The 228,823-nt window shown below is 69.8% G+C and carries 203 protein-coding genes, 7 tRNA genes and 5 pseudogenes (1 of these 215 cut by a window edge); 122 read left to right on the top strand and 93 right to left on the bottom strand.

Annotated features, from left to right (window positions below; translation table 11 throughout):
* The 6 genes from ACFY8O_RS20775 to ACFY8O_RS20750 form a co-directional block, all read left to right on the top strand.
* Nucleotides 1-151, top strand: the 3' end of a protein-coding gene (locus ACFY8O_RS20775; protein WP_387904390.1) for a TetR/AcrR family transcriptional regulator. It extends 497 nt beyond the left edge of the window; the window shows 151 of its 648 coding nt (coding positions 498-648); its start codon lies beyond the left edge, outside the window; it ends in the stop codon at nt 149-151.
* A gap of 109 nt (nt 152-260) precedes the next feature.
* Nucleotides 261-1,871, top strand: a complete 1,611-nt coding sequence (locus ACFY8O_RS20770; protein ID WP_387904569.1) for an MDR family MFS transporter — start codon at nt 261-263, stop codon at nt 1,869-1,871.
* Nucleotides 1,872-2,256: 385 nt separating this feature from the next.
* Entirely contained in the window at nt 2,257-2,421 is a 165-nt protein-coding gene (locus ACFY8O_RS20765; RefSeq protein WP_167526209.1) for a hypothetical protein, read from the top strand.
* A gap of 9 nt (nt 2,422-2,430) precedes the next feature.
* Entirely contained in the window at nt 2,431-2,724 is a 294-nt protein-coding gene (locus ACFY8O_RS20760) for a Dabb family protein (protein ID WP_145807778.1), read from the top strand.
* Between the two features lie 187 nt (nt 2,725-2,911).
* Nucleotides 2,912-3,769, top strand: a complete 858-nt coding sequence (locus ACFY8O_RS20755) for an RNA polymerase sigma factor SigF (RefSeq protein ID WP_145807781.1) — start codon at nt 2,912-2,914, stop codon at nt 3,767-3,769.
* 234 nt (nt 3,770-4,003) lie between these two features.
* Nucleotides 4,004-4,870, top strand: coding sequence for an RNA polymerase sigma factor SigF (locus ACFY8O_RS20750; protein ID WP_145807784.1), 867 nt, complete (start codon nt 4,004-4,006; stop codon nt 4,868-4,870).
* A gap of 248 nt (nt 4,871-5,118) precedes the next feature.
* Here ACFY8O_RS20750 and ACFY8O_RS20745 read toward each other — a convergent pair whose 3' ends face one another.
* Complete coding sequence (locus ACFY8O_RS20745) at nt 5,119-5,334, bottom strand: hypothetical protein (protein ID WP_387904385.1); 216 nt, start codon at nt 5,332-5,334, stop codon at nt 5,119-5,121.
* 327 nt (nt 5,335-5,661) lie between these two features.
* Between ACFY8O_RS20745 and ACFY8O_RS20740 the strand changes: the two genes are divergently transcribed.
* From ACFY8O_RS20740 to ACFY8O_RS20720, 5 genes are all read left to right on the top strand, one after another.
* Nucleotides 5,662-6,174 carry a MarR family winged helix-turn-helix transcriptional regulator gene (locus ACFY8O_RS20740; RefSeq protein ID WP_145807787.1) on the top strand — a complete coding sequence of 171 codons (513 nt, stop codon included), beginning with the start codon at nt 5,662-5,664 and terminating at the stop codon, nt 6,172-6,174.
* A 23-nt stretch (nt 6,175-6,197) separates the two neighbouring features.
* Nucleotides 6,198-8,699, top strand: coding sequence for an MFS transporter (locus tag ACFY8O_RS20735; RefSeq protein ID WP_387904382.1), 2,502 nt, complete (start codon nt 6,198-6,200; stop codon nt 8,697-8,699).
* 175 nt (nt 8,700-8,874) lie between these two features.
* Nucleotides 8,875-9,690: a YceI family protein gene (locus tag ACFY8O_RS20730; protein ID WP_145807791.1), complete on the top strand. Its 816-nt coding sequence runs from the start codon at nt 8,875-8,877 to the stop codon at nt 9,688-9,690.
* A gap of 29 nt (nt 9,691-9,719) precedes the next feature.
* Nucleotides 9,720-10,190 carry a PPOX class F420-dependent oxidoreductase gene (locus ACFY8O_RS20725; RefSeq protein WP_145807793.1) on the top strand — a complete coding sequence of 157 codons (471 nt, stop codon included), beginning with the start codon at nt 9,720-9,722 and terminating at the stop codon, nt 10,188-10,190.
* Nucleotides 10,191-10,198: 8 nt separating this feature from the next.
* Nucleotides 10,199-11,137, top strand: a complete 939-nt coding sequence (locus tag ACFY8O_RS20720) for a D-2-hydroxyacid dehydrogenase (protein ID WP_387904379.1) — start codon at nt 10,199-10,201, stop codon at nt 11,135-11,137.
* A gap of 9 nt (nt 11,138-11,146) precedes the next feature.
* Here the strand turns inward: ACFY8O_RS20720 and ACFY8O_RS20715 are convergent, their stop codons facing one another.
* The 8 genes from ACFY8O_RS20715 to ACFY8O_RS20680 form a co-directional block, all read right to left on the bottom strand.
* Nucleotides 11,147-11,920: a TetR/AcrR family transcriptional regulator gene (locus tag ACFY8O_RS20715; protein WP_387904377.1), complete on the bottom strand. Its 774-nt coding sequence runs from the start codon at nt 11,918-11,920 to the stop codon at nt 11,147-11,149.
* Between the two features lie 57 nt (nt 11,921-11,977).
* The gene (locus ACFY8O_RS20710) at nt 11,978-13,498 is read right to left on the bottom strand and encodes an MFS transporter (protein WP_387904375.1); all 1,521 of its coding nucleotides are present in this window, start codon (nt 13,496-13,498) and stop codon (nt 11,978-11,980) included.
* A gap of 171 nt (nt 13,499-13,669) precedes the next feature.
* The gene (locus ACFY8O_RS20705; RefSeq protein ID WP_387904374.1) at nt 13,670-15,787 is read right to left on the bottom strand and encodes an ArnT family glycosyltransferase; all 2,118 of its coding nucleotides are present in this window, start codon (nt 15,785-15,787) and stop codon (nt 13,670-13,672) included.
* Nucleotides 15,784-17,079, bottom strand: coding sequence for a glycosyltransferase (locus tag ACFY8O_RS20700; protein ID WP_387904371.1), 1,296 nt, complete (start codon nt 17,077-17,079; stop codon nt 15,784-15,786). Before ACFY8O_RS20700 ends, ACFY8O_RS20705 begins: the two co-directional genes overlap by 4 nt.
* Nucleotides 17,080-17,179: 100 nt before the next feature.
* Complete coding sequence (locus ACFY8O_RS20695; protein ID WP_387904368.1) at nt 17,180-18,937, bottom strand: sensor histidine kinase; 1,758 nt, start codon at nt 18,935-18,937, stop codon at nt 17,180-17,182.
* Between the two features lie 4 nt (nt 18,938-18,941).
* Nucleotides 18,942-19,679, bottom strand: coding sequence for a response regulator transcription factor (locus tag ACFY8O_RS20690; RefSeq protein ID WP_145807807.1), 738 nt, complete (start codon nt 19,677-19,679; stop codon nt 18,942-18,944).
* Between the two features lie 80 nt (nt 19,680-19,759).
* Entirely contained in the window at nt 19,760-20,647 is an 888-nt protein-coding gene (locus tag ACFY8O_RS20685; RefSeq protein ID WP_387904365.1) for an amidohydrolase family protein, read from the bottom strand.
* 57 nt (nt 20,648-20,704) lie between these two features.
* The gene (locus ACFY8O_RS20680) at nt 20,705-21,592 is read right to left on the bottom strand and encodes a DUF2797 domain-containing protein (protein WP_387904364.1); all 888 of its coding nucleotides are present in this window, start codon (nt 21,590-21,592) and stop codon (nt 20,705-20,707) included.
* Between the two features lie 137 nt (nt 21,593-21,729).
* Here ACFY8O_RS20680 and ACFY8O_RS20675 point away from each other — a divergent pair, with 137 nt between their 5' ends.
* The 4 genes from ACFY8O_RS20675 to ACFY8O_RS20660 all read left to right on the top strand — a co-directional run bounded on the left by ACFY8O_RS20675 (nt 21,730) and on the right by ACFY8O_RS20660 (nt 25,425).
* Entirely contained in the window at nt 21,730-22,464 is a 735-nt protein-coding gene (locus tag ACFY8O_RS20675) for an LppU/SCO3897 family protein (protein WP_387904361.1), read from the top strand.
* A 128-nt stretch (nt 22,465-22,592) separates the two neighbouring features.
* Nucleotides 22,593-23,012 carry a hypothetical protein gene (locus ACFY8O_RS20670; protein WP_387904359.1) on the top strand — a complete coding sequence of 140 codons (420 nt, stop codon included), beginning with the start codon at nt 22,593-22,595 and terminating at the stop codon, nt 23,010-23,012.
* Between the two features lie 177 nt (nt 23,013-23,189).
* Nucleotides 23,190-24,134, top strand: a complete 945-nt coding sequence (sigJ, locus tag ACFY8O_RS20665) for an RNA polymerase sigma factor SigJ (protein ID WP_387904358.1) — start codon at nt 23,190-23,192, stop codon at nt 24,132-24,134.
* A gap of 94 nt (nt 24,135-24,228) precedes the next feature.
* Entirely contained in the window at nt 24,229-25,425 is a 1,197-nt protein-coding gene (locus tag ACFY8O_RS20660) for an NAD(P)/FAD-dependent oxidoreductase (RefSeq protein WP_387904356.1), read from the top strand.
* Between the two features lie 297 nt (nt 25,426-25,722).
* On the opposite strand, the gene ACFY8O_RS20655 is transcribed toward ACFY8O_RS20660, so the two are convergent.
* The 3 genes and pseudogenes from ACFY8O_RS20655 to ACFY8O_RS20645 form a co-directional block, all read right to left on the bottom strand.
* Nucleotides 25,723-26,061 (bottom strand): hypothetical protein, encoded by a 339-nt coding sequence (locus ACFY8O_RS20655; protein WP_387904354.1) that lies wholly within the window; start codon nt 26,059-26,061, stop codon nt 25,723-25,725.
* A 282-nt stretch (nt 26,062-26,343) separates the two neighbouring features.
* A complete protein-coding gene (locus ACFY8O_RS20650; RefSeq protein ID WP_387904351.1) occupies nt 26,344-26,814 on the bottom strand; it encodes an NUDIX domain-containing protein in 471 nt (156 codons plus the stop codon).
* 2 nt (nt 26,815-26,816) lie between these two features.
* Nucleotides 26,817-27,063, bottom strand: a pseudogene (locus ACFY8O_RS20645) (XRE family transcriptional regulator); the annotation flags it as partial.
* Between ACFY8O_RS20645 and ACFY8O_RS20640 the strand changes: the two are divergent.
* Nucleotides 27,063-27,269: pseudogene (locus ACFY8O_RS20640) on the top strand (protein kinase family protein); the annotation flags it as partial. The pseudogenes ACFY8O_RS20645 and ACFY8O_RS20640 sit on opposite strands and share 1 nt — an antisense overlap.
* Before the next feature lie 556 nt (nt 27,270-27,825).
* Here the strand turns inward: ACFY8O_RS20640 and ACFY8O_RS20635 are convergent.
* Together ACFY8O_RS20635 and ACFY8O_RS20630 are read right to left on the bottom strand one after the other, a co-directional pair.
* Nucleotides 27,826-30,282 carry a restriction endonuclease gene (locus tag ACFY8O_RS20635; protein ID WP_387904349.1) on the bottom strand — a complete coding sequence of 819 codons (2,457 nt, stop codon included), beginning with the start codon at nt 30,280-30,282 and terminating at the stop codon, nt 27,826-27,828.
* Nucleotides 30,283-30,610: 328 nt separating this feature from the next.
* On the bottom strand, nt 30,611-31,366 hold the full coding sequence (locus ACFY8O_RS20630) for a GntR family transcriptional regulator (RefSeq protein ID WP_387904346.1): 756 nt from the start codon (nt 31,364-31,366) through the stop codon (nt 30,611-30,613).
* 78 nt (nt 31,367-31,444) lie between these two features.
* Here ACFY8O_RS20630 and ACFY8O_RS20625 point away from each other — a divergent pair, with 78 nt between their 5' ends.
* From ACFY8O_RS20625 to ACFY8O_RS20610, 4 genes are all read left to right on the top strand, one after another.
* A complete protein-coding gene (locus ACFY8O_RS20625) occupies nt 31,445-31,723 on the top strand; it encodes a hypothetical protein (RefSeq protein ID WP_387904566.1) in 279 nt (92 codons plus the stop codon).
* A gap of 523 nt (nt 31,724-32,246) precedes the next feature.
* A complete protein-coding gene (locus tag ACFY8O_RS20620; protein WP_387904343.1) occupies nt 32,247-32,471 on the top strand; it encodes a hypothetical protein in 225 nt (74 codons plus the stop codon).
* Nucleotides 32,468-33,211 (top strand): GntR family transcriptional regulator, encoded by a 744-nt coding sequence (locus tag ACFY8O_RS20615; protein ID WP_387904341.1) that lies wholly within the window; start codon nt 32,468-32,470, stop codon nt 33,209-33,211. Before ACFY8O_RS20620 ends, ACFY8O_RS20615 begins: the two co-directional genes overlap by 4 nt.
* Complete coding sequence (locus tag ACFY8O_RS20610; RefSeq protein ID WP_387904338.1) at nt 33,208-33,516, top strand: hypothetical protein; 309 nt, start codon at nt 33,208-33,210, stop codon at nt 33,514-33,516. Before ACFY8O_RS20615 ends, ACFY8O_RS20610 begins: the two co-directional genes overlap by 4 nt.
* A gap of 456 nt (nt 33,517-33,972) precedes the next feature.
* Here the strand turns inward: ACFY8O_RS20610 and ACFY8O_RS20605 are convergent, their stop codons facing one another.
* The 3 genes from ACFY8O_RS20605 to ACFY8O_RS20595 all read right to left on the bottom strand — a co-directional run bounded on the left by ACFY8O_RS20605 (nt 33,973) and on the right by ACFY8O_RS20595 (nt 36,922).
* The gene (locus ACFY8O_RS20605; RefSeq protein ID WP_387904336.1) at nt 33,973-34,956 is read right to left on the bottom strand and encodes a hypothetical protein; all 984 of its coding nucleotides are present in this window, start codon (nt 34,954-34,956) and stop codon (nt 33,973-33,975) included.
* A 2-nt stretch (nt 34,957-34,958) separates the two neighbouring features.
* The gene (locus ACFY8O_RS20600) at nt 34,959-36,020 is read right to left on the bottom strand and encodes a DUF262 domain-containing protein (RefSeq protein WP_387904333.1); all 1,062 of its coding nucleotides are present in this window, start codon (nt 36,018-36,020) and stop codon (nt 34,959-34,961) included.
* A 437-nt stretch (nt 36,021-36,457) separates the two neighbouring features.
* Complete coding sequence (locus ACFY8O_RS20595) at nt 36,458-36,922, bottom strand: NUDIX hydrolase (RefSeq protein ID WP_387904330.1); 465 nt, start codon at nt 36,920-36,922, stop codon at nt 36,458-36,460.
* An 18-nt stretch (nt 36,923-36,940) separates the two neighbouring features.
* On the opposite strand from ACFY8O_RS20595, the gene ACFY8O_RS20590 reads away from it, so the two are divergent.
* The 12 genes from ACFY8O_RS20590 to ACFY8O_RS20535 all read left to right on the top strand — a co-directional run bounded on the left by ACFY8O_RS20590 (nt 36,941) and on the right by ACFY8O_RS20535 (nt 44,376).
* The gene (locus tag ACFY8O_RS20590; protein WP_387904328.1) at nt 36,941-37,720 is read left to right on the top strand and encodes a GntR family transcriptional regulator; all 780 of its coding nucleotides are present in this window, start codon (nt 36,941-36,943) and stop codon (nt 37,718-37,720) included.
* 139 nt (nt 37,721-37,859) lie between these two features.
* A complete protein-coding gene (locus ACFY8O_RS20585) occupies nt 37,860-38,219 on the top strand; it encodes an SCO3933 family regulatory protein (protein WP_387904325.1) in 360 nt (119 codons plus the stop codon).
* Nucleotides 38,220-38,221: 2 nt separating this feature from the next.
* Nucleotides 38,222-39,577, top strand: coding sequence for an FtsK/SpoIIIE domain-containing protein (locus ACFY8O_RS20580; RefSeq protein ID WP_387904322.1), 1,356 nt, complete (start codon nt 38,222-38,224; stop codon nt 39,575-39,577).
* Between the two features lie 83 nt (nt 39,578-39,660).
* Nucleotides 39,661-39,870, top strand: coding sequence for a hypothetical protein (locus ACFY8O_RS20575; protein ID WP_387904320.1), 210 nt, complete (start codon nt 39,661-39,663; stop codon nt 39,868-39,870).
* A complete protein-coding gene (locus tag ACFY8O_RS20570) occupies nt 39,870-40,529 on the top strand; it encodes a DUF2637 domain-containing protein (protein WP_387904318.1) in 660 nt (219 codons plus the stop codon). The genes ACFY8O_RS20575 and ACFY8O_RS20570 overlap by 1 nt, the downstream gene beginning before the upstream one ends.
* An 18-nt stretch (nt 40,530-40,547) precedes the next feature.
* Complete coding sequence (locus ACFY8O_RS20565) at nt 40,548-40,733, top strand: hypothetical protein (RefSeq protein ID WP_387904316.1); 186 nt, start codon at nt 40,548-40,550, stop codon at nt 40,731-40,733.
* A gap of 5 nt (nt 40,734-40,738) precedes the next feature.
* Entirely contained in the window at nt 40,739-40,930 is a 192-nt protein-coding gene (locus ACFY8O_RS20560) for a mobile element transfer protein (protein ID WP_056702241.1), read from the top strand.
* 12 nt (nt 40,931-40,942) lie between these two features.
* Nucleotides 40,943-41,098: a hypothetical protein gene (locus tag ACFY8O_RS20555; protein WP_328895177.1), complete on the top strand. Its 156-nt coding sequence runs from the start codon at nt 40,943-40,945 to the stop codon at nt 41,096-41,098.
* A gap of 27 nt (nt 41,099-41,125) precedes the next feature.
* Nucleotides 41,126-41,446 (top strand): SpdD-like protein, encoded by a 321-nt coding sequence (locus ACFY8O_RS20550; RefSeq protein ID WP_387904312.1) that lies wholly within the window; start codon nt 41,126-41,128, stop codon nt 41,444-41,446.
* A gap of 91 nt (nt 41,447-41,537) precedes the next feature.
* Entirely contained in the window at nt 41,538-42,950 is a 1,413-nt protein-coding gene (gene repSA / locus ACFY8O_RS20545; RefSeq protein ID WP_387904310.1) for a replication initiator protein RepSA, read from the top strand.
* Nucleotides 42,947-43,153, top strand: coding sequence for an excisionase family DNA-binding protein (locus ACFY8O_RS20540; RefSeq protein WP_387904308.1), 207 nt, complete (start codon nt 42,947-42,949; stop codon nt 43,151-43,153). Before repSA ends, ACFY8O_RS20540 begins: the two co-directional genes overlap by 4 nt.
* Complete coding sequence (locus ACFY8O_RS20535; RefSeq protein WP_449341823.1) at nt 43,150-44,376, top strand: site-specific integrase; 1,227 nt, start codon at nt 43,150-43,152, stop codon at nt 44,374-44,376. Before ACFY8O_RS20540 ends, ACFY8O_RS20535 begins: the two co-directional genes overlap by 4 nt.
* A gap of 78 nt (nt 44,377-44,454) precedes the next feature.
* Here the strand turns inward: ACFY8O_RS20535 and ACFY8O_RS20530 are convergent.
* Nucleotides 44,455-44,527: transfer RNA gene (locus ACFY8O_RS20530), tRNA-Arg, on the bottom strand.
* Nucleotides 44,528-44,734: 207 nt separating this feature from the next.
* A tRNA-Ser gene (locus ACFY8O_RS20525) sits at nt 44,735-44,825 on the bottom strand.
* A gap of 413 nt (nt 44,826-45,238) precedes the next feature.
* Between ACFY8O_RS20525 and ACFY8O_RS20520 the strand changes: the two genes are divergently transcribed.
* Both ACFY8O_RS20520 and ACFY8O_RS20515 read left to right on the top strand, forming a co-directional pair.
* Nucleotides 45,239-45,709, top strand: coding sequence for an SSI family serine proteinase inhibitor (locus ACFY8O_RS20520; protein ID WP_387904304.1), 471 nt, complete (start codon nt 45,239-45,241; stop codon nt 45,707-45,709).
* Nucleotides 45,710-46,344: 635 nt separating this feature from the next.
* Entirely contained in the window at nt 46,345-50,454 is a 4,110-nt protein-coding gene (locus ACFY8O_RS20515; RefSeq protein ID WP_387904301.1) for a response regulator, read from the top strand.
* A gap of 123 nt (nt 50,455-50,577) precedes the next feature.
* Here ACFY8O_RS20515 and ACFY8O_RS20510 read toward each other — a convergent pair whose 3' ends face one another.
* The 3 genes from ACFY8O_RS20510 to ACFY8O_RS20500 all read right to left on the bottom strand — a co-directional run bounded on the left by ACFY8O_RS20510 (nt 50,578) and on the right by ACFY8O_RS20500 (nt 53,464).
* Complete coding sequence (locus ACFY8O_RS20510) at nt 50,578-52,224, bottom strand: long-chain fatty acid--CoA ligase (protein ID WP_387904298.1); 1,647 nt, start codon at nt 52,222-52,224, stop codon at nt 50,578-50,580.
* 152 nt (nt 52,225-52,376) lie between these two features.
* Complete coding sequence (locus ACFY8O_RS20505) at nt 52,377-52,931, bottom strand: SigE family RNA polymerase sigma factor (RefSeq protein ID WP_361579432.1); 555 nt, start codon at nt 52,929-52,931, stop codon at nt 52,377-52,379.
* A gap of 221 nt (nt 52,932-53,152) precedes the next feature.
* Complete coding sequence (locus tag ACFY8O_RS20500) at nt 53,153-53,464, bottom strand: hypothetical protein (protein WP_387904296.1); 312 nt, start codon at nt 53,462-53,464, stop codon at nt 53,153-53,155.
* A 332-nt stretch (nt 53,465-53,796) separates the two neighbouring features.
* Here ACFY8O_RS20500 and ACFY8O_RS20495 point away from each other — a divergent pair, with 332 nt between their 5' ends.
* Nucleotides 53,797-54,678: a bifunctional DNA primase/polymerase gene (locus ACFY8O_RS20495; RefSeq protein WP_387904293.1), complete on the top strand. Its 882-nt coding sequence runs from the start codon at nt 53,797-53,799 to the stop codon at nt 54,676-54,678.
* Nucleotides 54,679-54,786: 108 nt separating this feature from the next.
* On the opposite strand, the gene ACFY8O_RS20490 is transcribed toward ACFY8O_RS20495, so the two are convergent.
* A complete protein-coding gene (locus ACFY8O_RS20490) occupies nt 54,787-55,446 on the bottom strand; it encodes a histone deacetylase (protein WP_387904291.1) in 660 nt (219 codons plus the stop codon).
* Nucleotides 55,447-55,709: 263 nt separating this feature from the next.
* Between ACFY8O_RS20490 and ACFY8O_RS20485 the strand changes: the two genes are divergently transcribed.
* Together ACFY8O_RS20485 and ACFY8O_RS20480 are read left to right on the top strand one after the other, a co-directional pair.
* Nucleotides 55,710-56,309, top strand: coding sequence for an SMI1/KNR4 family protein (locus ACFY8O_RS20485; RefSeq protein ID WP_387904289.1), 600 nt, complete (start codon nt 55,710-55,712; stop codon nt 56,307-56,309).
* Nucleotides 56,310-56,411: 102 nt separating this feature from the next.
* A pseudogene (locus ACFY8O_RS20480) lies at nt 56,412-56,592 on the top strand (UTRA domain-containing protein); the annotation flags it as partial.
* A gap of 160 nt (nt 56,593-56,752) precedes the next feature.
* Here the strand turns inward: ACFY8O_RS20480 and ACFY8O_RS20475 are convergent.
* Both ACFY8O_RS20475 and ACFY8O_RS20470 read right to left on the bottom strand, forming a co-directional pair.
* Nucleotides 56,753-56,840, bottom strand: a tRNA-Ser gene (locus ACFY8O_RS20475).
* A 58-nt stretch (nt 56,841-56,898) separates the two neighbouring features.
* Complete coding sequence (locus ACFY8O_RS20470) at nt 56,899-58,392, bottom strand: S1C family serine protease (RefSeq protein WP_387904286.1); 1,494 nt, start codon at nt 58,390-58,392, stop codon at nt 56,899-56,901.
* Nucleotides 58,393-58,590: 198 nt separating this feature from the next.
* Between ACFY8O_RS20470 and ACFY8O_RS20465 the strand changes: the two genes are divergently transcribed.
* From ACFY8O_RS20465 to ACFY8O_RS20455, 3 genes are all read left to right on the top strand, one after another.
* Nucleotides 58,591-59,418: a glycerophosphodiester phosphodiesterase gene (locus ACFY8O_RS20465; RefSeq protein WP_387904284.1), complete on the top strand. Its 828-nt coding sequence runs from the start codon at nt 58,591-58,593 to the stop codon at nt 59,416-59,418.
* Between the two features lie 182 nt (nt 59,419-59,600).
* Entirely contained in the window at nt 59,601-60,161 is a 561-nt protein-coding gene (locus ACFY8O_RS20460) for an ATP-binding protein (protein ID WP_387904283.1), read from the top strand.
* A 207-nt stretch (nt 60,162-60,368) separates the two neighbouring features.
* Nucleotides 60,369-61,334 carry a DUF5926 family protein gene (locus ACFY8O_RS20455; RefSeq protein WP_145807855.1) on the top strand — a complete coding sequence of 322 codons (966 nt, stop codon included), beginning with the start codon at nt 60,369-60,371 and terminating at the stop codon, nt 61,332-61,334.
* Between the two features lie 753 nt (nt 61,335-62,087).
* Here ACFY8O_RS20455 and ACFY8O_RS20450 read toward each other — a convergent pair.
* Nucleotides 62,088-62,762, bottom strand: coding sequence for a bifunctional DNA primase/polymerase (locus ACFY8O_RS20450; RefSeq protein WP_145807857.1), 675 nt, complete (start codon nt 62,760-62,762; stop codon nt 62,088-62,090).
* Between the two features lie 604 nt (nt 62,763-63,366).
* Between ACFY8O_RS20450 and ACFY8O_RS20445 the strand changes: the two genes are divergently transcribed.
* Together ACFY8O_RS20445 and ACFY8O_RS20440 are read left to right on the top strand one after the other, a co-directional pair.
* On the top strand, nt 63,367-64,788 hold the full coding sequence (locus ACFY8O_RS20445) for a SpoIIE family protein phosphatase (RefSeq protein WP_387904563.1): 1,422 nt from the start codon (nt 63,367-63,369) through the stop codon (nt 64,786-64,788).
* 98 nt (nt 64,789-64,886) lie between these two features.
* Entirely contained in the window at nt 64,887-66,350 is a 1,464-nt protein-coding gene (locus ACFY8O_RS20440) for an aminopeptidase P family protein (RefSeq protein WP_387904280.1), read from the top strand.
* 54 nt (nt 66,351-66,404) lie between these two features.
* On the opposite strand, the gene ACFY8O_RS20435 is transcribed toward ACFY8O_RS20440, so the two are convergent.
* Nucleotides 66,405-66,962, bottom strand: coding sequence for an ATP-binding protein (locus tag ACFY8O_RS20435; RefSeq protein ID WP_387904278.1), 558 nt, complete (start codon nt 66,960-66,962; stop codon nt 66,405-66,407).
* Nucleotides 66,963-67,221: 259 nt separating this feature from the next.
* On the opposite strand from ACFY8O_RS20435, the gene ACFY8O_RS20430 reads away from it, so the two are divergent.
* The 9 genes from ACFY8O_RS20430 to ACFY8O_RS20390 all read left to right on the top strand — a co-directional run bounded on the left by ACFY8O_RS20430 (nt 67,222) and on the right by ACFY8O_RS20390 (nt 77,233).
* On the top strand, nt 67,222-68,037 hold the full coding sequence (locus tag ACFY8O_RS20430; protein ID WP_387904277.1) for a hypothetical protein: 816 nt from the start codon (nt 67,222-67,224) through the stop codon (nt 68,035-68,037).
* Nucleotides 68,038-68,141: 104 nt separating this feature from the next.
* Nucleotides 68,142-68,873 (top strand): YcnI family copper-binding membrane protein, encoded by a 732-nt coding sequence (locus tag ACFY8O_RS20425; RefSeq protein WP_387904274.1) that lies wholly within the window; start codon nt 68,142-68,144, stop codon nt 68,871-68,873.
* A 45-nt stretch (nt 68,874-68,918) separates the two neighbouring features.
* Nucleotides 68,919-69,575 (top strand): SCO family protein, encoded by a 657-nt coding sequence (locus ACFY8O_RS20420; RefSeq protein WP_387904272.1) that lies wholly within the window; start codon nt 68,919-68,921, stop codon nt 69,573-69,575.
* The gene (locus ACFY8O_RS20415) at nt 69,572-70,018 is read left to right on the top strand and encodes a copper chaperone PCu(A)C (protein WP_145807885.1); all 447 of its coding nucleotides are present in this window, start codon (nt 69,572-69,574) and stop codon (nt 70,016-70,018) included. The genes ACFY8O_RS20420 and ACFY8O_RS20415 overlap by 4 nt, the downstream gene beginning before the upstream one ends.
* 13 nt (nt 70,019-70,031) lie before the next feature.
* Nucleotides 70,032-72,083 (top strand): copper resistance CopC/CopD family protein, encoded by a 2,052-nt coding sequence (locus ACFY8O_RS20410; protein WP_387904269.1) that lies wholly within the window; start codon nt 70,032-70,034, stop codon nt 72,081-72,083.
* A 5-nt stretch (nt 72,084-72,088) separates the two neighbouring features.
* A complete protein-coding gene (efeB, locus tag ACFY8O_RS20405) occupies nt 72,089-73,408 on the top strand; it encodes an iron uptake transporter deferrochelatase/peroxidase subunit (protein ID WP_387904266.1) in 1,320 nt (439 codons plus the stop codon).
* Nucleotides 73,409-73,475: 67 nt separating this feature from the next.
* Nucleotides 73,476-74,411 (top strand): prephenate dehydratase, encoded by a 936-nt coding sequence (gene pheA / locus ACFY8O_RS20400; protein WP_387904264.1) that lies wholly within the window; start codon nt 73,476-73,478, stop codon nt 74,409-74,411.
* A gap of 732 nt (nt 74,412-75,143) precedes the next feature.
* Nucleotides 75,144-76,421: a serine--tRNA ligase gene (gene serS, locus ACFY8O_RS20395; RefSeq protein ID WP_145807893.1), complete on the top strand. Its 1,278-nt coding sequence runs from the start codon at nt 75,144-75,146 to the stop codon at nt 76,419-76,421.
* Nucleotides 76,418-77,233 (top strand): HAD family hydrolase, encoded by an 816-nt coding sequence (locus tag ACFY8O_RS20390; RefSeq protein ID WP_387904262.1) that lies wholly within the window; start codon nt 76,418-76,420, stop codon nt 77,231-77,233. The genes serS and ACFY8O_RS20390 overlap by 4 nt, the downstream gene beginning before the upstream one ends.
* A 159-nt stretch (nt 77,234-77,392) precedes the next feature.
* On the opposite strand, the gene ACFY8O_RS20385 is transcribed toward ACFY8O_RS20390, so the two are convergent.
* The 6 genes and pseudogenes from ACFY8O_RS20385 to ACFY8O_RS20360 all read right to left on the bottom strand — a co-directional run bounded on the left by ACFY8O_RS20385 (nt 77,393) and on the right by ACFY8O_RS20360 (nt 82,262).
* Nucleotides 77,393-77,479: transfer RNA gene (locus ACFY8O_RS20385), tRNA-Ser, on the bottom strand.
* 241 nt (nt 77,480-77,720) lie between these two features.
* A pseudogene (locus ACFY8O_RS20380) lies at nt 77,721-78,403 on the bottom strand (hypothetical protein).
* Between the two features lie 283 nt (nt 78,404-78,686).
* On the bottom strand, nt 78,687-79,406 hold the full coding sequence (locus tag ACFY8O_RS20375) for an ABC transporter permease (RefSeq protein ID WP_145807899.1): 720 nt from the start codon (nt 79,404-79,406) through the stop codon (nt 78,687-78,689).
* A 30-nt stretch (nt 79,407-79,436) separates the two neighbouring features.
* The gene (locus ACFY8O_RS20370) at nt 79,437-80,348 is read right to left on the bottom strand and encodes an ABC transporter ATP-binding protein (protein WP_145807901.1); all 912 of its coding nucleotides are present in this window, start codon (nt 80,346-80,348) and stop codon (nt 79,437-79,439) included.
* Complete coding sequence (locus ACFY8O_RS20365; RefSeq protein ID WP_387904257.1) at nt 80,345-81,253, bottom strand: ABC transporter permease; 909 nt, start codon at nt 81,251-81,253, stop codon at nt 80,345-80,347. Before ACFY8O_RS20365 ends, ACFY8O_RS20370 begins: the two co-directional genes overlap by 4 nt.
* Nucleotides 81,243-82,262, bottom strand: coding sequence for an ABC transporter ATP-binding protein (locus ACFY8O_RS20360; protein WP_387904255.1), 1,020 nt, complete (start codon nt 82,260-82,262; stop codon nt 81,243-81,245). The genes ACFY8O_RS20365 and ACFY8O_RS20360 overlap by 11 nt, the downstream gene beginning before the upstream one ends.
* A 271-nt stretch (nt 82,263-82,533) precedes the next feature.
* On the opposite strand from ACFY8O_RS20360, the gene ACFY8O_RS20355 reads away from it, so the two are divergent.
* A complete protein-coding gene (locus ACFY8O_RS20355; protein WP_387904252.1) occupies nt 82,534-84,336 on the top strand; it encodes an SDR family oxidoreductase in 1,803 nt (600 codons plus the stop codon).
* 350 nt (nt 84,337-84,686) lie between these two features.
* Complete coding sequence (locus ACFY8O_RS20350; RefSeq protein ID WP_387904249.1) at nt 84,687-85,229, top strand: RNA 2'-phosphotransferase; 543 nt, start codon at nt 84,687-84,689, stop codon at nt 85,227-85,229.
* Nucleotides 85,230-85,319: 90 nt separating this feature from the next.
* Here ACFY8O_RS20350 and ACFY8O_RS20345 read toward each other — a convergent pair whose 3' ends face one another.
* Nucleotides 85,320-85,610, bottom strand: a complete 291-nt coding sequence (locus tag ACFY8O_RS20345; protein ID WP_145807909.1) for a hypothetical protein — start codon at nt 85,608-85,610, stop codon at nt 85,320-85,322.
* Nucleotides 85,611-85,807: 197 nt separating this feature from the next.
* Between ACFY8O_RS20345 and ACFY8O_RS20340 the strand changes: the two genes are divergently transcribed.
* Nucleotides 85,808-86,719 carry an LLM class flavin-dependent oxidoreductase gene (locus ACFY8O_RS20340; protein WP_145807911.1) on the top strand — a complete coding sequence of 304 codons (912 nt, stop codon included), beginning with the start codon at nt 85,808-85,810 and terminating at the stop codon, nt 86,717-86,719.
* Between the two features lie 235 nt (nt 86,720-86,954).
* Nucleotides 86,955-87,797 (top strand): Cof-type HAD-IIB family hydrolase, encoded by an 843-nt coding sequence (locus tag ACFY8O_RS20335; RefSeq protein WP_387904244.1) that lies wholly within the window; start codon nt 86,955-86,957, stop codon nt 87,795-87,797.
* Nucleotides 87,798-87,945: 148 nt separating this feature from the next.
* Here the strand turns inward: ACFY8O_RS20335 and ACFY8O_RS20330 are convergent, their stop codons facing one another.
* The 5 genes from ACFY8O_RS20330 to hisC form a co-directional block, all read right to left on the bottom strand.
* On the bottom strand, nt 87,946-89,652 hold the full coding sequence (locus tag ACFY8O_RS20330; RefSeq protein WP_387904241.1) for a sensor histidine kinase: 1,707 nt from the start codon (nt 89,650-89,652) through the stop codon (nt 87,946-87,948).
* 199 nt (nt 89,653-89,851) lie between these two features.
* Nucleotides 89,852-93,433, bottom strand: coding sequence for a thiol reductant ABC exporter subunit CydD (gene cydD / locus ACFY8O_RS20325; RefSeq protein WP_387904238.1), 3,582 nt, complete (start codon nt 93,431-93,433; stop codon nt 89,852-89,854).
* Between the two features lie 102 nt (nt 93,434-93,535).
* Complete coding sequence (gene cydB, locus ACFY8O_RS20320) at nt 93,536-94,537, bottom strand: cytochrome d ubiquinol oxidase subunit II (protein ID WP_387904236.1); 1,002 nt, start codon at nt 94,535-94,537, stop codon at nt 93,536-93,538.
* A 19-nt stretch (nt 94,538-94,556) separates the two neighbouring features.
* On the bottom strand, nt 94,557-96,065 hold the full coding sequence (locus ACFY8O_RS20315) for a cytochrome ubiquinol oxidase subunit I (RefSeq protein WP_387904234.1): 1,509 nt from the start codon (nt 96,063-96,065) through the stop codon (nt 94,557-94,559).
* Between the two features lie 307 nt (nt 96,066-96,372).
* Entirely contained in the window at nt 96,373-97,452 is a 1,080-nt protein-coding gene (hisC, locus tag ACFY8O_RS20310) for a histidinol-phosphate transaminase (RefSeq protein WP_387904231.1), read from the bottom strand.
* A 403-nt stretch (nt 97,453-97,855) separates the two neighbouring features.
* On the opposite strand from hisC, the gene ACFY8O_RS20305 reads away from it, so the two are divergent.
* The 3 genes from ACFY8O_RS20305 to ACFY8O_RS20295 all read left to right on the top strand — a co-directional run bounded on the left by ACFY8O_RS20305 (nt 97,856) and on the right by ACFY8O_RS20295 (nt 101,205).
* Nucleotides 97,856-98,968 carry a LacI family DNA-binding transcriptional regulator gene (locus ACFY8O_RS20305; RefSeq protein ID WP_145807935.1) on the top strand — a complete coding sequence of 371 codons (1,113 nt, stop codon included), beginning with the start codon at nt 97,856-97,858 and terminating at the stop codon, nt 98,966-98,968.
* A gap of 174 nt (nt 98,969-99,142) precedes the next feature.
* Entirely contained in the window at nt 99,143-100,201 is a 1,059-nt protein-coding gene (locus ACFY8O_RS20300) for a metallophosphoesterase (RefSeq protein WP_387904230.1), read from the top strand.
* Nucleotides 100,202-100,383: 182 nt separating this feature from the next.
* Complete coding sequence (locus tag ACFY8O_RS20295; RefSeq protein ID WP_387904228.1) at nt 100,384-101,205, top strand: hypothetical protein; 822 nt, start codon at nt 100,384-100,386, stop codon at nt 101,203-101,205.
* A 96-nt stretch (nt 101,206-101,301) separates the two neighbouring features.
* On the opposite strand, the gene thiC is transcribed toward ACFY8O_RS20295, so the two are convergent.
* Nucleotides 101,302-103,095 (bottom strand): phosphomethylpyrimidine synthase ThiC, encoded by a 1,794-nt coding sequence (gene thiC, locus ACFY8O_RS20290; protein WP_145807943.1) that lies wholly within the window; start codon nt 103,093-103,095, stop codon nt 101,302-101,304.
* Nucleotides 103,096-103,292: 197 nt separating this feature from the next.
* Here thiC and ACFY8O_RS20285 point away from each other — a divergent pair, with 197 nt between their 5' ends.
* Complete coding sequence (locus ACFY8O_RS20285) at nt 103,293-104,648, top strand: YibE/F family protein (protein ID WP_387904225.1); 1,356 nt, start codon at nt 103,293-103,295, stop codon at nt 104,646-104,648.
* Nucleotides 104,649-104,711: 63 nt separating this feature from the next.
* Here the strand turns inward: ACFY8O_RS20285 and ACFY8O_RS20280 are convergent, their stop codons facing one another.
* The 4 genes from ACFY8O_RS20280 to ACFY8O_RS20265 all read right to left on the bottom strand — a co-directional run bounded on the left by ACFY8O_RS20280 (nt 104,712) and on the right by ACFY8O_RS20265 (nt 107,155).
* Nucleotides 104,712-105,149, bottom strand: a complete 438-nt coding sequence (locus ACFY8O_RS20280; protein ID WP_145807947.1) for an SsgA family sporulation/cell division regulator — start codon at nt 105,147-105,149, stop codon at nt 104,712-104,714.
* A gap of 101 nt (nt 105,150-105,250) precedes the next feature.
* The gene (locus tag ACFY8O_RS20275; RefSeq protein WP_208766050.1) at nt 105,251-106,018 is read right to left on the bottom strand and encodes an IclR family transcriptional regulator; all 768 of its coding nucleotides are present in this window, start codon (nt 106,016-106,018) and stop codon (nt 105,251-105,253) included.
* Between the two features lie 446 nt (nt 106,019-106,464).
* Nucleotides 106,465-106,674 carry a DUF5326 family protein gene (locus ACFY8O_RS20270; protein ID WP_145808296.1) on the bottom strand — a complete coding sequence of 70 codons (210 nt, stop codon included), beginning with the start codon at nt 106,672-106,674 and terminating at the stop codon, nt 106,465-106,467.
* A 163-nt stretch (nt 106,675-106,837) separates the two neighbouring features.
* Complete coding sequence (locus tag ACFY8O_RS20265; protein ID WP_145807949.1) at nt 106,838-107,155, bottom strand: cupin domain-containing protein; 318 nt, start codon at nt 107,153-107,155, stop codon at nt 106,838-106,840.
* A gap of 78 nt (nt 107,156-107,233) precedes the next feature.
* Here ACFY8O_RS20265 and ACFY8O_RS20260 point away from each other — a divergent pair, with 78 nt between their 5' ends.
* The 5 genes and pseudogenes from ACFY8O_RS20260 to ACFY8O_RS20240 all read left to right on the top strand — a co-directional run bounded on the left by ACFY8O_RS20260 (nt 107,234) and on the right by ACFY8O_RS20240 (nt 110,503).
* On the top strand, nt 107,234-107,611 hold the full coding sequence (locus tag ACFY8O_RS20260) for a phage holin family protein (protein ID WP_145807951.1): 378 nt from the start codon (nt 107,234-107,236) through the stop codon (nt 107,609-107,611).
* Between the two features lie 65 nt (nt 107,612-107,676).
* Nucleotides 107,677-108,801 carry a cystathionine gamma-lyase gene (locus tag ACFY8O_RS20255; protein ID WP_387904221.1) on the top strand — a complete coding sequence of 375 codons (1,125 nt, stop codon included), beginning with the start codon at nt 107,677-107,679 and terminating at the stop codon, nt 108,799-108,801.
* Nucleotides 108,802-109,041: 240 nt separating this feature from the next.
* Nucleotides 109,042-109,266, top strand: a pseudogene (locus tag ACFY8O_RS20250) (LysR family transcriptional regulator); the annotation flags it as partial.
* A gap of 129 nt (nt 109,267-109,395) precedes the next feature.
* Nucleotides 109,396-109,875, top strand: a complete 480-nt coding sequence (locus ACFY8O_RS20245) for an NUDIX hydrolase (RefSeq protein ID WP_387904560.1) — start codon at nt 109,396-109,398, stop codon at nt 109,873-109,875.
* A 115-nt stretch (nt 109,876-109,990) separates the two neighbouring features.
* On the top strand, nt 109,991-110,503 hold the full coding sequence (locus tag ACFY8O_RS20240) for a DUF2269 domain-containing protein (protein ID WP_387904219.1): 513 nt from the start codon (nt 109,991-109,993) through the stop codon (nt 110,501-110,503).
* On the opposite strand, the gene ACFY8O_RS20235 is transcribed toward ACFY8O_RS20240, so the two are convergent.
* Nucleotides 110,403-111,647: an MFS transporter gene (locus ACFY8O_RS20235; RefSeq protein WP_387904217.1), complete on the bottom strand. Its 1,245-nt coding sequence runs from the start codon at nt 111,645-111,647 to the stop codon at nt 110,403-110,405. The genes ACFY8O_RS20240 and ACFY8O_RS20235 overlap by 101 nt on opposite strands.
* Nucleotides 111,648-111,786: 139 nt before the next feature.
* Here ACFY8O_RS20235 and ACFY8O_RS20230 point away from each other — a divergent pair, with 139 nt between their 5' ends.
* The 3 genes from ACFY8O_RS20230 to ACFY8O_RS20220 are packed head-to-tail and all read left to right on the top strand — an operon-like array spanning nt 111,787 to nt 113,931.
* The gene (locus ACFY8O_RS20230) at nt 111,787-112,245 is read left to right on the top strand and encodes a MarR family winged helix-turn-helix transcriptional regulator (RefSeq protein ID WP_387904214.1); all 459 of its coding nucleotides are present in this window, start codon (nt 111,787-111,789) and stop codon (nt 112,243-112,245) included.
* Nucleotides 112,246-112,273: 28 nt separating this feature from the next.
* Entirely contained in the window at nt 112,274-112,726 is a 453-nt protein-coding gene (locus ACFY8O_RS20225) for a GNAT family N-acetyltransferase (RefSeq protein ID WP_145807963.1), read from the top strand.
* 41 nt (nt 112,727-112,767) lie between these two features.
* Complete coding sequence (locus tag ACFY8O_RS20220; protein WP_387904212.1) at nt 112,768-113,931, top strand: winged helix DNA-binding domain-containing protein; 1,164 nt, start codon at nt 112,768-112,770, stop codon at nt 113,929-113,931.
* A 77-nt stretch (nt 113,932-114,008) separates the two neighbouring features.
* Here ACFY8O_RS20220 and ACFY8O_RS20215 read toward each other — a convergent pair whose 3' ends face one another.
* Together ACFY8O_RS20215 and ACFY8O_RS20210 are read right to left on the bottom strand one after the other, a co-directional pair.
* Complete coding sequence (locus ACFY8O_RS20215) at nt 114,009-115,388, bottom strand: serine hydrolase domain-containing protein (protein ID WP_387904209.1); 1,380 nt, start codon at nt 115,386-115,388, stop codon at nt 114,009-114,011.
* Between the two features lie 111 nt (nt 115,389-115,499).
* On the bottom strand, nt 115,500-116,084 hold the full coding sequence (locus ACFY8O_RS20210; RefSeq protein WP_387904207.1) for a dihydrofolate reductase family protein: 585 nt from the start codon (nt 116,082-116,084) through the stop codon (nt 115,500-115,502).
* 278 nt (nt 116,085-116,362) lie between these two features.
* Here ACFY8O_RS20210 and ACFY8O_RS20205 point away from each other — a divergent pair, with 278 nt between their 5' ends.
* The gene (locus ACFY8O_RS20205) at nt 116,363-117,088 is read left to right on the top strand and encodes a dienelactone hydrolase family protein (RefSeq protein WP_387904204.1); all 726 of its coding nucleotides are present in this window, start codon (nt 116,363-116,365) and stop codon (nt 117,086-117,088) included.
* A gap of 66 nt (nt 117,089-117,154) precedes the next feature.
* On the opposite strand, the gene dnaB is transcribed toward ACFY8O_RS20205, so the two are convergent.
* Entirely contained in the window at nt 117,155-118,612 is a 1,458-nt protein-coding gene (dnaB, locus tag ACFY8O_RS20200; RefSeq protein ID WP_208766055.1) for a replicative DNA helicase, read from the bottom strand.
* Between the two features lie 476 nt (nt 118,613-119,088).
* Here dnaB and ACFY8O_RS20195 point away from each other — a divergent pair, with 476 nt between their 5' ends.
* Nucleotides 119,089-120,426: an MATE family efflux transporter gene (locus ACFY8O_RS20195; RefSeq protein WP_145807975.1), complete on the top strand. Its 1,338-nt coding sequence runs from the start codon at nt 119,089-119,091 to the stop codon at nt 120,424-120,426.
* Between the two features lie 161 nt (nt 120,427-120,587).
* Here the strand turns inward: ACFY8O_RS20195 and rplI are convergent, their stop codons facing one another.
* The 4 genes from rplI to rpsF all read right to left on the bottom strand — a co-directional run bounded on the left by rplI (nt 120,588) and on the right by rpsF (nt 122,315).
* Nucleotides 120,588-121,034 (bottom strand): 50S ribosomal protein L9, encoded by a 447-nt coding sequence (gene rplI / locus ACFY8O_RS20190; protein WP_014155197.1) that lies wholly within the window; start codon nt 121,032-121,034, stop codon nt 120,588-120,590.
* Nucleotides 121,035-121,052: 18 nt separating this feature from the next.
* Entirely contained in the window at nt 121,053-121,289 is a 237-nt protein-coding gene (gene rpsR / locus ACFY8O_RS20185) for a 30S ribosomal protein S18 (protein WP_003967857.1), read from the bottom strand.
* Nucleotides 121,290-121,331: 42 nt separating this feature from the next.
* A complete protein-coding gene (locus ACFY8O_RS20180; RefSeq protein ID WP_387904201.1) occupies nt 121,332-121,955 on the bottom strand; it encodes a single-stranded DNA-binding protein in 624 nt (207 codons plus the stop codon).
* Nucleotides 121,956-122,024: 69 nt separating this feature from the next.
* On the bottom strand, nt 122,025-122,315 hold the full coding sequence (rpsF, locus tag ACFY8O_RS20175) for a 30S ribosomal protein S6 (protein WP_006604399.1): 291 nt from the start codon (nt 122,313-122,315) through the stop codon (nt 122,025-122,027).
* Between the two features lie 287 nt (nt 122,316-122,602).
* On the opposite strand from rpsF, the gene ACFY8O_RS20170 reads away from it, so the two are divergent.
* The 3 genes from ACFY8O_RS20170 to ACFY8O_RS20160 all read left to right on the top strand — a co-directional run bounded on the left by ACFY8O_RS20170 (nt 122,603) and on the right by ACFY8O_RS20160 (nt 125,354).
* Entirely contained in the window at nt 122,603-122,953 is a 351-nt protein-coding gene (locus tag ACFY8O_RS20170; RefSeq protein WP_387904199.1) for a hypothetical protein, read from the top strand.
* Between the two features lie 184 nt (nt 122,954-123,137).
* The gene (locus ACFY8O_RS20165; RefSeq protein ID WP_145807979.1) at nt 123,138-124,256 is read left to right on the top strand and encodes a lipid II:glycine glycyltransferase FemX; all 1,119 of its coding nucleotides are present in this window, start codon (nt 123,138-123,140) and stop codon (nt 124,254-124,256) included.
* A gap of 66 nt (nt 124,257-124,322) precedes the next feature.
* Nucleotides 124,323-125,354 (top strand): alanine racemase, encoded by a 1,032-nt coding sequence (locus tag ACFY8O_RS20160; RefSeq protein WP_145807981.1) that lies wholly within the window; start codon nt 124,323-124,325, stop codon nt 125,352-125,354.
* A 7-nt stretch (nt 125,355-125,361) separates the two neighbouring features.
* Here ACFY8O_RS20160 and ACFY8O_RS20155 read toward each other — a convergent pair whose 3' ends face one another.
* Together ACFY8O_RS20155 and ACFY8O_RS20150 are read right to left on the bottom strand one after the other, a co-directional pair.
* A complete protein-coding gene (locus ACFY8O_RS20155; RefSeq protein WP_387904196.1) occupies nt 125,362-126,864 on the bottom strand; it encodes a glycosyltransferase family 87 protein in 1,503 nt (500 codons plus the stop codon).
* Between the two features lie 156 nt (nt 126,865-127,020).
* A complete protein-coding gene (locus tag ACFY8O_RS20150; RefSeq protein ID WP_387904194.1) occupies nt 127,021-129,714 on the bottom strand; it encodes a transglycosylase domain-containing protein in 2,694 nt (897 codons plus the stop codon).
* 387 nt (nt 129,715-130,101) lie between these two features.
* Here ACFY8O_RS20150 and ACFY8O_RS20145 point away from each other — a divergent pair, with 387 nt between their 5' ends.
* From ACFY8O_RS20145 to ACFY8O_RS20135, 3 genes are all read left to right on the top strand, one after another.
* Entirely contained in the window at nt 130,102-130,800 is a 699-nt protein-coding gene (locus ACFY8O_RS20145; RefSeq protein ID WP_145807986.1) for a PadR family transcriptional regulator, read from the top strand.
* A 62-nt stretch (nt 130,801-130,862) separates the two neighbouring features.
* The gene (locus ACFY8O_RS20140; protein WP_387904191.1) at nt 130,863-131,945 is read left to right on the top strand and encodes an inositol-3-phosphate synthase; all 1,083 of its coding nucleotides are present in this window, start codon (nt 130,863-130,865) and stop codon (nt 131,943-131,945) included.
* Between the two features lie 82 nt (nt 131,946-132,027).
* A complete protein-coding gene (locus ACFY8O_RS20135) occupies nt 132,028-133,317 on the top strand; it encodes an MFS transporter (protein ID WP_387904189.1) in 1,290 nt (429 codons plus the stop codon).
* Nucleotides 133,318-133,445: 128 nt separating this feature from the next.
* On the opposite strand, the gene ACFY8O_RS20130 is transcribed toward ACFY8O_RS20135, so the two are convergent.
* A complete protein-coding gene (locus ACFY8O_RS20130) occupies nt 133,446-134,888 on the bottom strand; it encodes a CCA tRNA nucleotidyltransferase (protein WP_145807992.1) in 1,443 nt (480 codons plus the stop codon).
* 180 nt (nt 134,889-135,068) lie between these two features.
* Here ACFY8O_RS20130 and ACFY8O_RS20125 point away from each other — a divergent pair, with 180 nt between their 5' ends.
* The 7 genes from ACFY8O_RS20125 to trxA all read left to right on the top strand — a co-directional run bounded on the left by ACFY8O_RS20125 (nt 135,069) and on the right by trxA (nt 144,561).
* A complete protein-coding gene (locus ACFY8O_RS20125; RefSeq protein WP_387904187.1) occupies nt 135,069-137,375 on the top strand; it encodes a DUF6049 family protein in 2,307 nt (768 codons plus the stop codon).
* A 49-nt stretch (nt 137,376-137,424) separates the two neighbouring features.
* Nucleotides 137,425-139,602, top strand: a complete 2,178-nt coding sequence (gene murJ / locus ACFY8O_RS20120) for a murein biosynthesis integral membrane protein MurJ (protein WP_387904184.1) — start codon at nt 137,425-137,427, stop codon at nt 139,600-139,602.
* A 131-nt stretch (nt 139,603-139,733) separates the two neighbouring features.
* The gene (locus ACFY8O_RS20115; protein WP_145807998.1) at nt 139,734-141,434 is read left to right on the top strand and encodes a serine/threonine protein kinase; all 1,701 of its coding nucleotides are present in this window, start codon (nt 139,734-139,736) and stop codon (nt 141,432-141,434) included.
* A 25-nt stretch (nt 141,435-141,459) separates the two neighbouring features.
* Complete coding sequence (sigM, locus tag ACFY8O_RS20110) at nt 141,460-142,164, top strand: RNA polymerase sigma factor SigM (RefSeq protein WP_387904182.1); 705 nt, start codon at nt 141,460-141,462, stop codon at nt 142,162-142,164.
* Nucleotides 142,161-143,084 carry a hypothetical protein gene (locus tag ACFY8O_RS20105; RefSeq protein WP_387904179.1) on the top strand — a complete coding sequence of 308 codons (924 nt, stop codon included), beginning with the start codon at nt 142,161-142,163 and terminating at the stop codon, nt 143,082-143,084. Before sigM ends, ACFY8O_RS20105 begins: the two co-directional genes overlap by 4 nt.
* A 126-nt stretch (nt 143,085-143,210) precedes the next feature.
* A complete protein-coding gene (gene trxB / locus ACFY8O_RS20100; protein ID WP_145808004.1) occupies nt 143,211-144,182 on the top strand; it encodes a thioredoxin-disulfide reductase in 972 nt (323 codons plus the stop codon).
* A 46-nt stretch (nt 144,183-144,228) separates the two neighbouring features.
* On the top strand, nt 144,229-144,561 hold the full coding sequence (gene trxA / locus ACFY8O_RS20095) for a thioredoxin (RefSeq protein WP_145808006.1): 333 nt from the start codon (nt 144,229-144,231) through the stop codon (nt 144,559-144,561).
* Nucleotides 144,562-144,656: 95 nt separating this feature from the next.
* On the opposite strand, the gene ACFY8O_RS20090 is transcribed toward trxA, so the two are convergent.
* From ACFY8O_RS20090 to rpmH, 9 genes are all read right to left on the bottom strand, one after another.
* The gene (locus ACFY8O_RS20090; protein WP_387904174.1) at nt 144,657-145,274 is read right to left on the bottom strand and encodes a GNAT family N-acetyltransferase; all 618 of its coding nucleotides are present in this window, start codon (nt 145,272-145,274) and stop codon (nt 144,657-144,659) included.
* Nucleotides 145,275-145,622: 348 nt separating this feature from the next.
* Entirely contained in the window at nt 145,623-146,723 is a 1,101-nt protein-coding gene (locus ACFY8O_RS20085) for a ParB/RepB/Spo0J family partition protein (protein WP_387904172.1), read from the bottom strand.
* Complete coding sequence (locus ACFY8O_RS20080; RefSeq protein WP_145808298.1) at nt 146,720-147,814, bottom strand: ParA family protein; 1,095 nt, start codon at nt 147,812-147,814, stop codon at nt 146,720-146,722. The genes ACFY8O_RS20085 and ACFY8O_RS20080 overlap by 4 nt, the downstream gene beginning before the upstream one ends.
* A gap of 303 nt (nt 147,815-148,117) precedes the next feature.
* A complete protein-coding gene (rsmG, locus tag ACFY8O_RS20075; RefSeq protein WP_145808012.1) occupies nt 148,118-148,837 on the bottom strand; it encodes a 16S rRNA (guanine(527)-N(7))-methyltransferase RsmG in 720 nt (239 codons plus the stop codon).
* A gap of 109 nt (nt 148,838-148,946) precedes the next feature.
* Nucleotides 148,947-149,456 (bottom strand): Jag family protein, encoded by a 510-nt coding sequence (locus ACFY8O_RS20070; protein WP_387904169.1) that lies wholly within the window; start codon nt 149,454-149,456, stop codon nt 148,947-148,949.
* 14 nt (nt 149,457-149,470) lie between these two features.
* The gene (gene yidC / locus ACFY8O_RS20065; RefSeq protein WP_387904166.1) at nt 149,471-150,739 is read right to left on the bottom strand and encodes a membrane protein insertase YidC; all 1,269 of its coding nucleotides are present in this window, start codon (nt 150,737-150,739) and stop codon (nt 149,471-149,473) included.
* Between the two features lie 3 nt (nt 150,740-150,742).
* Complete coding sequence (gene yidD / locus ACFY8O_RS20060) at nt 150,743-151,102, bottom strand: membrane protein insertion efficiency factor YidD (protein WP_145808018.1); 360 nt, start codon at nt 151,100-151,102, stop codon at nt 150,743-150,745.
* Nucleotides 151,099-151,470, bottom strand: coding sequence for a ribonuclease P protein component (rnpA, locus tag ACFY8O_RS20055; protein ID WP_145808021.1), 372 nt, complete (start codon nt 151,468-151,470; stop codon nt 151,099-151,101). The genes yidD and rnpA overlap by 4 nt, the downstream gene beginning before the upstream one ends.
* Before the next feature lie 18 nt (nt 151,471-151,488).
* Nucleotides 151,489-151,626, bottom strand: coding sequence for a 50S ribosomal protein L34 (gene rpmH / locus ACFY8O_RS20050; protein ID WP_014047156.1), 138 nt, complete (start codon nt 151,624-151,626; stop codon nt 151,489-151,491).
* Nucleotides 151,627-152,007: 381 nt separating this feature from the next.
* On the opposite strand from rpmH, the gene dnaA reads away from it, so the two are divergent.
* The 9 genes from dnaA to ACFY8O_RS20005 all read left to right on the top strand — a co-directional run bounded on the left by dnaA (nt 152,008) and on the right by ACFY8O_RS20005 (nt 164,953).
* Nucleotides 152,008-153,792, top strand: coding sequence for a chromosomal replication initiator protein DnaA (dnaA, locus tag ACFY8O_RS20045; protein ID WP_145808023.1), 1,785 nt, complete (start codon nt 152,008-152,010; stop codon nt 153,790-153,792).
* Between the two features lie 1,255 nt (nt 153,793-155,047).
* Complete coding sequence (dnaN, locus tag ACFY8O_RS20040) at nt 155,048-156,178, top strand: DNA polymerase III subunit beta (protein WP_145808300.1); 1,131 nt, start codon at nt 155,048-155,050, stop codon at nt 156,176-156,178.
* A 145-nt stretch (nt 156,179-156,323) separates the two neighbouring features.
* Nucleotides 156,324-157,202 (top strand): phosphogluconate dehydrogenase (NAD(+)-dependent, decarboxylating), encoded by an 879-nt coding sequence (gnd, locus tag ACFY8O_RS20035; RefSeq protein WP_145808025.1) that lies wholly within the window; start codon nt 156,324-156,326, stop codon nt 157,200-157,202.
* Nucleotides 157,203-157,269: 67 nt separating this feature from the next.
* Nucleotides 157,270-158,400 (top strand): DNA replication/repair protein RecF, encoded by a 1,131-nt coding sequence (gene recF / locus ACFY8O_RS20030; RefSeq protein WP_145808027.1) that lies wholly within the window; start codon nt 157,270-157,272, stop codon nt 158,398-158,400.
* Nucleotides 158,397-158,957 carry a DUF721 domain-containing protein gene (locus tag ACFY8O_RS20025; protein ID WP_387904161.1) on the top strand — a complete coding sequence of 187 codons (561 nt, stop codon included), beginning with the start codon at nt 158,397-158,399 and terminating at the stop codon, nt 158,955-158,957. The genes recF and ACFY8O_RS20025 overlap by 4 nt, the downstream gene beginning before the upstream one ends.
* A gap of 414 nt (nt 158,958-159,371) precedes the next feature.
* Complete coding sequence (gene gyrB, locus ACFY8O_RS20020; RefSeq protein ID WP_145808031.1) at nt 159,372-161,441, top strand: DNA topoisomerase (ATP-hydrolyzing) subunit B; 2,070 nt, start codon at nt 159,372-159,374, stop codon at nt 161,439-161,441.
* 46 nt (nt 161,442-161,487) lie between these two features.
* Nucleotides 161,488-164,115 carry a DNA gyrase subunit A gene (gene gyrA / locus ACFY8O_RS20015; RefSeq protein WP_145808033.1) on the top strand — a complete coding sequence of 876 codons (2,628 nt, stop codon included), beginning with the start codon at nt 161,488-161,490 and terminating at the stop codon, nt 164,113-164,115.
* A 93-nt stretch (nt 164,116-164,208) separates the two neighbouring features.
* Nucleotides 164,209-164,805 carry a DUF3566 domain-containing protein gene (locus ACFY8O_RS20010; RefSeq protein WP_145808035.1) on the top strand — a complete coding sequence of 199 codons (597 nt, stop codon included), beginning with the start codon at nt 164,209-164,211 and terminating at the stop codon, nt 164,803-164,805.
* A 71-nt stretch (nt 164,806-164,876) separates the two neighbouring features.
* A tRNA-Ile gene (locus ACFY8O_RS20005) sits at nt 164,877-164,953 on the top strand.
* Between the two features lie 412 nt (nt 164,954-165,365).
* On the opposite strand, the gene ACFY8O_RS20000 is transcribed toward ACFY8O_RS20005, so the two are convergent.
* Complete coding sequence (locus tag ACFY8O_RS20000) at nt 165,366-165,725, bottom strand: DUF6344 domain-containing protein (protein ID WP_145808159.1); 360 nt, start codon at nt 165,723-165,725, stop codon at nt 165,366-165,368.
* 282 nt (nt 165,726-166,007) lie between these two features.
* Between ACFY8O_RS20000 and ACFY8O_RS19995 the strand changes: the two genes are divergently transcribed.
* Nucleotides 166,008-166,142: a DLW-39 family protein gene (locus ACFY8O_RS19995; RefSeq protein ID WP_003958712.1), complete on the top strand. Its 135-nt coding sequence runs from the start codon at nt 166,008-166,010 to the stop codon at nt 166,140-166,142.
* 718 nt (nt 166,143-166,860) lie between these two features.
* Nucleotides 166,861-168,195, top strand: a complete 1,335-nt coding sequence (locus ACFY8O_RS19990; protein ID WP_387904156.1) for a hypothetical protein — start codon at nt 166,861-166,863, stop codon at nt 168,193-168,195.
* Nucleotides 168,196-168,200: 5 nt separating this feature from the next.
* Here ACFY8O_RS19990 and ACFY8O_RS19985 read toward each other — a convergent pair whose 3' ends face one another.
* Nucleotides 168,201-169,577, bottom strand: coding sequence for a serine/threonine protein kinase (locus ACFY8O_RS19985; RefSeq protein ID WP_387904556.1), 1,377 nt, complete (start codon nt 169,575-169,577; stop codon nt 168,201-168,203).
* Nucleotides 169,578-169,679: 102 nt separating this feature from the next.
* Nucleotides 169,680-170,228, bottom strand: a complete 549-nt coding sequence (locus ACFY8O_RS19980; RefSeq protein WP_145808165.1) for a helix-turn-helix domain-containing protein — start codon at nt 170,226-170,228, stop codon at nt 169,680-169,682.
* Between the two features lie 170 nt (nt 170,229-170,398).
* Here ACFY8O_RS19980 and ACFY8O_RS19975 point away from each other — a divergent pair.
* Nucleotides 170,399-170,471: transfer RNA gene (locus tag ACFY8O_RS19975), tRNA-Ala, on the top strand.
* 285 nt (nt 170,472-170,756) lie between these two features.
* Here the strand turns inward: ACFY8O_RS19975 and ACFY8O_RS19970 are convergent.
* A complete protein-coding gene (locus tag ACFY8O_RS19970; protein ID WP_387904153.1) occupies nt 170,757-171,479 on the bottom strand; it encodes a DUF5324 family protein in 723 nt (240 codons plus the stop codon).
* 347 nt (nt 171,480-171,826) lie between these two features.
* On the opposite strand from ACFY8O_RS19970, the gene ACFY8O_RS19965 reads away from it, so the two are divergent.
* Complete coding sequence (locus ACFY8O_RS19965; protein WP_145808169.1) at nt 171,827-172,354, top strand: peptidylprolyl isomerase; 528 nt, start codon at nt 171,827-171,829, stop codon at nt 172,352-172,354.
* Between the two features lie 158 nt (nt 172,355-172,512).
* Nucleotides 172,513-173,418, top strand: a complete 906-nt coding sequence (locus ACFY8O_RS19960; RefSeq protein ID WP_387904150.1) for a rhomboid family intramembrane serine protease — start codon at nt 172,513-172,515, stop codon at nt 173,416-173,418.
* A 242-nt stretch (nt 173,419-173,660) separates the two neighbouring features.
* Here the strand turns inward: ACFY8O_RS19960 and crgA are convergent, their stop codons facing one another.
* Nucleotides 173,661-173,915: a cell division protein CrgA gene (gene crgA, locus ACFY8O_RS19955; protein WP_073750650.1), complete on the bottom strand. Its 255-nt coding sequence runs from the start codon at nt 173,913-173,915 to the stop codon at nt 173,661-173,663.
* A gap of 178 nt (nt 173,916-174,093) precedes the next feature.
* On the opposite strand from crgA, the gene ACFY8O_RS19950 reads away from it, so the two are divergent.
* The 5 genes from ACFY8O_RS19950 to ACFY8O_RS19930 all read left to right on the top strand — a co-directional run bounded on the left by ACFY8O_RS19950 (nt 174,094) and on the right by ACFY8O_RS19930 (nt 177,955).
* A complete protein-coding gene (locus tag ACFY8O_RS19950; RefSeq protein ID WP_145808314.1) occupies nt 174,094-174,819 on the top strand; it encodes a DUF881 domain-containing protein in 726 nt (241 codons plus the stop codon).
* Between the two features lie 136 nt (nt 174,820-174,955).
* Complete coding sequence (locus tag ACFY8O_RS19945; protein WP_145808173.1) at nt 174,956-175,144, top strand: hypothetical protein; 189 nt, start codon at nt 174,956-174,958, stop codon at nt 175,142-175,144.
* The gene (locus ACFY8O_RS19940; protein WP_145808175.1) at nt 175,141-175,779 is read left to right on the top strand and encodes an aminodeoxychorismate/anthranilate synthase component II; all 639 of its coding nucleotides are present in this window, start codon (nt 175,141-175,143) and stop codon (nt 175,777-175,779) included. Before ACFY8O_RS19945 ends, ACFY8O_RS19940 begins: the two co-directional genes overlap by 4 nt.
* Nucleotides 175,776-177,200, top strand: coding sequence for a class E sortase (locus ACFY8O_RS19935; protein ID WP_387904144.1), 1,425 nt, complete (start codon nt 175,776-175,778; stop codon nt 177,198-177,200). The genes ACFY8O_RS19940 and ACFY8O_RS19935 overlap by 4 nt, the downstream gene beginning before the upstream one ends.
* A gap of 26 nt (nt 177,201-177,226) precedes the next feature.
* Nucleotides 177,227-177,955 carry a class E sortase gene (locus ACFY8O_RS19930; RefSeq protein ID WP_145808179.1) on the top strand — a complete coding sequence of 243 codons (729 nt, stop codon included), beginning with the start codon at nt 177,227-177,229 and terminating at the stop codon, nt 177,953-177,955.
* Between the two features lie 300 nt (nt 177,956-178,255).
* On the opposite strand, the gene pknB is transcribed toward ACFY8O_RS19930, so the two are convergent.
* From pknB to ACFY8O_RS19900, 6 genes are all read right to left on the bottom strand, one after another.
* Nucleotides 178,256-180,235 (bottom strand): Stk1 family PASTA domain-containing Ser/Thr kinase, encoded by a 1,980-nt coding sequence (gene pknB / locus ACFY8O_RS19925; protein ID WP_387904142.1) that lies wholly within the window; start codon nt 180,233-180,235, stop codon nt 178,256-178,258.
* A gap of 168 nt (nt 180,236-180,403) precedes the next feature.
* The gene (locus ACFY8O_RS19920) at nt 180,404-181,861 is read right to left on the bottom strand and encodes a peptidoglycan D,D-transpeptidase FtsI family protein (RefSeq protein ID WP_145808183.1); all 1,458 of its coding nucleotides are present in this window, start codon (nt 181,859-181,861) and stop codon (nt 180,404-180,406) included.
* On the bottom strand, nt 181,858-183,258 hold the full coding sequence (locus ACFY8O_RS19915) for an FtsW/RodA/SpoVE family cell cycle protein (RefSeq protein WP_387904138.1): 1,401 nt from the start codon (nt 183,256-183,258) through the stop codon (nt 181,858-181,860). Before ACFY8O_RS19915 ends, ACFY8O_RS19920 begins: the two co-directional genes overlap by 4 nt.
* Nucleotides 183,259-183,279: 21 nt before the next feature.
* The gene (locus ACFY8O_RS19910; protein ID WP_145808187.1) at nt 183,280-184,755 is read right to left on the bottom strand and encodes a Stp1/IreP family PP2C-type Ser/Thr phosphatase; all 1,476 of its coding nucleotides are present in this window, start codon (nt 184,753-184,755) and stop codon (nt 183,280-183,282) included.
* A 129-nt stretch (nt 184,756-184,884) separates the two neighbouring features.
* Nucleotides 184,885-185,400, bottom strand: coding sequence for an FHA domain-containing protein FhaB/FipA (locus tag ACFY8O_RS19905; RefSeq protein WP_145808189.1), 516 nt, complete (start codon nt 185,398-185,400; stop codon nt 184,885-184,887).
* A gap of 10 nt (nt 185,401-185,410) precedes the next feature.
* The gene (locus tag ACFY8O_RS19900; protein ID WP_145808191.1) at nt 185,411-186,271 is read right to left on the bottom strand and encodes an FhaA domain-containing protein; all 861 of its coding nucleotides are present in this window, start codon (nt 186,269-186,271) and stop codon (nt 185,411-185,413) included.
* Between the two features lie 315 nt (nt 186,272-186,586).
* On the opposite strand from ACFY8O_RS19900, the gene ACFY8O_RS19895 reads away from it, so the two are divergent.
* Nucleotides 186,587-186,669, top strand: a tRNA-Leu gene (locus tag ACFY8O_RS19895).
* 524 nt (nt 186,670-187,193) lie between these two features.
* On the opposite strand, the gene ACFY8O_RS19890 is transcribed toward ACFY8O_RS19895, so the two are convergent.
* Nucleotides 187,194-187,805: an FMN-dependent NADH-azoreductase gene (locus ACFY8O_RS19890; protein WP_387904133.1), complete on the bottom strand. Its 612-nt coding sequence runs from the start codon at nt 187,803-187,805 to the stop codon at nt 187,194-187,196.
* 129 nt (nt 187,806-187,934) lie between these two features.
* Here ACFY8O_RS19890 and ACFY8O_RS19885 point away from each other — a divergent pair, with 129 nt between their 5' ends.
* Nucleotides 187,935-188,279, top strand: a complete 345-nt coding sequence (locus tag ACFY8O_RS19885; protein ID WP_387904130.1) for a winged helix-turn-helix transcriptional regulator — start codon at nt 187,935-187,937, stop codon at nt 188,277-188,279.
* A 68-nt stretch (nt 188,280-188,347) separates the two neighbouring features.
* On the opposite strand, the gene ACFY8O_RS19880 is transcribed toward ACFY8O_RS19885, so the two are convergent.
* A complete protein-coding gene (locus ACFY8O_RS19880) occupies nt 188,348-188,800 on the bottom strand; it encodes a MarR family winged helix-turn-helix transcriptional regulator (RefSeq protein WP_387904129.1) in 453 nt (150 codons plus the stop codon).
* Nucleotides 188,801-188,883: 83 nt separating this feature from the next.
* Here ACFY8O_RS19880 and ACFY8O_RS19875 point away from each other — a divergent pair, with 83 nt between their 5' ends.
* From ACFY8O_RS19875 to ACFY8O_RS19860, 4 genes are all read left to right on the top strand, one after another.
* Nucleotides 188,884-189,957 (top strand): hypothetical protein, encoded by a 1,074-nt coding sequence (locus ACFY8O_RS19875; RefSeq protein ID WP_387904126.1) that lies wholly within the window; start codon nt 188,884-188,886, stop codon nt 189,955-189,957.
* 327 nt (nt 189,958-190,284) lie between these two features.
* A complete protein-coding gene (locus tag ACFY8O_RS19870; protein WP_387904124.1) occupies nt 190,285-191,754 on the top strand; it encodes a DUF2252 domain-containing protein in 1,470 nt (489 codons plus the stop codon).
* 58 nt (nt 191,755-191,812) lie between these two features.
* The gene (locus ACFY8O_RS19865) at nt 191,813-192,820 is read left to right on the top strand and encodes a J domain-containing protein (protein ID WP_387904121.1); all 1,008 of its coding nucleotides are present in this window, start codon (nt 191,813-191,815) and stop codon (nt 192,818-192,820) included.
* A gap of 46 nt (nt 192,821-192,866) precedes the next feature.
* The gene (locus tag ACFY8O_RS19860) at nt 192,867-193,211 is read left to right on the top strand and encodes a rhodanese-like domain-containing protein (protein WP_387904119.1); all 345 of its coding nucleotides are present in this window, start codon (nt 192,867-192,869) and stop codon (nt 193,209-193,211) included.
* A gap of 316 nt (nt 193,212-193,527) precedes the next feature.
* Here the strand turns inward: ACFY8O_RS19860 and ACFY8O_RS19855 are convergent, their stop codons facing one another.
* From ACFY8O_RS19855 to paaA, 5 genes are read right to left on the bottom strand one after another with little or no spacing between them, the layout of a single operon-like run.
* Nucleotides 193,528-194,589, bottom strand: coding sequence for a 2Fe-2S iron-sulfur cluster-binding protein (locus ACFY8O_RS19855; protein WP_387904117.1), 1,062 nt, complete (start codon nt 194,587-194,589; stop codon nt 193,528-193,530).
* Nucleotides 194,590-195,087, bottom strand: coding sequence for a 1,2-phenylacetyl-CoA epoxidase subunit PaaD (gene paaD / locus ACFY8O_RS19850; RefSeq protein WP_387904115.1), 498 nt, complete (start codon nt 195,085-195,087; stop codon nt 194,590-194,592).
* Nucleotides 195,081-195,782, bottom strand: coding sequence for a 1,2-phenylacetyl-CoA epoxidase subunit PaaC (gene paaC / locus ACFY8O_RS19845; protein WP_145808210.1), 702 nt, complete (start codon nt 195,780-195,782; stop codon nt 195,081-195,083). Before paaC ends, paaD begins: the two co-directional genes overlap by 7 nt.
* Nucleotides 195,779-196,069: a 1,2-phenylacetyl-CoA epoxidase subunit PaaB gene (paaB, locus tag ACFY8O_RS19840; RefSeq protein ID WP_145808212.1), complete on the bottom strand. Its 291-nt coding sequence runs from the start codon at nt 196,067-196,069 to the stop codon at nt 195,779-195,781. Before paaB ends, paaC begins: the two co-directional genes overlap by 4 nt.
* Nucleotides 196,066-197,094 (bottom strand): 1,2-phenylacetyl-CoA epoxidase subunit PaaA, encoded by a 1,029-nt coding sequence (gene paaA / locus ACFY8O_RS19835; RefSeq protein WP_145808214.1) that lies wholly within the window; start codon nt 197,092-197,094, stop codon nt 196,066-196,068. The genes paaB and paaA overlap by 4 nt, the downstream gene beginning before the upstream one ends.
* Before the next feature lie 115 nt (nt 197,095-197,209).
* Between paaA and ACFY8O_RS19830 the strand changes: the two genes are divergently transcribed.
* From ACFY8O_RS19830 to ACFY8O_RS19820, 3 genes are read left to right on the top strand one after another with little or no spacing between them, the layout of a single operon-like run.
* Nucleotides 197,210-198,088, top strand: coding sequence for a DUF5819 family protein (locus ACFY8O_RS19830; RefSeq protein WP_387904554.1), 879 nt, complete (start codon nt 197,210-197,212; stop codon nt 198,086-198,088).
* On the top strand, nt 198,085-199,356 hold the full coding sequence (locus ACFY8O_RS19825) for an HTTM domain-containing protein (protein ID WP_387904110.1): 1,272 nt from the start codon (nt 198,085-198,087) through the stop codon (nt 199,354-199,356). Before ACFY8O_RS19830 ends, ACFY8O_RS19825 begins: the two co-directional genes overlap by 4 nt.
* Nucleotides 199,353-200,063: a TrmH family RNA methyltransferase gene (locus tag ACFY8O_RS19820; RefSeq protein ID WP_387904108.1), complete on the top strand. Its 711-nt coding sequence runs from the start codon at nt 199,353-199,355 to the stop codon at nt 200,061-200,063. The genes ACFY8O_RS19825 and ACFY8O_RS19820 overlap by 4 nt, the downstream gene beginning before the upstream one ends.
* Nucleotides 200,064-200,212: 149 nt before the next feature.
* Here ACFY8O_RS19820 and paaN read toward each other — a convergent pair whose 3' ends face one another.
* Nucleotides 200,213-201,913 (bottom strand): phenylacetic acid degradation protein PaaN, encoded by a 1,701-nt coding sequence (paaN, locus tag ACFY8O_RS19815; protein ID WP_387904105.1) that lies wholly within the window; start codon nt 201,911-201,913, stop codon nt 200,213-200,215.
* 123 nt (nt 201,914-202,036) lie between these two features.
* Here paaN and ACFY8O_RS19810 point away from each other — a divergent pair, with 123 nt between their 5' ends.
* Nucleotides 202,037-202,627, top strand: coding sequence for a TetR/AcrR family transcriptional regulator (locus ACFY8O_RS19810; RefSeq protein WP_387904102.1), 591 nt, complete (start codon nt 202,037-202,039; stop codon nt 202,625-202,627).
* Nucleotides 202,628-202,635: 8 nt separating this feature from the next.
* Here the strand turns inward: ACFY8O_RS19810 and ACFY8O_RS19805 are convergent, their stop codons facing one another.
* On the bottom strand, nt 202,636-203,157 hold the full coding sequence (locus tag ACFY8O_RS19805; protein WP_387904100.1) for an Lrp/AsnC family transcriptional regulator: 522 nt from the start codon (nt 203,155-203,157) through the stop codon (nt 202,636-202,638).
* A gap of 210 nt (nt 203,158-203,367) precedes the next feature.
* On the opposite strand from ACFY8O_RS19805, the gene pdhA (ACFY8O_RS19800) reads away from it, so the two are divergent.
* The 7 genes from pdhA (ACFY8O_RS19800) (at nt 203,368) to ACFY8O_RS19770 (ending at nt 212,503) form a co-directional block, all read left to right on the top strand.
* Nucleotides 203,368-204,531 (top strand): pyruvate dehydrogenase (acetyl-transferring) E1 component subunit alpha, encoded by a 1,164-nt coding sequence (gene pdhA, locus ACFY8O_RS19800; RefSeq protein WP_387904098.1) that lies wholly within the window; start codon nt 203,368-203,370, stop codon nt 204,529-204,531.
* Nucleotides 204,528-205,559, top strand: a complete 1,032-nt coding sequence (locus ACFY8O_RS19795; RefSeq protein WP_145808227.1) for an alpha-ketoacid dehydrogenase subunit beta — start codon at nt 204,528-204,530, stop codon at nt 205,557-205,559. The genes pdhA (ACFY8O_RS19800) and ACFY8O_RS19795 overlap by 4 nt, the downstream gene beginning before the upstream one ends.
* Nucleotides 205,559-206,986, top strand: a complete 1,428-nt coding sequence (locus tag ACFY8O_RS19790; RefSeq protein ID WP_387904095.1) for a dihydrolipoamide acetyltransferase family protein — start codon at nt 205,559-205,561, stop codon at nt 206,984-206,986. Before ACFY8O_RS19795 ends, ACFY8O_RS19790 begins: the two co-directional genes overlap by 1 nt.
* A 558-nt stretch (nt 206,987-207,544) precedes the next feature.
* Complete coding sequence (locus ACFY8O_RS19785) at nt 207,545-208,420, top strand: NTP transferase domain-containing protein (protein ID WP_387904092.1); 876 nt, start codon at nt 207,545-207,547, stop codon at nt 208,418-208,420.
* A gap of 245 nt (nt 208,421-208,665) precedes the next feature.
* Nucleotides 208,666-210,297, top strand: a complete 1,632-nt coding sequence (locus ACFY8O_RS19780; protein ID WP_387904552.1) for a molybdopterin molybdotransferase MoeA — start codon at nt 208,666-208,668, stop codon at nt 210,295-210,297.
* Nucleotides 210,255-211,397, top strand: a complete 1,143-nt coding sequence (locus ACFY8O_RS19775; RefSeq protein ID WP_145808234.1) for a potassium channel family protein — start codon at nt 210,255-210,257, stop codon at nt 211,395-211,397. The genes ACFY8O_RS19780 and ACFY8O_RS19775 overlap by 43 nt, the downstream gene beginning before the upstream one ends.
* 119 nt (nt 211,398-211,516) lie before the next feature.
* A complete protein-coding gene (locus tag ACFY8O_RS19770; protein ID WP_387904089.1) occupies nt 211,517-212,503 on the top strand; it encodes an NAD(P)H-quinone oxidoreductase in 987 nt (328 codons plus the stop codon).
* 420 nt (nt 212,504-212,923) lie between these two features.
* On the opposite strand, the gene ACFY8O_RS19765 is transcribed toward ACFY8O_RS19770, so the two are convergent.
* The 6 genes from ACFY8O_RS19765 to ACFY8O_RS19740 form a co-directional block, all read right to left on the bottom strand.
* Nucleotides 212,924-213,484, bottom strand: coding sequence for a bacterial proteasome activator family protein (locus tag ACFY8O_RS19765; RefSeq protein ID WP_387904087.1), 561 nt, complete (start codon nt 213,482-213,484; stop codon nt 212,924-212,926).
* Nucleotides 213,485-213,630: 146 nt separating this feature from the next.
* Complete coding sequence (locus ACFY8O_RS19760; protein ID WP_387904084.1) at nt 213,631-216,492, bottom strand: FtsX-like permease family protein; 2,862 nt, start codon at nt 216,490-216,492, stop codon at nt 213,631-213,633.
* Nucleotides 216,489-217,253 carry an ABC transporter ATP-binding protein gene (locus tag ACFY8O_RS19755; protein WP_387904083.1) on the bottom strand — a complete coding sequence of 255 codons (765 nt, stop codon included), beginning with the start codon at nt 217,251-217,253 and terminating at the stop codon, nt 216,489-216,491. Before ACFY8O_RS19755 ends, ACFY8O_RS19760 begins: the two co-directional genes overlap by 4 nt.
* Before the next feature lie 116 nt (nt 217,254-217,369).
* Nucleotides 217,370-218,029 (bottom strand): PadR family transcriptional regulator, encoded by a 660-nt coding sequence (locus tag ACFY8O_RS19750; RefSeq protein WP_387904082.1) that lies wholly within the window; start codon nt 218,027-218,029, stop codon nt 217,370-217,372.
* Between the two features lie 81 nt (nt 218,030-218,110).
* Nucleotides 218,111-218,410 carry a hypothetical protein gene (locus tag ACFY8O_RS19745; RefSeq protein ID WP_387904080.1) on the bottom strand — a complete coding sequence of 100 codons (300 nt, stop codon included), beginning with the start codon at nt 218,408-218,410 and terminating at the stop codon, nt 218,111-218,113.
* Between the two features lie 443 nt (nt 218,411-218,853).
* A complete protein-coding gene (locus ACFY8O_RS19740) occupies nt 218,854-220,488 on the bottom strand; it encodes a protein kinase domain-containing protein (protein WP_387904077.1) in 1,635 nt (544 codons plus the stop codon).
* A 293-nt stretch (nt 220,489-220,781) separates the two neighbouring features.
* Between ACFY8O_RS19740 and ACFY8O_RS19735 the strand changes: the two genes are divergently transcribed.
* On the top strand, nt 220,782-222,386 hold the full coding sequence (locus tag ACFY8O_RS19735; RefSeq protein ID WP_387904075.1) for a protein kinase domain-containing protein: 1,605 nt from the start codon (nt 220,782-220,784) through the stop codon (nt 222,384-222,386).
* 61 nt (nt 222,387-222,447) lie between these two features.
* Here ACFY8O_RS19735 and ACFY8O_RS19730 read toward each other — a convergent pair whose 3' ends face one another.
* The 3 genes from ACFY8O_RS19730 to ACFY8O_RS19720 all read right to left on the bottom strand — a co-directional run bounded on the left by ACFY8O_RS19730 (nt 222,448) and on the right by ACFY8O_RS19720 (nt 224,814).
* A complete protein-coding gene (locus tag ACFY8O_RS19730) occupies nt 222,448-223,512 on the bottom strand; it encodes a phosphotransferase (protein WP_387904072.1) in 1,065 nt (354 codons plus the stop codon).
* 1 nt (nt 223,513) lies between these two features.
* Nucleotides 223,514-223,924, bottom strand: coding sequence for a pyridoxamine 5'-phosphate oxidase family protein (locus ACFY8O_RS19725; protein ID WP_387904550.1), 411 nt, complete (start codon nt 223,922-223,924; stop codon nt 223,514-223,516).
* Nucleotides 223,925-224,154: 230 nt separating this feature from the next.
* Nucleotides 224,155-224,814 (bottom strand): response regulator, encoded by a 660-nt coding sequence (locus ACFY8O_RS19720; RefSeq protein WP_145808256.1) that lies wholly within the window; start codon nt 224,812-224,814, stop codon nt 224,155-224,157.
* A gap of 346 nt (nt 224,815-225,160) precedes the next feature.
* On the opposite strand from ACFY8O_RS19720, the gene pdhA (ACFY8O_RS19715) reads away from it, so the two are divergent.
* From pdhA (ACFY8O_RS19715) to ACFY8O_RS19705, 3 genes are read left to right on the top strand one after another with little or no spacing between them, the layout of a single operon-like run.
* On the top strand, nt 225,161-226,321 hold the full coding sequence (gene pdhA / locus ACFY8O_RS19715) for a pyruvate dehydrogenase (acetyl-transferring) E1 component subunit alpha (RefSeq protein WP_145808258.1): 1,161 nt from the start codon (nt 225,161-225,163) through the stop codon (nt 226,319-226,321).
* A 2-nt stretch (nt 226,322-226,323) separates the two neighbouring features.
* Nucleotides 226,324-227,304, top strand: coding sequence for an alpha-ketoacid dehydrogenase subunit beta (locus ACFY8O_RS19710; RefSeq protein WP_145808260.1), 981 nt, complete (start codon nt 226,324-226,326; stop codon nt 227,302-227,304).
* A gap of 11 nt (nt 227,305-227,315) precedes the next feature.
* Nucleotides 227,316-228,716, top strand: a complete 1,401-nt coding sequence (locus tag ACFY8O_RS19705; protein ID WP_387904068.1) for a dihydrolipoamide acetyltransferase family protein — start codon at nt 227,316-227,318, stop codon at nt 228,714-228,716.
* Nucleotides 228,717-228,823 lie beyond the last annotated feature (107 nt).

The raw sequence follows: 228,823 nt of genomic DNA, 5'->3' as shown, positions 1-228,823 counted from the left end.
CTACCCCCGGCTGCTGGCCGCCGTCAGCCACACCGCCCTGCGGGTCGCCTTCGAGCACTGCTGCGACCGCCCCGGCACCTCCGTGCTCTCGGAGGCCTTCCAGGAGGCCTTCGTCCACCTGGCACACGGCCTCCGGCGACCGACGGAGTGACCCGGCCCACCGCCGGCACCGTGACCCACATCCCCGACCCCGTTCTGCTCAAGCACCGAAGAAGGACTCCGTGACCGCAACCGAGGCGCCGGGACAGGCGCCCACCTCCATGTCCAACCGGCAGATACTCCAGGCGATGTCCGGCCTGATGGCGGGGATGTTCGTCGCCATCCTCGCCGGTACCGTCGTCGCCAACGCCCTGCCGCGGATCATCGCCGACCTCGGTGCAAGCCAGTCCTCGTACACCTGGGTCGTGACCTCCGAGCTGCTCGCCATGACGGCCACCGTGCCGCTCTGGGGCAAGCTCGCCGACCTGTTCAACCAGAAGCTGCTGCTCCAGCTCTCGCTCGGCCTGTTCGTGGTCGGTTCGCTGGTCGCCGGCTTCTCCCAGGACGTCGTCACCCTGATCGTCAGCCGGGTCATCCAGGGCATCGGCGCCGGCGGCCTCACGGCGCTGGCCCAGATCGTGATGGCCGCCATCATCCCGCCGCGCCGCCTCGGCAAGTACGCGGGGATCTTCGGCGCGGTCTTCGCCGTCGGCACCGTCGCCGGACCGCTGATCGGCGGTGTCCTGGTGGACACCTCCTGGCTCGGATGGCGCTGGTGCTTCTTCATCGGCGTGCCGTTCGCGCTGGCCGGCATCGTGCTGCTCCAGCGCACCCTGAAGCTGCCCACCGTGCGCCGTCAGGTCCGGATCGACTGGCTGGGCGCCTTTCTGATCGTGGCGGGCGTCTGCGCGCTGCTGATCTGGACCTCCCTCGCCGGCAACAGCTTCGACTGGGCGTCCTGGCAGACGGCGGCGCTGGTCGCCACCGGCGTCGTGCTGCTCACCGCCGCCGTGTTCGTCGAGTCCAGGGCCGCGGAACCGATCATCCCGCTGGACATCTTCCGCAACCGCACGGTGACGCTCACGACCCTGGCGAGCTTCTTCGTCGGTATCGCGATGTTCGCCGGGACGGTGTTCCTGTCCCAGTACTTCCAGATCTCGCTGGGCAAGTCCCCGACCGTCGCCGGGCTCATGAGCCTTCCGATGATCGGTGGTCTGCTGGTCTCCTCGACGGTCGCAGGGCAGCTCATCTCCGCGACCGGCAAGTGGAAGGCCTACCTCATCGCGGGTGCCGTCACCATGACGGCGGGCCTCGGTCTCCTCTCGACCATCGACGCCGAGACCCACTTCGGGCTGCTCAGCCTCTACATGGCCTTGATGGGTATCGGCGTCGGCATGCTGATGCAGAACCTCGTGCTCGCCGCGCAGAACGACGTGCCCGCGCACGAGCTGGGCGCCGCGACCTCCGTGCTGTCGTTCTTCCGCAGCCTCGGCGGCACCATCGGGACGAGCGTGCTCGGCGCGATCCTCGCCAACCGGGTGGCCAGCGAGATGTCCAAGGGCCTCGCGGAGAGCGGGATCCCGGTGGCCGGCGGCGGTCACGGCAGCGCCGTGCCCGACATGACCACGCTGCCCGAACCGATGAAGCAGATCGTCGAGCACGCGTACGGAGTCGCGACCGGTGACCTGTTCCTCATCGCCACGCCGTTCGCCTTCCTCGCCCTGATCGCGGTGCTCTTCGTCAAGGAGAAGCCCCTCAAGACGACGAGCGGCATGGAACGTCTCGCCGCCGAGGACGCGGCCGTGGTCGACGCGGTCGTCGTGCCGGCGCCCCGCAGCGGTGACGACCCCACCGGCCAGGCCTCCGGCACGGTCGGACTGCGGAAGGACTGACCGCGCGCCGGAAGGACGACGGCGAAGGGCCCGGCGCGTCGCGCCGGGCCCTTCGGGCGTCAGGTCGGGGGAAACGGCATCGGGGGGACAAGCCGCTTCCCCCGGTGAGAACGGGGACCTGAGGTCCTCGCCGCGGTCAGGGGGAATCACGCGGTGCGGACCTCGTGGAGGTCCCGTTCCTCGGCCCGCGCATACCTGCGGGTGCTGCGGGCTCGTCTCCCATCCTCCTCCTCGACGTAAGCCGCACCCCCGGGCAAAGGGCCTGAATCGAAGGGTCCTTCGACCCTAAAAGCGCCATCAGTGATCGGAAACGGCCAGCGGATACGCCCATACGTGCGGCTAGAATCACGCGACTGCACAGGTGATCGAGAGGGAGAGAAGGGCTGTGGCGCAAGCGAAGAAGATCGCGCTCTACATGGTTGTGGTCTTCGTGCTGTACACGATCATCACCTCTCCCGAACGGGCCGCCGACCTCGTCCAAGTAGGCTTCGAAGGTATTTCCAGCGCCGCCGAGGGCGTCGGAGACTTCATGTCCGAGCTGGTGAAGTAGGAGAAGCCCATGATCCGCCACCTGGTCCTGTTCAAGCTGAACGACGGCGTCGAGCGGGACGACCCGCGGGTCGTGGCGGGTGCCCGGGCGTTCGCGGAACTCGGCGGGAAGATCCCCGAGCTGGAGTTCTGGGAGTGCGCCTGGAACATCACCGACCGGCCGATCGCCTACGACTTCGCCATCAACTCCGCGGTCGCCGACGAGGACGCGCTCAAGCGGTACGTCGAGCACCCGGACCACCAGGCCGCGGCCGGACAGTGGCGCGCGTTCGCCACTTGGGTGATCGCCGACTACCCCTTCTGATTTCTTTCCGGCATCCGGTCCCGCAGGCCCCTCCCTTTCAGGAGAGGGGCTTTTCGGCATGTTTAAACCAAAACATGCCCAACACGACTCTATGCGGTGCTTGCACACAGTGGACCTGTCTTGTGATGCTATGACCGCTTTTGACGGATGAGTTGACCGTAGTTGACCGCAAAGGGGTGGCGACACCGTGCCGGCCAGTACAGCGCCTCAAGTCCCGCCCCAGAACGTCCAGACGGACGACATCCAGACCGAGACACCCGACCCCACCACACCCGCCAGGACCAGGGGTGCGGACACCCGGGCCCTGACCCAGGTGCTGTTCGGGCGGCTCAAGGACCTCGAACCCGGATCGCCGGAGCACCACAGGGTGCGCACGGCACTGATCGAGGCGAACCTGCCGCTCGTGCGGTACGCGGCGGCCCGCTTCCGCAGCCGCAACGAGCCGATGGAGGACGTCGTCCAGGTCGGCACCATCGGCCTGATCAACGCCATCGACCGCTTCGACCCGGAACGCGGTGTCCAGTTCCCGACGTTCGCCATGCCCACCGTGGTCGGCGAGATCAAGCGCTACTTCCGGGACAACGTGCGGACCGTGCACGTGCCACGCCGGCTGCACGAGCTCTGGGTCCAGGTCACCGGGGCGACCGAGGACCTGACGACCGCCCACGGACGTTCACCGACCACCGCCGAGATCGCCGAACGGCTCAAGATCTCCGAGGACGAGGTCCTGGCCTGCATCGAGGCGGGGCGCTCGTACCACGCGACGTCGCTCGAGGCGGCGCAGGAGGGTGACGGGCTGCCGGGACTGCTGGACCGGCTCGGCTACGAGGACCCGGCGCTCGCCGGGGTCGAACACCGCGATCTCGTACGGCATCTGCTCGTGCAGCTGCCCGAGCGCGAGCAGCGGATCCTGCTGCTGCGCTACTACAACAACCTGACCCAGTCTCAGATCAGCGCCGAACTGGGCGTCTCGCAGATGCATGTGTCAAGGCTTCTGGCCAGAAGTTTCGCCCGACTGCGATCCGCAAACAGGATCGAGGCATAACCGGAACGGGTAGACCCTCAATGGGCCTGTTCCGGGGGCGTAAATGCCGCACACCCCCTGTTTCCTGCGCAGTTTCAGCGCTTACTTGTCGACATGTCACTACAGCGTGTTGCCGACATGTGACATTCTGCTGGAACCGCGTTTGCCGCAGCCCCACCGCCGGTATTCAGGTGGAGGCTGCGTTCCTCCGATGGTCGTGGCCACCGCGACCGTCCGCGACCTCAAGGGGGTGGCATGTCCGCAGAACAGGGCAGCTCGAAGGTGCTCACGCTCACGAAGAGCGTGCCGGCACCTGCCGTGCTCACCAGCTCGCCGGAAGCCATCGACACCCGCACCCTGTCCCGCTCCCTGTTCCTGCGGCTCGCCGCGCTGGAGCCCGCCTCGGGCCCCGACGGAACGGACAGCCCGGAGCGGGCCTATGTGCGGGACACACTCATCGAGCTCAACCTCCCGCTCGTGCGGTACGCGGCGGCACGGTTCCGGAGCCGTAACGAACCGATGGAGGACATCGTCCAGGTCGGGACGATCGGCCTGATCAAGGCGATCGACCGCTTCGACTGCGAACGGGGCGTGGAGTTCCCCACGTTCGCGATGCCGACCGTCGTGGGCGAGATCAAGCGCTTCTTCCGCGACACCTCCTGGTCGGTGCGGGTGCCGCGGCGCCTCCAGGAGCTGCGGCTCGCCCTGACCAAGACCAGCGACGAGCTCGCCCAGAAGCTCGACCGTTCGCCGACGGTGCCGGAGCTGGCCAAGGCGCTCGGGGTCTCCGAGGAGGACGTGGTCGACGGCCTGGCCGTGGGCAACGCCTACACGGCATCCTCGCTGGACTCCCCGTCCCCCGAGGACGACGGCGGCGAGGGCTCGCTGGCCGACCGCCTGGGGTACGAGGACGCGGCGCTGGAAGGCGTCGAGTACCGCGAGTCCCTGAAGCCGCTGCTGGCCAAGCTCGCACCGCGCGAGCGGCAGATCATCATGCTGCGCTTCTTCGCCAACATGACGCAGTCGCAGATCGGCGAGGAGGTCGGCATCTCGCAGATGCACGTCTCGCGCCTGCTGACCCGGACCCTCACTCAGCTCAGGGAAGGGCTCATCGCCGACTGATCCGGCCCGGTACACCGCGGCCGGGCCGCCGGGGCATCCTGACCGCTGCCCCGGCGGCCCGGCCTTTTCCGTGCCGCGCGGCCCCCGCGCACCAGGGAAGGACGCGGCAGGAACGCGAGCGCTCCCGCACCGACGGAGCGGTGCGGGAGCGGTCCACGAAGGACGGCGTCACGCGCTTGCACGGACGCCCGCCGGACCCCCTTGCCCCCGGGAGGGGCGGGGCCGGCCGTGACGGTCGGGGCGGGGGGTCAGCCGAGCGCGAGCCAGGCGACCGCACCGAGGACGACGATGACCGCGACGACGGCCACGATCACCCCGGTCTTCGGGCCGGACGAGGTCGCCGCGGGCTGCGGCCCGCGCTGCGGCTCGCCCTCGTCGACAAAGGCGCGGAACATCTGCGTGCTGCCCGCCGGGTCGTGAGTGCCCTCGGGGCCCGGCTGCTGGGCGTGGGGGTTGTGTGCCATGGTCCAGGACCCTAGCGAACCCAGGCGTCCCGCCCAACCCCCGGGCCGACAAGGGCCGATGCCCCTCCCGCGCGCACACGTCCCCTTCACGGTCCGCCGGAGCGCTCCGCACCGCCTCCACGGGGCGCCTGCGGACCGGCGCCCGCTGTGGCCAGGAACACATCGGGCGCCGCCCACCCTCCGTGCGCTGCACGCTTGACCCGGCCCCTACGGAGGCTTTTGCGTTCCTTTACTTCTGCAAGCCCCGTTTCGTTTGCCTGCGGCAACCAACCGCTTCTATCGTTGCCCTAAGCAACAAGATGACCTCGTGCGATGTCTGGAGGGCCGGTGGCAGCACGGAGCCAGTACGAAGAACTGGCCCGGCAGCTCAGCGCCGTCGGGGCCGTCAAACGGGGGCTCGCCCGCATCCTGCCCGCCGAGTGTCCCGGTGGCTCGGCCACCGTGCTGACGCTGCTGGCCAAGTACGGCGAGATGCGGATCACCAGGCTCGCCGAGCTCCTGGCCGTGAACATGTCGGTGACCAGCCGTCATGTGGCTCACGCGGTGGAGAACGGCTGGATCGAACGGTCACCGGACCCGGCGGACAAGAGGTCCCGCATCCTGCGGCTGACCCCCGCGGGTGACGAACTGCTGGACGAGCTGACCCTGCGGACGACCGAGATGTTCGCCCACAACCTCATCGACTGGACCGACGAAGAAGTCGGTCAGCTCAACACATTGTTGTCCCGGCTGCGCGACAGCTTCTCCTGTCGTGGCACCGGAGGGTGCACCCCCGGAAGGCACAGCGGCGACTGCCGCTCGGGGCACTCCGACGATTCGCACACCCGTACACCCGTGTAACAGAAGCAAAGACAAGGAATTTCATGGCTACGACCACACCACCCGGTGTGCGGGGCGGCCACGCCAAGCACGGGGCCGCAGAGGCCCCCGCAGGCGCGCCGATGACACACCGGCAGATCATGGAAGCGCTGACCGGGCTGCTGCTCGGCATGTTCGTCGCGATTCTGTCGTCGACGGTCGTCTCCAACGCGCTGCCCGAGATCATCTCGGACCTCGGCGGCGGCCAGAGCGCCTACACCTGGGTCGTGACGGCCTCGCTGCTGGCCATGACCGCCACCACCCCGCTGTGGGGCAAGCTCGCGGACCTGTTCAGCAAGAAGCTGCTGGTCCAGATCGCCCTGCTCATCTACGTGGGCGGTTCGATAGTCGCCGGTCTGTCGACCAGCAGCGGCATGCTGATCACCTGCCGGGTGGTCCAGGGCATCGGCGTCGGCGGTCTCTCCGCCCTCGCCCAGATCGTGATGGCCGCGATGATCTCCCCGCGCGAGCGCGGGCGCTACAGCGGCTACCTCGGCGCGGTCTTCGCCGTGGCCACCGTCGGCGGTCCGCTGCTCGGCGGTGTCATCACCGACACCAGCTGGATGGGCTGGCGCTGGTGCTTCTACGTGGGTGTGCCGTTCGCGGTGATCGCCCTGATCGTGCTCCAGAAGACCCTGAAGCTCCCCGTGGTCAAGCGCGAGGTCAAGGTCGACTGGTCCGGCGCGTTCTTCATCAGCGCCGCGGTCTCGCTGCTGCTGCTCTGGGTGACCTTCGCCGGTGACAAGTACGACTGGATCTCCTGGCAGACCTGGACGATGCTCGGCGGCACCGTCGTCCTCATCGCACTGTTCCTGCTGATCGAGTCCAAGGCCAGCGAGCCGATCATCCCGCTGCGCCTCTTCCGCAACCGCACGATCACGCTGGCCTCCGCGGCCTCGCTGTTCGTCGGCATCGGAATGTTCGCGGGCACCGTCTTCTTCAGCCAGTACTTCCAGCTGGCGCGGGACAAGTCGCCGACGATGTCCGGCGTCATGACCATCCCGATGATCGCCGGACTGTTCCTGTCCTCGACCGTGTCGGGCCAGATCATCACCAAGACGGGCCGCTGGAAGGCCTGGCTCGTCTCCGGTGGCTTCCTGCTCACCGCGGGCCTCGGGATGCTGGGCACCATCCGGTACGACACCGAGTACTGGCACATCGCGGTCTTCATGTTCGTCATGGGCCTCGGCATCGGCATGATGATGCAGAACCTGGTGCTCGCCACGCAGAACCAGGTGGCGCCCTCCGACCTGGGCGCGGCCAGCTCCGTGGTGACGTTCTTCCGTTCCCTCGGTGGTGCGATCGGCGTCTCGGCGCTGGGCGCCGTCCTGGGCAACCGTGTCACCCACTACGTCAAGGACGGCCTCGCCGACCTCGGCCCCGAAGGTGCGGCGCTGGGTCACGGCGGCACGGGCGGCGGGGGCATCCCCGACCTGGACACGCTCCCCGCCCCGCTGCGCACGGTCATGGAGGTCGCCTACGGCCACGGAGTCGCCGACGTCTTCCTGTACGCCGCGCCCGCGGCGCTGGTCGCCTTCGTCCTGACCCTCTTCATCAAGGAGGTCGCGCTGAAGACCAGGGCGGGCAACGACACCGAACCCTCCGACGCCCCCGCGGCCACCGCGGCCACGGACTCCGTCGAGGCCACCACCGGCACGGCTCCTGTCGCCGGGGCGACCTCCGGGATCCCCGTGTCCGCGGCCCAGGAGGAGCCCGCTCCCACGAGCGAGCTCACCGTCCAGGGCACCCCCGTACGCGGTGTGGTGCGCGGCGCCGAGGGCGCACCCGTCGCCCGGGCCGCCGTCACGCTGATCTCGCTGGGCGGCAGGCAGCTGGGGCGCTCCGTCGCCCAGGCGGACGGCGGCTACGTACTGGACGCGCCGGGCGCCGGCAGCTACGTCCTGATCGCGTCGGCCGACGGCTTCCAGCCGCAGGCGTCGACCGTGGTCGTGGCCGGCGAGCCGCTGGCCTACGACATCCTGCTCGCCGGTACGAGCGGCCTCTCCGGGGCCGTCCGGGCCGCCGAGGGCGGTAGCCCGGTCGAGGGCGCGATGATCGTCGTGACCGACGTGCGCGGCGATGTGCTGGCCACCGGTGTCTCGGGCGACGCGGGTGAGTTCACCTTCGGTGAGCTCGTCCCCGGCTCGGTGACCGTCGCCGTGACGGCCGCGGGCTTCCGCCCGCTGGCCCTGCCGGTCGAGGTCGGCGGCCAGGGAGTCACCCGGGTCGACGTGGCCCTGCGGTCCGGTGCGCTGGTGCGGGGTGTCGTCCGGGCCGGTTCCGGCCGGACGCCGCTGAACGACGCGCGCGTCACGCTGATCGACGCGGCCGGCAACGTGGTGGCCACCTCGACGACCGGGGAGGACGGGGCCTACGCCTTCACCGACCTGGACGCCGGTGAGTACTCCGTGATCGCGACCGGCTACCCGCCGGTGGCCGCGGCCCTGAGCGTGACCGGCGGCGGAGTCGACGGTCACGACATCGAGCTCGCCCACCCGGGCGAGTAGGAGAGATCCACAAAGACCACTGGCGGAACAGCACTTCGAGCGGAGAGGCTGTGGCCGCCGGCGGAAAAGGGCCCCGTGGCGGGGTCGGCAGGCAGGGGACGGCCTGCCGACCCCGCCCGGGGCCCGACTCATCGAGTCGCGCTTCATGAGTGATCGAGCAAGGAGAGAACACGGGATGGGACTTCGCGCACAGGTACGCACGCGGGACGGCTGGGCGGTCCAGCACGCGATCGTCACCGTGACCGACATGACGGGCACCCAGGTGCTCCGCGCCGCCGCCGACGAGAACGGGGCCGTCCGCACCGACGATCTCCTGCGGGCCGGCGCGTACACGGTGATCGTCACGGCGGTCGGTTACGCCCCCGCCGCGTCCACCGCGCTCGTCACGGCCAGCGGCCGGGTCGAGGCCGGCACCGTGGTGCTGGCCCGGCAGGGCGGTGTGGAGCTGCCGCCCCCGGGCACCTGGTCGCTGGACCCGGTGCACTCGTCGGTGGCAGCGGTCGCCCAGCACCTGGGCATCTCCAGCGTGCACGGCAGGTTCACCGAGTTCGGCGGCCGGATCGAGATCGCCGAGGACGTACAGCGCTCCCGGGTGGACGCCTTCATCGCGTCCACCAGCATCGACACCGGCAACGCCATGCGGGACAAGCACCTGCGCTCGGCGGACTTCCTCGACGTGGAGGTGTTCCCGGAGATCACCTACCGCTCCCGGGCGCTGACCCCCGCCGGCCCCGACCGGTGGACGGTGCACGGCCTGCTCACGATGCACGGCGTGGCCCGGGACGTGGACCTGGACCTCAGCTACCTGGGCACCGGCCCCGACCCGTGGGGCGGGGTGCGTGCGGCCTTCCACGCGAGCGCGGAGCTGCGCCGTGACGACTTCGCGATGAACTACAACCAGGTCGTACAGGCGGGGATCTCCGCGATCGGCACCACCCTGCGGGTGGAACTCGACATCCAGGCCGTGCAGGGCGAAGCGGTCCAGGCCTAGGCGCGGGGGCAGGGCCTAGGGTTGGACGCATGGCACCCAACATCGCGACCAACACCGCCGTGGAGCTGGCCGAACTGCTGGATTTCGTGCGGCCGAGGCACCGCGCGATCCTGCTGACCACCCGGTCCGACGGCCGCCCCCAGGGGTCACCGCTCACCTGCGGCGTCGACGACGCCGGCCGGATCGTCGTCTCGACCTACCCCGAACGGGCCAAGACCCGCAACGCCAGGCGGGACGAGCGGGTGAGCGTCATCGTCCTGTCCGACGACTGGAACGGACCCTGGGTCCAGATCGACGGGTCGGCGGAGGTGATCGACTCACCGGAGTCGGTCGAGCCCCTCGTCGAGTACTTCCGCACCATCTCGGGCGAGCACCCGGACTGGGACGAGTACCGGGCGGCGATGATCAAGCAGGGGAAGTCCCTCATCCGGATCACCCCGGAGCGCTGGGGCCCCGTGGCCACCGGTGGCTTCCCGGCCCGCCTCTCGGACGGCGGCTGACCGTACGCATGCGACCGCCCCACCCGGTCCCGCTCGCGCGGGCCCGCCTGCTGACCTCCCCGTCCGTGAGCCCTTCCTTGGTCCGCGAGCTGGAGCGGATCGCCGGGCGGCCCGCGGACACGGCGGTGCCCGACGGCCCCTTCGTCTACGTCGGCGACGCGCTGCCCGAGGCGCTGCGGACCCCCCGGCTGCTGTGGTTCCACAGCGTCAACGCCGGTACGGACGCGCTGCTCTCCGCCGGGCCCTGGCCCGAAGGGGCCCTGCTGACGCGGACGGTGGGGCGGATGGGCGAGCGGATCGCCCAGTACGTGCTGGGCTGGGTGCTCGCCGAGTGCCAGGCCGTCCCGGAGCACACCGCCCAGCACGCCCGGGGCGAGTGGCGCCGTCTCCCCTCCGAACTCGCCGCAGGCCGCACCGTCGTCGTCCACGGCACCGGGCGCATCGGCTCCGCGGTCGCCGGTCTGCTCCGGGCCTGCGCCCTGCGCACGGTCGGCGTGAGCCGCACGGCCCGCGGGCCGGTGCCCGGCTTCGACCGGGTGGTCACCGCCGGCTCGGACGAGGAGGCCACGGCCCTGGGCGAGGCCCGGTGGGTGGTGTCCACCCTCCCGTCGACCGGAGCCACGGAAGGCTTCTTCGACGCCGGCCGCTTCACCGCGATGCGCGGAGCGACCTTCGTCAACGTGGGCCGGGGCGCGACCGTCGACATGACCGCGCTGGGGGCCGCGCTCCACGCCGGGACGCTGCGCGGGGCCGTGCTGGACGTGCTCCCGGCGGAGCCCGCCGCCCCCGGGGACCCCGTATGGCGGCTGCCGCGCACCGTGATCACCTCGCACTCGGCGGGCATCACGGCCGAGGAGGACGTCGTGGCCGACTTCGCGGCCTGCTGGGCGGACGTGGCCGGCGGGCGGACGCCGGCACTGGCCGTGGACACCCGTCGCGGATACTGACGGGGGCCGTCAGCCGGTGCGCTCCGCCCCGGCGCACGTCGCCTCGATACCCGTGATCAGCAGGTCCAGTGCGACGGTGAACTCCTGCTCGCGCGACTCCTCCACCGTGGCCCCTCCGCGTGCCTCCATCAGCGGCTCCGAAGGGCGCAGGATGTCGCCGAGCTCCGGATGCGCGCGGATCGTGCCCATCGCCCGCTGGACGTACTCGTCCTGGGTGAGCCCCGCCCGTGCGGTGCGCTGCACGAAGTTGCCCTCGATCGTGCCGAATCCGTAGACGAACTGGAAGACGGCCGCCATCGCGCCCGCCTGCCGCTCCAGGGGCAGCCCGGTGGCCCGGACGACGTCCTGGACGGCGTACGAGAACAGCATGGAGTGCGGGCCGATGTTCAGAAAGCTGCCCATGAGCGCCGACACCCAGGGGTGACGGACCAGCATCCGGCGGTAGTTCGTGGCCAGTTCGCGCAGCCGCTCACGCCAGGCGGCGTCCTCCGGGGTGGCGGGGAGCTCGCCGAAGACGGTGTCCAGGGCGAGTTCCAGCAGGTCGTCCTTGGTGTCGACGTACCAGTAGAGGGACATCGCCGTGACGTCCAGCTCGGCTGCGAGGCGGCGCATGGAGAACTTCGCCAGTCCGTCGGCGTCCAGCAGCCGCACGCTCGCCGCCGTGATCCGCTCCCGGTCGAGGCCGGCCGGCTGGTCCGCCCGTCGTGTACGCGAGGGGGTCCGCCGGTCGAGCCACACACTGACCCGCGAAGGGTTCTTCACACGGTCTGCGGCGGACCCCATGACACACGCTCCTCGTCTTGCGGTGGCGCTCCTGTGCACCGGCGCCCCCGTCCGATGCTATGCCCGCCCCCCGGGGTCCCGGTCCACGTCCGCGCGCTCCGCCCTGCGCAGCAGGGCCGCGGCCAGCAGCCCTCCGGCCAGGACCGCGACCGCGCCGGCGAGCTGGCTGGCCTCCAGGCCCGAGGCGAACGCGTCGGTGACGCGTTCCCGCTCGGCCGCCCCGTCCGCCGCGGAGAGCACGGCGGGCAGCGAGGCCGCGCCGACGGCTCCCGGAACCAGCGCGGAGAAGCGCGAGTTGAGCACGGCGCCGAGGACGGCCACCCCGAGCCCGTTGCCGAACTCGGCGAGGGTCCCGTTCACCCCGGCGCCCACGCCGGCCTTCTCCGGGGGGATGGAGCTCATGATCGCGTTGGCCATGGCGGGCATGGCGAGCGAGATGCCCGCGCCCATCACGACCAGGCCGAGCAGCATGCCGCCGTACCCGTGACCGCCCAGCAGCGCGATCGCGCCGAGCCCTCCGGAGAGCAGGCCCATTCCCACAGCGATGGTGACGGGGGTCCCCAGGCGCACGACGATCCGGGCACCGGCCCCCGTGAGGTTGAGCGCGACGACGGTGAGGGCGAGCGGCGCGGTGCGCAGGCCCGCCTCCAGCGGCTCGTACCCGAGGACGAACTGCAGATGCTGGGTGAGCAGGAAGAGTGAACCGGTCATCCCGAAGGCGACGAGGATCGCTCCCGCCACCGCCCCGGTGAACCTCTGGTTGCGGAAGAAGTGCATGTCCAGCATGGGACGGGGGGTGTGGAGCTCCCAGAGGACGAAGCCGGTGAGCACCGCGACCCCGGCGAAGGCGGTCAGCAGGACCGCGCCGGAGCCCCAGCCGTGCTCCGGGCCGGAGATGATCGCGTACACGACCGCGGTCATGCCGACCGTGGAGAGCAGCGCCCCGAACAGGTCGGGGCGGTCGCCGCTGGGGTTCTTCGACTCCGGGACGAGCCGCACGACGGCGATCAGGCCGACGACCGCCACCGGGATGTTGACCAGGAAGATCGCGCCCCACCAGAAGTGGGCCAGCATCGCCCCGCCGAGCAGCGGACCGGCCGCGAAGCCGAGGGAGTTGACGGTGGACCAGATGCCGATCGCCTTGACGCGTTCGGCGTCGTCGAAGATCTGGACGACGACGGAGAGGGTGGTCGTCATCAGCAGCGCGCCTCCGACGCCCATGCCGGCACGGGCGGCGATCAGCTGCCCGGAGGACTGCGCGAGCCCGGCCGCCAGCGAACCGGCCCCGAACACCACCAGGCCCGCGATCAGCAGCTTCTTCCGGCCGTAGCGGTCCGAGGCGCTGCCCGCGGTGATCAGCAGACCTGACTGGACGAGCGCGTAGGCGTTGATCATCCACTGCACGTCGGCGGTGGAGGCGTCGAGTTCGGTGGTCAGGGAGGGGATCGCGACGTTCAGCACGGTGTTGTCGAGCAGCACGGTGAGCTGGGCGAGGCAGATGACACCGAGGATCAGCCAGCGCCGCTCATGGCCGCTCCGGGGGGCGAGGTCCTTCTGCTCGGCGGCGGTCGCCGTCATACGGGCTCCTGGTTCCGGTGCACTTGTACGGTGTACGGGGGACGTTTCCCGTACACCGTATGACAGTTCCTGTACGCCGTACAACACTTAAGGGCGGGGCGCGCACCAGGGCGGTGGCCCGGGTCCGCCCCCGGGCCACCGCCCTGTCGTCGCTCCCGCTCGGCAGGCGTCCTACTCGGCGCCGGCCGGCCGGGTGAGGTCGTAGAAGGTCGCGCTGCCCACCGTCACCTCCTCGAAGTTCTCCTCCACCCAGGACGCGATCCGGGACGAGGTGCCCTCGCCGCCCGTCCCGCCGCCCATGCCGCCCGAGACGAAGTAGTGGATCTCGCCGTCCTCCACGTACTGCTCGAACTGCTCGAACGTCGGGGACGGGTCGCTGCCGTTGAAGCCGCCGATCGCCATCACCGGGTCACCGGTGGCGAGCTGGTAACTCGCGGCGTTCTGCGAACCGATGGCCGCTGCGGTCCAGGTGTAGGCGTCGGCGTTCTGCTCCAGCAGGGTCCTGGCCTCGGAGCCGACGGAGGCCCCGTCGAGCAGACCGCCCATGCCACCGCCACCCGCGCCGTGCTCACCCGCACCTCCCCCGGGCATGCCACCCGGTGTCTGGCCCTGCCGCCCCTGGCCCTGCCCGCCCTGCGCGGGAGGCGTCCCGCCACCGGGGAAACCTCCGCCCTGCTGGGTGCCCTGGCCGGGGGGCCGCATGCCGCCATCGGGGCCACCGCCGTCGCCGCCACCGGGTACGCCGCCGCCGGGTCCGCCCCTGCCCGAACCCGACGGGCCCGCCGTCACGATCGAGCCCTGGTGCCCGGTGTTCAGCGTGCTGATCGTGTACGCGGCCGGCCCCGCGAGCGACGCCGCGAGCCCCAGCGCCGCCGCGCCGAGCGCCAGCGCGCGCCCCAGCCGTGAGGCGAGCAGCAGCCCCACCGCGGCCACGAGACCGCAGGCCAGGACCGCCCAGCGCAACCAGGGGAGGTGGTCCGGCGTGCGCCCCAGCAGGACGTACGACCAGACGGCCGTCACCGCGACAGTGACGCCGAGCGTGGTACCCGCCCACCACGTGCCGCGTCGCTCCCAGAGGGCCGTGGCACCCGTGCCGGTCAGTGCGGCGAGGTAGGGCGCCAGAGCGACCGTGTAGTACTGGTGGAAGATGCCGGCCATGAAGCTGAAGACGAGCGCCGTCATCAGCAGCGAGCCGCCCCAGGCGAGGAACGCCGCGCGGGCCGTGTCGGTCCGCCCGGCCCGCCAGGTCAGCCAGATGCCCGCGACGAGCAGGATCAGCGCGGCGGGCAGCAGCCACGAGATCTGGCCGCCGATCTCGGAGTTGAACATCCTGCCGATGCCGGTCTCGCCCCAGCCGCCGCCCTGGCCGCCGCCTCCGACGCTGCCGGTCTCCTCGCCGTTGATCCGGCCGAGTCCGTTGTAGCCGAAGGTGAGTTCCAGGAAGGAGTTGTTCTGCGAGCCCCCGATGTACGGGCGGGAGGAGGCGGGCCACAGCTCGACGATCGCCACCCACCAGCCGCCGGAGACGATCACCGCCAGCGCGGCCAGGCCGAGCTGCACGAACCTCTTCCGGACGGGGACCGGCGCGGACACCGCGTACAGCACGGCCAGCGGCGGCAGGATCAGGAACGCCTGGAGGGTCTTCGAGAGGAACGCCAGACCCACCGCGACGCCCGCCCAGACCAGCCACCTCGTCCGGCCGCCCTCCAGCGCGCGCAGCACGCAGTAGACGGTGACGGTCATCAGCAGCGCGAGCAGCGCGTCGGGGTTGTTGAAGCGGAACATCAGCGCGGCGACCGGCGTCAGCGCGAAGACGGCCATGGTGATCAGCCCGGCGGCGGCGCTGAACCGGCGCCGCACGGCCGCGTACAGCACACCGGCGGTGGCGACGCCCATGAGCACCTGGGGCGCGAGGATCGCCCAGGAGCTCAGCCCGAAGATCCGCACGGACAGGGCCATCGGCCAGAGCGTGGCCGGGGGCTTGTCGACGGTGATCGCGTTCGCGGAGTCCAGCGAGCCGAAGAAGAAGGCCTTCCAGCTCTGGCTGCCGGCCTGCACGGCCGCGGAGTAGAAGGAGTTGGCGTAACCGGACGCGCTCAGGTTCCACAGATAGGCGAGCGCGATGACCAGCAGCACGCAGAGGAAGGCGGGCCGCGCCCACCGCGGGTCCTCGGGCCTGCCCCGCCGGATACGGCGCGTCAACGGCTCCCGCCCGCCCGTGACGTGCGCGGGCGCCGCGGGGGCGCCGGACGGGCCCTGGACGCGGGCGGAGGGGGTGGCGGCGGTCATCGGACGTTCCCCAGTTCGTGTGCGGAGCCCTTGCGGGAGTCCTGGTGGCCGGTGCGCCGGTCCGGGAAGACCCAGGCGCGGAAGAGCAGGAACCGCAGCACCGTCGCCGCGAGGTTGGCCGCGATCAGCACGGCGAGTTCGGTGCTGTGCGCGGCCGTCCCGGACGCCGTGCCCAGCGCGGCGAGCGATCCGCTCGTGAGGGCGAGTCCGATCGCGAAGACCACGAGCCCCTGGGCCTGGTGGCGCACCGCGCCTCCTCGGCCGCGTACACCGAAGGTGAGCCTCCGGTTGACCGCCGTATTGGCGACCGCGGAGACCAGAAGAGCGCCGGCATTGGCGAACTGGGCGCCGGCGCCCAGCCGGAAGAGGGAGTACAGGGCGAGGTAGACCAGGGTGGAGAGCGCGCCCACGACGCAGAAGCCGACCAGCTGCCGGGCGAGCCCGCGCGGCACCCCGGGCACGGCCCGGTCACGCGGGTCGTCCCCGAAGGGCCGCGCCATCCGGTCGAGGGGCAGCGCTCCGGTGGCCAGGGCCCGGCCTACCCGCCAGACCCCCTTGAGGTCCTCGGCCGCGGTCCGCACGATGTGCACCGTGGAGTCCGGATCGTCCACCCAGTCGACCGGCACCTCGTGGATGCGCAGCCCGGCCCGCTCGGCGAGCACCAGCATCTCGGTGTCGAAGAACCAGCCGGTGTCCTCGACCATCGGCAGCAGCCGCTGCGCGACCTCGCGCCGTACGGCCTTGAAGCCGCACTGGGCGTCGCTGAACCTCGCGGACAGCGAGGACCGCAGGATGAGGTTGTAGGCCCGCGAGATGAACTCCCGCTTCGATCCGCGCACGACGCGGGAGCTACGGGCGAGACGCGAACCTATGGCCAGGTCGGAGTGGCCCGAGATCAGCGGGGCGACCAGCGGCAGCAGGGCGTTGAGGTCGGTCGAGAGGTCGACGTCCATGTAGGCGAGGACCGGGGAGTCCGAGTGGGACCAGACCGTCCGCAGGGCCCGGCCCCGGCCCTTCTCCTCCAGCCGGTACGACCGGACCTCCGGGAGCAGGGCCGTGAGCCGGGCCGCCACCCGGGGCGTACGGTCGGTGCTCGCGTTGTCCGCGACGGTGATCCGGAAGCCGTAGGGGAACGTGCGCGCCAGGTGGTCGTGCAGGCGCAGTACACACGTCTCGAGGTCCTTCTCCTCGTTGTGAACGGGGACCACCACGTCGAGTACGGGAGCGCCGACCGCTGCGGCCAGGAGATGGTCCCGGGCCGGCAGGGTGCTCCACGGAGTGTCGGTTCGCATGACACCGACACTCGCCACCCGCGCTGTCACGTCCGTGTGCTGCGCCTGTGGTCCGCCTGTGAGTGCGCCAGGGACCCGGCGGGAGGACTGTTCTTCCAGGTCACAGGGGCGCCGTGGGCATCAACCCGCCGGCTTGCCCCGCCGTGGCCTCCGCCGCCGGCCCGTGCGCGACCCCGTGGCCGGAACCGCCGACGGCAGGCGCAGGAGCGTGGCCGCCGCCACCGGACGCGTGCGCTCCGTCGTGGCCGCCGGGCGTGGGCACCGCTCCGGTGACGCGGGAGGCGGGCGCGGCTCCGTCGCCACCGTCCGGGACGTGCGCGGCTCCCTCGCCCCCGCTCCCGTACACCGCGTCCGCCGGCAGATGGACGGCGAACACCGTGTCCCCCGGCACCGAACGCACCTCGGCCAGACCGCCGTGGGCGGTCACGACGGCCCGCACGATGGCGAGGCCGAGCCCGGTCGATCCGGCGTGACGGGAGCGCGAGGCGTCGCCGCGCGCGAACCGTTCGAAGACACGCGGCCGCAACTCGGGCGGGATGCCGGGGCCGTCGTCCCGGACCTCCAGGGTCACCCACGGCACGTCCGGGCGCGCCTGGCGCAGGCGGACCGTGACGGTCGTCCCGGGCGGGGTGTGCGTACGGGCGTTGGCCAGCAGATTCACCAGCACCTGCTGCATCCTGGTCGCGTCGGCCCGTACCGTCGTGGGCACGTCCGGCAGCTCCAGCCGCCAGTGGTGGACCGCACCAGAGGCACCGCCGGACGCACGGTCCGCGACGCGTGCGTCGCTCACCGCGTCGATGACCAGCGGAGAGAGATCGGTGCTCGCGTACGAGAGCGGGCGTCCGGCGTCGAGGCGGGCCAGGAGCAGCAGGTCCTCGACCATGCCCGTCATGCGTTCCGCCTCCGACTCGATGCGCCCCAGGGCGTGCCGGGTGTCGGGTCCGGTGTGCTCCCTGCCCCGCCGGGTCAGTTCGGCGTACCCGCGGATCGAGGCGAGCGGCGTACGCAGCTCGTGGCTGGCGTCCGCGACGAACTGCCGCACGCGCATCTCGCTCTTCTGCCGCACCTCCAGGGCCGAACCGACGTGGCCCAGCATGCGGTTGAGCGCCGCGCCGACCTGACCGACCTCGGTACGCGGATCGGCCTCGGTGTCGGGGACCCGTTCCAGCAGGGCCACCTCCCCGCTGTGCAGCGGCAGTTCGGAGACCCGGGTCGCGGTGGCCGCGACCCTGCGCAGCGGGCGCAGAGCCACCCCGACCATCGCGGCACCGGCGATCCCGGCGGCGACGAGCCCGGCCGCCGTCACACAGACCTCGACGAGGACCAGTGTGCTGACGGCCTTGTCGACCTCGGCGGTGGGGATGCCGACCAGGACGGAGGTACCGGCGCCCGACGGGACGACCTGCACGCGGTAGCCGCCCAGCCCGGGAAGCTCGACGTCATGGGCCTCGCCGTCCGGGGCCACGTCGGCCGCTTCGAGGGCCGCCCGCTGCGCCTGGGTCAGCTCCTCGGCGCTCTCCCGGGCGTCCGGGCCCTTGATCACCTTCGAGGAGGTGACGGAACCGCCGGAGACCACGGCACCGAACGTGTCGGGCGTGCCCCTGCCGATGAAGGCCAACGGCTCCTCGTCGCCCGCGGGGCCGCCGCCCGGAGCCATCGTGCCGCTGCCCGGCGGGGGCTGCTGGGCCACCCTGGCGATCTCGTGCAGCTGGTCGTCCAGCTTCCCCGCCATGTAGCTCCGGAAGGCGATCGCGGTGACCGAACCGATCACGGCCGCGACCACCGCGATGAGCGTCACCGCGTACACGACGAGACGGGTGCGCAGCGTCCAGGGCCGTCGTGTCGTCCTCCCACTCACGGATTCACTCACCCGGCTTGATGAGATACCCCGCCCCGCGCCGGGTGTGGATCATCGGGGAACGCCCCGCGTCGATCTTCTTGCGCAGGTAGGAGATGTACAGCTCGACGACGTTCGCCTGGCCCCCGAAGTCGTAGTTCCAGACCCGGTCGAGGATCTGCGCCTTGCTCAGCACCCGGCGCGGATTGCGCATCAGGAAGCGCAGCAGCTCGAACTCGGTCGCCGTGAGGTGGATCGAGTCGTCGCCCCGGCTCACCTCGTGGCTGTCCTCGTCCAGCACCAGGTCACCCACGGCGAGCGTCGACTCGCCGCGTACGGAGGCCGTACCCGAGCGCCGGATCAGCCCGCGCAGCCGGGCCACGACCTCCTCCAGGCTGAACGGCTTGGTGACGTAGTCGTCGCCACCCGCCGTGAGCCCGGCGATCCGGTCCTCCACCGAGTCCCGCGCGGTCAGGAACAGCACCGGCACGTCGGACAGCTCACGCCGCAGCCGGCCCAGCACGGCGAGGCCGTCCATGTCGGGGAGCATCACGTCGAGGACCACGGCGTCCGGGCGGAAGTCCCGTGCCGTACGGAGCGCGCCGGCGCCGTCCCCGGCACTGCGCACCTCCCACCCCTCGTACCGCAGGGCCATGGACAGCAGCTCGGCGAGCGGGGCTTCGTCGTCCACCACCAGTACGCGTACGGGGGTGCGGTCCGGCCTGAGGAGTTCGGTGCGCCCCTGGGGCGAGGTCGTCGTCATGGGTCGAGCCTGTGAGACGGCCGTGAGAGAGACCTTTCGCCTCCCTGTGAATTTCCTGAGAAACGCCCGCCTCCGGCGTCTCACCCCACCCCGAACAGCTCGCTCGCGTTCCCGTGACAGACCGCCCTCAGCCACGCGTCGCCCATCCCCAGCCGTTCCAGGGCGCGCAGCTGGTGGACGTACGGGTACGGGATGTTCGGGAAGTCCGTGCCCAGCAGGATCCGGTCCCCCAGATCCGCGAGCCGCCCACGCTGCCCGGCCGGGAACGGGGTGAGGCCCTCGGTGAAGTCCGTGAAGGCCATCGTGGTGTCGAGCCGCACCTCGGGGTACACGGCCGCGAGCGCCAGGAACTCCGCGTACTCCGGCATCCCCATGTGGGCCACCACCAGGCGCAGCCGCGGATGCCGGGCCAGCAGCCGCCCGATCGGCCCGGGCCCGGTGTACGCACCGGGCGCCGGCCCGGAACCGCAGTGCGTCACCACCGGGACCCCGGCCTCCGCGAGCAGCCCCCACACCGGGTCCAGCAGCGGATCGTTCGGGTTGTACGCCCCTACCTGGAGGTGGGCCTTGAACACGCGCGCCCCCGCCTCGACCGCCTCGCGCACGTACACCGGCGCCTCCTCCTCCGGGAAGAAGGTCGCGGTGTGCAGGCAGTCGGGCACCCGGGCCGCGAAGCCGGCGGCCCAGCCGTTCAGCCACGCCGCCATACCTGGCTTGTGCGGGTAGAGCATCGAGGTGAAGCGGAGCACCCCGAACGAGCGCAGCACCGCGAGGCGTTCGTCCTCGTCCTGCCGGTAGGTGATGGGCCACTCCACACCGGTCAGCGGCCCCGCCGAGTCGAAGTACGCCCACACCTTGCGGAGCACCCGCTCCGGCATGAAGTGCGTGTGCACGTCGATGATCCCGGGCAGCCCGAGTCGCTGCCAGAAACGTACGACGTCCTCACGGTCACGGTCGTCGCTGCTCATCCGCCCCACCTGCCTCACGCGCCTCGTACAGCTCGGGAGAACTCCCCGGCGACGATCTCAGAACAGCCCGTCCTGCACGCCACCGCCTCCCACGGCCACGACCGGCACGGTCGTCCCCTCCCGTGCGCCGGAGGCCACCAGGTCCCAGCCGGTGATGAGCCGCGTGTCCAGGACGACGATCCCGGCGTCCACCGTCTCCAGGTGGAGATCGGGCCCTGCCGCCGCCACCAGCCGCCCGGACACCACGCCGCCGTCCACCAGCCCGGTCACCACCCGCGCCGCCGGGCTCACGCCGTCGAGCCCGAACACCCCGACATGGTCGACCGGGTCGAACGGCAGCCGCTCCAGGGCCTCCGGCCAGCCGGCCCCCTCCAGCGCGGCGGCCCGGCGGTACAGCTCCTCGACCTCGGTGGCCCGCTCCGCCGACCCCGGCAGCTCCGCCCGCACCGCCCGCTTGCGCGCGTACGGGATCCGGTCCGGCACCCCGAGCGCCGCGCGCAACAGCTCCTCCGTGCGCCGCGCCGCCATCAGCGGCCCGCGCCCCAGCCAGCTGAACACCACGGCGCCCTGCTCCCGCAGCCGCGCCGCCTCCCGCGCCTCGCCGGTGATCCCGACCTTGACCAGGCCCGGCCCGAACCAGGCCAGATAGACGCGGTAGGTCCGCGGGTCGTCGGCGATCGTGTCGGCGGCGACGGAATGAGCCCGGTCCAGGCGCGCGCACTCGGCGCAGCGAGCGCCCGTACTCCTCACCGGGACCACGGCCCCCAGCGGACACAGGTTGCCGCGCGCCCCCACGCAGTGCCGCTCACCCTCGGCGCGGAGACCGAGCTCCTTCCCGTACGCCAGCACGCTCGTCCGCCCCGGCCCCGTGCCCTCGCCCCGCGCCCACCTCAGCACGGGCGCGTCGTGCGGCCAGCTCAGACCGGTGCACCGCCAGCCACCCATTCCCGCTCCCACGCTCCCCGCTCGGCCCGGCGTACGGACGACGCCTCCGTGACGGCCAGCCTAGGACCGTGACATTTCTAAAGTTATGTTCTAGAAAACATCTCCAATTCGCCGCCGCTGCGCGCCACACTGTCCTCGTGTCCTTACCGGAGCTCCCCCTCTCGCTCACGTCGCGGCAGGCCGCCGACGGCGCCGTCGTCACGCTGTCCCTGCCGACCGGCGACACCCGGATACGCATCCCGCCCGCACAGGACGGTGACCTCGTCCGGGCCCACGTCGGCGGGCAGGAGGTGCTCCTGCGCATCGCGGTGCCGGGGCCGTCGAACGGCGTCAGGTGGCTGGGATTCCTCGCGGTCGCCGCCGCGTTCGTCCTGGCGGTACTGCTGGTCGACTCGATCGGCGAGGGCGACAGCACCGCGTCCCCGCCCCCGTCGGGGTCCCCGGCGTCCCTCTCCAAGGACGCCCTCTCCTCGCAGGACCCGCACACCGAAGCCCCCTCCGCTGCGGCGTCCGAGGGCCCGTACACGCAAGCCCCGTACACGCAAACCCCGTACACCGAGGAGCCGTACACGCAGGACCCGTACGACGCGGGGGACCAGACTCCCGACCCGTACACGTCCGGCACCTGCCTCAACGGCACGCTGCCGGACTCCACGACCGCGCAGGAGGTCAGCGACGTGGAGGAGGTCTCCTGCGCGGCGGCGGACGCCCACTACCAGGTGATCGAGACGATCCCCGCGACCTCCGACATGAGCAGGTGTGCCTCCGAACCCCGTACGCAGTACGCCTTCTCGTCCCGCGTCACCATCGGCGGGGCGACCGTGAACGCATACGTGTACTGCCTGGTGGGCCTCGGCTCGTACGCACGCTGACGGCCCGGGCCGGCTCGTGAACTCCTGCCTTCCGGCGCGACATGCCCACGCCGGTTGCCTGAAGTACTCAGGGAGGAACGAGTACGTGCGCTCCGGCCGTCCGGGACGGCGCCCGGGATGCTGGAGCCATGCGACGACGACTCGACGATCCCTCCCTCCCGCTGTGGGCGTTCCTGGTACCGGCCCTGGCGGCACCCGTCCTCTGGGCCGCCTGGCTGGGCTGGGACCAGCAGTACGACGTGCACCCCGACGGCTCGACGACCGGGCCCTACGCGGCCTGGCAGGTGGCCGGCCTGGTGCTGACCCTGCTGATACCGCTGTACTGGGCGGCCTCGCGGCAGAGCATCGCCGGGCCCGTCGCCGGCATCACCGCCGGGCTGACCGTCGCCTCCGCCTACGACTGGTCCGACGACGCCAGCGGCCTCTTCGTGATCGGCGTGGGCATGATCATGGTGGGAAGTCTCGTCACGACCACCGCCGTCTCCCTCGTGATCGCCGCCCTGACGCGGGGCGGACGCCCCGGAGGCGCGATCGGCCTCACGGGCTGACACCTCTTTTCCCCGCAGCCCCGCCCCTCCGCCGTAGGCACGTCACGAGAGGCCCGCAGGACTCCTCCTGCGGGCCTCCTCCGCGTCTCCGTCACCCACCCCGGCGACCGGCCACGGCCCGCTCCCGGGAGGGCGGGCCGGGGCCGGTCGCACACCGCGAGGGCTAGGATCCGGGCCATGGCAGTGACCATGAACGACATGGACCGGTTCGAGGCCTTCATGCCACGCCTGGAGGCCATCGCCTACCGCCTGCTCGGCTCCGCGAGCGACGCCGAGGACGCGGTGCAGGACACCTACCTGCGCTGGCAGGCCGCGGACACCGACCGCATCGAGGTCCCCGAGGCCTGGCTGACGAAGGTCCTCACCAACCTCTGCCTCAACCAGCTCACCTCCGCCCGCGCCCGGCGCGAGACCTACGTCGGACAGTGGCTGCCCGAACCGCTGCTCGCCGGGGACCCGATGCTCGGCCCCGCCGACACCGCCGAGCAGCGCGAGTCGGTCTCGTACGCCGTGCTCGCCCTCATGGAGCGCCTCTCCCCGAACGAGCGGGTGGTGTACGTGCTGCGGGAGGCCTTCGACTACCCGCACCGGAACATCGCGGAGATCCTCGACATCACCGAGTCGGCCGCTCAGCAGATCTTCCACCGGGCCAAGAAGCACGTCGCCGCCGGCCGGGCCCGCACCGAGATCGACGCCGCCGCCGCCCGCCGGATCATCGAGGAGTTCCTCTCGGCCGCCACCAGCGGCAGGACCGAACCGCTCGTGCGGCTGCTGACCGAGGACGCGGTCTCGATCGGCGACGGCGGCGGCAAGGTCCCTGCCCGCGCCAAGGCGTTCGAGGGTGCCCTCGCGGTCGCCACGTTCCTGCGGGGACTGTTCAAGCCGAGCACGGCCAAGCGCGCCCTCGCGGGCGGCTCGCCCGAGGTCCATCTCTCGTCCGCCAACAACGCCCCAGCCCTCGTGCTGGTCATCGACGGCCGGGTCATCGGCGTCATGTGCCTGGAGATCACCGCCGACGGCATCGCCGCGGTCCGCAACCAGATCAACCCCGACAAGCTCGAACGCGCGACCCGGCGGTGGGCGGCCACCGACCACGGGGAACCCCTGCTGCACGTCTTCTGACGCCGATGTGACCTGCTTCACATCGGCGTCCTGTCAGGAAACGGCGGGCTGTCCGGTTCAAGGGACGAACCCGCGCAGAGACAGGAGTCAGGACATGCAGCACCGCATCATCGTCATCGGAGCCGGATACACGGGAGCCATCGCCGCCGGGCGCCTCGCCAAGCGGCTCCACCGCGACGACGTCACCATCACCCTCGTCAACGCCGAGCCGGACTTCGTCGAGCGCGTCCGCATGCATCAGCTGGCGACCGGCCAGGACCTCGCCCCCCGGCCCTTCAGCGCGATGTTCGCGGGCAGCGGCGTCGAACTGAAGCTCGCGAAGGTCACCGGCCTCGACGTCGACCGCAGGACCGTCACCGTCCAGGGCGCTCAGGGCACCGAGGAACTGGGCTACGACAGCCTCGTGTACGCCCTCGGCAGCGACTGGGACCCCCAGGGCGTCCCGGGAACCGCCGAGCACGCCCACCAGATCGCCGGCCGCCCCGGGGCGCTCCGCCTGCGCGACCGCCTGGCCGGACTGGACGCCGGACAGCACGTGCTCGTCGTGGGCGGCGGCCTGACCGGTGTCGAGGCCGCGACCGAGATCGCCGAGGCCCGCCCCGACCTCGACGTGGCCCTCGCCGTGCGCGGCGAGCTCGGCGACTGGCTCTCGCCCAAGGGCCGCGGGCACCTGAGGAAGGTGTTCCGCACGCTCGGGATCACGGTGCACGAGCACGCCTCCGTCACCGGTGTGGAGGCCGACCACGTCACCACCGCCGACGGCATCTCCGTCCCGGCCGCGGTCACCGTGTGGACGACCGGCTTCGCCGTCCACCCGCTCGCGCAGGCCACCACCCTGGAGGTCTCCGGCACGGGCCAGATCGTGGTCGACGCGACCATGCGCTCGGTCTCGCACCCGGACGTGTACGCCGTCGGCGACGCGGCCCTGGCCATGGGCCCCGGCGACAAGCCCCTGCGGATGTCCTGCGCCTCGGGCACCCCCGCCGCGTGGCAGGCCGCCGACGCCCTCGCGGCACGCCTGACCGGCGGCAAGCTGCCGACCACGCAGCCGCGCTACTTCAACCAGTGCGTCTCGCTGGGCCGTAAGGAGGGCCTGATCCAGTACGTCACCGCCGACGACCGCGCCGTGCGGGCAGCCCTGACGGGACGGATCGCCGCCGTCTACAAGGAAGTGGTCTGCAAGGGCGCCGCCTGGAGCGTCGCCCACCCGACGCTGGGCATGCCGACCCGGCCCCGCCGCATCCTGCGGGCACCGGCCGGGACGACCCCGTCCGTCCCCGAGTCGGCCTGACCGCGCGGGCTTCCACCCGGGAGGTCCGTCAACTCGGCCCATCCCACCGGCAGATGGGCTTCCGGGCGGGCCGGGGCCTCGGTGACCCCGACCAGAAGCGGCCGACGGGCACCCGCTCCGGGCCGGCCGGCATCGGGTGGTGCCCGTCCGCCGCGCGCCCGGCCAGGACGCGGCGGCCGGTCACCCCCGGCCCCGCTGGGACCCGGCGCAGGACCGCCGCCTCGGATCCGCCGCCCACCGGAGTGCTACCTGCGTCGCAGCGGGGGGCGACGACGGCTCCCGGCCCCCAGCAGCCGGTCACCGGCCAGGACGGCCTTGCAACGCCTCGTACGCTCGCCCGACCTCGCCCAGATACTGCTCCAGGCAGAAGCGCACCTCCTCGACGACCCGGCCGTCGGGCCCCGGATACATCAGGCCGGACCAGATGACCGCCGCACCCCGGAGACGTACACGGAAGGTCAGCGTGTCCGACCCCGGCTCGGGCCACTCCTGGGTCGCCACCTCCGCCGTGCGCAGCGTGTCGGCCGGGCAGAGCGGGCCACCGGGGCGGAGCAACCGCTCCGGGGCGTGGCCCGCCATCCTGCTGTCACTGCGCGCCACCAGGTCGAGACCGTCGACGAAGAGGTATGTGTGCACGGCCGTACACACTGGGGGCCCAGGGCACGCGCTGATGAACAGACTGGCCACCGCACCCTCGCCCCGCCCGCCGTACGCGGGAACGTGAGCGCTCGCGGGGACCTACGCGGCATCCGCCTGATGTGACGTCATGGACGCACCCTAGCCATCCCCGGCTTCCAGTTCACCGGTCGAGCGGGACGGTTGGCAGCGCTTCAGGAGGACCGCAACCGATGGCACGGAGTGAGATGCCTAGGTCACAACAGATGGATCGAACTCTGAAGCGGGTGTCGCAGGTCTCGATCAGCCGAGGTAGGGCTGCTCACGGTGCTCCAGGAAGTGACGGATCCGGAGCCGCTGCGTGTGGTGCATCGGCAGTGGTGCAACTTCCGCTGGCTGCACGAACCGCAGCTCGGTGGACTCGTCCGAGATCTCGAGTTGGCCGCCGACCACACGGGCGGTGAAGCAGACGTTGAACTGCCTGCGCACCTCACCGTCCGAGTAGGCGATGATGTGGCGTGGGTCGGTGTACGTGCCCACGAGCCCGGTGATTTCGACATCCAGGCCCGTTTCCTCCTTCACCTCGCGGACAGCCGTTCCTGGGAGTGAGTCGGTCATCTCCATGCCGCCGCCGGGCAGCGCCCAGAGATCGCTGTCCCGCCGGCGCTGGAGGAGGATGCGTCCCTCGTCGTCGGTGACCACTGCGGACGCGGCGACGACCAGACTGTTCGGCTTGGGGGCGTCTGGGCCGTCGTAGTACTCGGTGCGCGCCATGATCACTTCTCTCGTGCTGGTGTCGCGGTTGCCCACACCGCGTCGAAGCTGTCTGCGTAGGTGTCGAACATGCCGCCTTCCCCGTTTCGGCGCAGGTGCCACACGGGGGCCTTGTAGGCGTTCACGCCCCAGACGTGGGCGCTGACCAGTGCCTGATCATCGGCCCGGTAGATCGAGTTGTAGAGCGTCGTGGCGTGAGTCCGGACCTCGATGCCCGGTACCCCCGATGAGGGGGCGGTAGTGCATCAGCGTCGCTGCTCATCTCCGCCACGGGCTGGCGGGCGGTCGCGTACCCGGACGATGCTCCACGTCCCGTGCAGCGAGAGGCGGTGGCCAACGGCCGGCGTCGGGCCGTGAAGGTGCCCGGTGAGCTGGGCGAACTGATCGACGCGATGCTCAGCTACGCGCCGGGGGATCGACCGACCATCTACGAGGTGGGCAAAGCCCTGATCTGATCTCGAAGCCCCGACCCGTCTCGCTCCTCGCGCGCGGACGCCAAGAAGCAAAGGCCGGACCACCCTCAGCCTGGACAGCATTCCGGTCGGTCCGCAAAGGCGGTTGCCGTCAAACGCTGCCGTCAACGTAAAAGCCAGAGGCCCTAAGGAGTGATCCTTAGGGCCTCTGGTCTGCTGTGCACTCGGCAGGATTCGAACCTGCAACCTTCTGATCCGTAGTTCTAGCCGGATCGCCCAGGGGAGGTCATACCGGCTGCTGCAACGCGCCGGAGAGGCGGTAGCGGACCGGAGCGGTTGCTGTGGTTGCGGTACTTCGCTGCTGTACGGCCATCCTCGACTGCAGACGGGCCCTGCGGGTTGGCGCGCCACTCGTCATCCCTGGGCCATGGGAAGGAGAGAAGCCAAACAGCAAATATAAACTTCCATCTAGTGATGGCCTCCCGCCCGTGGCGGGCATGCCTGTACGGGGGCTCATTAGCACCAGTGCAACCAAGAGGTTCTGGAAACGTCTTGCGCTGACATCGCCAACACACAGAACCAGACCCCAATACGCCGATCAGTAATTCAGTGTGTCGAAGAGATCATCTACAGGGTCGGCAGTCGAGGGAAGGACAGGCGGGGGATACCTGGGTACTGAGACAACGCCGCCTCCTCCTTCGCGTTCGTCTTCCTCATATTCGAACCACCGCCTTTCCGCACCTTCAAATTCCTCACGCAAAAAGGCTAGACGTTCACGTAGAGGGGAAATGTCAAACACTTCACCCATATCGAATACTTCAAGAGCTCGCTGCACATCGTCGATTGCCACCTCACAATCTGTGAGATCGTTAACTCTATCCGACTCGTCGCGAATCCAAGTAGGCATGAATTCGGCAAATCGAGCCCGTAGGTCTGCTTCCAGAAATCGAGACTGTTCCGATTCTGGAACATCTAGCAATCCATACACAGAAATGACATTTCTGAAGTCATCCGGATGCTCCAGGTTTTCGGCCAGTTTACTGGCGATTATATCTCTCGCAGCAATGACAGCCGCTGTGAGTTCCCCGTATCGGGATAGGTAGCGCAGCAACGGAATTTCAAGAGTAAGAGGGTCTGTCGGAGTTTGGCACACGAGTCGATTACGCAGAGCCTCCATGATAAGTTGCAGAACTTCACCGCGTAGCAGGGTTTGGCCATGTTTTCCGTCGAGGAGAAGCATTGTGAGATGACGCTCGCCATCTGTGAACTCTTGCCGAACGAAACCGTAACGAGAATTCGAATCTCTCACCCAGTAGCAGGACTTGGCATCCATCAGTCGAACCATTGCCTGCATGACAAGGCCTTGTTGCCCTGCCGCCAGTTGAGGAACGCGCGCACTTTTCAGACGCTTAACGCTCGTTGCGGACGCGCCCAAAAATGCCTCAGCAGCCCCGAACAGCAGTGGGTCGAAACCAATTTCCCAGTTAGCGAGCGTTTGTGCTTGTTCAAAAAATGTGCAGCCAATTGAAATTTGAGAAATCTCTTCCGGCCTTGATGCCAGATAGGCCCTCACATAATCGATGAACGACGGATTAGCGAGGGCAACCAGCGTAGTAGGGTTGCCTGGATGGATTCCACTTAGAGCGTCAGTTAGGCGCGCATTGGAGTTCAGTACAACAAACGTACCGTCCAGCTTTTTCAAAGCCAGCTTTAGGTGATGCAGACTCGTGCGAGCTGAGCCATAGTTTGCTCTTTCATATGTCGTCAACGCGGCGTGCAGGTCACCCAGAAAGATTTTCTCGCCGACCGTGGCTAGGATGAGAAGAGAAATCCTTTCGGTCTCCCCCAGCTGGTTCTGAAAGATCTGCTCCCACAAATCTTTTGGGTTACGCAAGGCGTTTGCAAGATACTCGTAAAAGTCCGCACTTTTTCGGCCAGACCTCTTAAAGTTGGACGTTACTAGCTCGATGATTCGAGGATTGAAGTTGGCATGGTCAACGACGACTCGATAGCGCTTCTCACGCAGTACGGAACTAACCGCAGAGCTACCTAGCTCCGCGAAATGCATGTGATTGTAAAAGATCTGAGCTTTCTGGTGGCGCGTGTAATGCTCCAAGTTTAGGACCAGCTTTCCGTCTCGCAAGGCTGAGAGCCGATGCAGAGGTTCATGGATTTGCTCAGCCTGTTGAAGAATGTATTCACGCGTAGTCATGATAAGGCGCTTATTTCGAGAGCAACGCACCCTTTCGATTACCTGAGCAATTCTACTATCTTCGTTTTTGTTTAGCTTGTCAAGAAGGGACGTCTGCCCCAGAAAATCGTCATACAAGAATGCCTGCTTTTCCACAGGATTCCAGATGCGTTCGATATCTGAGATATCTTCGGATGCGACATGCACCTGCCACTCATCGGCGAGCAACCTCACGAGCAGAGTTTCCGCGAGGGTGGTTTTACCAATGCCTGGCTGCCCGGAAATGATGCAGACTTTATGACTCTCCAAAATTTCCAAAGAAGCAGGAAATGCTTCGCTGTGAACGTAAAGTTTTCGGCCACGGATGATTCTATCCACTAGGCTTTCGCTTCTGCGGTGGAGTTCCGAGTGCATCAAAAACTCGAGTACTGCGCTTGAGGTGATCCAGAGTTTGAAGTTTCTTTTCTCGACCTCCGGGTATAGCCGCAACAGATTGTCCAGATCGTCTACTCCGTAAATATCCTCTGGAGTGAGCCGCACTCCAGAGAAAAGCTTTGCGATCTCGGTCTTATTTCCACGCGTGAGAGATGCGGATGTTATGAGCATGTACCTACATTTGAAGCGGCTTCCGATTTTTCTCGCTTCGGCCTCAAGATTGCCCTTGATTTGTGCGTAAGTTCTCCCGGGTGAATGCTTGCATTGAACGATCAGTTCTTCTCTGCCAGCGCGATGGAGTCGCACATCGACCCCCCCGTCACGCCCTTGCGGAAATGTTTCCATCCTCACTCCGAGATTTGCCTGCAGAAGATCTCTGACGAGGATCTCGAAGTCATGGGGCGAGAGATCCGTGTATATGCGCGACATGGAGGTATCGTCCCACCACTACGGGTACTACTGCTGCCGTTTCAAGGGATTGCTGACCTCCCACTGAGGCACGCTTGCAGGCGTGAACAAAGTTGGCGCGAAGCGCCACAGCGGTCCAAGCCCCCTGTTCAGCTGACAGTATGGGGCGGGCCATGTCTTCCGTAAGCGCGTCGAGGGTCTGTTTTCGCGTAATTGTCTAAGGCTCTCTCGCCGCCATAGCGCAGTCACCCGTGGTGCACGGCGGCAGTCTGAGCCCCGCCACCAGCACGCAAGATGAAGAGCTCCCATACCGCGTGCCGAGGGGTGGGTACTGCTTTGTAGCTGCCTCTCAGCGGCATATTGGGATCTCGTAGACAATCTCGCAGTGCGCTGCGGGCACCACGATGTCTGCTGTCTCCACGGGCCGGCCCTGGTCGCTGTAGTACGTCCGCCGGATGTGCGTCACGAGTGCGGCCTTCTGGATGCCGAGTAGCGACGCTTCCTCGGTGGTCGCCTGCCGCGGCTCCGGCTGCTCCACCGCATGGCTGACGGTCACTCCGATCACCGCCATGCGGTTCACGACACCTGCCCCGGCGTGCGGCCCTCCCTCGGGGAGGACGACGAGTGTGCCGGCGGTGAGGTCGTAGGGCTCCCAACTCGTCGACAGCTGCACTGGCCTGCCGTCCGCCAGAAACTCGTATGTCGTCCGCACGCACAACTCGCCCTCGGCGATCCCCAGCCGCGCGGCGATCTCGGTCGGGGCCGGCACCTTCGCCTCGGTCCGACTCTCCCAATCGCTCTGCCTGCCGAGAGCCTGCATGTCCTGGCGGAACGGGGACCCCGTTGGCTGTTCGCGTGCGGACGACCGCACGACTCGAACGCGTTGCCGGGCTTCGGCGACGTACGTGCCCGATCCGGCTCGGCCTTCCAACACACCCTGGGAGATCAGCAACTCCTGTGCCCGGCGCACCACGTTCTCGCCCACGCCACACTCCTGGCCGATCTGCGCGCGGGAGGGGAGACGGTCCCCCGGTTCCCAGACGTGCTCCACGATGCGCTGCCGGAGTTCGTCGGCGATGCGGAGATACGGCGGTTGCTCAGACATATGGAAAATCTAGTCCACTAGCTCTAATCTAGTTAACTAGCTTCACTGAAAGTGATCGCCGGTGACGGGGGCTGTGCTGTGTCCGCTTCGGGAGTGAGTGCGGCGGATATCGCCGCCCGGCTGTCCGCCGCCGGGCTCCCCACGCGCGTGGAGGAGCACAACCGGTTCACAACGGTCGAGGCAGAAGTACCGGAAACGCTCTCCGCCGAGTCATGGCGGGAGGTCCTGGACGTGGTGGCCGATGCCGATCGATTCGGACTCCTGGCCACCAGCTTGAACGGCCGCACCTTATGGGCGGTCGTACGCAAAACGGTCCCCACGACGGGCGATGTCGGGGGACCGGGCTATCAGCGATAGGAGCTGAACAGCATGCTCAACCGTATCCGTCGTGCCGCCTCGCTCACCAGAGAGCGGTACATCTCCAAGGGCTGGCACCGCCGCCCCTTACCGCCTTCCCGGCCGCTGGCCGCTCGCACCTCCGCTGCGTCGGCTGACGCGTCGACCGTCGTCCTGGGCCAGCCTTCGACTGGCGCGGTCCACCGTCGCCCGCTGAGGGGTGAGGACGTCGCGCTTGTCCGTCCGTACCTGGTGGCGTGGGAAGAGCGTCTACAGGCCCGAGCGGTGGTTGTCGCGCCTCGCCTGCCGGCCGATGCCTGGTCGGCCCTGGCAGGGGTTCGCTGATGCCCCCTTGTCGACAGCCACGCGGTGCGGACACCGCTTCCGTCCCCTACCGCTCGATCGCGTGCCGGATCGGCACACACTTCTCCTGCGTTGAGTCCTCCCCGTTCTTGGCACCAGTCGACGTCCCGGTGATCTATGAGGCCTGCGACTGCCCGTGCCACGCGACGCCCGACCGGTCCGTGCCCGTGGAGGTGACGCCTTGAGGCCTCAAGTCCCCGTCGGTGCGCTGGTTTCCCACATCGAGGTCACCGCGGCCACGGTGCAGCGCGGCGACATCATCCAACTCGGCGGCCAGGCATGCCGGGTGAGAGACCTTTTCCAGCTCCCCCAAGGGGCCAAGCAACTGGTCTTCGAGTCGGGCGAACTGCTGGCCATACACGCTCGTACTCGGCTCGTCGCCGTACGACTGATGAGAAGGCGGTGACCGGCGCCGTGCCCTCTCGTCACCACGACATCGCCGACGATCTCCGCCACCAGATCACGACGGGCAGCATCAAACCTGGCGAGCGCCTAACGTCCGAAGTCGGCCTGGCCACCCGGTACAAGGTCAGCACAGTGACCCTGCGCCGCGCCATCGCCGTGCTCCAGGGCGAAGGCCTCGTCGAGAAGATCCATGGCAAAGGCAACTTCGTCCGTCACCCCCGTCGCAAGATCATGTACGTCGGTGGATGGGGCACGCTGGATCCCTGGACCGCCGCTGAGCCAACGGTGCGCGTCACGGTTCGCAGCACCGCGGTTCCGGCCTCGCTGCACCTGGCGACGCTGCTGAAGGTGCCAACGGGGCGCCCTCTCGCGGAGTACACCTGCCTCAGCCTCGAACACGGGTCGCCGCATGGCCTGGCCCGCATCTACATCCCGCGCGACCTGGCCCCGGCCGGAGTCCTCGACGACGACTCCGCGTGCCGCGAGGCGGTCACGAGATTCGCCGTCCTCGGCCCGCCGCCGGCCACGATCCAAGAGACGGTCTGCGCCCGCTCTCCCACCCCCCACGAAGCGTCGGCCCTCCGGATCGGAAACAACATGGCCGTTCTCGCGATCACCCGCATCGCCACCGATGCGGCCGGCCGCGTCGTTGAAGCCGCGCTCCTGGCCTTTCCGGGAGATCGAGCCGACGCCGTTTTCACCGCCCACCACGTGCTCAATGAGAGGCCAACCCAAGGATGACGACATCGAACGAACTTAGGCTCCTCCCGTGGTCGGGCCCGGGGGACAAGCCCTGCTACCTGAGCACTGACGACCCGGACGGCTACATGTCCCGCCTCGCGGACGACATCGAAGCGATCCAACTCGACACGGCAAGCGCACTGTTGGAAGAGGCCTCAGCAACTCTCGACGACCAGGGCACGTCCCCTGGCGAGATGCGGTGCCTGGCCAACGAGCTGACCGGGGCTCTGCGGGATGTCTACCGCGTCGCAACGAGCCGTGGCCACCTCCGGCCAACGAGCGATCCGCGTGGGTCCGCCTATTGATCCACGGCCACGCCGACCAGCACAGCAAGAGAAGCCCATGGCTCTGACCAGATCAGATGCCATGGGCTTCTGGCTTTGTCAGCCGACTTCCGTCGGCCTTGGACGGTCAGAGGGCTACTTTGTTCCGAAGTAACTTGAGTGGGCGTCTGGCCTTGGACGCAACAAGTCGCGTTCGCCGGGTGGTGACACCGGAACTCTTCGACGTTCATGCTGCTGACGACAGCCGGCCTTCGGGTAGCGGCAAAGAAAAGATGACGTAGGAGGGCCCTCCATCCAGTGGTGCCCTTCTGCGTCGTGGCGCCTCCAACCAAGGTTCCGGCAAACGGGCGCTCCTCACCTGTTTCAGCGGTTAGCAGTGCCCTCAATTGCCTCGCCGATCCAACCTGGGGCATGACGACACGCCAGCCCTGTTGGTATCTCTTTGTACCACCCGCGTCGAAATTATGGGGTGGCACGCTAGCCTTCGAAGTCGAATGCCTTTGGGATGGCCTCTAGATTATGGAAGTCTCGTAGTTCGACACTGTCAACCACCACAAATTTCGACAAGTTGGCCCCGGGGACAATTGCTGACCCTACAGCGCCGAGGGCAATTTGGAAGATAGAGCCGCTCATCAGTCCGGCGCAATCCCCTGCCTTCTCCACTTTCTCCTTGATGGCTGATGCCAGGACAAGTGATTTAGCGGGGGCCGACCAGCCGCCAGCGTAACTCTTCACCAAGGAGTAGAAGTTGTCGGCAAAACGACTCCAACTTGCTGGCTCTAGTTCTCTTGAGATCGCCCCAGACTCGACCAGCTGCCTGAATATCTCCACGATCTCTTGCTTTGCGTCAGACTCTGGATGAGGTGACTTTGGAACGATCTCCACGTTGGCTTCAAATCCCGAAATGAGAAGCTCGCTCTGCTCAACTGATGCCTTCAGGAGGGCCGCAAGTCGCTGCTTGCGCCAGTCGAAGTCGTCAGTTTTGTACACTAGGTTATGGGTGACAACGGACCAGGCGTACTCGAAGGCGGTAGGGATCTGAACCTCGAACTGAATTCCGGCCGCTTCTTCAGGGATCTCCAATCCTGGAAGATATCGAATCCTTCCTACGAAGCGAGTCGAGTCGAATCGGAATACTTCAGGTGCCTTCTGTGTCGAATTTCTTCTGCGTACTTCGACCTCGTCAAACGCCCCTGAGAGAAATCGAAGTACTGCATCCTCATGCGTGGCCGTCGGTACCACGACAGTGCAGGCGTACAGGTCGTCGACCTGAGACCAGCGTTCAAATCGACCAGATTCCAATTTCTCGGACAGGGAAGGGAGCTGTTTCTTTCTACCCTTAAATGGATAGCTACGCTGGTCGCACCAAGCCCTCAACGTTTGGGACACGTACCGATCGACAACGTCTAGCGTCGGCTCAATCTGCCGATAGGCATTGAGTACGCGACTCGGAATGGCCATCCCTAGCCCTCCGATTCTCCTGTGAGGACCTTGGAGATGATAGCGATTCGGGTGTTCCTTTGTTTGGCGTCATTCGAAGCCGACCGTGCAGCGTTGTAATAGAGGAGTGCTCGTTTGTTATCGACCCGCATTTCCTCGTCCGATACCTTCTCAAGGAATCGGGCCAGACGCTCCGCTGCCTTCGAGGCTGAAGGTAGACAGTTACTCGCCTGTAGCTCGACTGAAGAGCCGAATAGTGAATAGAAGTCGGCCTGATTCTTGATTCGTCGCACAGGGGGAGGGAAGTTTGCCAAGTTGGAGTCGGAGAATACTTGCTTCAAGTATTCAATCGTCTGTGTGAACTTTGCCCGAGCGGCTGTTTCGGCCTCCCACTCGCTGTCTCTGTTGCTGTATGCCACATCGAGCTCTTCTTGCGAGAAGGCCTGGGGGCCGTTCTCAATGAGCAGAAGCAACTGAGCGACAAGCTCAACGTCCTTCATCTGCCGTTTCGACGCGGGGGCGAAGTGGGGAACGCTAACTGGAAGAGATTCTTCTACGAGTTCTGTCATGTCCTCTGCGGCCCTAGCGAATCGCCCATCAAATTTCGCGTGCCTGAGTTCTTGCTTGGTGAGCTTCGCCACGTTGCGGTTAATGCGATCGAACACATTGTTGAGGGTCGCTTCATCTGTTGTCGGAAGGTACTCAACGAGGAACTGGTAAGTCCAGAATGACTTCTTCGTTTCGTCATCTAGTGTCGTGAAATACCTTCCCTGGAACCGCTCCAGTACGGAATCTTCCGCGATCGGGAAGTCTCCTGAGATGAATTCAAAGATGGCGGTGAGGCGCTGCTTTCCGTCTACGACATGATAGTGTGCCGTGCCATCTGCCCGAATGTCTTCATGGAGAAAGATTGCAGGGGCTGGGTACCCCAGGAGAATCGTCTCGACGAAGTATTCTTTGTACTGCTGGTTCCAGACCGAGCGCCTTTGATAAGGCGGGGTCAGGTTGAGGAGTTGGCGGTTATTGAGGTCGTTAAACCAGGCAATAGTCTGTAGCGATTGCCGACGCTCAAGTCGCTCTGCCATGCTGCCCACTTCCATCTTGCCCCGGTCCACTTACTCTGGGATCGGTGTAAGCGTAGGGCGTGCCTGCAGCCAAAGCTCGAGGTTCGGGGCGATCGCCCAAGGTCGGTGGAGCGGGTTTGGTCGGTGGCCTGCCCGGTTTGGGGTCGAGCATGATCAGGGGGCCGTACGCTGGCCGGCAACTCGGGCAGGCTGTGATCCTGCCCGGAATTTGAACGAGTGGCCCCCTGGCCTTGCTCGACGCGGGACCCGAACCGGGGAGGTGGCTAAAGCCGCGGAGCCGGCCGCCCCAGCCACAGAGGGTGTCTCCTACTTCATGCCCGCAGTCGCCGAGCGCGCCGCCGGGCGCGGCCAGCCGGGGCGGAGACAGGAGGCAGGCCGCGCCGCTTAGGCGGCGCGCGCCCGCGCCGTGCGCGGGCCTTGATGAAGTAGAGAAAGTCTTATCCCGCTGTGGTGAGTTGCTTGCCGTCGTGGCTCCGCACGTGGGGGCCCTTGTCGTCCAGGGCGTCCAGGAGTCTGATCGCGTAGACCTCGGACATGCGCTCGGTGACCTCGTCGGGCGTGAGCCAGGCAACGGCTGTCGACTCGCTTGAGGTGCGCTCGGTGCCGCCGGAGGGCTTGCAGCGGAAGACCAGGGCGACGATGCCTCGGGTCGTGTTCTTGTAGACGCCGGTGAGTTGGTCCACCTCGACGCGAATGCCTGTCTCTTCCCAGACCTCGCGGGCTACGCCGGCTTCGGGTGTCTCGTTGAGTTCGAGGATGCCGCCGGGAAGTTCCCAGGTTCCGTTGTCGGCTCGGCGGATCGCCAGGAGGCGGCCGTCCTCGCGCACCACTACTCCGGCTACGGACACGGAGTGCAGGGGAGGGGGTGTCGCTTCCTGTGGTTGACTCATGTAAAGGAGCATAGGAGGCAAGGAAGGACTATGGGAACTGCGGCGGGAGGGGCCGGTTCCGGGCCTCGGTATGTGCAGATCGCTGACGACCTCGTGCAGCAGATCCGGGCGGGTGTTCTCAAGGCCGGCGACATGGTGCCGAGTGAATCCGAGCTGGTGGACCGCTACGGCGTCTCAGGCGGGACGATCCGTAAGGCCATGGTCGAGGTGCGGGCGAGTGGGCTCGTCGAGACCCGGCACGGCAAGGGCTCGATCGTGAAGAACCGGCCTCCCGTGCGGCACCGCTCCTCTGATCGCTTCCGGCGCTCGCTCCGGCAGGGTGGCCAGGCCGCATACCTCGCGGAGTCCGCGCAGTCCGGTGCCACCGCGAAGGTCAGCGTCCTCTACATCGGCCCCATGGACGCGCCCGAGGATGCCGCCGAGCGCCTGGGCGTCCCCGCCGGTACGCAGGTGCTGGCTCGTCGGCGCCTCTACTTCCGTAACGGCACCCCGGTCGAGACCGCCTCGTCCTACCTGCCGTGGGACGTGGTGAAGGAGATCCCGGAGCTGTTCGCCGAGAACCCCGGGGGCGGTGGCATCTACGCCCGACTCGAAGACCACGGGCATGAGTTCGCGGAGTTCGTCGAGAACCTGCAAGCGCGCCCGGCCTCGAAGTCGGAAGCGTCGGAACTTGCGCTCAGCCCGGGTGCGCCCGTGGTTCACCTGATCCGGGAGGCGCGTACGACCGCGGGCCGTGTGGTTGAGGTGTGCGACACGCTCATGGCCGCTGACCAGTTCGTTTTCGAGTACCGGATCCCTGCCGGCGACTGACGCCCGTTCAACTCCCCGCTGCCCGTCGTGAGTTCTTCTTCGCGGCGGGTTGACTCATGTACAGGAGCGATGCACTCTTGTACACGTCACTCATATACATGAGTGACAGAGTTCGGCATCTATAGAGGAGTAATCTGCTGTGCGTCAGATTCCCGTCGACACCTCCAGCGCGGTCGTGATGGTCGCCAAGACTCCGCAGGTCAAGGTGCGTGACCGTCGTACCGGCGAGATCGCCACCGACATGGAGACCGGTGCTCAGCTCATGACGGTGGACGTGATGTTCGCGGCGAACGAGGAGGTGGAGATCCTGTCCGTCACCGTTCCAGAGCCCGGGATCAGCGGTGAGCTGTCCATGGGTACGCCGGTCGCGCTCACCGGCCTGGTCGCCCGTCCGTGGGAGAACGACTTCAACGGCCAGCGGCGGCACGGCATCGCGTTCCGCGCGGTCGCGGTCACCTCGCTCGTCGATGTCGCCGCCGCAGGGTCGAAGGCGGCCTGATCATGACCGCCTTCACGGTCGTTCTGGTGCTGGTCGTCGCCGCTGCGGGTCTCCTGCGGTGGCGGCGCCCCGCCTGGTACTGGTTGGCCTTCGGGGTCACTCTGGCCGCGTTGCGGGTCCTGGTCCGGTACCGCTCGGTCATGGACGCGTGCGGGTTGACCGTTCCGCCCGCGCGGTGGCGGTTAGCCCTGGCTCGGGCCACCAACCGGCCGATACCTGAGCCCCGCCCGCCGCGCATCCGACAGCTGCGGCCGACTCGCACCGGTCTGGTCCTGCGGCTCAAGCTCCGTCCCGGACAGGACGCCTTCGACATTGCCGCGGCCTCGGACCGGCTCCGGCACTCGTTCTCGATGTTCGGCGTCATCTCGCGTGAGGTGCGGTCCGGTGTCGTCGAGGTACGGATGACCGGATACGACGTGCTCAAGCGGGTGCAGATGCCTGCCGAGACCGAGCCCCGGCCGATGCGGGTACCGGTCGCCCTTCGGGCGGACGGGGCGGTGCACTACCGCGACTACCGGGCGATACCCCACGCCCTCACCCTCGGCGCCACGGAGTCCGGCAAGTCCGTCTACCAACGCAACCTGGTTGCCGGGCTGGCCCCCATGGACGTGGCCCTCGTCGGCATCGACTGCAAGCAGGGGGTCGAACTCTTCCCGCTGGCCCGCCGGTTCTCCGCGCTGGCCGACAGCCCGGACACCGCCGCCGAACTCCTCGACGCACTCGTGGCCCGGATGGCAGACGTCTACCGCCTCATCCGTACCCAGCAGCGCATCACTGTCGATGTGCCGGACGCGGAGATCGCCGCCGACATCTGGGACCTGCCGGATGAGATCCGGCCGACACCGGTTGTCGTCCTGGTCGACGAGGTGGCCGAACTCGCTCTGTACGCAACGAAGGAGGAGGAGAGGCGGCGGGACCGCATCATCACCGCTCTGGTCCGCCTCGCACAGCTCGGCCGCGCGGCCGGCATCTACCTCGAAATCTGCGGACAGCGCTTTGGCTCCGAACTCGGCAAGGGCATCACCATGCTCCGCGCCCAACTCACCGGCCGTACCGCCCACCGCCTCAACGACGAGACCTCCGCCAACATGGCCTTCGGCGACATCGCCCCGGACGCGGTCCTCGCCGCCATCCAGATTCCCGCCGACATGCGAGGCCTCGCCATCGCGGGCGACTCGTCCGGCGGGTGGCACCGCATCCGCGCTCCGCACACCTCGCTCCGCCAGGCCGTGAACCTCTGCAACCGGTACGCCGACCGCACCCCTGACCTGCCCGAGCTGGCCCCCTTCCGGCCTGCCGTGACCGGTCCCGCCATCGCTCTCGCGCCTTCGGCGAAGGCTTCTCCGGCCACCGCCTGATTCCTCCCCGATCCACCCGGTAGGCGCGACAGTCTTCGCGCCGGATCCCTACCCCCTCCATGCCCAAAGAAGGGAGAACCGCCATGTGCCCGGACTGCGAGGACTTCGCCCGGACCGTGCTCCTGCTCGGCCAACTCGCCCTGTACGCCGACATGGCCGGCGCCGACCTCGACTTCGCGGACGCCGTCAGCTCGTCGCTCGCCGTGTCGCTGCCGGAGCCGCCGCAGGGCACTTTCCCGGACGACTACGACGACCCGAACGGCGGTCCCGCCCACCCCGGTGAGGACTCCTGATGGGCGCCCGGCACGGCCTCCGGGTCGACGCGGTGCTGATCCAGGCAGTGATCGCCGGAGCCCTGTCCTTCGCTCACCTGCACGACCTCGCCGCCGCTGCCGGACAGGACGGCTGGAAGGCATGGGCCTACCCGGTCAGCGTCGACCTGCTCCTTGTCGCCGCGTGGCGTCGGCTGCGCAGTGAGGGACCATCCCGGCTGGCCTGGTGCTGGTTCCTGGTCGCCCTGTTCGCCTCGCTCGGCGCCAACGTCGCCACCGCCGGATTCCTCGACCTGGCCGACCCGCCTGCACCGCTCCGCCTCGGCATCGCCGGTTGGCCTGCGCTCGCCTTCCTCGGCGGCACCCTCCTCGCGCACTCGTCGGGGCATGCGGAGTCGGCCCCGGTTCCGCCGGCCACCGTCGCGGACGCGGAGGACATCGGGCCGGTGCCTGTGCCTGATGCCGTCCCGGCCCCGTCCCCGGCTGAGGAAGCCGGTACGCCTCAGGCCCTGCCCTCGCCCCCGACTCCGCAGGTCCCCACCGCACTGGTCGACCACGCCCGCAAGGTCGCCGACGAATACCGAACCCGCACCGGCTCCCCGATCGACACCGACACCCTCCGCTCCCGCCTCGGCGTCCCGCCCCACCTCGCCGACGCCATCGCCGCCCGCCTCACCTGATCGCAAGGGAGAACAGAGATGACCAACGATCCCGCCGACCTGACCATGGCCGACTACCTCGACGGAGCGCGTGACATGGCCGCGGCCGGACGCTCCTTCCTCGCCCACCTGCTCGCCGAGGAAGCCGCACGACGCGTCGACGACCCGGCCACCGCCCGCAACATCCGCGCCCAGTACCCCGACCCCACGACCGACAGGGGCTGACCGGCATGCCCGCCCGCGACAGCTTCCACTCCGTGATGCGGATCGGCCCCGTGCAGATCGGCACCCACCGCGACCGCACCGGCCGCACCGCCCACGCCGCCGTGTGCACCGCCGACCGCTGCGGCTGGTCCGCCGACTACTCCAGCCGGACCGCCGCCCAACTCGCCGCCCGCACCCACCGCTGCACCGCCCGTTAGGAGACAGCGTCCATGGACGTCCCCCTCTGGTTCGCCCTGCTGGCCGTCGGCTACCTCGGCATCAAGCTCTTCCGCCCGCCGCTGTGGCTGATCTGCGTGCTCCTCCTCGGCGGCTACCTCCTCGCCGACAGCCTCTTCGCCTCCGTAATCGACACCGCCGTCAAGTAACCCGCACCCGGGAGAAGAGAACCCACCATGTTCCAGCCCAAGATCCCGACCATGCCCCAGCCCACCGGCCTGATCACCCCGCACGCCGTCATCCGGCCGACCACCATCACCCCGGGCACGCCGGTCCAGCCCCCGGCGCCCACCGCCGCCCCGGTGCCGTCCCGTCCGGTCGTCCAGCTCACCCCGGGCACCGCGCTCGCACTCGTCGGCGCCGGCACCGCCGTGGTCCTGGTCGTCGGCACCGTCCTGGTCTCGCTGCTCCTGGCGGTCGCCATCACCAGTGCCTCGGTCGCCGTCTGCGCGGTCGTCTTGCGCTCCCTGATCGCCTCCGACGCCAAACGCCGCTGACCGGCCCCCGGGCGGCCTCGATACCGCCAAGCATCCGCCGCCCGGGAGCCGTCCCCACCGATCGATCTCTCAACCGGAAGGAACCCCCAGCATGGCCCACCGGGCCTCACCCTCGACACGGAAGCCGTCCATGCCCGCCCCATCGCTCGACCCGGCCGTCCTCGGGGACGTCCTCCGGGTGGCCTCAGCCTCCGACTACACCCGCTGGGAAGACCAGATCCGCCGTACCGGCGGCTGCGCCGACCCCGTCCACCTGAGCGGCTGGGTAACCCACAAGGACAAGACCAGCGGCGAGACCCTGCACCGCTACTCCACCGCGTACGAGCCGGGTGGACGCCTCCGTATCGCCTGCGGCAACCGCCGCGCCTCCCGCTGCACCTCCTGCGCCTGGACCTACGCGGGCGACACCTACCACCTGATCCGCGCCGGTCTCGCCGGAGACGACCGCCGCGACATCCCCGCCACCGTCCGCGACCACCCGCGCGTCTTCGCCACCCTCACCGCCCCATCGTTCGGCCCGGTCCACAACCGCCCCAACCGTGGCACCTGCCGCTGCGGAACCCCGCACGCCACCGACGCCCCGGACCTCGGCACCGCCCTCGATCCGGACTCCTACGACTACGCGGGCGCCGTGCTCTTCAACAACCAGGCCGGTCAGCTCTGGCAGCGCTTCACCACCCGACTCCGCCGCGAACTCGCCATCCACGCCGGCATCCCACGCCGTGAGCTGGGTGATCATCTCCGCGTCTCCTTCGGCAAGGTCGCCGAATTCCAGAAGCGTGGGGCCCTCCACTTCCACTCCGTCGTACGCCTCGACGGCCCGGACGGACCCGGCACACCGCCACCCGCTTGGGCCACGGTCGACGCCCTCACTGACGCGATACGAGCCGCCGCCGCGCACTCGTACACGTCGGTCTCGGTCCCGGCTGCCGGTGACCAGCCGTCCCGAACGTTCCGTTGGGGCCGACAGCTCGACGTCCGCCCGGTCAAAGCCTTCGGCGACGGCTCCGACGTCACCGAACAGGCAGTCGCCTCCTACGTGGCCAAGTACGCCACCAAAGCCGCCGAGAACAGCGGCACCCTGGACCGCCGCATCGGCGAGCTCGCCGAACTCGACCGCCACCGCGTCCCCGATCACACCCGTCGGCTCATCACCGCATGCCGAGAGCTCGACCACCTCTATCCGGACCGGCGCCTCTGGGCCTGGGCGCACATGCTCGGCTTCCGCGGCCACTTCTCGTCGAAGTCGCGCACGTACTCCACGACCCTCGGTGCCATCCGCCAGGAACGCGCCGACTACCGCGCCGCCCAGGAAGCGCCCGCCCTCGGCCTCGCCGACCGCGAACCGGACACCGTCCTCGTCATGACCGATTGGCAGTACGTCGGCCACGGGCACACCCCCGGCGAAGGGGCCCTTGCCGCCACCATCGCCCGTGATCTCCAGACCAACCGCGAGACCGCCCGCGAAGCCCGGTATGACGCTCTGAAAGGGACAGCCGTATGACCACCACCGTGATCGAGCGCAAGTGGCACTCCACCACCGAGGTCGCCGAGATGCTCGGCTTCGGGCTCTCCAAGACGAAGATGCTCGTGCTCACCGGGGAGATCCGCTCCGTGAAAGTCGGCCGCAACCGCCGCATCCTCCCGGCCTGGGTGGACGAGTACATCCAGCGCGTCTCCGCCGAGGCCGAAGGGTGGGCGGCATGACCGGCAAGCGCGGCAACGGAGAGGGCTCCATCTACCCGTACAAGAACGGCTTCGCGGCCTACGTCTGGGTGACCAAGCCGGACGGGAAGCGCGCTAGGAAGTACGCGTACGGCAAGACCCGCGAAGAGGTCCACGACAAGTGGCTGACGCTCCACGCCGAAGCGAAGAAAGGGCCGGTGGCCACCCGGCACCGCACCCTCGACGCCTTCCTGACGTACTGGCTCGACTCGATCGTGAAGCCCAACCTCGCCCCGCTGTCCTACGTCTCGTACGAGGGGTACGTCCGGCTCTACATCGCCCCTCACCTCGGCTCCAAGCGGCTCGACAAGCTCACTGTCCGCGATGTGCGCGAGTGGCTGACCAAGCTGGGCACCGTCTGCCAGTGCTGCGCCCAGGGCAAAGACGAGAAGAGGGCGGCTGCTCGACGGAAGTGCTGCGCGGTCGGCGACTGCTGCGAGTCGTACCCGTCCCGCCGGGTGATCCAGGCCTCCCGGGACGCTCTGCGGGCTGCGCTGACCCACGCGGTCACGGAAGAGGAGATCGGCAAGAACGTCGCCTCGCTGGTGAAAGTGCCCAAGCCTCGACGCCGCCGGATCAAGCCGTGGTCCGTCGCTGAGGCCGGCCAGTTCCTCGCGGACGCTGCCGCACGCGACGACCACCTCTTCGCAGCCTGGGTTCTCGTGCTGACACTCGGCCTGCGCCGCGGGGAGGTGCTGGGGCTGACGTGGAAGTCCATCGACTTCGACGCCGGCGAGCTGTACGTGGACCACCAGATCCAGCGGGCTGGCCGGCAGATCCTCCACCGCGAGACCAAGACCGAGGACTCCGACGACTTCCTACCGCTGCCGTCCCTCTGCCTCAAGGCCCTCCGGATGCGTCGGACTCAGCAGATCGGCGACCGGAAAGCCGCGGGCGAACTCTGGCAGGACGTTCACGGCCTGGTCTTCACGACCAAGTACGGGACTCCGATCGAGCCTGGGAACCTCACCCGGATGTTCGCGCTTCGGGCTCGCCGTGCCGGCCTCCGGGGCATCCCGCTGCGGAACACTCGGCACACGTGCAGCTCGCTCCTGGTCGCCCTCAAGGTGCACCCGAAGATCGCCCAGCGGATTCTTCGCCACTCTCAGATCGCCATGACGATGGAGGTCTACGCCGAAGCGAGCGAGGAAGAGGTACGAGACGCGATCGGCAAGCTGTCCGACGCGATGGGCGGTACCGACTGACACGGTTGCTGTACTTCGCTGCTGTACGGGCAACGCGAGAGGCCCTCAGGATTTCTCCTGAGGGCCTCTCGCCTGCTGTGCACTCGGCAGGATTCGAACCTGCAACCTTCTGATCCGTAGTCAGATGCTCTATCCGTTAAGCTACGAGTGCGTGTTCCTCGGCCTGGGCCTCGGTCCCGCCCCCCGGGTTTTTCTCCCCGGTCGGCGTTGCGAGAACAACATTACATGACCTGCGCCGTGACGCGAAATCCATTAGCCATACATCTCCTGACCTGCGAAAACGCCCCCGTGGGGCTGGATTCCCCGCCCCCGGGACGACCGAAGCCCCGTGCCAGGGGCACGGGGCTTCGGGATCTTGCGGAGGCGGAGGGATTTGAACCCTCGATGGGCTTTAAGACCCAAACCGCATTAGCAGTGCGGCGCCATAGACCGGACTAGGCGACGCCTCCAGCACACCCCGCGCGAGCGCGAGTGGTGCGTGCAGATGATGACACAGTCGAGCGTGCTGTCACCAATCGCCGCCCACGGTACTAGGCAGGTGGGCGGCGAGGCAAAGCGCCCTGCGGCGGGGCGCGCGAACGCCGGAGGCCACGCGAACCGTCTGCGGGCCGCCCGAACGCCGGCGGGTCCGGCGAGCGAGCGGCGGGCCCCGCACAGGCCAAAGGTCCCGCGTGCGGCCCGGCGTTTCCGGTCGGCCCCCCATGAGTTGCGCAACGTGCGGGCGTGCGGAGCGTTAGAGAAGGCGAGGGCTCCGCCCTCAGTCCGTCACCTCGTGTGTCCGGTGGGCGCGTGCTTGGACCCGGCGCGTACACCGGAGCAGCCCGGCGCGCTCCTGGGCGCGCCAGAACAACAGGAGCCCCGCATGCTTCGCCGTCTCGCCCTCACCGCCGTCGCCTCCCTCGCCGCGCTGTCCGCAGCCGCCCCCGCCGCCACGGCCGTCACCCCCCTCGTGCCGCTGCCTCCGCTCCCGCTGCTCCAGGGGGACTGGCCCGGGGAGTCGGACGAGCGGACCCGGCTCACCATCACCGTGTCGGAGTCCGGCAACCCGGCGGCGAACGGAACCTTCGAGCTGGAGTGCGATCCGGCGGGCGGCAGCCACCCGGAGGCCCAGCGGGCCTGCGACCTGCTGGACGAGGCCGCGGAGTCGGGCGACAACCCGTTCGTGGCGACGGACCGCAACGCCATGTGCACCCAGCAGGCCGGCGGGCCTGCCGCCGCCCGGGTCCAGGGCACCTGGCAGGGGGAGGACGTCGACGCACGGTTCAGCCGCGCGAACGGCTGCGAGATCTCGCGCTGGAACAAGCTCGTGCCGGTACTCCCCTCCGCGAGGTGACCGGCCCGGCCGCTGCGACGCACCCACCCCGGGCCGCGTCGCAGCGTGCCCGGGGCGGGCGCCCATGGAACAGCCCGCCCTGTGCCCACGCAACGGCCCGCCCCGTTCCCACGTAACGGCCCTCCCCGTGCCCACGCAACGGCCCTCCCCGTGCCCACGGAACAGCCCGGCTCCCTTCCCGCGAAGCAGAGGTTCCGTTTTCTGCCGCACACGCGCCCCTCTCCCTCGCCCCCCTTTCCTCACGCAGTCGTTTCCGTCCCCCTGCGGAACCGGTTCGATGCCGCCGCGTAGCCGGTTCGGCGGGGCGTGCGCCGGGGACTTCGGCCGGGCCGGAGGGCGTGCACGGGGGCGCGTACGGAGACGACCCGGTTGCCCAAGGGCCTCGTTCCAGGCGCAGTTCGGGCGATTCCAGGCATACACAGGTATGTATCCGCGCACGTCAAAGGGGGCGCGCGGGGTCACAGGGCGGACCACCGGCGTGCACCGTGTGCACAGAACCTTGGTGAGAGCTCCCCCTCATCCGCCGCCCGACATGCGCTCCCTGCCTTTAGACTCCTCCAGTGACAGCCTGAGGCCCGAGGGGCAGGATGGGGCCCGCTGTCGGCAAGGTGCGGTATTCAGGGAGGAAGCGTCTCGTGAGCAGCAGGCCATCCCGAGGCGCTGCTCGCCTCGCAGCCATACTCGACGCCCTCCCGGACGGGCTCCTGCTCGTCAACTGCAACGGCACGGTCGTCAACGCCAACACCATCGCCCTCGAGATGTTCGAGACCCCGGGCACCGCGCTCGTGGGGCGCGGACTGCTCGATCTGCTTCCGGAGTTCGACTCCAGGCTGATCCCGGGGTCGATGCGCAGGCCGGACGCTGCGGACGAGCAGGGCAGGACGAAGCCGACGCGCATGATCGCGCGCCGTACCGACGGGAGCGAGTATCCCGTCGAGGTCACCAGCGCGGCCCTGGACAGCGGTCAGGCCGGGTACAACGACATCCACTCCAGCTACACCGGCGACGAGCTGCTCATGCTCGTCGTACGGGATCTTTCCGGCACCGTCGACACCGAGGCCGAGCTGGCCCGTTCGCAGCGGCAGACCGAGATGATCCTGCGGGCGGCCTCCGAGGGCGTCGTCGGTACGGACACGGACGGCAGGGTCGTCCTGGTCAACCCCGCCGCCGCGCAGATCCTCGGTTTCCGTGCCAGCGACCTCGGCGGCAAGGAACTCCACCCGCTGATCCTGCACTCGCGCGCGGAGGGTGACCCCTTCCCGTACGAGGGGTCCCCGCTCGCGGACACCCTGAAGTCCGGCCGCAAGCACCGGGTGCGGGGGCAGGTGCTCTGGTCCAAGAGCGGTGCCCAGGTGCCGGTCGACCTGACGACGGCCCCGGTGCGCGACGGGGACCAGCTGGTCGGCGCGGTCATGACGTTCACCGACCGCAGGCCCTACGAGGAACTGACCCAGCAGCACACGGACGAGGTCTCCGGACTCACCGAGCGGCATGCGGCCGAGATCGCCGAGCTCACCGCGAGCCACCGCGCCGAAGTCACCGCGCTGACCGAGAAGCACGCGGCCGAGATCGCCGACCGCACCGAGCGCTACGCCTCCGAGCTGGAGGAGAAGACCGAGCGCCTCACCGACCTCGGCCAGCGGCACGCCCAGCTGACCGCGGTCCTCGGCGAGTCCCTGCGCGGGCCGCTGGAGGAGCTGCGCGGTGAACTCTCGGCCCTCGCCGCCGACCCGGCCGGTCAGCTGTGGCCCGAGGCCAACCAGATCCTGCACCACCTCGCCGCGGGTTACGCGCGCATGACGACGCTCGTCGACAACGTACTGAGCTACCAGCGCCTGGACAGCGGTAGCGAGGAGCTCGTCAAGCAGCCGGTCCTGCTCGACGCCGTGGTGACCGCCGGTATCGACGGCGCGGTCGAACTCATCGGTCCCGGCCGGGCGCAGTTCGCGGTGCACGCCCCGCAGATCGAGGCCGAGGTCGACGCGGGCCGGCTGGTCACCGCGCTCGCCCACCTCGTGGCCGATGTGGCCGGCGTGGACTCGACCGGCAAGGCCCGGCTGGTCCCGGGCGGGGGTTACGTCGACTCGACGGTCGTGGTGGCCGCGGCCCAGCGTGGTGAGGTCGTACGGATCGAGGTGCGCGGCCCGTTCGCCGGTGGCGACCCGGTGCACGTGCCGATCGTGCGCGGGATCGTGCGGGCGCACGGCGGCGTGCTCCAGACGCACGAGATGCCGGGCATGAGCGGGAGCGCGTACGTCCTCGAGGTGCCGATCGGCACCGGCGCCGGGACCGTCGCACCGTCGCCCGTGCCGGCCGTGCAGGAAGCCGCCGTCCCGGAAGCCGCGCCCCAGCCCGCCCAGGGTGGGCGCCGCAGGGCACGCAGGGCGTCGACGGACGCGTTCCTGGACAGCCCGGTGGATCAGGCAGCGGCCGGCGGTGACACCGCGGCGGCGGAGCCGACGGGGCGCCGCCGGGCGCGCCGGGAGGCCACAGCCCCGCAGGAACAACAGCACGCGCAGGAGCTGACCCCGCCTCAGCGCGGTGAGGGTTCCGGCCGCAGGCGCGGCAGGCCCAGCCCCGCGGAGACGGCGGAGCAGCCCCGGCAGGCACTGGCACTCCCCGCGGCGGGCGCTCCTCAGGAGCCCGCCCCGTCGGAGGGGTCGGTGGTGACCGCGGCGGAGAACGCGCAGGGGGGTGGCGGACGTCCGCAGCGGGGGCACACCGTGCCGCCCCAGGGCGTGCCGCAGAACGCCGCCGGGCGGACCGGGCGGCAGACCGGGGGCAACCAGCCCGCGCTGCCCGCCCTCGCCTCTCCCGAGGCCTCTGGCGAGCAGGCACGGCACGAGCAGCCCGGCCAGCAGCAGCCCGCGGGCCGTCGCGCCCGCCGGGCCCTCGCGGCGGCACAGGAACGCGCCGCAGCGGCCGAACCCACGGGGCCCCGTACCGCCTTCGCGCTGCCGCCTGCCGCCGCGGACCGGATCCCTCCGACGGCTCCGGGCTCACCTGTCGTGGCACCGGCCCCCGTGCCTGCGCCCGCATCCCCCGTCGTGCCGCAGGTCCCGGTCCCGGACGCCGTCCAGCAGGTCGCGCCGGACTCCCAGCCGGCGGTGGCGAGCCCGCAGCAGGTTCCGGGACAGCCCGCCGCACAGACGCCCCGGCACGCCCCGGCGGGCCCTCGGCCCGTCGTGATCGACGACGGTCCGCCGGCCGAGCGCCACGACGCCGTACGCACCGCACCCGACGAGGACCACACACCGCCGCAGCCGCATCCGGTGCCCTCGGGCCGCCGGAGGGCACGGCCCGCCGGACCGGCCGAGCCGCAGCCCGGGCCGGGGCACCCCGTCCCGGGGCAGCCGCTGCCCGCCGTCCCGCCGCAGCCCGACTGGGCGCAGGGGGGCACCTCGGGCCAGGGGCTGGCCGCGCTGGTCCACGAGGAGGAGCCGGCCCCGGCCGGTGAGGAGTCCTGGGCGGGCCCCGGCAGCACCACGCACACCACGGGTACCGCCACCCCCGCAGGGCCCGCGCCGGAGGCGCATCCGGCCGGCGCCGGCGCCAGCACCCCCGCGCCGGACGCCCGGCGGCAGCCGCTGCCCGCCGAGGCGCCGATGCCCGCGTCCTCGGACTCGACGCAGGGGCGCGCGTTCAGCGTCCGGACCCTGGGGCAGGGTGTGCCCTTCGCACAGCACCTCGCCCATCAGCAGAACCAGACGCTCGGCGGCGCCGGGCGGCGCCGCAAGCTCGCGGCCCCGCCGGAGCCCGAGCGTCAGGCACCGGCCACGGCCGCCCCCGTGCCGCCCCAGCCCGCCCCGGCACCTGTACCCCCGCAGCCCGGGGGCGCGCAGGGAGGCACCGTGCAGGGCTCGGGATCGGGCCGGCTGCTGTCCGCTCCCGCGCCCGAGGGGCGCTCGTACGCCATCGGGGCCCCCGACGAGGGCGCGGAGGGCCCGGAGCCGCTGGACGGCCCGGGAGGCGCCGTCGAGGTCGCCAACCGTCCCCAGCCGCAGCCCGTGGACGACGAACTGCCCCCGGAGCCGCTGGACAACCCGCGTCGGCTGCTCGTCTGGCCCGCACCGGACGTCTCCACCCAGCAGGCGCTCAGCGACCGCGGCTACCGTCCGGTGATCGTGCACTCCCGCGAGGAGGTCGACGCCCAGATCGCCGCGTTCCCCGCCGCGCTGTTCGTGGACCCGCTGACCGGGCCGATCACCCGTACGGCCCTCCAGTCGCTCCGTCAGGCGGCCGTGGCGGCCGAGGTCCCGGTGCTCGTGACGGCCGGCCTGGGGCAGGCGACCAGGGAGGCGGCGTACGGCGCCGACCCGGCCGTGCTCCTCAAGGCGCTCGCCCCCCGCGACAGCGACCAGCATCCGCCGCGGGTCCTCGTGATCGAGGAGCACAAGGAGATCGCGCTGGCCCTCACCGAGACGCTGGAGCGCCGCGGCATGCAGGTCGCGCGGGCCTCCGGCGACAGCGAGGCCGTCGACCTCGCGACCCGGATGCGGCCGAACCTCGTGGTCATGGACCTGATGCAGGTGCGCCGGCGGCGGGCCGGGATCATCGACTGGCTGCGCGCGAACGGCGCGCTGAACCACACACCGCTCGTCGTCTACACCTCGGCCGGTATGGAGGAGGCGGACCTCCCCAGGCTCGCCTCGGGCGAGACGGTGCTCTTCCTCGCCGAACGCTCGACGAGCGACGAGGTGCAGTCCAGGATCGTGGATCTCCTGGCGAAGATAGGGACGAACTGACGTCCCGCCGGAGCGTGACCGCGCCGGCAGGACGGCGTACGGAGAGGGCGGTACGGGAAGACCCGTACCGCCCTCGTCGTTCGCGGCGGCCCCGGGCGGCGGCTGCGGGCCCGGGGCGGACGCTCAGAGCTGCGTGACGTCCAGCTCCCCGTCCGCGTACTGCTTGCGGATCACCTTCTTGTCGAACTTGCCCACGCTGGTCTTGGGCACGGCCGGGACGATCGTCCAGCGTTCGGGCAGCTGCCACTTGGCGACCGACTGGGCGAGGAAGGTCCGCAGCGCCCGGTAATCGGCGGTGGCGCCCTCCTTGAGGACGACGGTCGCGAGGGGGCGCTCGCCCCACTTGTCGTCGGGGACGGCGACGACCGCGGCCTCGGCCACGTCGGGGTGCGCCATGATCGCGTTCTCCAGGTCGACGCTGGAGATCCACTCGCCACCGGACTTGATGACGTCCTTCGCGCGGTCGGTCAGCGTGAGGTAGCCCTCGGCGCTGATCACGCCGACGTCGCCGGTCTTCAGCCAGCCGTCCTCGCTGAACTTGTCCTCGGGTCGCAGCTCCGCGCCGTCCGCGCCGCCGTAGTACGCGGCGGCGATCCAGGGGCCCCGGACCTCCAGCTCGCCCGCGGACTCGCCGTCCCACGGCAGGTGTTCGCCCCCGGGGCCGGTCAGCCGGGCCTCGACCCCGGCCGGGAAGCGGCCCTGGGTGATCCGGTAGGGCCACTCCTGCTCGGCGGTCAGACCGGCGGGCGGGTTGGACATGGTCCCGAGCGGCGACGTCTCCGTCATGCCCCAGGCGTGGCAGAGCCGGACACCCAGCTTGTCGTACGCCTCCATCAGGGAGGGCGGACAGGCGGCGCCGCCGATCGTGACGCTCGCCATGGACGAGAGGTCGCGCGGCTTGGCGGTGACCTCGGCCAGGAGCCCCTGCCAGATGGTGGGCACCGCGGCGGCGTGCGACGGGCGCTCGCGCTCGATCATGTCGGCGAGCGGTGCGGGCTGGAGGAAGCGGTCGGGCATGAGCATGTTGACGCCGGTCATGAAGGTCGCGTGCGGCAGCCCCCAGGCGTTCACGTGGAACTGGGGCACGACGACCAGGGTCGTGTCCCTGTCGGTCAGCCCCATCGACTCGGCCATGTTGACCTGCATGGAGTGCAGGTAGATCGAGCGGTGGGAGTAGACGATGCCCTTGGGGTCCCCGGTGGTCCCGGAGGTGTAGCACATGGCCGCCGCCTGGCGTTCGTCCAGCTCGGGCCAGTCGAAGGCGGTGGAGCGGCCGTCGATCAGCTCCTCGTACTCGTGCACCCGGGGGGTGATCCCTTCGAGCACGGAGCGGTCTCCCGGGCCCGAGACGACGACGTGCTCGACGGAGGGCAGGTGAGGGAGCAGCGGGGCGAGCAGGGGCAGCAGCGAACCGTTCACCAGGACGACCTTGTCGTCGGCGTGGTTCACGATCCAGACGAGCTGCTCGGCGGGCAGCCGGAGGTTCAGCGTGTGCAGCACGGCGCCCATGGACGGGATCGCGAGGTAGGCCTCGACGTGCTCGGCGTTGTTCCACATGAGCGTGGCGACCCGCTGGTCGCCGTCGACTCCCAGCTCGTCGCGCAGGGCGTGCGCCAGTTGCGAGGCACGCCTGCCGATCTCGGCGAAGGTGCGCCGGTGCGGCTCCGGCTCACCGGTCCAGGTCGTCACCTGCGACTTCCCGTGGATGGTCATCCCGTGGTTCAGGATGCGGGTCACAGTCAGCGGTACGTCCTGCATGGTGCTCAGCACGGCGTCCTCCCGGTGGGCGCTACGCGGCGGTAAGGGTGCGCTGATTCTGCTCACATACCACGCGGTATGTCACTAGTTCCGGGAGTACGAATCGGTGTCGGCCGTCAGAAGCCGGGCCTCGCACGACCTGCGGCGGACCCCGACGGGCCCCCTCACCTGACCGGGCTGAGCTCCGGGTCCTCGCGGAGCTTGCCCAGCGCCCGCGAGACGGCGCTCTTCACCGTGCCGACCGAGACCCCCAGCACCTCGGCCGTCTGTGCCTCGCTGAGGTCCTCGTAGTACCTCAGGACGACCATGGCCCGCTGACGGTCCGGGAGCTTGAGCACGGCCCGCCACATCGCGTCGTGGAGCGTCTGCTGCTCGGCGGGGTCGGGGGCCGGCGCCGCCTCCTTCTCGGGCAGCTCCTCGCAGGCGAACTCGTCGACCTTGCGCTTGCGCCACTGCGAGGTGCGCGTGTTCACCAGGGCGCGGCGGACATAGCCGTCGAGCGCGCCGTGGTCCTCGATCCGCTCCCAGGCGACGTAGGTCTTGGTGAGCGCGGTCTGCAGCAGATCCTCGGCGTCGCTCGGGTTCGCGGTGAGGGAACGGGCGGTGCGCAGCAGCACGGGCCCCCGGGCTCGTACGTACGACGAGAACGACGGATAGCGGCGGTGTCCGGCGGAAGCAGCGGCCGCCCTGGAGGCGCCGGTGCAGACTGGCGTGGTCATGCCTCCACGCTAGGAGCGGGCGCGCACGAGGGGATCGGCCCCAGGTCCCGAAGCCACGTCCGCCTCAGGTTGTAGGGGTGGGGCGGTCCCCACCTCCTGAAGGTGGAGGAGCGCTCCACCCCCCTCAGGGTCCCCACCCCGAGGGGCGGCGCTCCGCCGCAACGGAAGGGCCCGCACGCCGGCAGCCGTGGCCACCGGCGTACGGGCCCTTCCCGGCCGGGTCACCAGAGCGGCGAGAAGTTCACGTTGACGATGTAGGTGGACTGGTCGATCCACGTGAAGTACGAGCCGCTCACCTGGGCCAGGTTGCTGTGGTTGGAGGCACCGTCCCCCACGGCCTGCTGCTGCGACGTGGAGGAGTTGCCGGAGTTGTCCCCTCCGACGCCACCGGATCCGATGGTCGCCACCCCCGCGTTCGATCCGTCGCTCGCGAACGCTCCGTTGTCGGCGACCGCGACGCCCCCGGACAGGGCGGCGGCGAGGGGCAGGGCGGCGACGACGGCGAGGACGCGAGCGGTGCGGATACGTGCCATGTGAATTCCTCCAGGAACCGAGAACGCGGCTTGATACGGCTGTCCCGAAGCAGTTGGCCGACCGCCCCGGTGCTGGTCACGACGTCGCGGAAGCAGGACTGCCCACCGCCTCCCGGGCGAATCACCGGCGGTCCGCGATTCCCCCGCAGGGATGAGGAAGGCCCGCCAAACCTCCCGGAGCGAGGTGGTGGATCCCGGACGCCCGGTACCGGCCGGGCATGCCGGATGACCAGGCGCGGCGACGACCGGGAGTCGGTGCCGGGAAGGGGCCCGGCGGGGGCGCGTCCACAAGCCCCCTTCCCTTCTTCGAACGCGTGTACGAAAATGGCGGCATGGCCACCACCGACCGGCAGACCGCCACCCTGGCCCTGGCGCACGCGCTCTCCGCCGCCGAGCACGGGCTCCCCGTCTTCCCCCTGTCCGCCACCAAGCTCCCCGCCCTGCGCTCCCCGCACCACGACGAGGACCCGCCCGTGCGCTGCCGGGGCGCCTGCGGGCTGCCCGGCCACGGCGTCCACGACGCCACCACCGACCCCGCCGCCGTCCGCGCGCTCTTCGCCGCCGCCCCCAGGGCCACCGGATACGGCATCGCCTGCGGACGCCCGCCGCACCGCCTCATCGGCATCGACCTCGACATCGACACCACCCACGGCAACGACTCCGTGGCCGCGCTCCAGCAGCTGGCCCTCCAGCACCTGTTCACCATCCCGGCCACGGTCACCGTGCTCACCCCCAGCGGCGGCCGGCACCTCTGGCTGACGGGCCCGTCCGGCGTCTCCGTGTCCAACTCGGCGAGCCGCCTCGCCCCGGGCATCGACGTCCGCGGAGCGGGCGGGTATCTGGTCGGCCCCGGCTCGGTCACCACCCACGGCAGATACCGGCTCGCGCCCGGCACGGCCCACCTGGCGCCGGCCCCCTGCCCCCGCGCCCTCCTGCGCCTGCTCACCCCGCCACCGCGCCCCAGCCGTACCGCGAGCCGGGCCGCACCCGGCCGGCAGGGCGAGGGCCTGGTGCAGTTCGTGCGCGCCGCCCACGAGGGGCAGCGCAACACCCGCCTGTTCTGGGCCGCCTGCCGGGCGTACGAGCACGGTTTCGGCGACGCCCTCGCGGACGCACTCACCGACGCGGCGCTCAGCACCGGTCTCACGGAACAGGAGGCACGCGCCGCCATCGCCTCCGCCGCCCGCCTGACCGCGCCGCGACGGACTCCGTGACCGGGCCCGCCCGTTGCCGTGTCCCGGCAGCGAGCGGGCCTCGGGCCACGCGCACTTCTCCTCCGTCCGCACCCACGGCCGCACCCACGGGCCGCCGTTCGCGGTGGCCTACGTGATCAGCTCCAGGACGGCGCGCCGGGACCACCGGCCGGCGGCACCCCGCGCGGCGGCAACATAGGCGGCCACCGTGGCGGCGTCCCAGGCACCCGTTTCCAGCAGACCGGCCGCGAGGTAGCCCACATAGGCACCGGAGGGCGCTACAGGGACCACGTCGTCCACGCTCCAGGGGGCGGTGAAGGTGAGCACGGGCAGTCCGTCCATCTGCCCCGCGCACACCAGGGTTTCGTAGCGTCCGCTCCCCACCCTGGAGACACCGGAGCCGAGGACCTCGCTCAGGTCGAGATCGGCGCCCGGGGCCCTGTACATCTCCTGGGCCACGATGTCGGCGAACTGCGAGGCGGACACGAGGTGAGCGCGAGCCCGGAGCCGGCCCTCGGCCCGCGGATCGTAGAAGGCCCTTCCACCTCCCCAGACCGGCGACTCGGTGGCGAAGTAGAGCGCTCCCGCGAGCTCCACGGGAACCGATCTGACGGGTGGCCGCCGATCCCGGCAGCCCGGGTACACCATGGCCGCACCGGGGGACCGGCCACCCCTGATGCAGCAACCCAGCCGCTCCGCATGGGTGTTGGAGCCGTAGGCGGCGTACCAGACCCGCTCCGGCGCGGTCTCCTCCACACCCCAGGGCCCGACCTGCCGCACGCCGACCACGGACCGCCTCCTCCTCGACTCGCGCACCCGGCGTCCGAGCACGGCGCGTCGTACGGGACGACACCCCGGACACCGGCCCCGGGCGCCTCTGCCGCCGGCGGACCGCCGTGGCACGAGGAGCAGCGTGCCCGGCCCGCCCCCGGCCCACACTTCCCCGGCCGGAGGGGGAAACCCGCTGCACGAGACGACCGGCAGCAAGGCGAAGGGCGGGCCTCCGTAGGAGACCCGCCCTCTGACCTGCTACCGCCTCCGCCAGATCTTGCATGATGATCGACATGAACACGGAAATCTGCGACCCAACCGAGTTGGCCGCCCTCCGCGATGTCTTCGCATCACGTCCCGAGGCGATACCGCCGGCCGGTTGGGCGGTGGTGCGGTCCTTCGAGGCGGAGCATGGGATCGTGCTCCCCGAGCCGTACCGCACCTTCGTGGCGGAGATCTGCGACGGGCTCCGCGCAGGACCTCCCTACTACGGTCTGCTGCCCCTCGTACAAACACCGTCGGACTGGGGCTCGGACCGACCGGAGCGCATGCTCGCCGAGCCTTTTCCGCTCACCGCGTCATGGTTGTGGGAGGAAGAGGAGTCGAAGGCGGACGAGGAGACAGTGTCGAGGCAGGAGTTGGAGGATCGGATCGACTCCGTTTACGACCACGGCTCACTACTGCTGGGCACTGACGGCTGCGGCATGTACTGGCACCTGATCGTCACCGGCCCGCAGCGCGGTCACGTCTGGCTGGTCGATGAGAACGGCGCGGTGCCTTTCGGTACCCGGCCGGACAGTTCCCTGATGCCGGGCACGCCCGGTTTCGCTGGGTGGGCAACCAAGTGGGCCAAGAGCCGCTCCTGGTTCGCCGAGGCCTAGAGCAACGAAATGATGCCCTCGGCGCTCTTTCCGGCCAGGGCGCCACCTTGTGTTCACATCACAGGGCTATTCACATGCCTCAGGGGCCATGCCGTGGAGTAGCCGGAGCCACGGCAGGCATCGGCCGAGGAGGCATCACTACTCGGCCGTCCAGAAGGCCGCACTCGTCACGCACATCCGGCGGACGTACTACAGCGACGACGGCCGGCCCGTGGAGACAGCGGACATCGTGGTGCCCGCAGCGCACTGCGAGATCGTCTACGAGATCCCGATCAGCCGCTGACGAGCTGCCCCGGCGGCTCCAAAGCCGTGGCCCAGCCGTGCCCCCTGCGTGCCCCTTTCGTGCCCGACAGAGCGGGAAACGAGGGGGAACAGCGGTGCCCGGCGGGGAACGGGCATGGCAGAGGCCCCCGACCATATGTACTGGTCGGGGGCCTCTCACCTGGCGGTGGGTGTGGGATTTGAACCCACGGTGACTCGCGCCACGACGGTTTTCAAGACCGTTCCCTTAGGCCGCTCGGGCAACCCACCCCGCGTCGGCGCCGCGTCCGTGACCGGTGCGGCGCGATGCGTGGAACAGCCTAGCCGGTCAGCTGTCGCCCTTGCGCTCGCCCAGGGTGAGTTCGGCCGTCGCCGTCTTGCCGTCCCGCTCGTAGGTGAGCGTGACCTTGTCACCCGGCTTGTGGGTCCAGATCTCGCCGATCAGGGTCGGCCCGCTGTCGACGACGGTGTCGTTGAACTTGGTGATCACGTCGCCGGCCTTCAGGCCCGCCTGGGCGGCAGGACCGTCCGGAGTGACGGCCGGGGTACCGCCCGCGCCCTCGTCCGAGATGACGGCACCGCCGGTCTTCTCCTCCATCGTGACCGTCGCGCCGATCACCGGGTATACCGGCTGGCCCGTCTTGATCAGCTGTTCGGCGACGTTCTTCGCCTGGTTGATCGGGATGGCAAAGCCGAGGCCGATGGAGCCGGCCTGGGACTGGCCCGTGCCGCTGCCGCTGGTGGACTGGATGGCCGAGTTGATGCCGATGACCGCGCCCCCGGCGTCCAGGAGCGGACCGCCGGAGTTGCCCGGGTTGATGGAGGCGTCGGTCTGCAGTGCGCTCATGTACGAGTTCGCGTTGCTGGAGCCGTCGCCCGAGGCCACCGGGCGGTCCTTCGCGCTGATGATGCCGGTGGTCACCGTGTTGGAGAGGCCGAACGGAGCGCCGATCGCGATGGTGGAGTCGCCCACCGCGACCTTGTCCGAGTTGCCCAGGGCCAGCGGGGTCAGACCGTCGGGGGCGCTCTTCAGCTTCAGCACGGCCACGTCGTAGCCCTGGGCCCGCCCGACCACCTCGGCGTCGTACTTCTTGCCGTTGGAGAAGGTCGCGGTCAGCTGGCCGCTGTCCGCCGCGGAGGCCACTACGTGGTTGTTGGTGAGGATGTGGCCCTCCTTGTCGTACACGAAGCCGGTGCCCGTGCCGCCCTCGCCGTCGCCGGACTGGGCGTCGATGGTGACCACGCTGGGCAGGGCGTTCGCCGCGACGCCCGCGACGGTGCCCGCCTCGCGCTTCAGCTCCCTGGGGCTGTCCGAGGCCGAGATCGTGGTGGACCCCGAGGAGCCGCTGTCGTTGCTGTCGGCGGCCCAGTAGCCGAGGGCTCCGCCGACACCGCCCGCGACCAGCGCCGCGACCGCCACGGCGGCGACCAGCCCGCCCGCGCGGCGCTTGCGCGGGGAGTCGGGCGCCGCGTGCGCCGCGTGCGCCGGGGCTCCCCAGGCCGGAGGGGCGCCGCCGTCGGCGTACGAGGGGACGGCCGGAGGGGGCGGCGGCCAGGCGGCCGACGCGGCAGGCGGCTGCTCCGGCGTGGGCGGCGCGTAGGGCTGCTCGTGCCGGGTGAAGGACCCGTCGCCCTCCTGGTGGGCCGCGGCCGGGACCTGGGCCGTGGGCGCGTCCGCGGGGGCGGCGGGCGGGACCTCGGGTGCGGGCCGGTTTCCCTGCGCGGGGCCCTCAGGAGCGGCGGGCGGCACGGGAGGCGCGGTCGGAACAGACGGTACGGACGGAACCGCGTTGTTCTCGTTGCCCTCGTTCTCGGTGCTCACAGCTCTTTACTCCTCGGTTCCACTCGGCATTCGGCAAGAGATCCGCTGTGCACGTGTCTGCGGTCAGCTTTTCCCACAGCACGTCAGGCCACTGTAAGCAGGACCTGTGCATCCGCACACCAATCTTTACATCAGGCAAAACGGTCCTACGCAACAAGGCTGTCAGCACCCGACGCGTCGCGGTGACACCATGGCGCAGTGACCCACGCACGCCTACCCTCCGAACGGCCCGGCATCCAGGTCGTCGCGCACCGAGGGGCCTCGGACGACGCCCCCGAGCACACCCTGGCCGCCTACCGGAAGGCCGTCGAGGACGGGGCGGACGCCCTGGAGTGCGACGTGCGCCTCACCGCCGACGGGCAGCTCGTCTGTGTGCACGATCGCAGGGTGAACCGCACGTCGAACGGCCGGGGCGCCGTCTCCGCCCTGGAACTGGCCGACCTCGCCGCCCTCGACTTCGGCTCCTGGAAGGACCGCGAGGAGTCCCCCGACTGGGACCCGGTGCCCGGCGAGCTCACCTCCGTACTCACCCTGGAGCGCCTCCTCGAGCTGGCGCACGACGTCCGGGCGACCGGCCGTCCGCTCCAGCTGGCCATCGAGACGAAGCACCCCACCCGCTGGGCCGGACAGGTCGAGGAGCGGCTCCTCCACCTGCTGAAGCGGTTCGGCCTGGACGATCCGCCGGCCGGCGAGCCGCCGCCGGTGCGCGTCATGAGCTTCTCCGCCCGGTCCCTCTATCGCATCCGGGCGGCCGCCCCGGCCCTGCCCACCGTCTTCCTGATGCAGTTCGTCTCACCGCGCCTGCGCGACGGGCGGCTGCCCGCCGGGGCCCGCATCGCCGGTCCGGGGATGCGGATCGTACGCAACAACCCCGCCTACATCGAGCGCCTGCACCGCGCGGGCCACCGCGTGCACGTCTGGACGGTGAACGAGCCGGAGGACGTGGAACTCTGTGCGCGTCTGGGCGTGGAAGCGATCATCACGAACCGCCCCAAACAGGTGCTGTCACAACTTGGCCGTTCTTAACATCAGTTACCAGGAGTGCACCGGCGCATTCGCTCCGCAATCGATCGTTACGAGTGCATCACTGACAGGGCTTTGGCCGGTTTCCGGCGCAGCCCAGAGGGGCATCCAATCCCTGGCGTGGGGCGAAGGAGGTCTCGGGGGTGGCGTTTGTGGTGGCACAGGAAGTGCCCACGTCGTCGAGCATGGCCGTACCCCATGGCCCTGCGGGCGTGGGGCGGGCGCGGCACCGTATGCGTGAGCAGCTGCGCAGCAACGGGGTGTCGGACACCGTGGTCGACGACGCTGTACTGATTCTTTCCGAGCTCCTCAGCAATGCCTGTCGGCACGGCAGACCGCTGGGGCAGCACGCGGACATGGGTGACGGTGACGTCCGCGCCGCGTGGCGCGTGGACGGGCGAGGCGACCTGACCGTCGAGGTCACGGACGGCGGGGGACCGACGAGGCCGGTTCCGGCCACTCCGTCGGTGACCGCGCGGGGCGGGCGAGGGCTCAACATCATCAGTGCCCTGGCCGAGGAATGGGGTGTCCGCGACGACACCGCGGGTGAGGTCACGGTCTGGGCCCTGGTCTCCGCGGGCCGAAGGCACCGGGGTTTCACGGCGTCCTCTGAGCGCGCGACGGCCGCCTGCCGCGAACGGGCCGCTCTCGAGGGGCTGGGCGGAGCGATCGGTTTCGGCTCGCTGGACGGACTGGACCTCGCCGAGGCCCTGGACGCGCTCGACGCCTTCGACGACGCGGGCTGAGGCTGAAGGGGCGCGGTGCGCACGAGCGGGGCCACGGTCCACACAAGCGGGGCCACGGTCCACACAAGCGGGGCCACGGTCCGCACGAGCGAAGTGCGCACCGCGCGAGCGCGGTGCGAGCCGTGACGGCACGTGGGCCCCGGCGCTGACGGGGACGGCTAGGCTCGCGCCCGAGACCGCACTGTCGCAATCGGGAGAACGCCCACCATGGCCAAGAAGCGCCCTCAGTCCAAGGCCGGAAAGCCTCAGCTCAAGGAGGGGGAGATCCCGGTCGTCGGGGCTCGTGAGCCCTGTCCGTGCGGTTCGGGCCGTCGTTACAAGGCATGTCACGGCCGTGCCGCCGCCCAGGCCGTGACCGAGCTGGTCCAGCGTCCTTTCGAGGGACTCTCCGGTGAGTGCGACTGGATCGCCCTGCGCGAGCTGGTCCCCGCCGCCACCGTCGAGCTGACGCTCAAGGGCGGCCGTCCCGAGGGCGTCCCCTCCGTGGCGCTCGCGACCGTGCTCCCCATGGCATGGCCGGCGCTGCGCCGCGACGACGGTTCCGTCCTACTGGCCCTGCAGAACGACACCTCCTCCGGCGACCTGAGCCGCGATCTGGCCGACACCCTGCAGCGGGCCCTGGAGGCCGAGCCGGGTTCGCCCGTCACCGCCCGCCGGGTGCCTGCCGACGGCCCGCGCCTCCAGGATCTCCTCGACCCGGAGGGGGCCTTCGAGCCGGTCGTGCACGCGGGCTTCGAATTCTGGGTGCCGGACGCGGAGAACGCCACGCCGGAGGTGTCCGCCTCCCTGGAGCGCGCCAACGCGGCGGCCATCCCCACCACCCGGCTCTCCGGTGTGGACGCGGCCTACTGGTGCGAGACGCCCGAGAAGAACCACCTGCGCTGGGTCATGCCGCACCCCGAGGAGCAGCTCCTCGACGCCCTCGCCCGGCTGCACGCGGCGGGAGCCTCCTCGCTCGGCGAGGGCACCCGCCTGGTGGGTTCGTTCCGCGCGCACGGCCTCATGGTCCCCGTCTGGGACCTGCCGAGCGGAATGGGTGCCGAGGAGTGCGAGAAGCCCGCGGCGCAGTTCGCCGAGCGGCTCGCCGAAGCCCTGGCGTCGGACCTCCCGCTCACGGGCGAGGAGCGCCGGGCGCGCGGCGGGCTCACCAACCGCCAAGTGACGCTCAGCTGACAGTGACGAGATCCGCCCCGCCTTCGTGACTCCTGTCACAAAGCCTCGTACTCGCCGGTAAATACCTGTCCGAATAGGCGAGATCGAATTTGCTAACGGCAGATCTCTTGTTACGGTTCTGGAAGCCCGGTCGCTGGTGCATCCCCCGTCGCCAGCGGCCGGGCGTCCTCGTTTCCAGGCGGGGACGGCCGGGGCGCACGCCGGAGCACGCGGCGGATCGCAGACCTGCGCCGACCGCCGGGCCCCACCCTCGCCCCCCGCCCTCACGCGCGCTGCCGCCACAGGTCCACGCCTCGCCGAGCTGTCGCGCCCGGCGCCCGCCCCGACCTCTTCGAGCGGGGCGCGCCCCCGGAGCGCCGGAGCCGGAGCCGGTCGCTTTCGGACAGAAGACCGATGACGCCGAGTCCTTGAATACGACGGCCGCACCACGGAAAACATTCCCACCCGCATCACCGTGCGCACCGTTTGCGCAATCGGCGAAAAGGGCGTCAGAAAGCCTGCCGCCAGGGGGTTTTGCTCGGAATGAATTGCGCCCGTTCCGGGGTCCACCCGCGCCCGGCTCCGGACCGGTATTTCGCGGGGCCACCCAGGCAGTACGCGACTGGACTCACGCAGCGACAGACCGACTTCGCGCATGCACGATCCGATTCGGTCTGCACGGGGCCCCATTCGGTCACCGAACGGGCGCCTCGGCCGGTACGCGGCCGACCGGGTCCGCACGCGGACGACCCGGCCGGTACACGGCCGCCCCGGTCAGTAGGCGAGTCTGCTGCCGCCGTCCGGCGCACTGTTGCTCGCCTCGACGAGTGCGTCCAGGACGGATTCCACGTCCGGCAGCCACGGCGCGCGGGTCCCGGCCTCCGGTGCGCGTTCCCAGCGCACCTGGCCCGTGCCGATCTCGGAAGGGGGCAGGATCAGGTAGCCGCCCTCCCCGTGGAACCGCAGCGAGCTGGGCACCCGGTCCTTCGCGTGCAGCAGCTCACCGAGCCGCTCCAGGGTGTACGGGGCGACCAGGAGCGACCAGCGCGTGGGGGTCGCCACCACGGGGCCGAGCCGCAGCCCCATCGCGTCGAGCGCGGCCAGCGCCCTGGCGCCCGCCACGGCCGGCAGGCTCAGCGCGCAGGGCGCCCGGTCGCCGGTGGCCAGGACGACGGGCGCGGCGGGCCGGTTGGCCCACCACCAGCGCACCATGCGCGCGTCGGTGGTCGCCGCGAGGAGGCCGGGATCGAAGGGGTGTGCGCCGGGCACGGCGCACTCGGGGTCGGGACAGGCGCAGTCACGGCCGCGTTCACCCGCGGTCGCCAGCCCCGCTCCGGGGAGTACGGGCCATTTCCAGACGGTGGCGCAGGTCAGCGCCGCGTCGAGCCGGGCGGAACTTTCCTGGCGCCGGGGCCGGTGCCTGCGTCGCCTTCCGAGGATCTCGCGCATGAGCGCTCGTTCCTTTCCGTTGAACGCCGAGGTCCACATCACACCACGTGTTCGTTACACCACGTGTGCGTCTCTTCGCTGTGCGTGCTTGCGCGTCGGCCTTGCGGTACGGCCGAGTGGCCGGTGCCGAGCGTGAGCCGAACCGAGCAGAGTGGAACCGAACAGAATGGAGCTGAGCCGAGTCGAACCGAGTTGCACCGAACCGAGTCGTCCAGTCAGAACATCGCGCGGACGGCGTGCGCATCGGCGCGTGCCGTCCCTTGTGCAACCCCGCCACTCGGGGTGGGCGGGCGGCCGTCATCGGTGAGGACGTTCGGGCGCGCTGTCGGGTTCCTGGGCGGTCGCAACTGCCCCTGGCCATCCACGATTACGTACCCAGCATGCCCGGGATGACGCTCCCTCCGGCATTTCACCCCGAGGGCGCCCCCTGTCGAGCCGCCCCCAGTCGACCGCAAATAGCCGCCCGGGGGTGCATTTTTTGGCCAAGTTAACCGGCCAACGGACACCATAAATATCGTCAGGACAATACTGGACATCACCTTCCTTCTGCGTGTACATGTGGGGGCGTGTACATGTGGTTGCACCGATAGCGGCGCAGAACGACATGGGGGTTTGCGATGCTATTCGACACAACGCACCGGTCGGAAAGCCGACTGCCATGAGCGCCCCCCACCTTCCGAAAGTGGCTGGAATCGATCCCATGGTTCCCGTTTCAACGGACAGTGCAGCGCCTCCGGAAGGTGCGCTCTCCGCACCGGGAGCCTTCATCCAGGACCGGCTGGCGGGCTGGGTCTCCGACCTGACCACCCTGCACGAACTCACCGAGCGGCTGGCCGCGACGAGCGCGCTGGACGGTGCCCTGCGCGAGATCCTGGACGCCGGAGCGGCCCTGGTCGGCGCCGGCCGGGGCCTGCTCGCCCTCGAACCCGCCGACGACAGAGGGCCGTGCCGCACGATCGGGCTCGGCCTCACCCACGCCGACCTCGGGCACATCGAGACGGTCCCCCACGGATCCGCCCCCTACGGACGCCTCCCCGACGGGCACCCGGGCGCCGACGCCCCCCTGGCCAGTCCCGACATCCTCGGCGACACCGCCCTGGACCCCCGTTGCCGCGAGGTCGCGGCCCGGCTCGGCCACGCCGCCAGTTACGCCCTGCCCCTCGCCACCGGGGCCGGGCGCCTGGGTGTGGCCGTATGGCTGTACGACGAACCGGCAAGACCTCTGGAACGTCAGTGCCATCTCGTCGGGGTCTACGGCCGCTACGCGGCGGAACACCTGGCCCGCCTCCTCGAACTGGAGCGCGTCAGGGCGGATGCCGCCGTCATCGCCGAGGAGCTCTTCCCCCACCGGCTGCCCAGGCTCCCCGGAGTGCGGCTGGCCGCCCGCCGGCGTGCCGCACCCGGAGGCGGCGGCGACTGGTACGACGCGCTCCCCCTCCCGGACAACGCGCTCGGCCTGGCCGTGGGCTCGGTCGGCGGCTCCGGGCCGACGGCCCTCGCGGCCATGGGACGGCTCCGCGCCGGTCTGCGGGCCTACGCCGTGATGGAGGGCGAGGATCCTGTCGCCGTGCTCTCCGACCTGGAACTGCTGCTGCGGCTCACCGAACCCTCCCGCGCGGCGACCGCCCTCTACGCGTACTGCGAGCCGGACCGCCGCTCGATCGTGCTCGCGGGGGCCGGGCACACCCCGCCCCTGGTGATCGGCGACCGGCGCACCGAGTTCGTGGAGACCGGCCTCTCCGCGCCCCTGGGCATGCTGTCGTGCTGGGAGGCGCCCAGCGTGGAGTTCACGCCCCGCGCAGGAGAAACGGTGCTGCTCTACACCGACGGGCTGCTGCGCCGCACCGGCGACTCCATGGACCGGGCGTACGCCCGGCTGCACGCGGCGGCGGCCGGGGTGCCGAAGGCCGTACGGCAGGACCCCGGAGCCGTCGCTGACCACATCCTGCACTCCGTCCTTCCCGAGGGCACGGACCGCGGCGACGGCGGCGAGGACGTCGTCGTCCTGGCCGCCCGCTTCGACTGAAGACCCCTCCGGAGCTGTAAGAGGTCTTCCGGCCCTGGGCCCCCTTCCGCACGCCCGTACGATGGAGGGGGTCCAGTGTCGTACAAGGAGGACAAACCGTGTCTGAGGCGCTCATCCCGGAGACCCCGGAAGAAGCTGAGGCAGAGCCGATCAAGCAGCGGAAGAACGGCCTGTACCCGGGCATTTCCGATGAGCTCGCCGAGAACATGAAGTCCGGCTGGGCCGACACCGAGCTGCACGGCCTGGAGCCGATCGCCCAGGCCGCGCACACCGCCGCCCGCCGCGCCGCGCTCTCCGCGCGCTTCCCCGGCGAGCGGCTCGTCATCCCGGCGGGCAACCTGAAGACCCGTTCCAACGACACCGAGTACGCCTTCCGCGCCTCGACCGAATACGCCTACCTCACCGGCGACCTCACCCAGGACGGCGTCCTGGTGCTGGAGCCGGCAGGCGACGGTCACGAGGCGACGATCTACCTGCTGCCCCGCTCCGACCGCGAGAACGGCGAGTTCTGGCTCGACGGCCAGGGCGAGCTCTGGGTCGGCCGCCGCCACTCCCTCACCGAGGCCGAGCAGCTGCTGGGCATCCCGGCGAAGGACGTCCGCGAGCTCCCCGCCGCACTGACGGAGGCCACCGGCCCGGTGCGCAACGTCCGGGGCCACGACGCGGGCATCGAGGCCGCCCTGACCGACAAGGTCACCGCGGAGCGCGACGAGGAGCTGCGCGTCTTCCTCTCCGAGGCCCGTCTGGTCAAGGACGACTTCGAGATCGCCGAGCTGCAGAAGGCCTGCGACGCCACGGCGCGCGGCTTCGAGGACGTCGTGAAGGTCCTCGACAAGGCGGAGGCCACGAGCGAGCGCTACATCGAGGGCACGTTCTTCCTGCGCGCCCGCGTCGACGGCAACGACATCGGCTACGGCTCGATCTGCGCGGCCGGCCCGCACGCCACGACGCTGCACTGGGTCCGCAACGACGGCCCGGTCCGCCCGGGCGAGCTCCTGCTGCTCGATGCCGGCGTCGAGACCACCGAGCTCTACACCGCCGACGTGACACGGACGCTGCCCATCAACGGCACGTTCAGCCCTTTGCAGCGCAAGATCTACGACGCGGTGTACGAGGCCCAGGAGGCGGGTATCGCCGCGGTGAAGCCCGGCGCCGCCTTCCGCGACTTCCACGACGCCGCACAGCGGGTCCTCACCGAGAAGCTCGTCGAGTGGGGCCTGCTGGGCGACCTGACCGTGGAGAAGGTCCTGGAACTGGGGCTGCAGCGCCGCTGGACGCTGCACGGCACCGGCCACATGCTCGGCATGGACGTCCACGACTGCGCCGTCGCGCGCACCGAGTCGTACGTCAACGGCATCCTGGAGCCCGGGGTCTGCCTCACCGTCGAGCCCGGGCTGTACTTCCAGGCCGACGACCTGACCGTGCCCGAGGAGTACCGGGGCATCGGGGTCCGCATCGAGGACGACATCCTCGTCACCGAGGACGGCAACCGGAACCTCTCGTCGGCGCTGCCGCGCCGCGCCGACGAGGTCGAGGCCTGGATGGCCGGACTGAAGGGCTGACGGGCTGACGCACAGGGCGCGGACAGCGGCCCTGCGCGCCGGAGGGCGTGCTGCTCAGGACACCATGAGCAGCGCGCCCTTCCGCCATTTCAGGACCTTGTCGAAGCTCACCACCGCGCCGCGCCCCGGACCGTTGCCGAAGTGGACGTGATCGGCGAGTTCCTCGATCAGGCAGAGCCCCCGGCCGCTCTCCGCCGTCACCGGTGGGTGCGGGTTCGCGCGCGTGTGCGAGGGTTCGCCCGCCGGATACCCGGCGTGCGGCTGTGCGGCGGTGCGAAGCGTGCGACGTGGGGGGAAACCGGGCCCCGAGTCGGCGACTTCGATGCGGCACTTCTCGCCGTCCAGATAAGCGGTGACCCGGTACTGCCCGCAGGCGTGTCCGGACTGCTCGCCGTCCGGGGGGCCGGGGGCGACGCCTCCGGCACCACCCGCGTCCTGCCGGTCGCCGCCGTGCTCGACGGCGTTCGCACAGGCTTCGCTGAGCGCGACCGAGAGGTCGTAGGAGATGTCGGGATCCACCCCCGCGGTCTCCATGGTGCCGAGCAGAAAACGACGGGCGAGCGGGACGCTCGCAGCTTCGCGCCGCAAATGGAGTGACCACCACATGCTCATGCTCCAGCCTCCTGGCTGCGGCTCGACATACCGTTACGTATTGCCTCGGACGACGCTTCGTAAGCACCAATCCGCTGTGAGAGCGCTCATTCGGCGGATGCGAATATTCCGTTCACCGGTGTATGCCGGGCCCGCAGCAGGCGCCGGACCCGGTCCGAACAGGCGCAACACACCCCGTTCACTCCCCGATGGGGACGGATGCCGACCTTCCGGACCTGCCGTACGGGAACCGGGGACCCAGTGGGATGATGACCCCGCCATGTCTATGCCTGTCGCACGCGCCGGAGCCGGAATGCGGCTCCTGAGGACCGCGGTGTTCACCGCGGTCTGTGTCGTGCTCGCCGCTGGGGGGCACGGCCTCGCGGGTGGCGCGGGTGTGTCCGGCCGGACTCTGCTCGCCGGTTTCCTCGGCGTCTTCGCCGTGGCGGCGGCGCTCGCCGGACGTGAGCGCACGCTGCTCTCCATCACGGCCGCTCTGGCGGCCGGGCAGATCGCCCTGCACGCCGTCTTCGGCGCGGGGCGGCACGCGGTAACCGCCACCGCCTCCGGGGACGATTCGCTGATCCGGTTCGCCGCCGGGCTCGTCTGCGGGGCGGGGCCCGCGCAGTTGAGCGCCGGTGAGGCCCACCGCATCGTGGCCACGGCGGGCATCGACCCCGCCTCCGTCGCCCAGGGCCACACCCACCTGGCATCCGGATCGGCCGCCGCGGCTCCCGACCCCGGTGCGCTGGCCACGGCGATGTCCTGCCTGCCCAGCCTGCCGATGTTCCTCGGGCACCTGCTCGCCGCCCTCGCGACGGGCTGGCTGCTGCGCCGCGGCGAGATCGCGCTCTTCCGGATCGCCAGGCTCTCCGCCCAGGGCGGCCGGCAGCTCGCCGCCGGAGCCCGGCTGCGGGCGCTCAGGGCGGCCATGGCACTCGTACGCGCCCTGCGTGCGGGACTTCCGGGGCGGCCCACGACCGGGCCGCGCCGTCCCCGTACCGCCGTGGACGCCTCCGCGCCCGCCTGCGGGGACCCACTGCTGCACATGGTGATCAGGCGCGGGCCTCCGCCCGTATACGTACGCGCAGCCTGACGCGACCCCTCCGCCGGGGATTCCGGTGACGAGGTGGTCGTGATGCCGTCGCGCGTCCGCGCGCCGGACCACCTTTTCCTCGTGCCTGTGGAGTGATCCCTGCCATGAACATCTCCCGTATCGCCGTCGCCGCCGGTGTCGCCGCGTCCACCGTCCTGCTGCTCGCCGGCCCCGCCTCCGCGCACGTCAGCGTGCAGCCGCAGGGGGAGGCCGCCAAGGGCGGCTACGCGACCGTCAACTTCAAGGTCCCCAACGAGCGTGACGACGCCTCCACCGTCAAGCTCGAGGTCAGCTTCCCGACGGACCACCCGCTGGCGTCCGTGAGCCCGCAGCCAGTGCCCGGCTGGAAGATCGCCGTCACCAAGAGCAAGCTGGCCGAGCCGCTCGACGTCCACGGCAAGAAGATCACCGAAGCCGTCTCCAAGGTCACCTGGACCGCGGACGGCGACGGCATCGAGCCCGGCTACTTCGAGCAGTTCCCGCTCTCCGTCGGTCAGCTCCCCGAGGACGCCGACCAGCTGGTCTTCAAGGCGCTCCAGACCTACAGCGAGGGTGAGGTCGTCCGCTGGATCGAAGAGACCCCCGAAGGCGGCGAGGAGCCCGAGCACCCCGCCCCCGTCCTCGCACTGACCGCCGGATCGGCCGACGCCCACGGCGCGGCGGCCGACGACAAGAGCGGTGAGACCGCACACGCGAAGGAGACGACGGCGTCCTCGGAGGGCGCCGGCTCCTCGACGAGCGACAGCACCGCCCGGGTGCTCGGCGTCGTCGGCATCGTCATCGGTGTCGCCGGTGTCGCGTTCGGCGTCCTCGCCGGCCGTCGCCGCGCCGCCTGACCCACCCTGCCCCGCACGTCATCACAGACCAGGAACCAGCTCTCCATGCACAGCAAGAAGAAGGTGCTGGCCGCGGCGTTCGCCGCCGTGGCCGCACTGACCCTCTCCGCCTGCGGCAGCGGCGAAGACCCGGCGGACACGTCCGTCGCCGAGGTCTCCGGCGCGACCGGATCCAAGCCCGCGACCGTGCTCGACCAGCCGTTCACCAAGCCCGACCTCGTGCTGACCGACACCCACGGCAAGAAGTACGACCTGCGTGAGCGGACCAAGGGCAAGCCGACACTCATCTACTTCGGCTACACCAACTGCCCCGACGTGTGCCCGCTGACCATGAGCAACATCGCGCTCGCCAAGCGGGCCCTGCCCGAGGCCGACCAGGACAAGCTCCAGGTCGTCTTCGTCACCACGGACCCCGAGCGGGACACCCCGGCGTCGCTGGGCAGCTGGCTCAAGGCCCAGGACCCCGACTTCACCGGTCTCACCGGAGACTTCCCGGCCATCCAGGCGGGAGCACGGCAGATCGGCATCGGCATCGACCCGCCGAAGAAGGAGAAGGACGGCACGGTCGTCTCGATGCACGGGGCCCAGGTCATCGCCTTCTCCCCGAAGACCGACAAGGGGTACGTGCTCTACAGCGAGGACACCACGGCGGAGGACTACACCGAGGACCTCCCCAAGCTCGTCGAGGGGGAGACCCCGTGAACCGCCGCACCGCCGTCGCCGGTGCCCTGGCCCTCACCACCGGGCTGGCACTGACGGCGTGTTCCTCGGACAGCGCACCGCGACTGGAGGTGTCGGGCGCCTTCATGCCGCAGCCCGTCAGCGACATGGCGGCCGGCTTCCTCCTCGTGAAGAACAGCGGCGGCGCCACCGACCGGCTCACCTCGGTGACCAGCGCGCTCTCGGACCACGTCTCCATCCACGAGACGGTGAACCGGACGATGCGGATGGTCTCCTCCTTCGAGGTGCCCGCCGGGGGCGAGCTCGATCTGGAACGCGGTGGCAGTCACATCATGTTCACCGACCTCAAGAAACAGCCCAAGCAAGGAGAGACGGTCTCCGTGGAACTGCACTTCGAGAAGGCCGACCCCATCACGGTCGACATTCCCGTGAAGGAGACCACCTACGACCCGACGAAGCGATGAGGTACTGACACCCATGACGGCCACCGCCCCGCGCTCCGGGCCCTCCCCGATACGACGGCCGCTCGCCGCGGTCGCGCCCCTCGCCGCGCTGATCAGCCTGCTGTTCGGCCTGGTGCTGGCAGGCGCGAGTCCCGCGTCCGCGCACGCCGCTCTCACGGGGAGCGACCCGCAGGACGGGGCGGTGGTCGCCACCGCCCCCGCAGAGGTCACCCTCACCTTCTCCGAGCAGATCGCCATGGGCGACGACTCGATCCGGGTCCTGGACCCGAGCGGGAAGCGCGCCGATTCGGGCGCCCCCCGCGACATGACCGGCGGGGGCGCCGTACGGTACGGCGTCCAGCTCCACAGCGGGCTGCCCGACGGCACGTACACCGTGGCCTGGCAGGCCGTGTCCGCGGACAGTCACCCCGTCGCCGGCGCGTTCACCTTCTCCGTGGGCGCTCCCTCGGAGACCACGGTGGCGCTCCCCTCGGCCGAGGCGGGCGGCGGCCTCGTGGGAGCTCTCTACGGCATCGCGCGCTACGCCGCGTACGCGGGCTTCGTCCTGCTCGCGGGCGGATCCGCCTTCGTCCTGGCCTGCTGGCAGCGCGGCGCGGGCGCGCGGCCCCTCCAGCGCCTCGTCGTGCGCGGCTGGATCACGCTGACCGCGGCCACCCTGGTCATGCTGCTCCTGCGCAGCCCTTACACCGGCTCCGGCAAGCTCTCGGACGCCTTCGACCTCGACGGCCTGCAAGCCGTGCTGGACACCAAGCCGGGGGCCGCGCTGGTCTCCCGGCTCCTGCTCCTGGGAGCCTCCGCCCTCTTCATCGCGGTCCTCTTCGGGGCGTACGCCAAGCGCGAGGACGAGAAGGAGAAGCAGGACCTCACCTTCGGACTCGCCATAGGCGGAGCGGTCATTGCCACGGGGATCGCCGGTACGTGGGCCCTGGCCGAGCACGCCTCCACGGGCATCCAGCCGGGCATCGCCATGCCCGTCGACGTGCTCCACCTGCTCGCCGTCGCCGGCTGGCTGGGCGGACTCGCCGCGCTGCTCGTCGCGCTGTACCGCACGCCGGACATCACGGCCGGCGCCGTACGGCGGTTCTCGCGCCTCGCGTTCGGCAGTGTTCTCGTCCTCGCCGCGACCGGGCTCTACCAGTCCTGGCGGCAGGTGGGTTCGTGGTCCGCGCTGACCGGCACGCGGTACGGCCAGCTGCTGCTCCTCAAGGTGGCGCTCGTGGCCGTGCTCGTCGGGGTCGCGTGGATCTCCCGGCGCTGGACGGCCCGGCTGACCGAGCCCGCCGGTGCGGGGGCCGTGGACGCCGGGCCCACCGACGCGGAGGCCGTCGCGGAGCCGGTCGTCTCCGTGTCCTCGGCGGATGCGAAGCCGTCCCTCCCCGCGGCCGGTCCCGGGGCGTCCGGCTCCTCGGACGCGCCCGCCACGCAGACCGCGTCCCCCGCCCGGGACACCGCCGACGAGGAGCCGCCGCCGGGCGAGGAGGTCGACCCGGAGCGCGCGGCGCAGCTCGCCCGCCAGCGCGCCGCCCTGACGGCGACGAAGGAGAAGCGCGCCCGCGACGCCGACCCGGAACGAGCGGGGCTGCGACGCTCGGTGCTGGTGGAGACGGCCGTCGCCGTGGTGCTCCTCGCCGTCACGACGATCCTGACGTCCACCGAACCCGGCCGTACCGAGGAGGAAGCCGCACGTGGCGCGGCCCCCGCGGCTGCCACACCGGTGACCGGTGGCCAGTCGAGTCTGAGCCTTCCGTTCGACACCGGCGGCCGGAACGGCAAGGGGACCGTCCGTCTGGACATCTCCCCCGGCGGAACCGGCTCGAACAACGTGCACCTCTGGGTCGACGGACCCGGCAACCAGCCGCTCGACGTACCCGAGGTGAAGCTCGCCTTCACCCTGGAGTCCAAGGACATCGGTCCTCTTCCGGTCGTCCCGGACCGCCTCACCGCGGGGCACTGGACGGCGAGCAACGTGCAGATCCCGATCGCGGGCGACTGGAAGGTCGCGGTGACGGTCCGCACGTCGGACATCGACCAGACCACCATCGACAAGAACGTGAAGATCGGCTGAGCAGGGTGAGCAAGAAGAAGGATGTCCCCGGAGGAAGCGGTGCCGCACGCGGCGCCGCCCGTCTCGACGACTCCGGTCACGACGGGCGCGCCGTCTCGCGGCGTCGGCTGATCGGCGGCGTGGGAGCCGCGGGCGCGGCAGGACTCGTCCTGGGCGCGGCCGGCGGCGTGGGCGGTTATGCCGCCGCTCAGGACGACGAGGCGACCGCTCTGACCACGGTCGGCTCGACCCAGGCGGTGTTTCACGGGAAACATCAACCGGGGATCACCACTCCGCTTCAGGCCCGAGGCCATCTGGTCGCCTTCGACCTGGCAGCGGGTGCGGGCCGCAAGGAGGCCGCCGCCCTGATGCGCCGCTGGTCCGCCGCGGCCGAGCGGCTGATGGCCGGTGAGCCGGCGGAAGGCGGCCGGGGGCACGACACCGGGGTGGCCCTGGACGCCGGGCCCTCCTCCCTCACCGTCACCTTCGGTTTCGGGCGCACGTTCTTCGCCCGTACCGGCCTGACCGGCCGCAGGCCGGCCGCCCTGGACCCGCTGCCGGCCTTCTCCTCCGACCACCTCGACTCCCGCCGGTCCGACGGCGACCTCTGGGTGCAGATCGGTGCGGACGACGCGCTCGTGGCCTTCCACGCGCTCCGCGCCCTGCAGAAGGAGGCCGGATCGACGGCCCGGGTCCGGTGGCAGATGAACGGCTTCAACCGCACCCCGGGTGCCACGGCCCGTCCGATGACGGCGCGCAACCTCATGGGGCAGGTCGACGGCACCAACAACCCGAAGCCGACCGAGAGCGACTTCGACGAGCGGATCTTCGTGCCGTCCGGCGGCTCGGCGGAGAGCTCCTGGATGGCGGGAGGCTCGTACGCCGTGGTCCGCCGGATCAGGATGCTCCTGGACGACTGGGAGGAGCTCACGGTCACGCGCCAGGAACAGATCATCGGGCGCCGCAAGGCGGACGGCGCCCCGCTGAGCGGAGGGTCGGAGACGACCGCGATGGACCTGGACAAGAGGGGTCCGGACGGGAAGCCGCTGATCGCCGCCAACGCGCATGCCCGGATCTCCTCCCCCGAGAAGAACGGAGGCGCCGCGATGCTGCGCCGCCCGTTCTCGTACCACGACGGCATCTCCGAGGACGGCACCCCGGACGCCGGGCTGCTCTTCATCTGCTGGCAGGCCGATCCGTTCAAGGGGTTCATCCCCGTGCAGCGCAAACTGGACCGTGGGGACGCTCTCTCCCCGTTCATCCGGCACGAGGCGAGCGGGCTGTTCGCCGTCCCGGGCGGCGCGGCGGCCGGGGAGTACGTGGGGCAGCGGCTGCTGGAGGCGTGAGGTGCGGGAGCTTCCGCCGGGGGCGCGAGGCGCGCAGGCCTGTCCCGGCGCCCCTTAGGCTGACCGCATGTCAGCCACGCGCTACGCCTACCTCGGTCCCGAAGGCACGTTCACCGAGGTGGCCCTCCGCACCCTCCCCGAAGCCGCGACCCGCGAACTCGTCCCCATGGTCTCGGTTCCGGCCGCGCTGGACGCCGTGCGGAACGGGGAGGCGGCGGCGGCACTCGTCCCCATCGAGAATTCCGTCGAGGGCGGGATCAGCGCGACGCTGGACGAGCTGACCACGGGCGCTCCCCTGATGATCTACCGCGAGGTGCTGCTCTCGATCACGTTCGCGCTGCTGGTGCGCCCCGGGACGAAGCTGACGGACATCAAGACCGTCACGGCCCACCCCGCCGCACAGCCGCAGGTCCGCAACTGGATGGCGGCCCATCTGCCCAGCGCGCTGTGGGAGTCGGCGGCCTCGAACGCGGACGGCGCCCGGCTGGTGCAGGAGGGGCGCTACGACGCCGCCTTCGCCGGCGAGTTCGCCGCCGCGACCTACGGGCTGGAACCACTGGTCACGGAGATCCACGACGCGGAGAACGCGCAGACCCGCTTCGTGCTGGTCGGGCGTCCGGCCAGGCCGTCCGCACCTACGGGGGCCGACAAGACGTCCGTGGTCATCTGGCTCGGCGACGACCACCCGGGTGCTCTGCTCGAACTGCTCCAGGAGTTCGCCGTACGAGGGGTCAACCTCATGCTGATCCAGTCCCGGCCCACTGGAGAGGGAATCGGCAACTACTGCTTCGCCCTGGACGCCGAAGGCCACATCGCGGACCGCAGGGTCGGCGAGGCCCTGATGGGGCTGAAGCGGATCTGCCCCAATGTGCGCTTCCTCGGGTCCTACCCCCGTGCCGGGGTGGCGCCCGAGGACGTACGCGCCCTGCGGGTCGGGACGTCGGACAGGGACTTCGCGGAGGCGTCCGACTGGCTGGCCCGCAGCCAGGACGGCCGGGCCTGAAGGCCGATGCCGTTGCCGTGACCATGTCCTGCGCCGGGCCGCCGGGACGGTGGGCGGCCGGGAGACGCGGCGGCGGGGTCTCCGGCGCGGCTCCGGACAGAGCCGCCGTTACGGGGCCGGGCCTCCTGGGGAAGCCGTCCAGGCCTTCCGGCGCGGAGGCTGCTGCGGTATCCACCGGTCCTGTCCGCCGACCGCCGTTTCACACAGAGTTATCCACAGGGCAGGCCCCACGCCTGGGGACAAGTCGACACCGCAAGGCGACATGGTCGACAAATCACCCAGGAGCCCTAGATCACCCACCACTCCACAGCCCCGCCTGTGTCGCCCCAATTCCGTAGATCAACTCTTTGGAACGAGGAATACCCACCCGAATGAGTGCACGGATGGGGTTTAGGGGGTGAATCCCTGGCACATCTCGCCAGTTTCGGAACGATCCCTTCCGGCATCCACAGATCTTCTTCACAGCCTGTGGATAACTAATTGGATCACCTGGAACCTGTGGACAACACGTCACACCGTCGCCCTCAACTCCCCGCCCCCGCACCGCTGATGCGTCAAACATCCAGCGCGGCTGTTCCCTTTTCGAGGCAATGGGACCCTTTTATTGACGAGCGGTGCCCACCACCCGGCCCTGATTCCCCTCGACCTTATTGATTCCGGCAATTCGGGCAAAGCGCCACGCACGTCGATATCGGTTCGAGCAGCGGACAGCCGCACCGGTAGCCTTGAGGGGTGATTGACCTTCGCCTGCTCCGTGAGGACCCCGACCGTGTTCGCGCCTCCCAGCGCGCCCGTGGAGAGGACGTCGCACTCGTCGACGCCCTGCTCTCCGCCGACGAGCTGCGCAGGTCGTCCGGCGTCCGCTTCGACGAACTCCGCTCCGAGCAGAAGTCGCTCGGGAAGCTGATCCCCAAGGCCACCCCCGAGGAGCGCGCCGAACTCCTCAAGAAGGCCGATCAGCTCAAGGCCGACGTCAAGGCGGCCGACGCCGCCCAGGACGAGGCCGACGCCGAGGCCAAGCGGCTGCTCCTCCAGCTCGGCAACATCGTCCACGAGGACGTACCGGTCGGTGGCGAGGAGGACTTCGTCGTCCTGGAGACGCACGGCACCATCCGTGACTTCGGGGCGGAGGGCTTCGAGCCCAAGGACCACCTCGAACTCGGCGAGGCGCTCGGCGCCATCGACATGGAGCGCGGCGCCAAGGTCTCCGGATCACGCTTCTACTACCTCACGGGCGTCGGCGCACTGCTCGAGCTCGCCCTGGTCAACGCGGCGATCGCGCAGGCCACCGAGGCAGGGTTCGTCCCCATGCTGACCCCCGCGCTGGTACGCCCGCGCGCCATGGAGGGCACGGGCTTCCTCGGCCAGGCCGCGGAGAACGTCTACCACCTGGAGAAGGACGACTACTACCTCGTCGGCACGTCGGAGGTTCCCCTCGCGGCGTACCACATGGACGAGATCATCGACGCCGACAAGCTGCCCCTGCGGTACGCGGGCTTCTCCCCCTGCTTCCGCCGTGAGGCCGGGACGTACGGCAAGGACACCCGGGGCATCTTCCGGGTCCACCAGTTCGACAAGGTCGAGATGTTCTCGTACGTCGACCCCGCGGACGCCGAGGCCGAGCACCGCAGGCTCCTGGACTGGGAGAAGCAGTGGCTGACCGGCCTGGAGCTGCCGTTCCAGGTGATCGATGTCGCCACCGGCGACCTGGGAGCGTCGGCCTCGCGGAAGTTCGACTGTGAGGCGTGGATCCCGACCCAGGGCAAGTACCGCGAGCTGACCTCCGCGTCGAACTGCGACGGTTTCCAGGCGCGCCGGCTCTCCGTCCGCATGCGCGACGGCAAGAAGGTCCAGCCGCTGGCCACGCTGAACGGCACGCTCTGCGCCGTACCGCGCACGATCGTCGCCATCCTGGAGAACCACCAGCTGCCCGACGGCTCGGTGCGGGTGCCGGAAGTCCTCCGTCCGTACCTGGGCGGGCGCGAGGTCCTGGAGCCGGTCTCCAAGTGACGTTCCCCTACAAGCTCGTCGCCACGGATCTCGACGGCACCTTGCTGCGCGACGACCACACGGTCTCCGAGCGCACCCGTGAGGCGCTGGCCGCGGCCACCGCGGCCGGCGCGGCACACATCGTCGTCACCGGACGGGCGGTGCCCTGGACCCGGCACATCCTGGACGACCTGGGCTACGAAGGCCTGGCCGTCTGCGGGCAGGGCGCGCAGGTCTACCACGCCGGCGAGCACAAGCTGCTGACCTCCCTGACCCTGGACCGGCAGCTCGCCGGGCTCGCGCTGTCCAAGATCGAGGCGGAGGTCGGTCCGCTCGCGCTGGCCGCGAGCCGCGACGGACTCCAGGGCGAGGTTCTCGTCGGCCCCGGCTACCGGGTGCAGGAAGGGCCGCTCCCCACCCACCTCATGGACGACCCGGCCGAGATGTGGACCGCTCCGCTGAACAAGGTCTACATCCAGCATCCGGAGCTCGACGACGACGCCCTGGCCGAGGCCGCGCGGCAGGCCGTCGGCAGCCTGGTGAACGTGGTCATGGCCGGCCCGGGTGTGGTGGAGATCCTGCCGCTGGGGCTGAGCAAGGCGACCGGTCTCTCCCTGGCCGCCCGGCGGCTGGGACTCAAGGCGTCGGACACGCTGGCGTTCGGTGACATGCCGAACGACATCCCCATGTTCGGCTGGGCGCAGCACGGCGTGGCCATGGCCAACGCCCATGACGAGCTGAAGGCCGTGGCGCACGAGATCACCGCGTCGAACGAGCACGACGGCATCGCGGTGGTGCTGGAGGAACTGCTCCGGACGGCCTCGCGCGTGTGAGCGGTGGCCGGGGGCGCTTGCCGCTCCCGGCCCACGCGCGTGTGCGCGGTACGGCGCCGGCGTTCCCGGGCCCCGCGTGTACGCCGGGAGAAGGGTGACGCTGCCCGGGGAACGTGTGCGCGGTACCGCCGGGCGCCGGGCGGCGCTTCCGGGCCACTGCGGAGGATGCGCGGATCGAACGCGCGCGGGGCTCGCACCCCGACGACGGCTTAGCAAGCCGCTGCCTTACCACTCGGCCAATCCTCCGGGAGGGTGGCCGCGCGATGCGCGCCGGGCCACCCTGGGGGTCCTGCCGCGGGCGGCTGATGAAGCTACCGCGGAGCCGGCTGCGGACCACCCTGCCGGGAACACGACGGACTCGGACTCCTGGTCATCGCCGCGCTCCTCTCCCGGTACCGGTGACCGGCGTCTCGCACGCCGTCCCCCTCACTGTGCCCGAGGCCGCGTCCGGGGGCCACCGGTTTTCTCCGCGGCGTGCCCGGTGGCGTCAGCCGCTCCTGCGGCGGCCCAGCTCCCTCAGCACGTCGGTGAGTTCGTCCATCCGGGCATCGAGCCGGGCGACGTCCTGGGCGACATCGGTGAGCCGGAGGCTGATGGCACCGACTGCGTGACGTCCAGCTTCGGGTCGAGGGAGTCGAGCCGCCGCGACATGCGGCCGAGTACGGGACCCAGCTCCTGGAGCGCACTCCCCACGCCGGCGAGACACCCCTCGATGCGGGTGACACGGCGGTCGAGGGATACGTAGGAGGCCGCGAGGTCCTCCTCCTCGTCGAGCAGGTGGGTCCGGACACTGCGCGCGATGTCGCTGTCGCGGAGAAGCATGGCGACGTTGAGCACGGTCCTGCGGGTGTAGAGCCGAAGGTGCGTGACCCCCTGTGGACCACTCCCCTCCCCACTCGCGCGCGGGGGCACCGTGGCGCCGTGGATGGATCGCAGCTCAGCGCCGCGCAGCACCCTCATGCCGTTGCCCGCCAGCTCCCGCTGGTGCCGGTCCGTCAGCTTCCGGACCGAGGCTGTGGATACTTCGAAGTAGCGAGCCACCTCCTCCGTGCGCAGGTGCATTCCGTCGGGGAGCATGACAAGGATCTTCACCTTGTCGAGAACCTCGACCCGCCGCATGTGCTCGCCTCGGAGGGCCGGGGATTCGAGCAGGGCGACTTCCGTGGGCATGGGCATGCCTTCCGTGCGCAGGGACGACGGCAACGGCCCTGTCCCCGGGCTGTGAGGGCGGAGGACGCTCACGGTTGCCACTCACTCGATGACCGGCCCGGGGGGCGTCACCCCACCGCTGCCGGCCTTCCCCACATTCACGAAAGCTCGACGCCACGGATTCCAGCTGCCTCCACGCACTCGGCCCAACGAGCCGATAACCGCACAGTTACGCCGCTTTCCGTCCGCTCACAGGACGGCCCCCGCCCGGAGGGGGCGGGAGCCGTCCGGCGAGGGCGCGGTCTCACTCTTCGCCGGCGAGCTTGAGCGCCCTCAGCTTCTGGCCCGCGTACCACGTGGCACCGACGGTCACCGCGACCAGCAGCACCGTCGCCAGCGGAAGCCCGACATCCGCGGTGACCAGGCCGTCCCCGGCGACCTTCTCCGCGAGCGAGAGGGACCACTGCTGCACGCTGAGGGTGCGGGCTCCGGGCACCAGGCTGCCGAAGAGCGCCTCCCACACGAGCGCGTACACCAGACCGAAGACCACCGCGTGCCGGCTGACGGTGCCGAGCAGCAGGAACAGCGCGCTGTACGCGATCGAGGCGACGAGCGCCGCGATGGTGTAGGCGACGGCGATCTGGCCGCCGTTGCCGTTGAGGACGAGGCCGGCGACGAAGGTCGGCAGGGCCGAGAAGAGCATCGTGACGGCGACGGCGACGATCAGCTTGGTCAGGATGATCGTGGGCCGCTTCACCGGCTTGGCCAGGAGATAGACGATCGAACCGTCGTCGATCTCCGGACCGATCGCACCCGTCCCGGCGATGACACCGATCAACGGCACCATCGTGGCCAGGGCGAATCCGCCCAGCACGCCGGAGGCCACACCGTCGTCGGCTCCGGCGAACGCCCGTACCGCCACCGAGATGGCGACCAGGAGGACGGGCAGGACGAACAGGATGGCGGCCCGGCGCCGGCCGAGCAGGGCCCGGTAGGTGAGCCGGGCGACTGTGGGGTCGTACATGACGCTTCACAGCTCCTTTCAGGCCACTACTCAGGCCGCTACGAGATAGGAAAAGACCGATTCGAGGGACTCGTCGGACGGGGAGACGGTCAGCAGCCGGATCCCCTGGTCACGCGCCACCTTCGGCAGCAGCGTGGTGAACCGGCCGAAGTCGACCGCCTGGATGCGCAGGGCCTGTTCGGTCACGTCGACCTCGATCCCGGCCGTCGACGGGTCGGCGATGAGCGCGGCGGCGAGGGCCCGGTCGTCGCTGGAGCGGACGAGATAGCGGTGCGGCCGGTCCGTCATCAGCCGACGGATCTTCCGGAAGTCGCCGGACGCGGCATGGCGGCCCGCCACGATGACCTCGATGTGCGAGGCGAGCTGCTCGACCTCCTCCAGGATGTGCGAGGAGAAGAGCACCGTACGGCCCTCGGCGCCCATGCGGCGCAGCAGGTCCATCAGCTGCATCCGCTGACGCGGGTCCATCCCGTTGAACGGCTCGTCGAGCAGCAGCACCGAGGGGTCGTGGACCAGCGCGGACGCCATCTTGACGCGCTGGCGCATGCCCTTGCTGTACGTCGAGATCTTGCGGTCCTGGGCGTACTCCATCTCGACCGTGGCCAGCGCCGTCCGCGCCGCCGCCTCACCCAGTCCGTGCAGCTCGGCATTGGCCACGACGAACTCCTTGCCGGTCAGGAAGTCGTACATCGCCTCCCGCTCCGGCACGATCCCGATGGCCTTGTAGACCGCCTCGTTGCGCCAGATCTGCGTACCGTCGAGCGTCACCGTGCCGGTCGACGGCGCGAGGAAGCCGGCCATCATGTTGATCAGCGTGGACTTGCCGGCGCCGTTGGGGCCGAGCAGACCGGTGACACCGGGGCCCACGGTCATGCTCACGTCGTTGACGGCGACCACGTTCCCGAACCAGCGGGAGGTGTGGTCGATCTCGATGGTGGTCACAGCCCGACCCTCCGGTAGCGGCGCATCAGCACGGCGTACGAGCCGAGGACGAGCGCGAGGACAACGATCAGATAGGCGACACCGGCGGCGGCTCCGGGGCCCTCGCCTCCGGGGAAGGCGGAGGAGGCACCGAGGAAGGCGGTCTGCACCCCGTCGATCAGCGTGATGGGGGAGAACAGCCCGAGCCAGGTGATGGCGTCCGCGGAGTCCGTCTCCCAGGCGATCGCCTGGACCGTGGAGACCGCGCCGTAGGTGATGGTCAGGACGGCGATCACCGCGGCGACTCCGAAGCCCCTGCGCGGTGTCAGCGCGGCGACCACCAGTCCGAGGCCGGCGAACAGGACGGAGAGCAGTGCCACCGAGACCATCCCCTGTCCGAAGCCCTTGGTCTGGTCGGCGAAGTCGAACTTCGCCAGCAGCGCGCCCACGTAGAGGATGACGAGCGGCAGCCCGGTGAGGATGAGCAGGGCCGAGGCCATGGCGGCGAACTTCGCGACCACGTAGTCGACGCGCTCGATCGGACGCGAGAAGTACAGCGGCACACTCTTGAAGCGCAGGTCCCTGGACACCGACTGCGGCGCCTGGGAGGCGATGAACAGCCCGATCACGGCCTGCAGATAGATCGCGAAGGCCGTGTACTCGATGGGGAGCTTCGTCATGCCGGGTGTCGCCATGGCGACCGCGACAAGGATCAGTGCCACCAGGCACATGACCCCGCACAGAAGCATCGGCAGCACCTTCGACTTGGCGGACCTGCCCAGCCCGAACGAGCCCCGCAGGGACTGCGAGTAGAGCGAACGGCGGGCATAGGCCCTGCCCAGCCGGACACCGAGGTACGAGCGGTAGCCGATGTTGTGGATCCGGGAGGTCTCGCTCCCGGCCGCGTTCCTGGTCTCAGCGCTCATCGCGACCGCTCCCCTTCTGCTGTCCGGCGCCCGCTGCCGCCACCACGGCCGCCCGGGGTGCCTCTTCGGTGCGGAAGACCTCGGCGATGCGGTGGCGCCGCTGTTCCATGCGGACGAGCCCAAGACCGAGCCCGGCGACGCTGTCGACCACCAGGTCGTACGTCTCCTCGCCCGTCGCCTCCACCAGGAGGATGTGCCCGGCACCGGGCAGACCCTCGGTGTCGAGACCGTCGTGCCCGACGAGCTTGATCCCGGCGCCGGTGAGGACCTCACGCAGGGCGGCCGTCCCGTCGGGGTGGGTGTCGCTGTCGGTGACCTCGACGGCCAGCGTGGTGGTGGTCTGGGTGAAGTCACTGGTGGAGCTGGACCGCAGCAGGGTGCCGCCGTCGATGACGACGACGTGGTCGCAGGTCCGCTCCAGCTCCCCGAGGAGGTGCGAGGTGACCAGCACCGAGATCCCGAAGTCGGTGTGCACGCGGCGGATCAGGCCCAGCATCTCGTCGCGTCCGACCGGGTCGAGACCGTTGGTCGGCTCGTCGAGCAGGACGAGCTTCGGGTCGTGGACCAGGGCCTGCGCCAGCTTCACGCGCTGCTTCATGCCGGTCGAGTAGCCCCCGATGGGACGGTAGCGCTCCTCGTACAGGCCGACGTGGCGCAGCGTGTCCGCCGTGCGCTCCCGCGCGGCGGTCGGCGGCAGTCCGGACATCCGCGCCATGTGCACGACGAACTCGGTCGCCGACACGTCCGGCGGCAGGCAGTCGTGCTCGGGCATGTACCCGACCCGTTCCCGGATCGCGGCGCCTTCGGTGGCGACGTCGAGCCCGAGCACCGCGGCCCGGCCTTCGGTGGCGGGGGAGAGACCCAGAAGGATCTTGATCAGTGTGGACTTGCCGGCCCCGTTGGAACCCACCAGGCCGGTCACACCCGGTCCGATGTCCAAGGAGAGCCGGTCAAGCGCGGTCACCCTCGGGAACCGCTTGCTCAGGCTTTCGATTGCGATCACAGTCACGTCTACGAAGGTAGTGGCGCACGCCACTGGCGTCGTCAGACCAGACGGCTGTATCGGCGTCCGACTCCAGGTGTAGGGACCCGTAAGGGGACCCCACGGAGGGTGGACCCACCGCGGTGTCCGGCCACCGGGCACAGAAAGGGACATGTCCACAGGGAGTTGTCCACAGGTTCCGGGCATCCCTTGACGCGGCGGCCCGGCAATTGCCACATTCGTCGGTGTCACGTTACGGACGCGTACCGCGACGCCGGCACAGGGACGAGGAGACGGCGTGGATCTGCGAGACGCGCGCGAGCGCTGGGTTCGTACGGGTGGAATCGAGCTATGCGTGGCCGAGTTGGGCGATCCGGCCCGGCCGACGGTCGTGCTGGTGCACGGCTATCCGGACAGCAAGGAGGTCTGGTCCGAGGTCGCGCGGCGGCTGGCGGACCGGTTCCACGTGGTGCTGTACGACGTGCGGGGCCACGGCAGGTCGACGACCCCCAAGCCGCTGCGCGGCGGCTTCACCCTGGAGAAACTGACCGACGACTTCCTCGCCGTCGCGGACGCGGTGAGCCCGGACGGGCCGGTGCACGTGGTCGGCCACGACTGGGGCTCGGTGCAGTCGTGGGAATTCGTGACGGTGGAGCGGACCAAGGGCAGGATCGCGTCCTTCACCTCGATGTCCGGGCCGTCCCTCGATCACTTCGGGCACTGGATCAAGCGCCGGATGTCCCACCCCAGCCCGCGCCGGGTGGGGCAGTTGCTCGGCCAGGGAGCGAAGTCCTGGTACGTCTACGCGCTGCACACCCCAGTGCTGCCCGAGCTGGCCTGGCGCGGCACGCTCGGCAGGCAGTGGCCGCGCATCCTGCGGAGGATGGAGAAGGTGCCCGCGGACGGGTACCCGACGTCGTCCCTCTCGAAGGACGCGGCCCACGGCGCCTGGCTGTACCGCGACAACATCCGCTCGCGGCTTCGCCGGCCGCGGGCGGACGCGTACGCCCACGTACCGGTCCAGCTGATCATCCCTACCGGAGACGCCTTCCTCTCACCGGTGCTCCATGACGACCTGGAGGAGTGGGCGCCCCGACTGGTCCGCCGCAGCCTGCCGGCCAAGCACTGGGTCCCGCGCACCAGGCCCGGCCAACTGACCTCGTGGATCTCGGAGTTCGTATCGGCCGTGGACGCCGGACAGTACGACGTGGCGGAATCTGTCCCGGCCGGTCCGGCGCACTCCGTTCCGGCGCCGGGGCGCGCCACAGGCCCCCACGCGGACCGTTTCGGGGGCCAGTTGGTCCTCGTGACGGGAGCCGCCTCCGGCATCGGACGCGCCACCGCCCTGGCCTTCGCGGCGGCCGGCGCACGGCTGGTGGCGGTGGACGTGGACGAGGAGGGAGCGGCCCGGACAGCGGAGGCGGCCCTGCGCGTCGGCGCCGGCGCCGCGTGGGCCGAAGTGCTGGACGTCCGGGACGAGAAGGCGATGGAGGAGCTCGCCGAAAGACTCTCCTCCCGGCACGGCGTCGTCGACGTCCTCGTGAACAACGCCGGCATCGGGCTGTCGGGTTCTTTCTTCGACACCACCAGCGAGGACTGGCGGAACGTTCTCGACGTCAACCTGTGGGGGGCCATCCACGGCTGCCGGATCTTCGGAGGCCAGATGACGCGCCGGGGGCAGGGCGGCCACATCGTCAACGTCGCCTCCGCAGCGGCGTATCAGCCTTCCCGTGCGCTGCCCGCGTACAGCACGTCCAAGGCCGCGGTCCTGATGCTCAGCGAATGCCTGCGTGCCGAACTCGCCGGACAGGAGATCGGCGTCAGCGCGATATGCCCCGGCTTCGTCACGACCGGCATCACCGCGACGGCGCACTTCGCCGGAGCCGACGACGCGGAGGAGGCGCGCCTGCGTACACGAGCCGGGCGGCTGTACGGCCTGCGCAACCACCCTGCGGAGAAGGTGGCTCACGCAATCCTCGAAGCCGTGGTGCACAACCGCGCCGTCGTGCCCGTGACACCCGAAGCACGGGCGGCGCGTCTGCTGTCCCGGTTCGGCCCTTCGGTCCTGCGCGGGGTGGCGCGGGTGAAGCCGCCGCTGTGACGTACGCGGAGTTCAGCTCTCGGGGCCCTAACGCCGGTCTGTGCAGGTCGTTTTCATTTGAGGCCGCCACGGGGTGCTGCAACTCGTGCGCTGCCTAGCGCCCGTTGGCGTTCCGGCCCGCTGGAGCCCCGCGTTGAGCCGCTTAACGTGCCTTTTCATTACAAAGCGCCTCATAATAGGGTTAGTTACGCAAATGGGGTGTAATGCGCGTCAGTTGTCCACAGCAGCGCCAAAAAGCCTGTGGATAAGGCGAGTTGGCTGTGGATCAAACCTTCGATCGGTCATGAATTCCGAGAACGCCGAGTGAAATCGGGGTGCGTCAGGGGCCGCGGGCACGGGACGCTGACGGCATGGACGAGAAACGCACCGTCAAGGTGTCCAAGTACCTGTCGAAGCATCTGCGGCACCGACCGGAACGGCTGGGAATCACCCTCGATCCACACGGCTGGGTGGAGGTGGACGAGTTGCTGGGAGCGTGCGCCCGGAACGGCTTCACGATCACTCCGGAGGAGCTCGACCACGTGGTCGCGGTGAACGACAAGCAGCGCTTCGCCGTCGACGCCGGACGCATCCGTGCGAACCAGGGGCACTCGGTCACCGTGGACCTCGACCTGCCCCCGGCCGCGCCGCCGTCGTACCTCTACCACGGCACCATCGCCCAAGCTCTCGACAGCATCCGGTCCGAAGGGCTGCGCCCCATGAACCGGCACCACGTCCACCTCTCGCCCGACCGTGCCACCGCCGTGCGCGTCGGCGCCCGGCGGGGCGTGCCGGTCGTCCTCTCCGTGGACGCGGGCGCCATGCACCGGGCGGGGCACCTCTTCCATGTCAGCGCCAACGGGGTGTGGCTCACCGACGCGGTGCCGCCCGCGTTCCTGCGTCTGCGCGAATGACTCCCCGCACCGCCGGTCCGCCCGGGGACCGGACGCCCCTCTGCCGGTGACCGGTTCCCCCTGCCGGCGGTCGGCCGGCTCCCACCGCAGTCAGCGCTTCATGCCGCCCAGTCCCGCCCGCAGATCGTCGAGGTTCATCGCCGGCTGCAGGCTGACGCTGGAGTTCGCGTGGAACAACGGCTCCAGGAGGGGCGGCATCTGGGCGGAGTCCTCCATGTCGAACACCATCAGGCAGGAGCGCTGCCCGTTCCGGAGCGTGAAGTACGCCGCTTCCGGCTTGAGGTGCTCGACGATCTCCTCGATGACCTTCGGCAGGGTTCCGTCGGACACCGCACGGTTGGCGGTCTCGGTGTCCATCTGCGCGGTGAGCAACATCCTCATGACGACCATTTCCTTCCTGCGGACCCCGGCGGGCGCCGTGCACACCTGCGCGGGCATGACCGGCGAGGCTCCCCTCCAGCGTCGCCCCGGCTCTCCTCCCCGGCAACCACTGCCACCCGGCCCGTCCGGCGTTCCTCCCCGCCCGGAGGCCCGAGGCGACCCACGAAGCCCTCGAGCCGTCGCCGTAGAGTCGGGGTATGACCTCCTCGCGCCGACTGAGCACCGTGATCCTGCCCATCCACCGCTGGAACGACGGCGGCCGGGCCCTGTGGGCGCGCGCCGAGGACCTGGGTTTCCACGCGGCGTACACCTACGACCATCTGGCGTGGCGCACCTTCCGCGACGGCCCGTGGTTCGGAGCGGTCCCGACCCTGACCGCCGCAGCGGCGGCCACCGAGCGGCTGCGCCTGGGCACTCTGGTCACCTCACCCAACTTCCGGCACCCGGTGACGCTCGCCAAGGACCTCATCACCCTCGACGACGTGTCCGACGGACGGATCACGCTCGGCATCGGCGCCGGCGGCAACGGCTTCGACGCCACCACGCTGCGCCGTAGCGGTGAGGAGCCGTGGACGCCGAGGGAACGCGCCGACCACTTCGAGGAGTTCGTGCCGATGCTCGACCGTCTGCTCCGGGAGCCCTCGGTGACGCACGAAGGGAGGTTCTACGCCGCCAACGAGGCCCGGAACATCCCCGGCTGCGTACAGCGGCCGCGGCTGCCCTTCGCGATCGCCGCCACCGGGCCGCGTGGACTCGAGCTCGCCGCCCGGTACGGCCAGGCGTGGGTGACCACCGGTGACCCCAAGCTGTTCGAGGCCGGCACCCCCGAGCAGTCCGTGGCAGCCATCCGCGGCCAGATCAGCCGGCTGGGCGCGGCCTGCGAGGAAGCCGGGCGGGACGTCTCCGAGCTGGACAAGATCCTCCTCACGGGCTTCACTCCGGACCGTCCGCTCCAGTCCTTCGACGCCTTCGTGGACTTCGCGGGGAGGCACTTCGAGCTGGGCTTCACCGAGATCGTCGTCCACTGGCCCGTACCGGACTCCGGCTTCGCCGCGGACACCGAGGTCTTCGAACGCATCGCCACCGAAGGAACGGCTCAGCTCGCCTGACGCCTCACCAACCCCGTCCGGGCCGGGCCGCCAGGCGCCCGGCCCGGCGGGCGAACGGGACATTCCGCCCCGACCGGAACGGCGCTCCCGTCGGGCGGCCGGAGCGGGAACCGTCCACCCGGTACACCCCGCGCCGTTGTCATATGCCTTGGTCATGTACCCCAGTTCAGGGGCTTGTGCTCTCAAATGTGCGCCCCTCTGCACGCCCGTGCGACGTGTACGGGAGAATGAGCGGGTGACCTCAGCCTCCGACTCGCCCCTTCCTGCCGTGACCCGCCTGATCGCCACCGATCTGGACGGCACTCTGCTGCGCGACGACAAGACCCTGTCGGACCGGACGATCGCCGCACTGGCGGGGGCCGAAGCCGCGGGGATCGAGGTCTTCTTCGTCACCGGCAGGCCCGCCCGCTGGATGGACATCGTCAGCGCACACGTCCAGGGCCACGGCATGGCGATCTGCGCGAACGGCGCCGCTGTCGCCGATCTCCACGAAGGACGGCTCGTCGAGGTCTTCCCGCTCGACCGTGCGGTCGCCCTGGACGTGGTCGCGGCGCTGCGCGAGGCCGCCCCCGGCGTGTCGTTCGCCGTCGAACTGGCCACCGGCATCCACTACGAACCGGCCTACCCCCCGTTCCACATGGACCCGGGCGCCACGGTCGCGGTCGCGGAGAAGCTGCTGTACGAGGAGACCCCGGGCAGCGGAACTCCGGTCCTCAAGGTCCTCGCCCATCACCACGAGATGGCCCCGGACGCCTTCCTCGTGCTGGCGCGCGAGACCGCCGGGGACCGCGCCTCCTTCACCAGGTCGAGCCCCACCGCGCTGCTGGAGATCAGCGGTCCCGGCGTCTCCAAGGCGGCGACGCTCGCCGCGTGCTGCGCCGAGCGCGGGATCGCCGCGGAGGAGGTGGTCGCCTTCGGTGACATGCCCAACGACGTGGAGATGCTGAGCTGGGCGGGCGCCTCGTTCGCCATGGGCAACGCCCATCCGGCCGCGGTGGCCGCCGCTTCCGGGGTGACACTCACCAACGACGAGGACGGTGTCGCGGTCGTCATCGAGCGGATCCTCGCCACGCGCTGAGACCGCGCGCCGGGACCACCCGCTGCGACCGCGCGCTCAGGCGACCCGCTGAGCCCACGCGTCGGGACCACCCGCCGCCCCACGCCCTGAGGCCACGCACCGGGCCGACGGACCGGCTCGTCGCCACGGCCCCGCTCTCTGCGGCCCGTCAGAGCGGCACCTGCCAGATCACCGTCGTACCGCCGCCGTCCTGTCCCGCCCCCGGCCCGAACCAGCTGGAGCCGCCCAGCGATTCCGCGCGCCGCGCGAGGTTGCGCAGACCGCTGCGCCGGCCGCCCTCCGGGATGCCCACCCCGTCGTCCGTGACCGAGAGCCGTACCGCCTCACGGCCGTCCGGCAGCACGGCGGTCGCGTCCACGCCCACCTCGACGCGGGAGGCCCCGGCGTGCCGGAAGGTGTTGGACAGCGTCTCGCGCAGCGCGGCGATCAGGTTCTTGCCCGCGAGCTCCCCCACGAGGGAGTCGACGGGGCCGAGGAACCGGTGCGACGGCGTGAACCCCAGGGGCACGGCTGCCATGTTGATCTCCCGCAGCACCCTGGTCCGCAGCCCGGACGGCGCCTCGGCCGGTTCCTGCTGCAGCGCGAAGATCGCGGTGCGGATCTCCTGGATGGTCACGTCCAGCTCGTCGACGGCCCGCCCGATCCCCTCCCGCACGGCCGGGACCGGCGAGCGCCGCTGGGCTCCCTCCAGCGTGATCCCGGTGGCGAACAGGCGCTGGATCACCAGGTCGTGGAGGTCCCGGGCGATCCGGTCCCGGTCCTCGTATACGGCGAGCCTCTCCCGGTCCCGCTGGGCCTCGGCCAGCTTCAGCGCGAGTGCCGCCTGCGCGGCGAAGTGCGCCGCCAGGGTCCGCTCCGTCTGCGTGAACGGCCGCCCTCCCCGCTCACGCGGAATGGCGAGCGCCCCCAGCACCCGGCCGCCGCTGCGCAGGGGGAGCAGCATGTGCGGGCCGAACTGGTCGGCCAGTCTGGTGATCATGCGTGAGTCGGTGGCCGGGTCGTCCAGGAAGACCTCCTCCCCCCGGAGAAGCGCCGCCACCACAGGGCTGCGCGGCGGAACGATCACCCCGAGGGAGCCGGCCGGCTTGTCCCCGGCCACGGCGACGACCTCCAGGCCTCCTTCCGCGGCGGGGAGCAGCACGATCCCCGCCGCCGCGTCGGCGAGGCGCCGGGCCTGTTCGGCGACGACGGTCAGGGCCTCGTCGGCGTCCCCACCCGAGAGGAGAGCGGTGGTGACGGCCACCGAACCGTTGATCCACCGTTCGCGCTGCCGGGCGGCCTCGTACGTCCGCGCGTGGGCGATGGCGATCCCGGCCTCCGTGGCGAGGACCCTCAGCATCTGCAGTTCGTCCTCGCCGAAGGCACCGCCGTCCAGCTTCTCCATCACGTAGAGATTGCCGAAGATCTTGCCCTGGACCCGGATCGGGACACCGAGGAACGTCCGCATCGGCGGATGGCCCGGCGGGAAGCCGCAGAAACGCGGGTCGGCGGCCAGGTCCTCCAAGCTGATGGGCACGCCCTGCGTGATCAACGCGCCGATGAGCCCGGTGTGGCCGTCGGGCGGACGGCCGACGGACCCGGCGGTCCCTTCGGGGACGCCGTAGGTGACGAAGTCGCAGAGGCTCTCTCCCGGCTTGTCGACGACGCCGATGGCCGCGTACCGGGCGCGGGCGAGCTCGGCCGCGGTCTCGCAGATGCGTTCCAGGGTGGAGTGGAGCTCGAGTCCCGTGCCGACGGACCTGGTGGCTTCCAGAAGGGCGGGGACGCGGGAGGTCAGCTCGGCGGAGAGCCCACGAAGCCTCGCGGAGGCCGGCCGCGAGGCTTCGGGCGGATCCTTCGGTTCCTGCTCAGGCATGCCCCGAGCCTAATAAGCACCGAATGGACCGGAAAGTCGGAACAGGCCGGGTCCACCGTGGTCCGGCCGATACGAGAACTCGGCGCACGTCCACCGCCCGCGGACCAGAACCGGCACCCGGAGCCGGTGCCCGGTCCGCAGCCCCGGACCGCGCCCGAAGCAGGTCCCCAGCCGTCACGCCCGGCCGGGTTCACCGCCCTCAGGCCCGTACGGGCACCGCCTGCACCAGCCGTGCCGCCTCCCTCTCCGTCCGCACCGGCTCCTGCTCGCGTTCGAGCATCCGGCGCAGTGGCCCGTCCTGGCCGGCCAGAGCGGCGTACGGACCCCGCTGCACCACCCGGCCGCCGTCCAGCACCACGACCTCGTCCACCGCGTCGAGCCCTGCGAGCCGGTGCGTGATCAGCACGGTCGTGCGCCCTCGGGTGGCGGCCAGCAGATCCTCGGTCAGCGCGTCGGCCGTGTCCAGGTCGAGGTGTTCCGCCGGCTCGTCGAGGACGAGCACGGGGAAGTCGGCGAGGAGCGCGCGGGCCAGTGCCAGTCTCTGCCGCTGCCCGCCCGAGAGCCGGGCCCCGTGCTCGCCCACCAGCGTGTCGAGGCCTTCAGGCAGCGACTCGGCCCAGTCGAGCAGCCTCGCCCCGGCGAGAGCGTCGCGCAATTGGGCGTCCGTCGCACCGGTGCGGGCCAGCCGCAGGTTCTCGCGGATGGAGCTGTCGAAGACGTGCGCGTCCTGGGCGCACAGCCCGACGAAGCTCCTCACCGTGTCCCCGTCCAGGTCAGAGGCCTCGACACCACCGAGGCGGTACGTCCCCTCCCGGGCGTCCAGGAACCGCAGCAGTACCTGTGCGAGCGTCGTCTTGCCCGATCCCGACGGGCCCACGACCGCCACCCTCCTGCCGGGAAGCAGGGTCAGGTCCACCGAGGACAGGGCATCGCGCCCGGCGCCCTCGTACCGCGCGGACAGGCCTCGCACCTCGAGCGGGAAAGGGGACTCCGGCGCCGTCGCGGGCTCGGCCGGTTCCACGACCGGCACGGGGGCGTCCAGGATCTCGAAGACCCGCTCCGCGCTCCGCTTCACCCGCTGGCGGTACTGCACCGCGAGCGGCAGCCCCGTGACCGCCTCGAAGGCCGCGAGCGGGGTGAGGACGACGACGGCGAGTTCGACGCCCTCCAGCCGCCCGTCGAACACCGCCGGAAGCGCGACGACCGTCGCCGCCACCACGGTGAGCCCGCAGATGAGGGCGGAGAGCCCGCCCCCCAGCGCTGTGGCGGTGGCCGCACGGGAGGTGATCCGCGTGAGGACGGTGTCGGCGGAGCGCATCTGCCCCTTGCGGGCGCCCAGCGCACCCGCGACGGTCAGCTCGGCCGTCCCGCCGAGGAGATCGGCGACCCGGACGGCCAGCGCGGCCCGGGCCGGGGCCAGCCTGCGCTCGGCACGCCGGGCACAGGCACCGGTGAGCCACGGCACCCCCACGCCCGCGAGGAGCAGCCCGGCCGCCAGGACAGCACCCGCCTCCGGAAGCAGCCAGCCGACGAACCCGACGGAGGCCGCCCCGACCGCGAGCGCGGTACCGGCGGGCAGCAGCCACCGCAGCCAGTAGTCCTGCAGGGCGTCCACGTCCGAGACCAGCCGCGACAGGAGGTCGCCCCGGCGCGTCGTCCGGAGGCCGGCGGGCGCGATGCGCTCCAGCCCGCGATAGACGGCGACCCTGAGTTCGGCGAGCATCCTGAGCACCGCGTCGTGGGACACCAGACGCTCGGCGTAACGGAAGACGGCCCGGCCGATCCCGAACGCCCTGGTCGCGGTGACGGCGACCATCAGATACATCACGGGAGGCTGCTCGGAGGCGCGCGAGATCAGCCATCCGGAGACGGCCATCAGGCCGACGGACGATCCCACGGCGAGGCCACCCAGCAACAACGCCAGGCCCAGCTTGCCGCGCTGGGAGCCGGCGGCCTCGCGGACGCGTGCGAGCACCCGGCCGCCTGCCCTCGGGGCGGTCTCCTTCAGCAGCGCGGCACCGGTCCTCTCCGCGGGCCGCGCGTCCGTGAGGTCGTCGTCCGGGCGGCCTGGGAGGGGGAGACCGGCGGAGGTCGCAGCATCAGCGGCATCCGCACGAGCTGCCGCCCGCGCCGGCGGACTGCCGGGCTCCCCCGGCGCGAGCTCCACCACCCGGTCCGCGACGGCCAGCAGCGCCGGCCGGTGCACGACGAGCAGCACGGTGCGCCCGGCCGCCAGCCGCCGCACGGCGTCGACGATGCCGGCCTCCGTCTCCCCGTCCAGGCTCGCCGTCGGTTCGTCGAGCAGGAGCAGCGGCCGGTCGGCGAGGAACGCCCGCGCCAGGGCGATCCGCTGACGCTGGCCCGCCGAGAGCCCGGCGCCCTCCTCACCCAGCGGTGTCCTGGGGCCGTCCGGCAGGGCGGCCACGAAGTCGTGCGCGCCGGCGTCCCGCAGGGCTGCCAGGACCGCGTCGTCGTCGGCGTCGGGGCGGGCGAGCCGCACGTTCTCCGCGATCGTCCCGGCGAAGAGATGCGGACGCTGGGGCACCCACGCGATCTGTTCCCGCCAGAGTCCGGGGGAGAGGGCGGAGAGGTCGGTCCCCCCGACGGTGATCCGGCCCTCGTCGGGCACCGTGAATCCCAGAACCACGTTGAGGAGGGTGGACTTGCCGACCCCGCTCGGGCCGACCAACGCCACGGTCTCTCCCGGCTCGACCACGAGGGTCGCAGCGTCCAGCGAGGGATCCACACGGCCCTGGTGCCGGACCGTCACACCCTCCAGCTCCAGGCGCAGCGACGGCGGCACCTCCTGGGTGCCACCGGCGGGGACCTCGGTCTCCAGCACCGCGAAGATCTCCTCCGCGGCCGAGAGTCCTTCCGCGGCAGCGTGGTACTGCGCGCCGACCTGGCGGATCGGCAGATACGCCTCCGGCGCCAGGATGAGCACCACCAGCCCCGTGTAGAGATCCAGCTCTCCGTGGACGAGCCGCATACCGATCGTCACCGCGACCAGGGCCACGGACAGCGTCGCGAGCAGTTCGAGGGCGAAGGACGAGAGGAAGGCGATCCGGAGCGTCTTCAGCGTGGCCGTGCGGTACTGCGAGGTGATCGTGCGGATCGACTCGGCCTGCGCCTTGGCCCGCCCGAAGACCTTCAGGGTCGGCAGCCCTGCGACCACGTCGAGGAAGTGCCCCGAGAGCCGCGACAGCAGCCGCCACTGACGGTCCATACGGGACTGGGTGGCCCATCCGATGAGGATCATGAAGAGCGGGATCAGCGGCAGCGTCACCACGATGATGGCCGCCGACACCCAGTCCTCGGTGACGATCCTGGCGAGGACCGCCACCGGCACCACGACCGCGAGGCCGAGCTGGGGCAGATAGCGGGAGAAGTAGTCGTCGAGTGCGTCGACGCCTCGGGTGGCCAGGGCGATCAGGGATCCGGTGCGCTGCCCGCTCAGCCAGTCCGGGCCCAGGTCCGCCGCGCGTTCCATGAGCCGTCCACGCAGCTCGGACTTGACCGCGGAGCTCGCCCGGTACGCGGCCAGTTCGGTGAGCCAGGCCACGAAGGCCCGCCCCAGCGCGACCGCTGCCAGCAGGAGCAGCGGGGTGCGGAGTCCGGCAGCGGTCAGTCCGTGCTCGAAGCCGCCCACCACCACCTCCGCGATGAGCATGGCCTGGGCGATGACCAGAGCCGCTCCGACCAGTCCGAGCCCTACCACGGCGGCCAGGAAGAAGCGGGTGGCGCGGGCGTAGCGGAGCAGGCGCGGGTCGATCGGTTTCACGTGAAACAGCTCCCCAGTGAGCTCATGTCTGGCGCGTCGGCGAGTTCATCTCGCGTCGGCGGGGGTCGGCGCGCGCCGCGCGACGGGCGCGCGCCGGTGGGTTCAGTGCGCGTCGGCGATGTGGTGCGTGCCGATGCGCTTGCGGAACACCCAGTACGTCCAGCCCTGGTACAGCAGGACCACCGGCGTGGCGATACCGGCACACCAGGTCATGATCTTGAGGGTGTACGGGCTGGACGAAGCGTTGGTGACCGTCAGGTTCCAGGCTTCGTTCAACGAGGACGGCATGACGTTCGGGAAGAGCGTCAGGAAGAGCATCGCGACCGCCGCGGCGATGGTCACCCCGGAGAAGGCGAAGGACCAGCCCTCGCGTCCCGCCGCGATGGTTCCGACGGCCAGGACCAGCGCCACCACGGCGATCGCCATCGCCACGAGGCTCCAGCCGTTTCCGTTCTCCACCTGGGTCCAGACGAGGAAGAGCAGCGCGAGCACCGCGGTGGCCACGCCCAGCTTGAGGGCCGCACCGCGTGCCCTGGCGCGGATGTCCCCGACCGTCTTGAGCGCGGCGAAGACCGCTCCGTGGAAGGTGAAGAGGAAGAGCGTGACCAGCCCGCCCAGGAGGGCGTACGGGTTCAGCAGATCCCAGAGGTTGCCGACGTACTCCATGTCTGCGTCGATCTTCACGCCTCGGACGATGTTTCCGAAGGCCACACCCCAGAGCACGGCGGGGATCAGCGACGTCCAGAAGATCGCGTGCTCCCAGTTGGTCTGCCAGCGCTCCTCCGGCCGCTTCGCCCGGTACTCGAAGGCCACCCCGCGCACGATCAGGCAGAGCAGGATGATCAGCAGCGGCAGGTAGAAGCCGGAGAACAGGGTGGCGTACCACTCCGGGAAGGCAGCGAAGGTCGCTCCGCCCGCGCTCAGCAGCCACACCTCGTTGCCGTCCCAGACCGGCCCGATCGTGTTGATCAGGACCCGGCGTTCCTTGCGGTCGCGGGCCAGCAGCTTGGTGAGGACCCCGATGCCGAAGTCGAATCCCTCCAGGAAGAAGTAGCCGATCCAGAGAACGGCGATGAGCACGAACCAGACGTCGTGGAGTTCCATCTCTCAGCTCCGCTTGTTCTCAGTAGGAGAAGGCCATCGGCCGGTCGGCGTCCTGGTCATGGCCGCCGATCCGGGTGGGCGGGTTGAGGTCGGCCTCGGTGAGCTCGGGCGGGCCGGCCTTGATGTACTTCATGAGCAGCTTGACCTCGACGACGGCGAGCACCGCGTAGAGCGCCGTGAAGGCGATCATCGAGGTGAGGACCTCACCCTGCGAGACTCCGGGGGAGACCGCGTCACGGGTCTGGAAGACGCCGTAGACCACCCAGGGCTGACGCCCCATCTCGGTGAAGATCCAGCCCCAGGAGTTGGCGATCAGCGGGAAGAGCATGGTCCACAGGGCCGTGAGCCAGTAGAGCCTGGCGAACTTCGGGCTCAGCACCTTGTTCCTGAAGAGCACCAGGTTCGGCACCTCGTCCTCGCCGGTGCGCAGTGCCTCCGGCAGCATGAACTTCTTCCGCGTCAGCCAGAGGCCCAGCAGGCCGAGGCTCAAGGAGGCCATCCCGAAGCCGATCATCCAGCGGAAGCTCCAGAACGCGACCGGGATGTTGGGCCGGTAGTCACCGGGGCCGTACTTCTCCTGCTCCGCCTTGTTGATGTCGTTGATGCCGGGGATGTACGAGGTGAAGGTGTCGTCCGCGAGGAAGGACAGCACTCCGGGGATCGAGACCTCCACCGTGTTGTGCCCCTCGGCGACATCGCCCACCGCGAAGAGCGAGAAGGGTGCCCCGGACTCGCCCTCCCACAGCGCCTCGGCCGCTGCCATCTTCATGGGCTGCTGCTTGAACATCACCTTGCCGAGGACGTCACCGCTGACGGCGGTGAGCAGACCGGCGACCACCACCGTGACCAGGCCGAGCCGGAGCGAGGTCCGCATCACCCGGATGTGCCGCTTGCGCGCCAGGTGGAAGGCGGCGATGCCGACCATGAAGGCCCCGCCCACGAGGAAGGCCGCCGTGATCGTGTGGAAGAACTGGGCGAGCGCGGTGTTCTGCGTGAGCACGTGCCAGAAGTCCGTGAGCTCGGCACGGCCGCGTTCCTCGTTGATGCGGTAGCCGACGGGGTGCTGCATCCAGGAGTTGGCGGCCAGGATGAAGAAGGTCGAGAGGATGGTGCCGAGGGAGACCATCCATATGCAGGCCAGGTGGATCTTCTTCGGCAGCTTGTCCCAGCCGAAGATCCACAGCCCGATGAACGTGGACTCGAAGAAGAACGCGATCAGCGCCTCGAAGGCGAGCGGGGCTCCGAAGACGTCACCGACGAACCGCGAGTAGTCGGACCAGTTCATGCCGAACTGGAACTCCTGGACGATGCCCGTGACCACACCCATCGCGATGTTGATCAGGAACAGCTTGCCCCAGAACTTCGTGGCCCTGAGGTACTTCTCGTTGCCCGTCCGCACCCACGCCGTCTCCAGGCCCGCCGTGAGCGCGGCGAGCGAGATCGTCAGAGGGACGAACAGGAAGTGGTAGACGGTGGTGATGCCGAACTGCCATCGAGCCAGAGTCTCCGGTGCCAGAGCCAGGTCCACGCCGCTTCTCCTTACGTCGCCGTGATCACAGCCGCAGCTTGCCCCTTCATTTCCACCGATCACGGGAGAAACAGGGCCCGCTTGTGAACGCGTTCACATTCACAAGCAATTATGGCGCACACCTGACCGAAGCCTTCGCCCGGGGGGGTGCTTTCCGGCCGAGCGCCCCGAACGTGCGATACCGGACAGCGTCCGCCGGGCACGCAAAGGCAGGGGCCGCACCCGGAGCGGCCGGGTACGACGGTGGCCCCGGACCTCGACGAGCGAGGTCCGGGGCCACCGGAGATCCTGTGCCGGGTGGAGCTCGTCACAGCTCCTGGCGGTAGGCCTCGGCCACCTTCAGGAAGACGTCGTTCGCCTCGGTCTCGCCGATCGTGACCCGCACGCCCTCGCCCGCGAAGGGCCGCACCACCACGCCGGCCCGCTCACAGACCCCCGCGAAGTCGAGCGTGCGGTCCCCGAGCCTCAGCCAGACGAAGTTCGCCTGGGACTCCGGGACGGTCCAGCCCTGCCGCACGAGGCCCTCGTACACCCGGGCGCGCTCGCCGACGAGCGCGCCCACCCGCCCGAGCAGTTCGTCCTCGGCGCGCAGCGACGCGACCGCCGCGTCCTGGGCGACCTGGCTCACCCCGAAGGGAACGGCCGTCTTGCGCAGGGCCGCGGCCACGGGTTCGTGCGCCACCGCGAAGCCGACCCGCAGCCCCGCGAGGCCGTAGGCCTTGGAGAAGGTCCTGAGCACGGCGACATTGGGCCGCTCCCGGTAGATCTCGATGCCGTCCGGCACGTCGGCGTCCCGGATGAACTCCTTGTACGCCTCGTCGAGCACCACCAGCACGTCGGCGGGCACCCGGTCCAGGAACCGCTCCAGCTCCGCCCTGCGCACCACGGTGCCGGTCGGGTTGTTCGGGTTGCAGACGAAGATCATCCGGGTCCGGTCGGTGACCGCTCCGGCCATCGCGTCGAGATCGTGGACCTCCCCGCCGGTCAGCGGCACCTTGACCGAGGTCGCACCGCTGACCTGGGTGATGATCGGATACGCCTCGAACGAACGCCAGGCGTAGATGACCTGGTCCCCCGGCCCCGAGGTGGCCTGGAGCAGCTGCTGGGCTACACCCACCGAACCCGTACCGGTGGCCAGATGGGAGACGGGCACGCCGAAGCGGTCGGCCAGTTCGTTCATCAGACCGGTGCACGCCATGTCCGGATACCTGTTGAACGTGGAGGCGGCGGCGAGCGCCGACTCCATGACACCGGGCAAGGGGGGATAAGGGTTCTCGTTGGAGGACAGCTTGAAGGCAACCGCTCCTTCGGCGCCCGCCGGCTTGCCCGGCACATACGCAGGGACGCCGTCCAGCTCGGCGCGCAGCTTGGGGCTCGTCTCGCTCACCGCAGGTCCTCCTCGACCGTCCGTACACAGCAATACTGCTCACCTTATGAGGATTGGGCTCTCATGCGAATGGCCGGAATCCGAAATCGCCCGCCCCACACCGCACGCCCTGACGCGCGCGGCTGCCGGCACCCGTCGGGAGGGGGAGCGCCGCGCCTCACCCTGCGCGCCGGTCGCTCACGCCGTGGCGCGCATCCCTCGAACAGGTGAGTTGAGACCTCTTCGAGACATGGGCCATTCAGCAGGTCCATGCGCGTCGATGCATGACACATCGACCCGCAGAGCTCCAACGCCCTTGCTTCACATGGCATTTACGCCTTACTGACCATGCAGAAACGTGCCTGTCAACGCGTGCATATGCGGCCGACCCAACCCCGCGCCGGAGCCCTACTATCGGCTCGCTATGACAGCAGCAGGGAAGCACCAGGTGAGCCGGACAGAGACGCCCCGGCGCAGCGGCCGGCAGGGACGGGCGGGTATCCGGGACGTAGCCGCGGCGGCCGGGGTCTCCATCACGACCGTGTCCGACGCCCTCAACGGCAAGGGCAGGCTCCCGGATGCCACCCGTCGGCATGTGCGCGAGGTCGCCGAGCGCCTGGGCTACCGCCCGTCCGCGGCGGCGCGGACCCTCCGTACCGGCAAGTCGGGGCTGATCGGCCTGACCGTGACCACCTACGGGGATGAACCTTTCACCTTCACCGAGTTCGCGTATTTCGCGGAGATGGCGAGGGCCGCGACCTCGGCCGCACTCGCCCGTGGCTACGCCCTCGTGATCCTGCCGGCGACCTCACGCCACGACGTCTGGTCGAACGTCGCCCTCGACGGGACGGTCGTCATCGACCCCTCCGACCAGGACCCCGTGGTCACCGAACTCGTGCGCCAGGGACTCCCCGTCGTCTCGGACGGGCGACCGGACGGGTCGCTTCCGGTCACGGCCTGGGTCGACAACGACCACCGGGCGGCCGTGCTCGACCTGCTCGACCACCTCGCGGCAGCAGGGGCACGCCGGATCGGCCTGCTCACCGGCACCACCACCGACACGTACACCCGCCTCTCCACCACCGCCTACCTCCACTGGTGCGAGCGCGTCGGACAGGACCCGGTCTACGAGTCCTACCCCGCCCACGACCCCTGCGCGGGAGCCGTCGCCGCCGACCGGCTCCTCGCCCGCCCCGACCGCCCCGACGCCGTCTACGGGCTCTTCGACCCCAACGGGACCGACCTGCTCGCCGCCGCGCGCCGCTACGGCCTCCGGGTCCCTGACGACCTCCTGCTGGTCTGCTGCAGCGAGTCGACGGTGTACGCGTCGACCGAGCCGCCCATCACGACGCTCTCGCTGAAGCCCCGCAGAATCGGCACGGCAGTCGTCCAGCTACTCATCGACGCCATCGAAGGGGTCGAGCACGACGGGCCCGTGGAGCAGGTGATACCGACGGAGCTCATCGTCCGGACGTCCTCCCAACGGCGTCCGCCGCGCACCACGGTCAGCGCGCCACGGTCACCCGCCGGGGACTGATCGGTTCAATCCGGACCAAACGGCCGGTGAACCTGGTGCGCGCGAGGATTCACCACCCCTGGTGCGTCACACAGCACGATCCGCATTCCTATGATGGGCGCACGACACCGCGGACCACCTCTACCAGGCAGGGCCCGTCAGGTGTACGGAGGCGCGACGGTGGTGGAGGGGTCGATGACTCAGGGGGCCGGTCAGGAACCCGTAGTGCGGACAGCGACGTTGCGCGACTTCCGCGTACCGCCGTATGCGCAGGCACCGATGCCCCCGCCCTCGCCGCATCCGGGCAACGCCGCGGTGGGGGACGAGCCGCCGGAGGGGTACACCCCCACGGAGCGCGATCTTCCGGTGATCAACCGCGGTGACACAGTCCAGGTGCAGGCCGTCCCCGATCCCCGCCCGGCTGACGACCGGGGCCGTGGTCCGCTGTACGTGGTGGGCGACGTCCACGGCTACCTGGACGAGCTCCTCGCCGCCCTGGCCGAACAGGGCCTCGTCGACGCGGACGGCAGCTGGGCGGCCGGCAACGCCAGACTCTGGTTCCTCGGCGACTTCACCGACCGCGGCCCGGACGGCATCGGGGTCATCGATCTCGTCATGCGGCTCTCCGCGGAGGCCGCGGCGGCCGGCGGGTACTGCAAGGCCCTCATGGGCAACCACGAACTGCTGCTGATCGGCGCCAAGAAGTTCGGCGACACCCCGGTGAACTCCGGTGCGGGCACCGCGACCTTCCAGGCCGCCTGGCTGCTCAACGGCGGCCAGAAGACGGACATGGAGCGGCTCCAGGACGTCCACCTCCAGTGGATGGCCCGGCTCGACGCGGTCGTCGAGGAGGACGGGCATCTGCTGATGCACTCCGACACGACGGCCTACCTCGACTACGGGTCCACCATCGAGGACGTCAACGACACCGTGCACGCCATCCTCACGAGGAACGACGCGGACGAGTGCTGGGACCTCTTCCGCAAACTCACCAAGCGGTTCGCCTTCCGTGACGAGGGCGGTGCGCAGGCCGTCCGCGAGCTGATGGCGACGTACGGCGGACAGCGCGTCGTCCACGGCCACAGCCCTATTCCGTACCTGCTCGGAGAGGTCGGTTCGGAGGACGGCGAGGAGGCCGCACGCCCCGTCGTCGACGGCCCGCACGTCTACGCCGAGGGGCTGGCCATCGCCATGGACGGCGGGGTGACCATGGCCGGAAAGCTTCTGGTGGTGCAACTTCCCCTGCATGACTGACGAGCGCGGGGGAAGACACGGCACGATCCGACACCGTGGGCTGCTGGGCCTATTTCCGGAAACCCTCTGTCACCCCGTGCCGTAGGCGCTCTACCATCGGCCTATCAGTAGCAGGCTCTCCTCCGTTTCCGCCCGATCGCCCGGCCCCACGCGGTCGGTCCGGCCTTACGGAGCATCGGGGGATGCACATGAATAGCGCTCCGCACCTGCTGGCCGAGGACCGCCCCGAATACGAGCGGATCCTTGCCGACGCGCTGCGTCATGCTCACGAACGACCGGATCTGGCCGGAATCGGCGACCGCCTCAACGCGGAACAGCTGCGGACCATGGCGCTCGACGCCACGCCGCTGATCACCGCGGCAGCCGCCACGGAGTACGAGCACTACGTGACGGTCCGGGGTGAGCTGCGTGAGCCCGACGGCCCCGTGGACCCCGACTCCGTCCTCGAACCCGCCGTGGACGAACCGGACTCCACGGGCGCCGGCACCCTGGCGGTGATCACCGTGCTGGCTCCCGTCCTCGCGGGCACGGCCGCCCTGATATTCCTGCTGGTCGGCTATGTCCTGAAGGCCGTCAGCCCGGCCCCGGCCTTCGCCGGGACCATGGTCACCGCCGGGTGGTTCTTCGCGGCTGTCGCCGCCGCGGCCATCCTCGTGGCCGCGGTGGGGCTCCTCCTCACCGCACTGAACAACGGGGCCACCGCGCTGCCCGCCGTGGACGAGGAGGAGGAACCGGAGGACGTGGCGCGCGCCCGGGAAGCCTGGCGGCACGCCCTGCTGGAACGCGGCATCCTGCCCTTTCTGCGGGACGCTCTCGCCGACCCGACCGCGGGGCCGGCCTCGCGCACCCCGCACCGTTCGGCCAACCGCATCCCGAAGATCGGCTACAGCAGGCCCGACTTCACGGGTCCGGCCGACGGCCCCTCAGCCGGCCCGCGCCCGACCTTCACCAGCCCGGACTTCACCAGTCCGGACTTCGGAGGGCCCGAGCACCAGCCCGACTGACCGCCCTGAGCCCTGTGCGGGGAGGACCGCTCGGTTCGTCACCGCGCCAGGACGGCCGGTGTCCCCCGCTCACACCCGGGGGGCACCGGCCGGGCCTCAGTCCGCGATGGGGAGGTAGACCCGGTTACCCGCTGCCGCGAACTCCCTGGACTTCTCGGCCATCCCCGCCTCGATGTCCGCCTGCTCGTCCCCGTGCTCCCGCCGGATGTCGTGGGAGATCTTCATCGAGCAGAACTTCGGACCGCACATCGAGCAGAAGTGCGCCGTCTTCGCCGGCTCGGCCGGCAGCGTCTCGTCGTGGAACTCCCGTGCGGTGTCCGGGTCGAGCGCCAGGTTGAACTGGTCCTCCCAGCGGAATTCGAAACGGGCGTCCGAGAGCGCGTCGTCCCACTCCTGCGCGCCCGGGTGCCCCTTGGCGAGGTCGGCCGCATGGGCCGCGATCTTGTACGTGATGACGCCGGTCTTGACGTCGTCACGGTTGGGCAGACCCAGGTGCTCCTTGGGCGTGACGTAACAGAGCATCGCGGTCCCCCACCAGGCGATCATCGCCGCGCCGATGCCCGAGGTGATGTGGTCGTACGCGGGAGCGACGTCGGTGGTCAGCGGGCCCAGCGTGTAGAAGGGTGCCTCCTCGCAGATCTCCTGCTGAAGGTCGATGTTCTCCTTGATCTTGTGCATCGGGACATGGCCCGGACCCTCGATCATCGTCTGGACACCGAACCGCTTGGCGACCGTGTTGAGCTCCCCGAGCGTACGGAGCTCGGCGAACTGCGCCTCGTCGTTGGCGTCGGCGATCGAGCCCGGGCGCAGCCCGTCGCCGAGGGAGTACGTCACGTCGTAGGCGGCGAGGATCTCGCAGAGCTCCTCGAAGTGCTCGTAGAGGAACGACTCCTTGTGGTGCGCCAGGCACCACGCCGCCATGATCGATCCTCCCCGGGAGACGATGCCCGTCTTGCGACGGGCCGTCAGCGGGACGTACGGCAGCCGGACACCGGCGTGCACCGTCATGTAGTCGACGCCCTGCTCCGCCTGCTCGATCACCGTGTCCTTGTAGATCTCCCAGGTCAGCTCCTCGGCACGGCCGTCGACCTTCTCCAGGGCCTGGTAGAGGGGGACGGTGCCGATCGGCACCGGGGAGTTGCGCAGGACCCACTCACGGGTGGTGTGGATGTTGCGGCCGGTGGAGAGGTCCATGACCGTGTCGGCGCCCCACCGGGTGGCCCAGGTCATCTTGTCCACCTCCTCCTCGATCGAGGAGGTCACCGCGGAGTTGCCGATGTTGGCGTTCACCTTCACCAGGAAGCGCTTCCCGATGATCATCGGCTCGATCTCCGGGTGGTTGACGTTCGCCGGCAGCACCGCCCGGCCCGCCGCGATCTCCTCGCGCACGACCTCGGGCCCGACCTTCTCCCGGATCGCCACATACTCCATCTCCGGAGTGATCTCGCCCCGCCGGGCGTACGCGAGTTGGGTCACCGGCCGGCCGTCCCGGCTGCGCCGCGGCTGCCGCGGGCGGCCGGGGAAGACCGCGTCGAGATTGCGCAGCCCTCCGCGCGGAGAGGTGTGCTTGAGCCCGTCGTCCTCGGGGCGCCCGGGGCGGCCCGCGTACTCCTCGGTGTCCCCGCGGGCGATGATCCAGTTCTCCCGGAGGGGGTCGAGCCCCCGGCGTACGTCGGTGTCGATGGCGGGATCGGTGTACGGCCCGGACGTGTCGTACAGCGTCACGTCCGTGCCGTTGGTGAGGTGCACCTGACGGACCGGCACCCGGAGGTCCGGGCGCGAGCCCTGGACGTATCCCTTGTGCCAGCCGATGGACTTCCCGGCCTCGACGTCCTGCGCATTCTGCGCATTCCGCTTCGAGGCAGGCGTGCGTGCGTCCGCTGTGGTCATGAGACCTACTCCCTACGCCGGCATTACCCGGTAACAGGTTCGGCGGTCGGCGCAGCGTGGTCCGTACGGATATACGGAGGTCAGCGCCCTCTCAGCCCGGTGCTCCGAGCTCCCGCGTGTGCAAATGTGCCTCAACGCTAACCTCCCGTCTGGCGTGCTGGCCAGAGGGCCTCCCCGGTTCTTGGGATGATCGCCTCGTGACGTCTCCCGGAAGCGCCCCCGAACCCCACGGCCCCGCAACAGGCAGCACGCAGAGTCATGTGCACGCCCACAGCCACACCCACGGCCCCGCCGCGCCCGTGTCCAAGCATCTGCGCAAGGTCATCGCGGCCGTGGTGATCCCCTTCGCCACCGCGGTGCTGGTGGGTCTCGTGGCGTTCTGGCCCGGCGGCGCCCCCGCCCACGAGCGCACGGGGGTCGGCTTCGACCGGCAGACGCAGGAGGGGCGGGTGACGAAGGTCGTGACCGTCGACTGCGCGGACGTCAACGCCTCGCAGGTACCGGCGACCGGCGACACGTCGACCGCCGCGGGGCGCGAGGCGGTCAACGAGCAGTCGGGACAGTGCAAGAAGGCCACGGTCGAGGTGACCACCGGAAAGGACAAGGGCCGTACGTTCGTCGAGGTCGTACAGCCCGACGCTCCCCGCCAACTCCACGAGGGCCAGGGCGTGGTCGTGGCGTACGCGCCCGACGCCCCCCGTGACCTGCAGTACTCGGTGACGGACGTGGACCGCTCGGTGCCGATGGCACTGCTGGCCGGGATCTTCGCCCTCGCGGTCGTCGTGGTCGGGAGGATGCGCGGGCTGATGGCACTGATCGCGCTCGCCATCTCCTTCGGCGTCCTGACGGTGTTCATCCTGCCGGCCATCCTGCAGGGCTCGAATCCGCTGGTCGTCGCGGTGATCGGGGCGAGCGCGATCATGCTGATCGCCCTCTACACCTGCCACGGCCTGACGGCCCGCACGTCCGTGGCCGTCATCGGCACCCTCATCTCCCTGCTGCTGATCGGGCTGCTGGGCTCGCTGTTCATTGACTGGGCCAGCCTCTCCGGCAACACGGACGACAACACCGGCCTCATCCACGGGCTCTACCCGGACATCGACATGAGCGGCCTGCTCCTGGCCGGTGTGATCATCGGTTCGCTGGGCGTGCTCGACGATGTGACCGTCACCCAGACCTCCGCGGTCTGGGAGCTGCACCAGGCCGATCCGACGATGGGCGTACGACGGCTCTACCGGGCGGGCATCAGGATCGGTCGCGACCACATCGCCTCGGTCGTCAACACCCTCGTCCTGGCCTACGCGGGCGCCGCGCTCCCCCTGCTGCTGCTCTTCTCGATCGCCGAGAGCAGCGTGGGGACCGTCGCCAACAGCGAGCTGGTGGCGGAGGAGATCGTCCGGACGCTGGTCGGATCGATCGGGCTGGTCGCCTCGGTGCCGGTGACGACGGTGCTCGCGGCCCTGGTGGTCTCCGCGGACCGCACGGGGCTCGGCGCGGAAGCCGGAGCTCCTGCACCCGCACGGACCGGGAGGGGCCGACGCCGCAAGGCGTGAGCCGCGAGGCCGGAGACATGGAGCCGGGCCTCCGGTGTTCGATGTTCAGCCGGGCCTTCGTGCTCAGCCGGCGTTCTGTTCCTTGGCGAGGATGCGCCCCAGCGCCTCTTCGAGATTGCCGTCGAAGTCACCCAGCGTGTGCTCCTGACCCAGTGGCACCAGCTTGTCCGTCCGGTCGAGAAATGCCACAAGAGGTGCCGTTCCGGCCCGGAAGAGCGCGCGGTCGGCACCGACCTGCAGGCGGATGTGTACATCGGAGAGCCCTTCGGGCTCGGTCGGGGCGATGTGCACATCGCCGTCACCGCTGGGGCTGTTGAGGCCGTCGAGCAGCAGCTCACGGCCGAAAGCCCAGGTGACGGGGGCGTCACCGGGCAGGTGGAAGGTCATCCGGATCGCGTACGGATCACTGACCTCGTACCGGAGTTCCACCGGAATACGGAAGGAGAGCTCCTCGGAGACGAGGAAGCTCATCATGACCTCTGCTTGAACCGACTCGCGCATCGTTCAACCCCGCAGTAGATGAAACTGGCCAGGAATGATCCCCCATGGCCCTATTGACGCCATCGTGGTGCAAGCGATAGCAGATCACAAGGAGTGATTTTTCAGATACTGATAGAGAACACGAACGAGCGCAAGAGGGTGGTCACTTCGCAGCGTAGTTGTTCGACTGCGGCGAGCAACCGTTCTTCTTGGTGCAAGGGGAGAGAAACAGCCATGGCCGCCACGGCGGAACCCACAGTGATCGGAATGGCGGCACAGACCGTTCCCATCACGTACTCCTGTCGTTCGATGACCGGTTCCGTACGTTTCATCGACCTCAACCGATCCAGAAACGTCTGACGGTCCCTTACGGAGTAACGGGTCAGCTGACGGACGGGATGCCGGTCCAGATGATCCTCCCGCGCGCGCTCGTCGAGCTGGCTCAGAAGGCACTGGCCGAGAGCGTGCGCATGCCCCGTCTCGCGGAACGAGGCCCACTCACGCACCGCCGGCAGCGAGGGAGTGTCCGCGACCGCGACCATCTCGATCTCGCCGTCCCGGTACAGGGCGCAGTACACCGGGGCACCGATGACGTCCGCCCAGTGCGCGAGCGAGTCCACGATCACACCGGGCCGCGGGGTCGCGGGTCCGCCCCCCAGACGTTCGGCGGCGTCCCCGAAGAGGAAGACACCGTTCTCCCTGCGCAGATAGCCCTCGTGCGTCAGGGTGCGCAGCAGGTGGTAGGCGGTGGGAAGGGGGAGGCCCGCCTCGCGGGCGAGCTGCTTCGCCGGAGCTCCGTCCCGATGGGTGCCCACAGCCTCCATAAGTCTCAACGCACGCTGAACCGAACCGATCAACGTCGGGACAGCGGTACTCGATGCCGTGGTCACAGGTCACCCCCAGGCATGGTGACGGGCTCTCAGCCCTCCCGAGGGGGCCGCCCCCACGGGCCCGCCGCGAGCCTGGGGTCCGGAGACCGGACGGTCGCACAAACCACTGGGCAGGATGGTGACGGGCCGTCATTTCCCAGCTGGCGGCAGCGTTACGTCACTGTATCGGCACAGTAAGTCACGGGTGAGGTTTCGTCCCGGACTTAGCTCTGCTGGGCTAATCGCCGAATGCGCGGCCCTATACCCGGCCCCTGGCCACAGCGCGGTCCGGTGTGCCCTCGTCCGCGCCCGCCCACGTTCGTCCTGCTGACCGCGCGTGCGCCGACCCTGCCCCCCGTGCCGGTCGCAACCGTCTGGCCGGCCGTGCGTGCGCCGGTCGCAACCGTGTGGCCGGCCGGCGTGCGCAGCGCCGTCAGGCGACTGTGCGTGCGGCCGTCCGTGCGTGACTACCAGTCGCTGCGCTCGGACGAGGACATGAACTTCCGCACCACGAAGACCAGACCGCCGACCAGGACGACGAAAACGAGCACCTTGAACAGCAGACCGATGACGAAGCCGACCACACTGGCGATCAGACCGCCGAACACCACGATCGCGATGAGGGGCACCGCGACCCACTTCACCCACCAGGGCATCCCCGCGAACATCTCCCGCACCGCCATCGCCGTTACCTCGTCTCTGTGAGTTCCTGCTGCTTCGATGCTAGAGGCGCGAGGGAGGCGCGCGGGGTGCCGGGAGCCCTTGAAGTCCCCTGAGCGATCCCCTAGGGAACACCGGGGCCCGGGAACGCCCGGCCCCGGGAAACCTCGGGGCCCGCGCTCAGCCCTCCGGTGGCGAGAAGACCACCATGACCCGGAGATCCTCGGTGATGTGGTGGAACTTGTGGGCCGTCCCCGCCGGCACGAAGACGACGCTCCCCCGCCCCACCTGGGTGGTCTCCATGCCGACCGTGATCGAGGCCCGCCCGCTGACGACGAAGTACACCTCGTCCTGCTTGTGCGGCTGCTGGGGGTCGAGCTCTCCGGCGTCGAGGGCGTAGAGGCCCACCGACATGGTGCGTTCCCGGACGAACTGCAGATAAGCGCCGTCGTTGGCGGCGCGTTCCGCCTCCAGCTCGTCGAGTCTGAATGCCTTCATCGTCCGTCCGCCCCTCGTGCTCGTGCCGGTCTGTCCTGCCGGTGTGCGCCACCGATCATGTCTGCCACGATCAGACACATGAAGAATTTCGTAGTCAAGACGATCGCCAACGCGGGTGCGCTGGCCGTGGCCATCTGGCTGCTCCAGGACATCACCCTCACCGGCGACAACACCGGGCGCAAGGCGCTCACCCTGGTCCTGGTGGCGCTTCTCTTCGGCCTGGTCAACTTCGTCGTCAAGCCGGTGGTGCAGTTGCTCACGCTCCCCCTCTTCATCCTGACGCTCGGGCTGATCACGCTCGTGGTCAACGCTCTGATGCTGCTGCTGACCTCCTGGCTGGCCGACCTCGTCGACCTGAACTTCCACGTCGAGGGCTTCTGGACCGCGGTACTGGGCGGATTGATCATCTCGGTCGTGTCCTGGGCCCTCAACGTCGTCCTCCCCGACGAGGACTGATCCGCCCCCTGATGACACAGTGCAGAGCGGTCCGGTGAACGCCGGGGAGAGATGAGGAATCAAGAATGAGCACCACGGGCGACGGGACACTGGCGGTACGAGCGGGCCTTCCGGCGCCGGAACAGTACGAACCCACCCTTCCCGGTCCGGTCTTCGCCGCGCACTTCCACCTGTCCGGCGAGCCGGTCGGTCCCTATACCTACGGCCGCGAGACGAACCCGACCTGGACGCATCTGGAGCGGGCCATCAGCGAGCTGGAGGCGCCGGGGGAGCAGGTCGAGACCACGGTCTTCGCCTCCGGCATGGCGGCCATCACGGCCGTCCTGCTGTCCCAGGCGCGCACAGGCGACGTCGTGGTCGTCCCCGACGACGGCTACCAGGCCCTCCCCCTGGTCCGGGAACAGCTGGAGGCGTACGGCGTGGAGGTGCGCACCGCGCCCACCGGCGGCGATGCCCAGCTGGAGCACCTGGAGGGCGCGAAGCTCCTCTGGATCGAGACCCCCTCCAACCCCGGGCTCGACGTCTGCGACGTGCGCAGGCTCGTGGAGGCGGCCCACGCGGCGGGTGTGCTCGTCGCCGTCGACAACACCCTGGCCACCCCGCTGGGACAGCGTCCCCTCCAACTGGGCGCGGACTTCTCCGTGGCCAGTGACACCAAGGGTATGACCGGCCACGGGGACATCCTGCTCGGCCACGTGACCTGCCGCGATCCGCAGCTCGCCGCGGGGGTACGCCGCTGGCGCAAGGTGGTCGGGGCGATCCCCGGCCCGATGGAGGCCTGGCTCGCACACCGTTCGCTGGCCACGCTGCAGCTGCGCGTCGACCGCCAGTGCGCGACCGCGCTCTCCCTGGCCGAGACGCTGGCCGCACGCGCGGACGTGTCAGGGGTGCGCTATCCGGGGCTTCCCGGCGACCCGTCGCACCCGACCGCCGTCCGCCAGATGCGGCGCTTCGGCTCCGTTGTGTCCTTCGTGCTGGCCGACGCGGAGACCGCTGAGCGTTTCCTCTCCGCACTGCGGCTGGTCGACGACGCGACGAGTTTCGGCGGACTGCGTTCCACCGCCGAGCGCCGGGCGCGCTGGGGCGGAGACGCGGTGCCGGAGGGCTTCATCCGCTTCTCGGTCGGCGCGGAGGACCCCGAGGACCTGCTGGCGGACGTGGAGCACGCGCTCGACAAAGCCACGTCCTGACCGACGCGGTCCTTGAGTTCCCGACCGGTCCGGCAGGACCGGTCCGGGACAGGCGCCCCCGTCCACCGGACCGGCCCTGCTCGGGACGGGGCGGTCCGAGCCTCCCCCTCATGGCTCGGCTCGCCCCGGTTCCGGCGCCGAGAACCGTCTGAACAAGGCTAGTTGACTGTGCGTCAGTGTCCAATGACCGCGACGCTCCGTACGGTGCGGACCGGCACAGCGTCGGAGGCGGGGCAAGCCATGGATCTGGCTCTGCTGCGCACTCGTCACCGTGCACCGTGCCGGCTCCTTCACCCGGGTCGCAGCGCTGCTCGGACTCTCCCAGCCCGCCGTGACCTCGCAGACACGGACACGGACACGGGAGCGGCAGCTGGGCCGCCCCTTCTTCCTGCGCGGGGCGCGCGGAGTCGCGTGACCACCGTCGGCGACGAACTCGCGCACCGGGCGGTGCCTCATCTGGACGCGCACGCATGGGCACACTCGGCCTCCCGCACAGTGCGCGGGCGCACGAGTGGCTGGTGCGCGCTGCCGTGGACTGGTGACCGGTCGGCTCGGGAGAGTTTCAGATGGGGTTTCCTGGGCCACTCTCTTGCCATGACCGAACGTCCAGTGGTCAAGCGCACAGCACGCGCCGTCCTGCTCGACGGCGATGACCTCATCCTCATCAAACGGACAAAGCCCGGCGTCGACCCGTACTGGGTCACCCCGGGTGGCGGTGTCGAGCCGGAGGACGCCACCGTCGTCGACGCGCTGCACCGGGAGCTCGACGAGGAACTCGGCGCCAAGGTCGTCGATGTCGTCCCGTGCTTCGTCGACACCGTCGAGCACATCGCGGGGGACGGCGTCACAGGCGTGAAGGTGCAGCACTTCTTCGTCTGCCGACTGGCGTCCATGGACCTGGCGCTCCGCCACGGCCCCGAGGTCGACGAACCGTGCGGGCAGTACGAGATCGTGCGCGTGCCCTTCAGCCGTGTCGGCATCGCCGCCGTCCATCTCGTGCCCCTGTCTCTGCGGCACTACCTGGACGGCAACATCGAAGGCGTACGAGCGATGCACGCACCGGATCTGGGCTGACACCCAGCCCCGCGTCCGGGCGGGCCTCCGGAACCTCCCGTACGCCCGGGACGGTAGGCGCGGATACTCCCGTTGCCGGATGACCGCATGGCGCGCGCTTGACACCGTGTTTCACGTGAAACCACTCAGGCGGCCCGTCCGCCGAAGCATCCTCGTCGTCCATGTCGCAGCGTCCGTGGGCTGGCTGGGCCTCACGGTGGGCCTTCTCTCTCTGAGCCTCGCCGCGTTCCTCACCCACGACGCCACGATGGCCGGTGCGGCCGCGCGCGCCATGAAGGTTTTCGGAGACTGGCTCGTCGTGCCCGTCGCCCTTCTGTCCCTTGTGAGCGGCCTGGTCCTGGCGCTCGGCACCTCATGGGGCCTGGCCAGGCACCGGTGGGTCTGGACGAAGTTCTGGCTGACGCTGATCACCGCAGGGCTGTCGGTCTTCGCGCTCCGCCCCGGCATCGACGAGGCCGCGGCCCGGGGCACCGTTGACATCGACCTCGTCATCGCACCCTCGGTGGCCACGGCCACCTACCTCTTCGTCACCGCGATATCGGTGCTGAAGCCGTGGGGACCGACTCGCCGGGGACGGCGGCTGCGGCAGGCTCCGGAGAGTGCCCGGCGACCAGCCGGCCGGGGCTGACCGTCCGGCGCTCGAGCACACCGGAGAGCAGCGCCAGAAGCAGCGCGGAGGCCGCGAGAGCGGCGCCGACCCAGTTGGGTGCGGTGTATCCGAGACCGGCCGCGATGACGATCCCGCCGAGCCAGGCGGAAAGTGCGTTACCGAGGTTGAAGGCTCCGATGTTGACCGCCGATGCCAGGGTGGGTGCGCCCGCAGCCTGATCGAGGACGCGCTTCTGGAGCGGCGGCACGGTCGCGAAGCCCAGTCCCCCGATGAGGACGATGGTGATCGCAGCGGCGATCTTGTTGTGGGCGGTCAGGGTGAACAAGGCCAGGACCGTGGCCAGCGCACCGAGCGACACATAGAGCATCGGCATCAGACGGCGGTCGGCGAACTTTCCTCCGAGCAGATTCCCACCGACCATGCCGAGACCGAAGAGCACCAGCAGCCAGGTGACGGACGACGTCGCGTAGCCGGCGGTCTCCGTCATCATCGGCGTGATGTAGGTGATCGCCGCGAAGACGCCGCCGAAGCCCAGCACGGTCATCGCCATGGCCAGCAGCACCTGGACGTTCCGGAAGGCCGCCAGTTCATGGCGTATGCGCACACCTTCGGGCTTGGGCTGTTCGGGGATCAGCTTCGCCACACCGAGGAGTCCCAGGACGCCGAGTGCGGCGACGACGAGGAAGGTGAGGCGCCAGCCGAAGTTCTGGCCGACGAAGGTTCCCAGCGGGACACCGACGACGTTGGCGACCGTGAGCCCGGTGAACATCATGGCGATGGCACCGGCCTTCTTCGCCGGGGCGACCAGGTCCGCGGCCACCACGGAACCGATACCGAAGAAGGCTCCGTGCGCGAGCGAGGCGATGACCCGGCCGGCGAGCATGACCCCGAAGACCGGGGCGAGCGCGGAGACCACGTTGCCGACGATGAAGAGGCCCATCAGGACCATCAGCATGCTTTTCCGGGTAACCCGCGTGCCGAGGAAGGTCATCAGCGGGGCGCCGAGAACCACCCCCAGCGCATAGCCGGTGACCAGAAAGCCTGCGGTCGGGATCGAGACCTGGAAGTCCGCCGCGACATCGGGCAACAACCCCATGATCACGAACTCGGTGGTTCCGATACCGAATGCCCCGATGGCGAGGGCGAGGAGCGCGAGCGGCATGGGTTCACCTTCCCTGAGGATTGCGCCTGCACGTTACGAGCGTCCACAATAATTGCAGACGCTTGTTAATTGCAAGCGCGGGCTATTGCGTACGTGCCCTATCCTGGAGGCAAGCAGCTCCCGCCCGGAGGAGAGACCCATGACAGCGACCGACCCCGCACTGACGGCCCTCGCCCAGAGCTGGTGCGCCCTCTCCCTGCTCCACGGCAAGATCGAGGCCCGTATCGAACGGGCGCTGCAGACTCACCACAACCTCAGCGCGCGCGAGTTCTCGCTGCTCGACGTCCTGAGCCGCCAGCACAGCGGCACGGGCGGCCACCTGCAGATGAAGCAGGTCGCGGACGCCGTGGTGCTGAGCCAGAGCGCCACCACCCGGCTGGTCACCCGGCTCGAGGACAGGGGCCTGCTCACCCGGTATCTGTGCGACACGGACCGTCGAGGCATCTACACGGATGTCACCGAGGCGGGGCTCACGCTGCTGAGCGAGGCCCGGCCGACCAATGACACCGCTCTGCGCGCCGCACTCGACGAGGCCGCCGAGAACCCGGAGCTCGCTCCCCTGGTCCGTACGGTCGAGGCACTCAAGGTCCCCGCCTGAGCCGGACGGTTTGCGTAGTCTGCCGATCATGAGCGATCTCGACATACGCCCTGCGGCACTCAACGACATCCCCGCCATCGTGGCGATGCTCGCCGACGACCCCCTCGGCGCACAGCGCGAGTCTCCGGACGACCTCGCCCCGTACGAGGCCGCCTTCCGGCGGCTGGCCGATGATCCCAACCAGCACCTGATGGTGGCGGTGCGCGAGACGCGCGTCGTGGGAACCCTCCAGCTCACGATCGTGCCCGGGCTGTCCCGGCGTGGCGCGACCCGCTCGATCATCGAGGGCGTCCGCGTCCACGGCGACGAGCGCGGCAGCGGCCTCGGCACCCAGCTGATCCAGTGGGCCCTGGACGAGTCCAGGCGCCAGGGGTGCCACCTGGTGCAGCTGACGTCGGACGCCAGCCGCACCGACGCCCGCCGCTTCTACGAACGGCTCGGGTTCACCCCGAGCCATGTCGGGTTCAAGCTGGCACTCTGAGCCAGGGCCAGGGGCAGCATCCAGCACGCGGGAGGAAGCACGTGCACCACATCGACGACGAGCAGCGCAGGGCCAGGCTCGGCCGACGCCATCTGCTGGCTCCCTCCGTGCGGGCAGCCTCCGCGGTCGCGGTGGCCGATGCCGTGGTGGCGCTGCACGCGACAGATGCCGCCACCGTGTATCTCTCCGCGTGTGCGAGGCTCGTCGACCCCTCGGTCGAGGCGGTGGAGCGGGCGCTCTACGGGGACGTCTCCCTGGTCCGGCTGCTGTCCATGCGGAACACTCTCTTCACCATGTCCACGGAGGTGGCGCCCGCAGTAGACGCGTCCAACGCCCGCGCCGTGGCCGCCGATGAACGCCGCCGGCTTCTCAAGCACCTGCGAGAGGACGGGAAGGGGCTGGACGAGCGGTGGCTCGCCGACACGGAGCGACAGACCGTCGCCGCCCTGGCCTCCCTCGGCCGGGCCACAGGAAGTGAGCTCTCGGCCGCCGTACCGGCGCTGCGGACAAAGATCACCGTTTTCCCCGGCACCAAGCAGGAGACGGTGCAGGGCGTGGCCTCCCGCGTGATCCGCGTGCTGGCCGCTGATGGACGCATCCGGCGGGATCGGCCGCGCGGCTCCTGGACCTCCAGCCAGTTCCGCTGGACGGCCTCCGAACCCTGGCCCGCCACAGATCCCGCCGAGGCACTGGCTGCTGTGGCCGGACGCTGGCTCCGCTCCTACGGTCCCGCGACGGAAGCGGACCTCGCGTGGTGGACCGGCTGGGGCATCCGCCGGACGCGAGCGGCTCTCGCCGCCGCCGGGGCCGAAGAGGTCCTGCTCGACGGCGGAGCCTCCGGCTGGGTGGCCCCGGGCGACCTCGACGCCGACCCGTCTCCGGAGCCCTGGGCCGCTCTGCTGCCGGGTCTGGATCCGAGCGCGATGGGATGGGCCGATCGCGGCTTTCACCTGCCCACCGCTCACCGCCCCGCGCTCTTCGACCGCGCGGGCAACATCGGCCCCACCGTCTGGTGGAACGGTGAGATCGTCGGCGGCTGGGCTCAGCGCCCGGACGGTGAGCCGGTGTGGCGGCTGCTCTCCGACGTGGGAAGGGAAGCCGCCCAACTCATCGAGGCGGAGGCCGCCCGGTTGTCGGCGTGGGTGGGCGAGGCCCGGATCACGCCGCGCTTCCGTACGCCGCTGGAGCGCGAGCTGACGGCATGAGCTGACAGGGAGGCCCGAAGGGGCCCGCGTCTGCGGGGCGAGTCCGTCGTTTCACGTGAAACGACGGACTCGCGTGCTCAGACGGGCAGCCCTCGCCAGCCCTCGCCGTCCACACCGCCGGGAACTGCGGCGCTCCGGTCGTACGGCTCCCTGGTGAAGACGAACGAACCGAGATCGAGATGGTCCACCGAGCCGTCGGCGGCCCTCACGACACGGAGCGTCTCTCCCGCGTAGTAACCGTTGAGGCCCGCCCACGTCCCGTCCGGGCACGCCCTGAAGCAGGCGGACCGGCCGGGGCCTCGCAGGGGGAGAAGCTCGATGCCACGGTCGGCCAGCAGCTTCAGGCCGTACACATAGGTGCCCCAGTACCAGGGTCCGGTCAGCGCCAGCAGCTCGTCGTCGACCTGAGGCAGGGGACGCCAGGGCTCCGGGATCCTCGGCTCCGCCTCTGCCACGATGTCCACCAGGTCTCCCGCGACCGTCCCCGTGAGCGGACCTGAGGTGGCGTTGGAGAGCACCACGGCAGCCACGTCGTCCTCGACGCTGAACCACAGCGTGGCCAGGAAGCCCGGCAGCGAACCCGAGTGCCCGAGAAGGGTGCGGCTCTGTCGCCGCACCGACTGAAGGCCGAGCCCGTACGCTCCCGTCCAGTCGCCGGCCTCGGGCGGTGCCGCGGGAGCACGCATCTCCTCGACCGAAGAGGCACTGAGCACACGGTCGTCGCCCCGCGCCAGGAAGGACGCGAAGCGCAGGAGATCGGTGGTGGTCGACCAGAGCTGGCCGGCGGGCGCCATCAGTCCCAGGTCCTCGGCGGGTTCGGGCAGCATGACGTCCGCCCATGGGTGGACCGCCCAGCCGCCCGCATGCGGAGCCGACGCGTGCAGAGCTGTACGCGTCATGTTCAGCGGCTCCAGGATCTCGTGGTGCAGCACCTCCGCCCAGGAGGCACCACGCAGCTGCTCGACAAGCGAACCGAGCAACGTGTAACCGGGGTTCGAGTAGTGGTGGCCGTGGCCCGCCGGGTGGATCACCGGGCTCTCACCGAGCACATCGGCAAGCTCCGGACGTGTGGACCCCGGTGTCCGCTCCCACCAGGGGGAAGGTGTCTCGGCCGCCAGTCCCGAGCTGTGGCCCAGCAGCTGGAAGACGGTCGCCCGCCCGGCAGACGTCCCCGGCAGGTGCTTCTCCAGCCGGTCGTCCAGATCGAGCAGCCCCTCGTCACGGAGGCGCATCACCAGCACCGCGGTGAACGTCTTGGTGAGGGAGCCGATCCTGTACTGCGTGTCGCCATCGGGCTCATGGCCGTCCACACAGCTCCGCGCACCGCTCCAGGCGACCCGCCCCTCGCGCTGGACAGCGGCGACGAGGGACGGGGTCCGGCCTTCGGCCTGCGCCCTGGCGATGCGGTGGAGCAGGGCGCGGCGGGTACTGGGAAGCAGCGATTCGGATGAGGTCATGCCCAAAGGATGACCCTGGCTGCCACCCGCTGACGAACCCATTTCGCAGGCGCCGCGCACCCTGCCGGCAGCAACCGTGCGCCACGCCCTGCAAGGCCCGCCGTCAAGGGCTCAGCGGGTGCGGCTGTACGTCCTGACCAGCACACCGTTGCCGAAGGTGCGCACGCTCTCCAGAGTGAAGTCGATGACCGAGAACTCCGCACCGAACATGGGCATGCCCGATCCGTACACCTGCGGATAGGTCTTGATGACGAGTTCGTCGACCTCGTCGATCAGCGCACCGGCCAGCTGGGAGCCCCCACAGAGCCAGATGCCCTGTCCGTCGTCCTCCGCCTTGAGCTTCCTGATCCGGCCGACCAGGTCCTCGGAGATGATCTCCACCTGCGGATCGGGGGAACCTCCGAGTGACCGCGAGGCCACCAGCTCCCGCATATGGCCGTACGGACTCGTGACGCCCGCGTCCAGAGCGAGTTGATAACTGGCCCGCCCCTGGATCACGGTGTCGAAACGCTGGTTCCCGGCGTCACCGACTCCCAGGACCTCGCGGCCCTGTGCCGAGATCGTCTCGGGGTACTCCGACTTCAGGAACTCCAGGAACTCCTCGCTGAGGTAGGACATCATCGACGTGGCGTCACCGGCCGGGTCTCCGATGAAGCCGTCGATCGAGCAGGCGACGAAATAGGTGAGCTTGCGCATGAATCCCCGTTCGGCAAAGCCTTGTCAGCCATCGAAGGACCGCGCCGCACCTGCGGGCACGATCAGTGCGCTCACACTGCGTCAGGCGCGCTGATCGCGCAAGCCTCCGTCCGGCCCGACGTCCGCACCCGTTCCCCCGGACCCCTTCCGCCCCCCCCAACCGACCCCGGCCGCCAGCTCCGGGCGCGCCCCGGAGAAGGGGCGCCAGGAGAGCGGTCCTTTCTGCCGATGGTTAAGTCCGCCCACGCCGGGCTCAGACCTCACTACCGTCCGGTCCCATGACGACAGTGACGACACGCACGGTCGAGTATCCGGCCGACGGACTGACGATGATCGGGCATCTCGCGCTCCCGGCCGGCACCGGCCGACGGCCCGCTGTGCTGATCGGGCCCGAAGGTCCGGGGCTGAACGACTTCCAGCGCCGCCGCGCGGACGCCCTCGCGGAACTGGGCTACGTGGCACTCGCCTTCGACATCCACGGCGGGCGCTGGTTCACCGACCCGCAGGAGATGCTGGCCCGCGTGACCCCGCTTCTGGCGGACCCCGGCCGGATGCGCGACATCGGCCACGCGGCATGGGACGTGCTGCGCGGCGAACCGCGGACCGACCCACACCGGATCGCCGCTGTCGGCTACGGCACCGGGGGCGCGATCGCTCTGGAACTCGGACGCGCCGGCGTCGGCCTGCGTGCCATCGCCACGGTGAACGCACTGACGACAGGCTCGCCGGGCGATGCCGCACGCATCCGCTGCCCGGTGTGGGCGGGGGTCGGATCGGAGGACCCGATCATGCCCGCCGGCCGACGGGACGCCTTCGCCGCAGAGATGCAGGCGGCGGGCGTCGACTGGCGCCTCGTGGTCTACGGCGGCGCGCTGCACGCCTTCCACCATCCGCCCGTCGACCAGAGCGTGCTCCCCGGCGTGGGGCACCATCCCCTGCACGCGAGGCGCGCGTGGAACGACGTGGTCGGTGTGCTCGCCGAGTGCGTGCCCGTGACGGAGTGAGCGGAGGCGTCGGCCAGCCGTCGGCGTGTCAGGGCGACGGGCGGACGCGCACGACCTCCGGAGGCCTCAGGTCTGCGCCATGTCCACGAACCGGGAGTAGTGGCCCTGGAACGCCACCGTGATCGTCGCGGTGGGGCCGTTACGGTGCTTGGCCACGATCAGGTCCGCCTCACCCGCACGGGGTGACTCCTTCTCGTACGCGTCCTCCCGGTGCAGCAGGATCACCATGTCGGCGTCCTGCTCGATGGAGCCGGATTCACGCAGGTCGGAGACCATCGGCTTCTTGTCCGTGCGCTGTTCCGGACCACGGTTCAGCTGCGAGAGGGCGATGACCGGGAGCTCCAGCTCCTTGGCGAGCAGCTTGAGGTTTCGCGACATGTCCGAGACCTCCTGCTGACGGCTCTCGGCCCGTTTGGCACCGCCGGACTGCATCAGCTGGAGGTAGTCGATGACCACCAGCTTGAGCTCGTTGCGCTGCTTGAGACGACGGCACTTGGCCCTGATCTCCATCATGGAGAGGTTCGGCGAGTCGTCGATGTAGAGCGGAGCGGCCGACACGTCCGGCATGCGCCGGGCCAGCCTCGTCCAGTCCTCGTCGGTCATCGTGCCGGAGCGCATGTGGTGCAGGGCGACCCGGGCCTCCGCGGACAGGAGGCGCATCGCGATCTCGTTGCGCCCCATCTCCAGGGAGAAGATCACGCTCGGGAGGTTGCTCTTGATCGAGCAGGCGCGGGCGAAGTCCAGGGCGAGGGTCGACTTACCCATGGCGGGGCGGGCCGCGATCACGATCATCTGGCCGGGATGCAGGCCGTTCGTCAGGGCGTCGAGGTCCGTGAAGCCCGTGGGCACACCGGTCATCTCACCGCTGCGGGAACCGATGGCCTCGATCTCGTCGAGCGCACCCTCCATGATGTCGCCGAGCGGCAGGTAGTCCTCACTGGTGCGCTGCTCCGTGACGGCGTAGATCTCGGCCTGCGCCGAGTTCACGATCTCGTCGACGTCGCCGTCGGCCGCGTATCCCATCTGTGTGATCTTCGTGCCGGCCTCCACGAGACGCCGGAGCACGGCTCGCTCGTGGACGATCTCCGCGTAGTACGAGGCGTTGGCTGCGGTCGGCACCGACTGCACCAGCGTGTGCAGATACGGCGCCCCGCCGACCTTGGTGATCTCACCGCGCTTGACCAGCTCGGCGGCCACGGTGATCGGGTCGGCCGGCTCGCCCTTGGCGTACAGGTCGAGGATCGCCGTATAGACCGTCTCGTGTGCCGGACGGTAGAAGTCGTGGCCCTTGATGATCTCGACGACGTCGGCGATGGCGTCCTTGGAGAGCAGCATGCCGCCGAGGACGGACTGCTCGGCGTCGAGATCCTGTGGGGGCACCCGCTCGAAGCCGGACGATCCGCCGTCCCAGCCGCTCTCCCGGCCCCGCTCGTGCTGCTCGTCGCGCCCCTTGGCCTCTCCGCGGCGCTGACGGGAGACGGGCAGACGGTCACTGGGACCGACATCGGCCCAGGGATCGTCCAAAGGCTCGGGAATGCTCACCGGGCCACCTCCTCCCGTCCGCTTCGCGGACCTAGCCGTGCCACTCTTTCTTACGGCACAGCACCGACAAACAAGACGCCCGACTCCGGTTCCGGCGCGTCAAGTTCTGCTGGTTTCCAAGCCGGAACGGAGTGCGGGCGCCGCACCACGGTAGGCCGCTCTCCACCGTCAGCCAATCTGGTTATCCACAGGGCATGTGGACGACGGACCAGATGCTGTGGAGAACTCATCCGATCCTGTGCACGGACCAGGGGACAGCACTGTGGACAAACTCATAAGAGACCACCTGCGAGCGCGTTGACCTGCGAGTTCTCCGTCCACCGGCTGTGGGAGAGAAAAACTTTCGCCCCCGGCGCAAGATCACCGGAACCGACCACCGGACGAACCCCGAACCTGGCGTGAAGTAAGGACCCCAGCGGCATTGCATCTCTTACCTGTGGAAGATTAGATTGGCCCCCATGACCAAGGCCTCCACCACGCAGCCGCCCTCCCGCCGACGCCACGACCGCGAGATCATCGCCCTCGCCGTCCCGGCCTTCGGCGCGCTCGTCGCGGAGCCGCTCTTCGTCATCGTGGACAGCGCCATCATCGGCCACCTCGGCACCCCCCAACTGGCCGGCCTCGGCGTCGCCGCAGCCCTGCTGACCACCGCGGTGAGCATCTTCGTGTTCCTCGCCTACGCCACCACGGCCGCCGTCGCCCGCCGTGTCGGCGCGGGAGATCTGGCGTCCGCCATTCGCCAGGGCATGGACGGCATCTGGCTCGCGCTCCTGATCGGAGCCGTCGTCGTCGCGGCCACACTTCCCCTGGCGCCCTGGCTGGTCGATGTCTTCGGAGCGTCCGACACCGCCGCCCCGTACGCCGTCACCTATCTACGGATCTCCAGCCTCGGCATTCCCGCGATGCTCGTGGTGCTGGCGGCAACCGGCGTCCTGCGCGGGCTGCAGGACACACGTACGCCGTTGTACGTCGCCATCGGAGGGTTCGCCGCCAACGGAGCCCTCAACGCGCTGCTCGTCTACGGCGCCGGTCTGGGGATCGCCGGCTCCGCGTGGGGCACGGTCATCGCCCAGGTCGGTATGGCCGTCGCCTACCTGATCGTCGTGGTGCGAGGCGCCCGCCGGCACGACGCCTCGCTCCGTCCCGATCTCGCGGGAATCCGCGCCAGCGCCCAGGCGGGTGCCCCTCTCCTCGTCCGCACGCTGTCGCTGCGCGCGGTGCTGATGATCGCCACCGCCGTCGCCGCCCGCCTCGGAGACACGGACATCGCCGCCCACCAGATCATCCTGTCGCTCTGGAGCCTGGCAGCGTTTGCGCTGGACGCGATCGCCATCGCGGGTCAGGCCATCATCGGGCGGTACCTGGGAGCGGGAGACGCCAAGGGCGCGCGAGAAGCATGCCGCCGGATGATCCAGTGGGGCGTCGCCTCCGGCGTGGTCCTCGGGCTGCTGATCGTGCTCGCGAGACCGCTGTTCATCCCGCTGTTCACCGATGACTCGTCCGTACGGGACACCCTGCTGCCCGCCCTGCTCGTGGTGGCCCTCTCCCAGCCCGTCGCCGGAGTGGTCTTCGTCCTGGACGGCGTACTGATGGGAGCGGGTGACGGCCGCTATCTCGCATGGGCCATGATCCTGACGCTGGCGGTCTTCGCTCCGGTCGCTCTGCTCATCCCCGGCCTCGGAGGGGGCCTCACCGCGCTCTGGTGGGCGATGGCCCTGATGATGGCCGTCCGGCTGCTGACGCTCTGGCTTCGCATGCGCTCGGGCCGCTGGATCGTGACCGGCGCGACGCGCTGAGCGTTGCCTCTCCGTCGCCTCCACCAGCCGCTCCTCCGCTCGTTTCACGTGAAACGGGATGCCGCTCAGCCAGGGAGGCCCAGAGGCACACCGCACAGAGCACGACGAAGGGCCGCACCCAGGGGGTGCGGCCCTTCACCTAGCTCTGACGAGCTGTGCCCTTAGGCAGCAACGACCTCGATACCGAGCTTCGCGGCAACCTCGGGGTGCAGACGGACGGACACCTGGTGTCCGCCGAGCGTCTTGATCGGCGAGCCGAGCTCGACGCGACGCTTGTCGACGTCCGGACCACCGGCAGACTTGATCGCCGAGGCGATGTCGGCCGGGGTGACGGAGCCGAAGAGGCGGCCGGCGTCGCCGGAGCGAACAGCCAGACGGACCTTCACGGCCTCGAGCTTGGCCTTGATCTCGTTGGCCTGCTCGATCGTCGCGATCTCGTGGATCTTGCGGGCGCGGCGGATCTGCGCCACGTCCTTCTCGCCACCCTTGGTCCAGCGGATGGCGAAGCCACGCGGAACCAGGTAGTTACGGGCGTACCCGTCCTTGACGTCCACGACGTCGCCGGCGGCACCGAGGCCAGTGACCTCGTGGGTGAGGATGATCTTCATGATTCGGTCACCCTTCCCTTATCGCGCGGTGGACGTGTAGGGCAGCAGCGCCATCTCACGGCTGTTCTTGACTGCCGTGGCGACGTCACGCTGGTGCTGCGTGCAGTTGCCGGTGACGCGGCGGGCACGGATCTTGCCGCGGTCGGAAATGAACTTCCGCAGCATGTTCGTGTCCTTGTAGTCCACGTACTGGGTCTTGTCCTTGCAGAAAGCGCAGACCTTCTTCTTAGGCTTGCGCACAGGCGGCTTCGCCATGGTGTTTCTCCTGTGTGATCAAGAAGTGGGGTACGAGCCGCCCTAGAAGGGAGGCTCGTCCGAGTAGCCGCCGCCGGAACCGCCGGAGCCGCCGGAGCCGCCGGAGCTTCCGCCCCAGCCACCCCCGCCGCCCTGCTGGCCCCCGCCCTGGCCGCCGGCCGGAGCACTGGTGGCCCAGGGGTCGTCGGCGGGAGCACCGCCGCCACCCTGCTGGCCGCCGCCACCGGGACCGCCGCCCCAGTTGCCGCCGCCCTGCTGGCCGCCGCCGTACCCACCCTGGCCACCACCCTGGCCACCGCGACCGGTGGTCTTGGTGACCTTGGCCGTGGCGTTCTTCAGGCTGGGGCCGACTTCCTCGACGTCCAGCTCGTAGACCGTGCGCTTGACGCCCTCACGGTCCTCGTAGGACCGCTGCTTCAGCCGGCCCTGCACGACGACGCGCATGCCTCGCTGGAGCGACTCCGCGACGTTCTCCGCCGCCTGACGCCAGACCGAGCAGGTGAGGAACAGGCCTTCGCCGTCCTTCCACTCGTTGGTCTGCCGGTCGAAGATGCGGGGAGTGGACGCGACACGGAACTTCGCGACCGCCGCACCGGACGGGGTGAAGCGCAGCTCGGGGTCGTCGACGAGATTGCCGACGACCGTGATGACGGTCTCGCCTGCCATGGTGAACCTCTCGGCGGGATTGCTTCTGGCTGCTTGCTACTCGAACCCGATGACCGCTGAGCTAGATGCTCAGTGGGTCTCGGGACGGAGGACCTTGGTCCGGAGGACCGACTCGTTCAGGTTCATCTGTCGGTCGAGCTCCTTGACGACCGCAGGCTCGGCCTGCAGGTCGATGACCGAGTAGATGCCCTCAGGCTTCTTCTTGATCTCGTAAGAGAGACGACGACGGCCCCAGGTGTCGACCTTCTCGACCTTTCCGTTGCCCTCACGGACGACGGAAAGGAAGTTCTCGATCAGCGGGGAGACTGCTCGCTCCTCGAGATCGGGGTCGAGGATGACCATCACCTCGTAGTGACGCATGTGGAACCCACCTCCTTTGGACTCAGCGGCCACGGTCGTTCCGTGGCAGGAGGGTCGTGATGCGTTGAGCATCAGTGTCTCCGAGTAAAACAGCCGCCACTGACAACGCCCGTCTTCGAGAGTCGAGGGGAGCTGCAGTGCTGGCTCAGGGCAGACACCGGTGCAGACCGTACAGAGTACCCGCAGACAGGCTTCCGGTTGAAATCCGGTGTTCAGGGCGCACAATCGAGACAGATGCGGTGTGAGAGGCGCTACATTGCACCGCCCTTCCCGCCAGGAGGTGCTCCATGGCACAGACACTCCGACCCGCCGGCAGCCGGCCCGCCCCCCGCCGGGCGGCCCGTCCGGCCACCGGATCGCTCTTCGCGACGGATGGCAGGCCGCATCCGCGCCAGGAAGCGCTGATGGTGGTGACCGGGGTCCTCGGGATCCTCGCGTTCGTGACGGCGATGTTCCACGGCCTGCACCTGCTCAGCTCGTGGGCCGGGCTCATCGGCATCCTGACCGGCGCATACGGGCAGTACATCTCGAAGACCACCTGGCAGCGCTTCGGTCTGATCATGGGCCTCGGCGCGTCCGCGGTCGGATTCTTCCTCGGCATGGCGCACGGCGGCCTCTTCGGCGGCGTGATCACCTGACCGGCAGAACGGCGGCCGGCCCCGGCCGGCCGCCTCGCGCGGCGCTCCCACAGGCGATCCGGTGCGGGTGGTGCCCGGTCCGGTCCGGACGGGCCAGACCGGGCGCTCCTCGGTCACAGTAGGCTTCGGCGCGAGAGCCGGAGCCCCTGACCGATGGGGACACACCTGCCGAGGAGCGCCCCGCATGAGCCTGACCCTGAGGACCATCAGCCGAGAGCAGCATCTGGCCTACATCCAGAACCTGCCCTCGGCCAGTCACTGCCAGGTCCCGGCGTGGGCTGACGTGAAAACCGAGTGGCGTTCGGAGAACCTCGGCTGGTTCGACAAGAACGGCGAGATGGTCGGCGCCGGCCTGGTGCTCTACCGCCAGCTGCCCAAGATCAAGCGCTATCTGGCGTACCTCCCCGAGGGCCCGGTCATCAACTGGTACGCCCCGAACCTGGACGAGTGGCTCCAGCCGATGCTGGCCCACCTGAAGCAGCAGGGTGCCTTCTCGGTGAAGATGGGGCCGCCCGTGGTCATCCGCCGCTGGGACTCGGCCGCCATCAAGTCGGGCATCCAGGACCCCGACGTGAAGCGCCTGCGTGACGTCGAGGCCAGTCACATCGAGCCTCGCGCCTTCGAGGTCTCGGACCGGCTGCGGAAGATGGGCTGGCAGCAGGGCGAGGACGGCGGCGCCGGGTTCGGCGACGTACAGCCCCGCTACGTCTTCCAGGTCCCGCTGGCCAACCGCTCGCTCGAAGACGTCCTCAAGGGCTTCAACCAGCTCTGGCGCCGCAACATCAAGAAGGCCGACAAGGCCGGCGTCGAGGTCGTCCAGGGCGGCTACGAGGACCTCGCCGAGTGGCAGCGGCTGTACGAGATCACCGCCGTGCGCGACCACTTCCGGCCGCGCCCGCTCTCGTACTTCCAGCGCATGTGGACGGTGCTCAACTCCGAGGACCCGAACCGCATGCGGCTGTACTTCGCCCGGCACAACGGCGTGAACCTCTCGGCCGCCACGATGCTGGTCGTCGGCGGGCACGTCTGGTACTCGTACGGCGCCTCGGACAACATCGGGCGCGAGGTCCGTCCCTCCAACGCCATGCAGTGGCGCATGCTCCGCGACTCGTACGCGATGGGCGCCACCGTCTACGACCTCCGCGGGATCAGCGACTCGCTGGACGAGACCGACCACCTCTTCGGCCTCATCCAGTTCAAGGTCGGCACCGGCGGGGAAGCCGTCGAGTACGTCGGCGAGTGGGACTTCCCGCTGAACAAGCTGCTGCACAAGGCACTCGACATGTACATGTCGCGGCGCTGACCCGTCCCCTAAATCAGCTCCCTCTCTTCCTCACACCGCAGCCACCAGAAAGGTTCCGGGCCGGCCATGGCGCTCTCCCTCTACGTCGACACCGCGCGCTGGCGGGCGCACCAGAAGTCCGTGCTCGACCAGTTCCCGGGGCTCGTCCCCGTCTGCAAGGGCAATGGATACGGCTTCGGGCACGAACGGCTGGCCGACGAGGCGATCCGCTTCGGATCCGACACGCTGGCCGTCGGGACCACCTACGAGGCCGCCCGCATCAAGGACTGGTTCAGCGGTGACCTCCTGGTGCTCACGCCCTTCCGCAGGGGCGAGGAGCCGGTGCCGCTGCCCGACCGCGTCATCCGCTCCGTCTCCTCCGTGGACGGCGTGCACGCCCTGGTGGGCGCGCGGGTGGTCATCGAGTGCATGAGCTCGATGAAGCGGCACGGTGTGAAGGAGGAGGAGCTCGGCCAGCTGCACGCGGCCATAGAGGACGTACGCCTCGAAGGCTTCGCCCTGCACCTGCCGCTCGACCGCACGGACGGTTCGGACGCGGTCGAGGAGGTCATCGCCTGGATGGACCGGCTGCGTGCCGCCCGGCTGCCGCTGCACACGATGTTCGTCAGCCATCTGCGGGCCGAGGAACTGGCGAGGCTCCAGCAGCAGTTCCCCCAGACCCGCTTCCGCGCGCGCATCGGCACCCGGCTGTGGCTCGGCGACCACGAGGCCACCGAGTACCGGGGAGCCGTGCTCGACGTCACGCGCGTCGCCAAGGGGGACCGCTTCGGCTACCGCCAGCAGAAGGCGGCCTCGGACGGCTGGCTGGTGGTCGTGGCCGGAGGGACCTCGCACGGCGTGGGCCTGGAGGCGCCGAAGGCCCTGCACGGTGTGATGCCACGGGCCAAGGGCGTCGCGCGCGCCGGGCTCGCCACCGTCAACCGCAACCTGTCGCCGTTCGTCTGGGCGGGCAAGCAGCGCTGGTTCGCCGAGCCGCCGCACATGCAGGTGTCCATCCTCTTCGTGCCCGCGGACGCGCAGGAGCCGAAGGTCGGCGACGAACTGGTGGCCCATCTGCGCCACACGACCACCCAGTTCGACCGCCTGGTGGACCGGTAGACGGCCCCTACTCGGCGCCCACCCGGCCGGCTCCCCACTCCACCCGCGGTCCTTCGACCGCGGGTGCGCCGTGCGGGTCCGGCCGGGTGTGTACCTGTGCCAGGGCGACCCGGTCAGGCGCCCCGTCGAGCACCCCGCCCGACGGATCGTCGGACCCGTCGCGCCGCACGGGGTCCTTCTCCGGCACCAGGACGTCCCTGACGATCAGGGCGCACAGGTAGAGCGTTCCCAGCAGGTGCAGGGCGATCGCGACCTGGTAGCCCTCCTGGGGCAGTCCCTGGTGCTTGTCGCCGCTCGTGGTGTACGCGAGGTAGAACCAGATCCCCAGGAAGTACATGACCTCGCAGGCCTGCCAGACGAGGAAGTCCCGCCAGCGGGGCCTGGCCAGCGCTGCCAGCGGGATCAGCCACAGCACGTACTGCGGTGAATAGACCTTGTTCGTCAGGATGAAGGCCGCCACCACCAGGAACGCCAGCTGGGCGAACCGCGGGCGGTGCGGGGCGGCCAGGGCGAGACCGGCGATTCCCGCGCAGAGCACGATCATCATCAGGACGGACGCCGTGTTCACCGTGTCGACGTCGATGGGCCTGCCGGTGCGCTGGGTGATGATCAGCCAGAACGAGCCGTAGTCGATCTGCCGTTCCTGGCTGAACGTGTAGAACTTCTTCCACCCCTCGGGGGCGTACGCCATGACCGGAAGGTTCACCAGCAGCCAGGAAGCCGCCGCTCCGAAGAGCGCGGCCCCGTAGGCACGCCACTTCCCCGCCCGCCAGCACAGGACCAGCAGGGGTCCGAGGAGCAGCACGGGGTAGAGCTTCGCGGCGGTCGCCAGGCCGATGAGGATGCCGAAGGCGAGGTTCCTGCCCCGGGACCACATGAGCATCGCGGCGGCCGTCAGCGCGATGGCCAGCAGGTCCCAGTTGATCGTCGCGGTGAGCGCGAGCGCCGGAGCCAGGGCGACCAGCAGGGCGTCCCACGGGCGGCGCCGGTGCGTGCGGGCGACACAGACGACGAGGATCACCGCGCAGATCATCAGCATGCCCGCGTTGGCCATCCAGTACATCTGCTCCCGCTGCTGGATGGGATCCGACGAGGACGTCAGCGTCAGCCAGGAGGCGATCTGCATGAACAGGCCGGTCAGTACGGGGTACTCCAGGTAGGCCATGTCGCCGCTGAGCCGGTCGGCGTACGGCACGAGGCCGTCGGCGAAGCCGCGCCCGACGAACAGGTGCGGGATGTCGGAGTAGCAGGCGTGCGTGTACTGCGAACTGGTGCCGCGGAACCACGCCCAGTCGTAGCAGGGGATCTTCTGCACCATGCCGAGCGCGAACATCCCGATCATCACGAGCACGATGACGCGCACCGGCGTGAGCGGCCCCGTCCCGAACCGCGCCCAGCGGCCCGCGGGTCCGCCGATCAGCTCGCTGCCCGCCGCGGCGATCTCGTCCTGTCGCGTAGGCGGTACGACGGACGGCTCCTGGTGCACGCTCGTGTCTTCTGCGCTTGGCATGCCGCACATCCTGCCGTACGCCGCTGTGTGGGGGTGTGGGCCGCGTGCGGGACACACGAGGGCCGCCGGCACCTTGTGGGTGCCGGCGGCCCTCGTCCTGCGTGTCCGGGGCCCCGACCGGGTCCCCTGAGGGCGGTGGAGCCGCCCTCGGTGGTGCTATCCGCCGCCTCCGATGAACCCGCCGTTGCCGTTGCCGTTGCCGTTGGACGTACCGTCCGTCGTGCCTTCGGTGGTCCCGCCGTCGGTGGTCCCGCCGTCGGTGGTCCCGCCGTCGGTAGTACCGCCGTCGGTAGTACCGCCGTCGGTATTACCGCCGTCCGAGGATCCGTCTGTGGTCCCGCCGTTCTGGTTGTTCTTGCACTCCCAGTCGAGCGGTGCACACGTCTCGCTCGGCGTGGGGGACGGGGAGGACGGGGTGGGCGAGGGGCTCTCGGGCATCTCGCTGGACGCCGAGGGCGAAGGCGTCGGGCTGGGCGTCGGGCTGGGGCTGGCCGCGCCGCCTCCGTAGACGAGGTCACCGAGGGGCTCCGGCTTGGGGAAGGGCTTGACCTTCGTGCCCTTCACCGCTTCGGCCATGTAGTCGTGCCAGATCTGCGCGGGGAACGAGGCACCGTGGATCTTCTCCTCGCCACCCGTCCCGAACATCTCCAGGAACTCGCGGTTCTTCTTCGTCTCGTCGTCGTCCAGCCGGAACATGCTGACGGCCGTGGACAGCTGTGGCGTGTAGCCGACGAACCAGGCCGACTTGTTTCCGTCGGTGGTACCGGTCTTGCCGGCCACGTCACGCCCCTCCAGCTGGGCAGGCGTACCGGTCCCGTTCTCGACGACGTTCTTCAGCACGTCGGTGACGTTGTCCGCGATCGCGCTCGAGAACGCGGGCTTGGTCACCGTCTTGTGCTGGTAGATGACCGTGCCCTCGTGCTTCACCTCGGTCACCGAGAAGGGCTCGCGCTGCTTGCCGCTGGTGGCGAAGGTGGCGTACGCGCCCGCCATTCGAATGGCACTCGGCGAGGAGGTACCGATGGAGAACGAGGGGTAGTTCGAGTCCGCCAGATACTGGTCGTCGCGCAGACCCGCGTCGAGGGCGGCCTGCTTCACCTTGTCGGTGCCGACGTCCATGCCGAGCTGGACGTACGGGGAGTTCGCCGACTCCTGCATGGCGTACCGCAGGGTGATCGGCCCGTAGTTGTGGTCCCCGTCGTTGGTCTGGCGCCACTCGTTCTGGTCCTTGTCGCGCCAGACCTCGCCGTTGTACCGCTTGATCTGCAGCTTGTTGTCACCGTTGTACACGCTCTTCGGTGAGACGAGGGTGCGCTCCGACTCACTCTGCTGCTCGGCGCCGTCGGGATCACGCTTCCCGTACTGCATCGCGGCCGCCAGCACGAACGGCTTGAAGGTCGAACCGACCTGTGCACCGGTCGCGTCGGCGTTGTTGGTGTAGTGCTCCGTCGCGTCCTGGCCGCCGTACGTGGCGACGATGGCGCCCGTCTCGGTGTCCACCGACGCACCGCCGAACTCGACGTGCGAGTCCAGGTCGGGGCGCTTTTCCTCGTCGATCTTTTCCTCGTACACACGCGAGATCGACTTCTCGAGCTGCTCGACCTTGTTCTTGTCGAAGGTCGTGTGGATCTCGTAGCCGCCGAGGGCCAGCTCCTTCTCGGTGATGTTCTGGTCGTTGTGCGCCAGGAAGTACTTCGTGGCGAGGTCGACCAGGTAACCGGTCTGGCCGCCCAGCTTGGCGTCCGCCTTCTTGGGCAGCGGCATCGGGAAGGTCTTGAACTTGGCACGCTCCGCCGCGCTCAGCCGGCCGTCCTTGACCTCCTCGTCGAGGATCCACTTCCAGCGTGCCTTCGCCCGCTCGGTGTTCTTCTCCTTCGTGGCCTGCACCGGGTCGACATCGGGAGCACCCGCGGGGTCGTAGTAGCTCGCGCCCTTGAGCAGCGTCGCCAGGAAGGCGCACTCGCTCGCGTTCAGTTCCTGGGCGTCCTTGTTGTAGTACGTACGGGCCGCGGCCTGAAGTCCGGAAGCGCCCCGGCCGTAGTAGGAGACGTTGAGATACCCCGCCATGACCTCCTTCTTCGGCACCGTTTCGCCTACCTTGAGCGTGATGAAGAGCTCCTTGAACTTCCGGCTCAGGGTCTGGTCCTGGGTCAGGCGCGAGTTCTTCACGTACTGCTGGGTGATCGTCGAACCACCCTGTGTCTCACCGCCCTTGGCCATGTTCCAGACGGCGCGGGCGATACCCATGGGGTCGATGCCCCGGTCGGTCTCGAACGACTTGTTCTCTGCCGAGATGACGGCGTTCCGCATCGCTTCGGGGATCTGGGCGTACTCGATCTCCTGGCGGTTGACGGACCCGCCCGTGGCGACCATCTCGGTGTTGTCGGCCCAGTAGTAGACGTTGTTCTGGGCCTTGGCGAGGTCGTTGATCTCGGGCGGCACCACCAGCGCGTACGCGATGCCGGCCGCACCCATCATGAGTCCCAGGAAGCCCAGGCACAGTCCGGAGACCAGCCTCCACGAGGGCACCCAGCGGCGGTAGCCGTACTTGCCGGCCCTCGGGTAGTCGATGAAACGCTTCTTGCCGGAGTCACCGCGACCACGGCCGCGGCCTTCGTGACCGGCACTGTCGCCGGCCCCCCGCCGCCTGCCCCCGCCACGCTGGGCGGCGCGACGGGCCTCGGCGCGTCCTCCGTACGTCGGCTCCTCGCCGTGCGCTTCGGAAGGTGATGCTGACGTTGCTCTGCGTGACGCATCGGTGCGACGTCCGGCAGGCTGTTGGGCGGCTCGTCTGGCCGCTGCGCGCCCGCCACCTTGCGGTTGCGGCGCTTTGCGACGGTGCTCGCTCATGGAACGACTACTCCTCGGGCAGGCGAGAGCGCCTGGAAGCGGCAGTTGAGATCCGGTCCCCCCGAATTACGGACAAGCCCTGCGGAAGGCTCACCCGCAGTACATCCGGCAGTCCGCGATGACTGACGCTCGGCGGCGTCTCACGGTTCCCGGTGGTCTGCATGCCGCACAGACTACGCACGGTCAAAAACCTCCGGGGACCGAACTTCACCCCAAATAACGCAAGTCGCTCCCTATGAATCCTTGATGTGACGCCGCTCACGAACCGCCCCCTTGTCGAACATCACGAGCCGATCTATCGTGCTGATGTATCGAGTCGATACATCAGCACGGCATAAGGTGGGCCCATCGGCCCTGCGGCAGCAGCAGGCGAAGGAGGAGGCGAAGGTGAGCAGACGCTCCGGCATCCTCGAATTCGCCGTACTCGGCCTGCTCCGCGAGTCCCCTATGCACGGGTACGAGCTGCGCAAGCGCCTCAACACCTCGCTGGGGATCTTCCGTGCCTTCAGCTACGGCACCCTCTATCCCTGCCTCAAGACGCTGGTGGCCAGCGGCTGGTTGATCGAGGAGCCGGGGAGCGTTCCGGCGCCGCCCGCCACGGGCCGTGGGGTCGCACCCGCGTCCTCGCTGGCCGGGCGCCGCGCCAAGATCGTCTACCGGCTGACGGCGGAAGGTAAGGAGCACTTCGAGGAGTTGCTCTCGCACACCGGCCCGGACGCCTGGGAGGACGAGCACTTCGCTGCTCGCTTCGCCTTCTTCGGCCAGACGGAGCGCGAGGTGCGCATGCGCGTCCTCGAAGGCCGCCGCAGCAGGCTGGAGGAGCGCCTCGAAAAGATGCGCGCCTCTCTTGCCCGGACCCGTGAACGACTCGACGACTACACGCTTGAGCTGCAGCGACACGGCATGGAGTCCGTGGAGCGCGAAGTGCGCTGGCTGAACGAGCTCATCGAGAGTGAGCGTTCGGGGCGGGATCAGCGACGATCCTCACCCGAGAGCTCCTCTCAAGAAGACACCACAGGAGAGACGGGCGGCCTGCCCCGGCACCGGGACCACACCCGGCCGGATCCGTCCGACGACACCAAGTGAAACCCCCGCGGAGCCGCAAGGCGCCCACGGGGAACACCGAGAACACACAGGGAGCAATCGGCATGGGTTCGGTTCGCGTAGCCATCGTCGGCGTGGGCAACTGCGCCGCCTCACTGGTGCAGGGCGTCGAGTACTACAAGGACGCCGATCCGGCCGGCAAGGTGCCCGGTCTGATGCACGTGCAGTTCGGCGACTACCACGTGAGCGACGTCGAGTTCGTCGCCGCCTTCGACGTCGACGCGAAGAAGGTCGGCCTCGACCTCGCGGACGCCATCGGCGCCAGCGAGAACAACACCATCAAGATCGCCGACGTGCCGAACACGGGCGTGACCGTTCAGCGCGGCCACACCCACGACGGCCTGGGCAAGTACTACCGCGAGACGATCGAGGAGTCCACCGAGGCCCCCGTCGACATCGTCCAGATCCTGAAGGACAAGCAGGTCGACGTCCTCGTCTGCTACCTGCCCGTCGGTTCCGAGGTCGCTGCGAAGTTCTACGCGCAGTGCGCCATCGACGCCAAGGTCGCTTTCGTCAACGCCCTCCCGGTCTTCATCGCCGGCACCAAGGAGTGGGCGGACAAGTTCACCGAGGCCGGTGTCCCGATCGTCGGCGACGACATCAAGTCCCAGGTGGGCGCCACCATCACGCACCGCGTGATGGCGAAGCTCTTCGAGGACCGCGGTGTCATCCTGGACCGCACCATGCAGCTGAACGTCGGCGGCAACATGGACTTCAAGAACATGCTCGAGCGTGAGCGCCTGGAGTCCAAGAAGATCTCGAAGACGCAGGCCGTCACCTCGCAGATCCGTGACCGCGAGCTCGGTGCGGACAACGTCCACATCGGCCCCTCGGACTACGTGGCCTGGCTGGACGACCGCAAGTGGGCGTACGTGCGCCTCGAGGGCCGCGCCTTCGGTGACGTTCCGCTGAACCTCGAGTACAAGCTCGAGGTGTGGGACTCCCCGAACTCGGCCGGTGTCATCATCGACGCCGTCCGCGCAGCGAAGATCGCCAAGGACCGCGGCATCGGCGGCCCGATCCTCTCGGCCTCCTCGTACTTCATGAAGTCCCCGCCGGTCCAGTACTTCGACGACGAGGCCCGCGAGAACGTCGAGAAGTTCATCGCTGGCGACGTCGAGCGCTGATCCAGCCGCTCACCGCTTCTTCGTGTGGGGGGTCCCGGGGCGATGCGCCCCGGGACCCCCCACATGTGTGACCCTTGCCCACATGCCTGTCGTGCGTGATCTGGGCGTACTCCTGCGCCTTCGGAACTTCCGCCGCCTGCTCGCCGTACGACTTCTCTCGCAGTCGGCCGACGGCGTCTATCAGGTCGCGCTCGCCACCTACGTCGTCTTCTCCCCCGAGAATCAGGCGACCCCGGGGGCCATCGCCTCGGCCATGGCCGTGCTGCTGCTCCCGTACTCGCTGATCGGACCCTTCGCCGGAGTCCTGCTCGACCGTTGGCCACGCCGCCAGGTCTTCCTGTACGGGAACCTGTTGCGCGCCGGCCTGGCCTGCTGCACGGCTCTGCTGCTCCTGAGCTCCGTCCCGGACTGGCTCTTCTACGCCTCGGCCCTCTGCGTCACCGCCGTGAATCGCTTCGTGCTGGCCGGTCTTTCCGCAGCGCTCCCTCGCGTGGTCGACGCCGACCGGCTCGTCCTCGCCAACTCCCTCTCCCCGACGGCCGGCACGCTTGCGGCGACAGCCGGTGGAGGGCTGGCTCTGGCCATCCGGCTGCTGACCGACGGGTCCGACGCCGCCGTGGTCCTGCTGGGGGCGGCTCTGTACCTGCTCTCGGCGCTGGCCTCCCTCACCCTGCCCCGTGCGCTTCTCGGGCCCGACCTGAGCCGGCACCACGTGCGCCTGCGGGAGGCACTGGCCACCACCGCACGCGGACTGGTCGCGGGGTTGCGCCATCTGGCCGAGCGGCGGGACGCGGCCCACGCGCTGGCCGCCATGACGGTGATGCGTTTCTGCTACGGGGCGCTCACCGTCATGGTGCTGATGCTGTGCCGCTACGCCTGGTCCGACAGCGAGTCCGACGGCCTGGCTCTGCTCGGTCTGGCGCTCGGCACCTCGGCCGCCGGGTACTTCGTCGCCGCGCTGATCACCCCCTGGGCCGTGAGCCGCTTCGGACGCTACGGCTGGATGGCGGGCTGTGCCGGATCGGCCGCTGTGCTGGAGCCGACCCTGGGGCTGCCGTTCGCTCCCGTACCGATGCTGGCGGCAGCCTTCGTCCTCGGGCTCATCACCCAGGGAGCGAAGATCGCGACGGACACCGAGGTACAGACCTCCGTCGACGACGCCTATCGCGGCCGGGTCTTCTCGCTCTACGACGTCCTGTTCAACGTCGCCTTCGTCGCGGCGGCGGCCATGTCCGCCCTCGCCCTGCCCGCTGACGGGCGGTCGGTGGTCGTGGTACTCACCGTGGCGACTCTGTACGCGACCGTCTCGGTGGCGCTGCTGCACTGGCGGCGCGCGGGCGTCACGCTCCAGCGCACGGGCACCGAGGAATGAGTGAGGGGCGTTGTTTCACGTGAAACAACGCCCCTCGTCTCTTGCTCTCCGGCCTTGGCTTCGCTCCCGGCGCCGCGCTGATGTTTCACGTGAAACATGCCGGGAGGCCAGCGCTTGCCGCGGCGGCTTCAGTCCTGAGCAGCCCACCACTCCTTGAGGGCCGCCACTGCGGCATCGTGCTCCATGGGCCCGTTCTCCAGTCGCAGTTCCAGCAGGAAGGTGTAGGCCCTGCCGATCACAGGCCCGGGCGCCACACCGAGGATCCGCATGATCTCGTTGCCGTCCAGGTCGGGCCGGATCGCGTCCAGCTCCTCCTGCTCCTGCAACTGCGCGATGCGCTCCTCGAGCCCGTCATAGGTGCGCGACAGAGCATTCGCCTTGCGCTTGTTCCGTGTCGTGCAGTCCGAGCGCGTCAGCTTGTGCAGCCGCTCCAGCAACGGCCCAGCGTCGCGCACATACCTGCGCACGGCGGAGTCGGTCCATTCGCCGTCGCCGTACCCGTGGAAGCGCAGATGCAGCTCCACCAGCTTCGAGACGTCCTTGACCATGTCGTTGGAGTACTTGAGCTCCGTCATCCGCTTCTTGGCCATCTTCGCCCCCACGACTTCGTGGTGGTGGAAGGAGACACGGCCGTCCTTCTCGAAGCGGCGAGTCCGGGGCTTGCCGATGTCGTGGAGCAGCGCGGCGAGGCGCAGGACGAGGTCCGGGCCTCCCTCCTCGAGATCGATGGCCTGCTCCAGGACGGTCAGGGAGTGCTCGTAGACGTCCTTGTGACGGTGATGCTCGTCACTCTCCAGGCGCAGCGCGGGAAGCTCCGGCAGCACCTGATCGGCCAGGCCGGTGTCCACGAGCAGGCCCAGGCCCTTGCGGGGGTGGGCGGAGAGCAGGAGCTTGTTGAGCTCCTCACGGACGCGTTCCGCGGAGACGATCTCGATGCGTCCCGCCATGTCCGTCATCGCCTTGACGACGTCGGGGGCGACCTCGAAGTCCAGCTGGGCCGCGAAGCGGGCGGCGCGCAGCATGCGCAGCGGATCGTCGGAGAAGGACTCCTCGGGGGTGCCGGGAGTACGCAGGACGCGCTGCGCGAGGTCATCGAGACCGCCGTGCGGGTCGATGAACTCCTTCTGCGGCAGCGCGACGGCCATGGCGTTGACCGTGAAGTCGCGGCGCACGAGGTCGTCCTCGATCGAGTCGCCGTAGGACACCTCGGGTTTGCGCGAGGTTCGGTCATAGGCCTCCGACCGGTAGGTCGTGACCTCGATCTGGTAGCCGTCCTTCTGCGAGCCGACGGTGCCGAAGGCGATTCCGACCTCCCACACCGAGTCGGCCCAGGGGCGGACGATCTTGAGGACGTCCTCCGGGCGGGCATCGGTCGTGAAGTCGAGGTCGTTCCCGAGCCTGCCGAGCAACGCATCGCGGACCGATCCTCCGACCAGCGCGAGACCGAACCCGGCCTCCTGGAATCGGCGGGCGAGGTCGTCGGCGACCGGGGACACCCGCAGTAGTTCGCTGACTGCGCGGTGCTGCACCTGACTCAGTGCACGGGGGCTGTCTTCGTTGGCGTTCGGCACAACAGAAAAGGGTACGTGCACCGACCGGCCCGGGCGTCATCGTTTCCCGCCGCCCTGCGAGACTCTCCCGATCATGTGACGCGGACCCCGGCACTGAGCAGTCGGGCACCTCGTTACCATGCGGGGACGCAGAGACCGGCGAGACCGGTACCAGCTGACGACGACGAGGGACGGATACGCGTGGCCGAGGCGGCAGACTTTCAGGGGATGACTCCCTCCCCTGCCCGCCGGTGGCTCCGGCGCACAGCCTCCTTGATCGTCGGTGCGCCGCTGATCGCCGGCCTCCTCGCCGGCCCGGCGGCCCCCTCCGCTCATGCCGGGGCGGCTGCCAAGGCCCCCACCGGCTCACGCACCGTCGACGTGTCCCTGGACACGCTCTCGCCCAGCGCACCCGTCGAAGGCGACACCCTCAGTGTCTCCGGGACGCTGACGAACAAGGGCAAGAAGACGATCACGGACGCCGAGGTCGACCTGCGCGTCGGGCCGAGGCTGTCCGGCAGGGCGGCGATCGACGAGGCGGCCGGACGCACCGGTTACCAGCCTGGCAGCGACCCGGCCAAGCTCGGCGGCTCCTCCACGGTGGAGATCGCCAAGCTCGCTTCAGGTGTCAGCCAGGACTTCACGCTCGCCGTCCCGGTGGACAAGCTGGATCTGGACGAGGAGGGCGTCTACCAGCTCGGTGTATCGGTCACCGGCAGGACCACGGACTACGCCTACGACCAGGTCCTGGGCATCCAGCGGACCTTCCTTCCGTGGCAGCCCGAGGACACCGGGAGCAAGACCAGGCTGACGTTCCTCTGGCCCCTGATCGCCTCGGCTCACGTCACCGCCGAGACAGGGTCCGACGAACAGCAGACCCCCGTGTTCGCCAACGACGACCTGGCCCTCGAACTCGCTCCGGGCGGCCGGCTGGAGCAGCTGGTGGCACTGGGCCGTCAGCTCCCCGTGACCTGGGTGATCGACCCGGACCTGCTGGCCTCCGTCGACGCGATGACGAAGAACTACCGCGTGCGGGTCGGTGACACGACGGTCGCGGGGACGAACCAGGCCATCGCCAAGAAGTGGCTCACGGCCCTGGAGGCGGCCGTCAAGGACGGGAAGGTGGTGGCGCTGCCGTTCGCCGACCCCGATCTCGCCTCCATCGCCCACCGCGGGAAGAACGTCTCGGGGACGCTGAGCCATCTGCAGACGGCCACCGAGGTGGCGAGCACGACCGTCGAGACCGTCCTGCACGTGAAGCCGTCCACCGACTTCGCGTGGCCGGTCGACGGCGCGATCGATCCCTCGGTGGTCGACGTCGCCACCTCGGCCGGCGCCCACAAGGTGATCGCCCGCAGCGACAGCCTCGAGGAGACCGGAGGGCTGCTCTACACACCGACCGCGGCCCGGCCGATCGGTGGTGGCACCACCGCGGTCGTCTCCGACCACCGGCTCTCCACGGCGTTCACAGGCGAGATGGCCAAGGCCGGCAACTCCACGCTCGCTGTCCAGAAGTTCCTCGCACAGACCCTGGCCCTGACCGAACAGGCACCGGACAACGAGCGCAGCATCGTCGTGGCGCCGCAGCGTACGCCCACGGCCGCCCAGGCACAGAGCATGGCGCGAGCCCTCCAGGCACTCGACGCGGAGCGCTGGACCCAGCCCCTGGATCTGACGGCGGCGGCCGAACAGAAGCCGGACGCCAGGGCGACCACGAAGGTGCCCCGGTCGTCCCAGTACCCCAAGAAGCTGCGCAGCCAGGAGCTGCCCACCCAGGCGTTCCAGGACATCCGGACCACGCAGGGCTCGCTCGACAGCTTCCAGGTCATCCTCACCCAGCCGGACCGGGTGGTGACGCCGTTCGGCAACGCGATCAACCGCTCCGTGTCGACGTCGTGGCGCGGCAAGCCGCTGGAGGCACAGCAGTACCGCGACGCGGTCCGCACCTACCTTCAGGGCCTCACCAACGAGGTGCAGCTGATCGCGAAGTCGGATGTAACCCTCTCCGGACGCAGCGCGACGATTCCGGTGACCGTGCAGAACAAGCTGGTCCAGGGTGTCGACAACCTCGTGCTCCGGCTGACGTCGGGCAACGCCACCCGCCTCAAGCTCAACGGGGGCGGCGCCGTCGCCGAGCTGCCGGTCACGATCGCGGGCGGGCACAGCCAGTCCGTGAAGTTCGACGCCGCCGCCAACGCGAACGGGCAGGCGCAGGTCACGGCGCGGCTCTTCACCGCGGACGGAGCGCCGTACGGCGAGGAGATGACCTTCACGGTCAAGGTCTCCGAGGTCACACCGACCGTGCTTCTCGTCATCGCGGGCGGGCTGCTGCTGCTGGTGCTGGCAGGTATCAGGATGTACACCCACCGCAAGCGCAGTGCCGCGGGCGGGACGGGCGACGCCGGTGGGAACGACGACGGTGAACCCGAGCAGCCGAGTGACCCGACCCCGGACACCGGTCCGGTGAGCGAGGCCCCGTCGGGCCCGGGTGAGAAAGTGGACCGTTGAGCGATGTCTGTCGGGGCCGGTCGGCCGGGGACGATGAGGTGGGGTTTCGATGAACGCGCCGTACGACGGTGACCGCGGCGAGGGCGCGGGCGGAGCTGGATCTTCCGGCGGTCCGCCGGGCGCCGGGCGCCCCGGTGAGCCCGACCCTTACTCCCAGAACGGGGAGACGCAGGACCCGTACCTCCAGCACGCCTACGACCACGACCCGTACCGCGCCCAGGACCTCGCCGCGCAGGATCCGGTGGCCGAGGCGCTCTACGACCGTGCCGCCCACCCCCCGCCGCCGCCGGGCACCTATCAGGAGCCTCAGGCGCTCTACCAGCAGCCTCCCGCCGCCCCGTACGCCCCTGACCCCCGCATCTGGGCCCAGACGCCTCCACCGGAGCCCGCAGGCCCTTCCCGGCACCTCCCCTACGGGGACAACGCCGCCACCACGCAGTACGTGGGGGTCGACGACCTGGTCACACAGGCGTCGGACGACCGCGGGGACCAGGACGCCTTCGCCCACCTCTTCCGCGACCAGGAAGGCTCGGGCCGGCCTCCGGGCCCTCCGGCCGAGCCGGAGGCCACTCCGCCTCCCGCGCCGCCGAAGTCGGGCGGCCGGGCCTCCGGGATACTGAAGTCGAGCGCCTTGATGGCGGCCGGCACCCTGGTGTCCCGGCTCACCGGGTTCATCCGCAGCCTGGTGATCACCGCGGCGCTGGGTGCGGCGCTGCTCGGTGACAGCTTCACCATCGCGTACACCCTGCCCACGATGATCTACATCCTCACCGTGGGCGGTGGGCTGAACTCGGTCTTCGTCCCTCAGCTCGTCCGCTCCATGAAGGACGACGAGGACGGTGGCGAGGCGTACGCCAACCGGTTGCTGACGCTCGTCATGGTCGCCCTCGGTGTGATCGTCGCGATCGCGGTCTTCGCCGCTCCGTGGCTCGTGCACCTCATGTCGAGCACCATCGCGAACGAACCGGCCGCGGACACCGTCGCCGTCACCTTCGCCCGCTACTGCCTGCCGACCATCTTCTTCATGGGCGTCCATGTGGTCATGGGCCAGATCCTCAACGCCCGCGGTCGGTTCGGCGCGATGATGTGGACCCCGGTCCTGAACAACATCGTCATGATCTTCACCTTCGGCCTGTTCATCTGGGTCTACGGCACTTCGGCCGAGTCCCGGATGGGCGTGGAGACGATCCCCGCGGAGGGCGTCCGCCTTCTCGGCATCGGCACACTGCTCGGGCTCGTCGTCCAGGCCCTGGCCATGATCCCGTATCTCCGCGAAGCGGGATTCCGCTTCCGTCCCCGCTTCGACTGGCGGGGCCACGGGCTCGGGAAGACCATAAGGCTCGCCAAGTGGACGGTCCTGTTCGTCCTGGCCAACCAGGCGGGCGTGCTGGTCGTCACGCAGCTCGCCACGTCCGCGGGCAAGCTCGCGGACAAGGACGGTTCGGGCTTCCTGGCCTACTCCAACGCGCAGCTGATCTGGGGCATGCCGCAGGCCATCATCACCGTCTCGGTCATGGCGGCTCTGCTGCCGCGCATCTCCCGCGCGGCCCATGACAACGACCCCGGTGCGGTCCGCGACGACATCTCGCAGGGGCTGCGCAACTCCGCGGTGGCCATCGTGCCGGTCGCCTTCACCTTCCTGGCGCTCGGTCTGCCGATGTGCACCCTGCTCTACGCGTCCAGCGGCACCGAGGCCGCGCGGTCCATGGGCTTCATCCTGATGGCGTTCGGCCTCGGCCTCATCCCGTACTCCGTGCAGTACGTCGTGCTGCGCGGCTTCTACGCGTACGAGGACACCCGCACCCCCTTCTACAACACGGTCATCGTGGCAGCGGTCAACGCCGCGGCCTCCGCGCTCTGCTACGTGATTCTTCCGGCCCAGTGGGCAGTCGTGGGAATGGCGGCCTCCTACGGGCTGGCGTACGCGGTCGGCGTCGGGATCGCCTGGCGCCGGCTGAGCAACCGGCTCGGCGGGGACCTCGACGGTGCCCGCGTGGTGCGTACCTACGCCCGTCTCTGCCTGGCGGCGATCCCCGCGGCGGTCGTGGGCGGCGGGGTGGGATTCGCCCTCCTCCAGGCGCTCGGCGAGGGGGCAGGCGGCTCGGTCGTGGCCCTGGTCTGCGGCAGCGTCGTACTCCTTGGCATCTTCTTCGTCGCGGCGAAGAAGATGCGGATCGAAGAGCTCAACGGCATGGTCGGCATGGTCCGGGGACGCCTCGGACGCTGAACGGACTCAAGGCCGTGCACAACCATCGCCGGACACCGCGTGTCGTGCATAGCGCCGGAGTGTGGGCACAATTGGCGTGACTGTGCAGAGCTGGCTGGCATCGCGCAACGGATGGGGAGGCAGGAACGACGGTGGCGGAACGTAGCACGGCCGCTGTCGACGTGGCCGACAACAGCGGCGACGAGCCGCTGACCGCCAAGGCGGACGCGGCCACGACCGACGGGACGGCACAAACCCAGGACGAAGAGGGCGCGGGCCCGAAGGACGCGGAGAGCGGGCGTGACGGCTCTGCCGCCGTACCGGCGTCGCCGGATCTGCACAGCGGCCACAAGCTGGCCAGGCGCTACCGCCTCGAAGAGTGCGTCACCCGACTGGACGGATTCAGCAGCTGGCGGGCCGTCGACGAGAAGCTCCGCCGGGCGGTGGGCGTTCATCTGCTGCCCGCCGACCACCCGCGTGCCCGCTCGGTGCTGGCCGCCGCCCGCTCCTCGGCCCTGCTCGGCGATCCGCGTTTCGTCCAGGTCCTGGACGCCGTGGAGGAGGACGACCTCGTCTACGTCGTCCATGAATGGCTCCCCGACGCCACGGAACTCACCGCGCTCCTGGCGGCGGGCCCGATGGAAGCCCACGACGCGTACCAGCTCGTGAGCCAGATCTCCCAGGCCATGGCCGCCGCGCACCGCGAAGGCCTCGCGCACCTGTGCCTCACCCCTGGTGCTGTGCTGCGCAGCTCGACGGGTCAGTACCGCATTCGTGGACTCGCGGTGAACGCCGCGCTGCGCGGCATCACCGCCGACCAGCCCCTGCGAACGGACACCGAGGCCATCGGCGCGCTCCTCTACGCCGCCCTCACCCGGCGCTGGCCGTACGAGAGCGACGCGTACGGCCTCTCCGGGCTCCCCAAGGACCTGGGGCTGATCCCTCCGGACCAGGTGAGGGCCGGCGTCCACCGTGGCCTCTCCGAGCTCGCCATGCGTGCGCTCGCCAACGACGGTGCCACCGCTTCACGCCAGGAACAGCCGTGCACCACGCCCGACGAGCTGGCCAAGGCCGTCGCGGCCATGCCACGCATCCTGCCTCCGGAACCGGCTTTCACCGCCCCGCCCGAATACCAGCGCACGACGTACCAGCAGGGCACCTACGGACGTCCGTCGGCGCGCCCCTCGTCGGCCACCCAGCCGGTCATCGCGGTTCCTCCGCCTCCTCTGCAGAGCCGTACCGGCAAGGCGCTCAAGTGGGCCGTCTCCGCACTCCTCATCGCCGCTCTGGGCCTCGGCAGCTGGCAGCTGGCGGAAACCGTCCTCGACCGGGGCAACGACTCCGGAGAGCCCACCCCCACCCAGACCACCGACGACGGAGGCGACGACAACAACGCCGTCGCACCCAGCAAGCCCCTCGACGTCGTGGGAGCCCAGGACTACGACCCACTGGGCGCCGACGGGTCCGAGAAGCCGGCCACGATAAAGAACGTCTACGACGGCGACAAGGGCTCCTACTGGAGCACGGACGGCTACTACAGCGCCGACTTCGGCAGGCTCAAGGAAGGCGTCGGCGTCGTTCTCGATCTCGGCGAGGTTCAGCAGGTGGGCACGGTCGACGTGTCCTTCCTCGGGGGCACCACCTCCGTCGAGCTGAGGGCGACCGAGGACTCCTCCGTCCCGCAGATGCCCGGCGGTTTCACGAAGATCGCTCACGGATCTGGAACAAAGGTCTCCCTCAAGCCCGACAAGCAGGTGAAGGCGCGATACCTTCTGGTCTGGCTGACCAAACTGCCGTTGAGTGATGACGGGAACTACCGGGGAAAGATCTCGGACATCAAGGTCACCAGCTGACAGCACCAGGGGAGGGGGCTCACCGTTGGACGACGCCAGATTCGCCGACACCAGCGACCAGGATCTCCTGGCTCAGCACGTCGCAGGCGAACCGGACGCGTTCGGTGAGCTCGTACGGCGACACCGTGACCGCCTCTGGGCGGTGGCCCTGCGGACGCTCGGCGACCGCGAGGAAGCCGCCGATGCGGTGCAGGACGCCCTTGTGTCCGCCTTCAGAGCGGCCCACACCTTCCGGGGCCAGTCCGCCGTCACCACATGGCTGCACCGGATCACCGTCAACGCCTGTCTCGACCGCGCACGCAAGTCGGCCTCCCGCAAGACCGCACCGGTCGATGACGCCGAACGGCTCGACCAGCTCATGGAGCCGCACGAGTCCGCCGAGGCGCCCGCCGAACGCCAGGATCTGCACCGCGAGCTCCTGGCGGCCCTCGCCACCCTGCCTGCGGAGCAGCGTGCCGCTCTGATCCTTGTGGACATGCAGGCGTATCCCGTCGCCGAGGCGGCCCGCATCCTCGACGTACCCATCGGGACGGTGAAGAGCCGCTGTGCGCGGGGCCGGGCCAGACTGCTCCCCCTCCTCACCCATCTGCGCGTGGAGAGAGGGAACAGGGAGGACGGCACCATGGAAAGGAACCGCGTACGGGGGACATCCGTCCCACCGGCGTCAGGACCAAGAGATGCAGGCGACGGCGATCCTGCGGCTGTGAAGGGTGGAGGTGGGCTCGCATGACATCCACTGCCGACACAGCTCAGCATCCGGACGTCTCGGAGATCTCCGACCTCACCGAAGGACTGCTCCCGCCGGCTCGCGAAGCCGCGCTCCGCCAGCACCTCGGCGACTGTGAACCGTGCACCGAGCTCCACTCCTCGCTCGAGGAGATCCGCTCGCTGCTCGGATCCGTCCCGGCCCCGGAGCCCATGCCGGACGATGTCGCCGCGCGCATCGACGCCGCCTTGGCAGTGGAAGCAGCCTCGGCCTCCGAGCTGCCGGCCACGGGCCCCCATGTTTCACGTGAAACATCCGAGGCGCCGTCATCGGAGGGCTCGGCCGCGGCCAGGCCCGCCGGACGGCCCAGGGGTGCCACCGGCCCCGGCAGGAGTCCTGCCCGGCGCCGTCGGCGCACCGTGATCCTGGGAACGGCTTTCGGTGCGGCAGCCGTCGGCATGAGCGTCTTCCTGCTGCAGTCGACGCAGCTCTCCCAGGATTCGGCGGGCACGATGGCCGATCGAGGCGTCAGCTCGGCCGAGAAGAGCGGCGGGGACTTCTCCGAGCGCACTCTGGAGGGGCAGGTCCGTACCCTCCTGGAAGGAAAGGCGCTGTCCGAGTCTCCTGAGGCTCTGGACAAGCCCTCCATGGACACCAAGTCGTCCCCTGAGAGCTTGCCTCCCGGCACCGCATCGCCCCGTGTCCCCCTCCGTACCCCGGCCGTGAACGTTCCCCCGTGCGTGCAGCAGGGAACCGGCCGGAGCACACCCGCGCTCGCCGTCGAAGAGGGCCGCTACCAGGGCGCCGACGCCTTTCTCGTCGTACTGCCCCATCCCACGGACTCCAGCCGGGTACAGGCCTACGTCGTCGACGCCTCGTGCGTGAGTTCCACCCCTGCGACAAAGGGGCACCTGCTGCTCACGCAGTCCTACGCACGCCCCTGAGGACGGAGCCGGGAGCCGGTCCGGGACTTCGGGAATGCATGCCCCGTAGGATCCGTTGGGTGGGGTGAGAGTCGTGGAACCGACCCCAGTTGGCAGTAGGCAGTCTGCAGAGACGAGGAATGACCCGTGAGCGACGTCCGTAATGTGATCATCATCGGTTCCGGGCCGGCCGGTTACACGGCCGCCCTGTACACCGCTCGCGCGTCGCTGAAGCCCCTGGTGTTCGAGGGCGCTGTCACCGCGGGCGGCGCCCTGATGAACACCACCGACGTGGAGAACTTCCCGGGTTTCCAGGACGGCATCATGGGTCCTGAGCTCATGGACAACATGCGCGCCCAGGCCGAACGCTTCGGCGCCGAGCTCATCCCCGACGACGTGGTCTCCGTCGATCTCTCCGGAGACGTCAAGACGGTCACGGACACCGCCGGCACGGTGCACCGCGCCAAGGCCGTCATCGTCACCACGGGCTCTCAGCACCGCAAGCTGGGCCTGCCCAACGAGGACGCCCTCTCCGGACGCGGCGTCTCCTGGTGCGCCACCTGCGACGGCTTCTTCTTCAAGGACCAGGACATCGCCGTGGTCGGCGGCGGCGACACCGCCATGGAGGAGGCGACGTTCCTCTCCAGGTTCGCCAGGTCGGTCACGATCGTCCACCGCCGTGACTCCCTGCGGGCCTCCAAGGCCATGCAGGAGCGTGCCTTCGCCGACCCGAAGATCAAGTTCGCCTGGGACAGCGAGGTCGCCACGGTGCACGGTGACCAGAAGCTCTCCAGCCTGACGCTGCGCAACACCAAGACCGGTGAGACCTCCGAGCTTCCGGTGACCGGCCTGTTCATCGCTGTCGGCCACGACCCCCGCACGGAGCTCTTCAAGGGCCAGCTCGACCTCGACGACGAGGGCTACCTCAAGGTCGAGGCTCCCTCGACGCGCACCAACCTGAAGGGTGTGTTCGGCGCGGGCGACGTCGTCGACCACACCTACCGACAGGCCATCACCGCGGCCGGTACCGGTTGCTCGGCAGCTCTCGACGCCGAACGCTTCCTGGCAGCCCTCTCCGACGAGCAGCTCGCCGAGCCGGAGAAGACCCCGGCAGTCTGACTGCACCCCCTCGAACCCCACACCCCGCGAAGTTAAGGAGGCCGCCGTGGCCGGCGCGCTGAAGAACGTAACCGACGACTCATTCGATGAGGACGTCCTGAAGAACGACAAGCCTGTCCTGGTGGACTTCTGGGCCGCTTGGTGCGGTCCGTGCCGCCAGATCGCGCCTTCGCTGGAGGCCATCGCGGCCGAGCACGGCGACCAGATCGAGATCGTCAAGCTCAACATCGACGAGAACCCGGCCACCGCAGCCAAGTACGGCGTGATGTCGATCCCCACGCTCAACGTGTACCAGGGTGGCGAGGTCGCCAAGACCATCGTCGGCGCCAAGCCGAAGGCCGCGATCCTTCGCGACCTGGAGAGCTTCCTCGGCGAGTAAGCTCCCTCCGCTGTTTCACGTGAAACGGGCCCACCCTTCGGGGCGGGCCCGTTTCACGTTCGGCATGCCTGCCTGAGGCGATCCTGCGCCGCGGCTCAGAGAGGCCTCAGAGCCGGCTCCTTCTGTACGGCGCCGAGCAGCCGGTCCAGTGCCAGCTCGACGTCCTCCTTCCAGGACAACGTCGTACGCAGTTCGAGTCTCAGCCGGGGATGCACAGGGTGGGGGCGCACCGTCTTGAAGCCCACGGCGAGCAGGTGGTCGGCCGGCAGTACGCATGCCGGTTCCTTCCATCGCGCGTCCCCGAAAGCCTCGATCGCTTTGAAGCCCCGCCGTAGCAGGTCCTTGGCCACCGTCTGCACCATCACCCGGCCCAGCCCTTGCCCTTGAAAGCCGGGCGTGATCAAGGCGGTCATCAACTGCACGGCATCGGGGGAGACGGGACTGGTGGGAAACGCGGTGGAGCGCGGAACGTAGGCAGGCGGCGCATAGAGAACGAAGCCTGCCGCGACGTCGTCCACATAGACGATCCGGCCGCACGAACCCCATTCGAGGAGCACCGCGGAGATCCAGGCCTCCTTCTCGAGCTCGGGACGGCCTGCCTTTACCGCAGCTTCCCCGCTGACCGGATCAAGTTCCCAGAAGACACACGAGCGGCAGCGCCGGGGGAGATCCGGAAGGTTGTCCAATGTGAGCGGTACGAGCCGACGCCCCATGAAGGCGGTTCCTCACTTCCTTCGCCCGCCGCATCACGTGCGGCTGCCAGCGCACTCCGTTCTCGGAACAAGCTGCCGACGAACCCCCCGACAGCTCCAAGCCCCAACCCGACTGACACCAGGTGGCTGCGATTCACTGATCGCACGGCCGCCGCCTCCTCTGAGGTGGATCACGGTGGTGGATACGCCATACCAGAACGCATCGTATCCACCCAGAGGTGATGGGGATACCGAGAGAGAGCAAAGGGCGGGCCGAGTTCCGGAGAACTTCCCGGAACTCGGCCCGCCCTTCGGATACAACGCGGCCCGCCCTTCACATACAAGGGGGGCCGCCCCTCAGCTACGGGCTCAGGCGTCGTCGCCCTCGCTCTGCTCCTGCTCGGCACTCTGCTCCAGCACGCGGCCCTCACCCGGGGCGAGGCTGCCCAGAATGCGGTCCAGATCCTCCATCGAGGCGAACTCGACGACGATCTTTCCCTTCTTCTGTCCCAGGTCGACCTTCACCCGGGTCTCGAAGCGGTCGGAGAGACGCGAGGCGAGGTCGGTCAGGGCGGGTGAGACCCTGCCGCCGGCACGGGGTCCACGCGGCTTCGCGGAACTGGCCGGCTCAGAACCGAGGAGATTCACGATCTCCTCGACCGCGCGCACCGACAGTCCTTCGGCCACGATGCGGTGCGCCAGGCGGTCCTGCTCCTCGGAGTCGTCCACCGACAGGAGCGCCCTCGCGTGACCGGCCGACAGAACACCCGCGGCGACACGCCGCTGGACGGGCGCGGAAAGCCGCAGCAGACGGAGGGTGTTGGAGACCTGCGGGCGGGACCGGCCGATCCGGTCCGCGAGCTGGTCATGGGTGCACTTGAAGTCCTTCAACAGCTGGTCGTACGCCGCGGCCTCTTCGAGCGGATTCAGCTGAGCCCGGTGCAGGTTCTCCAGGAGCGCGTCGAGGAGCAGCTTCTCGTCGTCCGTCGCACGGACGATGGCCGGGATGCGCTCCAGACCGGCCTCGCCGCAGGCCCTCCAGCGGCGCTCACCCATGATGAGTTCGTAGCGGTCCTCGGCGACCTTGCGGACGACGACCGGCTGGAGAAGGCCGACCTCCTTGATGGAGGTGACCAGCTCTGCGAGTGCGTCCTCGTCGAAGACCTCACGAGGCTGCCTGGGGTTCGGTGTGATCGAGGCCAGGGGAAGTTCAGCGAAGTACGCACCGGCGGAATCGGTCTGCTCCGGAACGGATTCCAGCTCCCTGACGGGCGAGCTCGGCTCCGGAACCACCGTTCCGGACGGGAGTCCGGCCAGCTTGGCAGCGGCCACTCCCCGCTCGGCGGTCAGCACGGGCGAGGTGGCCCCCGCGTTCGCACCGGATGCGGGACTCGTGACCTGCTTCTCCTGCGGAGCTGCGGGGATCAGTGCACCGAGTCCACGCCCCAGCCCTCTACGACGCTCACTCACTGCATGCCCTCCGAATTGCTCTGCTGACTGTTCTGAATGCCCGTGTGGGCAGGTTCACCCGCAGGAGCGTGCTGCGCTTCGTAGTGCACTCCCACGCCCCGGAGCGCGATCTCCCGGGCGGCCTCAAGATACGAGAGGGAGCCGCTGGAGCCAGGATCGTACGTGAGCACGGTCTGGCCGTAGCTCGGCGCCTCCGAGATGCGCACGGATCGCGGAATGCTGGTCCGCAGCACCTCCTTGCCGAAGTGGCTGCGCACCTCCTCGGCGACCTGCGAGGCAAGCCGGGTCCTGCCGTCGTACATGGTGAGCAGGATGGTGGAGACGTGGAGGTCAGGGTTCAGGTGCCCACGAACCAGATCGACGTTACGGAGTAGTTGTCCGAGTCCCTCCAGGGCGTAGTACTCACACTGGATCGGGATGAGCACCTCGGCACCGGCCACGAGAGCGTTGACCGTGAGGAGGCCGAGCGACGGCGGGCAGTCGATGAGGATGTAGTCCAGGGGCTGGTCGTACGCCTGGATGGCCCGCTGGAGCCTGCTCTCCCGCGCGACCAACGAGACCAGCTCGATCTCCGCACCGGCGAGATCGATGGTCGCCGGCGCGCAGAAGAGGCCTTCGACGTCCGGGACGGGCTGAACCACCTCGGAGAGGGGCATGCTCTCCACGAGGACGTCATAGATGGAGGGGACCTCTGCGTGATGGTCGATCCCCAGAGCCGTGGAGGCATTCCCCTGCGGGTCGAGGTCCACCACCAGAACGCGTGCGCCGTGCAGAGCGAGCGAGGCGGCAAGGTTGACCGTCGAGGTCGTCTTGCCCACACCGCCCTTCTGGTTGGCGACCACCATGACGCGCGTCCGGTCTGGTCGGGGCAGACCCTCGCCGGCGCGGCCAAGGGCCTCGACCGCCAGCTGAGCCGCACGACCAATGGGTGTGTCGTCCATCGGCGGCGGTGTTTCACGTGAAACACCGTCCCCCAAGGACTCGGTACGGGGACCGGGGACCGGATCGGTCATCGGTCCCGCGATGTTGGCGTCGGACCGCAAGGATTCACTCTCCTCGACTTCAGGCTCGCAATGAACAGAGCCTGCCATGCTTTCGGGGTCGCGAACCAGCGAGGCCGACTGTTCTGTGGATGAATCCGGTTCTGTGGACAACTCCGTAGCCCTTACGGGCTTGCGGTCGCGCGGCGCGGCAGCCGCACGACCGCGGCCGATGATTCCCTGCAGCAGAGAGCGACGTTTCACGTGAAACACGATGCCTCTGCGGTCCAGCGGCAGGCTCCCGACACTCCGCACGCAGCACATATCGCTGCTTGCATGGAGCATCAGTACAAAAAGGTCCTGACATCACACAGTGGAGCGAAACGCCGGTCCACTCCGGGCACCGCCCCGCTCTCAGCGGCGCCGGCGCGTCCGGCCGACCCTGGCCGCCTTGGCTCGCTTTGCGGCGAACCTCACACCGCCCGGGCTCTCCCCGACCACTACGCGCACCACCGTGGAGGCCGGATCCACCAGCCCTTCACCGACATGGAGCACCTCGGTCTCGACCACGCCGAGCTTGCTCAGTGCGGCACGGGCGCCCTGGATCTCCTCCGCTGCGGTGCCCCCCTTGAGCGCCAGCATCTCCCCGTACGGGCGGAGCAGGGGAACACCCCATCCTGCGAGCCGGTCGAGGGGTGCAACGGCCCGGGCCGTCACCACATGGACCGGCTGCAGGGTCCCGAGCACCTCTTCGGCCCGCCCCCGGACGACCGTCACATGGTCCAGGCCCAGCAGCTCGACGACCTCCTGAAGGAAATTCGTACGCCGAAGCAGCGGCTCGAGCAGAGTGATCTTCAGGTCGGGACGCACCAGTGCGAGCGGGATACCGGGAAGCCCGGCCCCCGAACCCACGTCGCACACCGTGACACCCTCGGGTACCACCTCGGAGAGGACCGCGCAGTTCAGCAGATGGCGCTCCCAGAGACGCGGTACCTCGCGCGGACCGATCAGGCCTCGCTTGACCCCCGCGTCCGCCAACAGCTCCGCGTACCGGACAGCCTCTGGAAAGAACTCACCGAATACCGCTTGCGCCTCCTCGGGCGCCTGAGGGAGCTCTGCTGCTGCCTCCGTCACGGGGACCGTCCTTCCGTTCCGCACTAGCGCACTGTGGGTGGCTGACTATCAGGCTGACAAAGATCGGCCCCGCCTGCGAACAGACGGGGCCGACAGTACAAGGATCCGGTCAGGCCGGCAGGACGACGACGAAGCGCTGCGGCTCCTCGCCCTCGGACTCGCTGCGCAGACCTGCTGCCGCTACGGCGTCGTGCACGACCTTGCGCTCGAACGGCGTCATCGGCTCCAGCTTCACCGGCTCGCCCGAGCTCTTCACCTCGTCCGCGGCCTTGGCACCCAGAGCGGCGAGGACCTCACGCTTCTTGGCCCGGAAGCCGGCGATGTCCAGCATCAGGCGGCTCCGGTCACCGGTCTCGCGGTGCACGGCCAGGCGCGTCAGCTCCTGGAGCGCCTCCAGCACCTCGCCGTCCCGGCCCACAAGCTTCTGCAGGTCACGCGCCGATTCGCTGATGATCGAGACCGCGGCCCGGTCCGCCTCCACATCCATGTCGATGTCGCCGTCGAGGTCGGCGATGTCGAGCAGGCCTTCGAGGTAGTCAGCCGCGATCTCACCCTCCTGCTCGAGGCGGGTCAGAGTGTCGCTGCCCTCAGCGGCCGGGACCATGGTGCCTTCCGTCACGGATGGACTCCTTCTTACTTCTTGGACGGGTGCTTGGGCCGCTGCGGGCCCTTGCGCTGTCCGGACTTGGCTTGGCGTGAGGAGCCGGACGCGGTGGGCTTGCCCGCCGTGCTCGGCTGGTCGTCCTGCGGTGCGTCCCGCTTCTCCAACGAGGTCTTGGCTTCCGGGCCGGTGGAGCCGGAGTCCTTCGCCGCGCCGGGATGCGTAGCGGCAGTCTGACGCTTCGCCTTGGTCTGGCGCTTGGGCTGCTGCCGCTTGTGCGCGGCTCCGCCCTCGGCCTCGACGACGGCTGCTTCGCTCTTCGCCACCGTCCCGTCCTCCTGGGCGGCGAGGCCCAGCTTGGCCAGACCGGTGATGAACTTGCGCTCGATGTCATTGCGGTCAGGCCCCTTGGCCACGATCCGCTTCACCGTGTTACGCCGCGTCCTGCCCCGCACCTGACCGTGAGAGGTCACGCTCTTCAGCACACGGCCCAGGTACTGGTCCTGCGCCTTGCTGCCAGGAGTCGGGTTCTGGTTGATCACGTACATCTGCTGACCCATGGTCCAGACGTTGGTGGTCAGCCAGTACACGAGGACACCGACGGGGAAGTTGATACCCATGACGGCGAAGATCACGGGGAAGATGTACATCAGCATCTTCTGCTGCTGCATGTACGGCGTCTTCACGGTCAGGTCGACGTTCTTCGTCATCAGCTGGCGCTGCGTGAAGAACTGCGAGGCCGACATCATCACGATCATGATCGCCGTGACGACACGGACATCGGTCAGCGAGGCGCCCAGCGCCGCGACCTTCTCTTCGCTGTCCATGAACTTCGCCGCCAGCGGGGCGCCGAAGATGTGTGCCTGGCGCGCGCTGTCGAGCAGCGGCTGGTCGATCACGCCGATGGTCTTGCCCGAGGCGATGGACGACAGCACGTGATACAGGGCGAAGAAGAACGGGGACTGCGCCAGAATCGGAAGGCACGAGGAGAGCGGGTTGGTACCCGTCTCCTTGTACAGCTTCATCATCTCTTCGGACTGACGCTGCTTGTCGTTCTTGTAGCGCTCCTGGATCGCCTTCATCTTCGGCTGGAGCACCTGCATGTTCCGGGTCGACTTGATCTGCTTCACGAAAAGCGGGATCAGGCAGATCCGGATCAGGACCACCAGGGACACGATGGACAGGCCCCAGGCCCAGCCCGTGTCATCGCCGAAGAGGGCTCCGTACAGCTTGTGGAACTGGACAATGACCCACGAGACAGGTGTGGTGATAAAGCTGAACAGACTGGCAATCGTGTCCACTAATCAGGCTCCTTGAGCATTGGGCGAGGTCTCTGTGGCCGGGCTCAGGGGTTCGGAGACCGACCCCCCGGAAGGCACATCGCCGGCGGAGTCCCCGCCCTTGCCGCCACGCACACAGCTGCGCAGCATTTCGTGCCAACGCGGACGTTTGCGTGGAGGTACGTGATCCACGCCACCGGGTGACCACGGATTGCACCGCAGGATGCGCCAGGCGGTCAGCGCAGTTCCCTTGATCGCACCGTGCCGGTCGATCGCCGTATATCCATAGTGGGAACACGACGGGTAGTAGCGGCAGACGGGCCCGAGGAGCGGGCTGATCGTCCACTGGTACAGCTTGATAAGGGCCAGCAGCGGGTACTTCATCGCGCGCCCCCTCCCAGCAGCCGCTGAAGGGCGGCATCCAGGTCTCGGGCCAGCTGTGCATGATCGGCGTCACCCGAAGGGGGCAACGCTCGTACGACAACAAGGCTACCGGGGGGCAGCTGAGCCAGCCGTTCGCGCATCAGGTGCCGAAGCTTGCGCTTCACCGCGGTCCGGACGACCGCTCCACCCACTGCTTTGCTGACAACGAAACCCGCACGCGGCGGGGGAGCACTCTCCCCTGTCACGTGCGGGTCCGTAGCACCGCTGCGTAGATGCACGACGAGTAGCGGGCGTCCGGCCCGACGTCCCCGACGTACAGCGGCTGCGAAGTCCTCGCGCCGCCTCAGTCGATTCTCTGAAGGCAGCACGTCATGACCTGGCCGCGATCAGGCGGACAGGTTGGCGCGACCCTTGCCACGGCGGTTCGCGAGAATCGCGCGGCCGGCACGGGTACGCATACGCAGCCGGAAGCCGTGGGTCTTGGCGCGACGACGATTGTTCGGCTGGAAGGTGCGCTTGCTCACTCGGGGGCTCCAGAAATGATTCGTGTGTTGGCGGGACATCGCCTGGCTGTCACCGTGCGCCCACGAGGAACTCGCGTAAACGCCTTAGTGCACCGCTTCACAATCACAGATCGTGATCTTTGCCCATCGGAGGCAGGCGGCAGCAGCCATCGACAACTCGACCTGGTCACGGTACGCGCGGCTACGCCATCCGGTCAAACCGGCTCCTCGCGGGCCCGTGCTGTACACAGCCTGTGGACAACAACTTGAACCACGTGGGTCGGCCTGACTACCGTGGCTGAACTCCGGTTCTTTTCCTTCCTGACTGCCGGGCCTCACCCGACCCGACCCATCCCGTCCCGAGAAGCACACATTCGTGGGACATGCGAGAGAGCGTGCCTTGTGGCTGACGTACCTGCCGATCTTGCCGCAGTGTGGCCACGAGTGCTGGAACAACTCCTCGGGGAGGGCCAGCAGGGCATCGAGCCCAAGGACAAGCAGTGGATCGAGCGCTGCCAGCCTCTGGCTCTCGTGGCCGACACGGCCCTGCTGGCCGTACCCAACGAGTGGGGCAAGCGCGTTCTGGAGGGCCGGCTCGCCCCGCTCATCAGCGAGACGCTGACCCGGGAGTGCGGGCGCCCGATCCGGATCGCGATCACCGTCGACGACTCCGCGAACGAGCCGCCCGCACCGCCCGCGCCCCCCATGCACTCCCCGCACCAGAGCCAGCAGCCGCACCGCTACCAGGGGCCACAGCGCGACGACGCTCCGCGCAACGACGGCTACGACAGCTACGGACCGCGGCCGTCCGACGACGGCATGCCGACGGCCCGGCCCGCCTACCCGGACTACCAGCAGCACCGCCCCGAGCCCGGCGCCTGGCCCCGGGTCCAGGAGGACCTGTCCTGGCAGCCCCGGCACAGCGGGTACCAGGACCGCGACCCGTACGCGAGTCCCCGTCCCCCGCAGCCGCAGCACGACTACCGTCCGCAGCCGTCCGAGCACCAGGGCTACGAGCAGCAGGGTGACGGCCGCGACCGTCACGACCCGCAGGACCAGCAGCCGCAGCACCGGCAGGCCGGCCCCGGGCCCACGCGGACGGGCGGCGGCCCCATGGGCACGCAGTCCGCGCCGCCGCCCGGTACGAACGAGCCGCACGCACGGCTGAATCCGAAGTACCTCTTCGACACCTTCGTCATCGGCGCCTCCAACCGCTTCGCCCACGCGGCGGCGGTGGCCGTCGCCGAGGCCCCCGCGAAGGCGTACAACCCCCTTTTCGTCTACGGGGAGTCGGGGCTCGGCAAGACCCACCTGCTGCACGCCATCGGGCACTACGCACGCAGCCTCTACCCGGGTACCCGGGTGCGGTACGTGAGCTCCGAGGAGTTCACCAACGAGTTCATCAACTCGATCCGCGACGGCAAGGGCGACACCTTCCGCAAGCGCTACCGCGACGTGGACATCCTTCTGGTCGACGACATCCAGTTCCTGGCGAGCAAGGAGTCGACGCAGGAGGAGTTCTTCCACACCTTCAACACGCTCCACAACGCCAACAAGCAGATCGTGCTGTCCTCGGACCGGGCACCCAGGCAACTGGTGACCCTGGAGGACCGGCTGCGCAGCCGGTTCGAGTGGGGCCTCACCACCGATGTGCAGCCACCCGAACTGGAGACGCGCATCGCGATCCTCCGCAAGAAGGCGGTGCAGGAGCAGCTCAACGCCCCGCCGGAGGTGCTCGAGTTCATCGCGTCGCGCATCTCGCGCAACATCCGCGAGCTGGAGGGCGCGCTCATCCGCGTGACCGCCTTCGCGAGCCTCAACCGGCAGCCGGTGGATCTCGGTCTGACCGAGATCGTGCTCAAGGACCTGATCCCGGGCGGAGAGGACTCCGCTCCGGAGATCACCGCGCCGGCCATCATGGCGGCGACCGCCGACTACTTCGGGCTGACCGTCGAGGACCTCTGCGGATCGTCCCGCAGCCGCGTCCTGGTGACGGCACGCCAGATCGCGATGTACCTGTGCCGTGAGCTGACGGATCTCTCCCTGCCCAAGATCGGCGCCCAGTTCGGGGGGCGTGACCACACCACGGTGATGCACGCCGACCGGAAGATCCGCGCGCTGATGGCGGAGCGCCGCTCCATCTACAACCAGGTCACCGAGCTCACGAACCGCATCAAGAACGGCTGACCCGCCGGACCGCGCCCCGGGGCGCCTCGCGAGGACCGTACGAGATCCTCGCGAGGCGCCCTTTGGCTTAGGCGGGTCAGGGTGCCGCGGACTCGTGGCACGCCTGGACCCCGCCGCGGGTGCTGTGGACTTGGGGCGCGCCTGGACCCCGCCACAGGTGCCGCGGACTCGTCACCTCTGAACCTCGCCCTCACCGGCCACCCGAGCCCCGCCGCCCGCCGGGAACCGCACACGGCCGGCCTCGACCCCGTCCGGCGGGAGGCTCCCGTCGGGCCGCCTGGCCCCTGTCACCGACGCGGCTCGGCCGCCTCAGGGCCTCACCCGCCATGAGCCGCCGGCCGGTCCCCGCTCTCAGGTTCCCGTCGCCCGGAAGCGCCCTGGAGCGGCACCAGGAATGACCGCCCGCCGACGGGGAACAGCTTCGAGTACGGCTCGGCACAGCCGATCCGCCCCCTGTGGAGAGCCTCCGGCACAGCTCGGCCACCAGGGAGTGTTCGAATACGGGCGCCGAAGTGGCCCTTCTCCACAGATGATGAGGGAATCCGGCGTCCACAGCCTGGGGACTGTGAAGTTGTCCAGATTGCGTCCACAGAGCCTGTTGTCGATACTCCATCAGGCCAGCTCACACGCCTGGGGATTTGTGGTCAACGGTGATCCACAGCCTGTGGACAGAGAATTCGTCCACAGGGCCTCTTCGATGTTGTCCACCGACCACCCACAGGCAGCACCTCGTTGTCCCCAGCTTCTCCACACCCCTGTCCACTGTTCGGCAACCCGACACCGCCTTTCACTGCCGAGAGTGAAAGGCGTCACACCAGGGGCCTCGGTTGAGCTGTGGGGAACGTGGGTAAAGCTGGGGACAGCCCTGGGGAGAAGTCACCCAGCCCTGTGCATCGGGTGTGCAGAACTTTCGTGTGTCCACAGAAGCGCCTGGTTGTCCACCGGTGCCGCCCACAGGCACGGTGGACAAAAAACCGGCTCTGACCTGCGCAGATGACGTTATCCACGGTTTCCACAGGGCCTACTACTACTACCACTCAGAGTTAGCCCGGAATCAGCTTCGAAGTGGGACCTGTGCACAACTCGAGCGGCGGGCTCGGCGAACCTCTTGGTGCGACTTGACCCCGAGCAGCAACGAGTGTCGGTGCCGTACGTCAGACTGGACCCCGGCGGCCTCCCCAGCCCTTCGGCAGGGAGCCCCGGTCAGACGACGAAGGCCAGCAGGGCGAGCGAGCAACAGCAGGAGGCGGTTCCGGTGAAGATCCGGGTGGAGCGCGATGTACTCGCGGAGGCGGTGGCCTGGGTGGCCCGCAGCCTCCCGGCCCGTCCGCCGGCGCCCGTTCTCGCGGGCCTTCTGCTGAAGGCTGAGGACGGGGCCCTCAGCTTCTCCAGCTTCGACTACGAGGTCTCGGCCAAGGTCTCGGTGGACGCGGAGATCGAGGAGGACGGCACGGTGCTCGTGTCCGGCCGGCTCCTCGCCGACATCTGCCGCGCCCTCCCCAACCGCCCGGTGGAGATTTCCACAGACGGTGTACGGGCGACCGTGGTCTGCGGCTCTTCGCGGTTCACCCTCCACACCCTTCCTGTGGAGGAGTACCCGGCGCTGCCGCAGATGCCGACCGCCACGGGCACCGTCCCTGGTGAGGTTTTCGCCTCCGCCGCGGCCCAGGTCGCCATCGCCGCAGGACGTGACGACACCCTGCCCGTCCTGACCGGCGTGCGGATCGAGATCGAGGGCGAGACCGTCACCCTCGCGTCCACCGACCGCTACCGCTTCGCGGTCCGCGAGTTCCTGTGGAAGCCGGAGAATCCCGACGCCTCGGCCGTGGCCCTGGTGCCCGCCAAGACGCTCCTGGACACCGCCAAGGCGCTCACCAGTGGCGACACGGTGACCCTGGCGCTCTCCGGATCGGGAGCCGGTGAAGGGCTCATCGGGTTCGAGGGCGCGGGGCGTCGCACGACCACGCGGCTCCTCGAAGGCGACCTGCCGAAGTACCGCACCCTCTTCCCCACCGAGTTCAACTCGGTCGCCGTCATCGAGACCGCCCCGTTCGTCGAGGCCGTCAAGCGCGTCGCCCTCGTCGCCGAGCGCAACACGCCGGTGCGCCTCACCTTCGAGCAGGGCGTGCTGATCCTGGAGGCCGGTTCCAGCGACGACGCACAGGCTGTGGAGCGCGTGGACGCGGTGCTCGAAGGCGATGACATCTCGATCGCCTTCAACCCGACCTTCCTCCTGGACGGCCTGAGCGCGATCGACTCCCCGGTCGCCCAGCTCTCCTTCACGACGTCGACGAAGCCGGCCCTGCTCAGCGGCCGTCCCGCCGTCGACGCCGAGGCGGACGACGCCTACAAGTACCTGATCATGCCGGTCCGCCTCTCCGGCTGACCTGGCGGTCGTCCCTGTCATGGCAGCTTCCGGTGGACAGGCTCAGCGCCGAGCGAGCCCGCCGGGCTGCACCCCGCCGTGCGGTGCCGGCCGGGCGTAGGCTCGGTCCCAGGTACGCATCGGCACAACGCTAAAGGAATCTCTGATGGAGCTCGGTCTCGTCGGTCTCGGCAAGATGGGCGGCAACATGCGCGAGCGCATCCGCCGCGCAGGGCACACGGTCATCGGTTACGACCGCAACCCGGACGTCGCCGATGTCCACAGCCTCGAAGAGCTTGTGGGCAAGCTCAAGGGCCCGCGCGTCGTGTGGGTGATGGTCCCGGCGGGCGCCGCGACCCAGTCGACCATCGACGAGCTGGCCGAGCTGCTCTCCCCGGGCGACGTCGTCGTCGACGGCGGTAACTCCCGCTGGACCGATGACGAGAAGCACGCCGTCGAGCTGGGCATCAAGGGCATCGGCTTCGTCGACTGCGGCGTCTCCGGTGGCGTCTGGGGCCTGGAGAACGGCTACGCCCTGATGTACGGCGGCGAGACCGCGAACGTCGAGAAGGTCCAGCCGATCTTCGACGCCCTCAAGCCGGAGGGCGACTTCGGTTCCGTCCACGCGGGCAAGGTCGGCGCCGGCCACTTCGCCAAGATGGTCCACAACGGCATCGAGTACGCCATGATGCAGGCGTACGCCGAGGGCTGGGAGCTCCTGGAGAAGGTCGACTCCGTCACGGACGTGCGTGAGGTCTTCCGCTCCTGGCAGGAGGGCACGGTCATCCGTTCCTGGCTGCTCGACCTGGCGGTCAACGCGCTGGACGACGACGAGCACCTGGACCAGCTCCGTGGCTTCGCCGCCGACTCGGGTGAGGGCCGGTGGACGGTCGAGGCCGCCATCGACAACGCCGTGCCGCTGCCCGCGATCACCGCGTCCCTGTTCGCCCGCTTCGCCTCGCGGCAGGACGACTCGCCGCAGATGAAGATGATCGCCGCCCTGCGCAACCAGTTCGGCGGCCACGCGGTCGAGAACAAGAAGTAGGCCGGACGCCGCGAGGCGCCGGGCCGGCAGTACACAGCAGAGCACGCAGTCGGAAGGGTCGGCGACCATGCACGTCACGCATCTCTCGCTGGCCGACTTCCGCTCGTACGCCCGGGTCGAGGTTCCTCTCGACCCGGGCGTCACCGCGTTCGTGGGGGCCAACGGCCAGGGCAAGACCAATCTGGTCGAGGCCGTCGGCTATCTCGCGACGCTCGGCAGCCACCGGGTGTCGTCGGACGCCCCGCTGGTGCGGATGGGCGCCGAGCGCGCCGTGGTGCGTGCCGCGGTCACCCAGGGCGAGCGCTCCCAGCTGATCGAGCTCGAACTCAACCCCGGCCGGGCCAATCGGGCACGGATCAACAGGTCGTCCCAGGTCAGACCGCGCGATGTCCTGGGGATCGTCCGGACCGTGCTGTTCGCCCCCGAGGACCTCTCCCTGGTGAAGGGCGATCCCGGTGAACGCCGGCGCTTCCTCGACGAGCTGATCACCGCGCGCTCCCCGCGCATGGCGGGCGTCCGCTCCGACTACGAGCGGGTGCTCAAGCAGCGCAACACCCTGCTGAAGTCCGCGGCCATGGCCCGCAGGCACGGTGGCCGGTCGATGGATCTGTCCACGCTGGACGTGTGGGACCAGCATCTGGGACGGGTCGGTGCCGAGCTCCTGGCGCAGCGGCTCGACCTGATCTCGACCCTGCAGCCGCTCGCGGACAAGGCGTATGCCGATGTGGCGCCCGGCGGGGGCCCCGTGACCCTGGAGTACCGCAGCTCGGTCGGTGCCGATGTCGAGCCCGCGCGCACCCGCGAGGAGCTGTACGAGCAGGTGATGGCGGCGCTGGTCCAGGCGCGCAAGCAGGAGATCGAGCGCGGGGTGACGCTGGTCGGCCCGCACCGTGACGACCTGGTGCTCGGCCTGCGCGGCATGCCGGCGAAGGGGTACGCGAGCCACGGCGAGTCCTGGTCGTACGCCCTGGCGCTGCGGCTGGCGTCGTACGACCTGCTGCGCGGCGAGGGCAACGAACCGGTGCTGGTGCTCGACGACGTGTTCGCGGAGCTGGACGCCCGCCGCCGTGAGCGGCTCGCGGAACTGGTGGCCCCCGGGGAGCAGGTCCTGGTGACGGCTGCTGTGGACGACGACGTCCCGGGAGTGCTGGCGGGAGCGCGGTACGCGGTGTCCGCCGGGGTGGTGGAGCGGCTGTGAGCGGGCCGGGCGAGCAGGGCGGGGCCGTCCCCGGCCCGGCGAAGCAGCCGGAGGTCTCGGGAGTCGACCTGGCGCGGGTCGCGCTGAGGGCGGCGAAGGAGCAGGCCCGGGCACGTGGGGCCGCGGCTCAGCAGAAGAAGCAGGCCCGGCGGGGCGGCGGCCTCCGTTCGGGGGCGCGCTCCGACGGGCGTGATCCGCTGCCGCTCGGGTCGGCGATCAACCGTCTGATCACCGAGCGCGGCTGGGAGACCCCTGCCGCGGTGGGCGGTGTGATGGGGCGGTGGCCGCAGATCGTCGGTGAGGATCTGGCCAATCACTGTGTGCCCGTGCGGTACGACGAGGATCCGGCGGAGCGGGTCCTGACCGTGCAGTGCGACTCGACGGCGTGGGCGACGCAGCTGCGGCTGCTGGCACCCCAGCTCGTCGCCCGGCTGAACGCCGATCTCGGCCACGGAACGGTTCGGATGATCAAGGTGCTCGGCCCCGGCGGCCCGCAGCGCACTTTCGGCCCTCTTCGGTCGCCCGGGAGCAAGGGCCCCGGGGACACCTACGGCTGAGCAGGCCTTTTACCCTCCGGAGGCCGCCCCGGCGCCACCCGGGCCCCGGCCCGCGCCCAGGGGTTCCGGCGGCCTTCCCGTCCCCGTGTGTCCGGGTTTGCCGAGGACTCGGTGATTCCGTTCTGTACGGCTATGTCGGTTTTTGGTCCGTACGGGGAGCGTGAGGCGTCCCTCACCGTAGCGGGAGGTTGACAGCCCGAAGCGCGCAAAGCCCTCGTGAGCCTCCCGGGGCCCCTTCCTGAATATGGGGAGTCGTCAGCCGCTCATTCAGGGCGGCACATGCGTACTCAGGCACCGGCAAACCCCCATTCATGTCGGCGCTACCGGTAGACTGGTGGACAATCCCGCTTCCTCGCGGGAGTCGTCGATACAAGCCGAACGACGCAGCCGCTCCCGCCTGCCGGAGAACGGCCTGTGCTGTGCCAGAAAGGGCGCTTCGTGGCCGATTCCGGCAACCCCAACGAGAACATCCCGTCCACGGCCGGTGAGCCGGGCGAGGTCACCGCCTCGTACGACGCCAGCGCGATCACCGTGCTCGAAGGCCTGGACGCGGTCCGCAAGCGGCCCGGCATGTACATCGGGTCCACCGGTGAGCGCGGTCTCCACCACCTCGTGCAAGAGGTTGTCGACAACTCGGTCGACGAGGCCATGGCCGGGCACGCGGACACCATCGACGTCACGATCTTCGCCGACGGCGGGGTGCGCGTGGTCGACAACGGCCGCGGTATCCCGGTCGGCATCGTGCCGTCCGAAGGCAAGCCGGCCGTCGAGGTCGTGCTCACCGTCCTGCACGCGGGCGGAAAGTTCGGCGGAGGCGGTTATGCCGTCTCCGGCGGCCTGCACGGCGTCGGCGTCTCCGTCGTCAACGCCCTGTCCACCCGGGTCTCCGTCGAGGTCAAGACGGACGGGTACCGCTGGACCCAGGACTACAAGCTCGGTGTCCCGACCGCCCCGCTGGCCCGTCACGAGGCCACGGAGGAGACCGGGACGAGCGTCACCTTCTGGGCCGACGGCGACGTCTTCGAGACCACCGACTACTCCTTCGAGACGCTCTCGCGCCGCTTCCAGGAGATGGCGTTCCTCAACAAGGGACTCACCCTCAAGCTCACCGACGAGCGCGAGGCGGCGAAGGCCACGGCGGGCGCCGACAGCGCCGAGGTCGTCGACGTCCCCGATGAGGAGTCGACCCGCACGGTCACGTACCACTACGAGAACGGCATCGTCGACTTCGTCAAGTACCTGAACTCCCGCAAGGGCGACCTCATCCACCAGTCGGTGATCGACATCGAGGCCGAGGACAAGGACCGCCTCCTCTCGGCCGAGATCGCCATGCAGTGGAACACGCAGTACACCGAGGGTGTCTACTCCTTCGCCAACGCGATCCACACGCACGAGGGCGGTACGCACGAGGAGGGCTTCCGTGCGGCCCTGACCTCGCTGGTCAACCGCTACGCGCGCGACAAGAAGCTGCTGCGCGAGAAGGACGACAACCTCACCGGTGAGGACGTCCGCGAGGGCCTGACGGCCATCATCTCGGTGAAGCTGGGCGAGCCGCAGTTCGAGGGCCAGACGAAGACGAAGCTCGGCAACACCGAGGCGAAGACGTTCGTCCAGAAGGTCGTCCACGAGCAGCTGACGGACTGGTTCGACCGGAACCCCAACGAGGCCGCCGACATCATCCGCAAGGGCATCGCGGCGTCCACGGCCCGCGTGGCGGCCCGTAAGGCCCGTGACCTGACGCGGCGCAAGGGGCTCCTGGAGAGCGCCTCGCTGCCCGGCAAGCTGAGCGACTGCCAGTCCAACGACCCGACGAAGTGCGAGATCTTCATCGTCGAGGGTGACTCCGCCGGCGGTTCGGCGAAGTCGGGCCGTAACCCGATGTACCAGGCCATCCTGCCCATCCGCGGCAAGATCCTGAACGTCGAGAAGGCCCGGATCGACAAGATCCTCCAGAACACCGAGGTCCAGGCGCTGATCTCGGCCTTCGGCACCGGGGTCCACGAGGACTTCGACATCGAGAAGCTCCGCTATCACAAGATCATTCTGATGGCGGACGCCGACGTCGACGGTCAGCACATCAACACCCTCCTGCTGACGTTCCTGTTCCGCTTCATGCGGCCGCTGGTGGAGTCCGGGCACGTGTATCTCTCGCGTCCGCCGCTCTACAAGATCAAGTGGGGCCGTGACGACTTCGAGTACGCCTACTCGGACCGCGAGCGGGACGCCCTGGTGGAGCTCGGCAAGCAGAACGGCAAGCGGATCAGGGAAGACTCGATCCAGCGGTTCAAGGGCCTCGGTGAGATGAACGCCGAGGAGCTGCGCGTCACCACGATGGACGTCGACCACCGTGTGCTGGGCCAGGTCACGCTGGACGACGCGGCGCAGGCCGACGACCTGTTCTCGGTGCTGATGGGCGAGGACGTCGAGGCGCGGCGTTCGTTCATCCAGCGCAACGCCAAGGACGTCCGCTTCCTCGACATCTGAGTCGGCCGTACAAGCAAGCCGCAGTGCGAAAGGACTTTGACCAGCAATGGCCGACGAGAACACCCCTGTGATGCCCGAAGAGGAGCCCGTTGTCCCGGGCGTGGGCATGCGAGTCGAGCCCGTGGGGCTCGAGACGGAGATGCAGCGCTCCTACCTCGACTACGCGATGTCCGTCATCGTGTCGCGTGCGCTGCCGGACGTGCGGGACGGACTGAAGCCCGTCCACCGTCGCGTGCTGTACGCGATGTACGACGGTGGCTACCGGCCCGAGAAGGGCTTCTACAAGTGCGCCCGTGTCGTCGGTGACGTCATGGGTACGTACCACCCGCACGGCGACTCCTCGATCTACGACGCGCTCGTGCGACTGGCGCAGCACTGGTCGATGCGCATGCCGCTCGTGGACTCCAACGGCAACTTCGGTTCTCCGGGCAACGACCCGGCCGCGGCCATGCGGTACACCGAGTGCAAGATGATGCCGCTGTCCATGGAGATGGTCCGGGACATCGACGAGGAGACCGTCGACTTCCAGGACAACTACGACGGCCGCAACCAGGAGCCGACGGTCCTGCCGGCGCGCTTCCCGAACCTCCTGGTGAACGGCTCCGCGGGCATCGCGGTCGGCATGGCGACCAACATCCCGCCGCACAACCTGCGTGAGGTCGCCGCGGGCGCCCAGTGGTACCTGGAGCACCCGGAGGCCTCGCACGAGGAGCTCCTGGACGCCCTGATCGAGCGGATCAAGGGCCCGGACTTCCCGACCGGCGCGCTGGTCGTGGGCCGCAAGGGCATCGAGGAGGCCTACCGCACGGGCCGTGGCTCGATCACGATGCGGGCCGTCGTCGCGGTCGAGGAGATCCAGAACAGGCAGTGCCTGGTCGTCACGGAGCTCCCGTACCAGACGAACCCCGACAACCTCGCGCAGAAGATCGCCGACCTGGTGAAGGACGGCAAGATCGGCGGCATCGCGGACGTCCGTGACGAGACGTCCTCGCGCACGGGCCAGCGACTGGTCGTCGTGCTGAAGCGTGACGCGGTCGCCAAGGTCGTGCTGAACAACCTCTACAAGCACACCGACCTGCAGACGAACTTCGGCGCGAACATGCTGGCGCTCGTCGACGGGGTGCCGCGCACGCTCTCCATCGACGCGTTCATCCGCCACTGGGTGACGCACCAGATCGAGGTCATCGTCCGGCGCACGAAGTTCCGGCTGCGCAAGGCCGAGGAGCGGGCCCACATCCTGCGCGGCCTGCTCAAGGCCCTGAACGCGATCGACGAGGTCATCGCGCTCATCCGCCGCAGCAACACCGTGGAGATCGCGCGTGAGGGCCTGATGGGCCTCCTGGAGATCGACGAGATCCAGGCGAACGCGATCCTGGAGATGCAGCTGCGCCGTCTGGCCGCGCTGGAGCACCAGAAGATCACCGCGGAGCACGACGAGCTCCAGGCGAAGATCAACGAGTACAACGAGATCCTGGCCTCGCCCGCGAGGCAGCGGCAGATCGTCAGCGAGGAACTGGCCGCGATCGTCGACAAGTTCGGCGACGACCGGCGCTCCAAGCTCGTGCCCTTCGACGGCGACATGTCCATCGAGGACCTGATCGCCGAGGAGGACATCGTCGTCACGATCTCCCGCGGCGGCTACGTCAAGCGCACCAAGACGGACGACTACCGCTCGCAGAAGCGCGGCGGCAAGGGCGTCCGGGGCACGAAGCTCAGGGAAGACGACATCGTCGACCACTTCTTCGTGTCCACCACGCACCACTGGCTGCTGTTCTTCACGAACAAGGGCCGGGTCTACCGGGCCAAGGCCTACGAACTGCCGGACGCCGGCCGGGACGCGCGCGGCCAGCACGTCGCGAACCTGCTGGCGTTCCAGCCGGACGAGCAGATCGCGCAGATCCTGGCGATCCGTGACTACGAGGCGGCGCCGTACCTGATCCTGGCCACCAAGGGCGGCCTGGTGAAGAAGACGGCGCTCAAGGACTACGACTCGCCGCGTTCCGGAGGCGTCATCGCCATCAACCTGCGCGAGACGCAGGACGGCAGCGACGACGAGCTGATCGGCGCGGAGCTGGTCTCCGCCGAGGACGACCTGCTGCTCATCAGCAAGAAGGCCCAGTCGATCAGGTTCACCGCGACGGACGACGCGCTGCGCCCCATGGGCCGTGCGACCTCGGGCGTGAAGGGCATGAGTTTCCGCGAGGGCGACGAGCTGCTCTCGATGAATGTTGTCCGGCCCGGTACGTTCGTGTTCACTGCCACCGACGGCGGGTACGCGAAGCGGACCGCGGTCGACGAGTACCGCGTCCAGGGCCGTGGCGGTCTGGGTATCAAGGCCGCCAAGATCGTGGAGGACCGTGGTTCGCTCGTCGGAGCGCTGGTGGTGGAGGAGGCGGACGAGATCCTCGCCATCACGCTGGGCGGTGGTGTGATTCGTACGCGAGTCAATGAAGTCAGGGAGACGGGCCGTGACACCATGGGCGTCCAACTGATCAATCTGGGCAAGCGTGATGCCGTCGTCGGCATCGCGCGCAACGCCGAGGCCGGTCGTGAGGCCGAAGAGGTCGACGGGACCGATGAGGCCGAAGGCGCCACGGTCGAGGCCCATGCCGAGAACGTGGTCGAGGGCACAGTCGAGGGCACGGCGCCTTCGGCCGGGGAGCACGAGGAGTAGAGCGTGAGTGGAGCCACGGGCGCAGGTTCGGCCGCTTCCGGAGCAGGCGCGAACGGCGCCCGTGGCCCTGCCACGGACTCCCAAGGGGGCACTGTGACGGACACTCGGGGACCGCAGCCGAAGTACGAGGGGTACGCGACCGGGCCGTTGCCCGGTGAGCGGGAGCCCGCACCGGGCCAGGCGGGGCCCTACCACCCGCCGCAGGCGTACCCGTCCCCCGCGGGCGGTACGCAGGGTGGCGGCACACAGGGCGGAGCACAGGGCGTGGGCGGCGTACAGGCGACCCGGCTGCCTCGGACGGGGGCGCGGACGACTCCGCGTACCCGTAAGGCGCGGCTGCGGGTGGCGAAGGCCGACCCGTGGTCGGTGATGAAGGTCAGCTTCCTGCTCTCCATCGCGCTCGGCATCTGCACGGTGGTCGCCGCCGCGGTCCTGTGGATGGTGATGGACGCGATGGGCGTCTTCTCCACCGTGGGCGGAACGATCAGCGAGGCCACCGGTTCGAACGAGAGCAACGGCTTCGATCTGCAGTCGTTCCTGTCGCTGCCGCGCGTCCTGATCTTCACCTCGGTCATCGCGGTGATCGACGTGGTGCTGGCCACCGCGCTGGCGACGCTGGGCGCGTTCATCTACAACCTGTCGGCCGGCTTCGTGGGTGGCGTGGAGCTCACTCTCGCCGAGGACGAGTAGGCCACCGGGTATCGATTTTGGGACTGGCCCCGACGTGCGCTAATCTTCAGAAGTCAGCGCAGCAGCGCGGCGGGGCTATAGCTCAGTTGGTTAGAGCGCATCCCTGATAAGGATGAGGCCACAGGTTCAAATCCTGTTAGCCCCACCAGCACGAAGGCCCCTCACCGGCAACGGTGGGGGGCCTTCGGCGTATGTGGCGGACATCGGCTTCCGTGGCTCGATACGACCGCCCGCAGCCGCTTTTCGATTCCCCGCCGTGTCCAGGCTCCTGGAGGGCTCCGCTCGCGCGGGCCGGCAGGTTCGGGCAGGGGCGGGGCAGGCCCGTGGCGGAGTGCCCGCGCGGATCAGCTGGGGATCAAAGCTCCGCGGCCCGGGCGCCGAGGTCCCCGCACCGCGCATGCCGCAGGGTGGCGAGACGGATCAGCCCGGTCCTGGAACGCGACGAGGCCCTGCAGGGCTCTCGACAGGGACTGAAGCCCCAGGAGCGCCGTGCGGGCGCACGGAAAAGGCCCCCGCCGGTGTGGAACCGGACCAGGGGCCTGGGCGTGTGCGCGGCGCGCTCAGGGTGGCAGCGGGGACGAGTCCCCGGCAGCGGTGGCGCCGTGGGTGGATCGGAGGCTGTTCGCCGTGTGCGCGGTGTCGGTGGCGTCCGGGGACAGCTGGCGGGTGGCCGGGGAGGAGCCGTGAGCCTCGGCGCGGATGCGCTGCTTCATCGTCGGTGGCAGCGCCCTGTCACGCGGAAGGGTCCATCGCACGGACGGGGTGGTCGCGGTTGCCGCGGTCGCACCCGTGTGCTCGTGGCTCGTGGTCGCCGGCTCCGCGGCCGTGGCCTGGGCGGTGGCCAGGCCCAGCGAGGCGAGAAGTGCGAAGAAGGCGGTGATGAAGGCGGTCCAGATGCTCTTGACCCTGAAGGTGCTCATGGCCCCTCGCTTTCAGGTGGTCCGGTTTGCTTACCTTTCCGATGATGTGGATCCGGGCCGGGGAATCCGGGACCGACGCCCCCGGTGCGCCGATCTTCCGATGAACACCACTCTTATGGTTCAACCAGCCCGAAAAACTGCTTCCGAGGCGTCGCGAGAGGCTCTGAAGGGGCTCCGGAACGAGGTGCCTTCGGCTTCCGGGCAGGTCACCGAACGGTATCGGCCGGTGTGTATAGTCGGGCGGCAGAAGTCCCTTACGTCAAGGAAAGACGAGGTCGCGCGGTGAAGAAGCTTCTCCTGGTCGCACTGGCCGCCATCGGCGGGCTCCTCGTGTACCGCCAGATCCAGGCGGATCGCGCCGAGCAGGATCTGTGGACGGAGGCGACCGACTCCGTGCCCGCAGGTTCGGGTGTGTGAGACGGAACAGTCTGCTAGAAGCCCCGGCCGCCGAGCGGCCGGGGCTTTGTGCTGTCCGGGAGCCGTCGTCGCACGCCGGTGGCATTCCTGTGAAGTTCCCGTTGGCACATTATTGACTTGCATAGGCAAAGTCGCGGGCTCCTGAGCGCTCGCCTTCCCGCGCACGGTGCGTACCGGGTGCAGCTCGCACGCGTCGCGCGGCCGGCGGCCCGCGCCACCACGACGGCGCCGGACGCGGTCACGCCGGTTGCGGAAGCTTCGGGGTACGGCCAACTCTCCGGCACCTGAAGGCGGTTGAAGGACGCGCGGATCGAGGGTGGATCGGTCGCCGGTGACGCGCCGGTCAGGCCGTCCGGGGTCAGCGGGTGCGCTACGAGGTGGAGTTCGCCGATACGTGCCCCTGCGTGCTCGCGGGGGACCACTGGGCCGAGGCGGCCGGGATCGCCGGGAAGGCGCACGCGTCCGCCGCGTGCCGCGCGTGGTGCTTCGCAAGGGAGGCCGCCCCGGCCCCGGCGCGGTGCGCACACTCCCGTACGAGAGGTGGCAGCTCGTGCGAAGACGCCAAAACGAGGGCGGCGGCAGACACCGGCGGTACGGGCGGTGCAGGATGGACCGGCATCGCGACCGCTGCCGGCGCGGGCGCCGTGGCCGCACCGGTCGCCGGGCCCGTGCCCGTACGCAGCCGCAGAGCAAGCACGCAGACGACGAGGGGAAGCGCGTGAACAGGCAGCGCAACAAGGGCCGGGTGACGCTGGCGGCGCTCGCGGCGATGTGTGCGGTGGCGGCGCTGCCGGGGCAGGCGCACGCGGCCGACGGCCCCGCGGCGTACACCTTCGATCCGGCGGCGGCATCGGTCCAGGGCGCGGAGACGAACGCCGAGGCGCAGGAGCTGAAGCCGGGATCGGTCTACAAGAGCTCCATCGAGGCGAACCAGAAGCTCTATTACCGGCTGGAGCTCGACGACAGCACCGATGCGTACGTCTCCGCGGTGGTCGTGCCGAAGGACGGTGGGAAGGTCGCCTACGGGGACGGCATCACCATCAGCATCAGGGATCTCGACGACAACCGGTGCAGTTCCGAGGACGCGGCCTTCGAGTCGGCGGAGTTCCCGCGTCCGATCGCCGCGTACGCCCACCGGACGGTCCGCAAGGACAGCACCATCTGTCAGGCGGGCGGTACGTACAACGTCCTCGTCGAGCGGGAGAGCAAAGCCACCTCGTCGCCCGGCGCCTGGGACCTGGAGCTGCGCTTCGAGACCGAACCCGCGCTGAAGGACGGTGAGACGCCACCGACCGAGGCACCGGAGGACTGGCCCTCCTCCTCCCCGGCGCCCGCCGCGGGCAAGCAGAAGCGCGCCGGAGGCAGCAGCTACTACGACGCGACCAGCATCGAGGCCGGGGAGTGGGTGGACGCCGTCGCGCCCGGGCAGACGCGCTTCTACCGGGTGCCCGTGGACTGGGGCCAGCAGATCTTCGCCACGGCCGCGTTGAGCAACAGCGGCACCTCGACCGAGTTCCTGGGCAACGTCCTGGCGGTGGCGCTGGACAATCCCGCCCGTGGTCATGTGGAGGACGCGACGTTGTCGTACGCAGGGGCGCCCACCTCGGTGGCGCTGGACCCGTTGCCCCCTGTGGCCTACGAGAACCGATACGACGTGGCGTCGGACGTCAGCGCGATGCGTTTCGCGGGCTGGTACTACCTCTCGGTGACGCTCTCCCCCAAGGTCGCCGAGCACTACGGCAAGGACCCCATCGGCCTGACGCTCAAGGTCAACGTCGTCAACGACAGCAAGCCTTCGCCGTATCAGGGGGATGCGGGCATCTTCGGCGTCACCGACGACGACAGGGACATGGCCAAGAGCGGTCAGAGCGCATCCGAGGCCGGCCAGAGCGACACCATGAAAATGGTCGCGGCGGCCGGCATCGGCTCGGGGTCGGTCCTGGTGCTCGGGCTCGGCGCGTGGACGCTGCTGGCCCGGCGCAGGGCGGCTGCCGTGCCGCCGGGAGCGGGTGGCCACCAGCCGCTCGGAGGACCGCCGCCGCAGGCCTGGTGAACCGGTCAGGCCTGGGTGAGCGCCCAGATGCCCACCGCGAAGCAGATCAGCGCCACCAGCAGGACCGGGATCGCCACCTTCGGGGGCGGTCCCGGCCGCTTCACGGGGGACGGCTGCGGAACTGCTGCGGGAGGAGCGGCCGTCCGGGGAGCCTGGGGATGCTGGGCGGTGTAGGCCCGGGTGGGCGGCGAACCGTACGGCACGGCGGACGTGGCGGCCTGTGCGAAGTCCGCCGGAGAACCGTCGGCGTAGGGGGAACCCTGGAGAGGAACCGGAGGGGCGGGCGGCTGCACCCCCTGGTGTGGGGGTGGGCTCTGCTGCGGCGGCGGCGCGAGGTGGAAGCTGCCCGTCTCCGACATCGCCGGGTGCGGCGCGTACGGCTGCTCTCCGGCGCCCTGGGGCTGCTGTGACGGCTGAGGCGACGGCTGGGGCGCCGACGTGCGGCCCGAGGCCTGGACGGGCGCCTGAGGGCCGTTCAGGGCCCCGGCAGCGCCGTCAGTTCCTTCCGGTCCTTCGGGGCCGAAGCCGGCGGGCAGAGGGCCGATCTGATCGAACACCTCGACCGGTTCGTCCTCGGCACCCTCGTCCGGCAGCATCTCGACCGCTGCGGCCAGTGCCTTCCGCGCGCCGGTGGCCGTACGGAAGCGGGCGTGCGGGTCAGGCTGCAGCAGACCGGCGAGGACCTGCCACATCGGCTCCGGCACGCCCTGCGGGGCACCAGGGGTGCCGTGCGCCGCGAAGTACTCGATCAGGGCCTGGGAGTCGGGCTTCTGCCCCTGGAGCAGGTAGAGCGCGACGAGGCCGACGGCGAACAGGTCCGCCGGGAAGTCGGGCTCCGCACCCATCATCTGCTCGGGCGCGAAGTAACCCGGCGTGCCGACCACGTAGTTGGTCTCGGTGAGCCGAGGCTCTCCCTTGCGCATCGAGATGCCGAAGTCGGAGAGCCGCAGATGCGGCCTGCCCTTACCGGTGGCCTCCATGAGGATGTTGGCCGGCTTGATGTCCCGGTGCACGACCCCCTCGGCGTGCACGGTGGACAACCCGGAGAGCAGCTGGTCGAGCAGGAGGCAGACGAACCGCGGGGGCAGCGGCCCGTAGTCGCCGATGACGTGCGCCAGCGAACCGCCGCTGACCAGGTCCATCGTGAAGAGGACCTTGTCGTCGTCGGCCGCCCAGCTGGCCGGGGCGAGCACGTGCGGATGCTCGATGCGCAGTGCCTGTTCACGGACGAAGCGCAGCAGCGTGTGCGCGTCGCTCTGCTGGAGAACCTTCGCCGCCACATACCTGCGGCGCCTGTGGTCCCATGCGCGCCATACGGCGCCGACCCCACCACGTCCGATCGGATCCACCAGCTCGTACCGACCAGCGAAGACCTCACCCATCGCGCTGCGCCCGCTCCCGTTCACGTTTCGGTTCGTGCCCCGGCTGTCGGGATACTGCCGCGGCCCTGCCGCCTGGGGACGGTTCCGCCCCTGGGTCCTGCTTCAGCTCTGGTGGCCCTCGTAGTGTGCGACCGCGTCGGCGGTGCGTCCCGCTCCGTAGACCCTGAGGAACTCTGCCAGCTCGGGGTGGGCCGGGGCGAGCGAGTCGGCGGCATCGATGATGTCGCCGGCCGCGGCGACCGAGCGCAGGAGCGACTGGATCTCCCGGACGACACGCCGCACCGTGGGGGCTCCGCCGGTGGTGGTGGTCTGGCCGGTGCTGGTGAGGACCGAGCCGCCCTGGGACTTCTTGATCTCCTCCATCCGGTCGGTGGCCTCTCCCGCGCTGATGCTGCCGTCCGCCACCTGGCCGGCGAGCTCCTGGAGTGCCTGGACCCGCTGGACGACCGCCGGATTACCGATCTTGGCCCGCTGGCCGCTCATCAGTTGGGAGAGCATAGGGGCGGACAGCCCGAGCACCGCCGCGAGGCGTGCCTGGTTGAGACCGAGGTCGTCGATCAGCCTGCGGAAGAGCGCCCCCAGCGGCTCCCCGTACCAGCTGCGCTGGAGCTCCCTGGCTCTAGCCGTGGCCTCTTGCTGCGCTGCGTCCATTGCGTCTCCCCTTCGCTGCGGCTTCGCTGCTGCGAACCTCGTCGTGCATCTTACGGAGAGCCGTTGCGGACCGGGAGCCCCAATCGTTTTGGAGGATTCAGGGGGTCACCCGGTACTCTGTTCTGCGACGGATGTCGCGGCATGAATGTGTCCCGTGGTGTCCGCATTTGGGGGCCTTAGCTCAGTTGGTAGAGCGCTGCCTTTGCAAGGCAGATGTCAGGAGTTCGAATCTCCTAGGCTCCACATCCCAGAGTCCCCCGGATCCGCTTCAGTGCGGCTCCGGGGGACTCTTCGTTGGTTCTGGGCTCACCCACTGCCTGGCCTCACGGTCGATCCGGACTCACGTGCCGGATCGGGTGCCCGTGCGTGCTCGGCCTCCTGCGCAGTTCCTGTTTCACGTGAAACAGGGAGGCTCGTGTGAGAGCCCTCTGTTTCACGTGGAACGACGAAGGGGTGCCGGAGACCATGTGGTCTCCGGCACCCCTTCGAGGCGGCCTGCCCGGGAAGGTCGGGCAGGCGGAGCCTTGCTCAGTGGCGGTCGTCGCGGCCCTCGTCGTCCGTCCCGTCCGACCCGGCCTCGGCGTCGTCCTGCTTGGCCCGGACCTCCGGGTCCAGCACGGGCTGGCCGCTGCCGTCGACGGAGGTCAGCGGGGTGCGGTCGTCCACCTCGGTGGGGGCGGGCGGCTCGACCAGCCAGTCCGGGTTGGCCTGCTTGTCCCACCACTTCCAGGCGGCGAACGCTCCGCCCGCAAGGGCGCCCAGGACGACGAAGCCCTTGGCCAGCTTGCCTGCCCTGGCCCGTCGCTCGTGCTTCCTGACGAGCTTCTGGATCTCCTTGGTCGTCACCTGGCCACGGAGTGCCGCCAGTGCGGCAGCGCTGCGGGCCGTCGCCTCTTCGGCCATGGGCCGGCTCGCCGCCACCGCGTACTCGACACGCGGCACGGTGTAGTCGGCCGCGGAACGGGCGGCGCTGCGCGTCCGAGAGGCGGCCCTGTGCGCGGCCTCGTCGACCTTGGGAGGCACATGGGTCAGTGCCTGTTCGATGCGCGGTGCGAGATGCGCGCTGTACTGGACGCGGGCCTGGGCGGCTGCCTTCGACACCTTGGGCGCGAGCAGTGCACGAGCCTCCTGCGCGTAGTGCGCGGCCTGTTCCTTGGCCGTGTCGGCGTACGGCGCCACCACTTCCGCGGCGTGCTGCGCACTGTCCTTCGCCGAGTAGGTTGCGGCGCGCACGCTGTCGATGCGGGTCACGGGATCCTCCTCCTTGGTGGCGGGTAGGTACTCCGCCTATCCACCCATTTCGAAATCATGCCCGCTGAGGCATCGAGCGCCATGCGGGACGGGCATCCGGGTCATAAACGTCATTCTCGGGCAAAGTGGTGCAAGAGGAGCGTGCCGCAGACGATGCCACGGTTCGTGTCGGGGCGCTTCACCTCCTCGCGCACATGGCCGCATCTGTCCCGCAGGAAGTGTGGGAAAGGTGCAGGAAAGCGGGCAACGAGGTGAGTGCCTGATGTCCCGGCCTGTGACCGGCCGGTGCGGCGGGGGCGCCGTGTAAGGATCGGTGGTCACCAGCGAAGACGGACGGAAGGCAGACCGTGGCCGAGGAGCTTTACGCCACTTTGAGGACCAGCCGGGGTGACATCGAGATCCGGCTGCTGCCGAACCACGCTCCCAGGACGGTCAAGAATTTCGTCGAGCTCGCCAGGGGTGAGCGCGAGTGGACCGATCCCGCGACCGGGAGGAAGTCCACGGACAAGCTGTACGACGGAACGGTCTTCCACCGTGTCATCGGTGGCTTCATGATCCAGGGCGGTGACCCGCTGGGCAACGGGACCGGCGGTCCCGGGTACGAGTTCGGCGACGAGTTCCACCCGGACCTCGCCTTCGACAAGCCGTACCTGCTGGCGATGGCCAACGCGGGGCCGGGTACCAACGGCTCGCAGTTCTTCGTGACCGTCTCGCCGACCGCCTGGCTTACCGGCAAGCACACGATCTTCGGGGAAGTCGCCGGCGATGCGGGCAGGAAGGTCGTGGACGCCATCGCGGCGTCTCCGACGAACCCCCGGACCAACCGGCCCCTCCAGGACGTGGTGCTCGATTCGGTCGTCATCGAGACCCGCTGACCCTCTGCCGGACGTGCCCGCGGCCCGCCTGTCCGAAGTACCGCGGATCCGGCACGGGGAACCAACCGCCCTGTTCGTCCGTACTGTTACATAGCGGGCGAGCGGGGCGGACGTACATGTGCCGCCTCCACGGACGAGGACCGAAGGGGCCGTGACCGATGGAGCAGCAGCCGCCGAACGACCAGGACGGGTCCGCGGCTGCGGGCGGTCCCCCCACGTGTTACCGGCATCCGGACCGCGAGACGGGGATCCGCTGCGTGCGATGCGAGCGGCCGATCTGCACGGATTGCATGATCGAGGCGTCGGTGGGCTTCCAGTGCCCGGAATGCGTCCGTGAGGGGACGGGCGCGGGTCACCACCCGGCGGCGAGCCGGCCGCGCACTCTGGCGGGTGGCAGCGTCGCCGCCGATCCGAGGCTGATCACCAAGATCCTGCTCGTCATCAACATCGGCGTCTTCATCGCGGTCTCGGTGGCCGGACGTCCCCTGGTCGACGATCTCCTGCTGTTCGGCCGGGCCTACTCGGGGGATCCCGCGGCCGGGGTGGAAGGAGTGGCGGAGGGGCAGTGGTACCGCCTCCTCACGTCGATGTTCCTGCACCAGGAGGTGTGGCACATCGCGTTCAACATGCTGGGCCTGTGGTGGCTCGGCGGCCCGCTGGAAGCGGCCCTGGGCCGTGCCCGTTATCTGACGCTCTACCTGCTCTCGGGTCTCGCGGGCAGCGCTCTCACCTACTGGATGTCCGACCCCGCGCAGGGATCGCTCGGAGCGTCCGGAGCCGTCTTCGGGCTGCTGGGCGCGACGGCGGTGCTGATGCGCCGGATGAACTACGACATGCGGCCCGTGATCGCGCTCCTCGTCGTGAACCTGATCTTCACCTTCAACCCGTGGGGGGCCATCGCCTGGCAGGCGCACGTGGGTGGGCTGGTCGCCGGGACCCTGATCGCGATCGCCATGGTCCACGCTCCGCGGGAGCGCCGGAACCTCGTGCAGTACGGCACGTGCGCGCTGGTGCTGATCGTGGTCGTGGGCATCGTCCTCGCCAGGACCGCCGCGCTCACCTGAGCGGAACCAGTTGCTCCAGAGGGTGGGTTGTCCACAGAGCGTGCCGGATCTTGTGCATGACGTGTGGAACAGGTGTGCCCCTTGTCGCTGAACAGGGTTTTCCCAGTCAGGACAAGGGGCGTAGGCTCCCGCGATGCGCCAGTGTGTAGTCACACCGGCGTCAACTTCGAGGGAAGTTATCCACAGATCGTCTGACCTTTTCCCCTACCTGTGGATAACTCTGTGGGTAACTCAGGGCAGAGCTACTTCCACTGTGTGGAGACGCCGAAGCCTCCGGCGATGAAGCCGAAGCCCACGACGATGTTCCAGTTGCCCAGCGCGCTGATCGGCAGGTCGCCCTCGGTGACGTAGAAGACCACGATCCAGGCCAGACCGATCAGGAAGAGCGCCAGCATCACCGGCGCCACCCAACTGCGGTTGGTCAGCTTTATGCTCGTCGCCTGCTTGGCCGGCGGAGGCGTGAAGTCTGCCTTCTTGCGGATACGTGACTTCGGCACGAGGGACTCTCCTGTCGATGCGCTGCGTGACCGCGCAGGGATCTGTGGCTGGCGCCGGGGCGCAAGGGGGAATGCTGCCTCCCCGGGGCGTCCGTTAGCGTAGTGCTTCCGTGGCGCCTAAGGAGATAAGGGTACGTTGAGCAATTCTGCCGACTCTCCCCGAGGTCCGGCCCGGCGCATGGCCCGGTGGCCGGTACAAAGCCTCACCGCTGCCGTTTTCGCCCTCGCCGGCCTGATCTTCGTCACCAGTGCCAACACGGCCAAAGGGACCGACATCCGGACGGACTCCTCCCTGCTCAAGCTCTCCGACCTCATCCAGCAGCGCAGTGAGAAGAACGCGGAGCTGGACGAGTCGACCGCGTCCGTACGCGCGGACATCGACACCCTCGCCCGGCGGGACGACGGGAGCACCCGCGCCGAGGACGCCGAACTCGAGGCGCTCGAGAAGGCCGCGGGCACGACTCCGGTCACCGGCGAGGCCCTCTCCGTCACGCTGAACGACGCCCCGCCGGACGCGACCGCGAACCCCGGCTACCCCGAGCCGCAGCCCAACGACCTGGTGATCCACCAGCAGGACCTGCAGGCCGTCGTCAACGCCCTCTGGGAGGGCGGGGCGAAGGGCATCAAGGTGATGGACCAGCGGCTGATCTCCACCAGCGCGGTGCGCTGCGTGGGGAACACCCTGATCCTCCAGGGGCGCGTCTACTCGCCTCCGTACAGGATCACCGCCGTCGGCGACCGGGACGAGCTGCGGCAGGCGCTCGACGACTCCACGGCGATCCAGAACTACCAGCTGTACGTGAAGGCGTACGGGCTCGGGTGGAAGGTCGAGGAGGACGACAAGGTGACGCTCCCCGGCTACTCGGGCACCGTCGACCTCCATTACGCGGAGCCGGTGGAGTAGTCCGCAGGGCGTCCCGCCCCGGGGCTCCGGCGGGTACGCCGCCGTGTGACGGACGCGTACCGGCGGCTTTCCACAGCTGACCCCCGCCCGTGCCCCGGCCGTTTAGTCTGGTGCCGTACCGAATGGAGGCAACAGCATGTACGGCTGGATCTGGCGGCATCTGCCGGGCAACGCATGGGTGCGGGGCTTCATCGCGCTCGTGCTGGTCCTTGCCGTCGTCTACGCGCTCTTCCAGTACGTCTTCCCCTGGGCGGAGCCGCTGCTCCCGTTCGGTGACGTGACGGTGGACGGCGAGAGCACCAGCGGAGCGGGGTCCGGTCAGTGAGCGCACGCATTCTCGTCGTCGACAACTACGACAGCTTCGTCTTCAACCTCGTGCAGTACCTCTACCAGCTCGGTGCCGAGTGCGAAGTGGTGCGCAACGACGAGGTGACCACGGCGCACGCCGACGACGGCTTCGACGGGGTCCTGCTGTCCCCGGGGCCCGGCACGCCCGAACAGGCGGGCGTCTGCATCGAGATGGTGCACCACTGCGCGCGTAGTGGCGTCCCGGTCTTCGGCGTCTGCCTCGGCATGCAGTCGATGGCGGTCGCCTACGGGGGCGTGGTGGACCGCGCGCCGGAGCTCCTGCACGGCAAGACCTCACCCGTCCTGCACGAGAGCAAGGGCGTGTTCGCCGGTCTGCCGTCCCCGTTCACCGCGACCCGCTACCACTCGCTCGCCGCGGAACCGGCGACGGTCCCGCCCGAGCTCGAGGTGACCGCGCGTACCGCCGACGGCATCATCATGGGGCTGCGCCACCGTGAACACGCGGTGGAGGGAGTGCAGTTCCACCCTGAGTCGGTGCTCACGGAGCACGGGCACCTGATGCTCGCCAACTGGCTGGAGCAGTGCGGTGACGCCGGCGCCGTCGCGAGATCGGTGGGGCTCGCCCCGGTGGTGGGCAAGGCCGCGGCGTGACCTCACTCCGCCCCGGCGCCGGGCAGGAAGGCCCGTACGCGCAGGGTGCGTACGAGCCCGACGGCACGTTCGCGGCGGCGGTGGAGCAGCTCGCGGACCCGCTGAACGATCCGCTGCCGGGGCAGCACGCTTCGCCCTGGTTCCGGGCGGAGGACGCCCCTGTCGACGGCGAGGCCCAGCAGGCCCCCCGTCCGGCGGCTCAGGGCCCCTCGGAGCCCCCGGGTGAGTGGTACGACCCGGAGGGGTACCAACGCGACTGGTACGGCCAGCAGGGGCCGGGAGCGGTTCCCACGGCGCACACGGTCCAGGGCACGGCGACGATGCCCGGCCCGCCGGTGTCGCCCCGGCCCTCTGCGGCCGTGCACGAGCCGGCCCCGCGGCCCGAGGGCCCGGCCGTGCCACCGGTGTCCGCGCCCGTGCCCGACGCCACGGCGGTCCTGCCCGTCTCCGTTCCCGAAGCACCCGGTTCCGCCCGTGCGCGGGCCGTGCCCGGCCCCTCGCAGATCCGGCACGACGAGACGGTCGCACTGCGGTCGGCCGACGCCAGGGAGGCCACCCGGCAGACCACGTCCGACGCCCCGGCGCCCGTGGCCGAGCCCTCGCCGACGGGCGGCCGGGCGGAGCGCCGACGGGCGGCGAAGGGGCGTGGACGGCGGCGGCCGGAACCGCGGCGGCCCGCGGAGGCGTCGGCGGATTCCGCGGTCCCGATGTCACGGCTGGAGGCCCGTCGCGCCGCCCGCGCGGCCAAGGACAGCCCCGCGGTCGTGGCCAGCCGGGTCGTCGGCGAAGTGTTCATCACCTTCGGGGTGCTGATGCTCCTCTTCGTCACCTACCAGCTGTGGTGGACCAACATCCGCGCCGATCAGATAGCCGGCCGCGAGACGCACAAGATCCAGGACGACTGGGCGAACGGCGAACGCTCCCCCGGCGCCTTCGAGCCCGGGCAGGGGTTCGCCATCATGCACATCCCGAAGCTGGACGTGGTCGCACCGATCGCCGAGGGGATCAGCAAGGAGAAGGTCCTCGACCGGGGCATGATCGGCCACTACGGCGAAGGCGAACTGAAGACGGCGATGCCCTCGGCGAAGCAGGGCAACTTCGCTGTGGCGGGCCACCGCAACACCCACGGCGAGCCCTTCCGTTACATCAACAAGCTGAAGCCGGGCGATCCGATCGTCGTCGAGACGCAGGACGCCTACTACACGTACGAGATGACCAGCATCCTGCCGCAGACGTCGCCCTCCAACGTGGCCGTGATCGACGAAGTGCCCCCGGGCTCGGGCTTCACAGGGCCGGGCAGATACATCACGCTGACCACCTGCACCCCGGAATTCACGAGTACGTACCGAATGATCGTGTGGGGCAAAATGGTCGACGAACGCCCGCGGAGCAAGGGGAAGCCCGACGCGCTCGTCGGCTGAACATCATCACGACAGGGACGGGTGCCGTGGCAGCGAGGACCGAGCAGGCAGAGGCCACCGGCGAGCCGACGGCCCCGGTGCGGTACAGGAAGCGGCATCCCGTCGCGACCGCGGTGAGTCTCTTCGGAGAGCTGCTGATCACGGCCGGTCTGGTGCTGGGGCTCTTCGTCGTCTACTCGCTGTGGTGGACCAACGTCCTCGCCGACCGTGCGGCCGACAAGGAGGGCAGTACCGTCCGCGACCGCTGGGCCGGTGGGCCCGGTGCCCTGGACACCCGGGACGGCATCGGCTTCCTCCACGTCCCGGCCATGAAGAACGGCGAGGTGCTGGTCAAGAAGGGCACCGACACCACGACCCTGAACAACGGCATCGCCGGCTACTACACGGACCCCGTGAAGTCGGCCCTGCCCTCGGACGAGCAGGGCAATTTCTCACTCGCCGCCCACCGGGACGGCCACGGCGCCAAGTTCCACAACATCGACAAGCTGAAGAAGGGCGACGCGGTCGTCTTCGAGACCAAGGACACCTGGTACGTCTACAAGGTCTACGCGAAGCTGCCGGAGACCTCGAAGTTCAACGTCGACGCGATCGCCGCCGTCCCGAAGGAGTCGGGCGTGAAGAAGCCCGGCCGCTACATCACGCTGACCACGTGCACGCCCGTCTACACGTCGAAGTACCGCTACATCGTGTGGGGCGAGCTGGTCCGCACCGAGAAGGTGGACCGGGACCGCACGAAGCCGGCGGAGCTGCGGTAGGAGGCCCGGGGCACCACGGGTTCCCGCCCCCGGACACGGACGGGTGCGGGCCCTGGTCGGGAGCCGCGGAGACACGCGCGGCCCGGTCAGGAGCCACGGACGAGCGGGCACGGGTCCCGGGTTCAGGGCCATGGAGGCACCGTGAGGCCTGCTCGATGGTCGCGTACGGACACGAGGCCCGGTCAGGGGCCGCAGGACACGCACGGCCCCGGTCAGGAGCCACGGGGACGCACAGGGCCCCGGTCACCGTTCGGGGTGACCGGGGCCCTGTGCGTGTCCGTCGGGAGTGCGCCGTGCGGGTCAGTCGCCTGACGCGCCGCCGAAGAGGTTCGCGTCCCCGCCGCCGACCGTGGTGAGCGTGACCGTACTTCCCTTCGGCACCTGGGAGTTGCCTCCCGGCTCGGCCTTCATCACGAGGGCGTTCGGCTTGTCGGGCGAGTTGGGGGCGAGCGCCACCACGAGGCCCATGCCTTCGAGGGCCGCCTTCGCCTCCTGGTACCGCTTGCCGATGAGGTCACCCGGGATGGTGACCTGCTCCGGCTGGGCGGGGCCCTTGGAGACCTTGAGGACGATCTGGACGTCCTTGGCCTGCTTGCTGTTCGCTTCCGGAGTCTGCTCGATCACGGTGTCCACGGGCTGGTCCGATTCGACGTCGGTCCTGGAGACGTTGGCGAAGCCGACACCCTTGAGCTGGGCCTCCGCGTCGGCGTAGGACCTGCCGACCACGCCCGGGACGTTCTGTGTGGCTTCCTTGGCCACCGTGATCGTGATCTCGGTTTCCTTCTCCACCTTCGAGCCGCCCTCGGGATCCTGGGCGATGACCGTGTCGGGGGTCTTGTCCGACTCCGCCGTCTTGACGTTCACCGTGAAGCCCTTGGCCTCCAGGGCCTTGCGGGCCCTGTCCTCGGACTGCTCCACCACGTCCGGGACCTCGACCTTGGGAGCGCCGGTGGAGACGACGACCGTCACCGTCTCGCCCGCCTCCATCTGGGCGTCCGCGGAGGGGGTCTGGCTGCAGATCGCGTCCTTCTCCTGGGTCTCGCACGGCTCGCTGGCGCCGACCTTCAGGACGATGTCGGCGTTGTCCGCGAGTCTCTGTGCCTCTTCGACCGTGGAGCCGACCATGTTCGGCACGTCGAACTTGCCGCCGTCACCGTTCGTGTCGCTGAACACCGCGCGACCGATCAGGATCGCGCCGATCAGCACCAGGACGCCGGCGACGACCAGGAGGATCGTCGAGGTGTTGCTCTTCTTCTGGCGCCGCCGGTCGGGGCGGTCGTCGTAGCCGTAGCCGCCGTCGTCGGGGTTGACCGGGGGCAGCATGGACGTCTGGGCGCCACCCGGATCGGTCGCCCGCAGAGCGGTGGTCGGCTGGTCGTTGTTGTACCCGTCGTAGCCGCCGTAGCCGACCGCCCCCATCGCCGCCGTGGCAGCGACCGGCTGGCCGTCGAGGCATGCCTCGATGTCGGCGCGCATCTCGTCGGCCGACTGGTAGCGGTAGTCGGGGTCCTTGGTGAGCGCCTTCAACACGATCGCGTCCATCTCGGGCGTGATCTCGGGGTCGAAGTTGCTCGGAGGCTGCGGCTCCTCGCGCACGTGCTGGTAGGCGACCGCGACGGGGGAGTCACCCACGAACGGCGGCCGGACGGCCAGCAGTTCGTAGAGCAGGCAACCGGTCGAGTACAGGTCGGAGCGCGCGTCCACCTGCTCGCCCTTGGCCTGCTCCGGGGAGAGGTACTGAGCGGTGCCGATGACAGCGGCGGTCTGGGTCATCGTCATGCCGGAGTCGCCCATGGCCCGGGCGATGCCGAAGTCCATGACCTTGACCTGGCCGGTACGCGTCAGCATGACGTTCGCCGGCTTGATGTCACGGTGGACGATCTGGGCCCGGTGCGAGTACTCCAGAGCCTGGAGGATCCCGACCGTCATCTCCAGGGTCCGCTCGGGCAGGAGCTTGCGGCCGGAGTGCAGCAGCTCTCTGAGGGTCGATCCGTCGACGTACTCCATCACGATGTACGGGATGGAGACCCCGTCGACGTAGTCCTCGCCGGTGTCGTAGACGGCGACGATCGCGGGGTGGTTGAGCGAAGCGGCCGACTGGGCCTCACGGCGGAACCGTGCCTGGAAGGACGGGTCACGGGCAAGATCGGCCCGCAGCGTCTTCACAGCTACGGTGCGGCCGAGCCGGGTGTCGTGCGCGAGGTAGACCTCGGCCATGCCACCACGGCCGAGCACCGAGCCCAGCTCGTACCGGCCGCCGAGGCGACGCGGCTCTTCCATAACTGATCCAGCCCTCTCCGTCAGTCCCGACCGCACCCGTGTGTGGTCCGGCGGTGCGCTGTTCGCGCATACGCTACCGGGCACGCCCGGCGTGATCGGCCCGCACCCTGCAGCTGATATCCGACCGGTATCCCGATGTGCTGGTGTGGACAGAAGTTGTGACGGTTGTCACTTCTTTCCGTCGAGTACCGCCTTCATCACGTTCTTGGCGATCGGTGCCGCCAGACCGCCGCCGGAGATGTCGTCCCGGTTGGCGTTCCCGTCCTCGACCACCACGGCCACGGCGACCGGAGAGCCGCTGTCGGTCTTGGCGTACGAGATGAACCACGCGTAGGGCTTCTCGCTGTTGTTGAGGCCGTGCTGCGCGGTACCGGTCTTACCACCCACGGTGACGCCGTCGATCTGCGCGTTGGTTCCCGTGCCGTTCGCGACGACGGTCTCCATCATCTGCTGCACCTTCTGGGCGTTCTCCGCCGAGAGCGGCTGGCTGAGCTGCTCCTTCTCGTGCGTGTAGATGACGTCCAGGTTGGGTGCCTGGCGCTCGGCGACCATGTACGGCTGCATGAGCTTGCCGTCGTTGGCGATCGCGGACGCCACCATGGCCATCTGGAGCGGAGTGGCGCGGTTGGAGGCCTGACCGATGCCCGCCATGGCGTTCTGCGGCCGGTTGTCCTCCGGGTAGACGCTGGCGTCGGCCCTGACCGGAGTGAAGACTTCCTCGTTGAAGCCGAACTTGTCGGCCTGCTCGATCATCTTCTTGTTGCCGAGGTCGTCGCTCATCTTGCCGAAGACGGTGTTGCAGGACCAGCGCAGGGCTTCGCGGAGCGAGGCGTCCTTGCAGGGGATGCTGCCCTCGTTCTGCAGCAGATTGGTCGACAGCGGGAGCTTCCAGGGCAGCGGGGAGTTCGTCTTCGCGTCGATGTCGGTGTAGAGGCCGTTCTCCAGCGCCGCGGCGGCCGTGACGACCTTGAACGTCGAGCCGGGCGGGTAGGTCTCCCGCAGGGCCCGGTTCAGCATCGGCTTGTCCTTGTCCTCGAGGAGCTTCTGCCGTGCGTCGGAGTCCTTCATGGAGTTGCCCGCGAACACCGAGGGGTCGTACGAGGGGGTGCTGGCCAGCGCGAGGATCGCGCCGGTCTGCGGGTCGAGCGCGGCGACGGCGCCCTTCTTGTCGCCGAGCCCCTTGAAGGCGGCCTTCTGGGCCTCGCCGTCGAGGGTGGTGACGATGTTCCCGCCGGTCTTCTTCTCCCCGGTGAACATCGACAGGGTGCGGTCGAAGAACAGCTGGTCGCTGTTGCCGGTGAGGATGCCGTCCTCGATGCTCTCCAGCTGGGAGGAGTCGAAGGCCTGCGAGGAGTAGCCCGTGACGGGCGCCCACATGGGGCCGTTCTTCCAGACGCGCTTGTACGTGAAGTCGCTGTCCTTCGTCTCGACGGAGCCCGTGACGGGTTCGCCGTCAACGATGATGTTGCCGCGCTCGTGGGCGTAGCGCTCGATCTGGACGCGACGGTTGTGCTCGTTCGAGTTGAGCTCGTCGGCGCGGACGTACTGGATGTAGTTCGTGCGGATCAGCAGGGACAGGACCAGGATCCCGCAGAAGATCGCGATCCTGCGGAGCGGCTTGTTCACGGTCGGACCACCTGGGTCATCTCGGCGTCCGGGGACGGTGCGGGGGCCGGAGCGGGACGGCGGGCGGTGTCGCTGATTCTGATCAGGATGCCGATGAGGGCCCAGTTGGCGATGACGGACGACCCACCGGCCGCGAGGAACGGCATGGTCATACCGGTCAGCGGGATGAGCCCCATGACACCGCCGGCGACGACGAACACCTGGATGGCGAAGGAGCCGGAGAGGCCGATCGCCAGGAGCTTGCCGAAGGGGTCGCGGGCGGCGAGCGCCGTGCGGACGCCGCGCTCCACGATCAGGCCGTAGGCGAGGAGTACCGCCATCATGCCGGCGAGCCCGAGCTCCTCGCCGACGGTGGCGAGGATGAAGTCGGAGTTGGCGGCGAAGCCGATCAGGTCGGAGTTGCCCTGGCCGAGGCCGGTGCCGAGCGTGCCGCCGGAGCCGAACGCCATCAGGGACTTGGCCATCTGCTCGCTGGCCGCCAGCTCGCCCCACCCCGCGAAGGGGTCCAGCCAGGCGGTGACGCGCTGCTGGACGTGGGGCTCGAACGTGGCCACACCGACGGCGCCCGCCCCGGACATCAGCAGACCGAAGACGATCCAGCTGGTGCGCTCGGTGGCGACGTACAGCATGACGACGAACATGCCGAAGAACAGCAGAGAGGATCCGAGGTCGGTCTCGAAGACCAGGATGAGGATCGAGAAGGCCCAGACCATGAGGATCGGTCCCAGGTCACGGCCACGCGGCAGGTAGAGCCCCATGAAACGGCGGCTGGCCAGGGCCAGGGCGTCGCGCTTGACCATGAGGTACCCGGCGAAGAAGACCGCGATGATGATCTTCGCGAACTCTCCCGGCTGGATCGTGCCGACGCCGGGGATCTTGATCCAGATCTTGGCGCCGTTCACGGCGGGGAAGAACATGGGGAGGATCAGCAGGAACAGCGCGACCAGCATCGAGATGTAGGTGTAGCGCTGCAGGATGCGGTGGTCCTTGAGGACCAGCAGGACCACGACCAGCAGGGCCACGCCCACTGCCGAGAACAGCAGCTGCTTGGAGGCCGCTGCCACGAAGTCCTCGGTCTGCTGGAAGCGTTCCGACTGGTCCAGACGCCAGATGATCGCCAGGCCGAGCCCGTTCAGCAGGGTGGCCAGCGGCAGCAGCAGCGGATCGGCGTACGGCGCGAATCTGCGGACGGCGAGGTGCGCGACGCCGCCGAGCAGGGCGAGGCCGAGCCCGTAGCCGAGCATGCCGGAGGGCAGCTCCCCGTTGATGGCGAGGCCCACGTTGGCGTACGCGAACACCGAGATGAGGACGGCGAAGGCGACCAGCGCCAGTTCCGTGTTGCGGCGGCTCGGCGCGTCGATCGCGCCGATGGTGGTCGTGTTGGTCACAACGCTCATGTGCTGAAGGCCCCCTACGGCTTACTGCTTACCGCACTGCAGGGCCAGCTTCTTCTCTTCCTCCGAGAGGCTGGGGCCGGGAGTGGGAGTCGCGTTCGTCTTGGTCCCCTCGGCAGGGGGCTTGGCGGAATTGCTGTCGGCCGTCTCGTTCTTGTCCTTGGCGGCGTCCGCCTCGGCGGCACGGCGCTGCGCGTCCTTCTTGCAGGCGGAGGCCTGCGCCTCGAGCTCGCCGATCTTCTTGCGGGCGTCGGTGATGTTGCCCTCGGCGATGGTCGCCTCGACCTTCTTGCGCTGGTAAGGCGGGAGGTACTTGAGTTCGATCTCGGTGTTCTCCTCGACCTTCGAGAGAGACACCCAGGCGAGGTCCTGGCTGATGCCGCGGAACAGCGCGACGTTGTCGTCCTTGGCGCCCACGTAGAACTGCGTCTGGGTCCAGCGGTAGCCGCCGTACACGCCGCCGCCGATGACGGCGAGGGCCAGCACGAGGTAGAACGACCGCTTCAGCCACCTGCGCCCGTTGCGGGGCTTCACGAAGTCGTCGTCGCTGTACGACGTGAAGGCACCGTCCGGACTGGAGCCGTAGCCCATGTCGTCACCGCTGCCGGGAGGGCCGAAGCCTCCGGACGGCGGCGGAACGGGACGGCCGAGGCCGGCCGCGCGTCCTGCCGGGGTCTCCATGGCGCGCCCGTCGTTCGCCTGGGCGGCCTGGTTCTCGGCGACGGCTCCGACGACGACCGGGGTGTCGTTGAGCTGCCCGGCCAGGGTGTCGTTGCTGTCGACGTCCAGGACGTCGGCGACGATGCAGGTGATGTTGTCGGGACCGCCGCCGCGCAGGGCGAGCTGGATGAGGTCCTGGATGGTCTCCTGCGGGCCCTGGTAGCTGGCCAGGGTCTCCTCCATCGTCTGGTGGGAGACCACGCCCGAGAGGCCGTCGGAGCAGATCAGGTAGCGGTCGCCGGCCCGGACCTCACGGATGGAGAGATCGGGCTCCACGTGGTCGCCGCTGCCCAGGGCCCGCATCAGCAGGGAGCGCTGCGGGTGGGTGGTGGCCTCTTCCTCGGTGATCCTGCCCTCGTCCACGAGGCGCTGGACCCAGGTGTGGTCCTGGGTGATCTGCGTGAGGACGCCGTCGCGCAGCAGGTAGGCGCGGGAGTCCCCGACATGGACGAGGCCCAGGCGCTGACCGGTCCAGAGCAGGGCGGTGAGCGTCGTGCCCATGCCCTCCAGCTGGGGGTCCTCCTCGACCATGACGCGCAGCTGGTCGTTGGCCCGCTGGACCGCCGTGCCGAGCGAGGTGAGGATGTCCGAGCCGGGTACGTCGTCGTCGAGCTGAACGAGGGTGGAGATCACCTCGGAGCTGGCGACCTCTCCGGCCGCCTGGCCGCCCATGCCGTCGGCGATGGCGAGAAGGCGGGGGCCGGCGTAACCGGAGTCCTCGTTGCCTTCCCGGATCATGCCCTTGTGCGATCCGGCGGCGAAGCGCAGGGACAAGCTCATGCGCACCTCGCCCGTCGGCTCGGGGTACAGCCGGTCTCGAGCCACACTGCCCACCCTCCGGTCGGGAGCCGGGCGGGATCCTTCGTCAGGACCGCCGAGGCTCGCTCGCTCCGCTCGCTCATTGTCGTACTACTTCCGCAGCTCGATGACGGTCTTGCCGATGCGGATCGGCGCGCCCAGCGGAACAGGGGTCGGGGTGGTGAGCCGGGTCCGGTCGAGATAGGTGCCGTTGGTGGACCCGAGATCCTCGACGATCCACTGGCCGTCACGGTCCGGGTAGATCCTGGCATGCCTGCTGGACGCGTAGTCGTCATCCAGCACGATCGTTGAGTCGTGCGCACGGCCCAGGGTGATGGTCTGGCCCTGGAGCGTGACGGTGGTGCCCGTCAGCGTGCCTTCGGAGACGACCAGCTTGGTGGGTGCCCCGCGGCGCTGGCGCCCGGACTGCTGGCGCTGCTGCGGCGGCGCCGCTTGCTGCTGGCGCGCCTGTTGCGGGCGGGCGTCACCGGCAGTGCGGCGAGAGCCGCGCTGCGTGACACGCGTACCGAACAGGTCGCTTCTGATGACCTGGACGGCCACGATTACGAATAGCCACAGAACAGCCAGGAAACCTAGCCGCATGACCGTCAGGGTCAGCTCTGACATTGCCCCCGCTTCACCCTTCGGCTTGCCGGTAAACGATGGTGGTGCTGCCCACGACGATCCGCGAGCCGTCGCGGAGCGTAGCGCGGGTGGTGTGCTGCCCGTCCACCACGATGCCGTTGGTGGACCCGAGATCCTGGATCGTCGAGGGCGTTCCGGTCCGGATCTCACAGTGCCGGCGCGATACGCCGGGGTCGTCGATCCGCACGTCGGCGTCGGTGCTTCGTCCCATCACCAACGTCGGGCGGGAGATCTGATGGCGGGTGCCGTTGATCTCGATCCAGCGCCGTACCTGCGCGTCCGGCATCGGCCCGGAGGCGGCCGGCGGGCGCCAGTCGCTGGAGGGCCCTCCGGGGCGCCCGGAGCCCGGCGGCGGGGCCGCGGGCATGGGAGGAGCGGAGGACGGCGGGTAGCCGTACCCACCCTGCCCCTGGGGGGCGGGCCGGTTCGGCTGGGCGTGAGGAGCGGGGCCGCTCGGGCGTCCCTGCTGCTGTGACGAACTCGACGCCAAGGTCCTGCTGCGCACGCGGTAGAGACCTGTGTCCAGGTCGTCCGCCTTCTCCAGGTGGACCTTGATCGGGCCCATGAAGGTGTAGCGCTGCTGCTTGGCGTAGTCGCGTACGAGGCCGGCCAGCTCGTCACCGAGCTGTCCGGAGTACGGGCTGAGGCGCTCGAAGTCGGGGGTGCTGAGCTCGACGATGAAGTCGTTGGGCACCACGGTCCGCTCGCGGTTCCAGATCGTCGCGTTGTTGTCGCACTCGCGCTGGAGGGCTCCCGCGATCTCGACCGGCTGCACCTCGGACTTGAAGACCTTGGCGAAGGTGCCATTGACCAGACCTTCGAGACGCTGCTCGAAACGCTTCATGACTCCCATGGGGCACCTCCTCCGGTGTCGTCATCGCTGTACTGCTTACTGATCGTATCCACGCCTCGGGAAATCGGCTGGTTCCCCTTGTCTGCACAGTGGATGAGTGTCACCTCTCACACGGATCGTAGAGGTGGCCTCCTGACAGTGTCCCGCACTCCGGGTGCACTCAGGAGGAGTGGGGCCGGGCTTCCCGCGTTCCCGGTTCCCCTCGTGGGTCCGGCGAAACAACGGATGTGAATCCACCCTGTCCAGCGTGCTAATCTTCCGTTTGTCGCCAGGCGCTCGCACCACTCGGTGGGAGAGCTCGGAAGTACCACTCTTGCGCGAGTGGCGGAACGGCAGACGCGCTGGCTTCAGGTGCCAGTGTCCTTAGGGACGTGGGGGTTCAAATCCCCCCTCGCGCACAACGGGCAGTTGACTGCAACTGCCGGGTTGGTTCGACAGAACCCCCGCACCGGATGTTCTCCGGTGCGGGGGTTCTTCGTTGTACGGACCCGCTTGGTGCGATGTCCCGGCCGGCCGGTGAGGCTGTGCGGGCCTGCTTCTGCGTTGTCCCGCACGGCCCTGGCCGGTGAGGTGCGAACGGCCTGGGCGATGCGTCGGATCGGCGGGCGACCTTCGGGTTCGGCTGGGAATCTGTCGAGTCGCTGTGAATGACGGACGCCGCTGTCATGGCGTGCCGACCACATCCGGGGACGCGCGCAAGGGTCCGGCACCAGGAAGCGGCGGTGAGAAGGGCGCATCCTGCGGAGGGGTCGACTCTGGTGGGCGGCTGTTGGTGTTTCACGTGAAACGTCGGATGCGTACCAAAGAGGGGCTTCGGTACCAGCTACGGGATCTGCAGGTAGCTGCCGGTTCTTCGGCCTGACCGGATGACGGGGCGGGGCGCCCCTGTGCCCCGCGATGACCGTGGTGCGGCGCGATGGGCTCAGGCGGCGAAGCGCGCGGCCAGGGCCTTGGCCTTCTCCGCCGCGTCGGTCAGGGCCTTGGCGCGTGACGCGTCGGCGAGCGGCACGAGCTCTGCCATCTCCGGCTTGGAGTGAGCCAGCGTCAGCTCCGGCACGATGAAATCGACTTCGACGCCCAGCATGCCGGTCAGGACCTTCTCCAGGTAGTTCTGGACGAACTCGAAGTCCTCCCGCGGGGTGCCCGGGGCGTACGAACCGCCGCGGCTTGCCACGACGGTGACCGGCGTGCCTGCGACGGGGCCGTCGGGACCGGCGTTGTGGCCGACGATGATCACCTGATCCAGCCACGCCTTCAAGGTGGACGGGATCGAGAAGTTGTACATCGGCGCGCCGATCAGTACGGCGTCCGCGTCCGCCAGCTCGGCGGCCAGTTCCCCGCGCAGCGCGTCGTCGGCGCCGCCGGTCACCGCGGAGGCGTTCAGGTGCGGCAACGGGTCGGCGGCGAGGTCGCGGTACACGACACGGCCCCCCGGGTGCTGCTCGCGCCAGGACTTCACGAACGCGGCGGTGACCTCGCGGGAAGCGGAGCCCTCGGAAAATACGGCGGAGTCGAGGTGGAGGAGCGTAGCCATGGAGTTCTCCAGGGGGATCGGACGGACGGCTCGTAGCCGCGCGATGAGCGGGTCTTTCGTACGTAGCTATTAATAACATAGGCACTTACTAAAAATAAGCCCCTGAAGGTGACGCAGTACTCTGGTGCCATGGCGGATCACGGCGAGCAGGCCTGTCGGCGGGTGGATGTGGGCATCACCCGCGTCTTCGAGCTGTTCGGGAAGCGCTGGACCGGCCCGATCGTGTCGGTGCTCATGCGGCAGCCCGTGCACTTCGCGGATCTGCGCCGGGCGATCCCGGGCATCAGTGAGCGCATGCTCTCGGACCGCCTCGCCGAGCTGGGGGCGGCCGGTCTCGTGTTGCGCGAGGTGGATGAGGGGCCCCCGCTGCGCGTGGCCTACCGGCTCACCGAGGCCGGTACCGCCATGGGGCCCGCGCTGGAAGAGCTCGGCAGGTGGGCGAACGCGTACCTGCGGGACCCGGGCGGCTGCTGATCGTTCACGGCCCTGCGGGCCCGCCGGGTGATGTGAGAGAGGGTCTGATGGGTGGTCGGTGAGGGGGCCTAGCGGGGTCCGGTGTCCTCGCCTGTCGAGTTGTAGCGCAGCAGGTACTCCGCGAACTGGGCGAGATCGGCCGACGTCCACTCGCCGAGGCGCTCCCGATATGCGGCGCGGCGGCTCGCCTGGCTGGAGGCCAGCGCCTGGGTCCCGGCGGGCGTGGGGTGCAGGACCTGGATGCGGTGGTCGTCCGGATCCGGATGCCGCTCGACCAGGCCGAGCTTCTCCAGCGCGGTGACCTGCCGGCTGACCGTCGACTTGTCCAGCATGTAGTGCGCCGCCAGGTCGGTCGCGCGACAGCCCTGTCGGCGTTCGATGTGGGCGAGCAGGGTGTACGGGACGAGCGGCAGGTCCGGGTGGAGTCGTGCGGCCGTCGCGCGGGCGCGGCGTGCGAAGGCCGTCAGTTCGCGCTGGATGACGTCCAGCGACTCCTCGCGTTCCTCTGGGCTGTCTGCCACGCGTATCACCTTCCCCGGATTTTAGTTGTATGCTACAACGAGTGTGTGAGTTGTAAAAGCCAACCATCGGAGGAGTGGCCGACATGTCAGCAGGCCCGAGTCCCGCCCCGGTAGCGAGCGCCGGCGCACTGCGCCATGTGCTCAGTCATCTCGTCACGCCGCTGCTGATGTGTCTCGGCATGGGGCTCGCCTATCTGGGAGCCTTCCACGCCCCGGAGCCGCACGGCCTGCGGGTGGACGTCGTCGGCTCGGGAGCGAGCGCGCAGGTGCTCGCGCAGAGCTTGCAGGACAAGGGCAACGGGGCGCTGAGCGTACGGACCGTGCCCGATCGCGCCGCAGCGGTCGACCACCTGATGACGCAGCAGAGTTACGGCGCCTACGTGCCCGGCCCCGGTCCCGAGCTCATGGTGGCGGGCGCCTCCTCGGACACCACGGCCACCGTGGTCCAGAAGGTCTTCACCGAGGTCGCGGCGGGGCAGGGGGACCCCCTGGAGGTGACGGACGTGGCTCCCACGGCGGACGGCGATCCGACGGGACAGGGGATCTTCTTCCTGTTGGTCGCGGTCAGCATCGGTTCGTACGCGTCGGTCGCGGTGATCGGTGGCGCGGGGGCGGTGCTGGCGCTGCGGATCAGGGCAGGTCTGGCCGTCGTGACCTCGCTCCTGGTGAGTGCGATCGGGGTGGCGTTCGCGGGGCCGGTGTTCGGGCTGGTGGACCACGGACTGGGCGGCCTCTGGGCGATGGCATGGCTGTACTCGGCGGGGATCCTGCTCATCGGCGTCGGCCTGCACACCTTCCTCAAGCGGTGGACGACGCTCGGCGTGATGGTGCTCTTCGTGATGCTCAACTTCACGAGCTCCGGCGGCATCTTCAAGCCGGAGCTCCAGCCCGGGTTCTTCGGTTCCTTGCACGCCTTCTGGAACGGTGCCGGCTTCGTCGAAGGGGTCCGCAGCCACGTCTACTTCGGCGGTCATGCGCTGGGCGGCCATGTGCTGGTGCTCGCCCTCTGGTTCGTGGCCGGACTGGTCGTCGTCGGGCTGGCCGGTCTGGCCGAGGCGAAGCGGCGACGGGATGCCGCGGACAGGGACCGAGCGGTGGAGGCCGCACGGCAGACCACCGGAGCCGAGGAGGAGATGGAGGAAGCGGTCGGCGTGTGACCTGCCTGGTGGCGTCGCGTGGGGGCGTGGCAGAGGTGACCTGCCTGGCGGGGTGAGGTCGGCGCGTGATCTGCCCTGCGGGGGGTGGCGTGGGGTCGGCTTGTGACCTGCCCTGCGGGTGGGGGTGGCGTGGGGTCGGCTTGTGACCTGGCCTGCTGTGCCTGCCGCTCACGAGGTCGTTCACCTTCGCTTCCCTCGGTTGTCCACAGGGCGTCCCTCGTCGTTGTCCACAGGGGCAGACGGTTGTGGCAGGACAGTTGTACGGTCGACCGCAATTGATGTTGGTCGGACGGTACGGCCGGATGAAGGCGGGGGAGGCGGCGCTCCATGGGCGAAGTCATGACGACGGCGGTGCCGGTGCCGGTGCGGCGGGCGCCGGCGGCGGACGGGCGCATCCCGGTCGTTCCGGGTTTCGCACGGCGTGTTCCCGTGGGGGAGCGGCAGACAGGATCCGGTCCGGTCTCTCCCAAGGAGGCCGGTAAGGCATTGCGGCTCAAGGTGCCCAGGTCCGCCCACCGTTCACTGGTCCTGCCCACCGGTCGGCCGGACGCGGTGCAGGCCGTCGAGGAGTCGAACCAGGGCCGGGTGCCCGGTCTGACACCGATCCGGGTGGGGCGTATGGCGGCGACGCCGTTCGCGTTCCTGCGCGGGGCGGCCGGGCTGATGGCCCACGACCTGATGGGCACGCCGGTCACGGGCGTCGGCGCCCAGCTCTGCGGTGACGCGCACGCGGCGAACTTCGGTCTGTACGGCGACGCACGCGGCAGCCTGGTCATCGATCTCAACGACTTCGACGAGACCGTGTTCGGTCCCTGGGAGTGGGACCTCAAGCGGCTCGCCACCTCGCTGGTCCTCGCGGGCCGGCTGGCGGGAGCGGACGAGGACACCTGCCGGCGGGGCGCCTACGACACGGTCGGCGCGTACCGGCGCACGATGCGCCTTCTGGCCGGGTTGCCCGCACTCGACGCGTGGAACGCGATCGCCGACGAGGAACTCGTCTCGTACACGGACGCGCGTGACCTGCTGGGGACCCTGGAGCGGGTCTCGGCCAAGGCGCGCAACAACACGAGCGCCCGTTTCGCGGCCAGGTCCACGGAGGTCTGCGAGGACGGCGGCCGCCGCTTCGTGGACGCGGTGCCGGTGCTGCGCAGGGTGCCCGACGCGGAGGCCGCCGCGGTCGCGGCGGGGCTCGAGGGATACCTCGGGACGATCTCGGAGGACAGGGTCCCGCTGCTGGCCCGGTACGCGATCCACGATGTCGCCTTCCGGGTGGTCGGCACGGGGAGCGTGGGTACCCGGTCGTATGTGGTGCTGCTTCTCGATCACCGAGGGGAGCCGTTGGTCCTGCAGGTGAAGGAGGCCCGCCCTTCCGCGCTGGCGCCCTACCTTCCGCACGTCGGTTTCGACGTGCCCGAGGTCGTGCACGAGGGACGCCGGGTGGTGCTCGGGCAGAAGCGGATGCAGGTCGTCAGCGACATACTGCTCGGCTGGGCCGAGGTCGACGGCAGGCCCTATCAGGTGCGCCAGTTCAGGAATCGCAAGGGCAGTGTGGATCCGGCCGCCCTCTCGGCCGACCAGGTCGACGACTACGGGCGGATGACCGGTGCGCTCCTGGCCCGGGCCCACGCGCACAGCGCCGATCCCAGGCTGCTGGCCGGCTACTGCGGGAAGAACGCCGAGCTGGATTCCGCGGTGGCCGATTTCGCCGTGACGTACGCGGACCGGACGGAGGCGGACCACGCCGAACTGGTCCGGGCCGTCAGAAACGGGCGAATAGCCGCCGAGCTCGGCGTCTGAGCGATTTCGCGCCCACCGTGTGTCCTCACAGGTCGGGGCATGGCCATACGCTGGACGGGTGACCCACGAAGCCGCCGGGGTGCCGACCACCCGGAACGACGAAGACCGGCAGGACCAGGACCGCCAGGAACAGCCGCAGCGTGCGCAGGAGGCGTCTCAGGCTGATCTGGGAGCGGCTCCGGACGGCGCGACACAGGCGGGGCCTGTAGCGGGTGCCGGGGCAGGGGATGAGCCGGCCGGAGGCGCCGCCGGTGCCGTGGGCGGTACGGCTGCGGCAGCTGACGGGAGCGCGCCCCGGCCCGAGGAGCGGCTGGCGAGGGCTGTCCGGGTTGCCGAGCAGGCACTGATCGAGTTCGAGATCGCGGTCGAGACGTTCCGGGTCGAGGTGGAGAACTTCTCCCGGCTGCACCACCAGAAGCTCGGTCCCATGTACGCACGGCTGGACGAGCTCGATGCGCAGATCGCGGAGGCGCGGGCCGCGCGTACCGGCGATCCAGAGGATCTGCGCAAGGCGCAGGAGGCGCGTGCGATCGTCATGCCGATGCCTGGCGTCGAAGAGCTCTTCCACGACTGGATGGACTCGGACGGCCTCTCGCCCGAGGCATCGGCCATGCTCACCGAACAGCCCGTCCGGCCGCCGAAGAGGGTCAGGCCGAGCGAGGAGGCGCGCAAGCTCTACCGTGAGCTGGCGCGCCAGGCGCATCCTGACCTCGCTCCGGACGAGAAGGAGCGGGCACGGCGGGACGAGTTCATCGCTCGTGTCAACGCCGCTTACGGGCGCGGCGACGTGGACCTGCTGAAGGAACTGGCCGCCGAGTGGGAGGCCGGGCCGGTGGCGCCGGAGCTGATGCTGAGCGAGAGCGAGGAGCTCTACGCGCGGCTGGAGTGGCTCAGCCGCCGTAAGGAACTGCTGACGGTTCTGGCGCAGGAGCTGGAGGAGAGCGCGATCGGGTCGATGCTGAAGATGGCGCCGGACGACCCCGACCGGCTGCTGGACGACGTCGGCGAGCAGCTCCTGGCCACCGTGGCCGAGCGTGAGGCCGAGCTCGCGGGCCTGGTGCAGTAGCGTTTCCGACGGCCCTGGTGCGTATCGACGAGAGAAGGCATGACCCATGAATTTCGCTCCGCTGCCCTCGGTGGACGCCGCGGCGGTTCCGTCGGACGGTTTCGTGCTGGACGTCCGGGAGAACGACGAGTGGGCGGCGGGGCACGTCGAGGGCGCGCTGCACATTCCGATGAGTGACTTCGTGAGCCGCTTCGGTGAACTGACCGAGGCGGCCGACGACGGTCGGCGTGTGCACGTGATGTGCCGGGTCGGAGGCCGGTCCGCCCAGGTCACTCAGTACCTGGTGCAGCAGGGCATCGATGCCGTGAACGTCGACGGCGGCATGCTGGCATGGGACGGCGCGGGCCGTCCGATGGTCACGGACACCGGGAACTCGGCCTTCGTCCTCTGACGGGCGCGCGGGTGAGGCGAGGCCGCACGGGGGGACGAGGACTACCGGCGCCCGCTCAGGCTGCCCCGCAGGTGCGGAACCCGGTACCCGGCAGGCGTAGAACCCGGTGCCCGGCAGGCGCGGAACCCGGTGCCTGCTCCCCCGGCGGTTCCCAGGGCGTTGGCGTCGCGCCCGCGAGGATCGGCTGCCGCTCCTCTCGCTTTTCGTCCCGCGTGCGAGGGCTTATCCCGACTGCGTGAGGTCTGCGGGCTGTCGCTTGGTCGTCTCCGGGCCCGCCGGGTCGGCACGTCGGGCCCGACGAGGTCAGCAGCAGCGGTCAGCGGTCGAAGTCGATCTCCACTTCAGGCGTGACGGGGTGCGACTGGCAGGCAAGCACGAACCCGGCCTCGGTCTCCTCCGGTTCCAGCGCGAAATTGCGGTCCATCCTGACCTCGCCCGCGACCAGGAAGGCGCGGCAGGTTCCGCACACTCCACCCTTGCAGGCGTAGGGAGCGTCCGCGCGGCTCCGCAGGACGGTGTCCAGCAGCGATTCGCCCGCCACGACCGACCAGCGCCCCGACCTGCCGTCCAGCGTCGCTGTCAGCGTGCTCTCCGCAGCCGCTTCGCCCTGGACCACAGGAGGCCGGGTCGCTCCTTCGTCGGCGACGTGGAAGATCTCCTGGTGGATGCGCGACCGGTCGGCGCCGAGTTCACGCAGCGCATCTTCGGCCCCCTTGACCAGGCCGAGCGGCCCACACAGGAACCAGCCGTCCACGTCGGGCATGGACAGCAACGCGGGCAACAGCCCGGTGAGCCGCTCGCGGTCCAGCCGACCGGAAGGGAGCCCGGCCGCCTGTTCCTCCCGGGACAGCGCGGTGACCAGCTGGAACCGGTCCGGGTAGCGGTCCTTGAGCTCGGCCACCTCGTCGAGGAACATCGTCGAGGCCGCCGTACGGTCGCTGCGGATCAGGCAGAAGCGCGCCCCGGGCTCCCGCGCCAGCAGGGTCGAAGCGATGGACAGCACCGGCGTGATTCCGCTGCCGCCGACGATCGCGGCGAAGTGGCCGGGCCGCGGGTCGAGGATGAAGCGGCCCATCGGAGGCATCGCCTCCACCTCGTCACCGACGGCCAGCTCCTTGAGGGCGTAGGTGGAGAACGCCCCGCCGTCGACCATGCGGATGCCCACCCGCAGGGCGGGAACGGCCGGTTGCTCCGCGGCGGGCGCGCAGATCGAGTACGACCGCCGGATCTCCTCGCCGTCGATGCGGTAGCGCACGTTCAGGTGCTGGCCGGGTCTGTGGCGGAAGGTCTCGCGCAACTCGGCGGGCACGGCGAAGGTGACGGCCACCGCATCGTCCGTGATCCGTTCGATCGCGCTGACCCGGAGCGGATGGAACATCTACAACTCCTTGAAGTGATCGAAGGGTTCGCGGCACGCCACGCAGCGGCGCAGTGCCTTGCACGCCGTCGAGGAGAATCGGCTCAGCAACTCCGTGTCCGTGGAACCGCAGTGCGGGCAGCGGACCGAGAGCGTGAGGGGAACCGGCCCGCCCGCTCCGCCACCGGGCCGGGGCGGTGCTATGCCGAACTCCGCCAGTTTGCGGCGTCCTTCGTCACTGATGTCGTCCGTCGACCATGCCGGTGCGAGCACGGTGACCACGGAGACCTCCGCGACGCCGTGGTCGTGCAGCACGCGCTCGATGTCGCTGGACATGGACTCGATGGCAGGACAGCCGGTGTACGTCGGAGTGAGTCGCACCGTGACCTTGCCCGGCTCGTCCGCCCGCACACCGCGGAGCACGCCGAGCTCGTCGAGGGTGAGTACCGGCAGCTCGGGATCGGGCACCGACCCCGCCAGCCGGTGGAGCTCCGCTTCGAGAGGGGTCTCGGTCACCATGACGCCCCCGGATGACTGCGGTGCAGATGCTGCATCTCGGCGAGCATGCGCCCGAACGGCTCCGTGTGCAGGCCCTGCCGACCCGCTCCGGCCGTCCAGGCACCTGTCTGCGGGCCGGCCGGGAGGGTCAGGGTCGCACGCTCCACCACGGAACTCACGGCGGCCAGCCAACCGGCGCTCAGGGATTCGCGGTCCACATCGATGCCCTCGACCGGCTCGAACAGCTCACCGGTGAACTTCCACAGTGCGTCCAGCGCGCGCTGCATGCGCTCATGGCTCTCCGCGGTCCCGTCGCCGAGTCGCAGGACCCACTGCTCCGCGTGGTCCCGGTGGTAGGCCACTTCCTTGACGGCCTTCGCGGCGAGATCCGCGAACTCGCCGTCGCCGGAGGCCAGCTGCTCGTACAGCAGATGCTGGTGGACGGAGAAGTACAGCTGGCGGGCGATGGTGTGGGCGAAGTCGCCGTTCGGCTGCTCCACCAACTGGACGTTGCGAAAGGCGCGTTCCTCGCGGAGGTAGGCCAGCTCGTCCTCGTCCCCCACGAAGGAGAGGAGCATCCGGGCCTGACCCAGGAGGTCCAGGGCGATGTTGGCCAAGGCCACCTCCTCCTCCAGGACGGGGGCGTGTCCGGCCCACTCCCCCAGGCGGTGCGAGAGCACCAGTGCGTCGTCGCCGAGGGCGAGGGCCGCGCTCACAGGTGCTTCACCCCTTCCGGGATCTCGTAGAAGGTGGGATGGCGGTAGGGCTTGTCGCCCGCGGGCTCGAAGAACGAGTCCTTCTCGTCGGGCGAGGAGGCGGTGATCTCCGTCGAGGGAACCACCCAGAGGGAGACGCCTTCCGAGCGCCGGGTGTACAGGTCGCGCGCGTTGCGCAGGGCCATCTCGGCGTCCGGCGCGTGCAGGCTGCCGGCGTGGGTGTGGGACAGTCCGCGCCGGGAGCGCACGAACACCTCCCACAGGGGCCAGTCGGTCGAGCTGGTCATGCGGTGGCCTCCACTGGCTGGGCGGCCGGTCCGGTTGTACCGGGCCGTGCCGCGTGCTTGTCCGCGTAGGCCGCTGCCGCCTCGCGGACCCAGGCGCCCTCTTCGTGAGCCGTGCGCCGTTGGTCGAGCCGCTGCTCGTTGCAGGGGCCGTTGCCCTTGAGGACCTCCTGGAACTCGGTCCAGTCGATCGCCCCGTAGTCGTGCTGCCCCAGCTCCTCGTTCCACCGGATGTCCGGGTCGGGGAGGGTGAGCCCGAGCGCCTGCGCCTGCGGGACGCAGATGTCGACGAAGCGGCGGCGCAGTTCGTCGTTGGAGTGCCGCTTGATCTTCCAGGCCATCGACTGCGCCGAATGGGCCGAGGCGTCGTCGGGCGGGCCGAACATCATCAGGGAGGGCCACCACCAGCGGTTCACCGCGTCCTGCGCCATCTCGTGCTGTGCGGGTGTGCCCCGGCTGAGGGCGAGCAGCAGCTCGTACCCCTGGCGCTGGTGGAAGGACTCCTCCTTGCAGATGCGGACCATCGCCCGGGCGTACGGGCCGTAGGAGCAGCGGCAGAGAGGCACCTGATTGGTGATCGCGGCGCCGTCGACCAGCCACCCGATTGCTCCGACGTCCGCCCAGGTCAGCGTCGGGTAGTTGAAGATCGAGGAGTAGCGCTGCCGACCGGCGTGCAGCTTGTCCAGCATCTCCTCGCGGCTGGTGCCCAGGGTCTCCGCGGCGCTGTACAGATACAGCCCGTGGCCCGCTTCGTCCTGCACCTTCGCCATCAGGATCGCCTTGCGGCGGAGCGAGGGTGCCCGCGTGATCCAGTTGGCTTCGGGCTGCATGCCGATGATCTCGGAGTGGGCGTGCTGGGCCATCTGGCGGACGAGCGAAGCCCGGTACGCGTCGGGCATCCAGTCACGCGGCTCGATCCGGTCGTCCGCGGCGACGGCGGCGTCGAACGCCGCCAGGCGTGCCTCGTCCGACGCCTCCGTGGTGCCTGCCGTCCTCTGCGTCGTCTGGTCCGCAGTCACTGCCGCCATCCCGGGCTCCCTACCGACCGATCGTTCGGTTCCTTGACTTCAATGGTGGGTCGCAGGCCCGTAGGGTGTCAACCCTGTGGATAACTGAGCGGTGATCGACGGTGATCGGGGCGGGATGGACGCGGACCGCGGTGGGCGCACCGAAAACGAGAAGAAGTCCGCCTGGCCCGGTGTGACGAGCCGCTCGTACGCCGATCAGGACGAGGGATTCGATCCCGAGGGCATACCTGACGCCCGGACCCGTGCTCCGGGCCCTCCAGCAGCCCAGGTGCCACCGCCGGAGACCGTCGAAGGGCCTGCGCCGGACGTCGTCCCGGGCGGCGGCATGGCCGCCCTCTCGCTTCCGTACCAGGTGGTGGCGGCGCTGGCGCTGTCCGTCATCGGGCTCCTGGCGGTCGGCCATCTGGCCGTGATCTTCCTGCACGTCGCGCCGTCCAACACGCTGACGAAGCAGCACGGTGAGGTGGTGGACGACTGGGTCTACCCCGAGTTCGAGCAGAACTGGAAGCTCTTCGCCCCCAACCCGCTGCAGCAGAACATCTCGGTCCACGCACGCGCCGAGGTCTGGGGTGTCGAGGGCCGCACCACCACCGGATGGATCAATCTGTCGCAGCAGGACGGTGCGGCGATACGCGGGAACTTCTTCCCCAGCCACGTGGACCAGAACGAGCTTCGGCGCGCCTGGGACTTCTACACGGGGTCGCACGACGGGGAGAACCGTCCCAACGGCCTGCGCGGAGAGCTCTCCGAGCGCTACATCCGCCGCATCGTGATGCTGCGCCTCCTCGAAGGCGACCACGGCGGCAAGGTCGAGCGCATCCAGGTGCGGTCCGCCGTACGCTCGGTCGGCGCTCCGGCGTGGAGCGACGAGAAGATCAGCACCCGGGCGGACTACCGGGTGCTCCCGTGGTGGACCGTCACGCCCTCCGATCTCCCGGAGACGTCGGCGACGGACCGGGCGTCGGCACCGCAGGGCGGGAGGGCGGGGAAGTGAGCACCACCGCGCAGATCCGGGGCAGGGCCGGATCAGGCCGCCGTTCGCTCGCCGAGGCCGTCCAGCGCATCAGCTCGCTGCCGCTCGGGACCCATCAGAGCGCCGTCGTGCGGATCGGTGTCTCCGCCACGTATCTGCTGTTCCTGCTGCGCGAGCTGCCGCACCGGCACGAGCTGTACGGCCCGGACGGCCCGTGGCGCTGGGACATGGCCCGCCGGCTCATCAGCAACAACGACGCCTTCACCGTCCTCATGTGGTCGGACAGCGCGCTCTGGTTCGAGACCGTCTACGCGCTGACGCTGGTCTCGGCGGCGCTGCTGATGGCCGGCTGGCGGACCCGCGCGACCTCCGTGGTGTTCATGGCCGGGGTCCTCTCCCTCCAGAACCGCAGCATCTTCATGGGCGACGGCGGCGACAACGTCATCCATCTGATGGCGATCTACCTGATGCTGACGCGCTGCGCTCGGGTTTGGTCTCTGGACGCGCGCCGTGCCGCACGGAACGCGGCCCGCCACGCGCAGGAAGGGTCGCGTTCCCGGGACGTCGTGGGGCCGGTCCTGTGGGTGGTGCTGGGGGCCGTCCTCCTGCCGGGCACGCTGACGGGAGGCCTCGGCGGAACCTGGTGGCTGCCGTCCCTCCTGTGGGCCCTGTGGCTCGGCAACGGGGCCTGGTGGGCGCTGAACAGGTACGCGCCGGACCGTGAGCTGCGGGCCCTCCTCGACGTGGTGGCCAACCTCGCCCACAACGCCGCGCTCCTCGTGATCATGGCCGAGGTCTGCCTGATCTACGCGACGGCCGGCTGGTACAAGATCCAGGGCTCCCGCTGGCAGGACGGAACAGCCCTCTACTACCCGCTCAAACTGGACTACTTCACGCCGTGGCCCGAGCTCTCGGGGCTTCTCTCGTCCAGTGCACTGGCGGTCATGGTGCTGACGTACGCCACGGTGATCGTGCAGGTCGCCTTCCCGTTCACGCTGTTCAACCGGCGGGTCAAGAACGTCCTGCTGGTCGTCATGATCGGCGAGCACGCGGGGATCGCCCTTCTGCTCGGACTCCCCTTCTTCTCGATGGCGATGATCGCCGCGGACGCCGTCTTCCTGCCGACGGTCTTCCTGGTGTGGCTGGGGCGCAGGGTCACGCTCGCCCGGCAGCGGCTGCTCCCGGCTGCCGCGGGCAGGCTGCGTCTGCCGGGGCAACGGCGGGCGGACCCGGACGAGGAGGAGGCCCCGCGCGGCGGTGGCGGCGGTGGCCATACGCTCGTCGGGTGAGCAGCGAGACCGGCAGTACAGAAGATCCCCAGGCCGCAGCGGCGCCCGATCCGTCCGCGGAACCCCTCCAGTACGACGACGGGTACGGCGAACCGGTCGGAGTGGGGCCGCATCCGCTGCCCTGGCCCGAAGGTGAGCGCTACGACCCCGAGCTCCTCGCCGCGGGTGACCGGCGCAATGTGAGTGACGTCTACCGGTACTGGACGCGGGAAGCCATCGTCGCCGACCTCGACCTGCGGCGGCACGACTTCCACGTGGCGGTGGAGAACTGGGGCCATGACTTCAACATCGGCTCGGTGGTGCGGACGGCCAACGCCTTCCTGGCGAAGGAGATCCACATCGTGGGCCGCCGCCGCTGGAACCGGCGCGGGGCGATGGTCACCGACCGCTACCAGCACGTCCGTCACCACCCCGACACCGCGGATCTGACGGCTTGGGCGGAAGCCGAAGGGCTGCCGATCATCGGGATCGACAACCTGCCCGGGGCCGTGCCGCTGGAGCGCACCGAGTTGCCGCGCCGCTGTGTGCTCCTGTTCGGGCAGGAAGGGCCAGGGCTGACCGAGGAAGCGCGCAAGCACGCCGCGATGGTGTGCTCGATCGCGCAGTTCGGCTCGACGCGGTCGATCAATGCGGGGGCTGCCGCCGCCATCGCCATGCATGCCTGGGTGCAGAAGTACGCGGACATCCCGGAGCCGCCCGCCCGCTGACCGGCGGCCACCCCGGGGCGCGGAACCGGCTTCGAGGGTCAGCCGGGTGAGGATCCGCGGGCGCGGTGACCCAGGCCCGGGCGCGGTCACCGGTGGAGCGGAAGCCCGCTCCACCGGACGTGCCGCGTGCCCACAGGCCGACCTTCGCGTCAGGCCTGGCGGCGGACCTCCACCAACCGGAAACGGTTGGAGACGAAGGCCCCGTCGCAGAGCGCCGCGTTGGCCGCCGGGTTGCCGCCGGACCCGTGGAAGTCGGAGAAGGCGGCCGTCTGGTTGACATAGACGCCACCGGTGAGGTTCAGCGAGAGCTGCGCCGACTCGTCGAAGCAGACCTCCTCGAGCGCGCGCTCCACCTCCGGGGACGTGGTGTAGGCGCCGACGGTCATCGCGCCCTTCTCACGGACCGTTCGGCGCAGGAGGGCCAGGGCGTCGGCGGTCGAGTCGACGGCGACCGCGAACGCGACCGGACCGAAGCACTCCGAGAGGTACGCGGCGTCGTCGTCGGGCTTGGTGCCGTCCAGCTTGACGAGGACGGGTGTGCGTACGACAGCCTCGGGGAAGTCGGGGTTGGTCACCGGGCGGGAGGCCAGGGCGACATCACCGAGGGCCGCTGCCCCTTCCAGGCGAGCCTTCACGTCGGGGTTGACCAGGGCACCCAGCAGGCCGTTAGCCCGTGCGTCGTCGCCCAGGAGGCCGTTCACCGCTTCCGCGATGTCCGTCACCACGTCCTCGTAGGACCTGGGCCCGGCGTCGGTCGTGATGCCGTCACGCGGAATGAGCAGGTTCTGCGGGGTCGTGCACATCTGGCCGCTGTACAGGGAGAGCGAGAAGGCCAGGTTGGAGAGCATGCCCCGGTAGTTGTCGGTGGAGTCGAGGACGATCGTGTTGACGCCGGCCTTCTCCGTGTAGACCTGGGCCTGACGTGCGTTGGCCTCCAGCCAGTCACCGAACGCGGTGGACCCCGTGTAGTCGATGATCTTGATCTCGGGGCGCACCGCGAGCGTCTTGGCGATGCCCTCGCCAGGGTGTTCGGCCGCCAGCGCGATCAGATTCGGGTCGAAGCCCGCTTCGGACAGCACCTCGCGTGCCAGCTGCACGGTGAGCGCCAGGGGCAGGACCGCGCGCGGGTGCGGCTTGACCAGTACGGGGTTGCCGGTCGCCAGCGAGGCGAACAAACCTGGGTAGCCGTTCCACGTGGGGAAGGTGTTGCAGCCGATCAGCAGCGAGATGCCCCGTCCCGCCGCCGTGTAGGACTTGCGCAGCTGGAGCGGGTCGCGCTTGCCCTGCGGCTTGGACCAGTCGGCGGTGTGCGGGGTGCGGGTCTGCTCCTGGTAGGCATACGCCACCGCTTCCAGGCCGCGGTCCTGGGCGTGCGGTCCGCCCGCCTGGAACGCCATCACGAATGCCTGCCCGCTCGTGTGCATCACGGCGTGGGCCAGCTCGTGCGTACGCGCGCTGATCCTGGCGAGGATCTCCAGGCAGACCAGCGCCCTCGTCTCGGGACCCGCCGCTCGCCAGGAGCCCATGCCGGCGCTCATCGCGGGCAGCAGGACGTCCGGATCGCAGTGCGGATACTCGACGCCCAGCTCCGGTCCGTACGGCGAGACCTCCCCGCCGGTCCAGCCGTCGGTGCCGGGCTGGCCGAGGTCCAGGCGGGTGCCGAGGACGGCATCGAAGGCGGCCTTGCCCTCCGCGGCCCCGAGGCTGCCGGCGAGCCCGCCCTCGCCGTAGGCCTTCGGGTGCTCGGGGTGCGGGGACCAGTAGGCGCGCGTGCGAATCGCGTCGAGGGCTTGGTCGAGCGTCGTGCGGTGGGTGTCGGACAGCTTCTCAGGGGAAAGCGCGGCGGCCATGACGGACCAACTCCTCGTCGAGCTGGGCAGGGATGTGCGGACGGAGTTAGAGTAACCGAACGATCGGTCGGGACAAGGGGCCCCAGGGAACCTGTGGACAACTCATGGGGGAGGATCGCGGTCATGACCACGGCCAAGCGGGACACATACACCCCGGAGACACTCCTCGGCGTTGCCGTCCGTGTCTTCAACGAGCGCGGCTACGACGGTACGTCGATGGAGCACCTCTCCAAGGCGGCCGGCATCTCCAAGTCCTCCATCTACCACCATGTGGCGGGCAAGGAGGAACTGCTCAGTCGGGCCGTGAGCCGGGCGATCGACGGCCTGTTCGGCATCCTCGACGAGGCCGGGGCGATACAGGGGCGGGCGATCGCCCGGGTCGAGTACGTCACGCGCCGCACGGTCGAGGTGCTCATGGACGAGCTGCCCTACGTCACGCTGCTGCTGCGTGTACGCGGAAACACGAAGACGGAACGCTGGGCCCTCGAGCGGCGGCGCGAGTTCGACCAGAGGGTGTCCGACCTGCTCAAGGCGGCGGTGGCCGAGGGGGACCTGCGGGCCGACGTGGACATACGCCTGGCCACCAGGCTGCTGTTCGGAATGGTGAACTCGCTGGTCGAGTGGTACCGCCCGCAGCCGGGCGGGTCCGCCGAGGCCGATCAGCTCGCCGACACGGTCGTGCAGCTCGCGTTCGAAGGCATGCGGGCCGGCTGATCCCGGCTTCAGGCGAGATCGGACGGGCGGTCCGGGCGCGGGCCCAGGTCGGTCTCCTCGAAGACCAGCAGGGTGCGCGTGGACAGCACCTCGGGTATGGCCTGGATCCGGGTCAGGACCAGCTCGCGCAGCGCCCGGTTGTCGGGTGTGTGCACGAGGAGCAGGACGTCGAAGTCGCCGCTGACCAGTGCGATGTGGGTGGCGCCCGGTAGCGCCTGGAGCTGCTCGCGCACGGTGCGCCAGGAGTTCTGGACGATCTTCAGCGTGATGTAGGCGGAGGCGGCCTGTCCCGCCCGTTCGTGGTTCACGCGCGCGCTGAAGCCGCGGATGACACCGTCCTCGACGAGCCGGTTGATCCTGGCGTAGGCGTTGGCCCGCGACACGTGGATACGTTCGGCGACCGCCCGTATCGACGCGCGGCCATCCGTCTGGAGGATGCGCAGGATCGCCCGGTCGGTGGAGTCCAGCGGTCGTGCGGGCGGCGTGCGGGCGGGATCCCCCACCGGGTCGGCCATTTGTTCAGCTGCCATCTGCCCGCGCCTCCCTGTTGTGGACGACCTGCCTCTATCTCAGGCTGTGGATAACCGTTTGTCCACAGGCTGGAGGCGCCTGTAGCCAAATTGCGCCCGCGACCGAACAATCGGTAGGTGAGGCACGCCACACCGGTGCCCGTCCACACGCGGACATCCCCGCGGATATCGACGCCCCTCGTTCTCACCCGATGCCAGGAGGTGCTTGTCATGACGGTCCAAGAGCTGCCCGGCGCAGCCGCCTACCGGCCCACGCCGCCCCCGGCCTGGAAGCCGCTCACCGACCCCGCGCCGCTGCTCCCGGACCCCGAGCCGTACCGCGTGCTCGGTACGGATGCCGCGGCCGACGCCGATCCCGAGTTGCTTCTCCGGCTCTACGCGGAGCTGGTGCGCGGCCGTCGGTACAACGCACAGGCCACCGCCCTGACCAAGCAGGGCCGGCTCGCGGTGTACCCGTCGAGCACCGGCCAGGAGGCCTGCGAGATCGCGGCGGCGCTGGTGCTGGAGGATCGTGACTGGCTCTTCCCCAGCTATCGCGACACCCTCGCCGCGGTGGCGCGGGGCCTGGACCCGGTGGAGGCACTGGCCCTCCTGCGCGGGGACCGGCACACCGGGTACGACCCGCGTGAGCACCGCATCGCGCCTCTCTGCACCCCGCTGGCCACCCAGTTGCCGCACGCCGTGGGGCTGGCGCACGCGGCTCGTCTCAAGGGCGACGACGTGGTGGCGCTCGCGATGGTCGGCGACGGCGGCACCAGCGAGGGCGACTTCCACGAGGCACTGAACTTCGCGGCCGTGTGGAAGGCGCCGGTGGTCTTCCTCGTGCAGAACAACGGCTTCGCGATCTCCGTACCCCTGGCCAAGCAGACGGTCGCGCCGTCCCTCGCCCACAAGGCCGTGGGCTACGGCATGCCGGGTCGGCTGGTCGACGGCAACGACGCGGCGGCGACGCACCAGGTCCTGAGCGAGGCCGTGGCGCGGGCCAGGCGCGGCGGAGGACCGACGCTGGTCGAGGCGGTCACGTACCGCATGGACGCCCATACGAACGCCGACGACGCCTCCCGTTACCGCGTCGACAGCGAGGTGGAGACGTGGCGCGCCCACGATCCGATCGTCCTGCTCGAACGCGAGCTGACCGGGCGCGGACTGCTGGACGAGGAAGGTGCCGAGAAGGTGCGGGAAGCGGCGGAGCGGATGGCGGCGGGCCTGCGCGAGCAGATGAACGCCGATCCGGTGCTCGACCCGATGGACCTGTTCACCCATGTCTACGGCGAGCAGACCGGGCAGCTGCGTGAGCAGGCCGCGCGGCTGCGGTCCGAGCTGGACGCGGAGCACGGCGGGCACGACGAGCAGGGCGCGGAGGGCGGACGATGAGCACGGTTGCGGCGGCGACCGGTGAGCGGACCGGCCGCGCCAAACCGGCGACGATGGCGCAGGCTCTCGGCCGCGCCCTGCGCGACGCGATGGCGGAGGATCCGGCGGTGCACGTCCTCGGCGAGGACGTGGGCACGCTGGGCGGGGTCTTCCGTGTCACCGACGGCCTGGCGAAGGAGTTCGGCGACGAGCGCTGCACGGACACCCCGCTGGCCGAGGCGGGGATCCTCGGGGCGGCCGTGGGGATGGCGATGTACGGGTTGCGGCCCGTCGTGGAGATGCAGTTCGACGCCTTCGCCTATCCGGCGTTCGAGCAGTTGATCAGCCATGTCGCCAAGATGCGGAACCGTACCGGGGGCGCCATGCCGTTGCCGATCACGGTGCGGGTGCCGTACGGCGGTGGTATCGGCGGGGTCGAGCACCACAGCGACTCCTCGGAGGCGTACTACATGGCGACTCCCGGTCTGCACGTCGTCACGCCGGCCACCGTCGAGGACGCCTACGGGCTGCTGAGGAAGTCGATCGCCTCGGACGACCCGGTGGTCTTCCTGGAGCCGAAGCGGCTCTACTGGTCGAAGGCCGACTGGTCGCCGGACGCGCCGGCCGACGTCGAGCCGATCGGCCGGGCGGTGGTCCGGCGGCCCGGCCGCAGCGCGACGCTCATCACCTACGGTCCGTCCCTGCCGGTGTGCCTGGAAGCCGCAGAGGCGGCCACGGCCGAGGGCTGGGATCTCGAGGTGGTCGATCTGCGGTCGCTGGTGCCGTTCGACGACGAGACCGTCACCGCCTCGGTCCGGCGCACCGGACGCGCGGTGGTCGTCCACGAGTCGTCCGGTTTCGGCGGCCCGGGCGGCGAGATCGCGGCGCGGGTCACGGAGCGGTGCTTCCATCACCTGGAGGCTCCGGTCCTGCGTGTCGCGGGGTTCGACATCCCCTACCCGCCGCCCATGCAGGAGCGGCACCATCTGCCGGGCGTGGACCGGGTGCTCGACGCCGTCGCCCGTCTTCAGTGGGAGGCCGAGAGCTGATGGCGCACGTGCTCGAATTCAAGCTGCCGGACCTCGGTGAGGGACTGACCGAGGCCGAGATCGTTCGCTGGCTGGTGGAGGTCGGCGACGTCGTGGTGATCGACCAGCCGGTCGTCGAGGTCGAGACGGCCAAGGCCATGGTGGAGGTTCCCTGCCCGTACGGGGGCGTGGTCACGGCCAGATTCGGTGCGGAAGGCACGGAGCTGCCGGTCGGTGCACCGCTGCTGACGGTGGCGGTCGGGTCCGTCGCGCCGGAGTCGGGAGACACCGTCGCCGGAGGGCGCGCGGACGCGGACGCGGACAGTGGGACGTCCGGCAACGTGCTGGTCGGGTACGGCACGGGCGCGCCGGCCGCTCGGCGCCGACGGGTACGGCCCGCCCCGGTGTCGTCCACGGGCACGTCGTCGACGGGTGTGCCGTCCTCGGACGGGACATCCTCCGGCGAGACGGCGTCGGGCAGGGCGGCCGGAGGGCCGACCCCCACAGCGGCTCCTGCCCGGGCATCCGCATCGGTCCCTGATGTGGCATCGGCGCAGGGACCCGTCGCCGTCATCTCCCCGCTGGTGAGGAAGCTGGCGCGGCAACACGGCCTCGACCTCAGGCAGATCGTCGGCACGGGCCGGGACGGCCTCATCCTGCGTACCGACGTGGAGTCCGCGATCAGCGCGACGGACGAGGAGCGCGCTGCTGAAGCGGCGCCGGCGGCCCGGCAGGTACAGGAGACGGACGAGGAGCGCATCCCGTTGCGTGGGGTGCGGGGCGCAGTCGCCGACAAGCTGGCGCGCAGTCGGCGGGAGATCCCAGAGGCCACCTGCTGGGTGGATGCCGATGCCACCGAACTGATGGCGGCCCGGGCCGCGATGAACGCCGCCGGCAGCTCGGTCACCGGACCGAAGGTGTCGGTTCTGGCCCTGCTGGCCCGTATCTGCACGGCCGCCCTCACCCGGTTCCCCGAGCTCAACTCCCGGGTGGACACCGAGGCCCGGGAGATCGTGCGGCTGTCCGGGGTGCATCTGGGCTTCGCCGCTCAGACGGACCGAGGCCTGGTCGTGCCGGTCGTACGGGACGCGCACACGCGTAACGCTGAGTCGATCGGTGCGGAGATCGCCCGGCTGACCGAGGCGGCCCGTGACGGGAAGCTGACCCCGGCGCAGCTCACCGGCGGGACGTTCACGCTGAACAACTACGGGGTGTTCGGTGTCGACGGTTCGACGCCGATCATCAACCACCCGGAGGCGGCCATGCTCGGCGTCGGGCGGATCGTGCCCAAGCCCTGGGTGCACAGGGACGAGCTGGCGGTCCGCCAGGTCGTCCAGCTCTCCCTCACCTTCGATCACCGGGTCTGTGACGGTGGAACGGCGGGTGGCTTCCTGCGGTACGTGGCCGACTGTGTGGAGCAGCCGGCGTTGCTGTTGCGCACTCTGTGACGAGGCCGGACCTGATGAGCCGGACGTGATGAGGAAGGCCTCGTCCTGCACCGAGGCCGGACCGGGTGGTTCGGGGCCGCGCTCTGTGACGGGGGACGGGCCCGGGGCCGGCCCTTGCGGTGGCTCGGGCTTCGGTGTGGCGCGGCTGGGACCCCGGGGCGGGGTCCTCGTGGTGGTCCGGGGCCCCGTCCGTCACGGGGCCGCAAGCCTGGCCGGGGAAAGCCTGGCCGGGTCCCTGCGGGGCCATGGCCGCACCCTGTGACGGGGTGGGCTTGCTGTGGCGGTTCAAGGCAGAGTCCGTCACAGGGCCGAAAGCCTGGCCGACGGCCACGCCTACTGGGCCGGGGCCGGGGCCGGGGCCGGGCCTTGGACGGGGCTGGGGCCGGGGCCCGGCCCTGGACGGAGCTGACTGGGGCACCCCCGGGCTTTGGACGGGGCTGACTTGGGTCACCGCGAGCAGCGGGCAGCTCAGCCCGGGCCGCTGCCGTCACAGGGCGAAGACCATGACTTCGGTCCCCAGGGGATCGAGGTGAGGAGGCGGCCCGCATACTCGGGGGCATGACCGCGTATGACGCCATCGTTCTTGCCGGCGGGGCTGCGAAGCGCCTCGGGGGAGCCGACAAGCCGGGGCTCCGTGTGGGTGGACGAGCGTTGCTCGACCGGGTGCTCGCGGCGTGTGCCGACGCCGGGTCCACCGTGGTGGTCGGCGGGCGCAGACCCACAGCCCGTCCGGTCACCTGGACGCGTGAAGTGCCCGAAGGCGGAGGACCGTTGGCCGCGCTGGGGGCCGGGGTCCGGCACACGCGTGCGGAGAGCGTCCTGGTGCTGTCCGCGGACCTGCCGTTCCTGGGGGAGGCGACGGTCCGTTCGTTGCTCGACGCCAGTCGGGCCGAAGGCCGGGAGGGCGCGCTGTGCGTCGATCCGGACGGCCGGGATCAGCCGCTGGTCGCGGCGTACCGAGCGGAGCCGCTTCGCCGCGAGCTCGCCCTTCTGGCCACCGAGCACGGCAGCCTGGCAGGGCTTCCGCTGCGGTTGCTGACCGCCGAGCTGGACCTGGACCGGGTCGAGGCGGGGCCCCTCGCTTCGTTCGACTGCGACACCTGGGAAGACATTGGTGCCGCAAGGGCGCGGATCAGGGAGCATGGGACTGTGCTGGACGAATGGATCACCGCAGTCAAGACCGAACTGGGCATCGAACTCGACGTCGATACCGGCGTCCTGCTCGACCTCGCCCGTGATGCCGCCCACGGCGTCGCCCGGCCCGCCGCGCCGCTGACCACCTTCCTGGTGGGGTACGCCGCGGCCAAGGCCAGCAGCGGCCTGAGCCCGGAGGCCGCAGCCGAAGCGGTGGCGGAGGCATCCCGCAAGGCCACCGCCCTCGCGCTCCGGTGGGAGGAGGAAACGGGGGCGGGCAGCGGCTCCGGAACGCCATGACAGCTCCCCGTGGTGAGGCTGAGGCAGCGGCGCCGGTCGATACGCCCGAAGCGCGCCGCGCCGCCGAGGTGAAGCGCGCCGCCGAGGTGAAGCGCGCTGCCGAGGCGGAGCAGGCCGCTGAGGAGGAACGGGCCGTCGAGCAGGCATTGGCTCTGGTCGGTCGTCAGCCGCAGGATGCTGGTCCTACGGCGAGCCGGAACGGAACGGTCGGCCCCGCCTCCGTGCCCACGCCGCCGGACCCGGGCATGCGCATGGAGCCGTCCCCAGGCACAGCGCCACCCGGCCCCGCACCTACAACCCCCGCACCTTCGGGCGCGGTGGCGAACCCGGGCGCGGCGGCGAGCCCCCGCCCCTCGGATTCCCGTCCCTCGGCCCCCGGCCCCTCGGATGACCTGCGCCCCTCGGGAGCCACGACCTCGCGCCCTTCGGCTTCGGGCTCTGCGGTGTCAGGTACCGCGATGCCGGGTCGTGCGGCCCACGGCGCTGAGGCTCCCGGCACCTCCGGCACAGCCGGCGCCCCCGGCACCCCCGGCCTGGCCGGCATTCCCGGCACGGCTGGCCCCGCTGATCCTCCCGGCTCTGTCGGGCGGTCGTCGGCCGCCGGTTCGTCCCCCGGCGGCTCGTCCCTCACCGGCTCGTCCCCCGCCGGGCCCGCCCATCGGACCCCGGCCACCGCCTGGGCCCGTGCGCGCACCCTGGCAGAAGCGCTCGGCCGCAGCGCCCCCCTTGCCGCCCACCGGCTCCCCCTGAACCGGGCGCTCGGGCACGTGCTGGCCGAAGCGGTCGTAGCTCTCACCGATCTCCCCTCCTTCGACACCTCGGCCATGGACGGCTGGGTCGTCGCGGGACCTGGGCCCTGGGTCGTGGAACAAGGTGAAGGCCTGCTCGCCGGGCGAGGAGCCGTGGAACCGTTGCCGGACGGGGAAGCGCTACGGATCGCCACGGGCGCCCGCATCCCGGCGGATGCGACCGCCGTCATCCGTAGCGAGCACGCGCACTTCGACGAGGCCAGGGGGCTGCTGCACGCGACCCGCGACGTCGTGCCGGGGCAGGACATCCGGCCGCGCGGCCAGGAGTGCCGTTCCGGGGACGAGCTGCTGCCCGTCGGGACGGTGGTGACCCCGCCTGTGCAAGGGCTGGCGGCTGCCGCAGGGTACGACGCGCTCGTCGTCGTACCCCGTCCGTGCGTGGACATCTTCGTTCTCGGCGATGAGCTGCTCACCTCGGGGCTGCCGCGCGAGGGGCTGATCCGGGACGCACTCGGCCCGATGCTCGGCCCCTGGCTCCACGCTCTAGGCGCGGAGGTCTCCGAGCCCAGGCGCCTCGGTGACGACGCCGAGGCGCTCCACGACGCCCTTGTCACCTCGCACGCCGACCTCGTCCTCACCACGGGCGGGACCGCCGCCGGTCCTGTGGACCATGTTCACCCTGTCCTGGAGCGGATCGGGGCCGAGTTGCTGGTCGACGGAGTGGCCGTACGCCCCGGCCACCCCATGCTTCTGGCCAGGCTCCCGGCGAACGGCCCCTGCCTGGTGGGCCTGCCGGGCAATCCGCTCGCGGCGGTCTCCGGCCTGCTCACGCTGGCAGAACCTCTGCTCAGGGGACTGGCCGGCCGGTCTCCTCAGAGTCCGTACAGCGCGCCCGCGCATGAAGAGGTACACGGCCACCCGCACGACACACGACTCGTCCCTGTAGTCCACCGCGACGACAAGGTTGTGCCTTTGCATTACAACGGCCCCGCGATGCTGCGCGGGATCGCCGCCGCCGATGGGCTGGCCGTGGTGCCGCCCGGCGGGGTACGGTCCGGCACCGAGGTGGAGATCCTCGATCTACCGTGGGCCTCGGCGACGCCGTGGACGGAAGGGTGTTTCACGTGAAACTTCCCGGCCACGATGCGATGGCCAGGCGCGCAGACGAGAACGTCGTACCCACTCGGGTGCTGCTGCCACGCCGTGTCGTGGACAGACCGCTACGTCAGGTGGCCAAGCGACTCGCGATGGCACTCACGGTGCTGGCCACCACGGTCTTCATCGTCTGGGCGGACCGGGGCGGTTACCACGACAACGCCGATGGGAAGGTCGACTTCCTCGACGCCGTCTACTACGCGACGGTGACTCTGTCGACGACCGGTTACGGCGACGTCGTTCCGCAGAGTGATACTGCCCGGCTCGTCAACGTGGTGCTGGTGACGCCGCTTCGCGTGCTCTTCCTGATCATCCTGGTCGGCACCACCCTCGAGGTCCTGACGGAACGGACCCGGGAGGACTTCCGGCTGAACCGTTGGAGAAGCAACTTGCGTGAACACACCGTTGTCGTCGGTTTCGGCACGAAGGGCCGTTCGGCCATCCAGACGCTCTGTGCGACGGGTCTCAAGAAGGAACAGATCGTCATCGTCGACCCGGCAGGGAAGGTGATCGAGGCGGCCAACGCGGAGGGTTTCGTGGGGGTGCTGGGTGATGCGACGCGCAGCGACGTACTGCTGCGTGCCGAGCTCCAGAAGGCCCGTCAGATCATCATCGCCACCCAGCGCGACGACACCGCCGTCCTGGTGGCGCTGACCGCGCGCCAGCTCAACAAGGGTGCGAAGATCGTGGCCGCCGTGCGCGAGGAGGAGAACGCGCCCCTGCTGCGGCAGTCCGGTGCAGACGCCGTCATCACCAGCGCGAGTGCGGCGGGCCGCCTCCTGGGCCTCTCCGTCCTCAGTCCCAGCGCGGGAACGGTGATGGAGGATCTGATCCAGCAGGGCAGCGGGCTCGATCTTGTCGAACGTCCGGTGATAAAGGCCGAGGTGGGCAAGAACGTCCGGGAGACCGACGACCTGGTGGTCAGCGTGCTGCGTGGTCACCGGCTGCTTGGGTACGACGATCCGGCGGCCAGCCCGCTGCAGCTGACGGACCGGGTCATCACGATCGTGCGCGCCTCCCCGCTCCACACGTCCCCGCAGGGCCTTCCGCAGAACCCTCATCAGCGCAGCTAGGCGCCGGGCCGTCCGCCGGCGCGGGCAGGTCCATGGGAGCCCTTGATTTTCAGGGCCGGGCGGTCGGCGCAGGCAGGTCCACCCTTGTCCGGGAGTCCGCACGGAGTAGCCTCGCGGCCATGTATGCGATCACGATCCCCGAACCAGGCGGCCCCGAAGCGCTCGTATGGGCCGAGGTCCCCGATCCCGTACCAGGCGAGGGTGAAGTCCTCGTCGAGGTCGTGTCCAGCGCGGTCAACCGTGCCGATGTCCTCCAGCGGCAGGGCTTCTACAACCCGCCGCCCGGGGCCTCCCCCTATCCCGGGCTCGAGTGTGCGGGCCGGATCACCGGGCTCGGCCCCGGGGTGACCGGATGGTCCGTGGGCGACGAGGTGTGCGGACTGCTGGCGGGTGGCGGCTACACGGAGAAGGTCGCCGTGCCGGCCGGACAGCTCCTCCCCGTACCCGAGGGTGTGGAACTGGCGGACGCCGCTGCGCTGCCGGAAGTGGCGGCGACGGTCTGGTCGAACGTCTTCATGGTGGCCCATCTGCGCCCTGGTGAGACCGTGCTCATCCACGGAGGCTCCAGCGGCATCGGCACGATGGCGATCCAGCTCGCCAAGGCCGTCGGTGCGCGTGTCGCGGTCACGGCGGGCGGGCCCGAGAAGCTGGCCCGCTGCCAGGAGCTCGGTGCCGACATCCTCATCGACTACCGCGAGCAGGACTTCGTGGAGGAGTTGCGCCAGGCGACGGACGGCGCCGGTGCGGATGTCATCCTCGACATCGTCGGGGCGAAGTACCTGGACCGGAACGTACGGGCCCTGGCCGTGAACGGGCGCCTGGCGATCATCGGTCTTCAGGGCGGGGCCAAGGGCGAGCTGAATCTGAGCGCCCTGCTGAGCAAGCGGGCTGCCGTCACGGCCACCTCGCTGCGCGCCCGCCCGCTCGCGGAGAAGACCGCGATCATCGCGGCGGTACGCGAGCACGTCTGGCCGCTGATCGCAGGAGGTGTCGTCCGGCCGATCGTGGACCGCACGATGCCGATGGCGGACGCGGCGGAGGCCCATCGGGTGATGGAGTCCAGCAGCCACATCGGCAAGATTCTCCTCATCGCGCCGAAGGCCTGACACCGAGCAGCACGAGCTGCCTGAGCGGCCCGCGCTAATCGGGCGCCTGAGCGGGCCCGGGCGGCCCGCGCTACCCGGGCTGCCCGGGCGGCCCGCGCTGCCAGGGCACCTCGCGTCGCCCGAGCGGCCGAGCCGAGGGACGAGGGCGGGTGAGCGGGGACGACCGCCGGCAGCGCGCCGACCGCCGTGCCCGTTCCCGGGGCTCCGGAGAGGTCACCTCGTCCCGCCGTCGGCCAAGGCCGGCAGGACAAGGCCGGCAGGAAGGCGCGGCCACGCAACGCCAAGGGAGCGTCGCGCCCAGGTGAGCGGCCTCCCCACCAGCCCTCACCCTTTCCCGCCGTGCCAGGAACGCAGCGAGGCCCGGCACACGCGATGTGTGCCGGGCCTCGGTGGTGAGACGGGTCGGGGCGGGGAGCAGGCCTACAGGTACGGGCCGGAGCGTGCCGGTCCGTGCGGATCCGCCAGGCCTTCCTCGTCCTCGTGGCCGACGCCCGGAGGGAGAGCGCGGCGCATCTGCTCCAGCTGTGCGCGGGCGGCCATCTGCTGCGCGAAGAGAGCCGTCTGGATTCCGTGGAACAGGCCCTCCAGCCATCCGACCAGCTGGGCCTGAGCGATCCTCAGCTCGGCTTCGGAGGGGACGGACTCCTCGGTGAACGGCAGCGAGAGCCGCTCCAGCTCCTCCACGAGCTCCGGCGCCAGGCCGTCCTCGAGTTCCTTCACCGAACTGGCGTGGATCTCCTTGAGCCGGACCCGGCTCGCCTCGTCGAGAGGAGCCGCCCTGACCTCCTCGAGAAGCTGCTTGATCATGCTGCCGATGCGCATGACCTTCGCGGGCTGTTCGACCATCTCCGTCACAGGGACCTCGCGCGACTCGTCGTCACTGCCACTGCCACTGCCACCGCCGCCGATAGCCATTCCGTCCTGCCCCACTACGAGGACTTGGGGGTGCTCCTGCGACCGTTCATTCCTCGGCATCTCCATGACGCCATTGTCTCGCACGGCGGCCTTGCTCCTTGGTGTGCCCCCGGAAAGCGATGATCACCCGCCTTCCGGGGCACCGATCGCGCGGGAAGCCACCGCCGAGCGGCCCCGGCCGCCCCGTCGCTCTCGCGCCGCCCGGCCGTCCCTCACCCCGCGCGCCGGGTCAGTGCCTGCCGGGACCCGGCGAAGACGGCGGCCAGCAGCCCGGCGACCAGGGGTACGGCCACCGCCAGCAGCCCGATCGTCTCCCAGGGCATCACGACAGGGGTGTACGCGGAATCCATGGGCTGCTCCCGCATGGCGGCCATCGCCTTGCGCAGGTCGACCCGGCGCAGGGCCACCGCGGGCACGATCCCGGCCGCCGTACCGAGCAGGACGCCCGTGAGCGCGACCACCACGCACTGGAACCCGGAGAGTGAGCGCCGGACGCCCGGGGGTGCGCCCACCGCGCTGAGCGTGGTGAGGTCGGCCTCCGCGTCCGCCTTGGCGAGCCCGGTGGTGATGGCCGCGGCGCCGACCGTCACCACCCCCGCGAACAGGGCGAGGATCAGCAGGATCACATCCTCGTCCCGCGATTCGGGACCGCTCGCCGTCTGGAGATGGACTCCGTTCCCGGCCTGGGCGAACGCGGCCGACATCATCTGCTGCTCCGCGTCCGTGGGCGTGTGCGCCACCGCGAAGAGGCTCGCGTAGTCCTCCGTGTGCAGGCCCAGACGGCTCGCCGTGCTCCGGGGAAGGATCATGCGGATCCCGGGTGTGGTGGCGTACTTCGCCGGTGCGACGTACACCTTCAGCCGGTCCGTCGTGGTCCTGGGCTCGCCCGGGTGGAGCCTGCGGTTCGCCGTGTCACGGGGGTTGTACGTGTGCACGGCCTTCAGGGTGACCTGGCCGTCGCGCGCGTAGGCCGGGTTGAGCAGTACGGGTGTGCCGTCCGCCAGCGCCTCGGCCGCTGCGGGGTCGTCGAGCTTCACGTACGAGGTGAGCAGTGCGGCGTCGCCGACGACGATGTGGCTCTCGCCCGTGTAGAAGGCGGCGGCGCTGATGTACTCGTCGGTGCAGGCGGGGGTGCGCATCAGCGCCTGGTGCGCCTCGGCGGAGAGCCCTTCGGCGAGCTTCCTGGCTCCCGCGCCCTGGAGCGGGCAGCTGTGCCCGTCACCGGTGGGCTTGACCAGGGTGAGGGTGCCGCAGCCGTTCTCCTCCTCGTAGTACACGCCGCAGTCGGAGCCCGCCCAGACCCGTGCGATGTCGGCGCGTTCGCCGCTCACCGCCAGGTTCTGCCGGGCCGCCGCCCTCGCCCGGCCCAGCTGGTCGACGGACGAAGGACTGTCCGCCACGAGCGCGGCCGTGCCGGGGGTGAGCGTGGGGATGTGGTCGTACGCGTGCTCCGCCATCACGCTGCTCGTGTACGTCGCGATGGCGACGGTGCCCGCGACCGCGGCCATGACCGCGGCGACCGCCGGAGCCGTGCGCCCCCGGTTGCGGGCGGCGTCGCGCAGCGCCATCCGGGGGGAGAGCGGGAGGCGTGCCCCGAGCCGGCCGAGGAGGCCGACGATCACCGGGATGCAGGCGAGGACCCCCAGCTCGGCGACGACCGAGCCACCGGCGACCAGAGTCGTGTCGCCCGTGGTGCCGCCGAACACGGCGACGGCGACGCCGCCCGCCGTGATGACGCAGCCCACGACCGGCAGGACACGGGAGCTCCGCCGTGTCCCCCGGCGGCCGGTCAGCGACTCCAGGACGGGCTGCCGCCCGGCCACGATCGCCGGGGCCAGCGCCGCCAGGACGCCCGTGACGAGACCGATCACGGCGATCGCCAGTACCTCCCACCCACGGATCTCCAGCTCCCCGAAACGGCTTCCGGTCCAGCCCTCGATCAGCGGACGGAACAGGACGGTGAGGACGAGGCCGGCGGCCACCCCGGCCACCGCGCCCGCGGCCCCGAGCACGGCGCCTCCCGCCAGGACCACCGCCCGTACCTGGCTCCGGTCACCCCCGCAGGTACCGAGGAGGCCGAGCTGCCGACGCGAGCGCCGGGCGCCGACGGCGAACGCCGGGCCGGCCAGCAGCACGATCTCCAGAACCGCCATGGCGACGACGGTCACGACGGCGGCACCGAGCTCCGCAGAGCCGTCTCCGTAGTCCGGGGAGGGCTGCGTGGCGTAGGGAACCTCGGAGTCCGGCGGCGGGTCGAGGACCACCTGACGGGACAGCACCAGGAGGCCCGTCCGGTTGGCCGCGAGGACGTCCGCCCAGCGGATGCCCGCTCCTGCCGGGCCGTCGACCAGCCATTTCGTTTCGTCCGGCTGCGGTGGCGCGATCCCGGGGTCACCGTCGGCCGCCTTCTTCCACGGCGCGATGACGGCGCCCGGATCTGCGTAGAGGGCCTTCTTGCCCAGGTCGGCGGGCAGCTCCACGCTGCCCGTGATCGTGTACGCGCGCCCCGGGCCACGCAGTGTCGTACGCGATCCGACGTGGAGCCCGGTGGACTCCAGGAAGCCTTCGGTGGCGACGACCTCGTCGTCGTGGGCCGGGTAGGCGCCGTCGACCAGTTCGATCCTGCCCCGGAGGGCGGGGGCGGAGGTGCGCAGTTCGACGATCTCGGTCTCGGTGATGCCGTGCCGCGTAGTGACGGCGGCGGCCACGGACTGCTCGGTGAGGTACGTCGCCCCCTTCGGCAGCGCGTCCCGTATCCCGACGGGCTCCGGTGAGGCGTCGTCCGGTGCCGTCGGCCGGTCTGTCACCGTTTCCCAGAGCGTGCGGTCCGGCAACTGCTCCACCGGTACGCGCCCGGCTCCCGCGGAGCTGAACACCGCGTCCGCCGCTCCCATCTCCGCCGTCAGCTTCTCGGCGGTCGTGGATGTGGAGCTGCGGTACGTGACGTCCGCCGCGGTCACCCCGAGCACCGGCAGGGCGATCATCGCGACGACGAGCGCGCTGCGGCCCTTGGCGCGCAGGGCGTCACGCCGGGCGATCCGGAGGGCGGCCCGCCACCCTGTCAGGAAGCTCACTCGGCACCCTCGACAGCGAGGAGCGACTCGGCGCCGGACGCCAGTGTCTGGTCGACGACGGAGCCGTCCCGCAGGAAGACGACCCGGTCGGCCCAGGCCGCGTACCGGGGCTCGTGGGTCACCATGACTCCGGCCGCGCCCTGGTCGCAGCGGTTGCGCAGGAGGGCCAGGACGGTTTCGCCGGTCTCGGAGTCGAGGGCGCCGGTCGGCTCGTCGGCGAGCACCAGGCGCCGGTCACCGATCAGGGCGCGGGCGATGGCTACGCGCTGCTGCTGGCCGCCGGACATCTCGTCGGGGAAGCGGTCGGCGATCTCGGAGAGCCGCATCTCCTCCAGCGCGGCGAGTGCCTCCTTGCGGGCCTTGCGCACGGATACGCCGTCGAGCTCGCGCGGCAGGGCGATGTTCTCGGCGGCGGTGAGGGCCGGGATCAGGTTGTAGTCCTGGAACACATAGCCGACGCTGCGGCGGCGCAGGGCCGCGATGCCCTTGTGGCCGAGCGTGGAGAGGTCCTGGCCCTCGATGACGACCTGGCCGCCGGTCGCGGTGTCGAGACCGCCGGCGAGGGTCAGGAGGGTGGACTTGCCGGAGCCGGACGGACCCATGACGGCCACGAGTTCCCCTGCGCGTACGGAGAGGCTGACACCGCGCAGGGCGTGCACCTCGGCGATGCCGGAGCCGTGGGTGCGGGTGAGCGCCCGCAGTTCCAGGACGGGCGTGTCCCCGGGCACGGCGGTGGGCGGGGTGGAGACGGACGAGGACATGGCGGTGTGTTCCCCCTGGGGCGGCGGGCGGCGGGCGGCGGGCGGCGGGCGGCGGGCGACGGGCGGCGGGCGGGATACGGCGTGCGGGAGAGGGCGTGGTGGCTGCGGCCGGGCGGTCAGCGCGGGAGCCGTGACCTGCCGGTACGCGACCCACCGCGGCCGGCGGCAGGACCGGTGACCGGGCCGGAGCCCGGCGCCGGCCCTGCACCCGTTCCCGATCCGTACGAGGGCTCCGTGGCGGCGGCTGCGGCGAGGCGGACGAGGCGGGACTCGCAGTGGTCCAGCCAGCGGGCTTCGGCCTCCGCCTGGAAGATCAGCTGCTCCACGACGAGCAGCCAGGCGACCTCGTCGCGATCGGTGGGTACGTCGGCCAGGGCCTGGGCCTTCAGCCGGGTGTAGTCCTGCATCGCCTTCAGCGTGTGACTCCGCTGGGACTGGATCACGGCCCGGATGTCGACGCCGGGCGCCCCGACCGCCATCGCGAGCTTGATCGCCAACTCGTCGCGTGGCGGGCTGTTCCGGTCGACGGGGGTCTCGAACCAGCTGCGCAGTTCGTCGCGGCCGTCGTCGGTGATCGAGTAGAGCGCGTGGCCCGCGTCGTCCTCACCGTCCTGCGCGACCAGTCCGTCGCGTTCCAGGCGGTTGAGCGTCGTGTAGACCTGCCCGACGTTCAGCGGCCAGGTGGAGCCGGTGCGGGACTCGAATTCGGTGCGGAGCTGGGAGCCGTACCGAGGCCCTCGCTCCAGGAGGGCCAGCAGCCCGTGACGGATCGACATACTGAGTATGTATACCCAGTATGCTGCCAGGCGCAAGCGTCGCCGGGCCGATGCGCGACGGCTACGAGCCCCGGTGCGGCGTCAGTTGGCGCGGCGCAGGCGAAAGGCGAGGAATGCCAGTCCCAGCCCGACCAGGGTGATTCCCGCACCCAGCGACACGTCCCGCACCTGCCGCACGGCGGGCTCGTCCAGCGCCTGCCGCTGCCGTGCGGTCTCGCCCGGCTCGGGGAAGGCGCCTGGTGGGGGCGTGAAAGGGGGGATCCCGCCCGGATCCGCCTCGGGTGGCTCCTCGTCGGCCGCGGCCTCGGACTGCGCGAGTTCCTGCGGCGACAGCGAGCGCCCCGGACGTGCCCGGCCCTCCCCGGCCAGTCGGCCGGCCATGGACGGCTCCCCGGCGGAAGGGGTCCGGCCGGCGGACGGGCTCCCCTCGGGGGAAGGCGATCCCGAAGGCGCCGTCGTCATCACCCGCACCGGACGGGCGGAGTCCGCGCGGTCGCTCGCGCCGTGTGCCCAGGTGGCGGGGCCGAGTGCGACTCCGGCTGCCATCACCAGACAGGCCACGCACCGTGACGACCGTGAAGCCGGGAGTCCTGGAGGCATGAGATCAGCGTCACACGCCCGCATGGGGCGGGCATCCCGGGTGCGGCCGACCGCTGGACCTCGGTCAGCTCCACGGCGGGCCGAGGACCGGCGAGGTCACCCAGGACCGCCCGCCCCGTGAGCGCCCGCAACCCGGGCGAGCGGATGAGCGGCGAGCGGGTGAGCGGAGAGCGGGACCGCCGACGAGGCCCAGCCCCGCGCGAGGTCGCCGGGGCAGCCCCAGGTCAGGCCGGATCGCCGGTGGAGATCCGCAGCTCGAAGTGCGCCCCCTCCTCGGGGACGGCCGTGCCGGAGGACGGGAACTGGTCCACGACCTGTCCCTCCGCGTACGTGTTCCCGGGCTCCTTGACTTCCTTGATCGTCCAACCGGCGGCCAGGGCACATTCCTTCACCGAGAGGATGTCCTTGTAGAGGAAGCTCGGAGCCTGGACCTTCGCCGGGTCGTCGGTGTCCTCCGTGGCGTCGGTGCAGTCCTCCGTGTCCATCGTCCGGTTCCGCTCCGGGGCCTTGTGCTCACCGGCCACGGCGGACTCGCCGGTGCTCGGGTCGTCGTTCTTGCCGGACTGTTCGTCGTCCATGTTCAGGAAGGCGACCAGGCCGCCGATCGCGATCAGGGCGACGACGATCGCGCCCACCAGGACCGGCATGTTCCGTTTCGAGCCACCGCCGCCCGAGCCGCCCGTGGTCTGGGGGGCCATCGTGTACGGCGGCGGCGTCTGGTGCCCCAGGGGTCCCTGGGTCCCGTACGGCTGGGCCGCCTGCGGGTAGCCGTAACCCGGCGTGGGTGCCGGAGTGGGCACGCCGTACGGGCTCGGCTGGTGCTGCTGCTGAGGGTGGGGCGCGTACGGCGTCTGGACGCTCTGCGGGGCGGGCGTGCCCTGGTCGACGGGCGGGAAGACCGCCGAGCCCACCCCCGAACCGCTGTTCGCCGGACCGCTGCCGCCGATGATCGCCGGGGCGCCCGCGGGGCCGCTCGCGTTCAGCACGCGGGCGATCTCGTCCTGCATCGCGGCGGCGCTGGGGAAGCGCTCGTTCGGGTTCTTCTTGAGCGCGCGGGCGACGAGGGCGTCCATCGCGGGCGTGATCGAGCGGTTGATGCTGGACGGGGCGACCGGCTCCTCCTGCACATGCGCGTACGCGATGGCGAGGGGCGAGTCCGCGTCGAACGGGATACGTCCCGTGAGCAGCTGGAAGAGCATGATGCCGACCGAGTACAGGTCGGAGCGCGCGTCGACGCCCCGGCCGAGCGCCTGCTCGGGGGAGAGGTACTGCGGGGTCCCGACGACCATGCCCGTCTGGGTCATCGACGTGACGCCCGACTGCATCGCGCGGGCGATGCCGAAGTCCATCACCTTGACGACGCCGCGCTTGGTCATCATCACGTTGCCGGGCTTGATGTCGCGGTGGACCAGGCCCATCTCGTGGCTGGTCTCCAGGGCGGCCAGCACGTCCGCCGTCACCTTGAGCGCCTTGTCGGCGGGCATGGCGCCGTACTGCTGGATGTCCGACTGGAGCACGGAGCCGAGCGGCTGGCCCTCGACGTACTCCATGACGATGTACGGCATCAGCGCGCCGCCGAGCTCGTCCTCGCCCGTGTCGAACACCGAGACGATGTTGGTGTGCTGCAGCTTGGCGACGGCCTGCGCCTCGCGCCGGAACCGCTCGCGGAAGGACTGCTCGCGCCCCAGCTCCGTGTGCAGCGTCTTGATGGCGACCTGGCGGTCGAGGGCCGTGTCGTAGGCGAGATAGACGGATGCCATCCCGCCTTCGCCGAGCAGGTCGCGCAGCTGGTAGCGGCCGCCGGCCACGGAACCGCCCGCGTAGCGCCCCTGTGCGCCGTGTGCGCCGTCGTGGCTCATGACTTGCTCCCCCTCGGCGCCCGACGGACGCGATGATCCCTAGTACGGGCCAAGTCTGCCCGAGGGGTACGACACGTCAAGCCAGGTGCCCGTTCCGTGACCCTACGCACAAGAAGCGTCTCGGAAGCGTTACAGGAAGCGCATGGAATTTGCGCGAGCGGCGCGCGAGCCGATTGGATGGCCCGTCACTCTGTAAACCGGTGCGTCGCACAGAGGCTGTAGCGTGACGTGGCAATGCAGCAAGGCACCGTGAGAACCCGCGGACGCGCGGACAGATACGACGGCGAGGACTGATGGCACCCGAATCCGAAGCAAACGGCGGCGGAGTTTCGGATGGCACCGACTCCTGGGGCGTCGGAGGTGTGGTCGGGGACGGCCGGTACCGCATGACGCACCGGCTCGGCCGCGGCGGCATGGCCGAGGTCTACGCCGCGGAGGACGTCCGTCTGGGCCGCACGGTCGCGGTGAAGCTGCTGCGGTCCGATCTCGCCGAGGACCCGGTCTCCAAGGCGCGCTTCACGCGTGAGGCGCAGTCGGTGGCGGGGCTCAACCACCATGCGATCGTCGCCGTGTACGACTCCGGCGAGGACGTCGTGGGCGGGGCGACCGTGCCCTACATCGTGATGGAGCTCGTCGAGGGCAACACCATCAGGGACCTCCTGCTCGAGGCCGAGGCCCCGCCGCCCGAGCAGGCGCTGATCATCGTCTCGGGCGTCCTCGAAGCCCTGGCCTACTCCCACCAGCACGGCATCGTGCACCGGGACATCAAGCCGGCGAACGTGATCATCACGCACTCCGGCGCGGTCAAGGTGATGGACTTCGGCATCGCCCGCGCGCTGCACGGCGCCCAGTCGACGATGACCCAGACCGGCATGGTCATGGGCACGCCCCAGTACCTCTCCCCCGAACAGGCTCTCGGCAAGGCGGTCGACCACCGCTCCGATCTCTACGCCACCGGCTGCCTGCTCTACGAGCTGCTCGCCCTGCGGCCCCCGTTCACGGGCGAGACCCCCCTCTCGGTCGTGTACCAGCACGTCCAGGACATGCCGGTGCCGCCCTCGGACGTCGCCGGGTCCGTTCCTCCGGAGCTGGACGGCCTGGTCATGCGGTCGCTCGCGAAGGACCCGGACGACCGGTTCCAGAGTGCCGAGGAGATGCGCGGCCTCGTCCAGTACAGCCTCCAGATGCTCCAGGTCCAGGGCGGCCACACGGGCACGTGGAACACCGGTCCGGTCGAGACGCACGGTGGCGACCGCACGGCGGCGATGAACATCGGCGGCGGTACGGCGGCCATGGGGCGCCCGATGCACGGGGACACCTCGCAGGGCCCGATCCTGCCGCCCATGAACCCCGACGACGGGGCGTACGCCGGCGGGCACCACAACGGTGGCGGCCGCGGCAAGATGTGGCTCTTCGTGCTGCTCGCGCTGGTCGCGATCGGCGCCGGTGTGGCGTTCGCCCTCCAGGCGGCGAACGACGACGGCGGCAACAAGAAGTCGCCGACAGCGCCCTCCACCTCGGTCACCCCCTCGCCGACGCGTCCGTCGGAGAAGCCGACGGACGAGGAGACGGAGGAGAGCGAGGAGCCGAACAACTCCTCGGGCGGGCAGACCTGGCCCACCCAGGATCCGACGTGGACTCCGACGCAGGAGCCGACCGAGCCGACGGAGAAGCCGTCGGAGACCCCCACCTCACCGGATCCGGGCACGAGCGACGGCGGGACCACGACGGACGGCGGTACGGGCGACGACGGCGGCACCACCGAGGGCGGCACCGACGACGGCGGCACCGGTGACGACACCGGCGGGACGACGACGGAGGGGACCACCACGACCGGTACCTCGGCCGGAGCCGCGGCGGGTTCCGCCGCGGGGGCGGCCGGTACCACCGCCGGCTGACGGAGCCGCGGCCGTGACCTCGCACCCGGCGGCGGAGGCCGCCGGGGGGTGAGGGAGCCCCTCACGCCGTGAAGGCCTCGCCGACCGCCTCGTACTCACGCGTCCACCACACCGCCAGGGCCGACACCGCAGGGAACTGCGGGTCGGCCCTGCGGTCCTGGAAGCGGTAACGCCAGCTGAGTATCCAGAAGTCGTTGAGGCGCTCCCACCACACCCGGTGCACGGCCGCCGCCATCTCTGCCGCACCCGCGCCGGCCGAGCGCCGGTAGGCGCGGGCGTACGCCCGCACCTTCTCCAGCGCCAGCTTTCCGTCCGGCCGGACGAAGAAGATGGCAGCGGCGCGAACCGCCTCCTCCGCGCGCGGCTGCACGTCGAGCCGGTCCCAGTCCACGATCGCGACGGGGTCCGCGCCCCGGTAGAGCAGATTGAGCGGGTGGAAGTCACCGTGCACCCAGCCCCTGGCCGCCCCGCCCGGTGTCGGCGGGCGGCGGTGCGCGTGCCGCTCCAGCAGGGCGCGCCGCTCGACGAGACGGTGCACGGCGAGTTCGTCGAAGGCGTCCCTCGGGCCCATGCCCCGGGCCGCCGTCAGCAGTTCGTCGATCAGGGTGAACGTATCGGCAGGATCGGGGCTGGTGGTCTGTCCCCGCCGTACCGGAGGCGAAGAGTCCGCCTCCATGACCTGTTCCAGGCCCATGTGTACGGCGCCCAGGAGGGCCCCGAGCCGCCGTGACTGGGCGGTCGTGAGCTGTGTGCCGTCCCGGTGGAGGCCGTCCACCCATCGGTGCAGGGCGTAGCGCTGCCCGTCGATGACCGTGACCGTGTGACCCTGCGTGTCCGCGAGGGGCGGGGCGACCGGCACGCCGAGGGAGTGCAGCTGCTGGGTCGCCCGGTGCTGCCGGACGATGGTGGCGTGGTCGCCACTGGCGTCGTCGAGGTGGTGCTTGTCGAGGTGGTGTTTGAGGAAGTACGACCCGCTGGTCGTGGACACCCGGTAACCGTGGTTGAGCAGCCCCTTGGTGAGGGGTTCGCAGGCCAGGGGTTCCCCGGCGTCAGGGTAGCGGCGCAGGACCTCACTGACCGGAGGAACAGGCGCAAGGGTCACAGATGAGCGCAGCACTCGCCACATGTTAGGTGACGCTGTGTGTCCGCCCTGACGGACTTGCGCCGAAGGCCAGAGTGTGCATGTGCGCGACGTGCGGGTCGAGCCGCACGTACACGGGATCGAAGTGCTCGCCGTTCACCTCGGCGGGGCCGGTCCCGAAGCGTTCGCGCTGGTCGGCGCCGGGACGGACGATCTCGGCGGGCCCTGTGAACTGCACCGACCAGAGGTCCTGGGGGTCCCCGGGCGCCGGGGAGTTGAAGTTGTCCGCCCCGTAGGCGATGACGCTTCCGTCGCAGGACTCGTGGAAGCCGAGCCCTCGGTGCATCCGCAGGACGACGTGTCCCTCGATCACCAGGTGCCGGGCCACCGCCAGGAAGGGCAGGGCCCGCATGCTCATGGCCAGCCGGCCGTAGCGGACGCTCCCGAGCAGCTCCATGGCGCGGGCCGCCTCCGAGCTGGAGGTGGCGGAGGGCCCGCTGTGGTGGGAACGGCCCGACGCGCCGGGGTCGGCGGCGTGCTGGGAGCGGCCCGGCGGGTCGGCGGGGTCCGAGGCGCCGGAGGGACGGGAGAAGAGCATGCCTCCCACTCTCGGCGACGTGTAGGGGCGGGGTAAGAGTCCGCCGCCCCGGAGGCTCCGGGACCAAGGTCCCGGGCCGGTCCGTGCCGTCAGCGCTTCTCGGCCTGAAGCCTGGCCACGTACGCCGCCGCCTGCGACCGCCGCTCCATGCCCAGCTTGGCCAGCAGGCTGGACACGTAGTTCTTGATGGTCTTCTCGGCGAGGTGCAGCCGCTCGCCGATCACCCGGTTCGTCAGCCCCTCACCGATCAGGTCGAGGATCCTGCGCTCCTGGTCGGTCAGCTCGGCGAGCCGGTCGTCGCCCTTGCCGTCCTTGCCCTCGCGCAGCCGCTCCAGCACCCGGGCGGTGGCGGCGGGGTCCAGCAGGGACTTGCCGGCCGCCACGTCCCGCACGGCGCTGAGCAGCTCGTTGCCGCGGATCGCCTTGAGGACGTAGCCCGAGGCCCCCGCCATGATCGCGTCGAACAGGGCCTCGTCGTCGGCGTACGAGGTGAGCATCAGGCACTTGATGTTCTCGTCCCGGGAGCGGACCTCGCGGCAGACCTCCACCCCGCTGCCGTCCGGGAGGCGTACGTCGAGAACGGCGACGTCGGGGCGGGTCGCGGGAATGCGCGCGAGCGCGTCCGCGGCGGTGCCGGCCTCGCCCACGACCTCGATGTCCTCCTCGACGGAGAGCAGCTCGTGGACGCCACGCCGGACTACTTCGTGATCATCCAGCAGGAATACGGTGATTTTTCCTTCTTCGGGCACATTCGCAGTCTCACACACTCGCTGGCCGTCCGCCCTTCCCTGGCGCTGTCGGCCGGGATAACGTGCCGTTGTTCCGGCCGCCTGCCAGGCTGTTGCCAGTACTGTGACCAGCAGGAGTTCACGCATTTCGCGATTTACTTGGAAATCCAAGCAAAATCGCAGGTCACAAGGTGTTTCGCAGTTATGCGGTGCACTGGGTAACGTGCGTATGGCAGGACGTTCGCCGGGGCACCTGTCACGCCTGTTCCCGGCCGAGCGGCACCCACCCCGTGCACGGGTCCGGACACAGGCGAGCCGCACTGGTTCCCGGCCATCCCGGGGGCCGGACCGACGGAGGAGCACGCACGTGACCGTGGAGAGCACTGCCGCGCGCAAACCGCGACGCAGCAGCAAGCGGACCAGCGCCGCGAAGACACCCGCGAAGACGACGGAGGGTGCCGGCCCCCAGCTGGTGCAGTTGCTGACGCCGGAGGGCGACCGCGTCGAGCACCCGGACTACGAGATCGACCTGAGCGCGGACGAGCTCCGTGGTCTCTACCGGGACATGGTCCTGACCCGGCGGTTCGACGCCGAGGCGACCGCCCTGCAGCGCCAGGGTGAGCTCGGCCTGTGGGCCTCGCTGCTGGGCCAGGAGGCCGCTCAGATCGGTTCCGGCCGGGCGCTGCGCGACGACGACTACGTCTTCCCGACCTACCGGGAGCACGGTGTGGCCTGGTGCAGGGGTGTCGACCCGACCAATCTGCTCGGCATGTTCCGCGGCGTGAACCACGGCGGCTGGGACCCGAACACCAACAACTTCCACCTCTACACGATCGTCATCGGCTCGCAGACCCTGCACGCCACGGGCTACGCCATGGGCGTCGCCAAGGACGGCGCGGACTCGGCCGTGATCGCGTACTTCGGCGACGGCGCCTCCAGCCAGGGGGACGTCGCGGAGTCCTTCACCTTCGCCGCCGTCTACAACGCCCCCGTGGTGTTCTTCTGCCAGAACAACCAGTGGGCGATCTCCGAGCCGACCGAGAAGCAGACGCGTGTGCCGCTCTACCAGCGTGCGCAGGGCTTCGGCTTCCCCGGTGTCCGGGTCGACGGCAACGACGTGCTGGCGTGCCTGGCCGTCACCAGGTCGGCGCTGGAGCGCGCCCGCCGTGGTGAGGGGCCGACCCTGGTCGAGGCCTTCACCTACCGCATGGGTGCGCACACCACCTCCGACGACCCGACCAAGTACCGGGCGGACGAGGAGCGGGTGGCCTGGGAGGCCAAGGACCCGATCCTGCGGCTGCGCGCGTACATGGAGAAGCAGGACCTCGCCGACGCGGCGTACTTCACCGCGCTGGAGGAGGAGAGCGAGGCCCTCGGCAAGCGGGTCCGCGAAGCGGTCCGGGCCATGCCCGACCCGGACCGGCTGGCGATCTTCGACCACGCCTACGCCGACGGCAACCCGCTGGTCGACGAGGAGCGCGCCCAGTTCGCCGCCTACCAGGCATCGTTCGCCGAGGAGGGCAACTAGCCATGGCCGTTGAGAAGATGTCCATCGCGAAGGCGCTCAACGAGTCGCTGCGCAAGGCGCTGGAGACCGACCCGAAGGTCCTCGTCATGGGCGAGGACGTCGGCAAGCTCGGAGGGGTCTTCCGGATCACGGACGGCCTCCAGAAGGACTTCGGCGAGGGCCGGGTCATCGACACCCCGCTCGCCGAGTCCGGCATCGTCGGTACGGCGATCGGCCTGGCCCTGCGCGGCTACCGCCCCGTCGTCGAGATCCAGTTCGACGGCTTCGTCTTCCCCGCGTACGACCAGATCGTCACGCAGCTCGCCAAGATGCACGCCCGTGCACTCGGCAAGATCAAGATGCCGGTCGTCATCCGCATCCCGTACGGCGGCGGCATCGGTGCCGTCGAGCACCACAGTGAGTCGCCCGAGGCCCTCTTCGCGCACGTCGCGGGCCTGAAGGTCGTCTCGCCGTCCAACGCCGGCGACGCCTACTGGATGATGCAGCAGGCCGTCCAGAGCGACGACCCGGTCATCTTCTTCGAGCCCAAGCGGCGGTACTGGGACAAGGGGGAGCTGGACACCGAGTCCATTCCCCTCCCGCTCCACAAGGCCGTCGTCGCGCGCGAGGGCAACGACCTCACGCTCGTCGCGTACGGCCCGATGGTGAAGGTCTGCCTGGAGGCCGCCGCCGCGGCGCAGGAGGAGGGCAAGTCGATCGAGGTGCTGGACCTGCGGTCGATGTCCCCGATCGACTTCGACGCCGTGCAGGCCTCGGTCGAGAAGACGGGCCGGCTCGTGGTGGTCCACGAGGCGCCGGTGTTCTACGGCTCGGGCGCCGAGATCGCGGCCCGGATCACCGAGCGCTGCTTCTACCATCTCGAAGCGCCGGTGCTGCGGGTCGGCGGCTATCACGCCCCCTACCCGCCCGCCCGGCTCGAGGACGAGTACCTTCCGGGTCTCGACCGGGTGCTCGACGCCGTCGACCGCTCGCTGGCGTTCTGAGGAGAGGGGTCGTGACGACGATGACCGAGACGTCTGCTCGTTTCCGCGAGTTCAAGATGCCCGATGTGGGCGAGGGACTGACCGAGGCGGAGATCCTCAAGTGGTTCGTCCAGCCTGGCGACACCGTCACGGACGGCCAGGTGGTGTGTGAGGTCGAGACGGCGAAGGCGGCGGTGGAGCTGCCGATCCCCTTCGACGGGGTGGTGCACGAGCTGCGCTTCCCCGAGGGCACGACCGTCGACGTGGGCCAGGTGATCATCGCGGTCGACGTGGCGCCCGGCGGCGGCGACGCCCCTGCCGAGGCCGAGGCCGAGAAGACCGTGCAGCAGCCCGTGGAGGAGGCCGAGCCCGAGGCCCCCAAGGGCCGTCAGCCGGTGCTGGTCGGTTACGGCGTGGCCGAGACCTCCACCAAGCGCAGGGCCCGCAAGGGCGTCGAGATCTCGGGGCCGGCCGCCGCGGCGGTCCAGGCCGAGCTGAACGGGCACGGCGCGGCTCCGCGCGAGGCCCGTCCGCTCGCCAAGCCGCCGGTGCGCAAGCTCGCCAAGGACCTGGGCATCGACCTCGCCACGGTGACCCCGACCGGGGCGGGCGGCATCATCACCCGCGAGGACGTCCACGCGGCGGTGGCCCCGGCCCCCGCCGAGGTCCCCGCGCGGCCCGCGCCGCAGGCCGTGGCCCCCGAGCCCGTCGCCGTGCCCGTGGGCACGGACGGGCGGGAGACGCGCATCCCGGTCAAGGGCGTGCGCAAGGCCATCGCCCAGGCCATGGTCGGCAGTGCCTTCACCGCTCCGCACGTCACCGAGTTCGTCACGGTCGACGTGACGCGCACGATGAAGCTCGTGGCGGAGCTCAAGGAGGACAAGGACATGGCGGGGGTCCGGGTCAACCCGCTCCTGATCATCGCCAAGGCGCTCCTGGTCGCGATCCGGCGGAACCCGGGCATCAACGCCGCCTGGGACGAGGCCAACCAGGAGATCGTGCAGAAGCACTACGTCAACCTGGGCATCGCCGCCGCCACCCCGCGCGGTCTGATCGTGCCGAACATCAAGGACGCGCACGACAAGACCCTGCCCGAGCTGGGCGCCGCGCTGGGCGAGCTGGTCTCCACGGCGCGCGAGGGCAGGACCTCCCCGGCCGCCATGGCCGGCGGGACGGTGACCATCACCAACGTCGGCGTCTTCGGCGTCGACACGGGTACGCCGATCCTCAACCCCGGGGAGTCCGCGATCCTCGCGGTCGGGGCGATCAAGCTCCAGCCATGGGTGCACAAGGGCAAGGTGAAGCCCCGCCAGGTCACCACGCTGGCGCTGTCGTTCGACCACCGGCTCGTCGACGGCGAGCTCGGCTCCAAGGTGCTCGCGGACGTCGCGGCGGTCCTGGAGCAGCCGAAGCGCCTGATCACCTGGGCTTGACGAACAGAAGGGTGGGGGCCCCCCCCCGGGGGCCCCCCCCCCCGGGGGGGGGGGGCGGGGGGGGGTGGGGGGGGGGGGGGGGCGCCGGGGCGCCCGCGGGGCGCGGG

Origin of the sequence: Streptomyces argenteolus (assembly GCF_042902585.1) — a bacterium.
In the GTDB taxonomy this organism is placed as follows: Bacteria; Actinomycetota; Actinomycetes; order Streptomycetales; family Streptomycetaceae; genus Streptomyces; species Streptomyces argenteolus.
This window is presented reverse-complemented; position numbering and strand designations above follow the sequence as displayed.

Coding starts and splice junctions, on each gene's coding strand:
- ACFY8O_RS20770 (WP_387904569.1), top strand. CDS start 261: ATGTCCAACCGGCAGATACTCCAGGCGATGTCCGGCCTGATGGCGGGG.
- ACFY8O_RS20760 (WP_145807778.1), top strand. CDS start 2,431: ATGATCCGCCACCTGGTCCTGTTCAAGCTGAACGACGGCGTCGAGCGG.
- ACFY8O_RS20750 (WP_145807784.1), top strand. CDS start 4,004: ATGTCCGCAGAACAGGGCAGCTCGAAGGTGCTCACGCTCACGAAGAGC.
- ACFY8O_RS20745 (WP_387904385.1), bottom strand. CDS start 5,334: ATGGCACACAACCCCCACGCCCAGCAGCCGGGCCCCGAGGGCACTCAC.
- ACFY8O_RS20735 (WP_387904382.1), top strand. CDS start 6,198: ATGGCTACGACCACACCACCCGGTGTGCGGGGCGGCCACGCCAAGCAC.
- ACFY8O_RS20730 (WP_145807791.1), top strand. CDS start 8,875: ATGGGACTTCGCGCACAGGTACGCACGCGGGACGGCTGGGCGGTCCAG.
- ACFY8O_RS20725 (WP_145807793.1), top strand. CDS start 9,720: ATGGCACCCAACATCGCGACCAACACCGCCGTGGAGCTGGCCGAACTG.
- ACFY8O_RS20720 (WP_387904379.1), top strand. CDS start 10,199: ATGCGACCGCCCCACCCGGTCCCGCTCGCGCGGGCCCGCCTGCTGACC.
- ACFY8O_RS20715 (WP_387904377.1), bottom strand. CDS start 11,920: ATGGGGTCCGCCGCAGACCGTGTGAAGAACCCTTCGCGGGTCAGTGTG.
- ACFY8O_RS20710 (WP_387904375.1), bottom strand. CDS start 13,498: ATGACGGCGACCGCCGCCGAGCAGAAGGACCTCGCCCCCCGGAGCGGC.
- ACFY8O_RS20705 (WP_387904374.1), bottom strand. CDS start 15,787: ATGACCGCCGCCACCCCCTCCGCCCGCGTCCAGGGCCCGTCCGGCGCC.
- ACFY8O_RS20700 (WP_387904371.1), bottom strand. CDS start 17,079: ATGCGAACCGACACTCCGTGGAGCACCCTGCCGGCCCGGGACCATCTC.
- ACFY8O_RS20690 (WP_145807807.1), bottom strand. CDS start 19,679: ATGACGACGACCTCGCCCCAGGGGCGCACCGAACTCCTCAGGCCGGAC.
- ACFY8O_RS20685 (WP_387904365.1), bottom strand. CDS start 20,647: ATGAGCAGCGACGACCGTGACCGTGAGGACGTCGTACGTTTCTGGCAG.
- ACFY8O_RS20680 (WP_387904364.1), bottom strand. CDS start 21,592: ATGGGTGGCTGGCGGTGCACCGGTCTGAGCTGGCCGCACGACGCGCCC.
- ACFY8O_RS20670 (WP_387904359.1), top strand. CDS start 22,593: ATGCGACGACGACTCGACGATCCCTCCCTCCCGCTGTGGGCGTTCCTG.
- sigJ (WP_387904358.1), top strand. CDS start 23,190: ATGGCAGTGACCATGAACGACATGGACCGGTTCGAGGCCTTCATGCCA.
- ACFY8O_RS20660 (WP_387904356.1), top strand. CDS start 24,229: ATGCAGCACCGCATCATCGTCATCGGAGCCGGATACACGGGAGCCATC.
- ACFY8O_RS20650 (WP_387904351.1), bottom strand. CDS start 26,814: ATGGCGCGCACCGAGTACTACGACGGCCCAGACGCCCCCAAGCCGAAC.
- ACFY8O_RS20635 (WP_387904349.1), bottom strand. CDS start 30,282: ATGTCGCGCATATACACGGATCTCTCGCCCCATGACTTCGAGATCCTC.
- ACFY8O_RS20630 (WP_387904346.1), bottom strand. CDS start 31,366: ATGTCTGAGCAACCGCCGTATCTCCGCATCGCCGACGAACTCCGGCAG.
- ACFY8O_RS20610 (WP_387904338.1), top strand. CDS start 33,208: ATGACGACATCGAACGAACTTAGGCTCCTCCCGTGGTCGGGCCCGGGG.
- ACFY8O_RS20605 (WP_387904336.1), bottom strand. CDS start 34,956: ATGGCCATTCCGAGTCGCGTACTCAATGCCTATCGGCAGATTGAGCCG.
- ACFY8O_RS20600 (WP_387904333.1), bottom strand. CDS start 36,020: ATGGCAGAGCGACTTGAGCGTCGGCAATCGCTACAGACTATTGCCTGG.
- ACFY8O_RS20595 (WP_387904330.1), bottom strand. CDS start 36,922: ATGCTCCTTTACATGAGTCAACCACAGGAAGCGACACCCCCTCCCCTG.
- ACFY8O_RS20590 (WP_387904328.1), top strand. CDS start 36,941: ATGGGAACTGCGGCGGGAGGGGCCGGTTCCGGGCCTCGGTATGTGCAG.
- ACFY8O_RS20580 (WP_387904322.1), top strand. CDS start 38,222: ATGACCGCCTTCACGGTCGTTCTGGTGCTGGTCGTCGCCGCTGCGGGT.
- ACFY8O_RS20575 (WP_387904320.1), top strand. CDS start 39,661: ATGTGCCCGGACTGCGAGGACTTCGCCCGGACCGTGCTCCTGCTCGGC.
- ACFY8O_RS20570 (WP_387904318.1), top strand. CDS start 39,870: ATGGGCGCCCGGCACGGCCTCCGGGTCGACGCGGTGCTGATCCAGGCA.
- ACFY8O_RS20565 (WP_387904316.1), top strand. CDS start 40,548: ATGACCAACGATCCCGCCGACCTGACCATGGCCGACTACCTCGACGGA.
- ACFY8O_RS20560 (WP_056702241.1), top strand. CDS start 40,739: ATGCCCGCCCGCGACAGCTTCCACTCCGTGATGCGGATCGGCCCCGTG.
- ACFY8O_RS20555 (WP_328895177.1), top strand. CDS start 40,943: ATGGACGTCCCCCTCTGGTTCGCCCTGCTGGCCGTCGGCTACCTCGGC.
- ACFY8O_RS20550 (WP_387904312.1), top strand. CDS start 41,126: ATGTTCCAGCCCAAGATCCCGACCATGCCCCAGCCCACCGGCCTGATC.
- repSA (WP_387904310.1), top strand. CDS start 41,538: ATGGCCCACCGGGCCTCACCCTCGACACGGAAGCCGTCCATGCCCGCC.
- ACFY8O_RS20540 (WP_387904308.1), top strand. CDS start 42,947: ATGACCACCACCGTGATCGAGCGCAAGTGGCACTCCACCACCGAGGTC.
- ACFY8O_RS20535 (WP_449341823.1), top strand. CDS start 43,150: ATGACCGGCAAGCGCGGCAACGGAGAGGGCTCCATCTACCCGTACAAG.
- ACFY8O_RS20520 (WP_387904304.1), top strand. CDS start 45,239: ATGCTTCGCCGTCTCGCCCTCACCGCCGTCGCCTCCCTCGCCGCGCTG.
- ACFY8O_RS20505 (WP_361579432.1), bottom strand. CDS start 52,931: ATGACCACGCCAGTCTGCACCGGCGCCTCCAGGGCGGCCGCTGCTTCC.
- ACFY8O_RS20500 (WP_387904296.1), bottom strand. CDS start 53,464: ATGGCACGTATCCGCACCGCTCGCGTCCTCGCCGTCGTCGCCGCCCTG.
- ACFY8O_RS20495 (WP_387904293.1), top strand. CDS start 53,797: ATGGCCACCACCGACCGGCAGACCGCCACCCTGGCCCTGGCGCACGCG.
- ACFY8O_RS20485 (WP_387904289.1), top strand. CDS start 55,710: ATGATGATCGACATGAACACGGAAATCTGCGACCCAACCGAGTTGGCC.
- ACFY8O_RS20460 (WP_387904283.1), top strand. CDS start 59,601: ATGGCCGTACCCCATGGCCCTGCGGGCGTGGGGCGGGCGCGGCACCGT.
- ACFY8O_RS20455 (WP_145807855.1), top strand. CDS start 60,369: ATGGCCAAGAAGCGCCCTCAGTCCAAGGCCGGAAAGCCTCAGCTCAAG.
- ACFY8O_RS20450 (WP_145807857.1), bottom strand. CDS start 62,762: ATGCGCGAGATCCTCGGAAGGCGACGCAGGCACCGGCCCCGGCGCCAG.
- ACFY8O_RS20445 (WP_387904563.1), top strand. CDS start 63,367: ATGGGGGTTTGCGATGCTATTCGACACAACGCACCGGTCGGAAAGCCG.
- ACFY8O_RS20435 (WP_387904278.1), bottom strand. CDS start 66,962: ATGAGCATGTGGTGGTCACTCCATTTGCGGCGCGAAGCTGCGAGCGTC.
- ACFY8O_RS20430 (WP_387904277.1), top strand. CDS start 67,222: ATGTCTATGCCTGTCGCACGCGCCGGAGCCGGAATGCGGCTCCTGAGG.
- ACFY8O_RS20425 (WP_387904274.1), top strand. CDS start 68,142: ATGAACATCTCCCGTATCGCCGTCGCCGCCGGTGTCGCCGCGTCCACC.
- ACFY8O_RS20420 (WP_387904272.1), top strand. CDS start 68,919: ATGCACAGCAAGAAGAAGGTGCTGGCCGCGGCGTTCGCCGCCGTGGCC.
- ACFY8O_RS20410 (WP_387904269.1), top strand. CDS start 70,032: ATGACGGCCACCGCCCCGCGCTCCGGGCCCTCCCCGATACGACGGCCG.
- pheA (WP_387904264.1), top strand. CDS start 73,476: ATGTCAGCCACGCGCTACGCCTACCTCGGTCCCGAAGGCACGTTCACC.
- ACFY8O_RS20375 (WP_145807899.1), bottom strand. CDS start 79,406: ATGTACGACCCCACAGTCGCCCGGCTCACCTACCGGGCCCTGCTCGGC.
- ACFY8O_RS20365 (WP_387904257.1), bottom strand. CDS start 81,253: ATGAGCGCTGAGACCAGGAACGCGGCCGGGAGCGAGACCTCCCGGATC.
- ACFY8O_RS20350 (WP_387904249.1), top strand. CDS start 84,687: ATGGACGAGAAACGCACCGTCAAGGTGTCCAAGTACCTGTCGAAGCAT.
- ACFY8O_RS20345 (WP_145807909.1), bottom strand. CDS start 85,610: ATGAGGATGTTGCTCACCGCGCAGATGGACACCGAGACCGCCAACCGT.
- ACFY8O_RS20340 (WP_145807911.1), top strand. CDS start 85,808: ATGACCTCCTCGCGCCGACTGAGCACCGTGATCCTGCCCATCCACCGC.
- ACFY8O_RS20330 (WP_387904241.1), bottom strand. CDS start 89,652: ATGCCTGAGCAGGAACCGAAGGATCCGCCCGAAGCCTCGCGGCCGGCC.
- cydB (WP_387904236.1), bottom strand. CDS start 94,537: ATGGAACTCCACGACGTCTGGTTCGTGCTCATCGCCGTTCTCTGGATC.
- ACFY8O_RS20305 (WP_145807935.1), top strand. CDS start 97,856: ATGACAGCAGCAGGGAAGCACCAGGTGAGCCGGACAGAGACGCCCCGG.
- ACFY8O_RS20300 (WP_387904230.1), top strand. CDS start 99,143: ATGACTCAGGGGGCCGGTCAGGAACCCGTAGTGCGGACAGCGACGTTG.
- ACFY8O_RS20295 (WP_387904228.1), top strand. CDS start 100,384: ATGCACATGAATAGCGCTCCGCACCTGCTGGCCGAGGACCGCCCCGAA.
- thiC (WP_145807943.1), bottom strand. CDS start 103,095: ATGACCACAGCGGACGCACGCACGCCTGCCTCGAAGCGGAATGCGCAG.
- ACFY8O_RS20280 (WP_145807947.1), bottom strand. CDS start 105,149: ATGCGCGAGTCGGTTCAAGCAGAGGTCATGATGAGCTTCCTCGTCTCC.
- ACFY8O_RS20265 (WP_145807949.1), bottom strand. CDS start 107,155: ATGAAGGCATTCAGACTCGACGAGCTGGAGGCGGAACGCGCCGCCAAC.
- ACFY8O_RS20260 (WP_145807951.1), top strand. CDS start 107,234: ATGAAGAATTTCGTAGTCAAGACGATCGCCAACGCGGGTGCGCTGGCC.
- ACFY8O_RS20255 (WP_387904221.1), top strand. CDS start 107,677: ATGAGCACCACGGGCGACGGGACACTGGCGGTACGAGCGGGCCTTCCG.
- ACFY8O_RS20245 (WP_387904560.1), top strand. CDS start 109,396: ATGACCGAACGTCCAGTGGTCAAGCGCACAGCACGCGCCGTCCTGCTC.
- ACFY8O_RS20235 (WP_387904217.1), bottom strand. CDS start 111,647: ATGCCGCTCGCGCTCCTCGCCCTCGCCATCGGGGCATTCGGTATCGGA.
- ACFY8O_RS20230 (WP_387904214.1), top strand. CDS start 111,787: ATGACAGCGACCGACCCCGCACTGACGGCCCTCGCCCAGAGCTGGTGC.
- ACFY8O_RS20225 (WP_145807963.1), top strand. CDS start 112,274: ATGAGCGATCTCGACATACGCCCTGCGGCACTCAACGACATCCCCGCC.
- ACFY8O_RS20215 (WP_387904209.1), bottom strand. CDS start 115,388: ATGACCTCATCCGAATCGCTGCTTCCCAGTACCCGCCGCGCCCTGCTC.
- ACFY8O_RS20210 (WP_387904207.1), bottom strand. CDS start 116,084: ATGCGCAAGCTCACCTATTTCGTCGCCTGCTCGATCGACGGCTTCATC.
- ACFY8O_RS20205 (WP_387904204.1), top strand. CDS start 116,363: ATGACGACAGTGACGACACGCACGGTCGAGTATCCGGCCGACGGACTG.
- ACFY8O_RS20195 (WP_145807975.1), top strand. CDS start 119,089: ATGACCAAGGCCTCCACCACGCAGCCGCCCTCCCGCCGACGCCACGAC.
- rplI (WP_014155197.1), bottom strand. CDS start 121,034: ATGAAGATCATCCTCACCCACGAGGTCACTGGCCTCGGTGCCGCCGGC.
- rpsR (WP_003967857.1), bottom strand. CDS start 121,289: ATGGCGAAGCCGCCTGTGCGCAAGCCTAAGAAGAAGGTCTGCGCTTTC.
- ACFY8O_RS20180 (WP_387904201.1), bottom strand. CDS start 121,955: ATGGCAGGCGAGACCGTCATCACGGTCGTCGGCAATCTCGTCGACGAC.
- rpsF (WP_006604399.1), bottom strand. CDS start 122,315: ATGCGTCACTACGAGGTGATGGTCATCCTCGACCCCGATCTCGAGGAG.
- ACFY8O_RS20170 (WP_387904199.1), top strand. CDS start 122,603: ATGGCACAGACACTCCGACCCGCCGGCAGCCGGCCCGCCCCCCGCCGG.
- ACFY8O_RS20165 (WP_145807979.1), top strand. CDS start 123,138: ATGAGCCTGACCCTGAGGACCATCAGCCGAGAGCAGCATCTGGCCTAC.
- ACFY8O_RS20160 (WP_145807981.1), top strand. CDS start 124,323: ATGGCGCTCTCCCTCTACGTCGACACCGCGCGCTGGCGGGCGCACCAG.
- ACFY8O_RS20155 (WP_387904196.1), bottom strand. CDS start 126,864: ATGCCAAGCGCAGAAGACACGAGCGTGCACCAGGAGCCGTCCGTCGTA.
- ACFY8O_RS20150 (WP_387904194.1), bottom strand. CDS start 129,714: ATGAGCGAGCACCGTCGCAAAGCGCCGCAACCGCAAGGTGGCGGGCGC.
- ACFY8O_RS20140 (WP_387904191.1), top strand. CDS start 130,863: ATGGGTTCGGTTCGCGTAGCCATCGTCGGCGTGGGCAACTGCGCCGCC.
- ACFY8O_RS20135 (WP_387904189.1), top strand. CDS start 132,028: ATGCCTGTCGTGCGTGATCTGGGCGTACTCCTGCGCCTTCGGAACTTC.
- murJ (WP_387904184.1), top strand. CDS start 137,425: ATGAACGCGCCGTACGACGGTGACCGCGGCGAGGGCGCGGGCGGAGCT.
- ACFY8O_RS20105 (WP_387904179.1), top strand. CDS start 142,161: ATGACATCCACTGCCGACACAGCTCAGCATCCGGACGTCTCGGAGATC.
- ACFY8O_RS20090 (WP_387904174.1), bottom strand. CDS start 145,274: ATGGGGCGTCGGCTCGTACCGCTCACATTGGACAACCTTCCGGATCTC.
- ACFY8O_RS20080 (WP_145808298.1), bottom strand. CDS start 147,814: ATGGCAGGCTCTGTTCATTGCGAGCCTGAAGTCGAGGAGAGTGAATCC.
- yidD (WP_145808018.1), bottom strand. CDS start 151,102: ATGAAGTACCCGCTGCTGGCCCTTATCAAGCTGTACCAGTGGACGATC.
- gnd (WP_145808025.1), top strand. CDS start 156,324: ATGGAGCTCGGTCTCGTCGGTCTCGGCAAGATGGGCGGCAACATGCGC.
- recF (WP_145808027.1), top strand. CDS start 157,270: ATGCACGTCACGCATCTCTCGCTGGCCGACTTCCGCTCGTACGCCCGG.
- gyrA (WP_145808033.1), top strand. CDS start 161,488: ATGGCCGACGAGAACACCCCTGTGATGCCCGAAGAGGAGCCCGTTGTC.
- ACFY8O_RS20000 (WP_145808159.1), bottom strand. CDS start 165,725: ATGAGCACCTTCAGGGTCAAGAGCATCTGGACCGCCTTCATCACCGCC.
- ACFY8O_RS19985 (WP_387904556.1), bottom strand. CDS start 169,577: ATGGGTGAGGTCTTCGCTGGTCGGTACGAGCTGGTGGATCCGATCGGA.
- ACFY8O_RS19980 (WP_145808165.1), bottom strand. CDS start 170,228: ATGGACGCAGCGCAGCAAGAGGCCACGGCTAGAGCCAGGGAGCTCCAG.
- ACFY8O_RS19960 (WP_387904150.1), top strand. CDS start 172,513: ATGGAGCAGCAGCCGCCGAACGACCAGGACGGGTCCGCGGCTGCGGGC.
- ACFY8O_RS19950 (WP_145808314.1), top strand. CDS start 174,094: ATGGCCCGGTGGCCGGTACAAAGCCTCACCGCTGCCGTTTTCGCCCTC.
- ACFY8O_RS19945 (WP_145808173.1), top strand. CDS start 174,956: ATGTACGGCTGGATCTGGCGGCATCTGCCGGGCAACGCATGGGTGCGG.
- pknB (WP_387904142.1), bottom strand. CDS start 180,235: ATGGAAGAGCCGCGTCGCCTCGGCGGCCGGTACGAGCTGGGCTCGGTG.
- ACFY8O_RS19915 (WP_387904138.1), bottom strand. CDS start 183,258: ATGAGCGTTGTGACCAACACGACCACCATCGGCGCGATCGACGCGCCG.
- ACFY8O_RS19910 (WP_145808187.1), bottom strand. CDS start 184,755: ATGAGCTTGTCCCTGCGCTTCGCCGCCGGATCGCACAAGGGCATGATC.
- ACFY8O_RS19905 (WP_145808189.1), bottom strand. CDS start 185,400: ATGTCAGAGCTGACCCTGACGGTCATGCGGCTAGGTTTCCTGGCTGTT.
- ACFY8O_RS19900 (WP_145808191.1), bottom strand. CDS start 186,271: ATGGGAGTCATGAAGCGTTTCGAGCAGCGTCTCGAAGGTCTGGTCAAT.
- ACFY8O_RS19890 (WP_387904133.1), bottom strand. CDS start 187,805: ATGGCTACGCTCCTCCACCTCGACTCCGCCGTATTTTCCGAGGGCTCC.
- ACFY8O_RS19885 (WP_387904130.1), top strand. CDS start 187,935: ATGGCGGATCACGGCGAGCAGGCCTGTCGGCGGGTGGATGTGGGCATC.
- ACFY8O_RS19875 (WP_387904126.1), top strand. CDS start 188,884: ATGTCAGCAGGCCCGAGTCCCGCCCCGGTAGCGAGCGCCGGCGCACTG.
- ACFY8O_RS19870 (WP_387904124.1), top strand. CDS start 190,285: ATGGGCGAAGTCATGACGACGGCGGTGCCGGTGCCGGTGCGGCGGGCG.
- ACFY8O_RS19860 (WP_387904119.1), top strand. CDS start 192,867: ATGAATTTCGCTCCGCTGCCCTCGGTGGACGCCGCGGCGGTTCCGTCG.
- ACFY8O_RS19855 (WP_387904117.1), bottom strand. CDS start 194,589: ATGTTCCATCCGCTCCGGGTCAGCGCGATCGAACGGATCACGGACGAT.
- paaD (WP_387904115.1), bottom strand. CDS start 195,087: ATGGTGACCGAGACCCCTCTCGAAGCGGAGCTCCACCGGCTGGCGGGG.
- paaB (WP_145808212.1), bottom strand. CDS start 196,069: ATGACCAGCTCGACCGACTGGCCCCTGTGGGAGGTGTTCGTGCGCTCC.
- paaA (WP_145808214.1), bottom strand. CDS start 197,094: ATGGCGGCAGTGACTGCGGACCAGACGACGCAGAGGACGGCAGGCACC.
- ACFY8O_RS19830 (WP_387904554.1), top strand. CDS start 197,210: ATGGACGCGGACCGCGGTGGGCGCACCGAAAACGAGAAGAAGTCCGCC.
- paaN (WP_387904105.1), bottom strand. CDS start 201,913: ATGGCCGCCGCGCTTTCCCCTGAGAAGCTGTCCGACACCCACCGCACG.
- ACFY8O_RS19810 (WP_387904102.1), top strand. CDS start 202,037: ATGACCACGGCCAAGCGGGACACATACACCCCGGAGACACTCCTCGGC.
- ACFY8O_RS19805 (WP_387904100.1), bottom strand. CDS start 203,157: ATGGCAGCTGAACAAATGGCCGACCCGGTGGGGGATCCCGCCCGCACG.
- pdhA (WP_387904098.1), top strand. CDS start 203,368: ATGACGGTCCAAGAGCTGCCCGGCGCAGCCGCCTACCGGCCCACGCCG.
- ACFY8O_RS19795 (WP_145808227.1), top strand. CDS start 204,528: ATGAGCACGGTTGCGGCGGCGACCGGTGAGCGGACCGGCCGCGCCAAA.
- ACFY8O_RS19790 (WP_387904095.1), top strand. CDS start 205,559: ATGGCGCACGTGCTCGAATTCAAGCTGCCGGACCTCGGTGAGGGACTG.
- ACFY8O_RS19785 (WP_387904092.1), top strand. CDS start 207,545: ATGACCGCGTATGACGCCATCGTTCTTGCCGGCGGGGCTGCGAAGCGC.
- ACFY8O_RS19780 (WP_387904552.1), top strand. CDS start 208,666: ATGCGCATGGAGCCGTCCCCAGGCACAGCGCCACCCGGCCCCGCACCT.
- ACFY8O_RS19770 (WP_387904089.1), top strand. CDS start 211,517: ATGTATGCGATCACGATCCCCGAACCAGGCGGCCCCGAAGCGCTCGTA.
- ACFY8O_RS19765 (WP_387904087.1), bottom strand. CDS start 213,484: ATGGAGATGCCGAGGAATGAACGGTCGCAGGAGCACCCCCAAGTCCTC.
- ACFY8O_RS19755 (WP_387904083.1), bottom strand. CDS start 217,253: ATGTCCTCGTCCGTCTCCACCCCGCCCACCGCCGTGCCCGGGGACACG.
- ACFY8O_RS19750 (WP_387904082.1), bottom strand. CDS start 218,029: ATGTCGATCCGTCACGGGCTGCTGGCCCTCCTGGAGCGAGGGCCTCGG.
- ACFY8O_RS19745 (WP_387904080.1), bottom strand. CDS start 218,410: ATGGCCGGCCGACTGGCCGGGGAGGGCCGGGCACGTCCGGGGCGCTCG.
- ACFY8O_RS19740 (WP_387904077.1), bottom strand. CDS start 220,488: ATGAGCCACGACGGCGCACACGGCGCACAGGGGCGCTACGCGGGCGGT.
- ACFY8O_RS19735 (WP_387904075.1), top strand. CDS start 220,782: ATGGCACCCGAATCCGAAGCAAACGGCGGCGGAGTTTCGGATGGCACC.
- ACFY8O_RS19730 (WP_387904072.1), bottom strand. CDS start 223,512: ATGTGGCGAGTGCTGCGCTCATCTGTGACCCTTGCGCCTGTTCCTCCG.
- ACFY8O_RS19725 (WP_387904550.1), bottom strand. CDS start 223,924: ATGGAGCTGCTCGGGAGCGTCCGCTACGGCCGGCTGGCCATGAGCATG.
- ACFY8O_RS19710 (WP_145808260.1), top strand. CDS start 226,324: ATGGCCGTTGAGAAGATGTCCATCGCGAAGGCGCTCAACGAGTCGCTG.